This window comes from Polaromonas glacialis, from assembly GCF_000709345.1.
GTDB classification, from domain to species: domain Bacteria; phylum Pseudomonadota; class Gammaproteobacteria; order Burkholderiales; family Burkholderiaceae_C; genus Polaromonas; species Polaromonas glacialis.
In genome coordinates this window covers 2,638,550-2,866,296 of record NZ_KL448323.1, presented here as the reverse complement: position 1 = coordinate 2,866,296, position 227,747 = coordinate 2,638,550, and the positions used below count along the sequence as shown (strand labels likewise).

Genomic DNA, 227,747 nt, shown 5'->3' with positions numbered 1-227,747 from the left:
GGCCGTCCGCATCCACTTTCACAGCCGGCCCGAGTTCATCGGCACCCTGGTCGAAGGCATCGTGGTGTTTTCCGCCGACGGACGCTTCCTCTCGGCCAACCGCAGCGCGCAGTTCCAGCTGGGTTTGTCGCACAACGCGCTGAAGGTGCACACCTTTTCGTCGCTGTTCGGCATTGCCATGTCGCACCTTTACGAGCTGTGCCGGGGCGGCCTTCCCCGGCTGCATTCGCTGTGCCTGCACAACGGCGTGACGGTGTCGTGCCGGGTCAAGATCAAGCAGGGCATGCAGTGGTTCGCGGGCCATGACGCGGGGCCGTCGCCCGATGCCGTGGATGGCGCGCCGGCTGGCCAGGGCATCAGCCAGGCCGCCTCGGCGCGCCGGCACCAGTTGTCCACGCTGCGCTACCTCGACACCGGCGACCCGCAGGTTTCGGCCGTGATCAAAAAGCTGCAACTGGTCCGGGGGCGCGACATCCCGATCATGATCCTGGGCGAAACGGGTACCGGCAAGGACCTGATGGCCCAGGCCATCCACGGCGACTCCGAACGCGCCAGCAAGCCCTTCGTGTCGGTCAACTGCGCGTCGATTCCCGAAACCCTGATCGAGTCCGAGCTGTTCGGCTACGAGGACGGCGCCTTCACCGGCGCGCGCAAGAAAGGCGCCGCCGGGAAAATCCAGCAGGCCAACGGCGGCACCCTGTTCCTCGATGAAATTGGCGACATGCCCAAGCACCTGCAGGCCAGGTTGTTGCGCGTGCTGCAGGACCGCCGCGTCAGCCCGCTGGGCGCCGGCAAGGAGGTGGAAGTGGACATCGCCATCGTCTGCGCCACCAACAAAAGCCTCAAGGACATGATCGCGCGCGGCGAGTTCCGCGAAGACCTGTATTACCGGCTCAACGGCCTGGTGGTGCGCCTGCCGGCGCTGCGCGAGCGGACCGACTTCGACCTGGTCGTCGCCAAGATCATCGCCAGCCTGTGCGACAAGACCCCGAAGATCGGGCTTTCGGCCGACGTGCAGGCCATGTTCCGCGCCTACCACTGGCCCGGCAACTTCCGCCAGCTGCACAACCTGCTGCGCACCGCCGTGGTCATGGTCGGTTGCGACGGCATGATTGATCGCATCCACCTGCCTGACGACTTTCTGGAGGAACTGGCGCAGCAGCCTGCCGGCCAGCTGCTGGCGCAAACGGTTGCCGTCACCGCCGGGCTTGAGCCCGTGACCACTGCTGCGACTGGCCGGCCGGTCTGTGAAGCCGCCGGCCACAGCCTGCAGGACGTCGCCCTGTCCGCCATGGCGCAAATGCTGCGCCAGCATCAGGGCAACGTGTCGGCTGCGGCCAAGGCGCTCGGGGTGTCGCGCAACACCATCTACCGCAAGAAAGACCAGTTGCCGCAGGATGTCTGGAACTGATCCGCCGGCTACCGTCCGGCGCTGCCAGGGCGGCGGCCTGCAGGAAATCACCTTGGCCATGCCTCAATGCGCCTGGCCTTTTTGCTATTTATTTAATAGCTACTTGCGCATACAGGTCGTGCGGAAACGGCCTATTTGATGCCTAAATTGCGGCCTGCCGCCTGAAACGCCGCCGATCCGGCTCCAGCCGGTTCTACCGCCTGCGCCTCAAGCTGGCGTCCGGGGCTGGCGCACCACCTTCGCCAGCATGCCCTGCAGGCCCGGCTCGCTGGCCAGGTGTCCTGCCAGCGGCCAGTGCGCTCTGGCCTGCCCGTTTTGCAGCGCTTGCTGCATCGCCACCCAGCGGCGGCTGTTGGCCGGCGGGCAGACCGCGTCGAAGCGGCCATGCACCCAGTCGCTTGGAATTCCCAGCACGGCCAGGCCGCGTGCCGCGCTGTCCAGCCCGCCCGGGCGAACAAAACCCTTGTGCCGGAGGTAGTGGCCCTGAATCCTGAATTTTTGCCATCCACGGTGGTCGGCTCGTCTGGTGCGCGTCTGGCGCAGGCCGGCCAGGCTGAGCCGCTGCTGGCGCCTGAGCTGTGCCCAGGCGCGGCGGTAAACGTCTGCGCGCTGACCAGCCTCGCGAGGTGGCGGATTTCCCACGGCGGCCGAGTGGACCACGCTGCGCCACAGGCCGCGCAGGGCCGAGCGCTGCTCCAGCAAATTCCAGCAGCGCACAACGTGCCGGGCTGCAACACCGGGTGTTCCAGATTGCAGCACCTGCTCCAGCCGCACAAGCACCCGGGCATCGCCGCTGTACGGCGCGCGCGGCCAGTGGGGGCTGCGCCATACCGCCCTGTCGCGCCCGGCATCGGCGCGGAGCAGGCCAAATATTTCCCGCCGTTTGAGCGCGAACGCGCCGCGCAGCACCAGCCGCGTGACCCGGTCGGGGTGGGCCTGGGCATAGCGCAAGGCCACGACGGTGCCCCACGATCCGGCCAGCAAGGCCCACTGTTCGATGCCCAGGTGCCGGCGCAGGGTTTCCAGGTCGGCCACCAGCTGGTCGGTGTGGTTGCCCGCCAGCCGGCCCGCCGGGCGCGACTGGCCGGCGCCGCGCTGGTCGGGCAGCACCGCGCGCTGGCGGCCCAGCTGCAAGGGCGCGAGCAGACCCGGATGGCACGACGCGCCCGGCCCGCCATGCAGCACCAGCCAGCATTCGCCGCCGCGCGCGCCGCAGTCGCGGTAGGCCATGCGCGCGCCGCGCCCGGTGGCGACAAAGTGCGGTGAATGCCAGCCGTGGCCCGGTTCATGGTTCGGGGACGGGTGGTGATGGGAAACAGTTTGGTGTGGCATTGAAGTTGCATTACAGCAGGGCGGGCCGGTTGCTGCTGAAAACGGTGACAAGCCCGCAATCACCCTTCAAACCCACTACCGGAGACTCACCATGCAATGGACCGCCCCTTCCTTCACCGACCTGCGTTTCGGTTTCGAAATCACGATGTACATCGCCAACCGCTAAACCCTCCATTTCGTAAACTGGCGTGTTCGCCGGTTTACGCTGGCTGATATTTTTCTTTTCCAGAAATCCACCCATGCAATTACGCGTTCTAGGTTCGGCGGCAGGCGGCGGCTTTCCGCAGTGGAACTGCAACTGCCCCAACTGCGATGGCTTGAGGCGCGGCACGCTGAAGGCGCAGGCCCGCACGCAGTCGTCGATTGCCGTTAGCGCCAACGGCCAGGACTGGCTGCTGGTCAATGCCTCGCCCGATGTGCTGGCGCAAATTCGCGCCAACCCCGAACTGCAGCCCGCCCGTGCGGTGCGCGACAGCGGTATTGCTTGCGTGCTGCTGATGGACGCGCAGATCGACCATGTGACCGGCCTCTTGATGCTGCGCGAGCGGGGGAGCCCACTGCCGCTGCTGGCCACGCCCGAGGTGCTCTCAGACATTGGCGAAGGCTTTCCCCTCACCCGCATCCTGTCGCACTACTGCGGCACCGAGGCGCTGCTGCTGCAGCCCGACGGCAGCCTGCAAACCGTTCCCGGACTGCCCGGCCTGGCGGTGCGGCCCATCGCACTGTCGTCCAAGCCGCCACCGTATTCCCCGTTTCGCCACTGCCCGCGCCCGGGCGACAACATCGGCCTGCTCATTGAAAACCCCGACAACGGCGCGCGCGTCTTTTATGCGCCCGGCCTTGGCGAGGTCACGCCTGAACTTCTCGACCTGATGGCGCAGTGCCAGATCGTGCTGGTGGACGGCACCTTCTGGACCGAAGACGAAATGCAGCGCCTGGGCCTGTCAAAAAAGAGCGCCGCCGAGATGGGCCACCTGCCGCAAAGCGGTCCGCAGGGCATGATTTCGCAGCTTGACCGGCTGCCGCCGGGCGTTCGAAAAATCCTCATCCACATCAACAACACCAACCCCATCCTCCAGGAAGACTCGGCCGAACGCTCGCTGCTTGCAGAGCATGGCATCGAAGTCGCCTGGGACGGCATGGACCTGGTTTTCTAAAGGCAGGGCCACTTCATGGAACTAGCGAAAACCCATCGCCCTGATCCGGCCGGCGATCAGGCAACTGCCTGGACGCGGACAGAGTTCGAGGCCCAACTGCATGCGCAGGGCGCGGGCTACCACATCCACCATCCCTTCAACGTGCGAATGAACAGTGGCCAGTGCGCCCCTGACGAGATACGCCACTGGGTCAGAAACCGCTTTTATTACCAGATCTGCATTCCGCGCAAGGACGCCGCCATCCTGGCCAACATGCCGGGCCGCGAAAACCGCCGGTTGTGGATCGAACGCATCCTCGACCATGACGGCTATGGCGACTACACCGGCTCGGCCGCTGGCGGCATCGAGGCGTGGACGCGCCTGGGCGAGGCTGTCGGCATTCCCCGCGACGACCTGTGGTCGCTGCGGGGCGTTGCGCCCGCCGTGCGGTTTGCCTGCGATGCCTATGTGAATTTCGCCGCCAGCGCGCCCTGGCAGGAAGCGGTGTGCTCGTCGCTGACCGAGATGTTCGCGCCGCAGATCCACAAGGACCGGCTGGCCGGCTGGCCGACGCACTACCCGTGGATCGACGCGGAGGGCCTGAATTATTTCAGGAGCCGCATTCCGCTGGCCGGCCGGGACGTGGCGCACGGGCTACAGGTCACGCTCGACCATTTCACCACCCGCACCGCCCAGCACCGGGCGCTGGACATCTTGCAGTTCAAGCTCGACATCTTGTGGACCATGCTCGACGCCATCGAGAAGGTCTGCCTCGACCACCCCCAACCCCCCTGGGACTGACATGAACGCCGTTGCCCCATCGACCGTTTCGCCCATGTCGCCACCCACGTTTGGCGCCAAAGAGCCGCAAGCCTTGCCCGCATTCCCCAAGCTCGCGCGCGGGTACCGGCTGCAGTACGAGCAGGTCCAGTCGGCCTGGGTGCTGCTGTATCCGGAAGGCATGGTCAAGCTCAACGACAGTTCTGCCGAAATCCTGCGCCGCTGCAACGGCGAGCGCAGCATCGACGCCATGGTGGCCGACCTTGAAATCCTGTTCAACACCAAAGGCATCGCGTCGCAGGTGCGCGATTTGCTGCAGGAAGGGATGCGTCGTGGCTGGATTGTCTGAGTCGGCTTTGCCCATGTCGGCTGAAACTGCCGTGCCGCCGCCGCTGTGGTTGCTGGCCGAGCTGACCTACCGCTGCCCGCTGCACTGCGTGTTTTGCTACAACCCCACGCAGCACGCGCGCCTGCAGGCGGAAATGAGCACCGCGCAGTGGGTCGATGTGATGCGCCAGGCACGCGCGCTGGGCGCGGCGCAGCTGGGATTTTCCGGTGGCGAGCCGCTGCTGCGGGACGACCTGGAAGAACTGGTGCAGGAAGCCCGGCACTTGGGTTTCTACACCAACCTGATCACCTCGGGCGTCGGCTTGACCGAAGCGCGGGCGCGGCGCTTGAAGAACGCAGGCCTGGACCATGTCCAGTTGTCGTTCCAGGACTCGACCCGCGAACTCAACGATTTCCTGAGCCACACCAAGACCTTTGAGCTCAAGCAAAAAGTGGCGCGACTGATCAAGCAGCACGACTGGCCCATGGTGCTCAACTGCGTGCTGCACCGGCACAACCTGCCGCATGTCGGCAAGATCATCGAGATGGCGCTGGCGCTGGACGCCGAGTTCCTGGAACTGGCCAACACGCAGTACTACGGCTGGGCCTGGATCAACCGCGACCACCTGATGCCGACGCACGCGCAGCTCATCGACGCCGAGGCCGTGGTGCAGCGCTACCGCGCCGTGTACGGCACGCGCTGCCGCATCCTGTTCGTCGTTCCCGATTACTTCGAGGAGCGTCCGAAGGCCTGCATGAACGGCTGGGGCTCGGTGTTTTTGGCCATCGCGCCCGATGGCGTGGCCTTGCCCTGCCACAACGCGCGCAACCTGCCAGGCCTGCAGCTGCCGCGGGTGCAGGACCAGCCGCTGTCTGATATCTGGGCGCGCAGCCAGGCCTTCAACGCCTACCGGGGGGACGCGTGGATGAAAGCGCCGTGCCGCGACTGCGACGAGCGGCACAAGGATTTCGGCGGCTGCCGCTGCCAGGCGTTCCAGATCACCGGCGATGCCACCGAGGCCGATCCGGTCTGCAGCAAATCGCCGCATCATGAGAAGGTCGTGCAACTGGTGCGGCAGGCGCCGGCCGGGCGCGGCCAGCCCATCGTGTTTCGCACCGACGCGGCTTCGCGGGCGCTTCATCCGGTCGGCTGAGCTGGGGCGTATTCGTTTAAGGCGGGTTACGATTTTTTACATCGAATAGCCATCTAGCGCTCGTCCAGTATGCGCTGGCAGCTATTGATTGAGTAGCAAAAAAACGCTGGATGCCTTGAATGCTTTGAGGGAACGCCAGGGTGATTCCGCGCTATCGCGCCACTTCATCGCGCCACTTCATCCAGGCTGCTTTCAGCCCGCAGCGCCGCCATGGCGGCCGGATGGTCCTGAGCCGCTGCACGCCTGAGCCAAACCCGGCTTTGCGCCAGATCCTTCTCGCGGCCCTTGCCGGTCCGCAACATCACCGCCAGCGCATATTGCGCTTCGGCCTCGCCCGCCACGGCGGCGATTTCAAAGCGCCGGGCGGCTTCGGGCAGGCTGCGTTCCACACCCTGGCCGGCTTCATGCATCCAGGCCAGGCGCGACTGGGCCTGGCGATCACCCGTATCGGCCAGTTCGCGGTACAGGCCGGCCGCTTCAGCATGCCGGCCGCTGGCGCCCAGCCACTCGGCCTGCTGGAAACGCGTTCGGCTGCCGGTGGGCTGCTCAAGTAGCGCCAGTGTCGCCAGCGCATCCTTGTCACCGCCCTCGGCGGCCAGCGTCAGGTACAGGCGTGCCTTTTCAACATTTCTGGGCAGCAGGGCGCCCGCGTTGTACAGCATGCCCAGGCGGTAGCGCGCCTTGAAGTTTCCCGCCTGCGCAGCGCTGGTGTACAGAGTCTCGGCCTTGGGCATGTTCTTGGGCTCGCCCAGCCCGTCCTCGGCCAGGATGCCCAGGTTGAACAGCGCGTCGCCATTGCCGATGCCGGCCAGCGTTTCCCAGACCTCGCGGGCGGCGGCGTAGTGGGCCATCTTGAACTCGGCATAGGCCTTGTAGTTGCCCATGGCCGGGTTGCGCAGCCAGTCGCCGCGCTCGCTGTCCTGCGCCCACAGGCCAGGGCTGGCCAGCGCCAGCAGCAGCGCCAGCGCGGCCCCGCTGCGGCGCGGAGGGCGGCCGGCTTCAGGCCTCATGGACGCGTCATTGCGGGGTGGCCATGACCCAGCCGGCCAGTGCCTTGAGGTCGCCGCTGCTCAGGGTGGCATGGGGTGGCATGGGAATGCGCCCCCACTTGCCCTTGGAGCCGTACTGGATCGATTGCGCCAGCGAGGCCACGGCGTCCTTGTCGTCCTTGTATTTGGCGGCAACGTCCTTGAAGGCCGGCCCGACGATTTTTTCAGCGGCCGAATGGCAGGAATAGCAGCCGTTGGCCTTGACCAGTTCGGCTGCGGCAGCCAGGTCGGTGGAAGGGCCGGTCTGGGCCATGCAGTGGGCGCTGATGAATGCAGCGCCTAGCGTCAGGAGTGATCGCATGTCGGTTTTTCCCATGAATAAAGGGTGGAATAAAAAGGGCTGGCCCACAGGCAAGCCCCGTGCCGCGCCAGTTACTTGACGAGCTTGAAGGTCCAGACCGAGCCGCCCTGTTCAAGCATGTTGACCTTCTTGGCCACCTCACCGCCCCACAGCGGCACTGCGCCGCCCCAGCCGGAAACAACGCTGATGTACTGGTCGTTGCCTTCCTTCCAGGTGATGGGCGGCGCCACCACGCCCGAACCGGTCTGGAACTGCCAGACGACCTTGCCGGTCTTGGCGTCGGCCGCTTTCAGAAAGCCTTCGGGCGTTCCCCAGAAGACCAGGTCGGCCGTCGTCATGACGCCACCCCAGAGCGGAGCGGTGTTCTTGACTTCCCAGGCGACCTTGCCGGTCTTCGGATCAATCGCGCGCAGCGAGCCGATGTGGTCCTCGAACAGCGGCCGGATGGTGAAGCCTGCGCCCAGGAAGGCCGCGCCCTTTTTGTAGGTGATCGGCTCGTTCCAGATGTCCATGCCCCATTCGTTGGTCGGCACATAGAACAGGCCGGTCTTGGGACTGTAGGCCATCGGCATCTGGTTCTTGCCACCCAGGAAACCCGGTGCCGAAAAGACCGATTTTCCCTTGACGGCATCGTCGTTGCCCGGCGCGTTCGGGTCGCCCGGACGGTTTTCCGCGACAAAGTTCGGCCGGCCCGTCTTCAGGTCGATGCTGGTGGCCCAGGTGACCTTCTTGACGAAGGGAAACGCATTGACCAGCTTGCCGGTGGTGGCGTCGTTCACATAGAAAAAGCCGTTGCGGTCAGCTTTGGCGCCCATGCGCTTGCCGTCCATGTCGAAGGTGATGAATTCGTTGACGCCGTCATAGTCCCAGGCATCGTTGGGCGTGCTCTGGTAGCTCCAGGCAATTTTTCCGGTCTTGACGTCGATGGCCACGGTCGAGGTGGAATACAGGTTGTCGCCCTTGCGCACATGGCTGTTCCAGGGGCCGGGGTTGCCGGTGCCAAAGTAGGCCAGGCCGGTCTTGGCGTCGTAGGTGCCGCCCAGCCACGGCGTGGCGCCGCCGGTCTTCCAGGTTTCACCCGGCCAGCTGGCGTTGGTGGTGCCGGTGATGCCGTTTTCCTTGCCGTTCAGGTAGCCCATGTGGCCTTCGACGACCGGGCGTGACCAGACCATCTTGCCGGTCTTGGGGTCGCGCGCCTCGACGCGGCCGACCACGCCGAACTCGCCGCCCGACAGGCCGGTGATGAGCAAGCCTTCGGCGATCAGCGGTGCGGCGGTGTAGCTGTAGCCGGCGCTGTAGTCGTCGATCTTCTCGCGCCACACCACCTTGCCGGTGGTCTGGTCCAGCGCCACCAGCTGGGCATCGAGCGTGCCGAAAATCACCAGGTTGTCATACAGCGCAGCGCCCCGGTTGACCACGTCGCAGCAGGGCATGATGCCTTCGGGCAGGCGGTGCTCGTACTTCCACAGCTTGGCGCCGGTCTTGGAGTCCAGCGCAAAGATGCGCGAGTACGACGCCGTGACGAACATCTTGCCGTTGTGCACCAGCGGCTGCGACTCCTGGCCGCGCTGCTTTTCTCCGCCGAAGGACATCGACCAGACCGGCACCAGGCGGCTGATGGTCTTGGGGTTGATGTCGGACAGCGGCGAATGGCGCTGGCCCTGGGTGCCCATGCCCCAGGACAACACGTCATTGGTAGTGGCGGCGTCGTTGCCGATCATCGCGTCGGTCACTTGCGCGCCGGCGTGGGCGGTTGCCGCCATGACCAGAATGCTGAGAAGTTTTCTTTTCACGGTTGTCTCTCCTGAATCGTTGTGAGCTGAATGACGCCCGTGCGGCATGCCCGGTCGTCATGATCCCAAGCCCACTTGGTTCGGGATCACGCACCAGGAATGGCAACTTTTGTGCCATGCCTGGCAGTGGGCAGATTGGCGTGTCGAATCGCTTGCGACAGCGTGCGCCACGGCGTTTCAGGTTGATACCGTGCTCATTTGCAACAACGCCAGGGTGTGACAGTGTTCAGAAATGAATCATCCGGCCGCGCATGGCGCATGGGTGGCAACGGGTACGAAGCGGCGTGCCGCTGCGCCACGCCTTTTCCGCGCGTACGCAGGATGAGGTTCTGGGAAGAAGCTGCCGGTCAGGCCGCGCCGCGCTGCCTGATCCAGCCGCGCTGCGGGTCGTAGCCCCACCAGGCCAGGCCAAAAAAGCAGGCGCTTCCACCCACCACCACGGCCCACGAAAGCGCGTTGATTTGCCCGTACATGGCAAAGCGCAGCATCTCGACCACGTGGGTGAAAGGGTTCCACTGGGCGATGTTTAGCAGCCACCAGGCGCCCGACTCTTCGAGTTTCCAGAGCGGATACAGCGCCGGGCTGATGAAGAACATCGGGAATATCACGAAGTTCATGGTGCCGGCAAAGTTTTCCAGCTGCTTGATGTACACCGACAGCATCAATCCCAGCGCGGCCAGCAGCGTGGCCCCGCTGACCATGGCCAAAAACAGCAGCGGCAGGTGCCGCCAGCTCAGCGTGACGCCAAAGGCCAGCGCGATCAGCAGGAACACCGCCATCTGCAACACCGACAGGCAGGTGCCGGCCAGCAGCTTGAACGCCAGCAGCCAGCCGCGCGGCAGCGGCGCGGTCAGCAGCAGGCGCATGACGCCCATCTCGCGGTCATAGACCATGGACAGCGAGCTTTGCATGCCGTTGAACAGCGCCACCATGGCCAGCAGGCCGGGCACCATGTAGACCTGGTATTCGACATAGGTTTCGTAGGGCGGCACGATGGACACGCCGAACACGTTGTGAAATCCCGCTGAGAACACCACGAACCACAGCAGCGGCCGCACCAGCGCCGACGCCAGGCGCGACGGCTGGCGCAGGAACTTGTTGATCTCGCGGCCCACCACGGCGCGCAGCGCGCGCGCCAGGTGCGGCAGCCGCGCGGGTGCAACGGGCTGCAGCCCGGTTGCCAGCGGGCTGGCCAGGGGCGGGGTGGGGGGCGTCAGGGGCGCTGCTTGCATGCCGATTCCTTTTCATCCATGCCCAGTGTGTCCAGAACCTCGGTCGGATGCAACACGCCTTCGAGCGGCGCCACGCCGGCCACGCCGTCGCCATGCGCCAGGAACATCGGCTGGCGCAGCTGCCCGTCCCACGGCCTGAATGACAGGCGCGGCCCCTTGGCTCCGTCAATGAACACGTCGCCGCTTCGCAGCCGCTTGAGCTGCTGCGCAATGCCTGCCTTGGGCTCGTCGGCCAGCACCGCCGCCACTGCCTTGACAGCGGCCCAGGCGGCCCAGTCGTGGCCCTGCATGGGTCGGCCGGCCAGCTTGTGAAAGCGCCGCGACAACTGCGGCCCGCCATTGCGGTCCCAGTGCGGATGCCAGGCCAGCGCCATCAGGCCGCTGCTGCCCACCACCTGGCGTGGCCACTGCGTGGCGTAGGGCAGGGTGCGCGCGAATTCGCCCACGCTGTCGGCCACGGCCACCAGCTCGTGGTCGCGGTCGCCGGTGAGCAGGCGGGTGTTGGCCTGGTCGCGCTCGCGCGGGTCGGTGCCGAGCTTGAAGGGCCGGGTCTGGACAATCTTCAGGCCATAGCGCTGCGCCGACCGGATCAAGGCCTGGGCCTGCAGCGCATCCTGCAGCTCGGGGCCTTGCAGCAGCAGCAGCTTGCGCCAGTTGCGCGCCGCCAGGTACTGCGCCAGCGCATCGCTGCGCATCTGGGCGCTTGGCAGGGTGTGCAGCAGGTGCGCCGCGCACTGCTCGCCGCGCAGCGAATCATCTTCCAAGCCGACGTTGAAGACCATGGCGCCGTCCAGCGCTGCCGGCGCCAGTTGCACCAGCTGCCGAAGCGCGGGCGCGGGCAGGTCGGCCAGCACATGCCGCACCCCGGCGGCCTTGAGCTGCGCCAGCGCCGCCGGCAGGGCTTGCCCGTCCGCGACGGAAAGCTCGATCACCTTCAGGCTCAGGCCCAGCACCTCCAGCTCCACCCCGGCTTCCTCGGCCGCCATGCGGGCGGCGGCCAGCGGGCGCCCCTGCGGATGGCCGGGATAGGCCTGCTCCAGGCGGCGGGGCGCATAGCGCGCATCGCCCGACTGGCTGACGACCGCCACCGTGATCGGGGTGGGCGCGGCACTGGCCGACAGGGGCAGCCCGCCCAGCAGCCATCCGCCCGCGAGCACCGAAGCACACAGCCAGGCGCTTGGCATGCCTTGAGCGCAGGCCATCAGGGCTGCACCAGCACGCTGTGCGGCACGCGCCCGGCCGCCACGCTGCGCACGGCCTTGCCGGCGGCGGTGTCGATCAGCGTCATGTCGTCGGACAGGCCGTTGGCCACGTAGACGGTCTTGCCGTCCGGATGCACGGTCAGGCCCCAGGCGCGCTTGCCGACCAAAATGGTGTTGCGCACCTCGCGGCTGGCCCGGTCCACCTCGGCCACATGGTTGGCCCGCCCCAGCGCCACCCACACCGTTTTTCCGTCCGGGCTCAGCGCCATGCCCACCGGCGTGATGTCGCTGGCGCGCATGCCCTTGACCTTGAACGCCAGCGTCTGCTTGACGCTCTGGTCATCGGTGTTCACGATGCTGACGCTGGCGCCCAGTTCATTGCTGACCCACAGTTCCTTGCCACCTGCGGCCAGCACGAAGCGCCGGGGGCGGTTGCCGACACGGATGTTCTTGACCACCTTGCGCTGGGCAAGATCGACCAGGTGGACGACGTTGGCCACTTCCGAGGTGACATAGGCATGCTTGCCGTCGGGCATCACCAGGATGCCCTCGGGCTCGCCGCCGGTCTTGACCTCGAACAGCTTGGCTTTGCTCTGCAGGTCATACGCCGCCATGACGTTTTCGTCCTCGATGGAGACATAGGCCACCTTGCCGTCAGGGCTCAGGTCGAAGATTTCCGGGCTGTCGCCCAGCGCCACGGTGCCGGTCATTTTTGCGCTGGCAACGTCCACCAGCCCCATCTGGTTGCTGTCGCCGCAGGACACATAGATCTGCCGGTGGTCCCGGCTGAACTGCATGTGGCGCGGGCGCTTGCACACGTCGATGGCCGCCACGCGCGCGCCCTGCGAGTCAAACACCTGGATGCTGTTGTCCTTCTCGCTGGAGACATACACGCGGTTGGGCGTTGGCGCGGGCAGTTGCGCCTGTGCCGTTGAAAGGAAGGCACTTGCGACGAGGCTGGCGCCCATTGCGGAACGCAGGAAGCGGACCTGCCGGTTGATTTTCGGGGCCTGGGAAGCAGTTGAAAGCATGGTTTTTTGTCTCGCTTTGGTGAAAGAAAAGGAGCATTCTTCGTGATGCATCGAAGCGGTGAAAGCAAAATCGGGGCCAAAAACAGGGGCACGCTTGTTGCTTTGACTTACGTTTTTAACCATTGCGGGTTCGCTGGATTCAAACCCGTTGACCTGCCCGGATGCCATGCCCTTATTGCCACATCTCCCTCTGTCCGCAGGCTCCTCGGCGCATCATGCGCCTGGTTTGCCCGGGCCGCCCTGCGTGAGCCGCCGGCAGTGGCTCGGCCATCACCTGGCAGTTGGCATGGCAGGGCTTGCCGCTCTGGCCAACCTGCCGGCAGCCGCTTCCTCAGCCGCCAGCCAGCATCGCGCCGACGTGCCCGCCGGCTGGCCGCTCAAGCCGCTGACGCTCATCGTGCCGTGGCCGGCCGGCGGCGCCACCGACCTGACCCTGCGCGTATTGTGCGAAGAGGCCGAGCCCCTGCTGGGCCAGCGCATCGTCAGCGTCAACCGGCCTGGCGCGGGCGGCACCCTGGTCGCGCCCGCGCTGAAAGCCGCCGAGCCCGACGGCTACACCCTGGGCCAGCTGCCCATCACGGTGTTTCGCCATGCGCTCATGAACCCCGTGGCCTGGGACCCGCTCAAGGACCTGGCGCCCATCTTGCAGGTATCGAGCACCACCTTCGGCCTTCTGGTGCCCGCCGAAAGCCGCTGGGCCAGCCTGGCCGAGATGCTCGACTGGGCGCGGCGCAACCCGGGCGCGCTGCTGATGGGTTCCACCGGCATCGGCACCACCGCCCACCTGGCGATGGAAGAGATTTTGCTGGAGCAGGGCATTAGCTATGTCCATGTTCCCTACAAAGGCACGGCCGACCAGATGCTGGCCGTTGCCTCGGGCCAGCTCATGGCGGGTGTCAACTCCACCGGCTTTGCCCCCTGGCTCGACCAAGGCAAGATGCGCCTGCTGGCCATTTTTTCGGCGCAACGCAGCGCCCGCTGGCCCGGCGTGCCGACGTTCAGCGAACTGGGATTTCCGCGTTCGGTCTACACCTCGCCCTGGGGCCTGGCCGCGCCGCGCGGCACGCCCGCGCCACTCGTCAAACTGCTGCATGACGCTTTCTTCACGGCGATGCACAGCGAGCGGCACAAGGCGGCGCTGGCCCGTTACGATCAGAACCTGGACTACCTTTCGACCCAGGCGTATGCGCAGGCCATCGTGAAAACGGTGGAGCATGAAAAGGCACTGTTGCGCCGGATGAACCTGCTGGCCGTACCATCCACCTGAACCCATGAATCTTCCCGCACCCCTTTCCCCGCCGCTGCTGGACGCACGCGACCTGCACAAGTCCTATGCCGGAAAACCGGCGCTCCAGGGCGTCAGCCTGCAATTGTTCCCCGGCGAAATGGTCGCCCTGCTGGGCCCCAACGGCTCCGGGAAATCCACGCTGATGCAACTGCTGACCGGCCTGTTCAGCCCCGATCGCGGACACATCGAGGTGCTCGGCTGCAACATGCGCACCCATGCGAGCCGTGCGCTGGCCGGGCTGGGCGTGGTGTTCCAGCAAACCGCGCTGGACCTTGATTTGTCGGTGCAGGCCAACCTGTTGTTCCATACCGACCTGCACGGCCTGCCCCGCAGCGTCGCGCGCGGCAGGATTGCCGAGGCCCTGGCCGGCATGGGGCTGGACGATCAAGCCGGCGCCGTGGTGCGAAGCCTGTCGGGCGGCACGAGGCGCAAGGTCGAACTGGTGCGCGCGCTGCTGCACCGGCCGCGCGTGCTGCTGATGGATGAAGCCACGGTCGGCCTGGACCCGGGCTCGCGCCAGCAGTTGCTGGGAACCGTCCGCAAACTGGTAACCGAAAGCCAGGTCGCCGTGCTGTGGGCCACGCACCTGATGGAAGAGATCGAAGTGGCCGACCGGCTGCTGTTCCTGCAGGCCGGCACGGTGCGTTTCGAGGGTGGCAGCGACGCCTTCAAGGCGCAGTTTGCCGGCGATCCGGTGATGGGAACGTCCGACGCGTCATTGAAAGCGCCGGCCCCGGTGCCCTGACGGCGGCAATGCAGGGTGAGAAACAGGTTAGGGGATTTCGCTCTTGAACCCAAGGCGCTCCTGCCGTAGCGTGGAGAAGCCCGTTCCCTCTTTTACAAACCCCGCTTCCCCAAGGAGACATCCATGCCGCCACGTTTGAAATTCGCCCTCCTGGCCTCCGCCGCCCTGCTCGCCGCCTGCGCGCCGATGCCCCGGGCGCCGCAAAATTCGATGAGTTTCTTTGTCACCAGCGCCAACCCGGGCCAAGGCGCCGACCTCGGCGGCCTGGCCGGTGCCGACGCCTATTGCCAGAAGCTGGCGGCCTCAAGCAATGCCGGCAACAAGAACTGGCGCGCCTACCTCAGCGCCGCGCCCAGCGCTTCCAGCCCGGCCGTCCATGCACGTGACCGCATCGGCCGGGGCCCGTGGCAAAACGCCCGTGGCGTGGTGGTGGCCACCAGCGTGGACAACCTGCACAGCGCCGGCAACCAGCTCACCAAGCAGACCGCGCTGACGGAAAAAGGCGAGGTCGTCAGCGGCCAGGGCGATGCGGTGAAAATGCACGACATCCTGACCGGCTCTACCCCGGACGGACGGCTGGCCACATCGGCCAGCGACACCACCTGCGGCAACTGGACGAAAAGCGGCGAAGGCTCGGCCATCGTCGGCCACCATGACCGCGACGGCACCAACCCCGATCCGGTCGCCAACGTTTCATGGAATGCGTCGCACGGCACGTCTGGCTGCGGCATGGCCGCGCTCAAGTCCACCGGCGGTGCGGGGCTGATGTACTGTTTCGCTGCGAACTAAAAAAGTTTTTGCGGCGAGCCAGAACGCATGCTTTGCGCGTCGCAAACAAATTTTTAGCATCAAAAAGGCCTTTTGCGCACGACTGCCGTGCGTAAATAGCTATGAATTAAATAGCAAAATGCAGCCGGGTTGCCTGCGCGCATTGACGGAAAGATTCAGGCGATTTCGCGCTAATTCTTGGGCGTATGCCCGAAAAATCCCGGGTCCAGCACCAGTTCGCGCAGCGGCTGAAGCCGCTTTTCCGATTCGTCGGCCTGCCCGCGCCATTGGCCCGCCTCTTCGAGCGCGCCCGAGCCCTGCGCAAGCTCCTGCATCTGGCGCAGCAGCATCACCCGCTCCTCGACTGCGCGCAAGGTCGCCCACAGGCCGTTGTCGATGGCCTCGTTGATCTCGGCCAGCAGGGTCTTGAGTGAAAACGCATGGCCGGTGTGGCAGCGAAAGCGAACAATCGGGCCTTCCTCGATCTGCACCAGCACGCCGTGGCAATCGGGGCAGGTGTATTTTGAAACCTTGCCCAGGTTCATGACCCCGGCCTTCAGCGCATTGCCTTCCATGGCAATGTGGTTTTCCAGGGCCAGCAGCTGGCTGGCCGTCGTTGGCTTCACCTCGGGAGCAGCGGTGCCGACCAGCTCGCCGACCCGGGCGGCCAGCGCCTGCACCGTGCCGACCAGATCGACCTGCACATGCGCAATGGCGCTTTGCGGCATCGACGGATGCATGGCTTCGCCAGGGGCCTGCACCAGCGTCACGCCCTGGTGATCCTTGATGGCCCAGAGCCCGGCCGTGCCGTCGTCCAGCGCGCCGCTCAGGACCACGCCGATGACGCGCGAGCCGAAGGCCGTGGCGGCAGAGCGAAACAGCACATCGACCGACGGCCGGGACCGGCCTTCTTTCGGACCCCGGCTGAGCCGGATGCCCTGCGCCGTGGCCATGAGGTGCCGGTCGGCCGAGGCGACATACACATGCCCGTTCCGGATGGCTTCGCCGTCCTGCGCAATGTCCACGGAAAGTTTTGTCGAATAGCCCAGCACCCGGTCGAGCTGGCTCGGCGTGTCCGCCGGAATGTGCAGCACCACCAGAAAGGCCGCTTCCAGTCCGGCGGGCAAGGCATGAAAGAAGCCCCGGAGCGCCTCGACCCCGCCGGCCGAGGCGCCAATGACCACGATGTCGCGTTTGGGCAAGGGCGAAGTTTCCATCGTCTCAGTCTACGGCAATCGGCATGTAATGGATAGCGCGATGGCAGGCGCACGGACCCTGCTTCAGGGCATCATTTGCTATTAAAACAGGAGCTGATTGAGACCGTCACTGTTGCGGGAAAGCCATTTTTATCTAAAAAATAAGCGGCGGGCGGCCACCTTCCTCAATTGCGAAACCGCCGGCGCGTCAGCGCCAGCGCGACCCAAAACGCCGCCACGCCGTATACCACCAGCACCGCCAGGTGCCGCAGGCCGTGATCCGGCCACAGGCCGAGAAACAGCGGCCGTATCAGCTCGACGGCGGCGGTCAGCGGCAGCCAGTCCGAGACGGTCCGCATCACGCCGGGCAGCTGGTCGCGCGGAAAGAACACGCCGCTCAAGAACATCGTCGGCGTCAGGAACAGCGAAAAGTAATAGGTGAAAAAGTCGTAGCCCTTGGCCAGCGCGTTGAAGATCAGCGCGATGCTGGCAAACACGATGCCGACCAGCCCCAGGAGCGGCAGCACCAGGATCAGCATCGGGCTGTGGCTGATGCTAAGGGCCAGCATCACGCCCAAAATGACCGCGCTGGTGAACAGCGACTTGAAAGCCGCCCACAGCATCTCGGCAAACACCACGTCGTCGAGGCGCACCGGCGCGTTCATGATGCCGTCCCAGGTGCGCTGCACGTTCATGCGCGAAAACGCCGAATACAGCGCCTCGAAACTGGCGGCATTCATCGCGCTCATGCAGATCGAGCCGCTGGCCAGAAACAGGATGTAGGGCACGGCGCTGCCGTTCAACTGCACCTGCCCGATCAGCATGCCCAGCCCATAGCCAAAGGCGACCAGCGTGATCAGCGGCTCGGCGATGTTGCCGACGAGGCTGGGAACGGCCAGCTTGCGCCAGACCAGCAGGTTGCGCCGGAACACCGGCCACCAGCGCCAGCTGATCTGCGGCGGGCGCAGCAGCGCGGGCTGGGGGGCTGGCGCTGGCGCCGGCTGGGGGGTGGATGCGGAAGTGGTGGCGTCGGTCATCATGCGGCCTCGCGGATCTGGCGTCCGGTGAGTTTGAGGAACAGGTCTTCGAGGTTGGCCGGGCGGTGCAGCGTTCGCAGCTCGGGGTAGTCGCTCAAGGCCGCCAGCAGGCCCTTGGCGTCGGCAGTGTAGAAAAACACCGTTTCGCCGCTGACCTCGACGCGCGCGGCCATGGCCTTGAGCGGGGATTCCGTCAACGCCAGCGCGCCCGCGCCGTACACCTCGACCACGTCGGGCTCCAGGTTCTGCGCGATCAGGTCGCGCGGCGTGCCCTCGGTCATCTTCTTGCCGTGGTCGAGCACCAGCAGGCGGTTGCACAGGCGCTCGGCCTCGTCCATGAAGTGCGTCGTCAGCAAGATCGACTTGCCCTGCTGCACCAGCCGCTGCAGCCGCTCCCACATCAGGTGGCGCGCCTGCGGATCGAGGCCGGTGGTCGGCTCATCCAGCAGCAAGAGTTGCGGGTCGTTGACCAGCGCGCGCGCCAGGCTCAGGCGGCGCTTCATGCCGCCCGAGAGTTCACTCAGCTTGGCGTCGGCCTTGTGGGTGAGGGCGGCAAATTCGAGCAGTTTCGGGATGCGTTCCTTGATCACGGCGTCCTTCATGCCGAAGTAGCGGCCGAACACCAGCAGGTTCTCGGCGCACGAGAAATCCGGGTCCAGGCTGTCGAACTGGCTGACGATGCCCAGCTGCGCCTTGATCGCCAGCGCATCCTGCGGCATCGACAGGCTGGCGCCCTGGCCGCCGGGGAAGTAGCGGATGCTGCCCGAATCGGGGCTGCTCAGGCCCAGGCACATGCGGATGGTGGTGGTCTTGCCCGCGCCGTTGGGGCCGATGACGCCCAGGCATTCGCCCGGCGCGATGGAAAAAGACAACTGGTTGACGACCAGGTTGCCGCCGTAGCGCTTGCTCAGGTCAAGGACTTCAAAAAGGGGCTGGGTCATGCGGCCTATTGTGCCTATCGGGTGTGGCGCCTGCATGGGTTCGATGCGTGTCCCAAACTCTTCAGGATTGGCCTTTTCCAGGCCAACAGTCGATTTTACGCGCCGGCGCTAAGCCCTGCCTGACCGCAGCGGGCATTGCCACGGCGCCGGCCCACCGCGCCCGCCATGGATGCGCTCAGGAAATCACGTTTTTTCATCAGAATCTGCCGGGTTCAATGCGCCGCGCCGGGCAGCGGCCGGGCTTTTTGGGCAAGCACTGAGAAGTACAGCAATTCCTGCTTCCTGGCCAACTCGCTCCACTGGTAGTCGCCCGCAAAGGCTGTCGCGGCCTGGCTCAAGTCATTTTGCACCGCTGTTTGCGTCAGGATGCGTTCCAGCGCCTGGTGAAGCTGGGCGGCATCCTTGGGATTGTCAAGAATTGCAGCGTTGACGCCATGCCGCAGCAGTTCCGACACGCCACAGTATCGGGGCCCGCTGACGACCACGGCCAGGCCATGGGACATGGCTTCGAGAACCACCATGGCGAAAGTATCTTCAAGCGTCGGATGGGCCAGGCAATCGGCTGCTTCGTAGGCGGGCGCGATGTTTTTCAGCGAACCCAGGAAGAAAACACGCTTTTCCAGATTCAAGGCTTTCACTTGCGCCGTGAAGCCGGCCTGTTGTGACGGATTGCCCACGACGGCCAATGCCACATCCACGGGAAGCCGCGCCAGCGCCTCCAGCAAGGTCGGTAGCCCTTTTTTCCGGTAATCGTTGGCCACGAACAGTATGCAGCGCCCTGCGCAAGGCAGGCCCAGCAGCGCCCTGGCTTCATTTTTGCGCTGCGGAGTGACTGGCAGCTGCGGCATCGTGATGCCCGGCGTGATGACGGAGATGGCTGCTGTGCAGGCCGGATAGCTGGACTCCATGATGGCGCGCAAACTTTCGGAAGTGACCACCACCTGGCGGCCCTGACGCGTCGCATACCGCCAGTGCTCAAGGCTCAGGTAGGCCAGCAGGCGCGGACTGCTTGCCACCTTGATCCAGCGTAAAACCCGCCGCCAGCCGCTACGCTCATGAAAGAGGTTGTACTTGACCGGCAAAACATGCACCGTCTGAATGTCGCCGTGCCAGGTGTTTTCATGCGAATGCACGACATCAAAACCGCGCCGGGTCAACAGCCATGTACGCGTGGCAAACCACAACTGATTGATCCAGCGGGATTTGCGCAGCGGCGCGTCAACCCGGTGGTAGGTGACACCCGGCCACTGGTGATCTATTTCCTGCGCAAACACATGAATCTCGTGCCTGGCTGCCAGCTGCTCCACCAGCGCGATGGAGTAGCGCTCCGCGCCGCCGCCCGTGGCCGAAAACGTGCGGTTCAGGACCGCTATGCGCAATCTTCCTTTGCCCTTGTTCGAAGGCTCGGCGGAGCTTGACAGTGGGGGTGTCATTTCTTGCGGCGATCTTCATAGCTTGTCGCGATTTTGAGCCAGAAAACCGGCAAGCTGGTCGAGCGTAAGACGGGGACGCGCGGCAGTTGCAACAGATCGGTTTGGGCGTGGCAGCGGCTGCGCCGGGTGGTGGTGGCGGTCACAAACCCCAGCGCATCGGCCATGACCCGGTGCCTGGATTCGTAGTGTCCGTAGGGATAGCAAAAGTGATCGACCGGCTGCCTGACGACGGATTCAAGCTCGGTTTTTCCCAGCGTCATCTCGATGCGGCACGCCTCCTCGTCACTGGCCGTCAAATCGATGTGCCGGCGCGTATGCGAACCCGCCTCTTGCCCGGCGTCAATCCATTGACGGACCTGGGACTCGTTCATCAACGGACTCTGCGCGATGCCCAAGTGTTCGTCCCATGTATTGGTCTTTCCCAGCAAACCGCTCACGACGTAGCAGGTGGACGAAAAACCCTGCTTCACGAGAACTGGCAGGGCCTGCGAGAGGTTGTTCAGGTAGCCGTCATCGAAGGTGATGCCCACCACCTTTCCTTCCTTGTCTCCGCGCAGGTAGGGCTGCAAGGCACTCATCGACAAACCCTTGTAGCCCAGCAGCTTGAGCCAGGCCATTTGCCTGGCAAAAGCTTGCGGCGCTACATACAGGCTGCGAAAAGGACTGCCCTTTGGCGGCGCCTGGGCGATCTGGTGGTACACCAGGATGGGGATGGGCCGGCGGTTGGCGGTGTGTGTTTTCGACATGTCAGGGCAGGGGGAACGGTGGCGGATTCAAAAAAAAGAGAGACGCGCCGCATGCAGCTCGCTGGCAATTGTAGAAGGCCATCCCGTCGGCCACTGCTTGCAGGGGTGCCTGCCCGGTGGCGATGTCAGTGAAGTACAGTAACCGTCAGCGCGCTGAGCCTGCGCATCGGGCTTTGAACGCAGCCTGTTTTTCCATTTTTATTCTGCTGCCACCTATGACCACCTTCGGAACCCCTTTGTCTCCCCACGCCACCAAAGTCATGCTGCTCGGTTCGGGCGAGCTGGGCAAGGAGGTGCTGATCGCGCTGCAGCGCCTGGGCGTGGAAACCATCGCCGTGGACCGCTACGACCACGCGCCCGGCCAGCAGGTGGCGCACCATGCGCGCACCATCACCATGAGCGACCCGGCGCAGCTCAAAGCGCTGATCGAGCGCGAAAAGCCTGACCTGGTGGTGCCCGAGATCGAGGCGATTGCCACGGCCATGCTCGAAGAACTCGAAGCGGCGGGAACGGTGCGCGTGGTTCCCACCGCCCGGGCCGCGCGCCTGACCATGGACCGCGAGGGCATCCGCCGGCTGGCCGCTGAAACGCTGGAGTTGCCGACCAGCCCGTATGTGTTCTGCGATTCGCTGGAAGAACTGCAGACCGCGATTGATTCAAGCATCGGCTACCCGTGCGTTGTCAAGCCGGTGATGAGTTCGTCGGGCAAGGGCCAGAGCAAGATCGCCCTGCCCAAGGACGTGGCACCGGCGTGGGCGCATGCGATGGCCGGTGGGCGCGTCAGCCACGGCCGGGTGATCGTCGAGGGCTTTGTTGATTTTGAGTATGAAATCACGCTGCTGACGGTGCGCGCGCTGGGGGCCGACGGCGCAGTGGAAACGCATTTTTGCGAACCGATTGGCCACCTGCAGGTCAGCGGCGACTATGTCGAAAGCTGGCAGCCGCAGCCGATGCGCCCGATGGCCCTGGAAAGAAGCCGCGCCATTGCCAGGGCCGTGACCGACAACCTGGGCGGGCAGGGCGTGTTCGGCGTCGAGCTGTTCGTCAAGGGCGACGACGTCTGGTTCAGCGAAGTCAGCCCGCGCCCGCACGACACCGGCATGGTGACGATGTGTACGCAATGGCAAAACGAGTTCGAGCTGCATGCGCGCGCGATTCTCGGGCTGCCGGTCAGCACCGCGCTGAAAAGCCCGGGCGCCAGCGCCGTGATCTATGGCGGCGTCGATGCCACGGGGATCGTGTTCGACGGCGTGGCCGATGCGCTGCGGGTGCCGCAAACCGACATCCGCCTGTTCGGCAAGCCCGAGAGCTTTGTCAAGCGGCGCATGGGCGTGGCGCTGGCGTTTGATGACGATGTCGAGGTGGCGCGCGGCCGGGCCAGGCTGGCCGCGTCGAAAGTCACGCCCCGCGCCGCCTGATGGCGCCAAGCTGGGAAGGAAACTGGCCCATGCGGTTTTCCGAGCTGATCTCGTGGACCGACGATTCGTCGCTGCACGTCCTGGCGGCGGCGCTGGTCGCGGTGCTGCTGGCCCTGCTGGTACACCGCGTCAGCGCGTCCGTGGTGCTGCGCCTGACGCGCTCGCTGCCGGTGTCGAACCGGGCGGCGCAGCAATGCCGCGCGCCGGCGCAGGTGCTGCTCCCGCTGATGGCGCTGCAGGCGGTCTGGCACGCCGCGCCCGACAGCTTTGCGCTGATCGCCGGCATCCGCCATGCCAACGGCCTGCTGCTGCTCACCGCGCTGACCTGGATGGGCCTGCGCGCCGTTCGCGGCGTGGCGCAGGGCATCATCAGCCTGTACCCGGTCAATGTGGACGACAACCTGCAGGCGCGCCGCATCCACACCCAGACCCGGATGCTGGCGCGCACCGCCATGTTCATCATCGTCATGGCCGGGCTGGCGCTGATGCTGATGACCTTTCCGGGCGCGCGCCAGATCGGCGCCAGCCTGCTGGCGTCGGCCGGCGTGGTCGGGCTGGTGGCGGGCATTGCCGCGCGGCCGATTTTCAGCAATTTAATTGCTGGACTGCAGATTGCGCTGGCGCAGCCGTTTCGCATCGACGACGTGCTGATCATCCAGGGCGAGTGGGGCCGGGTCGAGGAAATCACCGGCACTTATGTCGTGCTGAAAATCTGGGACGAGCGGCGCATGGTCATTCCGCTGCAGTGGTTCATTGAAAACCCGTTCCAGAACTGGACGCGCAACAGCGCGCAGATCATCGGCACGGTGTTCATCTGGGTGGACTACCGCATGCCGCTGGCGCCGCTGCGCGAAGCGGCCCGGCTGGCCTGCGAGGCGGCGCCCGAGTGGGACCGGCGGCTGTGCCTGCTGCAGGTGGTGGAGGCGGGCGAGCGCAGCATGCAGCTGCGCGTGCTGGTGACGTCTAGCAATTCGAGCCTGAACTGGGATTTGCGCTGCAAGGTGCGCGAGGCGCTGGTGGACTGCATGCAGCGCGACTGGCCGGCGCATTTGCCTTTGATGCGGGCTGAAGTTGGGGAGCGGTCTGGGGCTGCTTCAGCTTCTCGGGCCGATGGGGCGCCGTTGGTTTGATTTTTTCCTTGCTTGGTCGCTGGGTTGGCGCTGCTTGGTGTTGCTGGCCGGGAATCGCCCGGCGGCGACTCACTTTTCTTTGCTTCGCCAAAGAAAAGTAAGCAAAAGAAAGGCGACCCGGCTGTCCGGGTCCCTTCGCTGCGCTACGGGCGACCTGCGCTGCCCCGGAAAAACGGGGGTCGGCGCAAACTCGCTTCACTGCGTTTCGCTCAAACAGCGCGCCGCCATGATCCCGTTTTCCCGGGGCATCACAGGCCCAGACAGAACAGGACTTTCGGGGATGAAGTCAAAACAGCCAAACAGCCAAACAGCCACCACGCCAGCTTCTAAACAAAAACGCTATTAATTCAATAGCTGCTTGTGCAGTCCCATCAAGCGCAAGCAGCACTTTTTATGCATTAACGCCGAAATCTGACCCCGAATCCGCTCCCGCAAGTCCCGTTCTGGCTGGGCCTGTGATGAGTGGCAAAAGCGGGATCAGGGCCGCGCGCTGTCTGAGCGAAGCGAGTTTGCGCGGACCCCCGCTTTTGCCGCTCATCACAGGTTGCCCGAAGCGAAGCGCAGGGACCCAGACAGCCGGGTCGCCTTTTCTTTGCTTGGCGGATTCAAAGACCAAGTGCAACAGTAGGGATAAGGCCGGCTTTTGCCATGCTGGCATCGTCGTAGAACACCTCTGCAGCGCTGCGCCAGCCGAGGCTCTTTCGGGGGCGCGTATTGAGCTCCCAGGCCATCTCATCGAGCTCTCGCTGGGAGTACACGCCCAGGTCCGTGCCCTTGGGCAGGTACTGGCGCAGCAACCCGTTGGTGTTCTCGTTGAGGCCCCGTTGCCAGGGGCTGTGGGGGTCGCAAAAGTAGATTGTCATCCCGGTGTTGTCGGCCAGGCTTTTGTGCAGCGCCATCTCCTTGCCCTGGTCGTACGTCAGCGTCTGGCGCAACTCCTGCGGCAGCGCACAGAACGCCCTGGTGAAGCCGTCGAGCACGTCTGCAGCCTTGCTGCTGCCCAGTTTGACCATCATGGTGAACAGCGACTTCCTGCACACCAGCGTGCCGACAGACGACGCGTTGGCCTTGCCCACGATCAGGTCGCCCTCCCAGTGGCCGGGCAGCAAACGCTCGTTGGCCTGGGCCGGGCGCGCATGAATGCTCAACGTGCCCTGCAGCGAGCCGCGCCTGTCAGTGCCCCGGCTGCGGCGCCTGCGTGCACAGCGGCCCTGGCGCAGCAGCCCGACCAGCTCACGGCGCAGCTCTCCCCCGGGCATGGCGTAGATGGCGGCGTGGATCGCGGTGTAGATGGTTTCATGACAGGCCTGCAACTGACGTTGCCCGGGATGGCGCTGCCTGAGTTTGGCAGCGATCTGCTCGGGCGAGCACTTCAGTTCCAGCAGCGCCCTGACCTCGGCCCACAGGAGACCAGTGTGGTGGAGTTTGCGCGACGGCCAGGCTTCGCGGCGCACCCGTCTGGCCCGCTTGCCGGCGCGCTTTGCGTCATAGCCGCCAGCGATGCGGGGGCGACCCATGACGCATTGCCCGGCTTCGCTTTGCCACTCATTGCGGCGCAGCTCGCGCGAGATCGTGCTCGGCGCTCTGCCCAGTGCACTGGCAATCGAGCGCATGCTGCAGAACTGCAGCTTCATGGCCATCACCACGCCGCGCTCTTCAGCATTCAATTGTTGATAGGTTCTTGTCATGCAACTCCTCCGGATTCGTAGTGTTGCACTTGCGATTTGAATCCGCCGTGACTTTCTTTTGGCGAAGCAAAAGAAAGTTACTGGCCGCCGGGCCACCCCCGGCCAGCAAAACCAGGCAAAGCCCCCGCCGCCTATCAACCAACAGAGCCTGGCCAGAAATTCAAGCTAAAAAATCAAGCGAAAAAGCACTCCCGCGCAATACCCGAAAGCGCAACCAGCTATCAAATAAATAGTAAAGTCAAGCCCCGCCGCCACGCCAGTCATGCGCCTCGCGCCCCTGCAAAACAGCCTGCGTATGCCGCGCAATCATCAGTTCCTCGTTGGTTGGAATGACCCACACCGCTACGCGGCTGCCCGGCGTGCTGATGCAGCGCGCGCCAGGCAAATGCGCTTCGTTGGCGTCAACGTCCAGCGCAACGCCCAGCCAGGCCGCGTCCTCGCAAACCCGGCGCCGCAGGCTGGCGCTGTTCTCGCCAATGCCAGCCGTAAACACCAGCGCTTCCAGCCCGCCCAGCGACGCGGCCAGGCAGCCGAGTTGCTGCGCAATGCGGTACACATACAGGTCGATGGCCTGCCGCGCCTCAGGCGTATCGCTGGCCTCCACCGTGCGCATGTCGCCTGAAATGCCAGACACGCCCAGCAGGCCCGACTGCTCGTACAGCAGCTTTTCCACCGCCTGAACGCCCATGCCCAGCGCGCCGATCAGGTGCAGCACCACGCCGGGGTCCAGGCTGCCGCAACGCGTGCCCATCATCAGGCCGTCGAGCGTGCTGAAACCCATGGTCGAGGCAATGCTTCGCCGGTTCCGCATCGCGCAAAGGCTCGCACCGTTGCCCAGGTGAGCGACAACCACCCGGCCGTTCGCCACCGGACCAAGGTAGTCAGGCAGCACGCTGGCAATGTATTCATACGACAGGCCATGAAAGCCGTAGCGTTTCACGCCCGCCTGCGTGATGGCGCGCGGCAGCGCGCAGGCCTGCGCGACCCAGGGCTGCGTGGCGTGGAACTCGGTGTCGAAGCAGGCGACCTGCGGCAGATCAGGCAGCAGGCTGGCAATGGCGCGGATGGCCGACAGGTTGTGCGGCTGGTGCAGCGGCGCCAGCGGCGTGAAAGCGTCGAGCTGCGCCAGGATCTCGGGCGTGACCAACGCGGGCCGCGCAAAGCGTTCGCCGCCATGCACCACCCGGTGGCCCACGGCCCCCAGCGTGCGGCCGGCCGCGTGCCGGCCCAGCCAGTCGAACAGCTCTTCAAACGCCTCTTCCGGCCCCAGCACCGGGTCGCTTGAGATGCTGATGCGCCGGTCTTCGAGCAGCGCGCCGCCTTGCCCCCACACCAGAAGGCGCGGCTTGCCGCCTATGCCTTCGATGCGGCCGTTGGCGATGCGCGCCAGGGCCGAACCGGGCTCGGCCACGTCGTAGGCGGCAAACTTGACGCTCGACGAGCCCGAGTTGATGACCAGCAGCGCCTGCGTCATGTGGCTACCGCCAGCGCCCGGAGCCGGTGGGCGATCAGCAGCATGGCGATGGCGCACGAGGCGATGCGCGAATGCGCCGAGTCGGCGCGGCTGGTCAGCACGATCGGGACTTTCGCGCCCATCACCAGCCCGGCGGCCTGTGCGCCGCCCAGGTATTCGAGCTGCTTGGCCAGCATGTTGCCCGACTCCAGGTCGGGAACGACCAGGATGTCGGCGTCGCCGGCGACTTCCGAATGGATGCCCTTGGTTTTGGCGGCGGCCAGCGACACGGCGTTGTCGAAGGCCAGCGGCCCATCGACCAGGCCGCCGGTGATCTGGCCCCGGTCGGCCATCTTGGACAGCGCGGCGGCGTCCATCGACGAGCGCAGCTTGGGGCTAACGGTTTCCACCGCCGACAAAATCGCCACCTTGGGCCGGTCAATGCCCAGTGCATGCGCCAGGTCGATGGCGTTTTGCACAATGTCCACCTTGGCATCGAAGTCGGGCGCGACGTTGATCGCCGCGTCGGTGATCAGGAGCGGCTTGGGGTAGCGCGGCACGTCGAGCACGAACACATGGCTGACGCGGCGCTCGGTGCGCAGGCCGCATTGCGCGTGGACCACCGCGCTCAGCAGCTCGTCGCTGTGCAGGCTGCCCTTCATCAGCGCCTCGACCTCGCCGGCCCGCGCCAGCTCGACCGCCCTGGCCGCCGCCGCGTGGCTGTGCGGCACATCGACGATGGAAAAACCGGTGAGGTCGAATCCGCACTCGCCGGCCAGGCTGCGGATGCGCGCCTCCGGCCCGATCAGGATCGCCTGGATCAGCCCCAGCCGGTCGGCATCCAGCGCGCCCTCCAGCGCCTCGCGGCTGCACGGATGCACCACGCCCATCTTGACTCTAGGCAAGGCCTTGGCGGCGTTGAGCAGCTGGTCGTAGCGCAGGTTCTTGTCGGCCATCAGCGGCTCGGGCAGGTCGGTGCGCAAAATTCGCAAACTCTCGGCCGGCGCGACCACATGCGCCTCGCCGTCGATCACCACCTCGCCGTCCTGGTCGGTGCAGCGGGTGGCCAGCCAGACCTGGCGGTTGGCGGACTTCAGCGCGGTGACTTTCACCGTGACCGTGAGCGTGTCGCCGATGTGAACCGGCTTGAGGAATTTCAGCGTCTGGCCCAGGTAGATCGTTCCGGGGCCCGGAAACTGCGTGCCCAGCACGGTCGAGATCAGCGAGCCGCCCAGCATGCCGTGCGCGATGATCTCGTGGAAGTGGCTGGTCCGGGCATACAGCGCATCGACATGCGCCGGGTTCACGTCGCCCGAGACGGCGGCAAACAGCTGGATGTCGCGCTGCGTCACCTGGCGCTGCAGGCAGGCGCCGTCGCCGACGCGGATCGTGTCGAAGGGGTGGTTTTCAAGGAAATCGGCCGGCGGGGCGGGCGGGGTGCTGGGTGAATCCATGGCATGCCTTTGTCTTGGTGAGGGTGCGGGCCGCTTAGCCCATGACGTGGTAGCCGGCATCGACATAGGTGACGTTGCCGGTCAGCGCGCGGGCCGCGTCGCTGCACAGCATGGCGGTGACGGCGCCCACGTCGGCGATGGTGACGAGCTGGTGCTGCGGCGCGCGGCTGGCGGCTTCGCCCAGCAGCTGCTCGAAGTCGCCGATGCCCGATGCCGCCCGCGTCTTGATCGGGCCGGGCGAAACCGCGTGTACGCGGATGCCGGCCGGGCCGAGTTCGGCGGCCAGGTAGCGCACCGTGGCTTCAAGCGCCGCCTTGACCGGCCCCATGATGCCGTAGTGGTCGATGACCTTTTGCGCGCCGTAGTAGCTCATGGTGACCAGCGCGCCGCCGTCCGTCATCAGCGGCTCGGCCAGCCGGGCCATGCGGATGAACGAATGGCACGACACATCCATGGCGCGGGCAAAGCCGGCGGCGCTGCAATCGACGATGCGGCCGTGCAGGTCGTCGGCCGGCGCGAAGGCGATGGCGTGCAGCACGAAGTCCAGCCGGCCCCAGCGCTGCTCGATCTGCGCAAACAGCGCTTCGAGCTGGCCGGGCTGCTCCACGTCGAGCGGCATGAATAGGTCGGCGCCGAGTTGTTCGGCCAGCGGGCGGACATGCGGCTCGGCCTTGGCATTGAAATAGGTGACGGCCAGCGTGGCGCCCAGTTGCTGCATGGCCTGCGCGCAGCCGTAGGCGATGCTCTGGTCGTTGGCGATGCCGACGATCAGGCCTTTCTTGCCGGCCAGTATGGGAAAGGAAAGCGCCGTGCTGGCCTGGGGGGAGTTAAGGTTCATGCAGCGTTTGTATCAGGGAACCATGACGTAGCGGCCTGGCGCGTCTTCCAGCGCCGGATAGTCGTGCGCTTCACTGCCCATCGCCGGCGGCGCCACGCGCTCGCTGGCGTGGCGCTGCAGCCAGTCGTCCAGTGCCGGCCACCAGGAGCCTTCATGCTCGGGCGCCGTGGCCTGCCAGGTGTCGGGGTCGATGTAGTGCGCGCCGGCCTCGCGCGTGGCGAGCTGGTAGCTGCGCTTGACGCCCGGCCCCGGCGGGTTGACCACGCCCACGTTGTGGCCGCCGCTAGACAGGCAGAACGTCACCTCGGCATGCGTCAGCAGGTGGATCTTGTACACCGAGCCCCAGGGCGATACCGTGTCGCGCTGCGTGCCCAGCGCAAAAATCGGCACGCGGATGTCCGACAGCGCGACCGGCCTGCCGTTGACGCGGTAGCGCCCTTCGGCCAGGTCGTTCTTCAGGTAGAGCTTGCGCAGGTATTCGCTGTGCTGGCGGTAAGGCATGCGCGTGGCGTCCAGGTTCCACGCCGCCAGGTCGGTGACGGGCCGGGTGCGGCCCATCAGGTAATCGTGCTCCCGGCGCGACCAGACCAGGTCGCGCGAATTGAGCAGCGCGAAGGCACCGGCCATCTGCTTGCCGTCGAGGTAACCCCTGGACGCCATCAGGCTGTCCAGAAAGGACAGCTGGCTTTCGTCGATGAACAGGCCCAGCTCGCCGGGTTCGGTGAAGTCCAGCTCGGCGGCCAGCAGCGCGAGCGATTTCAGCCGCCGGTCATGGCTGCGCGCCATGAAGGCGGCGGCAATGCTCAGCAGCGTGCCGCCCAGGCAATAGCCCAGCGCCTGGATGCGCTGCTCGGGGACGATGGTGGTCACCGCGTCGAGCGCTTCCATGACGCCGGCCTTGAGGTAGTCGTCCATGCCCAGGTGGCTGTCGCTGGAAGTCGGGTTTTTCCACGACACGATGAACACCGTGTGGCCCTTGCCAACCAGATAGCTGACCAGCGAGTTGCCCGGCGAGAGGTCCAGGATGTAGTACTTCATGATCCACGACGGCACGATCAGGACCGGCTCGGCAAAGACGGTGCCGGTTTGCGCCTGGTACTGGATCAGCTCGATCAGGTGGTTGCGAAACACCACCTTGCCGGGCGTGAGCGCGACTTCCTCGCCGGGCGTGAATTTTTCGGTGCCGGGCAGCGGCTCGCCGGTGGCAAAGCGCAGCATGTCCTGCCACTGCTTTTGCGCGCCCGTCAGCAGGTTCATGCCGCCGCTTTTCAGCGTTTCGGCCTGCACCTCGGGGTTGGTCGCCAGGTAGTTCGACGGCGACAGCATGTCCAGCACCTGGCGCATCGCAAAGGTGGCGACCTGCTCATGGTGCGCCGTGACGCCGGGGACGCCGGTCGTGGCGTTGTGCCACCACTGCTGGTTGAGCAGAAAGGACTGGTAGATCAGGTTGAACGGCCAGCGCTGCCATTCGGGCGCATCGAAGCGACGGTCCTGCGGCAGGGGTTCGATGCAGGGTTTGCCGTGCCCGTGCGCAGCGCTCATTGCGTGCAGTCCGAGCCGCAGCGATTTGCGCACCGCCTTGGTCGCCAGCTCCTGCTGCTTGCCCGGCGACATCGCCAGGTGCGCCAGCCAGTCCATGCAGGCGCCTATCAGCGACGCCGGTGAAATGCCTTGCGTCAGCCGCGCCAGCTGGGTGTGCAGCGTGCGGTCCAGGTCGTGGGGCGCCGGGTGTTCTTGGTGGTTGTCATTCATGGAAAAGGCTCCGTCAGGAAAAGTGAAAGCCGCTGGACGGCTTCAGAACCGTTGGCCAGTTCATGGTAGCGGTGGCGGGGCTGCGGCGCATTGACGTTGCGCAACAAGTGCAGGCCTCAAAAAAACCAGCGTGCCCGTCAGCGGCCGGCTCACCCTGGCTGGCCGTGCCTGCCGGGTCCAAGCCACCGGCTGGCCAGTCGCGCCCCTTCCAGCCAGATGACGCACAGCGCCAGCAGACCGGCTGCGGCCGCAACACCTGCCAGGCCGGGCAGTTCCAGGCCCATCAGCCGGCGCAGCCAGGGCAGTCCCAGCACCGCCGCCAGCAGCCCGCCCATCGCAACGGCCATGCGCCACAGCCAGGGGTTGGCTGTCGTCATGCCGCGCAGGGCCGAGCGCTGCAAGTCGCGGTTGGCCAGGATCAGCAGCATCACGCTGAGCATCAGGGCGCCGAACACCACGCTGCGCGCCTGGGGCGCGCTCCAGCCTTGCACGGCCAGCCACGCATAGCCGGACAGCAGCAGGCCCGCGATGCCCAAGCCCTGCAGCACCGCAAACCCAAGCGGCGCCGCGCCAAAAGGCGAATCGGACACCGGGCGCGGCGGGCGTTCCATCAGCCCGGGGCTTTCCGGGTCAGCCTCGAAAACAATCGAGCAGGCCGGGTCGATCAGCAACTGCAGCAGCACGATATGCACCGGCATCAACAGCACCGGCCATTGCAGCAGCGTCGGCACCAGCGCCAGCGCGATGACCGGCACATGCACCGCAAAGGTGAAGCGCGTCGCCTTGCGCAGGTTGTCGTCGATGCGCCGGCCCTGGCGGATGGCGGCGACGATGCGGGCAAAGCTGTCGTCGAGCAGCACCAGGCTTGCTGCCTCGCGCGCCACGTCGGTGCCGCGCTCGCCCATGGCGATGCCGATGTCGGCGGCCTTCAGCGCGGGCGCGTCGTTGACGCCGTCGCCGGTCATCGCCACCACCTCGCCGCCGGCCTGCAGCACCTGCACCAGGCGCAGCTTGTGCGCCGGCTGCAGGCGCGCGCACAGGTCCGTGTGGCGCAGCCGCTCGCGCAGCGCGGCATCGTCGAGCCCGGCGATCTCGGCGCCGGTGATGACTTCGGCCCGCTCCGACAGGCCGACCTGGCGGGCGATGGCGCGGGCCGTGGCCGGATGGTCGCCGGTCAGCATGATGACGCGCACGCCGGCGCGCCGGCATTCGGCCAGCGCCGCCGGCACCTCGGCGCGCGGCGGGTCTGCCAGGCCGAGCAGGCCGAGGAACTCGAAATCGAAGTCATGCTGGCTTTTGGGCCAGAGCGGCGCTGCGTCAAGCGCGGCGGGCGCGCCGGTCCAGCGGCCGCGCGCCACGCCCAGCACCCGCAGGCCGCGTTCGGCCATGGCCTCGACCTGGGCGCGGATGGCGTCGCGCCGGGCCATGGGCAAGTGGCACAGGTCGGCCACGGCTTCGGGCGCGCCCTTGGTGGCCAGCAGGTGCTGCGCCGGCGCGCTGCTGGCGAACACCCGCGTCATCGCCAGGATTTCGCCCGACAGCGCGTACTCGAACTCCGGCTCGCGTCCGTCATGCACATGCTCGGTGCCCGCCAGCCAGCCGTGGCCGAAGCGCTGGATGGCTTTTTCCATCGGGTCGAACGGGTCGCCCGGCGTGGCCAGCATGGCGAATTCGGTCAGCCCGTGAAATGCTTCGGGCAGTTCGCTGGCGTGTTCCGGCGTGAAGCGCGCGTCGGCGGTCGCAAGTTCGGCGACTTCCATGCGGTTCAGGGTCAGCGTGCCGGTCTTGTCCACCGCCAGCACGGTGATCGCGCCCAGCGCCTCGACCGCCGACATGCGCCGGGTCAGCACCTTTTGCTTCGAGATGCGCCAGGCGCCCAGCGCCAGGAATACCGTCAGGATGACCGGGATTTCCTCCGGCAGGATGGCCATGGCCAGCGCGATGCCCGACAGAATGCTTTCGAGCAGCGGCCGGCCGTTCCACCACCAGCCGAGCAGCAACTGCGCGCCGGCCAGCAGCAGGGCAGCCATGCCCAGCCGGCGCACCAGCTGGCGCGAGGCGCGCTGCAGGGCCGACGGCGGCTCGACGGTCCTGGCCAGGTCGGCGCCGATGCGGCCGATGGCGGTGGCGCCGGCCGTCGCCTGCACTTCGGCCAGACAGACTCCGCGGGTGACGACCGTGCTGGCGTAGAGAGCCCCCACGCTTGTCGCTTCGCGTACTGCGCTGCCCCCCGAGGGGGCCGCTGCGCCTGCGGCCCGGCGAAGCCGGTTCCGCGGCCCTGGATGGTGGGACGGGGTTGTCTCCACGCTTTTTGCTTCGTTCGTGCTTCCCTGGCTGTCAACCGCATCAGGCAGCTTGGCCACCGGCACCGATTCGCCGGTCAGCAGCGACTCGTCCACCTCCAGCTGGCCATCAAAAAGCCGGGCATCGGCGGCGATGCGGTCGCCCTCGTGCAGCACCAGCACGTCGCCGCGCACCACGTCGGCGCCCGCGATGCGCTGCTCGTGCCCGTCGCGCATGACCAGCGCGCGCGGCGCCGACAGCTCGCGCAGCGATTCGAGCGCCCGCTGCGTCTTGCGCTCCTGCGCCAGCGTGATGCCGATGACGACGAACACGAAGCCCAGCAGGAACAGCGCCTCGGCCGGGTCGCCCAGCGCCAGGTAAATGCCGCCGGCGGCCAGCAGCATCAGGAACATCGGCTCCATCACCACCTTGCGCACGATGGCCAGGCCGGACTTGGGCGCGCTGCCCGGCAGCAGGTTGGCGCCGTCAGCGGCCAGCCGCCGGGCGGCCTCGGCGGCGCTCAGGCCGCACGGTTCTGGCGCATTCGGCACGGGCTGGTTTCGAAGCGGATTCGTGAGCGGAAAATCCGCTCAGCCGCGAAGCGCCAGGTTCAGCTGGTCGACCAGTTCCGCCCAGTCGGCGTCGTCCTGCTTTTCTTCCTTCAGGAACGCGGCCTGCGAATCCGTCCAGAACGGCGCGTCGGCCAGGTCAAGGTCGCTTCTCAGGGGCGAATGCGAGGCGATGAACTGCCGGATGGCCGCCTCGTCGGCGGGCAGGCCGAGTTGTGCAAAAAGTTCGCTGAATTGATGAATGGGCTGGTCCATGAAAATCCTTGGAAGGGGTTGGGGAAGTTGGCAACACCGGAGTCAAACCCGAAGCGGGCAGGAACCGGATTTTAAGGAAAGCCTGGGCCGCCGGCTCATTTCTCCTTGCCCAGCGCCACCCGGAACGCTTCGAGCTTCGCCTCATAGGCCTCGGCCTCGCCGTATTCGAGGAAGCGGTGGTAGCGCGCGTGCGTTCCCAGTATCTTGTGCGCGTGCTTGATGGGGCAAAAATACTGCTCGGTGCGCGCCAGGATTTCGCCCATGTAGGCCATCAGGCCATTGCCGTATTCGCAGTAGCTGCAGTGGAATTTCTCGATGGCGTTGAGGTAGCCCAGGTGCCGCCGGTCAAACACCAGGTAGTCGCCGCGCCGCACCCGCGTGATGCCATAGACCGGAAAGCAGACCCACTGGTAGAAGCTCACGCAGGCGTCGAGCATCAACAGCGGAAAGATCATGCCGTAGATCAGCGGCCCGGTCAGCAGGTTTTGCGGCCGGTCCTTCACCAGCCAGCGCAGCACGCCGGTCTTGAGCTTGCGGTGCGCGTCCCGGGCCGACTTTTCAAACTCGACGCGCTTGCCCTTGATCTGGAAGAACACCCGGCTTTCCTGCTGGTGAACCGCCGTGCGCAGTTCGTCTTCAAGCGCGGCCATCTGCGACAGCAACTGGTTGATTTTTTCGTTCATGCGTTGCAGCATACGCCAGGATGCCCTTGGCGCAGGCCGCTGCGCGGCGCTGGCGGCCCCGGCTGCAAAAATTCATAGAAAATCAGGCATTTGCGCATGTTGGTCATGCACCAACAGCTATTAAAAACAGAGCATTCAGGGCGCCATGGAAGCTGCCGCCGCCGCATGGCCGCCGGCATGCAGGCAGGTCATGAAGTCATGGCTGTCGATCAGGGGAAACCGGTCCGCGCCCGGCAACTGGTAATGCCACCATTCGCGCGGGTGATGAACAAAGCCGGCTTCCAGCATCACCGTCAGCAGCCGCATGCGGTTGACCTGCACGGCCGCCGGATGGCCGGCATGGAAGTGGTGCGACGCCGGGCTCATGGTGTCCACCGGCGTTCCCATGTCGAGCGCCACACCGTCGGCGCCGACCAGCGTCAGGTCGATGGCCACGCCGCGCGTGTGGTTCGAGCCCTTTTTCGGGTCGGCGATGTAGTCGGGGTTGGGCGCCACGGCCCACAGCGCTTCCTGCGCCTCCTGCGGGCGGAAGGCGTCGAGAATCTTCAGCCGCAGGCCGAAACCCCGCGCCGCCGCGATCGCCTGGCGCAAACCGGCCTCGGCCTGCGGGTGCAGAAAGCACAGCGGATGGTCGTAGATCACCTGGCCGGTGAAGTTGTTCTCGCCGGCGTAGATCAGGTCGATCAGCACCTCATGGTTCTGCTCGGTGATGTGCAGCAGGTGGGGCGGCTCGGGCATGGGAAATGAAGAAAAAAGGCCTGTTCAGCCGGCCAGGCCGACGTACACGTTCTGCACGTCGTCGTTGGCGTCGATGGCGGCCAGGAAGGCCTCGACCTCGTGCAGGTCGCCGCTGCTCAGGGACGCCGGGTTGACCGGGTTCTTCGGCTTGTAGCCGAGCTTGGCGGTCAGCACGGTGAAGCCCTGCGCCGGCAGCGCGCGGCTGACCAGGTCCAGGTCGGCGTGGTCGGTCAGGAACAGCGTCGTGCCGTCTTCATGGCCGGGCTCGAAGTCCTGCGCGCCCGCTTCGATGGCGGCCAGTTCCGGGTCGGCGCCGGCCGTGAGCGGCTCGGCCTCGATCATGCCCACATGGTCGAAATCCCAGGCCACCGAGCCGGAACTGCCCAGCTGCCCCTTGCGAAACAGCACGCGCATCTCGGACGCGGTGCGGTTGACGTTGTCGGTCAGGCATTCGACCATCAGCGGCACCTGGTGCGGCGCAAAGCCTTCGTAGATGACGTGTTCGAAATGCACCGACTCGCCGGTCAGGCCCGCGCCCTTCTTGATGGCCCGGTCCAGCGTTTCCTTGGGCATCGACAGCTTGCGCGCCTGCTCGACCACCAGCCGCAGGCGCGAATTCGACGCCGGGTCGGCGCCGTTGCGCGCCGCGATCATGATGTCCTTGGACAGTTTTCCAAAAATCCGGCCCCTGGCATTTGCCGCCAGGTCCTTGCCTTTTGCTTTCCATTGCGCGCCCATGACTGGTTTTCCTCGATGTTGTCGCGCTCTCAGGCGCATGGTTTGGGGGGATTAGGTTATACACCCATGGATGGGCGGGTTGCCCAGCAGCCGTTCCAGCAAGGCCACCAGTTTGTCGACATCGACCGGCTTGGTCAGGTGCTCGTAAAAACCAGCCTCGAAACTCGCTTCGCGGTCGCGTTCCTGGCCGTAGCCCGTGATGGCGATCAGCGGCGGCGGATTGGCCATCTCGGCGCGTATTTTTTGCGCGACCTCGATCCCGCTGATGCCTGGCAGGCCGATGTCGAGCAGCACCAGGTCAGGCGCATCGGCCTTGATGGCTTCGACCCCGGCCAGCCCGTCATGCGCCATGCTGGCGGCATAGCCCAGCGCATCGAGCAGCATCGCCATGGTTTCGGCTGCATCGCGGTTGTCGTCGACCACCAGCACGCGCTTGCCGGCGAAGGGGTCGTCGCCTTTGCCCGCCGCAGGCGCGGCCGGCAGCCGGATCACGAACTCGCTGCCCTCGCCATGGATGCCCTTGCTGAAGGCGCTGACTTCTCCGCCATGCAGCACCACCAGCTGCTGCACCAGGCTGAGCCCCAGGCCCAGCCCGCCCTGCGAGCGCGCGACGTCCTGCTCGCCCTGGAAAAACAGGTCAAACACCTTGTGCAGGTGCTGCGGCGCAATGCCCGGCCCGTTGTCGATCACCCGGACCTCGGTGCTGTCGGGCGTGGCGGCGACGCGCACGCTGATGCGGCCGGCGTCGGGCGTGAACTTGGCGGCGTTGCCGATCAGGTTGGACAAAATCTGGATGATGCGCGCACGGTCGCCGATGACCCACGGATCGTCCGCGCTGTGGATGTCCAGCACATGCGACTTGCGGTCGATCAGCGGCCTGACCGCCTCGACCGCCTCGTGCAGCGCGTCGATGAAGCGCACCGGCCTGGCCTCCAGCTCGATCTTGCCGCTGGTGATGCGGCCCACGTCGAGCAGGTCGTCGACCAGCCGGTTCAGCTGCCGGAGCTGGCGCCCGATGATCTCGCGCGTGGCGCGCAAGGCCTTGGAGTCGCTGTTCTCGCGCTCCAGCAGCGCCACGGCGTTGGAGATGGGCGCCAGCGGGTTGCGCAGTTCGTGCCCCAGCAGCGCGAGGAAGTTGGTGATCCGCCGGCCTTCGTCCTCCAGCGCGGTGACTCGGCGCCGCTCGGTCAGGTCGCGCGTGACCTTGGCGAATCCCCGGTGGCGGCCGGCGTCGTCGCTCAAGGGCGTGATGACGACGCTGGCCCAGAACCGGCTGCCGTCCTTGCGGATTCGCCAGCCTTCGTCCTCGAAGCGCCCGTCCCGCAGCGCAATTTGCAGCTCCTCGTCCGGCCAGCCCGGCGCGGCCTCGGGCGGGTAGAACACCGAGAAGTGCTTGCCGATGATTTCCGCCGCTTCATAGCCCTTGGTCTTCTGGGCGCCGGCATTCCAGCTCACCACATGGCCGCCGGGGTCGAGCAGGAAGATGGCGTAATCGGCAACCGACTCCACCAGCAGGCGGTAGTCGGCGTCGGTCACGCGCCGGCTGTCCAGCGGCGCCAGCCGGTCATCGGATGCCATGGGTTGTTCAGGAACGTTTTCCATACAGGACTCTTTCAGGGGATCAACGGTTCGATATGGCCGCCGGCTGGCAACCCGGCGCGCGTTCGATGCGCGTTCAGGCGGGTCGGCCGCAGCTTGTTCTGCTGCAAATTGTGCAGGATAACGTTTGTCGGGCGCTGGCTTGCGCTGCCGCAAGGCTGGGCGACCGGGCCGCCTGGCGGGAGGTGAGGGTTCAACTGTATGACTTGTCAGCCAAGGTTAAACCGGTTGACTGCGGGCAAGCGTCGCCGCCTAATTTTCCGGGCGGCGTGACACGGGCCGGCCCCATCAACCCCAACCAACCCAGGAGACAAGCATGCCAGCAGCCATCGTCCAATACGTTTTCAAACCCACTCCCGGATGCGATGTGGGCCAGCTCATGGGGCTGGTGAAGGAGGCCGCCACGATGTGGCGAACCCATGGCGCCGAGGTTCGCCTGTGGAGCGTGCAGGTGGGAGAGGTCGGCAACCTGGCCTTCACCGCCGGGTTTGAATCGAGTGCCCAGCTTGGCGCCACGCTGGACAAGCTCAACAGCGACCCCGAGTTCGGCGCCTGGCGGGTGAAGAACATCAAGGCCGGGCTGGCCACCTGGGTTCGCAGCAACCAGGCCTACGAAGTCCCGATCTGAACCGCCTGCCTGCGCGGTGCGGCTGCCTTGCATTACGCGCTTGGGCGCCGGATGCTTACCCATCGCGCTGCAGCTTGTCCGACAAGTGCGCGCCCGTTTTCATTGCACGATGCATCACCCGGGGCCGTCACGACAACGCTCCGACATTCAGGAGATTCAACGTGCCAAAACCCTATATGGCATCGTCATTGCCCGACCACCAGGTGGCGGAACTGCATCGGCTGATGTCCGAGGAGATCAAGGAAGTGGGGGTGTTCTTCACCGACCCCGACGGCGTCATCACCGTCTGGAACCGTGGCGCCGAGGAAATGAAGGGGTTTACCGCCCAGGACGCGATCGGCAGCCCTATTTCGATCCTCTACACCGACGAGCAAAAGCTGCAAGGCTGGCCCGCGCACAACCTCGGCGAGGCGAAAAAGAACGGCTTCTACAAGGAGGAAACCTGGCGCCAGCGCAAGGACGGAAGCCTGTTCTGGGCGCGGATTGCCCTGACCGCCTTGCGCGACCACTCCGGCACGCTGATCGGGTTCTCCAAGGTCACGGTCGATCTGACCGATCACAAGCGGCTGGAGAGCTGCGTCAGGGAACGGGAGGAAACCCGGCGCATCCTGCGCACCGCCAATGCCGGGATGTGGACCTGGCGCCCTGATACCGGGCAGATCGAGGTCTGCGCCAATTTCATGGGACTGCTCGGCCACCACGATGCGCCTGCGGTCATGACGCTGGCGCAGTGGCTGGGCCTGGTGAGCCCGGCGGACCGGCCCCAGGTGGCCGGGAAGTTCGCCCGGGCGCAGGCGGCCGGTCCCGGCACGCCGCTGGTGATGGAAACCCGGATGCGCCAGAAAGACGGCAGCTGCCGCTGGTTCTACATGCATGCCGACTGGTCCCGCGAGACCGACGACGGCCCCGATGTGCTGAGCGGCGTGAATGTCGATATCCAGGCGCTGAAAACCGCCGGCGAAGGCCTGCGCCAGGCGGTGGACAAGCTGGAGGAAGCCGACGCCCGCAAGGACGAGTTCCTGGCCATGCTTGCGCACGAGTTGAGGAACCCGCTGGCGCCGATCCGTTCGGCCGCCGAGCTGCTGAAAGTCGCCCGGCTGGACACTGCCCAGGTGCAGCGAACCAGCGAGATCATCGCCCGGCAGGTTGACCACATGACCGGCCTGGTGGACGACCTGCTGGACGTTTCGCGGGTGAACCGGGGCCTGGTCACGCTGGAGAAAAAGCCGCTCGACCTGCGGCATATCGTCACCGACGCGGTCGAGCAGGTGAGCCCGCTGATCGCTGCACGGCGCCAGCGCCTGTCGCTCGAACTGTCGGTCCTGCCTGCATGGGTGGAGGGCGACCCCAAGCGGCTGGTGCAGGTGGTGGGCAACCTGCTGAACAATGCCGCGAAGTACACGCCCGAGGGCGGCCAGCTACTGCTGAAAACCGAACTGCGAGGCGGCCATGTCCTGCTCAGCGTGACCGACGACGGCATCGGCATGGAGCCGAGCCTGGCGGCGCGGGTGTTCGACCTTTTCGCGCAGGCCGAGCGTACGCCCGACCGATCTTCCGGCGGCCTGGGCCTGGGGCTGGCGCTGGTGAAAAGCCTGGTCGAACTGCATGGCGGCGCGGTCAGCTGCGACAGTGCCGGCCTGGGGAAGGGCAGCCGGTTCACGGTCCAGCTTGCGCTGCTGGCGCGTCCCGGCCGGAGTTGTGAGCCTGAGTCGGACGACGCGGCCTTGCCGGTGGAAAAACCACTGCGCGTGATGATCGTTGACGACAACGTCGATGCGGCGCAAATGATGGCCCTGTTTCTCCAGGCATCGGGCCACGACGTGGTGGTGGAACACGGCGCGCGGCAGGCGCTGGAACGCGCCCGGGCCGAGTCCCCCGATGTCTTCCTGCTGGACATTGGCCTGCCCGATGTCAATGGCAATGAACTGGCCCGACTGCTGCGGGCGCAGCCGCAAACCGCCCACGCGGTGCTTATCGCCGTCACCGGCTACAGCCAGGAACGTGACCGGAAAACCGCCATGGAAGCGGGCTTCCAGCACTACCTGGTCAAACCCGTCGATCCGGCGAAACTGGTGGGGCTGCTGGCGGGCGTGGCCTGAGCCGGCCTGGCTGGCTGCAAGGCGCTGCCAGCCGCCTGTTGACCTGAATTTATGGTGAAACCAGGCTTTTGCGCACTACTGGATTGGGTTGACTGCTATGGTTTTAAGTGCTGGCGCGCAGGCGTCAATGGCCAAAGCCGTTGAGCCGGATGAACAGCAGGCTGCTGGCGCGGTTCAGAAAATCGCGTTCCACGGGCGATGGCAGGCTCTGGGGTTTCAGATCGAAGTGGCAAAGGCTGCCGGTCGGCCTGGTGCCGGCCGGCGACAGCGACACGCCGTAAAACGACGTCACCACGCTGCGGTGGCCGTTTTCATTCAGGAACGCGTCCGTGGCCGAATTGGTCACGCCGAAGGGTTCGGACACCGTGATGAACCGGCTCAGGCTTTCAGACATCGCTATTGCATTCAAGCGGGAGCCTGACTGGCCCAGCTTGTCGTAGAGAAACACGGCGCGCTGCATCGACCCCTGGAATTTGTAGATGGCCGTGAAGCGATGGTCGATGCGACTGTTCAAATAATTCAGCGCCCCCATGATGCCGCCGACATCGAGCTTGCTCTTTAACACCGCCAAGCCATGGTTCAAACCTGAAAGCGTTGAAAGTTTCAAAAATGATGGGTCTGTATCAAAATTACTCAGCATGCGGCTATTTTCATCAGTTTGACACCCGGGGCGTGTAGGACCGGGGCGGCAAGTCCGGGCAGCGCACAGCTTCAAGTGCCGTCCGTGTCACGGGTCGTGTTCACTCGTGGCGCAGCGCCTCGATCGGGTCCATGCGCGCAGCGCGGCGGGCCGGAAAATAGCCGAACAGCACGCCGATGCCGGCCGAAAACACAAATGACACCACATTGACCGTTGGATTGAACAGATAAGGTACCTGCATCAGGCTAGCAAGTCCTATCGACGCGCCGGTCGCCAGCACGATGCCGATCAGCCCGCCCAGCGCGGCCAGCGCCACCGCCTCGATCAAAAACTGCAGCAGCACCTCGCGCTCCAGCGCGCCAATCGCCAGCCGCAGGCCGATCTCGCGGGTGCGCTCGGTCACGCTGACCAGCATGATGTTCATGATGCCGATGCCGCCCACCAGCAGGCTCACCGCCGCCACCGCGCCCAGCAGCATGGTCATCACCTTGGTCGTGCCGGCAAGCGTGTCGGCCAGCTGCTTGGTGTCCAGCACGTTGAAGTTGTCCTCGTCGCTGTCGGCCAGCTTGCGGCGCTCGCGCAGCAGCTGCGTGAGGCTGGCCTTCACGCGCTCGGCATTGCTGCCTTCCTTCATCGACACCAGCAGCGTGTTGACGCGGGTGTTGCCACTGATGCGGCGCTGCAGCGTCTTGATCGGCAGCAGCACCACATCGTCCTGGTCGTTGCCGAAGGCGCCCTGGCCCTTGGACGCCAGCACGCCAATCACTTCGCACGAAATCTGCTTGACGCGCAGCGGCTCGCCGATGGCCGGGCGCGCGCCAAACAGTTCGCGGCGCACGGTTTCGCCAATCAGGCAGACGGCAGCGCCGGCGCGCAGCTCGTCGCTGGAGAATTCCCGGCCGTCGCCAATCGTCCAGTTGCCGGCCTGCAGCCAGGCGTTGGTGCTGCCGATGACGCTGCTGGTCCAGTTGCGGCCATTGGCCACCAGCGTGCTGCTGGCGCGGGCCTCGGGCGCGACGGCATTGATGCCGCCAATCTGGCTGGCGATGGCGTCGGCGTCGAGTTCGCTGAACGAAGGCGCGACGGCGCCGCCGCTGCCCGGCCCCATGCGCTGGCCGGGGCGCACCTGCAGCAAGTTGGTGCCCAGGCCGGAAATCTGGTTTTGCACCGCCAGCGTCGCGCCGTTGCCCAGCGTGACCATGGTGATGACGGCGCTGACGCCAATCACGATGCCCAGAATGGTGAGGAAGGAGCGCAGCAAATTGCGCCGGATCGAGCGCAGCGCCAGCAACAGGGTGTTGAGCAGCATCAGCGGACCTCCGCCACGGGCGCGGCCACTGGCGGCTGCGGCGCGTGAACGCCCTCCAGACCGGCCGGATGCGCGTTGCGCACGTCGCTTTCCACCAGGCCATCGACGAAGCGCACCATGCGCCGCGCGTAGGCGGCCATGTCGGGCTCGTGCGTGACCATCAGCACGGTGATGCCCTGGTCGGCATTGAGCCGCCAGAGCAGGTCCATGATCTCGCGGCTGCGCTGGGTGTCGAGGTTGCCGGTCGGCTCGTCGGCCAGCAGCACCGCCGGGTTGGTGACGATGGCGCGGGCAATCGCCACGCGCTGCTGCTGCCCGCCCGACAGCTCGGAGGGCAGGTGGTGCTCCCAGCCCTTCAGGCCGACCTGGTCGAGCGCCCGCGCGGCGCTGGCATGGCGGGCGGTGGCGGCTTCGCCCCGGTAGAGCAGCGGCAGCTCGACGTTTTCCTGCGCCGAGGTACGCGCCAGCAGGTTGAAGCCCTGGAACACAAAACCGAAAAATTGCCGCCGCAGCAGGGCGCGCTGGTCGCGCGAGAGCGACTCGACATGCACGCCCTGGAACAGGTATTCGCCCGAGGTCGGCGTGTCCAGGCAGCCCAGCGTGTTCATGGCGGTCGATTTGCCCGACCCGCTGGGCCCCATGATGGCGACAAAATCGCCGGCCTCGATGTCCAGGTCAACGCCCTTGAGCGCCATCAGCGCGGTGGCGCCTTCGCCATAGCGCTTGGTGATGCCGCGCAGGCGGATCAGCGGCGGGGCGGCGTCACTCATCACGACGCGGCTCCGGCGGCCTGCTGGTCGGTGATGACCGCCATGCCTTCCTGCAGTTCGGTGCTGCTGACTTCAGTCATGCGGCCGTCGCTGATGCCGGTGGTCACGGCCACGGCCACGGCCTGGCCGTCCTTGAGCACCCAGACCTGCTTGGCGCCAGCGGCGGCGCCGGTGTCGGCGGGCTTGCGCGCACCGGGGCGCGGCATGCGCGGCATGAGTCTGGAGGCAAAACTGCCGCCGGACGCCGCTGCCGCCGGGCTGGCGCCCTGCGCCGGCGTGAAGCGCAGCGCGGTGTTGGGCACCAGCAGCACGCCGCTGCGCTCGGTGGCGATGATGGTGGCCGCCGCCGTCATGCCGGGGCGCAGGCTCAGGTCGGTGTTGTCGACGTTCAGGTAGGTGACGTAGGTGACGACGTTGTCGGTCTTGGTCGAGCCGAAGGCGACGCGGGTGAGGGTGGCCGGGTAGCGGCGCGACGGGTAGGCGCTGACGGTGAAGCTGGCCTTCTGGCCGGCCTTGACCGAGCCGACATCGGCTTCATCGACATTGACCTCCAGGCGCAATTGCGTCAGGTCCTCGGCCACGGTGAACAGCGTCACCGCCTGCAGCGAGGCGGCCACCGCATTGCCCGGATCGACCGTGCGCGTCAGCACCACGCCGTCGATCGGCGAGCGGATCGACGCCTTGGACAGGTTGGTCACGTCGGTCGAGACGGCGGCGCGCGCTTCGGCCACATTGGCGCGGGCGCTGGCTTCAAGCGCCACGGCGCGCTCCAGGGTGGCGCGGGCGGTGTCGAGTTCGGCCGCCGACGGCACCTTGCCGCCAGACAGTCGCGCGACTTCCTCAAAGCGCGCCAGGCTCGCCTTGGACTCTTTGACGGTGGCGCTGCTTTGCGCCTGCTGTGCCTGCGTGGCGGCCAGCGCGGCGCGCGAGCGCAGCACCTGGTCGGACAGCTTGGCGGTGTCCAGCTCGACCAGCACCTGGCCCTGCTTGATGCGGTCGTTCACATCGACCAGCACGCGCTTGACGGTGCCCGAGAGTTCGCTGCCGATGTTGACCGCACGCGTCGGCTGCAGCGTGCCGTTGGCCAGCACATTCAGGGTCAGGCTGCCCCGGCTGACGGTTTGCGTCACGTAGCGCGGGACGGCGCTGGCCTTTTGCCCGGCCTGCCAGTAAGCCAGGCCGGCCAGCAGCGCCACTAGGAGCGCGGCGACTATCCACGGCGCGGGGCGGCGCCACCAGGGCCGCGCCTGGTCCTCTTTCAGCAGGGCCTGGAGATCGGCGGCCGACGGCGGGGAAGGGGATGCGGGAGAGGGCGAGGCGGGAAGGGGCTGGTTCATGGCGTGTGCGCGGACGGCGTGTGAAATGGGGGACAAAAGGGATGCGTCAGGCGCGGCTCAGGCCGGCGGCTCGGGCGACAACTCCAGCGCCCGCGTCCAGCCGCCGCCCAGCGCCTTGTACAGCCGCACATGGTCGGTGCTCAGGCTGGCGCGGGTGCTTTCCACGCTGTCCTGTGTCGAAAGCAAGGTGCGCTGGGTTTCCAGCACCGCGCGAAAGTCAATCAGCCCGCTGGCATAGCGCTGGCGCGCCAGCAGGTCGGCATTGCCGGCCGCTTCAGCCGCCGCCTGCAGCCGGGTCAGCCGCTCGCGGTTTCCCTGCAGCGACACCAGCGCGTCCTCCACGTCTTTCAGTGCGATCAGCACCGTGGCCTGGTAGCCAAGGCGCGCCTGCTCCAGCGCGGCCTGCTGCGCGCGCACCTGCGCCCGCGCCGCGCCGCCGTCGAACAGCGGCACCGAGACGCTGGCCAGCAGCGCGTTGGCGACCGACGCGCCGCCGGTCAGCGTTCCCAGCGTCAGCGCGCGCAGGCCGAGCGAGCCGCTGATCTGAAAGCCGGGGTAGCGCGCCGCGTCGGCCTGCGCCACGCGGGCCAGCGCGCCGCTGATGCGGTGCTCGGCGGCGCGCACGTCGGGGCGCTGGCGCAGCGTTTCGGCCGGAAAGGCCAGCGCCAGGTCGCCGGCCGCCTGCGGCACCGGCGCGGCAGTCGCCAGCGCGCTGCGCAGCACGCCGGGCGACTGGCCGGTCAGCACCGCCAGGCTGCTGGCCGCCTGCGCGATGCCGGTGTCGAGCGACGGAATCTGCGCGGCGGTCTGCTCGCTGGCGGCAATGCCCTGCTCCACGTCGAGCGACGACGCCAGCCCGGCCTGGGCGCGCCAGCGGGTGAGCTGCAGCGTCTCGCGCTGCGCCGCCACGCTGCCCTGGGCAATCAGGCGCTGCGCCTGCAGCCCGCGCAGCTGCAGGTAGTTGATGGCGGTTTCGGCGGCCAGCGATATTTGCACATTGCCCAGGCTGGCCGTGGCGGCCCCGACATCGGCGTCGGACGCGCTCAAGGCGCTGCGGTTGCCGCCAAACACGTCGGGTTCCCAGCTGGCATCAAAGCCGGCCTGGAACAGGTTGCCCGCCTGGCCCCCGCCCGACTTGCTGCGCTGCGCCGAGGCCGAGGTGTCCACCCGGGGGCCAAGTCCGGCGGCGCTCACGTCGCGCAGTGCGCGCGCCTGCAGCAAGGCGGCTTGCGCGGTGCGGATGTCGGTGTTGTTTTGCAGGGCCTGGGTGACCAGCGCGGTCAGCTGCGGGTCATTGAAGCCCTGCCACCAGGCGGCCAGCGACGCGGTGTCTGCCTTGGCTGGCGCGTAGGGCGCAGCGCTTGACCATTCCGTGGGGATCGGTGTTTCTGGCAGATTCGGACTGGCTGGCGTGGTCGAGGCGCAGGCTGAAAGCAGCGCTGCCAGCGCCAAGGCCAGCGGGGCCAGGCGGTTGCGGGGCAGGCGATGGGCGGGAGGTTCAAGGGGCATCGGGTCAGACGGTGGGGGCGGGCTGGGTCATTGTGCGGCGGTGATGGTGGGGTAATCCCTTGGGCTTGATGAATTAATGTAAAGCTTGGGCTGCTTGATCTTTGGCTGGGTTGGCTTCTCGTGGTTTTGCTGGCCGGGGGGTGCCCGGCGGCAACTCACTTTCTTTTGCTTCGCCAAAAGAAAGTAAGCAAAGAAAAGGCGACCCGACTGTCCGGGTCCCTGCGCTTCGCTTCGGGCGACCTGCGCTGCCCCGGAAAAACAGGGGTCGGCGCAAACTCGCTGCGCTCAAACAGCGCGCCGCCCTGATCCCGTTTTTCCGGGGCAGCGCAGGCCCGGACAGACGGGACAGGCGGGGAAAAATCCAAACAGCCAAACAGCCAAACAGCCCCAGTTTCCAAACAGCAAACGCTACTAATTCAATAGCTGCTTATGAAGTCCTATCAAGCGCAAACGGCACTTTTGATGCATAAACGCCGAAATCCGACCCCGAATCCGTTCCCGCAAGTCCCGTTCTGGCTGGGCCTGTGATGAGTGGCAAAAGCGGGATCAGGGCCGCGCGCTGTCTGAGCGAAGCGAGTTTGCGCGGACCCCCGCTTTTGCCGCTCATCACAGGTTGCCCGAAGCGAAGCGCAGGGACCCGGACAGCCGGGTCGCCTTTTCTTTGGTGACTTTCTTTTGGCGAAGCAAAGGAAAGTTACTTGCCGCCGGGCGACCCCCGGCCAGCAAAACCAATCAAAGCCCCCGCCGCCCATCAACCCGCAGAACATGGCGAAGCATTCACGAAAAAAAGCACTCTAGCGCACTACCAGTAAGCGCAAGCAGCTATTCAAAAAATAGCAAAAATCACTGAAAAGCCACTTCCGAAAAACTCCGCAGCTTGCGGCTGTGCAACTGGCTGATGCCCTCGGCCCGCAGCAGCTCCACCGCCCGCATGCCAATGCGCAAATGCTGGTCCACCCGGTCGCGGTAGAACTGGTTCGCCATGCCCGGCAGCTTGATCTCGCCGTGCAGCGGCTTGTCGCTCACGCACAGCAGCGTGCCGTAAGGCACCCGGAAGCGAAAGCCGTTGGCCGCAATCGTCGCGCTTTCCATGTCCAGCGCAATCGCCCGACTCTGGCTGAAGCGGCGTTGCGGCTGGTTGTTGGGCAGCAGTTCCCAGTTGCGGTTGTCGGTCGAGGCAACGGTGCCGGTGCGCATGATGCGCTTGAGTTCCGGGCCCCTGAGCTGCGTGACTTCCGACACGGCCGCCTCCAGCGCGACCTGGATCTCGGCCAGCGCCGGAATCGGCACCCACAGCGGCAGCTCCTCGTCGAGCACATGGTCCTCGCGCACATAGCCGTGCGCCAGAACATAGTCGCCCAGCTGCTGGCTGTTGCGCAGGCCGGCGCAGTGGCCGAGCATGATCCAGGCATGCGGGCGCAGCACGGCGACATGGTCGGTGATGTTCTTGGCATTGGCCGGCCCGACGCCGATGTTCACCATGGTGGTGCCGGTGCGGTCGGCGCGCACCAGGTGGTAGGCGGGCATCTGCGGCAGGCGCGGCGGCGGCACGCCCAGCTCGTCGCCTTCCTGCGCGTCCAGGCCGGAGCGGCGCGTCAGCACGTTGCCCGGCTCGACGAAGGCGATGTATTCGCTGTCCGGATTGGACATTTCCTGGTGGCCCAGGCGAACGAATTCGTCAATGTAGAACTGGTAGTTGGTGAATAGCACGAAGTTCTGGAACCAGTGCGGCGAGGTGCCGGTGTAGTGGCGCAGGCGCTGCAGCGAATAATCGACGCGTGCCGCCGTGAACAGCGACAGCGGCTGCGGCTGGCCAGGGCTGGCTTCGTAGGTGCCGTTGGCGATGCCGTCGTCCATGGCGGCCAGGTCGGGCAGGTCGAACACGTCGCGCATCAGCATGCGCCGGGCCGTGCTCATCGTGCCCTCGATGTGGTCGTTCTCGGCAAACGAGAAGTGGATCGGGATCGGCTGCGTGCTGGTGCCCACTTCGAGTTCGACCTCGTGGTTCTGCATCAGCAGGCGAAATTGCGCCAGGTAATAGTCGCTGTACAGGTCGGGCCGCGTCAGGGTGGTTTCAAAGTGGCCCGGCCCGGCGACAAAGCCGTAGCTCAGCTGCACGATGTCTGGCGTTTCCAGGATGGCCCGCGCCACTGTCTCGGTGTGGATGCGCACGAACGGGTAGCAGGCGCGCACATGGCCGGGCAGGCTGTCGCCGGCCACGTAGCGCTGCATGGCGCTGCGCAGGTGGCTGATCTGCTGGTCGTAAATGGCGCGCACCTGCGCCAGCGCCGCCGCCGGGTCGCGGTAGCGGGTGGGAGCGATGAAGGGGGGCAGGTAGGGCATGGACTCGATCACTTTGCGGTTTGGGCATTCATCATGGGCGGCAGTGCAGGATTCATGCCGCCCCGCAGGATTCAGCGCTTGACCGCCTCGCGCATCGTCACGAATTCCTCGGCCATCGTCGGGTGGATGCCGATGGTGCTGTCAAACACGGCCTTGGTCGCGCCGGCCTTCATCGCCACGGCAAAGCCCTGGACGATCTCGCCGGCGTCGGCGCCGACCATGTGCAGGCCGACCACGCGGTCGGTCGCGTCCTCGACGATCAGCTTCATCAGGGTGCGTTCGGTGCTGCCGCTCAGCGTGTGCTTGAGCGCCTTGAAGTCGCTTTTATAGACGCTGATCTTGCCGAATTTCTCGCTCGCCTCTTCCTCGGTGTAGCCGACCGTGCCGATGTTCGGATGTGTGAACACGGCGGTCGGGATGAAGTCGTAGCGCATGCCGCGCGGCTTTTTCCCGGCTGGCGGGCCGAACAGCACGTCGACCACGACCATCGCCTCGGCCAGCGCCACCGGCGTGAGCTGCACCCGCGCGGTGACGTCGCCGACGGCGTAGATCGACGGCACCGAGGTCTGGTACTGCTCGTTCACCTCGACCGCGCCGGATTTGGCCTGCCGCACGCCGGCCGCGTCCAGGCCCAGGCCTTCGACCAGCGGCACGCGGCCGGTGGCATACAGCACGCTATCGACGGTGATGTGGCTGCCGTCAAGCAGCCGCACCTGCAGCCCTTCGCGGGTGCGCTCGATGGAGGCGACGTCGGTGTTGAGGTGCAGCGCCACGCCGCTCTTGACCATTTCGCCGGCGATGAAGGTGCGCACCTCCTCGTCGAAACCGCGCAGCACCTGGTGGCCCCGGTACAACTGCGTCACATCGGAACCGAGTCCGTTGAAGATCGAGGCGAATTCACAGGCGATGTAGCCGCCGCCGACCACCAGCAGGCGCTTGGGGAACGGCGACAGGTCGAACATCTCGTTGGAGCTGATGACATGCTCGCTGCCGGGAAATTCGGGAATGCTGGGCTTGCCGCCGGTGGCGATCAGGATGTTTTTGGCCGTGTAGTGCTTGCCGCCGACATCGACCGTGTGCGCGTCCACCAGGCAGGCCCAGCCATTGACGGTATGAACACCCGAGCTTTTGAGCAGCTGCACATAAATGCCGTTGAGGCGTGAAATTTCCCTGGCGCGGTTGGATTTGAGCGTGTCCCAGTTCAGCACGGGCGCTTCGCCGACCCAGCCGAAGCCGTGCGATTCCTCGAAGTTTTCGGCGAAGTGGGCTGCGTAGCTGTAGAGCTTTTTCGGGATGCAGCCCAGGTTGACGCAGGTGCCGCCCATCTCGGCCACTTCGGCCAGGCCGACGCGCGCGCAGCGCTGCGCCGCCATGCGCGCCGCGCGCACGCCGCCGCTGCCACCGCCGATCACGAACAGGTCAAAGTCAAAATCGCTCATAAATATCCTTTTTTAGTCTTGTGGTGATTGTGCTGTTTTCAGATGACCTTCTGGCGGCCACGGCGTTGCGCAGGGAGGGCCTCAGGGGTTGCGCTGGCGGTAGCGCCTGAGTTCGAGCGCGCCGATGCACACCGCCAGCCAGGCCGTGCCCGAGGCAAAACCGGCCAGCACGTCGCTGGCAAAGTGGACCTGCAAAAAGACGCGGCTGCTGCCCACGGTAAAAGCCAGCGCCGCCGCGAGCGCCACTACGGGCAGGCGCGCCCAGGCGAAGCGGGCGGGCAGCAGCCGCACCAGCACATACGCCAGCATGCCGTAGGCCACGACCGAACCCGACGCATGGCCGCTTGGGAAACTCCAGCCGTCGGCAAAGGCCAGGGCGTTGTCATGCACGGGGCGGGTGCGTTCAAAAATGCTTTTCAGCGTCCGGTTCAGCACCGCGTTGCCGACAAACGCCAGCACCCAGCCCAGGCACAGGGCGCGCTGGCGCTTCCATAGCAATAACAGCGTGCCCAGAACGCACAGGCTGGTCAGCGTGAGCGTGTCGCCGAAATGCGTCAGCACGGCAAAAGTCCTGAGCGCGCCAGGGGAGATGGTGGACCGGACCGTGTCGGAAAACAAAAGGTCCAGTTCGCCCAGCTTGCGGCCGTCGCCCAGGTTCTCGGTGATCTCGGCAAACAGCGAGGCGCCGCCGATGATCAGCCCGAAGCCCAGCGCCAGGTAGCCCAGCAGGTAGGCCAGCGGCGCAAAGCGGCTGGTGCCCCGGTGGACGCCGTAGCGCAGGCCCAGCCAGCCCAGGCCCAGGGCGGCGGCGATGACTGCCGCCAGCATGATGGCGAAAGCCGGCAGCGCATGGTGCGCCAGCGACTGGACCGCGTTGCGGACAAGGGGTGAATCCAGCTCCATGGGGGCGATCATTGCTCCGGTTGATCTTTTGGCAACCAAGGCGCCAAAACAGCGCTGCCAACTTCATTCAGACCGTCACATGATAAGAGGCGCGCCTTGTGCGCCAGGCACTGCGCTTTTATTTCATCAGCTTGCCGGAGTTGCTGACCACCGTCACCTCGACAAAACGCGAGCCGATGCGGTTGGACGCAGAGTAGCTGACCGTGATACCGCCAGTGTCATAGTTGTTGATGGACTCCAGGGCCTTGACCACCTTGGCGCGTGTCGGGTTGGGGCCGGCGCGGCGCAAGCCCTCGACCAGTACCTTGGCGCCGACGAATTCCTCAAAACTGGTGTAGTTGACGACTTCATTGGGCGCGTACTTTTTCAACAGGTCCTGGTATTGGCGCACGACCGGCAGACTGGCCGCGAAAGGGTAGGGAACCACCTGGCTGATGCCCAGGCCGTGAACGTTCTTCAAGCCAGCCAGCTTGACCAGCTCGACCGGGTCCACCACCGAAATGTTGTAAAGACGGGCGCCGCCGCCGCCCTCGCGGTACTGCTTGACGAAGGCCGCCGACGGCTTGTTGACGGAGATCATGATGACGGCCTGCGCGTCGGAAGCCCTGATGGCTTTGACGGCATCCTCGACCTTGTCGGTGTTGCGCTCATAGCCTGCCGCCGCCGCCAGCTTCAGATTGCGTTTGGCCAGTGCGTTCTCGACGCCGAGCAGGCCGGCTTTGCCGAAGCCGTCGTCCTGGTACATCACCGCGACCCGCTTCATGCCCAGCGTCGTCACCTGCTGCACCATGTGCTCGGCTTCAGCCGCATAGCCTGCGCGCACGTGAAAGATCCATGGGTTGAACGGGTTGCGCAGCGATTCGCCGCCGGTGTAAGGCGCCACCAGGGCGGCGCCGCCGGCTTCGAGCACGCCGTCGGTCAGCAGTTGCGTCACATTGGCCGTGCCGGCAAAACCAAAGAGCGCGATCACTTCGGGACGCGCCAGCATTTCGCGTGTCAGCCGAACCGTTTCAGGCACCTTGTAGCCATCGTCGACCACTTCATGGCGGATCATGGCGCCATGGATGCCGCCCTGCGCATTGATGGAATCAAAATAGATTTTTCCGCCCACCACCATTTGCTTGCCGGTGCTGGCCAGTACGCCGGACAGCGGAGCCACCTGACCAATGACCAGGTCTGCCGAAAAGGCAAGGCTTCCCAGGTTGGACAGCAACAGCGCTGCCAGGACTTGTCGGCTCTGTCGAGCCCAGATTTTGAGTTTTTGCATGATTTTTTCGTGGAAAAGGGGGTGATTCAGGCGCCGCAAAGCCGGCCTGCGGTGTTGGATCAAACGGGATGGAATTGACGTGCCAGCCGGGGCAAGCCAGCCAGCCTTGCCCCGGGCGCGCCTGCCTTTGGACAGGCTTTAGAGGCAGGTGCCGATCACGTAGTAATTGCTGCCTGTCAGCTTCAGCGTTTGGGTGGTGTAGATGTTCCACAAGCCCATGGACTGTCCGGAGCCATTGGCATAGGTGTAGCCGTAGAGCACATACGCGCGTCCCGCCACTGTGTGCGCATAGTTTGACGCGCTGTAGCAGGTCGCTGCAGGCGGCGGCGTTCCCGTGGTGGTGCCGGCGGCGGCAGTCGACGCCACGCTTTCCAGGTTGTTGCCGTCCACCGCCTTGACGGTCCAGCTGTACGTGGTCGCCGCTGCCAGGCCGGTGTCGATGTAGCTGGTGATTGTGACCGGCAGGGCATTGGTCTTGTTGGCATTGCGATAGACGTTGTAGCCGGTCGCGCCGGTCACGGCGTTCCAGTTCAGGTTCATGCTGCTGGCGCTTGCATTGGAGGTGGCCAGACCGGACGGTGCCGGCAATGCGGCGGGCGGCGGCGTGGTGGTACCTGCGGAAACCTGGTCCACCATGGCCTTGATGGCGACCATCTGCGGGCCGGACTTCCTGGCGTAATTGGCGCTGTCATAACCCCACCAGTCCCAGCAGCTGTTGGTTGCCTGGGTGCTGGTCTGCGGGTAGATCATGACCATGTTGTTGCTGTCGGCCCAGCGGTTGTACCCGGTGTTGCGAACGTACTGCTGCTGCACCAGCGTGACGTTTTGCTGGCAGCCGTGCAGCACCACATGCACGCGGCACTGCGTGCCCGCCGTGCAGGCCTGCGGAATGTAGGCCCAGCCGGTGGGCGCCATGCCGTGCCCGGTGATGAACTGGCTCTGGTTGAATTCGACAAAATTGCCGGACGCCAGCGTGCCGCTGTTGCGCGGGTTCAGCGTGCCGTAGAGGTGCGCCAGCATCGCGCCGGCCAGGTCGAAGTTGCAGTCGTTGATGTAGGGCGAGCCTTTGGTCGAACAGCCGCTGCCGTAGTCGTCGGTGATCATGGCGTGCTCGGCAGCGATGTCTTTTTTATAGACCACGTTGGCGGCTGGCACAAAGCTGCTGTAGTAGGTTTTCAGCGCATCCATCACGCCGGTCTTGACCGTGCTGTCGATGGAGCCCGAAAACAAATAGACTTTTGAGTCCTGCAGGTTCACGACCGGGTCAATGCTACCCTGGCTGGCCCAGCTGTTGGTGGTGGCGACCAGGCTGCTGGTGGGTATGCCCGCCGGGCTGGCCATGCAGCGCCCGGTGGCGTTGGTGATGGAGCCCTCGGCGCAGTAGAAAGGACCGCCTGCCACGATGCCCGCGCCTTTCTTGAAGGTTGCGGAATACGCCACATGCAGCTGCGCCGCCATGAAGCCGCCCGACGACAACCCGGACACGGTGGTCTGCGTTTTGTCGATGTTGAGTTGCGGCAGGTTGACGGCCGCAGCCGCTGCTCCACCAAAGAGTGCCGCTGCGGCGGCGAAAGTACAAAGAAGCCTGGATTTCATGTCAATTGTCTCTTGTCTTTTTTAGTATGGAAAAAAATGAAACCGCTGTATTTCCAGAGGTTTCGGCCACCACCTGAAATACTGCATCCAGATTGTTTTGTAATTTTTTTGGGACCGCTGAAACAAGATGCATCAAACCAGGGCAAAACCAGCATAGGTGTTGAACTACCTTGCGCCAAGAGGGTTTTTAACCATTTCGGGGGGACACCGTATTTCTACGTAAGCTTCATTCGCATCCGCCCGGGCTCCATGGGGCGAGCGCTTCATGGGGTCCAGCTCGGCAGTTCTGCGGTGCTAGGCGAGTGAAGGCTTCGCCGCCCAGGGCTTGCTGGAATTCGTGCCTTTCGTGGGCGATGCGCGAGTCACGATAATCGGGGGATATGACTACTTCCCTCAATGACTTCAGCACCCTGTCGCTGCCGGCCCATGTGCTGGCCAACCTGACGCAACTCGGCTACACCCAGATGACGCCGATCCAGGCCGCCGCCCTGCCGGTCGCCTTGCTTGGCAAGGACCTGATCGCCCAGGCCAAGACCGGCAGCGGCAAGACCGCCGCCTTCGCGCTGGCGCTGCTGGCCAACCTGAACGCCCGGCGTTTCGCCATCCAGGCGATGGTGCTGTGCCCGACGCGCGAACTCGCTGACCAGGTCACCACCGAAATCCGCCGCCTGGCGCGCGCCGAGGAAAACATCAAGGTCGTCACGCTGTGCGGCGGCGTCGCGCTGCGCGGGCAGATCGCCAGCCTGGAGCATGGCGCGCACATCGTCGTCGGCACGCCGGGCCGCATCATGGACCACCTGGGGCGCGGCAACCTGAACCTGGAAGCGATGAACACGCTGGTGCTCGATGAGGCCGACCGCATGCTCGACATGGGCTTTTTCGACGATATCGCCACCGTCGCCAAGCAGTGCCCGAAAGAGCGGCAGACACTGCTGTTTTCGGCGACCTACCCCGAGGGCATCGCCAAGATCAGCCAGCAGTTCATGAAGAACCCGCAGACCATTACCGTGCAGGCGCAGCACGAGAAAAGCAAGATCCGCCAGCGCTGGTACCAGGTCGAGGACTCCGACCATGACGAGGCGCGCCTCGACGCCGTGGCGCGGGTGCTGAGCCACTACCGGCCGGTCAGCACGCTGGCGTTTTGCAACACCAAGTCGCAGTGCCGGGCGCTGGTGCAGCTGCTCAAGGACAAGGGCTTCATCGCCCTGGCGCTGTTCGGCGAGCTGGAGCAGCGCGAGCGCGACCAGGTGTTGGTGCAGTTTGCCAACCGCAGTTGCTCGGTGCTGGTGGCGACCGACGTGGCCGCGCGCGGGCTGGACATTTCGCAGCTGGAAATGGTCATCAACGTCGATGTGACGCCGGACAGTGAAATCCACATCCACCGCATCGGCCGCACCGGCCGCGCCGACGAGGAAGGCTGGGCCATCAGCCTGGCCAGCATGGACGAGATGGGTTCGGTCGGCAAGATCGAGCAGCTGCAAAAGACCGAGTCCGAATGGCACAAGCTTGAAGAACTCACGCCCGCCAGCAAGGAGCCGCTGCGCCCGCCGATGGCGACGCTGCAGATCGTCGGCGGCCGCAAGGAAAAGATCCGCGCCGGCGACGTGCTCGGCGCGCTGACCGGCGAGGCCGGCTTCACGCGCGAGCAGGTCGGCAAGATCAATGTGAACGAGTTCTCGACCTACGTGGCGGTGGACCGCCGCATCGCCGCCGACGCGCTGCACAAGCTGGCGATGGGCAAGGTCAAGGGCAAGAGCGTGCGGGTTCGGCTGATGGAGGATTAAATGCAGAAAATCTGCAGATAAATTTCATTTCTGCCAAAATAAAGGCAATTTATTGACTTTATTTGCGAGATTTCTGCATGTTGATTGAATTCTCCGTCACCAACTTCCGTTCATTTCGTGAGCGGCAAACCTTGTCAATGGTGGCTGCCCCGCGACTGCGAAAGCGCGAAAACGTCTTCAAGCCTGAGTCAGCAGGCGAAAAGTTGCCTGATTTGCTCAAGGTGGCCGTTATCTATGGCCCGAACGCATCAGGTAAAAGCAATTTGCTCAAAGCGCTGGATGTTGTCAGCAGGATGGCTCAGCGTGAGCCTAGCACCCGGAACATACCGCTGCCCATATCTCCGTTTCGGTTTGATGCCGCGCTGGCAGACCAGCCCAGCGTGTTTGAACTGAATTTCATTCATGCGAGCATGAGGTATCAGTTCACTTTGTCCGCAACCAGCGAACGCATTATTGGTGAAAAACTGCTTTTTTATCCGAAAGGCCAGGAGTCTCTGCTTTACGAGCGGCTGCATTTGGCGAAGGGCGAGTCTTACGAATTTGGTGCGCTCTTGAAAGACAGCTTGAGCGCGGAACTGCTGGATGCCTGGCAAAAACTAACGCCGCCCAAGCTGCTGTTTATTGCGCAGGCGATGGCCAATAGCAGCGAAGCACTGACGCCGCTGAAAGTGCCGTTTGAATGGCTTAGAAAATCGAGCTTTTCATTATTGAATGGCATGAATATCATGGCCGATGCCGCACAGAAACTTGCCGCAGAAGATGAGATTTGCGCAAAGGAGATTGCATCATTTCTTCGTGATGTAGATGTCCCTATTTCAAAAATGACAGTCGAAACGCTTGAACTTCCCCAAGTTGGTTTAAATGCATTGGGCAAGCTTTTCGAGAAGGAGAACAAGTCAATAAATGCAGCGCCGACAGCTAGCAAGATGACTGTTCTTACCCATAAAACAGCGTTGGGTGATGCCGACTTAAATTATGAAGACGAGTCTGAAGGAACAAAAAATCTCATCGGATTCTGGCTTCCATGGATTACCAAAAATCCGTCTTACGGAGCCGACCGACTATTAATCGTGGACGAGCTTGACAGCAGCCTGCACCCAAAAATAGTGGCGACCCTGGTCGAAAAGCACATCAATTCCTCCGTGCCTTCTCAGCTAATTTTTACCACGCATGACACGCACCTCATGGATACAAAATTGCTGCGCCGCGACCAGTTCTGGATCACGGAACGGGACATGAACGGAGCCACGCAACTGCGCTCCATTCATGACTTTGAAGGCCGGGAAAGCGAAGACATCGAAAAGCGTTACTACGAAGGGCGTTATCGTGGCTTGCCTTTCGTGAAACGGAGTGTTTGAGGATGGCGCGCAAATCTTCGCCGTTCGAGCGCAAGAAACCTAGCCTAAAACCACAGACACGCGTATTGGTCATTTGCGAAGATACGAAATCCAGTCTGCAATATCTTAAAGATGCGGCCCACCATTTCCGAGCCTATGCGGAGGTTGACATTGTTCATTGTGGAAAAAACGATCCTTTAAACATCGTCAAAGAGGCTATGGAACGGCAGCGGCTTTTCGACCATGTTTATTGCTCCATTGACCGAGACCGTCATGAAAATTTTGATGAGGCGTTAGATCTGGTTAAAGGAAACAAGAAGATTTCGGTCATTGCCTCCTACCCTTGCTACGAATTCTGGCTTCTGCTGCATTTTCAAAAGACGCGCAGACCCTACATCGGGGTAGGCAAGAATTCTTCGGGTGATCTCTTGGTAAAGGATTTGTGCAAAGTGGCGGGCATGGAAAATTATGCGAAAGGCAGCTCTGAAAACCTTTTTGAGCGGCTTATTGACAGGCTGCCAACAGCGAGGCAGCGTGCTGCACAAGTGATGGCAGAAGCGCTCAATGAAGGCGAGTTGAATCCCAGTACACGGCTTCATGATTTGATTGAATGCTTCGAATTTTTAGGCAAGCCACAGCCTGTTGAATGACGGTAGTCAAACAGCAAGCCTGACCCGTAATGACACAAGGGGAAAAATGAAACCTTCGACTCCTTCGGATGTCAGCCTGCCGAATCCGGCCTGCAAAGCTCAATCGCCTAACGGCGCAGCCGTGGTGATCGGTGCCGGCGGCGGACTGGGCGCGGCGCTGGTGGCACAGCTGTCCGGCATGGCGGGCGAAACCGGGCCTTGCGCGGCGGTGCTGGCGCTGAGCCGCAGCAGCCTTCCGGCCATCGACTACGGCGATGAAGCGAGTTTGAAAACAGCGGCGGACTGGGTGGCGGCGCAGTGCGCTTCCCGGCAGCTTGAGCTTCGCCTTCTCGTGGTCGCCAGCGGCTTCCTGCACGGCCCGCAGGGCCAGCCCGAACGCAGCTTCAGCCAGCTGGACGCCGGCTATTTGCAGCACGTCTTCCAGGTCAACGCCATCGGCCCGGCGCTGGTGATGAAGCATTTTTTGCCGCTGCTGCCCAAGCAAGGGCGCTGCGTGGCGGCGTTTGTTTCCGCCAGGGTCGGCAGCATCGGCGACAACGCGCTCGGCGGCTGGTACGGTTACCGTGCCTCGAAGGCCGCGCTGAACCAGCTGGTCAAGACCGCATCGGTCGAAATGACCCGCCGCAACCGCGCGTCGATCTGCGTCGCGCTGCATCCGGGCACGGTCGATACCGCGCTGAGCCAGCCCTTCGCCAAGACCGGCCTGAAAGTGCGGCCGGCCGAAGAAGCCGCCAGCGACCTGCTGGCCGTGCTGAATAATTTAAAGCCCGGCGACACCGGCAGCCTGCTGGACTACAAGGGCTTGACGCTGCCTTTTTGACCCTGATTTCAAGCCTTTTTGCACGTTTGCGCAATGACTGCGGGCGTGAACAGCTATTGAATTGATAGTGGTTTGGTGCCGCCGTTTTTTGCCAGCCAGCCAGCCCGGCAACTTTTTCAAAAATACTCCAGCGCGACTGCATCCAAAAGCGCGACTGGCGTGTAGTACCTGTAGCAGCGCAGAAAAGCTGCTTCATCTGCTCATTATTTTTGGAGAACCACCATGTCGAAAATCCGCTTTCCCCTGGCCCTTGCCACCCTTTGCGCTGCCGCGCTGCTGGCCGCCTGCGGCTCCATGGCGCCCATGAAACCGATGGCCGCCACGTTTAAGCAGGACAGCCTGCCCGATGCCGTCAAGGTGCCGGCCGGCCACCAGGTGGCGATGGAAACCGTCGGCGTGGGCGAGATCACCTACGAATGCCGCGACAAGGCCAATGCGCCCGGCATGACCGAATGGGTGTTTGTCGGCCCGAACGCCCTGCTCAACGACCGCAGCGGCAAGCAGGTAGGCAAGTACTACGGCCCGCCCGCCACCTGGGAGGCGATGGACGGCTCGAAAGTGACCGCCACGCAACTGGCCGTCGCGCCGGCCGGCACGGGCAACCTGCCGTACCAGCTGGTCAAGGCCAACCCGGCCATGGGCAGCGGCGCCATGACCGGCGTGAGCTACATCCAGCGCGTGGCCCTCAAGGGCGGCGTGGCCCCCGCCAGCGTCTGCAATGCCGCCAGCAAGGGTGCCCGGGAAATCGTGAAGTACCAGGCCGACTATATTTTCTGGAAAGCCGCCTGATTCCTGCGGCGGGGCGCATTTTTTCGTGTCGGCTAACATCGGACGAATTTTTCCCCGGCGGGCGACTCATGAAGCGGCCGCTGCCTTTTCATTCCCTGTCAACGCCGACCGAGCCTGCCTGTGACGATTGCGCCCGACACCGCCGATTCCTTTGACTACGAGCAGGCCCTGCGCAGCTGCGCCCGGGGGGACCGCCAGGCCTTGCACGACCTTTACCGGCACGAAAGCCGGCATCTGCTGGGCGTGGCGCTGCGCATCGTGCGCCAGCGCCAGCAGGCCGAAGATGTGCTGCACGATGCGTTCATGGCCATCTGGACCAAGGCCGCCAGCTTCGACGCCACGCTCGGCTCGGGCCGGGGCTGGATCTACAGCGTGACGCGCAACCTGGCGCTGAACAGCGTGCGCAACGGCGCGCGCGAGGTGACGGTGGACGAGGAAACCGCCGAAGCGCTGGACGCGCAGACCTCGATGGCCGCACATCACCAGCTGGCCGATGCGTTTGAAGCGCACGCCAGCCTTGGCCGGCTGAACGATTGCCTGTCGCGGCTGGAACCGGCGCGGCGCAACTGCATCTTGTACGCCTATGTCGATGGCTGCTCGCATGGCGAAATTGCCGCGCGCACCCAGACGCCGCTGGGCACTGTCAAGGCCTGGATCAAGCGCGGCATGGGCAGCCTGCGGGAGTGCATGGCATGAGCCGCCGGGCCGCCCCAAAGCAAATTCCGAAGCGCGCGGCGCGCAGGCACTTTGCATGAGTCCGCTCGATCGCGATGAACTGGCTGGCGAGTATGTGCTGGGCACCTTGTCGGCGGCGCGGCGCCGCGAGGTCGAGCAGCGCCTGCCCGGCGACGCGGAATTGCGCGAAGCCGTGCTGCGCTGGCAGGAGCAGTTGCTGCCGCTGGCGGCACTGGCCAATCCGGTGGAGCCTTCGACCCAGCTGTGGCGCCGGATCGAAGCCAGCCTTGACGAAGCGGCCGCGCCATCCCCGGCGCCGGTTGACGCCGCTGCCGCGCCCCGCCGGCCCCGGCGTTTGCAGGGCTCCGGCTGGTGGAACAGCGTGAAGCTCTGGCGCGGCCTGGCTGGCACCGGTTTTGCCGCTGCCGCCGTGCTGGCCTCGGTGCTGGTCACGCGCCTGGGTGCCTTGCCGCCCGCCGCGCCGCAATATCTGGTGGTGCTGGTCGCGCCGCAGGACAAGGCACCGGGCTGGGTCGTTCAGGCCAGCGGACCGAAATCGCTGAGCCTGATTCCGCTGGGGCAGGCCGAGGTGCCGGCTGAAAAGTCGCTGCAGTTCTGGACCAAGGGCGACAACTGGAACGGCCCGGTGTCGCTGGGCCTGGTCAAGCCCGGCCAGACGATTCAAATACCACTGGACAAGCTCCCGCCGCTGCAGCCCAACCAGTTGTTTGAGCTGACGCTGGAGCCCGCCAATGGCTCGCCGACCAACCGGCCAACCGGGCCAATCCAGTTTATCGGCCGGGCGGTCAAGGTCACCTGAGCGCTGGAATTGCCTGATTCAAGGGAAAAGTGGCTTTTGTGCACGCTGGGCATGCGCAATATGCTATTAAAAACCTAGCGCCATGAAAAAAGTGCGCTGCCGGTTGCCCGGCGCGCACTTTGTCTTGGACCCGGACCCGGACCGGCAGCGTCAGGCCTGCTTGGCCGCCACCTGCGCGGCCGCCTTGCGGCGATCTCGGAAGGCCTGCAACTCGCCGACCACGCCCTTGCGGAAGGCCAGTACGCACAGCACGAAGATCACGCCGATGATGACCGTGACCCAAGAACCGACCTTGTCGGCCAGCAGGTTCTGCAGCGAAATCACGATGCCCGCGCCCATCACCGGGCCGAAGAAGGTGCCCACGCCGCCCAGCAGCGACATCAGGATCACCTCGCCGGACATCGACCAATGCACGTCGGACAGCGTGGCAAAACCCATGACCAGCGTCTTGAGCGAACCGGCCAGCCCGGCCAGCGCCGACGACAGCACGAAGGCCAGCAGCTTGTAGCGGTCCACCTGGTAGCCCAGCGAGATCGCGCGTGGTTCGTTTTCCCGGATCATCTTGAGCACCTGGCCAAACGGCGAGTTGACGATGCGCGTGATGAACAGGAAACACAGCACGAAAATGGCCACCACGAAGTAGTACATGGCGTTGTCGGACTGCAGCGAGAGCATGCCGAACAGGTCGCCGCGCGCCACCCCTTGCAGGCCGTCTTCGCCACCGGTAAAGGGCGCCTGCAGGCAGACGAAATACACCATCTGGGCAATCGCCAGCGTGATCATGGCGAAGTAGATGCCCTGGCGGCGGATCGCCACCGCGCCGACCACCAGCCCGATGAGTCCGGCGCCCACGGTGCCGGCCAGGATCGCCAGTTCAGGCGTCCAGTTCTGTGACTTGACGAACCAGCCGGTAATGTAGGCGGCCGAGCCAAAAAACGCGGCATGGCCGAACGACAGCAGGCCGGTAAAGCCCAGCAGCAAATTGAAGGCGCAGGCAAACAGCGCAAAGCACAGCAGCTTCATCACAAACACCGGGTACAGCCCGATAAACGGCGCGGCCAGCAGCAGCGCCAGCAGTGCGATGTAGGTGATGCGGGTGATTTTTTTTGAGTTGTTCATTGGATGGTTCCGAAGGGCATGGTGTGCAACGAGCCAAGCGTAGGAGCAAACATTCCCAGCAAGCAGGGGCCGCGGAACCGGCTTCGCCGGGCCGCAGGCGCAGTGGCCCCCTCGGGGGGCAGCGAACCACGCGCAGCGGGAAGCGTGGGGGTTTCAATTCTTCCCAAGTTCCGGCCGCAGGACCGGCTTTGCCGGACTGCAGGCGGGGCGGCCCCCCCGGGGGGCAGCGCATTACACGAAGTGAAAAGCGTGGGGACCATCATGCTTCTTTGCCAAAAAGTCCTGCTGGCCGAACCATCAGTACGATCACCATCACGACGAACACCACGATGCTGGAGGCCTCGGGGTAAAAAACGCGCGTCATGCCCTCGACCAGTCCGAGCGCCAGGCCGGTGATGACCGACCCCAGGATCGAGCCCATGCCGCCAATCACGACCACGGCGAACACGACGATGATCAGGTTCGATCCCATCAAGGGGTTGACCTGGATGATCGGCGCGGCCAGCACGCCGGCCAGCGCCGCCAGCGCAGCGCCGGCGCCGTAGGTCAGCATGACCATCATCGGCACGTTGATGCCGAAAGTCTGCACCAGCGCGGCGTTTTCGGTGCCGGCGCGCAGGTTGGCGCCCAGGCTGGTGCGCTCAATGATGAACCAGGTGCCCAGGCAGACCACCAGCGACACCAGCACCACCCAGGCGCGGTAATTCGGCAAAATCATGAAACCCAGGTTGGTCGCGCCCGACAGCAGTTCGGGCACCGGGTAGGACTGGCCCGAGGCGCCATACAGCTCCCGGAAAACGCCTTCGACAATCAAGGCCAGGCCAAAGGTCAGCAGAAGTCCGTACAGCGGGTCGAGCTTGTACAGGTGCTTGAGGAGCAATCGCTCGATCACCACGCCGAAGGCGCCCACCACCAGCGGCGCCAGGACGAGCGCAAACCAGTAGTTGATGCCGAACTTGTCGAGCATGATCCAGGCGGCGAATGCGCCCAGCATGTAGAGCGCGCCGTGCGCGAAATTGACCACGCCGAGAAGGCCGAAGATGACTGCCAGCCCCAGGCTGAGCATCGCGTAGAACGCGCCGTTGACCAGGCCCAGCAGCAGCTGGCCCAGGAACGCTTGATGGGGGATACCGAAAATTTCCATGGGTGACCGTCAGTTCATGCCTTGCCAGGTTAAAAAAAAGCGGCTGGTCGCTTCTTACGACCAGCCGCCCCATGCTTCAGCTTATTTTTTGATCAGTGCGCACTTGGAATCGGCCGCCGTGGTGAAGGCCTGGTCGCCAGGGATCTTGGAAACCAGCTTGTAGTAGTCCCAAGGCACAGTCGATTCCTTGGCCGATTTGACCTCGTACAGGTACATGTCATGGATCATCCGGCCGTCGGCGCGGATCTGGCCCTTGTTGTAGAAATCGTCGATCTTCATGGACTTGAGGGTGCTCATGACCTTGTCGCCGTCCGTGGTCCCGGCAGCCTGCACGGCCTTCAGGTAGTTGGTGGTGACCGAGTAGTCGGCCGCCTGCAGGCTCGACGGCATGCGCTTGTACTTGTCAAAAAAGCGCTTGGCAAATTTACGCGAGGCATCGTCCTGGTTCCAGTACCAGCTGTCGGCCAGTTGCAGGCCTTCGGTGTTGGCCAGGCCCAGGCTGTGTACGTCGTTGATGAACACCAGCAGGCCGGCGATCTTCATGGATTTGTTGATGCCGAATTCACGCGCGGCCTTCATGGCGTTGGTGAAGTCGCCGCCGGCATTGGCCAGCGCCAGCACCTGGGCCTTGGACGATTGGGCCTGCAGCAGGAAAGAGGAGAAGTCGGAGGCGTTCAGCGGATGACGTACCGCGCCGGCGACGGTGCCGCCGTTGGCCTTGACCACATTGGACGCATCGTTTTCGAGGGAGTGGCCGAACGCGTAGTCAGCCGTCAGGAAGAACCAGTTCTTGGCGCCAGATTTCACCAGGGCCGTGCCTGCCACCTTGGCCAGTGCCACGGTGTCGTAGGCGTAATGCACGGTATAAGGCGAACACGCTTCATTGGTCAGACGGGCCGAACCGGGGCCGATGGCCATGAAAGGGCGTTTCTTTTCTTCAGCAATCTTGGCCATGGCCAGCGCGGTGCCGGAGTTGGTGCCGCCAATCAGCATCGACAGGCCATCCTTGTCGATCCATTCGCGTGCTTTGGAGCTGGCCACGTCGGCCTTGTTCTGGTGGTCGGCAGTCAGCACCTCGACCGGGCGGTTGAGCACCTTGCCGCCAAAGTCCTGCACCGCCCACTTGACCATTTCACCGCCGGCCGGGCCGTCGATGTCGGCGTACAGGCTGGACATGTCGGTGATGAAGCCGATCTTGACCGGGCCGGTGTTCTGCGCCGAAGCGGCAGCGGCAAACCCGAGGGTCATCGAGAGGGCGAGTAGTTTGAGTTTCATTTTTTGTCTCCTGATTGCGTGGTTGAAACGGTTGATATAGTTAAAGAAGGGCGTTCAGGCTTGTGGCCTACACGCCCAGGTATTCCTGCAGCATGCCCATGTTCTGGCTCAGCTCGGACTGGGCAAATTGCTTGACGATCTGGCCGTGTTCCATCACGTAGAAGCGGTCGGCCAGCGGCGCGGCAAAGCGGAAATTCTGCTCGACCAGCACGATGGTGTAGCCCTTGGCCTTGAGCGCCAGGATCATCTCGGCCAGCTTTTGCACGATCACGGGCGCCAGGCCTTCGGAGATTTCGTCGAGCAGCAGCAGCCGTGCGCCGGTGCGCAAAATGCGCGCCACCGCCAGCATCTGCTGCTCGCCGCCCGACAGGCGGGTGCCGGGGCTGTTGGCGCGTTCCTTCAGATTGGGGAACATGGCGTAGATCTCGTCGATGCTCATGCCTCCCGGTGCAATCGTTGGCGGCAGCATCAGGTTTTCTTCGGTCGAGAGGCTGGCGAAAATGCCGCGCTCCTCGGGGCAGTAGCCCACGCCAAGCCGGGCGACCTTGTGCGGCGCGAGCTTCAGGGCTTCCTCGCCGTTGATCTTGATCGAGCCCTTGCGCGCGCCGGTCATGCCGACGATGGCGCGCATGGTGGTGGTGCGGCCGGCGCCGTTGCGGCCGAGCAGGGTGACGACCTCGCCCTCGTTCACGGTCAGGTTGACGCCATGCAGAATGTGCGACTCGCCATACCAGGCGTGCAGGTTTTCGATGCGAAGCAGTTCTTGGGTCATGGTCAGTGCGCGCCTTGCAACTCGGTGTTGGTCGTGCCCATGTAGGCCTCGATGACCAGTGGGTTTTTCGCCACCTCGGCGTAGGGGCCGTCGGCAATGATGGCGCCGCGCTGCAGCACGGTGATGCGGTCGGCAATCGACGACACCACGTTCATGTTGTGCTCGACCATCAGGATGGTGCGCCCGGCCGACACCTTCTTGATCAGCTGCGTGACCCGGTCCACGTCTTCATGGCCCATGCCCTGCGTGGGCTCGTCCAGCAGCATCAGCTCGGGCTCCAGTGCCAGCGTGGTCGCCAGTTCCAGCGCGCGCTTGCGGCCGTAGGGCAGATTGACCGTCAGCACGTCGGCGAACTGGCCCAGGTCCACTTCGTCGAGCAGGGCGCGCGCCCGGTCGTGCAGCGGGTACAGCGTGCTCTCGGCCTTCCAGAAATGGAACGACGTGCCCAGGTTGCGCTGCAGCGCGGCGCGCACGTTTTCCAGCACCGTCATGTGCGGGAACACCGCAGAGATCTGGAACGAGCGGACGATGCCGCGCCGCGCGGTCTGCGCCGGCTTTTCGAAGGTGATGTCGGTGCCGTTGAAGGTGATGCTGCCGCGCGTGGGCGTCAGGAACTTGGTCAGCAGGTTGAAGAAGGTCGTCTTCCCGGCGCCATTGGGGCCGATGAGCGCATGAATGTGCCCGCGCTGGACTTTAAGGTCCACGTTGTTGACCGCAATGAATCCCTTGAATTCCTTGGTCAGGCTGCGCGTTTCAAGAATGAAATCCACTGGCAAATTGGCTCTCCGGCAGGTTGAATTAATTTCGCGAAGAACCATGCGTTTCTGCGCGCGGCATCGAAAATCTTATGGAGTTATCGTAGTCATACACCATCGCATTCGCTACCGGGACAGACCCTTAAGTAGTTTTTCGTAATGAAACGTTAGTGCTTTGCCAGGCGGCCGCAACCGCTGACGGGGTTGGATTGGCTGCATCGGTCACGGCCGCGATATTTACATGGGAAATGATTTTTACGTAACACCCATAAGTGTTTAAAGCTATCAGAACAGGAGCGTTGCGTGGCTTTTTCGTACCCGGCCCATGCAGTGTGCGACGATAACGCCCATGCATAATTTCTGGCCCTCCAGCGGCTTTTCCCCTTTACAGCGCAATCCGCGCGGCTGGCTGCTGCCGACTGACGACTATCTGCGGCATTTCCTGGCACGCCCCGAACTGATGCCCGTGCCCGAGTCGTGCCAGGCCGAGCGCGACCTGCATGCCGCACTGACGAATTCGCCTTCGCTGCCGGTTGCGCCGGCCCGGTTGCAGGCGCTGGCCGATGAGGACGCCCGCAGCAGCTACCGGCACTTCCTGGCTTTTCGGGACGGCCTGCTGGCCGCCGGCACGCTGGAAGCTTATTACCTGGGCCTGTTCGCGCGCGATGGAACGGGCGTCATCACCATTCCCCCGCTGTTCATCGACCTGCTGGCGCAGGCCATCGTCCACAACCTGCTGCACGAGTCGGGCGACGCCTATGAAGTGCGCGCTGGCGAAATGCTGTTTCGTCCCCAGCGCATCAGCACGCAGGACGGCCAGGTGCTCAGCGGTGACCGCGAGGTGATTGACATGTTCAACGAAACCGGCGGCCTGGGCGACTTCGGACGCTTTCTGGCCGACGCCAAGGCGCCGCTAAGAACCGTCAGCCTGCAGGTGCTCGGCGAGGCCAACGCGCCGGACTACTGGCGGCAGGCTGATCGCCATGCCTTCCTGCTCGACCTCACGCATGAAGTCAGCACTGGCCTGAGCCATGGCCTGGTGCTGAAAATGACCCGGGCGCGGTCCGGCTTGAAGGCGCTGGCCGGGGTGCTGCAAAAATGGGTCCGCCACTTTCTGGGTATCGGCGTCGTCATCCGGCCATTGCAAAAGATCGATGACGAGGCCTGGCGCTGGCATCTGGGGCTCGACACGGAGGCGACGGCGCTGCTCAATGACCTGTACGAAGGCCGCGACGTGGCAGCGCAACGCTTGAGTCGGCTGGTCAGCCTGTTCCGCCTTGATTTTGAAGACTCGCGGGAGATGCGCGCCGACGTGGCGGGCAAGCCGGTCTATCTGGGTCTGATGATGAATGCCGAGGGCGTGCTTCGGATCAAGCCGCAAAACCTGCTGGTGAACCTGCCGCTGCGTGCCTGGATGCAGTGAGTTTCAAAGCGGTGCGGGCCGGGTGTTGAATTTTGTTTCGGGCGGCTTGCCGCCGGTAAGCATCGCGCCGCTGTCTGCCCGCTCCTGCAAATCCTCAACGGAAGGCGGTGGTTCCTTCATGTGGCTGGACATTCCGAAATACCGCTGATGAACGCTGGCAATATTGGAGAAAAAACTCGACAGGCAAAAGTGCCGCGCATACAGCGCGCGGCCGTTGCTTGCCAGGGTCTGCTTCAGCCCGGGCGTTTTCAGGACCTTCTGCATTCCTGCGGCAATGCTTGCCGGGCTGGCCACTGTCACGAACACCGCATCGACGCCATTGGTCAGCAGCGATGGAATCTCGCCCACCGCCGTCGTCACGACGGCCACGCCATGGGCAATGGCCTCCAGGATGGCCAGTGGCAGCACTTCATCGTGCGAAGGCAATACCAGCATGTCCGAATTCGCCAGAAGGCGGCTGACTTTGCGCTGGTCGCACCAGCCTTCAAACCGCACCAGGCCGCTGACGCCCAGTTCGCGTGCCTTGGCCTGGTAAGCCGCCACATTGCCGCCCCCGGCAATCGTGACTGTCAAGCCCGACGTGTCGAGCGCTGGATGCGCCAGCGCCTGCAGCAGGTCCGGCAGGCCCTTGCGATCCGACAGGTTGGCCAGGAAGAGGACGCGGTGCAGCCTGCTGCCGGGCGCGGACACAGGCATGCTGTCGGGTTCCGGAACGCCGTTGATGATCGTATTCACCCGGTCAGCCGGCACCTGCAGCACATCAATGACAAAGCCCTTGGCGGCAGGACCGATCACGATCACGCCTTTCGGCAATGAAAAAACCCAGCGTGTCAGAGCGCGCAGCACTGCCGGCAGCCTGCCATAAAACCCGTTCATCTGCGCATGCAGGTGAAGCACCGTCGGCACGCCCAGCGCCGCGCACGCCAGGATCAAGGCGCCTTTGCGGAACAGGCTCATGCGCGTGGCCAGGTTGACATGAACGCCCGCCAGGTTGCCGCGCAGCCGGCCTGCCGCGATCCTGGCAATGGCCACCAGCAGCACCCAGAGCGAATACAGGGGACCACCCGAACCGCGCGTGTCCAGCGCGCGCAGTTGCGCCGATCCATTGGGCAAATCCTCGGCCTGGCACTGGATCAGGTAGTCAGCGACCTTGTACATCCCGCCACCGCCGGGCGACCAGGGACAGGCGATATAGATATAGCTTGAGTCGTCCGAGGAGGGGGATGGTGCCCGGGACGGCTTGCGGTTGTGGAGTGGGGAATCCTGCATTTTTTTCATTAGAGTGATACAACGCGTCTGTCCGTGGTGGGCAATAATGCCCCAGCAACAAATATGTAATCCGCTAATTTTTATTTGTTACGTATTAAGCATTTTTGACACAAGAAGGGGTAATTTTGAATACCGTAAGGAACACATGATCAGGCAGCTGATAAAGCAAGGGTTGAATGCCGTGGACGACTTTGCCCTTGCGGCCGACCGTGGCGCCGTTGCCCCCAATGCGCTGGTCAACGTCCTGTTCCACTCGTTGTACGAAAACGATGCCCAACTTGCCAACCGTGACCTGGCGCCGAACCAGAACGTGACGGTGGCGCACTTTCGCGGTTTCGTAGAGGAAATGCTTGAAAATGGTTACACCGTTGTGTCGCCCGCCCAGATCGACGCCGGGCTTGCGCCGGGCCGCCGCTACCTCTCGATCACGTTTGACGACGGTTACTTCAACAACATGCTGGCGCTCGATGTGCTGGACCAGTTCCGCGTCCCGGCCACCTTCTTTGTGTCCACCGACCATGTGCAGCAGAACAAGGCGTTCTGGTGGGATGGGTTCAGCCGCGAGTTATCGCGCAGCGGCGTCACCCCGGATCGTCAAAAGTCAGAAATAGAGCAACTCAAGGGGCTTACCCCTGAAAAGATCGATGCCTACCTGTGCCAGCGCTTCGGCCCGGTGGTGCTCAAGCCCTGCAGCGACATCGACCGCCCGTTCACGCCGCATGAACTGGGGCAGTTCGCACTCAACCCGTGGGTGCATGTGGGCAACCACACGCGCGACCACGCCATCCTCACGAACTGCACGCCTGCCGAGATGGCTGACCAGATCACGGCGTGCCAAGACGCACTTGCCGGCCTGGTGGGTTACCGGCCTGTTGCCATCGCCTATCCCAACGGCAACTGCTCGCCTGCTGCCGTCCATGCGGCCGTCGCGGCAGGGCTGCGCGTGGGCTTCACCGTGGCGCCGCGTCGCCCCCGGCTTCCGCTGGACAGCGATTCCCGCATGTTGCTCGGGCGATTCTTTTTTCATGGTGGACAGGACATCCGCCGGCAATGCCGCCTGTTTGGCGCCCGTTTCGTTCCCAGCCATACGCTCAAGACGATGATGCCGTCGGCCTGATGAGTAAAAGTTGGCCCTGGCGCCACCGCTGCGACCTGGCGAGCGGCAGGTGGCGAATTGACCAGGGATGGCGCATAAATACGGGCGATGGCGCGCAGTGGCTTAAAATCAGCTGTTCAGCCCATTTTTAACCCGGAGTCTTCTATGTCCAAGAAAATCAGAGTCGAGGCCGACATCTGCGCCCCCAAGCCAGTGCCGCCAAAAGGCTACACCATCACCACTGGCAACGGCCAGAAGATCAGCCTTGAGCGTGGCTCGCACACCCGCAGCAAGAAGAATCCAGGCAAGCGCCCCCACCAGGGTTAAGCCACGGACTGGCCGTAGCCTTTTGGGCTTGGCCAAAAAGAAACCCGGACTACCGAGGCGCGATCCGCATCGGTTGTCCGGGTTTCTTTTTTAGCGCCGGCTTTTGGAGCCGGCCCTGACGAGCTTTACATGTTGCGCCGATACTGCCCGCCGACCTCGAACAGCGCGTTGGTGATCTGCCCGAGCGAGCAGACCCGCACCGCGTCCATCAGCACCTCGAACACGTTTTTGTTCTCGATCACCGCCTGCTGCAGCCGCTTGAGCGGGGCTGGGGCGGCAGGCTAAATTAGCCGGTCTGGGTATGTTTTCTCTTGGTCATCACTGAACTCGGATACTCTGGCCAATATCTGGCCCTAAGTGGTGTGAAAATCCAGGAATGAGCAAAAGTCACGACCTTTCTAACTTCATCTGGACCATTGCAGACCTGCTGCGCGGACCTTACCGCCCGCCGCAATATGAGCGCGTCATGCTGCCGCTGGTGGTTCTGCGCCGTTTTGACTGCGTACTTGCCAGCACCAAAGAGGCTGTTTTGGTCAAGCACGCTCAATACAAAGGCAAGCTTGAGGGTGATGCCCTGGACAGCATTCTCAACAAAGTTTCAGGCCAGCGTTTTCATAACCACTCCCCGCTCAGCTTTGAAAAACTGCGGGGTGACCCGGACAACGCGCACCTGCATTTGGTTTCGTACATCAATGGGTTCTCGGATAACGTTCGCAAGATTTTCGAGCGGTTTGATTTTGGCAACGAAATTGACCGGATGCGTGAGCACAACATCCTGTTTTTGGTGATAAAAAAATTCTGTGAGGTTGACCTCCATCCCAAGGAAGTTGACAACATCGAAATGGGGCTGTTGTTTGAAGACTTGATCCGGCGCTTCAACGAGCAGGCCAATGAGACGGCGGGCGATCACTTCACTCCGCGTGAGGTCATCAGCCTTATGGTGAACCTGCTGTTCATGCATGACGATGACTTGCTCACCAAGCCCAACACAGTGCGCAAAATGCTGGACCCCACTTGCGGTACGGGCGGCATGCTGTCAGAGGCCCGCAAGTATTTGCGCGAACACAATTTGGGCGCCAAACTTTATGTATATGGGCAGGACTTCAACCCTCGCTCATATGCGGTGGCCGCATCAGATCTATTGCTCCGCACCAATCCTGGCGAAGCTGAAACCTCGACCATCAAGTTTGGCGACACGCTGATTGACGATCAGTTTATTGGCGAACGCTTTGACTACTTCCTGGCCAACCCGCCCTTTGGTGTGGACTGGAAGCGTCAGCAAAAAGATGTTGTGCGTGAGCACGAAAAGTCCGGCTTTTCCGGCCGCTTTGGCGCAGGCACACCGCGTGTGAATGATGGCGCGCTGCTGTTTCTGCAGCACATGGTCAGCAAATTCGAGCCCGTCAACCCCGCCAAAAATCTGGATGGGTCCAGACTGGCTATCGTCTTTAATGGCTCGCCCCTGTTCACCGGTGGCGCGGGTTCTGGCGAGAGTGAAATTCGCAAATGGATCGTTGAAAACGATTGGCTGGAAGCCATCGTCGCCATGCCAGAGCAAATGTTTTACAACACGGGCATTGGCACCTATGTTTGGATCGTTACCAATCGCAAAGAGGCGCGTCGCAAAGGTCAAATTCACCTGATCGATGCGCGCGAGCGCTGGCAGCCCCTGCGTCGCAGCTTGGGCGACAAGCGCCGCGAGTTTTCGGATGCTCACATCACCGACATCGTGCGTGAGTATGGCGACATGCAGGGCAGCGAAACTAGCAAGGTCTTCGATAACGCCGACTTTGGCTACAACCGCCTCACCATAGAGCGCCCTTTGCGCCTCGCATTTCAGATCAACCTGGAAGGCAAAGAACGCTTTTTGGATGCTTGCCCAGACCTTCTGGATGACCTGCAAGCCATTGACAAAGCAATCGGTCGTGAACCCAGCCAAGATTGGAATGCCGTCTGGAAGCAGATACAAGCCATTCTGAAGAAACGTGAAAGCAAATGGCGCGCAACCCAAGCCAAGGCATTCCGCGAAGCGTTTTCCGAGATCGACCCCAAAGCCGAGGCCGTGATTGTCAAAAAAACGGGCGCCAAAATTGAATACGAGGCCAACCCAAAGTTGCGCGACTTTGAAAACGTGCCACTCAAGGAAGACGTGCAAGCCTACTTCGAACGCGAAGTTCGCCCCCACGTTGCCGATGCTTGGATCGACCATGCAAAGACCAAGGTCGGTTACGAGATCAATTTCAACCGCCACTTTTACCGCTTCACGCCACCGCGCTCGCTGGAAGAAATTGATGCCGATCTGAAACTTGCCGAAGCAGAAATCGTCCGGCTACTGCAAGAGGTCACCGCGTGACGGCTCTTGAACTGCTGGAAAGCCTCAACCTCCTCGATGAAAACGAGCACATAGAGGCCAAACGGGCGTCAGAAGCGGGCAAGTCCATTCTGGAAACCATCTGCGCCTTTGCCAACGAGCCGGGTTTGGGCGGCGGCTGGCTACTGCTGGGCGTGGTGCGTGAAGAAATGGCCTTGTTTCCCGCCTACGAGGTCGAAGGCATTGCCCAACCCGAAAAGCTGGGCACCGAAATAGCCACCCAATGCCGCAACACCTTTAACCAGCCAGTGCGCGTCGAGATCAACACCGAAACCATTCACGGCAAAGCTGTGCTGGTGGTGCATGTACCCGAGGCGCAGCCGCAAGACAAACCCATCTTTTTCAAAGCGCAAGGCCTGCCCAAAGGCGCACTGCGGCGTATCAGCAGCACAGACCAGCATTGCACCGACGACGACCTGGCCGTCTTTTACCAAGGCCGCCAAACGGAAAGCTTTGACTCCACCCTGGTAGCCGATGCCGCCCTGGACGACCTGCTGCCCGAAGCCATTGCCGACTACCGCCAATCCCGCGCCGAGGCCAACCCCGATGCCGAAGAACTGCGCTGGAGCGACGAAGACCTGCTGCAGTCCTTGGGCTGCATCCGCCGCAACCCACAGGGTCCAAATCCTGGAGCCTGGCAGCCCACCGTGGCCGGCCTAATGCTGTTTGGCAAACCGGTGGCCCTGCGCCGCTGCTTCCCCATGATGCGGGTGGACTATATCCGCGTGCCGGGCCGGGAATGGGTGCCCCACCCGGACCGCCGCTTTGACACCATCGACCTGCGCGACCCGCTGCTGCGTCTGGTCCGCCGTGCCCAAGCCGCCATTCTGGACGACCTGCCCAAAGGCTTTGCGCTGGAAGAAGGCGATCTGCAACGGCACGACAAACCCGCTATTCCCTTGCGGGTGATTCGCGAGGCGCTGGTAAATGCCCTCATGCACCGCAGCTACCGCAGCCACAGCCCGGTGCAGATCATCCGCTACGCCAACCGGCTGGAGATTCGCAACCCCGGCTTCTCGCTCAAGTCGCAAGACCATTTGGGCGAACCCGGCTCCCAATTGCGCAACCCCAAGATTGCCGCCGCCCTGTACGACACCCGGCTGGCTGAAACCAAAGGCAGCGGCATCCGCGTCATGCGCGAAAGCATGGAGCGGGCGGGTTTGACGCCCCCTTTGTTTGAGTCAGACCGGGGCAATGACCAGTTTGTGGCGCGATACTTCTTTCACCACTTTCTGGGGGCCGAAGACATTGCCTGGCTGGCCCAGTTCAAAGACCTGCTCTTGAGTGTGGATGAAGCGAAGGCGCTGATCGTGGTGCGCGAGGCCGGTGCCCTTAACAACGGCACCTATCGCGAACTGAGCAAAGTGGACACCCTGACCGCCAGCCAGTCTCTGCGCCGCCTGCGCGACGCCGGGCTACTCACCCAAAAAGGCAGAGGATCGGCCACTTATTACGTACCGACCGAGAGGTTGCTAGATAAGGGCTTATCCGGTAACCCCCCGACCTTATCTAGTAACCCCGACGGCTTATCTACTAAGCTTGGCGCCTTATCTACCAACCCGGATGGCTTATCTACCAAGCTTGGCGCCTTATCTACCAACCCGGACGGCTTATCTTCCAAGCTTGGCGACATGCATGCAGCTCAACGAAAAGCCTTGCTTAACGAACTGCCGGGTGCGCTCGCAGCAAAAATCGGGGCTATTGGGCAGCGCCACCCACCCGGTGAAGTGTGTGATGCCATCGTGGAAATATGCCGCTTGCGAGACTGGCGCGCGGAGGAGCTGGCAACCCTGCTCCAGCGACATTCGCGCTACGTGCGCAACAACTACCTGCGCCCGCTGATGCGGGATGGGCGGCTGACGATGACCAATTCGGACGAACCACACGATCCGCAGCAGGCGTACCGGGCGGTGGAGGCTATGAAATGACCATACTGCGCTTGGCCGTACAGGATGATTGGCGATGTATAAAACTGAAATATGTGGTTCAGTTGGTGAGTTCACGGGCTGACTCACGGCCAGACGGCTTGCCGTATGTCGGTATGGAGAATATCGAATCTCATACGGGTCGCCTAATCAGTGCACAGCATCAAGATGATGAGCAACCACCAGACGGCATTAGCACAGTCAATCTTTTTGAAAAAGGCGACGTTCTCTTTGGCAAGCTTCGTCCTTACCTCGCGAAAGTCTGGTTCTGTGATTTTTCAGGTGCTAGTACTACTGAAACGCTTGTCCTTCGACCTGGGCCTGACATACATCCGCGTTATCTTTTGCACACAATCTTGTCGCAAGATTTCATTCGTAAAGTAGACACCACAACTTTTGGTTCGAAAATGCCACGGGCCGATTGGGCTGATATCGGAAACTTGCCGATCTACCTTCCGCCCCAAGGTACACAAGAAAAAATAGTTGCCTTCCTCGACAGCGCAATTGCTGCTATTGACGCGCTTTTAGCTGCAAAGAAAAACCTCCTCAATCTGCTTGCTGAGAAGCGTCGCACACTCATCGCCTGCACCATCATGCAGGGTCTGAACCGTGATGCACCTCTGCGCGATTCCGGAATTCCCTGGCTTGGGGAGATACCCGAGCATTGGCAGAGTGAACGTGCCAAGTGGTTGTTTATTGAACGCGATGTCCGCTCCGACTCTGGTGATGAAGAACTGCTTTCGGTATCCCATCTGACCGGCGTCACCAGCCGCGCTGAGAAGAGCGTGAACATGTTCATGGCCGAAAGCCTGGAGGGCTACAAACGTTGCGAGGCAGGCGATTTGGTTATCAACACGCTGTGGGCGTGGATGGGCGCGATGGGTGTAGCACGGCAGCCCGGCATTGTTAGCCCGGCCTACAACGTGTACCAACCCGTGCCCGAGCTTGCCCCCGAATACATCGACCTGCTGGTACGCACCCCGCGCTTTGCCGAAGAGATCACGCGCTATTCCAAAGGTGTGTGGTCGTCCCGTCTGCGGCTTTATCCCGAAGGCTTATATGAGGCATGGTTTCCCGTCCCACCCAAAGATGAACAACAAGACATTGCAGCCCACATAAAAAATGAAACCAAGAAGATTGATGATTTTGCGACGGCGACAGAACATACCATTGCGCTGCTGCAAGAGCGTCGCTCAGCGCTGATTTCGGCGGCTGTGACCGGGAAACTTGATCTGGATACATGACATGCAAATAAATTACCTATCGCTGAGCCAGTTTCGCGGCATACAGGACGCCAGCTTCAGTTTCAAACCCGGGTTCAATTTAATTGTTGGGGTCAATGGTGCGGGGAAATCATCGGTGCTGGATGCACTATGCATTGTGCTTGCTCGTGTACTTCCAGTGCTGACACCCTCCGGCACGCACAGCGGCGTGGCAACGAAAATATCTGACATCACCATCAACAAGAATGAGCTTTCCATAATCGCGAAGTTCACCTGCCACGCCACTGACTTTGCCTTGACTTTGACCGAGCAAGTGAGCAACGTTCAAAGCGCGGTTGATCAAGACCGCGGCCTGAAAGATATCCGTGACGTAGATGAGTTGCCCACCTTGCGTCGGCAAGAACGTCCAGAGCAAGGTGATCCTCGGCTCGCGGGAACATTGCGCGGGCAAACCAGCATCAATCCAGAGGCGCAAGAGCTGACACCTAGCCCAGACCCCAAGCTGAAGAAGGCGCCAAATCAGCCGCTTGTACTCTTCCTCTCTGTGCGTCGATCCATTCCCAATTCGAAAGCTGTGGTTTCAAAGAAGAGTTCGGCTTATCAGGCTGTTTTCAATATTGAGCGAGGGCTCGAAATTCAAACCCTGGCGCAGTGGTGGAAGGCCCGTGAATCCTTGGCGGCGGAAGACCAAAACTCTAAATCTGCAATTCAATTAGCTGCTGCCAAAATTGCATTGCAAGAAATGCTGCCAGGTATGACCGATTGGCGCATTAAAGGCGAGCAGGTCATGGTGGACAAAATTGTCAAGGTCAGTGGCATTTCCTCAAGTGGCGCACCAGAGATGCGCGATGAACGCCGCGCATTGCCCATATCCTCTCTTTCAGATGGTGAGAAAAGTTTGATTGCCATCACCACCGACATTGCACAGCGCTTGGCCGTATTGAATCCTAACGAAATCGATCCAATTAAAACAGGGAATGGTGTCGTTTTGTTGGATGAGATTGATTTGCACCTTCACCCCTCTTGGCAACGGCATATCGCAATTAATTTACCGAAAGTATTTCCGGGTCTGCAATTTATTGCCACGACGCACTCACCACAAGTTATTGGGGAGACGGAACCTGGTAGGGCAATGCTGCTGCATGCTGGCGGAAGGGTTGAATATCTCGATGAATCCCTGGGGCGCGACAGTGGTTGGATTTTGCGGCATGTCATGGGTACGCCGGAGCGCAACGAAGAACTGCAAAGAGGGCTGGACGAAATCGATCAATTAATTGATGGTGATAATTTTCAGGCAGCAAGAGAAAAAGTTCATTCATTGCGGAACCGCTTTGGAAACGACAGAGAACTTGTCGGAGCAGCAGCTGCAATTGCGCGATGGGAGCCAAGCGGCGATGAAGAAAATAACTAAAGGTATTCAAGCGCCGGAGCTTACAAAATGGTTAGAAGATAACGCTGGTTTACCCCAGAACTTGGCGTATGGTGCAGCAAAGTTTCCTATCGCTGAAGTGCTGAAGGGGTTGCTTGTTGAGCAGGGTTATGTTTGCGCTTACACATTGCTGCGGATAGGCGAGGCGTCTGCGCATATCGAGCATTTAAAACCTCAGACGTTATGCAGAAGTGATGATACAAGCCGTGCTGCTGCAAAGTTGCCGTTACGAAAAGAAGACATCGCTTGGAGCAATATGGTGGCTTGCGCTCCTGAGCCAAATATAAAGGTAAAACCACCCTACGGAGCGACAAAGAAAGATGATTGGTGGGATGCTGAATTTTTTTTATCTCCACTGGATGTAACTTGCGAAGAACGATTTGCCTATACGAATGATGGGAAAATTGCGTCTAGTTCGGCTGCCGATGTCGCGGCCAAAGAGACAATTGAAAGAATTGGACTGGGTAAAGAAAAACTCTGTGAGCTGCGGAAGGAGGCCTTCCTTCAAGCGGGAATACACAAGCGATCAGATAAACCCATTACGTCAGTAGTAAAAGTTGAACAATTAATTGCAAAGTGGTCTAAGAAAAATCAGGCTACTTCCGAGTGTGTCGAGTTTTGTGTGCCGCTTGTTCAAGTGGCCAAGGAATATGCCAAGTTTCTTCGAACCAGGGGACATCGAGAATGAATGCCCGACACAGCGAAGCCAGCTTCGAATCCGTCATCGAAGCCCATCTGTTCGCCAACGGGTACGAGTCCATTGCTCCCGTAGCCTACAACTCTGGCAACGCCTTCTTTCCCGCAATAGCGCTTGCATTCATCCGCACCAGCCAGGCCAAAGAGTGGGCGAAGCTCGAAGCCCTGCACGCAGCCAACACTGAGGCCACTGTCCTCAAAGACTTAACCCACTGGCTGGACACCTATGGTACGTTGGCCGTCCTGCGCAACGGCTTCAAATGCTACGGCCGCACATTGCGAGTTGCCTTCTTCAAGCCTGCCCACAGCATGAACCCGGAGCTGGCTGCGCAATACGCCGCCAACCGAGTCGGCGTGACCCGGCAGTTGCGCTACAGCCTCAAGAACACCAACGAGCTGGACCTGGTGCTGTCCATCAATGGCATTCCGGTGGTCACCGCCGAGCTTAAAAACCCCATGACCGGGCAGACGGTCACTAACGCCATTGCCCAGTACCAACAAGACCGAGACCCCCGCGAACCCTTGTTCGGGTTCAAGCGCCGGGCGCTGGTGCATTTCGCGGTCGATACCGAGTTGGTTTTCATGACTACGCGCCTGGCCGGTGGCGCAACCCATTTTTTGCCCTTCAACAAAGGGCTGGACGGCGGCGCTGGCAACGCGCCCGACCCAAAAGGGCTGGCTTACCGTACCGCCTATTTGTGGGAAGAGGTGTGGCAGCGCGACAGCTTGCTGGACATCTTCGCGCGCTTCGTGCATTTGCAAATTGAAGAAAAACGCACGGAGGACGGCCGCAAGATCAAAAGGGAAACCATGGTTTTCCCACGCTACCACCAGTTACAGGCGGTGCGTTCACTTGAGGCTGCGGCGCGGCTGGAGGGGCCGGGCCACAACTACCTGGTGGAGCACTCTGCTGGCAGTGGAAAGAGCAACACCATAGGCTGGCTGGCGCACCGGCTGGCCTCGCTGCACGATGACGCCAATCACAAGGTGTTTGACTCGGTGATCGTCATCACCGACCGCCGTGTGCTGGATCGCCAGTTGCAGGACACGATTTACCAATTCGAACACCGGCAGGGCGTGGTGCTCAAGATTGACGAGGATTCTCGGCAATTGGCCGAGGCGCTGACCAACTGCGTGCCCATCATCATCTCCACCCTGCAAAAGTTTCCGTTCGTTGCCCGGCAATTGGCCAAGATGGCCGAAGAGCGCGGCGCGCAAACCGGTTTTTCGCATGACGGGGTGCTGCCCACCCGCTGCTGCGCGGTGATCATCGACGAGGCGCACAGCTCCCAGTCTGGCGAGACGGCGACCGACCTCAAGGAAGTATTGGGTGGCAACGTACTGCGCGAAGAGGCGGCGCGCTACGCGATTGATGAAGGTGTTGAAAATCTGGATGAGCTGTACCGCAGCATGGCCAAACGCGGGCGGCAGGCGAACCTGAGCTTTTTCGCCTTCACCGCCACGCCCAAGCACAAGACCCTGGCGGTGTTCGGCCGGGATAAAGCCGGCAAGACGGGCCAACCCTTCCACCGCTACACCATGAGGCAGGCCATTGAAGAAGGCTTCATCATGGATGTGCTGAAGAACTATACGACCTATGCCACCTATTACAAACTGGTCAAGGCCAGCGAGGACGACCCCAACGTCGAACGCAAGCAAGCGGCCAAGGTGCTTGCCCGCTTCATGCGGCTACACCCGTACAACATCGCCCAGAAAACCGAGGTGATGATTGAGCACTTCAACGCCGTAACCCGGCACAGGATTGGTGGCAAAGCGAAGGCGATGGTGGTGACGGGGTCACGGCTGGAGGCGGTGCGCTACAAGCTGGCTTTTGACGCCTATATCCGCGACAAGGGCTACAGCTGGATCAAGACGCTGGTGGCGTTCTCTGGCGAGGTGATGGACGAAGATCTGCCAGACCGGACCTGGACTGAAGTCCGCATGAACGGCGGTATCAAGGAGGCCGAGGTGCCCGAGAAGTTTGATTCCCCTGACTATCAAGTGCTGCTTGTGGCCGAAAAATACCAGACGGGTTACGACCAGCCGCTTTTGCACACCATGTACGTGGATAAACGGCTGGCGGGTATTCAGGCGGTGCAAACGCTGTCGCGCCTGAACCGCATGCACCCGCTCAAGGAAGACACCTTCGTGCTGGATTTTGTGAATTCCCCGGAAGAAATCCGCGAGGCATTCAAACAGTATTTTGAAGGGGCTGAGATGGGCGAAGAGGCGGAGCCGAACCGCATGTACGCCATCAAGGCAGAGCTGGATGCATCAGGCATTTACCTTGCGGAAGAGGTGCAACGTTTTATTGCTGTGTATTTCAAACCGAAGCAGCGCCAGAGCGCCGCCGACCACCAAGTCATGAATGCCACACTTGACCCGGCCGTAGATCGGTTCGCGGCGTTGCAGCTTGAGGATGAAGAAGAGGCTGAATTGTGGCGGGGCAAGCTGAACGCTTTTCGCAATCTTTACTCCTTCCTGTCACAGGTAATTCCTTACCAGGACTCTGATCTGGAGCGGCTTTACACCTTTCTGCGCTTCCTTTCGCCAAAGCTGCCCAAGCGTGCCATTGGCGAGCGTTACAGCTTTGACGACGAAATACGGCTGGAGTATTACCGTCTGCAGAAAATCAGCGAAGGGTCAATAAGTCTGCGCCAAGGCAAGGCGGAACCGCTGGACGGCCCCCGAGAAGTCGGTTCAGGTGCTCGCCATGGTGAAGACGTGCCGCTGTCGCGCCTGATTGATGTGATCAATGAGAGGTTTGGCACCGACTTCACCGACTCCGATCAATTGTTTTTTGACCAGATCATCGAGGCCGCTATCGCGGATGGCTCGTTGCAGGAGGCGGCTGCAGTCAACCCTGAAGGAAAGTTTGCACTGCTGTTTTCCGGCTTGCTGGAAACCCTGTTTATTGAGCGCATGGAGCAGAACGAAGATATCTTCGCCCGGTTCATGAACGAGCGGGATTTTCAGAGTCTCGTGGCCGACTGGATTTCGCGTCAGGTGTACGGGCGCCTGCGGAGGAACGGAAAGGATGCGCCCCAACCAGCTAGGACTTCAAGTTTTTTAGGTCTGCAGCCCTCGTGAATATTGCGTAAGCAGCTATATAAATAATAGCGGCTTTTGCACTCGTCCTACATATTGCGCCGATACTGCCCGCCCACCTCGAACAATGCATTGGTGATCTGCCCGAGCGAGCAGACCCGCACCGCGTCCATCAGCACCTCGAACACATTTTTGTTCTCGATCACCGCCTGCTGCAGCCGCTTGAGTTGCGCCGGCGCTTCGCTGGCGTGGCGGGTATGGAAGTCTGCAAGCCGCTTCAACTGGCTCTGCTTTTCCTCGTCGGTCGAGCGCGCGAGTTCAAGCTTGTCATGCACCGCATCGCCGTGCGGGTTGCGAAAGGTGTTGACGCCGATGATCGGCAGCTCACCGGTGTGTTTCAGCATCTCGTAGTGCATCGACTCGTCCTGGATGCGGCCGCGCTGGTAGCCTGTTTCCATCGCGCCGAGCACGCCGCCCCGGTCGGCGATGTTCTGGAACTCGGCCAGCACGGCTTCCTCGACCATCTCGGTCAGTTCCTCGATGATGAACGCGCCCTGTGACGGGTTTTCGTTCTTGGCCAGCCCCCATTCGCGGTTGATGATGAGCTGGATCGCCATCGCCCGGCGCACGCTGTCTTCGGTCGGCGTGGTGATGGCCTCGTCGAAGGCGTTGGTGTGCAGCGAGTTGCAGTTGTCGTAAATCGCGATCAAGGCTTGCAGCGTGGTGCGGATGTCGTTGAACTGGATTTCCTGCGCGTGCAGGCTGCGGCCAGAGGTCTGGATGTGGTATTTGAGCTTCTGGCTGCGTTCGTTGGCGCCGTATTTTTCCTTCATCGCCACCGCCCAGATGCGCCGGGCAACGCGGCCCATCACGGTGTATTCCGGGTCCATGCCGTTGCTGAAGAAAAAGCTCAGATTCGGCGCGAAGTCGTCGATGTGCATGCCGCGTGCCAGGTAGGCTTCGACAAACGTGAAGCCGTTCGAGAGCGTGAACGCCAGCTGGCTGATCGGGTTCGCGCCGGCTTCGGCGATGTGGTAGCCGCTGATCGACACGCTGTAGAAATTGCGAACGTTGTGGTGAACGAAATATTCGGCGATGTCGCCCATGACCTTCAGGCTGAACTCGGTGCTGAAGATGCAGGTGTTCTGGCCCTGGTCTTCCTTCAGGATGTCGGCCTGCACCGTGCCGCGCACGTTGGCCTGCACCCATTCGCGGATCTTGGCGATCTCGGTGTCGGTCGGTTCCCGGCCGTTGTCCGCCTTGAACTTGTCGATGTTCTGGTCGATGGCGGTGTTCATGAACATGGCCAGGATGCTGGGCGCCGGGCCGTTGATGGTCATGGAAACGCTGGTCGTCGGGCTGCACAGGTCAAAGCCACCGTACAGCACCTTCATGTCGTCCAGCGTGGCAATCGACACGCCCGAGTTACCAACCTTGCCGTAGATGTCCGGACGCGGGTCGGGGTCGTTGCCGTAGAGCGTGACCGAATCAAACGCAGTCGAGAGCCGCTTGGCCGGCATGCCCGAACTCAGCAGCTTGAAGCGCGTGTTGGTACGAAACGGATCGCCCTCGCCGGCGAACATGCGCGTCGGGTCCTCGCCTTCGCGCTTGAAGGCGAAGGTGCCGGCGGTGTAGGGGTAGCTGCCCGGCACGTTGTCCAGAATCAGCCACTTGAGGATTTCGCCGTGATCTTCGTAGGTGGGCAGGCAGACTTTGCGGATGGTCGTGCCCGAGAGCGACTTGCTGGTCAGCGCCGTGCGGATTTCCTTGTCGCGGATTTTCACCACGTACTCGTCGCCGGCATAGGCTTTTTGCATCTCGGGCCACTGGGCCAGCAGTTTTTTGGCTGACGGGTCCTGTGTCTGTTCGCGCTCGACGGCCAGGTTGACGACCGCGTCAACGGCGTTGGCGGTGTCGGTTTTGCTGGCGCTCAGCATGCCTGAGGTGGCGCGCAGCTGCTGGATTTCCCGTGCCAGGCGAGCCTGCTCTTTTCCGCGTTTCTTGTAACCGCGCACGGTGTCGGTGATCTCGGCCAGGTAGCGGGTGCGCGCGGCCGGAACGACCGGTGTCTGGTTGGTGCTGTGGCGCACATCGACCAGCGGCAGCATGCCGTCGGTCAAGGCCAGGCCCAGCGCGCCCAGCCGGACCTTGAGCGCCTGGTACAGCGCGGTCACGCCGTCGTCGTTGAAGCGCGCGGCCATGGTGCCGAACACCGGCATCTGGTCGGCCGGCGTGTTCCAGGCTTCCTTGTTGCGCTGCACCTGCTTGGCCACGTCGCGCAGCGCGTCGAGCGCGCCCTTGCGGTCGAACTTGTTGATGGCGACGAACTCGGCAAAGTCGAGCATGTCGATTTTTTCCAGCTGGCTGGCCGCGCCGAATTCGGGCGTCATCACGTACATCGGCACATCGACATGCGGCACGATGGCCGCGTCGCCCTGGCCGATGCCGGAGGTTTCCACGATGATCAAATCAAAGCCGGCGGCCTTGCAGGCGGCAATCACGTCAGGCAGGGCCTTGCTGATTTCCGAGCCGAAGTCGCGTGTGGCCAGCGAGCGCATAAACACGCGCTGGCCCTGGCTCCACGGGTTGATGGCGTTCATGCGGATGCGGTCGCCGAGCAGCGCGCCGCCGCTCTTGCGCCGCGACGGGTCGATGCTGATCAGCGCCACGCGCAGCTGGTCGCCCTGGTCCAGCCGCAGGCGGCGGATCAGCTCGTCGGTGAGCGACGACTTGCCCGCGCCACCGGTGCCGGTGATGCCCAGAACCGGTATCGTTTTGATAGCGGCCTGCGCCCGCACCGCCTGCACCAGCGCCTCATTAGCCTTGCCATCTTCGAGCGCGGTGATGAGCTGGGCCAGCGCGCGCCAGTTCATCTCGCCGTGGCCTTCGATGGCTTCGATGCCGGTGGGCGCAAAGCCGGTCAAGTCCTTGTCGCAACGCATCACCATCTCGCCGATCATGCCGGCCAGGCCCATGCGCTGGCCGTCCTCGGGGCTGAAGATGCGCGCCACGCCGTAGGCTTGCAGCTCGCGGATTTCCGGCCCGACGATGACGCCGCCGCCGCCGCCGAACACCTGGATATGCTCGCCGCCCCGGCTCTTGAGCAGATCGACCATGTACTTGAAATACTCCACATGCCCGCCCTGGTAGGAGCTGATGGCAATGCCCTGCGCGTCTTCCTGCAGCGCGGCCGTCACGACCTCGTCGACGCTGCGGTTGTGGCCCAGGTGCACCACCTCGGCGCCCATGCCCTGCAGGATGCGCCGCATGATGTTGATCGCCGCGTCGTGGCCGTCGAACAGGCTGGCGGCGGTGATGAAGCGCACCTTGTTCGTCGGGCGGTAGCTGGCAAGGGCCTTGTAGTCGGCAGACAGGTCGGTCATGGGGAAGTCTCCTCGGGGGTGGCAAAAAGCACCCTGAGGTGCCAAAACGCCATGATATTACGTTTACGTAAACGTCAACTTACAACGCCCGGAAATAACGCCATTTTTACCTTCAATCAGCGTCTTGATTTTTATCAGGCCGTTGAGCCAAGGGTTAACCCGGATATTTTTTGCCAGGGGTGCTGAAAAGTGCTGGCGTGAAATATTTTGTTTGTCCTGTCAAAAAATATTCATCCTCTTTTGGGTATGACTGAGGGTTTCTCTGAGGAAAACACCCATGTGGCTTATTGTTGGATCGGCTAGATTAGTGACCAACCGATGTGCTGTAAAAGCCACGGAGCAGTCTGGCGTTGAACGCTGTTTACGCCGAGCTTATTCATCATTAGGAGACAACATGACTTTTCGTTTAGCCCAACTGGCGGTCGCATCAGCCGTCCTGACTTTTGCTGGCCTGGCCAGTGCGGCCGACCCCATCAAGATCGGTGTGTCGGGTCCGTTCACCGGCGGTTCGTCGTCGATGGGCGTGAGCATGCGCGACGGCGTGCGCTTGGCGGTCGATGAAATCAACAAGTCTGGCGGCGTGATGGGGCGCCAGTTGCAGGTCGTCGAGCGCGACGATGAAGCGAAAAACGAGCGCGGCGTGCAGATTGCGCAGGAGTTGATCAACAAGGAGAAGGTCACGGCCACCGTGGGCTACATCAACACCGGCGTGGCGCTGGCGTCGCAGCGGTTTTTCCAGGAAGCCAAGATTCCGGTCATGAACAACGTGGCCACCGGCAGCCTGATCACGCAGCAGTTCAAGGACCAGCCTGAAAACTACATCTTCCGCAATGCAGCGCACGACAGCATCCAGGCCCCGATGATCGTGGAAGAAGCCATCACGCGGCGCGGCTTCAAGAAGGTCGCCATCCTAGCCGACTCGACCAACTACGGCCAGCTCGGCCGGGCCGACCTGGAGACCGCACTCAAGGCCAAGGGCATCACTGCAGTGGCTGTCGAGAAGTTCAACATCAAGGATGTGGACATGACCGCGCAGTTGCTCAAGGCCAAGGAAGCCGGCGCCGAAGCCATCCTGACCTACGGCATCGGCCCCGAACTGGCGCAGATCGCCAACGGCATGACCAAGCTGGGCTGGAAAGTGCCGATGGTCGGCAGCTGGACGCTGTCGATGGCCAACTACATCGACAACGCCGGCCCGGGCGGCGAGGGCGCGCGCATGCCGCAAACCTTCATCCAGGAGCCCACCACGCCCAAGCGCCAGGCGTTCATCATCAACTACCTGAAGACCTTCAATCCGAAGAACCAGCGCATCGACTCGCCGGTGTCGGCTGCCCAGGGCTATGACTCCATTTACCTGCTGGCCGCCGCCATCAAGCAGGCCAATTCGACCGACGGCCCGAAGATCAAGGCGGCGCTGGAAGACCTGAAGACGCCGGTTGAAGGGGTGATCACCACCTACAACAAGCCGTTCACGGCCAAGGACCACGAAGCCATCACGGCCAACATTCCGGTGTTCGGCGAGGTCAAGGGCCAGCGCGTGGTCTATGCCTATCCGGACGACCAGAAGAAGGCGTCCGAAGTACGCGTCAAGAAGTAAGCAGACCGACTGCTGAGATCTGGCACCGCGCCTACCGACGCGGTGCTTTTTTATTGCCTGCTGCCGCCCAGGGCAGCCTAACCCGACCGATTTTTTTGCGGAATTGAAACCATGGAAATCCTGCTCCAACTCATTTACAGCGGTGTCGCGCTGGGCATGATCTATGCGGTCATCGCCTTTGGCTACCAGCTCACGTTCCAGACCTCCGACACCCTGAACTTCGGCCAGGGCGATGCGCTGATGCTGGGCGCCATGGTCGGGCTGACACTGGTCAACATGGGCGTGAACTACTGGCTGATGCTGCCGCTGGTGATCGTCTTCGGCCTGCTGCAGGGCAGCTTCGTCGAGCGCATCGGCGTGCGCCCGGCGATCAAGATCAAGAGCGAGTTCGGCTGGATCATGTCCACCATCGCGCTGGGCATCATCTTCAAGAACGTGGCCGAGAACATCTGGGGCCGCGACGACCTGAAGTTTCCCTCGCCGCTGCCCGAAGCGCCGCTGAAGGTGCTGGGCGCCAATGTGCTGCCGATGGAAATCCTGGTGGTCGTGGGCGCCGTGCTGATGATGCTGGCGGTCGAGTTCTTCAACCGCAAGACCATCTACGGCAAGGCCGTGGTGGCGACCTTCAACGACCGCGACGCGGCCAAGCTGATGGGCATCAACACCGGGCTGGTGATCACCTTTTCCTATGCGTTGTCCTCGGCCACCGCCGCCTTTGCCGGTGCGCTGATCGCGCCGCTGACGCTGACCGGCGCGACCATGGGCTCGGTGCTGGGCCTGAAGGCCTTTGCCGTGGCCATCATCGGCGGACTGACCAGCGGGCTGGGCATCATTGTCGGCGGCATCATCCTGGGCGTCGCTGAAACCACCACTGGCTTTTACCTGTCCACCGGCTACAAGGACGTCCCGGGACTGGTCCTGCTGCTGCTGGTGCTGGCGTTCAAGCCGGCCGGACTGTTCGGTAAAAACGCGATCAAGAAAGTTTGAAGATGAACCGCAAGACTCTCATTGCTGCCGTGCTGGGGCTGGCCTTGCTGGCCGCCGTGCCGCTCATGACCAGCAATTCCTACTATGTCCACATGGTCGGCACGATCATGATCTATGCCATCTTGCTGTATGGCCTGGACATCGTGGTCGGCTACACCGGCCAGGTGTCGCTGGGCCATGCCGGCCTGTTCGGTGTCGGCTCCTACACCGCGGGCGTGCTGTTCATGAAACTGGGCGCGCCGCTGTGGGTCATCATTCCGGCGAGCATTGCAGTGACCGCCGGATTTGGCGCGCTGCTGGCGCTGCCGGCGCTGCGTGTGACCGGCCCTTACCTGGCGATGGTGACGCTAGCCTTCGGCACCATCATCCAGATCCTGATCAACGAGATGACCTTCCTCACCGAAGGCCCGCTCGGCATCACCATCCCCAAGCCGACGGTGTTCGGCCAAAAGCTCACCGAGCACGGCTTTTACTGGCTGACCTTCGGCCTGATGGTTTTGTCGCTGGTGGTGGTGGACCGCATCCTGAAGTCGCAGCTCGGCCGCGCGTTCGAGGCGCTGCGCGGCAGCCCGGTGGCGTCCGACTGCATGGGCGTGTCGGTGTACCGCTACAAGGTCTATGCCTTCGTCATCAGCGCCGGTTTCGCCGGCCTGGCCGGCTGCCTGTATGCGTATTCGGAGCAGTACATCTCGCCCAACACCTACAACTTCGAGCTGACGGTGCTGTTCCTGCTGGCGGTCATCATGGGTGGGCGCAAGACCCGCTCGGGCGCCTTGCTGGGCGCGGCGATCATCGTGATCCTGCCCAAGCTGCTCGACGACCTGGAACTGTTCCGTATCGTCGCCACCGCGCTGGCGGTCCTGATCGCGGTCGGTGCCGGGGTGGGCCTGGCCAAGAAGGTCACCACGCCCAAGGCGGTGGTGATCCCGGTGGTTGGCACGATCGCGCTGGCCGGCTTTTCGTTCTGGCTGCAGTCGATCACCGACTGGCGCCTGAGCATCTTCGGCCTGATGATCCTGTTCGTGGTGTATTACCTGCAAAACGGCATCGTCGGATTTGTGCGCGCGCTCTTTCATGTGCGCAAGCCGGTGCCTTCCAGCGCGGAATTGGCGAGTGCCGACGACGGCAGGGACGCGATTTCAGTGGCGGCAGCTGCCGGCGCATCGGAAACCGGCGGCGACCTGCTGATCGCCAAAGGGGTCTTGATGCAGTTTGGCGGCCTGAAAGCCATCAACCAGGTGGACCTGCGTATCAAGCGCGGCTCCATCCACGGATTGATCGGCCCGAACGGCTCGGGCAAAAGCACGATGATGAACGTGCTGACCGGCATTTATGTGCCCACGGCTGGCAACATCGACTTTGCGGGTCAGTCGGTGGTGGGCCGAACCTCATCCGACATTGCGTTATCAGGCATTGCACGCACCTTCCAGAACGTGCAGTTGTTCGGTGAAATGACCGCGCTGCAAAATGTGCAGGTCGGCCTGCACCACACCTTCAACAGCAACATCGTCGACGTAGCGCTGCACACGCCGCGCTACCGCCGCGAGGAACATTCCGCCGTTGAGCGTGGTATGGCCCTGCTGCGCTTTGTTGGCTTGGCCGACCTGGCAACTGAAGAAGCCCGCAACCTGCCCTATGGCAAGCAGCGGCTGCTGGAAATAGCCCGGGCGCTGGCGCTGGACCCCCAGTTGCTGTTGCTTGACGAGCCCGCTGCCGGCCTGACCGCGCCGGACATCAAGGAGCTGATTGCCATCATCCGCAAGATCCGCGACCACCGCATCACCGTGATCCTGATTGAGCACCACATGGACGTGGTGATGAATCTCTGCGACACCGTGTCGGTGCTCGACTTTGGCCAGAAGATCGCCGAAGGCAAGCCTGCCGATGTGCAGGCGGATGAAAAGGTCATCGAGGCTTATCTCGGCGGCACGGCGGCATAAGCGAAGGAGACAAGCATGTTGAGTATCAAGAACCTGGAAGCGGGCTACGGCAAGGTGCAGGTGCTGCACGGCATTTCGATGGAAGTGCCCAAGGGCAAGGTGGTCACGCTGATCGGCTCCAACGGCGCGGGCAAGACCACCACCATGCGCGCCATCTCGGGAATGATCCAACCGACTGCCGGCGAGATCAACCTGCACGGCAAGCGCATCGATGGCCTGGAGTCCTACACCATCGCCAAGCAGGGCCTGGCGCATTCACCCGAAGGCCGGCGCGTCTTCGCCACCATGACGGTAACCGACAACCTGATCCTGGGCGCCTTCCCGCGCCTGACCGGCAGCCGCCCCAAGGGCGATGTGGCGGGCGACCTGGAACGCGCGATGGAGCTGTTTCCCCGCCTGAAGGAGCGGCGCATGCAACTGGCCGGCACGCTGTCGGGCGGAGAGCAGCAGATGCTGGCGATGGCGCGCGCCGTGATGCTGAACCCCGAGATCGTGCTGCTCGACGAGCCGTCGATGGGGCTGGCGCCCATCCTGGTCGAGGAGGTGTTCCGCATCATTGCCGACCTGAAGTCGCGCGGCGTCACCATGCTGCTGGTCGAGCAGTTTGCCGCTGCGGCGCTGAAGGTGGCCGACTACGGCTATGTGCTGGAAAACGGCCGCATCTCGGTACATGGCGAGGCCGACAAGCTGCGCGACGACCCGGCGGTACGGGCGGCCTACTTGGGTGGCGGGCATTGATTGGCGGCGGGGCTTGCTATTGAATAAATAGCTGCTGATGCACGCCGGTATTGCGCAAAGAACCTAAAACGCTTCAAAACACGCTGGCCTGAGGCGCCCGGCCCTGCCTGAGCACCATTTTTTCTTCAAACCACCTTGATGCCCTTGATCGCTTCGTTTTCGGGCGGGTAGCGCAGATCGAGCTGTTCAAGGGCTTGGCGGACCCGCAGGGCGATCATCAGGTTGCGGTGGGTCTTGGAGTCGGCCGGCACCACCGTCCAGGGCGCCCAGGGCGTGCTGGTGGCGCTGAGCAGGTTTTCGTAAGCCTGCTGGTATTGCTTCCACTGCTTGCGCGCATCCAGGTCGCCCATCGCAAACTTCCAGTGCTTGGTCACGTCGTCAATCCGCTCCTGCAGCCGCTCGCCTTGTTCCTTGAAGCTGATGTGCAGCATGAACTTCAGGATCACCGTGCCGTTTTCGCTGAGCATGCGCTCGAAGTCATTGATCTGCTGGTAGCGCTGCGCGGTTTGCGCCGGCGTGATCCACCCGTTCACCGGCGGCACCAGCACGTCTTCATAGTGGCTGCGGTTGAAAACCATGATTTCGCCGGCGGCCGGCACCTTCTGGTGGATGCGCCACAGGTAGTCGCGTGCGCGCTCGTCTTCATTCGGCGCTTTCCAGGCCGCCGTGTGTACGCCCAGCGGGCTCATGCGGCTGAACACGCCGCGCAGCGTGCCGTCCTTGCCCGAGGTGTCGGTGCCTTGCAAAATCACCAGCAGCTTGTAGCGGCGGTCGGCGTAAAACAGGTTTTGCAGCCCGTCGAGTTCCAGCGCCAGCGCGTCCACCGTTTCCTTGTCGTCCGACTTGTCGCTTGATGAAAAAGGCTTGGCACCCGGGTCGAAATCGGCCAGGCTGCAGGTTTTGCTTTTCTTCTTGCCATTGCCGTTGCCGTCGACCGGAGGCACCTGCCAGCGCAGGAGCTTTTCAGCCACTGCCTTGCGTTCATCCTTACCGGCCGGGGAGTCAGGCGCATTCTGGGTGGAAGGGGTGTCAGCCGTTTTGGAGGTCATCGGGGTTCCAGAAAATAGAAGGGTGGAGATGATTCTGCGCGCCAGTGCCTGTGCAGCCTGAACGAATACACTTATTTTCATGCCAGAGGCCGCGCCGTCCGCGTGGCGGGAATGGGCAGGCCCTGGCCCTACCCTGACAGGAATTTTTATGAAACCCGATTCGACAACAGACGCCGGCGTGCAGGCGGCCACCGGCTATGCCGGCGACATCGCGCCAGCGCTGGCCTGGCAATGGCTGCAGGCGGGCAAGGCCGTGCTGGTCGATGTGCGGACCGACGCCGAACGCGAATGGGTTGGCTTTGTCCCGGGCGCCGTGGCCGTGGCCTGGAAACAGTGGCCTGGCATGGACCTGAATGCCGGCTTTGACGAGGCCCTGAAGGCGGCTGTTCCCGCAGGCACCAAGGTCGTGCTGCTGTGCCGAAGCGGCGTTCGCTCGGTGGCCGCTGCCCGCCGTGCCGCCGAAATGGGGCTGGAGGCCTACAACATCCTTGAAGGCTTTGAAGGCGACGCCGACGGTCAAGCCCAGCGCGGCAACCGGGGCGGCTGGCGCATGCGGGGCCTGCCCTGGATGCAGAAGTAAGGGCTGGAGCGGGGTTTTTGCGGCGCTGCACCACAAGCACTTTTTCAGGAGAAGCAGACGCGCCAGCCTGTCAGATATAGCAGGGGTCACGGCGTGATTATTTGTGAGAAAGTTTTCAATAAGTCTGTTTTCAACGAAGGAACAGACTCATGCAAGTACTCGATCACGCCACCCTCCACCGTCCCGCAGCCTCCCGCAATCCACCCCTGTTGCCGCGCCTGCGAGAGCGCTTTGAGCAAAAATTCATGGCCCACTGGCAAAGCCAGTGGGGTGGAAAACCCATCCTGCATGGCCGCAACCCCGGGTCGGACTCGATCCGGCTCGATGGCAATGATTACCTGGGCATCGCCGGTCATCCGGACATCGTCCGGGCGCAGATTGCCAGCCTGCAGCACAGCAACGAAAGCGTGATCCAGTCGGGCGTCTTCCTGCTCGATGCCCATCCGTGCAGAACGCTCGAAGCTTCTCTGGCGGCCTGGGTCGGCAAGGAAGACGGCTTTATCTGCCAGTCGGGCTATTCGGCCAATGTCGGGTTGCTGCAGGCGATTGCCGACGAGCAGACGCCGGTCTACCTCGACAGCCTGGCGCATACCTCGCTTTGGGAAGGCGCGCGCGCCGCCCGCGCACCGGCCCATGCGTTTCGCCATAACGACCCGGAGCACCTGTCGCGCATGATCGAGCGCCACGGGCCGGGCGTGGTGGTGGTGGACTCGGTGTACAGCACTACCGGCGCGCTGTGCCCGCTGGTCCGGATGGTCGAGGTGGTCGAGCAGCACGGCTGCACGATCCTGGTCGATGAATCGCATTCGCTGGGAACCCACGGCCCCCAAGGCGCGGGGCTGTGCGCCGAGCTCGGCCTGACGGACCGCGTGCATTTCATCACCGCCAGCCTGGCCAAGGCATTTGCCGGCCGCGCCGGCTTTTTCACCATTCCGGCCGCCATGCGCTACTACGTGCTGCACAACAGCTACCCGAATATCTTCAGCTCGTGCCTGCTGCCGCACGAGATTGCCGGGCTGGCGGCCACGCTGGAGGTGGTTCGCGGCAGCGATGCCGAGCGGGAGCGGCTGCATGCCAACACGCGCCGGCTGCGCGCCAGCCTGTCCGGCATGGGCTACCCGATCCACCAGGGCAGCCAGCAGATCATTGCGCTGGAAGCGGCCACCGAGCCGGCCACCATGGTGCTGCGCGACCAGCTGGAGGCGCACCAGATCTTTGGCGCGATTTTCTGCGCCCCGGCCACCAGCCGCAACCGCGCCATGGTGCGGCTGACCCTCAACGCCGGCCTGACCGGCGCCGAGATGGACCGCATCGAGCAGACGGCGCGCACGCTGCTGCCTGTGCTCAAGCCCTGGGACTGGCCGATTGCCCGGCGCGCCCGCACCGAACAGGTGTGATGGCCTAATCTTGCGGCAATCGCCTTTCGCCATGGTTGGCCAGGAAGCGCGCGTAGCTGGTGCTCAAGCCCGGGCTGAAGTCCTTGCCGATGGCAAAGATGGCCGCATGCACCCGGCCCGCTTCGCCCGTCACCGCGAACGCTTCGCAAGGCCCGGGCTGATGGTCGGCGCCCAGCGCCAGCTGCAGTTCCAGGTCAATGAGCCTGCTGCCGCTGCGAATGTCCTGGACGATGCGCGCGTCCCAGCCCTGGGACAGGGCCATCTCGGCCAGTTCGCCCAGGTTGCCGGCAGGCTCCAGCTGCAGCCAGCTGGCCTGGCCCCGGGCGTTGAGCGCCAGCATGCCAAACGGCGCGCCGATGACGACATGCTCGGTCCAGCCGTGCTGCTGCGTGAGGTCCTGCAGCGTCTGGACAATTACCGGGTCGGCCAGCAGCGCAAGCTGGTCGGGCGACAGCGTGGCGCACCAGATCTGCTGGTGGCGCTGGTCGGGCTGATGGCGCAGGTCCTCGATGGCGCGCGTCAGGCAGGCGCGCAGGTCCGGCGACTGCTTGGGGATGAACTGGTTGATCAGCCCCCGGTTGAACGCCGAAACCGCCAGCTGCTCGTCGGCCCGGCCAGTGAGCAAGATGCGCGAGCCCGGCCAGTCCCGCAGCTCGCCCAGCACCCGCAGCCCGCTCATGGCCGGCATGGCGTAGTCCACCACGGCCACCTGCGCCAAGGCGAAGCGCGCGGCCCCGTCGCCCTGCCAGTAGCGCAGGATCTGCGGGATCAGCAGGGCGCCTTCGCGCCAGCGGTGGATGATTTCCTGCTGGGCCCAGGCGTCTTTTTCGCGCTGCGCGGTGTCTTGCTTGAGCAGGTCGATGCAGGCGATGGGCCGCAGGAACAGCTGCACAGGCCAGTCGGGCGGCATGACCTCGCCCAGCATTTCCAGGTAATCGGGGTCATCGTCGAGAAAAATCACGCGTCCGGGCCGGCGATAAAGGGGAAAAGACATGGCGGGATGCTTTATCAGAAAAATTGAAATGCAGGTGCCGGCAGCGCTCAAGGCGGCGCAAGCGGCAGGACCAGCGTGAAGACAGCGCCTGCGGCACGGCTTGATTTCACCTGGATGCTGCCCCCTGCGCTGCGCACGACCTGCTGGCAAAAGGCCAGGCCCAGGCCATGCCCGGTGCTGCGGTTGCTGGAGAAAAAGGGCTTGAAAATATGCGGCAGCAAGGCCGGATCGACGCCGACGCCGTCATCCGCCACGGCAATGCGGCCGCCCTCTGGCCCGCAGTCGACCGTGATGCGCAGCGCACCTGCCGCGTACGACGAATCGGCGGCGGCCAGGGAGTGCAGGGCGTTTTTCATCAGGTTCATCAGCACCTGCGAAAACTGGGCCGGGGAGCCGCAAAAAGTGAAGTCATGGTGAATCACCACACTGACGCACTCCCGCTGGCGGCTTGAGCCGTAAGGATAGGCTGCCACGGTGTCGCTGACCAGGCTGGCCGCGCCCACTGCTTCGCTGTAGCGCGGCAGCTGCAGCAGCTTGGCGTTGGCAATCTGGGTGTCGATCTGGTGGTTCATCGAGCGCACCAGCGCCTGCAGGCGCTGGCCCAGCTGTTCGAGCTTGGCGGCGCGCGGATGCGCCTGCTCGCGCCCGATTTCCATTTGCAGCGCGTCCCCGATCAGCGATGCCGTGGACAGCGGCGTGCGCAGCTCGTGCGCCATGATGCCCATGGTGGCCAGCGTGTGGGCCAGCTGGTCGCGCCGCAGGTTGGCCGACGACAGGCCGAGCAGCAGCGCGCAGGTCCAGCTGTAGGCGATGAGCACCGCATCGACCGGATTGGCCTGGAATCCGTTGGGCATCAGCCCGGCAAACAGCGTCCACGACAGCAGGGCGCCGCTGGCAATGCCGGCCGTGGCGATGCGCCAGTCGCTCAGGTGGTAGTAGCACACAATCATGGTGCAGACGGTGGCCAGCCAGGCCGCGCTGCCGGCGTTGCAAAAGTACATCCAGCTGAAAAAAAGGGGGATTTCGATCCACATGACCAGGGTGACCAGCAGCCGCGTCGCAGGGCTGGAAAAATCCCGGCTCAGCCCGGGCAGCAGCAGCGTGGCGCCCAGCAGGCTCATCAGGCCGCGCAGCCAAAAGTTTTCGTAGGGCTGCACCAGCCAGCTGGACCAGATCCAGCCGAACAGCGGCTGGCCCAGCATCGTTGCCAGGCCCAGCAGCCGCATGCGCCACGGCGACGCATGCAAAATCGGCTCCAGGGGCGCGAGTGTCCAGCGGCCTGGCGCGTGCTGTAAAAACGATGAGGTGCGGCGAATTTTTTCCATCTGACGTTGCGCTGGAGCCTGCGTATCGAGCCATAACTTGTCTTGCCCTTTAGACCATTGTCCCTGTTCTTCCCCTTCATCCTTGATGCAACTACCTGCTAACTTTGACAGCATCTGCCTGGACGGCATCATGAGCGACTGGCTGTCGTCCCTGCGCGAATTCTCGGTCGAGGCGCTGGTGGTGCTGGGCCCCGACCCATTCGCCGGACATGAAAACCGGCTGGTGCTGGCCCTGCATCCGCCGCGCCTGCTCGAAGCGGCGCAGTCGCTGGCGGCCAGCCAGGACTTCGGCGCGCCCTGGCGCGACTCCGATGCGCCGCTGGTGGCCTGGCAGGATATTTCCCGGTCGGCTTTCGGGGACTTGGGCCGCTGGCGCAGGCTGTGGCTGGCGCACGGCTTTCAAAGCGTCGTGCGCATCGCCTTTCCGCTGACCATGGGCCGCTCGTTCGAATGCTACCTGTTCAGCGCGCGCCAGTGGCCTGACCGCACCGAGCCGTCGCAGCTGGCCTGGTCGGCGCTGAACATCTGGCCGCTGCTCAAGCGGGCGCTGGCCGAAGCGCGCAATCCGCTGAGCCCGCGCGAACTCGAATGCCTGGAGCTGGCGTTTCAGGGAATGACCGCGCGCAAGTCCGGCGAGATGCTGGCGTGCAGCGAGCGCACCGTCAACTTCCATCTGGCCAACGCCATGGGCAAGCTCAAGGTGGACAACAAGCTGGCGGCAGTGCGGCGCGCCTGCTTGTTCGGCCTGATCTGATGCGGCGCGGCAGGGCGCCCTATTGCGGGAAAACCTTCATGCTTTGGGCGCCGGGCATGCCGCAAACCTGTTCATAATCCAGCCCCATGACTTTCCTAGCGCTAGATGTGGGCAACACCCGCCTGAAATGGGCCCAGTACGACGCCCCGGTGGTGGGCGCCAAGCTGCTGGCCCATGGCGCAGTGTTCCTGGAAAACATCGACCGGCTCGCCGAGGCGGACTGGCAGGGGCTGGCCGAGCCTTCGGCCATCCTGGGCTGCGTGGTGGCCGGCGACGCCATCAAGCGGCGCCTGGCCGAGCAGATGGAAATCTGGGACGTGGTGCCCCGCTGGGTCCACTCCAGCCCGCAGGAGGCCGGCCTGAGCAACGGCTACGACCATCCGGCGCGGCTCGGTTCCGACCGCTGGGTGGCCATGATCGGCGCGCACCACCGGCTGCTGGCGCGCGGCATCCGCAAGCCCTGCCTGGTGGTGATGGTGGGCACGGCCGTCACGGTCGAGGCCATCGACGCATCGGGCCGGTTCCTGGGCGGCATCATCCTGCCGGGCCACGGCATCATGCTGCGCGCGCTCGAATCGGGCACGGCCGGGCTGCACGTGCCGACCGGCGAGGTGCGCGATTTCCCCACCAACACCAGCGACGCGCTGACCAGCGGCGGCACGTTTGCCATTGCCGGCGCGGTGCAGCGCATGGTGGACAACCTCACGCGCCACTGCGGCGAGGCGCCCGAATGCATCATGACCGGCGGCGCCGGCTGGAAAATGGCGCCGAGCATGACGGTCAGCTTCGAGCTGGTGGACAACCTGATCTTCGACGGCCTGCTGGAGATCGCCTCCCGGCGCTTCAAGGTTTGATGCTATTGAATAGATAGCTGCTTGCGCCCGTGGGTAAAGCGAAAGTGGCTGATTTGATGCCTATTTCAGGCGCTCAGGCGTTGTCCCACGGCAGCATCAGCGTCACCATCGACAGCCGGGCGAACTCCGGCATGAATTCGTCAACGATGCGCTGTGGCTCCGGGCACAGCGCGCTGTCGGTGATCACGCCGAACTGCACGCCGCCGCCGTAGCTGAAAATCGACACGCCCAGCCCGACATCGCCCGACTGCGGCACCCAGAACATGGTCTGCTCCAGCGTGGCGCCGCAAAACCGGAGCTTTTCGCGCGGGCCCGGGACATTGGTCATCACCGCCGTGGTTTTTTTCGAGAAGATGTCGAGCATCGCGTCCTGTCCTGACTTGGGCAGCAGGCCCGCCACGGCCAGCAGGCCAAAGGCCAGCAGCGGCTGGGTGCTGCCCTTGAGCGCGGCCATGCGCCGGCGCACCTCGTAGGCCCGCTCGACCGGGTTGTCGATGCCGATGGGCAGCAGCAGCGGCGCCAGTCCGAAGTGGTTGCCCAGCGTGGGGCTTGCCTCGGCCGGCCGCAGGTTGACCGGCACCATGGCGCGGATGTCCTGGCCGGCCACGTCGTCGCCGTGCGACTTCAAATACTCGCCAAGCGCGCCGGCCAGGCAGCCGAGCAGCACATCATTGAGCGAGCAGCCCAGCGCCTTGCCGACCGCCTTCACCTCGTCCAGCGGAACCGGCTGGCACCAGGCGACCTTCTTGATGCCGCAGGACTTGCCCTTGAGCCGGGTCGCCGAGTCATCTAGCATCAGCGCCAGCGCGGCCGAATCGCCCGCCACCTGCAGCAGCAGCCTGGCCATGTCCAGCGAACCCTTCACGCCCGCCGCGAGGCTGCGCTCCAGCCCCAACCCGCCGCCTGGCTGGTTCAGCTGGCCGAGCGAGCGCGCCGCGCCGTCGCCCAGCGCACCCAGCGCCCGGACAGCCAGATGCGTCAGCGGCGTGAGCACGCTGCCGACCATCCACGCCTGCATATCCTGCGGCGCGGCGGCGGCGCCCGGTTCGCCGGGCATGGGCGGCGGCGCGCCGCCATCGACCATCGCCATGATGACGCCGATCAGCGCAATGCCGTCGGCAATGCAGTGGTGGATGCGCAAAATCATCGCGCTGCCGCGCACGCCGTCAAGGCTGGTGTAGTGCTCGATCAGGTGGAACTGCCAGAGCGGCCGGCTGCGGTCCAGGGGCTGGCTGGCGAGTTCGGCCACGCGCGCCTGCAGGGCCAGTTCTTCAGCGCCCGGGGCGCAGGCCGGCAGCTTTTCGCGCACCACATGGCGCGCCAGGTTAAAGTGGCGGTCGGCCACCCAGGAGGCGCCGGTCGCGTCCTGCACCGCGCACTGGCGGAAGCGGTCGTATCGGACCAGGGTGTTTTCAATGCGTTCGCAGACCGCCGCGTACTTCACGCCAGGGACCAGTTGCCACACGCCGATGATCTGCATCAGGTTGCCCGGGTTGTCCATGCGCAGCCAGGCGGTGTCCACCTTGCTCATGCGTTCGTCGGGCAGGTGGGGCCGCCATGGCGGGGCCGAGGCGGGTTTTTCCAGCCTTCGGGGCGCTGTTTTTTCCGGCGGGGTCCGGGCCGGTCTTTTGCCTGCCGAAGACCCTGTAACGCGTGTGACCATCAAATATTCCCCTGTGCAACACCGCTCCGGACTGGAGTGGCCAGACTATTTTGCGGGGAACTTGTCGCTAAGATAACCGGCAGTTACCCGAATCTTCCTTTTCGGTGGCTTGCGTGCAAAAAAACGAACGGAGCATTTCCCATGTCAGACCTGAAAGCGGCTTTCGACCAAGCCATGCTGGATTCCAAAAACCTCAGCGAGCGGCCCGACAATGCCACGCTCCTGAAACTCTACGCGCTCTACAAGCAGGGCAGCGCGGGCGACAACCTGGAGAAAAAGCCCGGCTTTGGCGACATGGTGGCGCGCGCCAAATGGGACGCCTGGAACAAGCTCAAGGGCACGCCGCAGGACGCGGCGATGCAGCAGTACATCGACCTGATCAAGGAACTCGGTTGAACCGGCTTGCGCCGAAATAATCAGTCAAAAAGGTCTTTTGCGCAAGTGGGGCGGGCGCTTCCAGCTATTGATTTGATAGTATCCAGCATGCCTGGCCGTCTCAGCCGACCTCGACCTTGGCCCAGCCGCATTCGTCGAGCGCATCGACCGGCGCGACCTGGTCGCCGGTGGCGATGAAGCGGGCTCGTTCTGGAAACCGTCGCGCGTGGCGGCTTCGTTGACAAAAATGCGTTGAACGGGGCTCATGTGGTTCATCTGTTTTCTCCTGCAACGATGCCCTGATCCTTGAGGATTTTGATCTGTTCGGGCGACAGGCCCATCTCGCGCAGCACGGCGTCGGTGTCCTGGCCGATGCCGGGCGCGTTGCGGCGGTGGCTGCCCGGGGTGCGCGACAGCTTGGGAACGATGCCGGGCACGGCGAGCAGGGTGCCGTCGTCCATGCGCACCTCGCCCAGCATGCCGCGCGCCCGGTAATGCGGGTCGGCGGCGATGTCGACGACGCTGTAGATGCGGCCGGCCGGAACGGCGACCGCATCAAGCGCGGCCAGCACTTCGTCCACCGTGCGCTCGGCGGCCCATTGGCCGATGGCCTCGTCGATTTTTTCCACATGGGCGACCCGGCCGGTGTTGTCGGTCAGTTCCGGGTCGGCGCCCAGTTCGGGGCGACCGATGACGGTCATCAAGCGCTTGAAGATGCTGTCGCCGTTGCCGGCAATCAACACATAAGCCCCCACGCTCTGCGCTTCGCGTGATTCGCTGCCCCCCGAGGGGGCTGGCCCGGCTTGGGGCGGCCCGGCGCTGGCGGCCGATGCGCCCTCGTCCCTGCAGCGGTAGGCGTTGCTGGGCGCGATGCCGGGCAGGGCGCTGCCGGCCGGGCCGCGAACGGCGCCGAACGCGCTGTACTCGGGCAGCAGGCTTTCCATGCAGTTGAACACTGCCTCATACAGCGCCACGTCGATCACCTGGCCCTGGCCCGAGCGCTGGCGCTCGTGCAGCGCCAGCAAGATGCCGATCACGCCGTGCAGCGCGGCCAGCGTGTCGCCGATGCTCACGCCGACGCGCACCGGCACGCGGCCGGGCTCGGCGCTCAGGTGGCGCAGGCCGCCCATGGCCTCGGCCACCACGCCAAAACCCGGCTTGTCGCGGTAGGGGCCGGTCTGGCCGTAGCCGCTGATGCGCAGCATGATCAGGCGCGGATTGAGCTGAAGCAACTCGTCGGGCCCGAGCCCCCAGCCTTCCATGGCGCCGGGGCGGAAGTTCTCGATCAGCACGTCCGATTCCGTGGCCAGCCGGCGCACGATGTCCTGCGCCTTGGCTTGCCGAAGGTCCAGCGCCACCGAGCGCTTGTTGCGCGACTGCACCTGCCACCAGACCGAGGTGCCGTCTTTCAGCAGCCGCCATTTGCGCAGCGGGTCGCCGGCGCCGGGCGTCTCGATCTTGATGATGTCGGCGCCAAAGTCGGCCAGCGTCTTGGCGGCGAACGGGCCGGCAATCAGCTGGCCGAGTTCAAGCACCTTCAGGCCGGCCAGCGGACCGGGGGCGTGGGTTGAGCGTTCTTCGGTGTGCATGGCGGCGAGTGTCGCGGCGCAGGAGCGCTCTGTCTATTGCTGTTTTGCCGTGCGGGCGTTCGCATTTTGCGAAGGCTGGGCCAGAAAATCCACCAGCATGCGGCGCTGCGCCCACGGATATGCCAGCGCGCGCCAGCTGATTTTCATGGCCTTGACGATGGGCCGGCAGGCCGCCTTGGGCCGGGTGGCAATGCGCAGGCTTGAAGCGACCCTGTGGCGGACGGCATCAAGACTGCGCACCAGCTCGAACCGGGCATGGCTGTAGCGCATGGGTACGAACGCCGCGCTGTTCAGGCGGCTTTCTTGCGGGTGCCGGCTTTTTTGGCCGCGACTTTGGGGGGGGCTGCCTTGTCGGCAATCAGCGTGTCAAGGTTTTTGACAATCTCGGCCTCGATTTTTTCCTTGAAGGCGCCGAGCAGGAAACCGAGCTTCGCCATCAGTTCAAAACCGTCTTTCGTCACGGTCAGCGTGCCGTGGACGCCGGTCCGGCTGAAGCTGACCAGGTCGCTGACCGTGCCTTCCTCGTAGGTGCATTCCATGCCGAAGTCGGCTTCGGCCTGCTCGGCCCATTTAAAGGCGATCTGGCGTGCTTGATGCAGGCCCAGGGCGTGCTCGCGATCGATATGGATATTGGCCATGGGTGTCTCCGGGTGGGGTGGTCGGGCTGGCTGCCCGCCTGCCGTCAGGGCAGTTGTTCAGGTCGCTAGACAGCATCATAAAACCCCCCGCGTGCGTGACAGGCAGTCCAGGCATTTCAGAAAAAGAGCAAGCCGGTAAAATGAAAAATCCATTCAACATGTAGATCGATATACAAAATTTGCTTTTACGCGATTGCAAATCATGGGCAGGCAACCGCAGAAGCCCCAACGCCATGCCCGCCAGGCCGTCTGGCGCATGGTTTCCCGGCTGGCGGGATTCAGCGCAAACACATGAAAAGCGGCCTGCGGGTTGCGGAGTCCACTTAATGACAGATTGTCGCCAGCCAAGGCCTCGCCATGACGCCTGAAGGCGAACCCATGGCGCCGTCCATCACCGCCTCGCTGCTGGCGGGCGTGCTGGAGTCGGCGATGGACGCCATCATCACGGTCAATGAGCGCCAGGAAATCGTCCTGTTCAACCAGGCCGCCGAAAAGATGTTCGGCTGGCTTCGCCAGGAGGTGATGGGCCAGCCGCTTGAAAAGCTGATTCCTCAGCGCCTTCGCCCCCGCCATGCCAGCTATGTCAAGCAGTTCGGCGCGACCGCGTCCACCGCCCGGGGCATGGGAGGCGCGGTGGTCATGATTCACGGGCTGCGCGCCAATGGGCAGGAATTCCCGGTCGATGTGTCCATCTCGCAGGTTCAAACGCCCGAGGGGCTGCTGTTCACCGCCATCTTGCGCGACATCACCGACCGGCAGGCCGCGCAGGCGCAACTGAGGCTGCTGGAAACCAGCATTTACCACCTCAACGACATGGTGGTCATCACCGAAGCCGAGCCGGTGAGCGAACCGGGGCCGCGCATCGTTTTTGTCAATGCCGCGTTTGAGCGCCACACCGGCTACCGCCTCGCCGACGTCGTGGGCCAATCCCCGCGCTTTTTGCAAGGCCCGCTGACGCAGCGGGCCGAACTCGCCCGGATAGGCGCGGCCCTCAGGGCCTGGCAGCCGGTCCGCGCCGAACTGATCAACTACACCCGAAGCGGGGAGGCTTTCTGGGTGGAGCTCGACATCGTTCCCGTGGCAGATGCCAGGGGCTGGTTCACGCACTGGGTTTCGGTGCAGCGCGACATCACCGGGCGCAAGCAGGCCGAGCAGGCGCTGATCGACAGCGAACAGCGCTATGCCGCGCTGTTCGCCTCGGCGCCGGTGCCGATGTGGGTGCTCGACCAGGCCGACGGCCGCTTCCTGCAGGTCAACCAGACGGCCATCGATGACTATGGCTATTCGCAGGCCGAATTCCTGGCGATGCGGCTGGTGGACATCCATGCCGACGAAGTGCCGGGCTGCCCGCTGCGCATTGACGCCGACAGCCAGCGCAAGCGCCAGGGGCCGTATGCGCACCGGCGCAAGGACGGCACGGTGTTTTTCGCCGAGGTGGTGGTCCAGCCGATCCAGCATGGCGGCCGGCAGGCGTGCTTCGTGGTGGCGCTGGACACCACGGCCCGGGTCAAGGCCGAAGCGGAGGTGCGCGAGCATCTGTTCACCCTGCAGCGTGCCGCCGACGCCGCCCAGGCAATCACCGCGCACCTGACACTCGAAGGCATAGCGCAGGAATTGGCGAACCAGGCACGCGGCGTGATCGGCGCGCACCAGGCGGCCGTCAGCCTTGCCATCGACGGCGACTGGACGCACGCCATGCATGCGCTGTCGCTGTCCGCCGAGCATGCCCCGCACCAGGGCCGGCCACCGCTGATTCACGGCAGCGGCATCTACCGCCATGGGGCCAACCACACCCGCCCGGTGCGCCTGACGCAGGACGAAGTGCAGGCGCATCCGGACTGGTGCCGGGTCGGCAGCCATGCCATGATGCGCGGCTGGCTGGCCGTGCCCCTGACCGGCCGCGATGGACGGCACATTGGCCTGCTCCAGTTGTCGAGCCGGTACGAAGGCGATTTCACCCGGCAGGATGAATACGTCGCGACGGAAATGGCGCAGCTTTCGTGCATCGCCGTGGAAAATTCGTGCCTGATGCAGGAAGTCAGCCAGCTCAATACCGGGCTGGAGACGAAGGTCGCCGAACGCACGGCGGCGCTGGCTCGCCAGGAGGCCTTGTTCCGTGCCCTGGCCGAGCAGGCGCCGCAAATCATCTGGACCACCGACCAGAACAGCGATGTCACCTACCTGAACCACGCCTGGTTCGAGTTGATGGGCGGCACGCTGCAGGACTGGACCGCCATGCAGTGGCTTGCCGTGCTGCATCCCGAAGACCTGCCCGCGCTGAAAAAGAACTGGGCGCAGGCCCGGGCCGGCGAACTGCCTTTTGCCGGCGTGCGGCGCTGGCTGTGCCCGGACGGCAGCGTTCACACCATGGCCTACCGGGCGTCGCCGGTGCGTGACGAGCAGGGTGCCGTGTCCTTCTGGGTCGGCATCGATGCCGATGTGACCGAGTTCAAGCTGGTCGAGGAGGCCCTGCGCCGGTCCAACGAGGAGCTTGAAGCCTTTTCCTACTCGGTGTCGCACGATCTGCGCGCGCCGCTGAGCACCATCGACGGCTTCGGGTCCCTGCTGGCCAGGCAGCTGGCGGGCGAGGGCAACGAAAAGGTCAGGCATTACCTGACCCGCATCCGGCACGGCGTGGCGCAAATGGGCCGTTTGATCGAGGACCTGCTGTCGCTGGCGCAGGTGACGCGCACCCGCCTGTGCTACACGCAGGTCGATCTGTCCGCCATGGCGCGCCGTATCCTGGCCGACTGGCAGGTGCGCCAGCCGGCGCGCGTGGTCACAACGCAGGTCGAAGCCGGCCTGCTGGTCCACGCAGACGAAGCGCTGCTCAGGGTGGTCATGGAAAACCTGCTGGGCAACGCCTGGAAATTCACCGGCCTGCAGGCCCAAGCCCGGATCAGCATCGGCCAGCAGCCTGACGTCGCCGGTCAGCCGGTGTTTTTTGTGCGGGACAACGGCGCCGGATTTGACATGGCGCATGCCGAAAAGCTGTTTCTGCCGTTCGAGCGCCTGCACGCAGCGCCGGAATTTCCCGGGTCCGGCATCGGCCTGGCCACCGTCAGCCGTGTCATCGGCCACCATGGCGGCCGGCTGTGGGCAGACGCCACGCCCGGGCTGGGGGCGACGTTTTACTTCACGCTTCCCCGGCAGGCGCTCATCGCCTGAGCGGCAAATCGCCAGATTCCGCTCCGGCCCATGAGGGCAGGGCGTCGGCCTTCAGGCGCGCCTGGCGCTCGGCCCGAGGCAGCGCGGCCAGGCGCTGGACGGCGCCGTAGAACCGTTGCCAGTCGCGGCCTTCGCGTTCAAACAAGGCTTCGAAAGCCGGCACGCCTTCGTCATACGCCGCCTGCGCGCCAAAGGACGCATTGTTGGCGCGCGCCACCCACGGGTCGTAGCCGGCATAACCGTCCCATTCCGCGCGGAGCTGCGCATAGCGGTCCCTGAATTGCTGCATTGCTATTGTTTTGAGAGCTAGTTGCGCCCGTGGGTCCTGCGCAAAAGCCTTGTTTGGTTCATAAATGGCGGTCAGTTCCCGGCGCGTGGCCGCTGCCAGCGCCCTGAACTTCCGGCGCCGCCCGTCAAAGCGCTGGTAGGCCTGGCGGGCTTCGTCGCTGTCACCGCCGGCATGCGCGTCCAGCCAGCGCTGCACGCCCAGCCGCTCGACGGCGGTGGCGAACGATTCGTTGAACCCGGTGTCGCCCGGCGCGTAGGCCACCTGGTGCGCCAGCTCGTGAAACACCAGCCGCGCCAGCTCGCCTTCCGGGTAGCCGATGAAGGTGCTCAGCAGCGGGTCGCCGCCGGCCCAGTTCATCCAGCCCAGCGTGGAATAGGCCGGCACGCCATAGACGCTGGTTTCCAGCCCCTGCGCGGCCAGCCGGGCGGCCTCAAGCCGGGCTTCGGCCTCGTCGAAATATCCCCGGTAGCCGACGCAGCCGGCCACCGGAAAACACCAGGTCTTCAGCGTCAGCGACAGTTCGGGCGCGGCCACCACGTTCCAGACGACGGCGCTGCGGTGCAGGTCGGCATAGCGCTGGTAGCTGGGGTTGTCGGGCAGCTTGAGTTCGGTCACGGCAAAGCGGCGGATGCGCTGCGCCAGCGCCAGCCGGCTTTTGAGCTGCGCCGACGTCTGCGCATCGCCCAGCCAGTCGTGTACCGGTCGCGCCGCATTGAGCATCGTCAGGTGGCCGTTGACCGACTGCCAGTAGTAGCCCAGGTCCGCGCAGCCCGCCAGGCTGGCCGCAGCCAGCCCGGCGGCCAGCAGCTTCTTGCGTCTTGTCCAGGCCATGTCCGGATTCCCCTTGTCAAGCCGCCTGCACTTCAACCAGGCAGTCGTAGAACACCGGCCCGCGCCCCAGGTCGGTCAGGCGCTGGCTGGTCAGCTGGTTGACGTTGGTGCCGCTAAGCCCCAGCTTGCGCCACCAGATGCCCAGGCCGTTGACCACGCCGGGCCGGGCGCGCAGCGAGACCTCGGCCCTGACCCGGTAGTCGCCGCGCGCGTTGAACACCCGCACCACGGCGCCGCTGGCAATGCCGCGCGCGGCCGCATCGAACGGATGCATTTCCAGCACCGGCTCGCCTTCCATGGCGCGCAGCGTCTTGACGTTGACAAAGGTCGAGTTCATGAAGTTGCGCGCCGGCGGCGAGATCATGGCCAGCGGAAAGTCGCCGGATGCGCCCGGCGTTTCATGGTTCGGCACATGGCCGGGCAGGCCGTCGAGCCCCTGCGCGGCCAGGCGTTCGCTGAAAAACTCGCATTTTCCCGACGGCGTGGGAAAACCGCCGTCGGCAAACGGCGCGTCCGGCAGCGCCAGGGTGGCAAAGCCCTGGTCCAGCAGCGTCTGGAAATCGACCTTGTTGCCAAACGCCGCGCGGCACAGCGTTTCGTCGCTGTCGGCAAAGCAGGGATCGGCAAAGCCCATGCGCGCGGCGAGTTCGCGAAAGATCTGCGTGTTGGGCCTGGCTTGCCCCAGCGGCGCGATGGCCGGGCGATTCAGTAGCACGTCGGTATGGCCGTAGGTGGTGTGAATGTCCCAGTGTTCCAGCTGCGTCGTGGCCGGAAGGATGAAATCGGCGTAATCGGCGGTGTCGGTCTGGAACTGCTCCAGCACGACGGTGAACAGGTCGTCCCGTGCAAAGCCCCGCACCACCTGGCCGGAGTCGGGCGCGACGGCCACCGGGTTGCTGTTGTAGACGATCAGCGCCTCGATCTTCGGGCCGAAGGCGGGCGAGTTGTCCCGCAGCAGGTCATCGCCGATGGTGCTCATGTTGACGGTGCGCGGCGTGCGCCCGGCCAGCAGGTCGGGCCGCTGCAGCGCGGCGCGGTCCACTGGAAAAGCGCCCGAGCTGCTCATCAGCAGGCCGCCGGCCCGGTGCCGCCAGGCGCCAATGAGCGCGGGCAAACAAGCCACGGCGCGGGTGGCGTTGCCGCCGCCGCGCACCCGCTGCATGCCGTAGTTCAGGCGGATCGCCGCCGGCTGCCGGTCGATAAGGCACTGGCCGTAGTCGCGCGCCAGCGAGCGGATCTGTTCGGCCGGCACGCCGCACACGCTGGCTGCGCGCTCGGGGCTCCACTCAAGCGCGCGCTCGCGCAGCGCCGGCCAGCCCAGCGTGTGGCGCTCGATGTAGTCGTGGTCGAGCCAGTCGTGGGTGATGAGTTCGTGCATTAATGCCAGGGCAAGGGCGGCGTCGGTTCCGGGCAGCAGGGCGATGTGTTCATGGCATTTTTCAGCCGTTTCGCTCTTGCGCGGGTCGATGCAGATGAGCCTGGCGCCGTTTCGCTTGGCCAGCTGCGCATAACGCCAGAAATGCAGGTTGCTGCCGATCGAATTGCTGCCCCAGATGATGATGAGTTTTGATTCGGCAAAAAACTCCACGCGCATGCCGACCTTGCCGCCCAGCGTCTGCGTCAATCCTTCGGCGCCGGCGGCGGCGCAGATGGTGCGGTCGAGCGTTGATGCGCCCAGCCGGTTGAAGAAGCGCCCGGCCATGGCTTCGCCCTGCACCTGGCCCATGGTGCCGCAGTAGCTGTAGGGAACGATGGCTTCGGGGTTTCGCGCGGCAATGGCTTTCAGGCGTTCGGCAATCTCGCCCAGCGCGGCATCCCAGCTGACCGGCTCGAAGCGGCCGCTGCCCTTGGGGCCGGCGCGCCTGAGGGGCTGGAGCAGGCGCTCGGCATGGTAGGTGCGCTCGGTGTAGCGCGACACCTTGTTGCACAGCACGCCGCCGGTCTGTGGATGGCCGGGGTTGCCCTGCACGCGCGTGGCCACGCCGTTTTCCACGGTGGTCAGCAGCGAGCAGGTGTCCGGGCAGTCGTGCGGGCAGGCGCCGCGCACCTGCCCGCTGGCCGGTTGCGGCGCATGGGCGGGAAGGATTGCGGCAGGAAGCGGGATCGAATTTGAATGCATGCCTGCACTTTATAGCGATTGGCCGGCGCTCCCGGTCATTTGCACGGGAAACCCTGTTGCCGGATTCAGTCAGGCTGGCCGAATGCCCGGCGTCAAAAACGCGTTTTGATACAGTCGTACGAATTCAATACAACTTGTGAAAATTTAAGCCATGACGCTGACACGCAGAAAATTTTCCATCAGTTCGGGCGCCGCCCTGCTGGCGGGCTTCACCACCGTCCGCGCCCAGCCCGAAGGCCGCATCGTCCTGGGCCAGTCGGCCGCCTTCACCGGACCCGCCGCACAGCTGGGCATCCAGTTCCACCAGGGCGCCAGGGTTTATTTCGACCAGGTCAATGCCCAGGGTGGCATTGGCCGGCAGCAGATCGAGTTGCGCAAGCTCGATGACGGCTACGAACCCGCCCGTTGCGCCGAAAACACCAAAAAATTCATCGCCGACGACGTGTTCGCGCTGTTCGGCTACATCGGAACGCCGACCAGCGTGGTGGCGCTGCCCATGGCCATCAAGGAAAAGATTCCCTTCATCGCGCCGTTCACCGGCGCCATGGCGCTGCGCGAACCGTTCAGCCGCTATGCCTTTCATGTGCGGGCGTCGTACAACGACGAGACCGCGCTGATCGTCAAGCAGCTGACCAACCTGGGGCTGAAAAAAATTGCCGTTTTCCACCAGAACGATGCCTATGGCAAGGCCGGCCTGGATGGCGTCACCCTGGCGCTTGGCAGTCTGGGCCTCAAGCCGGTGGCCCAGGCCACGGTGGAGCGCAATTCGGTCGATGTGGCGCAGGCCGTCAAGACGCTGGTCGCCGCCGGGCCGGATTCGGTGGTGCAGATCGGCGCCTACAAGGCCTGCGCGGCGTTTATCCGCGAGGCGCGCAAGGCCGGCTACGGCGGCACGTTCTACAACGTGTCGTTTGTCGGCACCCAGGCGCTGGCCGACGAACTGGGCAAGGACGGCGCGGGCGTGGTGGTGTCACAGGTCGTGCCGTCGCCCTACAACGCGGCGCGTCCGATTGCGCGCGAATTTGCCGACGCGGTGAAGGCCGTCGGCAACAAGGAGGTCCAGGCCAACTTTTCCAGCATGGAAGGCTACCTGGCCGCCAAGCTGTTCACCGAGGGCCTGCGGCGCGCCGGAAGCAAGCCGACACGCGAATCGCTGATGACCGGCCTGGAAAGCATCGGCAGCCAGTCCTTTGGCGGCTTTGCGGTGTCGTTCGGGCCCGGCGACCATGTGGCTTCAAGCTTCGTCGAGCTCTCGATGCTGACCGGCGACGGACGCGTGCGGACCTGAACGGCCGGCCGGACCCGCCCGGCGGGTGGCGCACGCAAAGCCTGATCCGTTCAGGCTTTTTTTGCCCGCTGGCGCGCCATGGGCGGGCCGGCGAGTCAGTTATGCTTGAAAGCCGATCCGGGCTGCATGCTTTTGCCTTTTTCATTGATGCCTTTTTCTTTTTCAAGCCTGCTTGCGCTGGTACGCCTGATGCGGCCGCACCAGTGGGTCAAGAACGTTTTCGTGTTTGCCGGACTGGTGTTCAGCCAGAGCTGGGAAGTCATTCCGCTGGACCTGGCGGTGCTGCGCGCCTTTGCGGCTTTCTGCTGCGCTTCGAGCGTGGTGTACATCCTGAACGACTGGCACGACCGCGCCAGCGACGCTCTGCATCCGGTCAAGCGCAAGCGGCCGCTGGCCAGCGGCGCGGTGACGGCGCTTCCTGCGCTGCTGCTGGCGGCCGTGCTGCTGGCCGCAGGAATTTTGCTGGCGGCAGGCAACCGCACGCTGCTGGCGCTGCTGGCGCTGTATGTGGCGCTGAACATGGCGTATTCATGGCGGCTCAAGCAGGTGGCGGTGGTCGATGTGGCCATCATCGCGGCCGGTTTCATGCTCAGGCTGCTGGCCGGAACGGTCGCGGTCGGGATTCCGCCATCGCGCTGGCTGCTGCTGACCGGGATTTTCATGACGCTGTACCTGGGCTTTTGCAAGCGCAAGGCCGAAAGCTTCCAGGAAGAAGCCAGCCAGCGGGCGGTGATGGCGGGCTACCCGACGGCGTTGCTCGACACCTTCATCGCCACCACCATGACGGCGACGCTGACCACCTACAGCCTGTTCGCCACCAGCCCCGAGGCGCAGCTGCAGCATGGCGAGCGCCTGCTCTACACCGTGCCGGTGGTTGTTTTCGGGCTGCTGCGCTACACCTACCAGGTGCATCGCGGCCATGGCGAGGACGTGGCGCGCGACCTGCTGCGCGACGGCTGGCTGCTGGGCGCGGGCCTGCTGTGGCTGTTCATCTTTTTGGCCCACCGGTTTTGACGGTGCACAGGCAGCGCCCGGAGCCAGGCCTTTTGCCATCGCGCCCTCGGCTCAAGCTGCCGGTCAGGAAACTGCTGCTGGTGCTGGGGGTGGTTGCCACGGTGTACGCGGCGGCGCTGCTGGTCTGGGGCGACAGCCCGCGCACTTCCCTGGCGCGCCTGTGGTCGCTCAATGGGCTGCAGGCGGCCAGCCTGTGCCTGCTGAGCTACGGCCTGCGCGGCCTGCGCTGGCGCTTGTGGATGGCGCATTACGGACGCCACTTCGGCCTGCTGCAGGGGCTGCGGCTCTACCTGGCGGGCTATGCGTTCACGCCCACGCCCGGCAATGTCGGCGAGGCGGTCAGGGGGCTGGTGCTGGCGCGAGAACCACTGGGTGCCCGGCAGAGCCTGGCCATCTTTGGCGCCGAGCGCCTGGCCGACCTGTTGTGCCTGCTGCTGCTGTGCCTGCCCGCCGCCGCCTGGGCCTGGGAGCGCGGCCTGGTCCAGCGGATGCCCGGCTGGGCGCTATGGCTGCTGCTGGGCGGGGCGGCCGCGGCGGTGCTGGCGGCCGTTGCGCTGTTCAGGTTGCGGCATGGCGTGCTTCGGCTTCCCGGCTGGCTGCAGGAGGCCTGGACGTGCCTGCGGCTGCGGCCGCTGGCCTGGTTCAGCCTGACGCTGGCCGCCTGGTCGGCGCAAGGCGTGGCGGTCTGGCTGGTCTGCCGCGACATGGGCCTGCCCTTGGGGCTGGCGACGGCGACCGGTTTTTACGCCGTGGCCATGGTCGGCGGCGCCTTGTCGGCCCTGCCGGCGGGCCTGGGCGGCACCGAGGCTGTGCTGACCGGCCTGCTGGTGGCTTACGGCGCAGGGGCTGGCAGCGCCCTGGGCATGACCGTGATGGTCCGGCTGCTGACGCTGTGGCTGGCTGTGGCGATTGGCCTGCTGGCCTTGCTTTATAGTGCGGCCATCGCCCGGGACATCAGTTTTCGCTAGCTGCTTTCCGTTTCACTTTCTTCTGTCGCCTGCGTTGCGACGCACGCCTGGCTCCTCGCCTTTTGCCTGCTGCCTGCCCGCTGTTTATCCGACCCTTTTCCATGTCCCACCACCCTGTCATTGCTTCTTCCCCGCAGGCCGATTCCGTCATGCTGAGCCGCTGGCTGCTGACCGCCGGACTGGCATCGCTGCTGCTGCGCTTCTGGATCGCGGCGACCTTTCCGATCTCCGGCGACGAGGCGTTTTTCTACTGGTGGGGCGTTTACCCGGACTGGGGTTATTCCGACCATCCGCCCATGGCTGGCTGGCTGATTGCGCTCATGCGCGCCACGCTGGGCGACAGCACCTTGTCGATCCGCCTGCCAGCGGTGCTGCTGCCGCTGGCGCTGGGCGCGGCGCTGTGGTGGGCGCTGGCGCCGCTGGACCGGGTGCGCGCGGCCTGGGCGGTGCTGCTGTTCTGGCTGGCACCGCTGAACTGGCTCTACGCCATCATCACCACCGACACGCCGCTGATCTTCTGGTCGATGCTGTCGGTGGCGGCCCTGATGCGCGCCGAGCAGCGCGCCCGGCCCGACCGCGCCGCCTATGGGCTGTATGCGTTGTCGGGCGTGTTCCTGGGCTGTGCCTTTTTGTCGAAGTATTTCTCGGTGGTGCTGGGGCTGACCTACCTGCTGTACTTTTTGTTGTACCGCCGCGAGCGGCTGGCGGGCCTGGCCCTGCTGGTGGCCTGCGCCTTGCCCGGCCCGGCGATCAACATTGCCTACAACCTGTCGCACGGCTGGTCGAACATCATGTTCAACGTCTACAACCGCAACCAGGATGCGGCGTTTGAATGGCGCAAGCCGCTGCTGTATGTCGGCATGATGGCTTACCTGGTCACGCCGGTGGCGCTCTGGCTGGCCTTCAGATACCGCCAGGCGCTTAGAGCCAGCGCCCGGTCCCATCGCCTGCTGGCCTGCCTGGTCGTCGTGCCCCTGCTGTTTTTCATGCTGCTGTCAGCCAAGAAAGTCGTTGGCCTGCACTGGGTGCTGTCGTTTTACCCTTTTGGCTTTGCCTGGCTGGCGTTTGCCCTGCCGGCTGACAAGCTCAAGACCTGCGCCAAGGGGCTGGCGCTGTTTGCCGGCCTGCATGTCGCGGTGGTCGCCGGCCTGTACCTGACGACGCTGGACACCTGGCGCAGCGCCAAGATCTACCCGCAAATCGTTCGCAGCGTCAAGACCGCCGACATCCTCAGGCAGGCCGACCGCCCGGGCGCGGTGCTGATGGCCGACTCGTACACCGCCGCGTCGATCTACGGTTTCGAGCGCCGCCAGTACATGCCGGTGTTCGGCGTGGGCCGCTTCCATGCGCGGCAGGACGACATGCTGGTGGATTTTTCGCTCTATCAAGGAAAAACGGTGCGGATCATCACGCCGGACAAGCCCGAACCGGAAGCATTCAAGCCCTACTTTGACAGCGTCGACGTCCAGGGTTTCATCCAGGATGGCGTGGCTTTCTACGTGGTCGAAGGCCGCGGATTCAACTACCTGGCCTACCGCCAGGGCGTGCTGGGCGAGGCCTTCCGGCAGTTCTACAACATACCGGCCTGGCTGCCGATGACCGGTTGCCCGTTCTGCGAGCGCTACTGCGGCCAGGTGCGCTGCCCGCGCTGAGTTTGCCGGTCAGGCCATGGCTTGCGGACGCGGGCAATAAATAACAGTTAAAAATGCCTTCTGCGCAAGCAGGGCGTTCGCTAACAGCTATTAAAAAGAGAGTAACCTGTTTTGTGGACACAGGCTCGCAGAAAGACGCCCGGCCGGCGTTTCAGTCCTGCAGTTCCACCCGGGCCATGTCCACGTCCAGCCGCTCCATCGCATCGAGCGCTTCGCAGGCCGCTGCCTGCATGTAAAGCCGGGTGGCCTCTTTCATCCGCTTGTCGCCTTCGAGCATCACCATGCCGTTGGCATATTCGGTCATGGCGATGGCCGAGCCGGGATTGAGCTTGAGCGCTTCCTTGAACAGCGCCAGGCCGGTGTCCTTGCGGGCGCCGTAGGTCATGCTGCCGATCAGCGAGCCGACCTTGTCGATCACCTCGGCATGAAAGGCGGCCAGCGCGATGTGCGCATCGGCATGCTGCGGCGCGAGTTTGATGGTCTGCTCCAGCGCGGCCTTGATCTTGCTGCCCAGCCCCTGCGCCAGTGCCTTGGCCACGCTGATGCCCTGGCTGTAGCGCCCCAAAGCGTAAGCCTGCCAGTAAAAGGCATTCGGATTTTTCGGGTCTGCCGCCTGCTGCGCCTCGGCCCTTTGCGCCGCTTCCAGGAACAGGTCGAGCCTGGTTTTTTCCTTGTCTTCCAGGTAATTGGCATAGATGCAGGTGGCCTTGTTGGCCGCCGTGATGCCATCGCCGCCGGCTTTCAGTCCGGCCTCGGTCGCCTTGTGGAATTCACCGTTGTGAAACAGTACCCAGGCCTTGAGCACCGCTGCATCCTTGGGCAGCGGTTCACAGTCGCCCCGGTGCAGACGGGTCCAGTTTTTCGTCAGGCTGGCCGTGTCAAAGGCATAGGCGCCGGGGTGGGGGAAAGGGTTCCATTTGGCCATGTCGTTGTCTCCTTCACTTAATTTTCATTTTTATGCAATCTCGTGGCCCGCGCCAGCACCGTTCAGGCCGGCAGGCTTGCCGGGATGCTGTAGGCGCCCGCCAGGCTTTGCAGGTGGCTTTTCTCGGCCGGCTCCAGATAGGGTACCAGCAGGCTCAGCACATGGTGAGCCCCGCGCATCAGGGCCGACTGGGCATTTTCCGGCTCCAGGGCATGGCGCGGATTGCGCACATATTCAAAGCTCAGCCAGTAGGTCAGCAGCACCACCATGCTGGTGGCCGTTGCGTCCACTTCGCGCGAGTCCAGCGCCATGGCGCCAGCCCGGCCCATGCCCCCGAGCATGGTCCTGACGGCGCGCGCCTTGTTCTTGAGCACCCACTGAAAATGCGTCTCCAGCCGCCGGTTCTTGCTCAACAGGTCGTTCAGGTCGCGGTACAGGAAGCGGTACTGCCAGATCAGCTCAAACAGCGTGTGCATGAAAAACCAGGCGTCCTCGACGTTGCGCACGCCGTCGCTGGCATTGAGCAACTCGTTGAGCGCCTGCTCGTAGCGGTCGAACAGCGAGTTGATCAGCTCGTCCTTGGCCGGGTAGTGGTAATAAAGGTTGCCCGGGCTGATGCCGAGTTCGGCGGAAATCAGCGTGGTCGATACATTGGGCTCGCCAAACCGGTTGAACAGTTCGAGCGTGACCTCCAGGATGCGCTCGGCGGTGCGACGCGGCGCTTTTTTCACCATAGTTGTCTCTCTTTGTTTTGTTCCCTGACTCTAACCCAGCGCCCCGAGTGAAGGAATCAGGAAAACCTCATGCGGGGCATTCGAGCAAGGAAGATTTCCAGGCATGCAGGCGAAAAAAAAGGGACATGACGTCCCTTTTCCGTGGCTCCGCACCTAGTCTTGCGGCTGTCATCCTGTTTCAAGCATTGACTGCGTGTTCAACCCCCTTGCAGGGGCTTGCCTGCTGCAGATTATTCAGCTGCGCTTGGCACGGGGCCTGCACTGCCCTCTGCGGGCGTTCTGGCCGTTTTGGCCACTGCGCGCTGCACGGCTTTTTTGGCGGCGGGCTTGGCGGCCTGCGGCTCCACGGTCTTGGCGGCGGCCCTGGCGCGTGGTTTGGCGGCTGGTTTGGCGGTCGGGCTACCGCCGTTCAGTTTGCTGACCTGCTGGTCGAGCAGTTCGACGCGTTCCGCCAGTGCGCTCACGTCCCGCGCCGAAGGCACGCCGAGCTTGCCCAGCGCCTTGGCAACGCGCTCCTCGAAAATGTTTTCCAGCTTGTCCCAGCGGTTGCCTGCCTTGGACTGGATGTCGCTGGCCATGTCGCTCATGCGGCTGGTCGCTTCGCTGATCTTTTCCTCGGCGGCTGCCTGGGTCTTGCGCTGGATCGCCAGGCCTTCCTTGACCAGGCTGTCGAACACCTTGCTGCCTTCCTCCTGCGCCTTGGAAAAAGCCCCCAGGCCGGCCAGCCATATCTGCTGGGCAGAGTCCTTGACGGCGCTGGAGAGTTGGGGGCTGGCTTTTTGAGCGGCGCTCATTTTTTGCAGTTTCTTGACCATGGAAGGCTCCTGGAAGGGTGGATGAAAAAAGGGACTGCGGCCCATCGCCGCGCACCATAAAGAATGTAAACCTGCGGCACGCCGGTGTTTAGGGTCAGGCTTCTAGAGAGCTAGGCAGGACACCCTACGGATTTTCGCTGGATCGGGCCGGTTTCGCGGGTTTGTGCTGAAGGGTAAAGGCGCAAATCTGAACAAAATGAAACTTTTGTCAGCCACCTCAATGCGGAGAATTCAATGAACTATTTCGTCACAGGCGCCACCGGCTTCATCGGCAAGCGCCTGGTCAAGAAACTGCTGGAGCGCAAGGGCGCCAAGGTCTATTTTTTGATCCGGCCGGAGAGCGCGGGCAAGGTGGCCGGATTGCGCGATTACTGGGGTGTGAGCGCTGGCCGGGCGATTGCGGTACACGGCGACCTGACCGGAAAAAAGCTCGGCGTGAAGGCCGAGGACATCAAGAAGCTGAAGGGCGAGATCAGTCATTTCTACCACCTCGCGGCGGTTTATGACCTGGAGGCTGACGAACAAAGCCAGATCGCCGTCAACATCGACGGCACCCGCAACACGGTCGAGTTTGCCAAGGCGATCGATGCCGGGCATTTTCACCATGTCAGCTCGATCGCCGCCGCCGGACTGTACGAAGGCGTGTTTCGCGAGGACATGTTCGAGGAGGCCGAAAACTACGAGCATCCCTATTTCAGGACCAAGCACGAGAGCGAAAAAATCGTCCGCAGCGAATGCAAGGTGCCCTGGACGGTGTTTCGCCCGGCGATGGTGGTGGGGCACAGCGTGACCGGCGAGATGGACAAGGTCGACGGGCCGTACTATTTTTTCAAGCTGATCCAGCGCATCCGCAAGCTGCTGCCGTCGTGGATGCCCATGGTCGGCCTGGAAGGCGGCCGGATCAACATCGTTCCGGTCGATTTCGTCGTCGATGCGCTGAATCACATCAGCCACCAGGAACGCGCCGGCGGCCAATGCTTTCACCTGGTGGACCCGGTCGGCTACCGCGTCGGCGATGTGCTCGACATCCTGAGCAAGGCCGCGCACGGCCCGCGCATGAACCTGTTCGTCAATGCCGCCTTGCTGGGCTTCATTCCCAAGGCAGTCAAGAAAGGCCTGATGGCGCTGGCGCCGGTGCGGCGCATGCACAAGGCCATCATGTCCGACCTGGGCGTGCCCGAGGACATCCTGACCTTCGTCAATTACCCGACGCGTTTCGACTGCCGCGAAACCCTGGCCGCGCTCAAGGGCAGCCGCATTGCCTGCCCGAACCTGCATGACTATGCCTGGCGCCTGTGGGACTACTGGGAGCGGCACCTGGACCCGGACCTGTTCATCGACCGCTCGCTGCGCGGCACGGTTGGAGGCAAGGTGGTGCTGATCACCGGCGGCTCGTCGGGCATCGGCCTGGCGACGGCGCACCGGTTTGCCGAAGCCGGCGCCACCACGATCATCTGCGGCCGAGACCAGGACAAGCTCGATGCAGCCTGCCGCGAAGCCGAGGCCAAAGGCTACTGTTTCATCACCTACCCGGCCGACATTGCCGACATGGCCGACTGCGACCGCTTCATCAAGGCGCTGCAGGCCGACCACGGCGGCGTCGATTTCCTGGTCAACAACGCCGGACGCTCGATCCGACGCGCCATCGAAGGCAGCTACGACCGTTTTCATGACTACGAGCGCACCATGCAGCTCAATTATTTCGGCAGCCTGCGCGTGACCATGGGCCTGCTGCCCGGCATGGCGCAAAGAGGCGCAGGCCATGTGGTCAACATCAGCTCCATTGGCGTGCTGACCAACGCGCCGCGCTTTTCCGCCTATGTGGCCAGCAAGGCCGCGCTGGACGCCTGGACGCGCTGCGCGTCGAGCGAGTTCGCCGACGTGGGCATCAGCTTTACCACCATCAACATGCCGCTGGTGCGTACGCCGATGATCGCGCCGACCAACCTGTACAACAACGTGCCCACGCTGGCCCCCGAGGAAGCGGCCGAACTGGTGGCGCAGGCGTGCATCTTCAAGCCGGTGCGCATCGCCACCCGCCTGGGCATTGCCGGGCAGGTGCTGCATGCGGTGATGCCGCGCATCGCCCAGATCGCGATGAACACCAGTTTTCGCATGTTTGCCGATTCATCCGCCGCCAAGGGCGAGAAGGGCGCTAAAGACGAAAAGGCCAGGCTGTCGCCCGAAGCGCTGGCGATGCAGCAGATGATGCGCGGGGTGCATTTCTAAATACAATCAGCATCAGTCTTGCGAAAAGACTGATGCATTAACTTTTAATCAAAAATTCTTGTTTATCCCGGCCGGCCGACAGCTGGGCGCTTAACCAGGCCGGGGACTTACCGCGACCCGTCCATGTTTTTCCACTTTGGGGGTCTTGGTATTTAGGAGCGACCACATTTCGCTTGTCTCCCGTAACCCGCTTGGCTGCACCCTTGCCTGCAAGGCCCAGATCTGAGGCTGTCAGGTCATAATTTTTGATTAACTCTTTCGCTGTAGTGATGGCTTGCGTACGTTCGCCTTTGCGTTCGAAGTCCTGTTGTTTGCGCAACTCATTAAGCTTGGCCTCGAATTCATTGATTTGTTGCTGCAGTTCATTTGACTTTTGCATGAGTGAGTTTTCCTTGTTAAAAGGATTGATGTTAATCGATTATTTGGTTGAAGCATTAATGAGAAGCATTAAAATTAAAAATTTTATTGAGCTTTACATTCCAAATCAATCTCTAAAAAATTTCCAGCTTTTATTCTTGGATGCTGCTTTCCAAAATTGACGTGGTGCTTAATTTGGCATCCTGAGTTATCTGGAGTTTTGCAGCAATGTTTGTGTGGAATATTAATTTTTGTAAGATTTTGATGATTGAGTTTGTTGTAATTCAGCCGTGGATTTGAGAGCTTTTACAGAGCTGCCTTGATAAAAATGGACTGACTGCAAGAGCGTAATGTGAGGCATGAAGAAGATGTTTATCTTGGAGGCTGTGCAAGGGCAAGTAGAAATTATCATATTTTGTAGCTAAAAATGTAAGATTCATGGATCCAAGGTAGTCGAAAAATTGTGCCAAGTAGAATGAGTTCCTCATAGATTTGACAATAGGCAAAAATGGAAGATTCTGCGAACCTTGCGAATAGTGCTAACAATGAAGCGGGTCTATTGGACCTGCTGGTCACTTTGGCTGAAAATATCAAGCTGTTGGTCCTTGGTCCGCTGGCTGTTGGTGTGTGCGCCCTGGTTGTCAGTTTTCTGCTTCCTCAAACTTTTCAAAGTGTCGCTGTGCTGCAGGCTGACCAAACCACCGCCAGCCTGATAGGTACAGCAGCTGTTCTGGATCCGGTCATTGCCTCTCTCGGCCTGGCAAAAGACGATACTGTCGAAGAAGCGCGTACAAAGTTGCGAGAGCAAATTAAAACTAATGTCGGGCGAGTTGATAAATTGCTCACATTAACCATTTCTAACCGGACCGCATTGCAGGCGCAGGCAATCGCCAATGCACTCCTCCAGCAAATCTATCAGGAAAGCCGTCCCAAGGGCAGTGCGCGATTAAGGCTTGGAGTGCAATTGGAAGAAGCACGAACGCGGCTTAAAAATGCTCAGGATGCATCGGTTGGCGTGCTCAAGCGCCTCGAATCCAACGGTTCTGGCGCTGCTGGCGGGGTGGAGTTGGCACGGGGTTACGCCGAGTTATTAGGCGCCACGGGCACAGCGCAAGGCCAAGTCAGCCTCTTGGAGGCACAACTGGAAGGCTTAACCGATGCTCAGTTGGTCCAGGCGCCCACCTTGGCACAAAAAACCAGTCAACCAAAGAAAGGTTTGATCGCCATAGGTGCTACGCTCGCGGCGGGGATAGCCTTGTTGCTGTTCATTTTTATACGGCAAGCCTTTCTCAATACCACACAAAGCGAGACGACTTCCGCGAAGGTATTGCGTATTCGCAATTCCTTTCGCATGAAGTAACCCTCTAGCATTGGTAACAAAGCGGTGGCAGTAGTGAGTGCTTATCTACTCCTGAAATGCTTCAGATAAATAGCTCAGCAGATTGTAAATAACGTTATGACCATTCTCATCACCGGCGGAGCCGGCTTCATTGGCGCAAACTTTGTCCTGGACTGGCTGGCGCAGTCGAGCGAAGCCGTCATCAACCTGGACAAGCTGACCTACGCGGGCAATCTGGAAACCCTGGCGAGTCTGCAGGGCGATGCGCGCCACATCTTCGTGCAGGGCGACATTGGCGACAGCGCACTGGTGGACGGCCTGCTGGCGCGGCACCGCCCCCGGGCCGTGCTCAACTTTGCCGCCGAAAGCCATGTGGATCGCTCGATTCACAGTCCCGAAGACTTCATTCAGACCAACATCGTCGGCACCTTTCGTCTGCTTGAAGCCGTGCGCGCTTACTGGAATGAGCTTGAAGGCGAAGCGAAGGCGGCGTTCCGGTTCCTACACGTCTCCACCGACGAGGTCTATGGCTCACTCGGCGCCGCCGATCCGGCCTTCACTGAAGACCATCGCTACGAGCCCAACAGTCCGTATTCGGCCAGCAAGGCCGCCAGCGACCACCTGGTGCGCGCCTACCACCACACCTACGGCCTGCCGGTCCTGACCACCAACTGCTCGAACAACTACGGCCCCTGCCATTTTCCGGAAAAGCTGATTCCCTTGATGATCGTCAACGCCCTGGCCAGCAAGGCGCTGCCGGTGTACGGGGACGGCATGCAGGTGCGCGACTGGCTGTACGTGAAGGATCATTGCAGCGCCATCCGCCGCGTGCTCGAAGCCGGGCGGCTGGGCGAGGTCTACAACGTCGGTGGCTGGAACGAAAAACCGAACATCGAGATTGTCAACACGGTCTGCGCACTGCTCGACGAGCTGCGCCCCAAAGTGGACGCCCGCAGCTACAGCACGCAGATCAGCTATGTCAAGGACCGGCCTGGCCATGACCGGCGCTATGCCATCGATGCCGGCAAGATCGAGCGCGAGCTGGCCTGGCGGCCGGCCGAGACCTTCGAGTCCGGCATCCGCAAGACGGTCCAGTGGTACCTGGCCAATCCCGAGTGGGTAGCGCATGTGCAAAGCGGCGCTTACCGCGACTGGGTGCAGACCCAATACGCCAGCGTATGAAAATCCTGCTTTTCGGCAAGAACGGCCAGCTCGGCTGGGAACTCCAGCGCAGCCTGGCGCCGCTGGGTGACCTCATCGCGCTGGACCGGCACAGCCAGGAGCTGTGCGGCGACCTGGGCAACCTGTCCGGACTGGCCGACACGGTACGCGCGCTGCGCCCCGATGTGATCGTCAATGCCGCCGCCCACACGGCCGTGGACAAGGCCGAAAGCGAGCCCGAACTGGCCCGCACCATCAACGCCTTGGCACCCGGTGTGCTGGCGCAGGAAGCTGGCAAACTGGGTGCCTGGCTGGTGCATTACTCGACCGATTACGTGTTCGATGGCGGCGGCAGCCGCCCCTGGGTGGAAACCGATACGCCCGCGCCACTGGGCGTGTATGGCCGGACCAAGCTGGAAGGCGAGCAACGGGCGGCAGAGCACTGCCAGCAGCACCTGCTGTTTCGCACCAGCTGGGTGTATGCCGCGCGCGGCGGCAACTTCGCCAAAACCATGCTGCGCCTGGCACAGGAGCGCGAACGCCTGACCGTGATCGACGACCAGTTCGGCGCGCCCACCGGCGCTGAACTGATTGCCGACGTCACGGCCCACGCCATCCGCCAGGTGTTGCACCGCCCGCAGGACGCCGGGCTCTACCATCTGGCCGCCCAGGGCGAAACGACCTGGAATCGTTATGCAAAACATGTAATTGCGCAGGCGCAGCATACACAACCAGCTATGAAAATAGTAGCCAGTGAAATCGCCGCCGTGCCCACCAGCGCTTTTCCGACACCGGCGCAGCGGCCGCACAATTCGCGCTTGGACTGCAACCGGCTGCAAAGCGTCTTCGGCTTGACGCTGCCTGCCTGGCAGCAGGGCGTGGACCGCATGCTGGCCGAAATCCTTTAAAAAAACGACAAGAAACATAACTCCCCATGACCCAACGCAAAGGCATCATCCTCGCCGGCGGCTCCGGCAGCCGGCTGCACCCGGCTACGCTGGCCATCAGCAAGCAACTGCTCCCGGTGTACGACAAGCCGATGATCTACTACCCGCTGAGCACCCTGATGCTGGCTGGCATCCGCGACGTGCTGATCATCAGCACCCCGCAGGACACACCGCGCTTTGCGCAACTGCTGGGCGACGGCAGCCAGTGGGGGATGAACCTGCAGTACGCCGTTCAGCCCAGCCCGGACGGCTTGGCGCAGGCCTTTCTCATTGGCGAGCAGTTCATCGGCAACCAGCCCAGTGCGCTGGTGCTGGGCGACAACATCTTTCACGGCCATGATTTCGTGCCCTTGCTGGCCGAGGCTGACTCACAGGCCGGCGGCGCAACCGTCTTTGCCTACCATGTGCAGGACCCCGAGCGCTACGGCGTGGTCGCTTTCGATGCCGCCGGCAAGGCCAGCAGCATTGAGGAAAAGCCGCTCAAGCCCAGAAGCAACTTTGCTGTCACCGGCCTGTATTTCTATGACCAGCAGGTTGTTGATATTGCCAAGGCGGTAAAGCCCAGCGAACGGGGCGAACTCGAAATCACGGCCGTGAACCAAGCCTACTTGGACCTGGGTCAGCTCAAGGTGCAGATCATGAAGCGCGGGTATGCCTGGCTGGACACCGGCACGCACGACAGCTTGCTGGAGGCGGGCCAGTTTATTGCCACGCTAGAGCACCGCCAGGGCCTGAAGATTGCCTGCCCGGAGGAGATTGCCTGGCGCAACGGCTTTATTGATGCCGAGCAGCTTGAAAAGCTGGCGCGGCCGCTGGCCAAGAACGGCTACGGCCAGTATCTGCTGCGTCTGCTCGCCGAGGGAGCCCAGTCATGAAGGTCTCCCAAACAGCCATTCCTGACGTCCTGATCATCGAACCTAGGGTATTTGGCGACGCGCGGGGCTTCTTTTACGAAAGTTTCAACCAGCAGGCGTTTGACGACGCCACGGGCTCTCATTACACGTTTGTGCAGGACAACCACAGCCGCAGCAGCAAAGGCGTGCTGCGGGGATTGCATTACCAAGACGAGCAGCCTCAGGGCAAACTGGTCCGGGTAGCCTGCGGGGCGGTGTTTGACGTGGCTGTGGACATCCGCAAGTCCTCACCAACGTTTGGGAAATGGGTAGGCGTTGAACTGAGCGAAGAAAATAACCGCCAACTGTGGGTGCCGCCTGGGTTTGCACATGGGTTCGTGGTACTGAGCGAAACAGCCGATTTTCTGTACAAGACGACTGATTACTATGCACCTGCTCATGAGCGCTGTATTGTATGGAACGATCCAGATATTGGAATTGTGTGGCCGCTGAGTCAATATGGTATAGCTTCACCAAAGTTATCCGCTAAAGATATTCAGGGTAAAAGTTTGAATAAGGCTAAGGCGGATTGATGTCGCTAAAGCGAAATACGCTATGGAATCTAGCTGGCACAGGGCTTCCTTTTTTATTAGGCGCGATAACAATCCCGTTTTTAATAAAAAGTCTAGGCATAGAAGCCTTTGGAATACTCACCCTTGTTTGGGCATTAATTGGGTACTTTAGCCTTTTTGATTTTGGTTTAGGACGAGCATTGACGCAACAAGTTGCCTCAAACCTTGCCAGAGGTGATGACAAAAAAATACCTCATTTAATTAAGTCAGGAATTCTTTTTACAACGCTTACTGGAGTTGTAGGCGGCATGCTTTTGTATGTGCTTTCTGCTCCACTAGGAAACCAATGGCTAAAGGTAAGTGAATTACTTAAGGATGATACTGCGCAATGCCTTATTGTTGCCGCTTTTGGAATACCACTAACAACGATTACAACTGGATTAAGAGGAGTTCTGGAGGCATATGAGGATTTTAAAGAAGTTAACCTTTTAAGAATTATTTTAGGAATTGCAAATTTTGGTTTGCCGGCGCTAGCTGTCTTATTTTACGGGCCATCACTTACTTTCATTGTTTTGACACTGATTTTCGCACGCCTGATAGTACTTATTGCGCATATAGTGCTCGTTAACAAAAGACTAATTGGTAGTTGGGTAAGCAGTAAGGGTAACGGTAAAGAGTTTAAAAATCTTTTCTCGTTTGGAGTCTGGATGACTATCTCAAACATCATTGGTCCACTAATGGCAACTGCGGATAGATTTGTGATATCCAGTGTTTTAGGTGCAGCAGCAGTTGCCTATTACACCGTTCCGTCTGAAATATTGATGCGAGTACTGGTTGTGCCTGCTGCCTTAACAGGGGCGCTGTTTCCAAGATTATCTTCGAAATTAAAAACAGAACCAGAAAATGCTTGCAAATTATATGAGAAGTGCGTTCTTATTGTGCTTATTATATTGACTCCAATTTCCTTGGTAATTGGCTTGGGGTCGTATTGGGGATTAAGTCTTTGGCTTGGTGCAGAATTTGCCGAACAATCGTGGATGGTTGTAAGTGCATTGTCAGTAGGATTGCTTTTTAATGGTATCGCCTTTGTTCCATTCGCAGCTATTCAGGCCGCAGGAAAAGCAAAAACAACAGCAAAATTGCATTTGTTGGAGATTTTAATATACGTTCCATTGTTATATTTTATGCTCCATTTTTTTGGATTATTTGGAGCGGCAATGGCTTGGGTGGTCAGGGCGGGAATGGATATGATTTTGTTGCTCATTTGCGCAAAAAAAATACTGAAAGAAATAAATTGTCAGCATTCCTGTGAAAATTACACCATCAATAATGTTGAAGTTATAAATAAATGAAATTTATGAAGGTATTGTGCTTTATGTTTGGATTGGTATGACGCACATCTGTGGAATTATTGTTACATATGAGCCTGATTTTAATGTTCTTGCTAAACTGATATCTGCCATTACACATCAAATCGATGAATTAGTTGTGATCGATAATGCCAGCAAATTAAGATATGTTCAAGACCAAAAAATCGGTACCCAGATAAACAATACAACCAATATTGGTCTGGCAGGCGCACAGAACCAAGGGATAAATTGGGCAGCGAAAAGAGGTGCAAGTCATGTTTTGATTTTTGATCAAGATAGCGAACCAGAAAATGATATGGTTAAAAAACTCCTCGACTCTGAAACCTGGCTGTTAAATCATGGATATAAAGTTGCTGCGGTTGGTCCGGTAAGCATAGATAAGTCATCTGGAGTGGCTAATCCATTTTATGGGTTAGATCATTGCCGATACAAAAAAAAATACGTACCAGATTTTGAGGGATTTATTGAGGCTTTGTTTTTAATCTCTTCCGGGCAATTAATCCGGATGGATGTGCTGAATTTGACTGGATATATGAAGGAAGAATTGTTTATAGACTATATTGATATGGAGTGGGGGCTAAGGGCAGGTGCTTTAGGTTATAAATCTTATGGCGTGACATTTGCAAAAATGTTTCACAGCGTCGGCGAAAACGCAATGGTAATTGGTGATGTGAGATTGCCCATGCATTCGCCGATTAGATACTATTACATGACTCGGAATGCCCTGCTTTTGTACTTTTCGTGCAAATATCCCACACGTTGGATTATGGCAGACATTGCTGTTTTGACTCGGCGAACTATTGTTGCTTCTATTTTGTATAGTCCAAGAGGAAAAAATATAAATAATATTCTCCTAGGCATTTTTCATGGAATTTTCGGAAGAGCCGGGCCTAAGTTGAAAAATTAGGTATATAAGCAAAGAAAATATTAATGAATTCTGCTGTAATATATTATTTTTTCACTGTGGTGATACTGTCTTTAAGTAGTTTGTTGGGTGTAACGAAAGAATTAAAGACTGTTATAATTTTTTCGACGCTTTTTTTTATTTTTGGCGGTAGTAATTTCAATGGCGCTGACTGGATAAATTACACGAATATATATGAGAGTTTGAATGAAAGTTCATGGTCAGATGTTTTACTGAATCCTCCGCTCGAGGTTTTATTTTCTTTGGTGGCAAAGTTTTTTTCTTCTAACGGTATTGATTACCAATTATTTGTCGCGGCAATATCTGTATTTAATTTATATTTGTTGATTTACATGGCCAGAAAGGTTTGTGTAAAAAATATATTTTTACTATTTCTAGTTATTTTTTTCATTCAAGGATGGAGTCTTTTTCAAGAGCAAATTCGTCAGTCGATAGCGGTTGTTATCTGTTTATTTTCGGTATATAAATACTTTAAATCAGATGTAAAGACTGCATACGTCTTAATTCTGATCGCAATTGGTTTTCATATCAGTGCAGTATTTGGCTTTCTCTATTTATATGCTGCCGGCAAGATTTTTAAAGACAATGGTCAGCCATTGTCGATGCGCAGTTTTGTATTGATAACTTGCTTTTCTGTGTTGGCGATAAGCGCTTTGATTTTCTCTGTTAAAACAGTATCATTTGAGTCAATTCTTCCTGCTTTGTGGTGGCAGAAGTTGGATTATTATATTAACGATGAAATATCATCATCGTCATTATTGAATTTTGGGTTGCTTGCTTATTTGCTCGGATTTTTTATATTGCTTGAACGGCGTAGTTACGTAATTGCTTGCAAGAATAACTGGCTTTCTTTTGCTTGGTCAATGGCTGTGATGTGGTGTGTCATCGGGCCATTTCTGAGGATGATCGCAATTTTTACCCGATTTGAGCATTTTTTATTAATTTTAATTCCTTTTGCGCTCGTATCATATGAGTTGACATCTGAAAAAAGCTTCAATGAATCACTTTTAAGAAAACTGCTGTATATAATCTTTGCCTTGACTTTTACTGTTCGCTTGTTTGCCCAGCCTGCACAAAGTGTGTGGGTGGAAGATTATCGAAATATTTTCATGATGAAACTTTTTAATGTTGAAGTTGAAGAAAGAGAACAACGCAAGGATCGAGTCTGCAATGTGTTGCTGGATTCTGGCAATGATTTCTGTGGGCTTTTGAATTAATTGGTGAGCTTAATACTTATATTGTGATAGATAAATGGAAAATTTTGCAGCAGTAACAATTTGCTCAATCAATTACATTGGAAAAGCACTAGTATTGATTGATTCATACGTCAAATATCATCCGGAACATGGGATTTATTTGATATTGGTCGATAGGAAAAGTGAAGACGTAATTATTGACAGGCCTGGTTTGAATGTCATATGGGCTGAAGATCTTGGGATTCAAGATTTTTTAAAATATGCTTTTACCTACGATGTCATTGAGTTCAATACAAACGTCAAGCCAACGGCGTTGAAATTTCTGCTGAAAAAACATGAAATTGCCGTTTATCTTGATCCTGATATAAAAATTTATGCCCCTCTGGACCCGGTTTTCGACGCATTGAAAAATGGCGCATCACTGGTAGTAACTCCTCATTGCAATACTCCTATCCTCGATGGTTGCAAGCCTGATGATCTTGATCTGCTCAAATTTGGTGCATTCAACCTAGGTTTTGTTGGAGTATCTCGCTGTCAGGAGGGACTGGCATTTCTCGACTGGTGGTCTGATCGTTGCCTTGGTCATGGTTTCTATGAGCCGCAACTTGGACTAGGTGTTGATCAAAAATGGGTGGGATTGGCCCCCTGTTATTTTCCCAGTATGCAAGTCTTGCATGATTCCGGATTGAATGTTGCTTTTTGGAATTTACATGAGCGTCAACTGACTTCGCATGATGGCATATGGTTTGTCAACGAGACTACGCTGCTTCGATTTGTTCATTTTAGTTCGTTTAACGAAAACAAGCCTGAGGTAGTTGCAAAGAAGCAGACTCGTTTTGAATCTGGTAGCCGTCCCGATTTTTCCTCGATTGCTGAAGTTTATGCCTCCGAGCTATTGAGAAATGCTTCCGAAGCTTTCTCGCGACACCGCTATACCTTTGACTATTTTGAAGATGGGAGTTATGTCACTCCTGCCTTGCGAAGGTTTTATGCCGTTATGAAGAATACAGTTTTTCATAAGGACGAAAATCCATTTCGCCTTGATGGACCTGTCATGCGTTTTGGTAAGTCACATGGTTTGGTTGGTGCGCCCAGTCAGGCGGCTCGAAGGCAAATTTTCAAGGACATGAATGCATATGGCCCACAAATCAAAGTGATCAACATGATGCTGAGGCTGTCATTGTTCATATTGGGCGCTGATAGATATTTTAATTTAATGCGTTACATGGCGCATATTTCGTCATTGCGTAATCAGGTAGACATGTTTGGACGGATTGATTCCAAATAAAATTTTCCTCAAGGATAGTTCATGCTTAAAAATGACAAGAAGATATTGATTACAGGAGGTGCTGGCTTCATTGGGCAGCGCCTGTCGCAGGCATTGCTGGCGAAAGATTTCCAGGTTCGTATTCTGGATAGTTTTAATCCGCAAATTCATACTGACCAGTCCCTGCCAGCTGATCTGGCCGGACGTGTTGAATTGATCAAGGCTGATGTTAGAGATCGCGATTCTATGAAGCGTGCGCTTGATGACGTAAATGGCATTGTTCATTTGGCTGCCGAAACGGGAACCGGTCAGTCGATGTATGAGATTGACCGGTATTTCGACGTGAATGTTCAGGGTACGGCCACTATGCTGGATTTGCTGCAAAACGAAGATTGCACGAAATCTCTCCGCTCGATCGTGGTCGCGTCTAGCCGTGCTGTTTATGGAGAAGGCGCTTATCGCTGCACGAAAAATGGTAAGGTTTTTCCAGTTCAGCGAAGTCGTGAACGCATGTCTGGCGGATTGTTTGAGCCCATTTGTCCAGAATGTGGCGGACCTGTGCATATGATGCCAACGCAAGAGTCTGCGCCTTTTAATCCTATGTCGATGTACGGTTTGACCAAGCAGGTGCAGGAGCAGGCAGTTCTTCTCTTTGCCCGCACACATGGCATCAATGGGTTTGGCCTTCGCTACCAGAATGTCTATGGGCCCGGCCAATCCCTGAAAAATCCCTACACGGGTATCCTGGCCGTTTTCTCAAATCTCGCACGGCAGAACCAATCCATTGAAATCTATGAAGACGGATTGGAGTCACGAGACTTTGTCTATATTGACGATGTGGTTGAAGCTACGGTGCGCAGCATTGAATACACAGGGCCGTTTATAGGCGCTTTGAATGTCGGATCAGGAGAAGCCACAAGCGTGGCTACGGTGGCACAAGAGATTAAGGAATTTTTTGGCAGCGTGAGCTCTATTGGAGTAAGTGGAGCATTCCGTATGGGTGATATACGTCACAACATTGCTGATGTTTCTGAACTTCAACGTGTGCTTGATTTTGTGCCTGCGGTGCCTTTTAAAAAAGGTTTGACCCACTTTTTAAACTGGGCTGCAGCGCAGGCGCCTGAAGACAAGGCTGCTTATTTGCGTTCAGTTAGCGAACTCGCCGCTAAAGGACTCATGGGCACTGCATCGACGGCGGCAGATGAGCGCGCCTGAAAAATTTAGGCTATTGACTTATCTGGCCGCTGATTTGCGCCGGGCCCAAGTTGTAATGCATGGCTCGGAAAATGTTTCCGGTTTCCGGTTATGGGCGGGGCTGTTTTCGCCAAGGTTGATTCCGGTTGTGCTTTGCCGGACGGCACATAGCTTGTACAGGCTTAAATTGGGCCCGCTTGCAAAAGGGGTGTCGCTGCTGAATTTTTTCTTGTTTGGTATCGAGGTTGCTGTACGCTGCCCGATTGGCAAGGGCTTGTTTTTGCCTCATACCCAGGGCACCGTGATAGGCGCTTGGTCTATTGGTGAGAATGTCACTATTTTTCAGGGCGTCACGTTAGGCGCGCGAGAGGTGGATTTTTCATATCAGGAATCCTCGAGACCCTCGGTCGGCGATGGCGTCACCATTGGGTCTGGCGCCAAAGTGCTGGGAGGCGTGACTTTAGGTTCTGGTTCACGCATTGGCGCTAATGCGGTTGTGCTGGAGTCGGTGCCTGCCAGTGTGGTGGCCGCTGGAATTCCTGCACGCGTGCTCAAAAAAATTGGTTAATCCTCACGCATTCGGAATAAATTATGGATGACCTTGCCGGTAAACAGGTGCTTTTTATTGCGCCGCAGTTTTTTGGCTATGAGAAAGAAATTCAAAATGAAATGCGCAGGCAAGGGGCTGCAGTAGATTTTTTGCCTGACAGGCCTTTCAGTTCACCGCTATTAAAAGCGGTGACCCGTTTACGGCGTGAGTTGGTGCTGCCATTGGCTGACCGTTTTTTCATGAATGCGATAGAGGCATTTGGACGAAGCCGTTATGACCTTATCTTCGTGGTGGTGGGCGAGGGCCTCTCAACTCGCACCCTGAAAGAGCTGCGTGCGTCATTCCCAGGCGCACCTTTGGTGCTTTATATGTGGGACGCTCTGCGCAACCGGCGTTCTCTTGCCCTGAATCTGCCCTTGTTTGACGCATGCCATACTTTCGATGCTAGTGATGCCAAAGTATTTGACATGCGGTTCAGGCCATTGTTTTTCTCGCCTGGATTCGAATGTGGAGCTACTGATGATTTTCAGTACCATTTGAGCTTTATCGGCACCGCCCACTCTGATCGTTATGCAATTGTTTCAAACGTAGCAGCTGCATTGCCCGAAAAATCGAACTGCTACTGGTACCTTTATCTGCAGGCTCCCTGGGTATTCTGGGCGCACAAGCTCATGAATTCTGCCTACCGTGGCGCTTCCATAAAAAGCTTTCATTTCGACCCCTTGTCCAAGGAGCAAGTCCAGCATGTTTTTTTCAATTCACGCGCGATTCTGGATATTGAACATCCTAACCAGATAGGCTTGACTATGAGAACCTTTGAAACCATGGGCGCTTCCAAAAAACTGATCACCACCAATCAACTGGTAAGAGATATGGATTTTTTCAATCCCAACAATATTCTTGTGATCGACCGTCATCAACTCCAAAAGATTCCAGACTCTTTTTTGCAAACTCCGTACGCCCCGCTGGCGGATGCCGTTCATCAAAAATATTCGATAAAAGGATGGCTTGACGATATTCTTTCTCACTCCAGCCTGTCAGTACCATAGCAGGGCCGGTTTCCTGGAGGTTATGTTCAATCGGGGCAGCGTTGAAGTTGATGAAAATAAAAGGTGAACGGATGAACAAAGTACTTGTGACTGGCGCGACAGGTTTTGTCGGACGGGGTGTGCTGGAGCGGCTGTCTTGGGGTGAATTTTTAACAACCGCTGCAGTCCGCTATGAAGGCATTGAGGCTTCCCCTGTCTTGAAAACCTTTCGCATAAAGGGTTTGCAGAGTGACACGGACTGGTCTTGCGCTTTATCGGGCCAAGACACGGTAGTGCATTGCGCTGCGCGTGTTCATGTCATGAACGAAAACGCCCCCGATCCTCTGGTGGCTTTTCGTGAAGTGAATTTTCATGGCACGCTGAATCTTGCCCGCCAGGCTGCAGCCGCAGGCGTACACCGCTTTGTTTTCATCAGTTCGATAGGGGTCAATGGCGGTGAAACTTTTCAACACCCATTTTCAGCTGAAGATGTACCCATGCCCCATTCACCCTATGCCGTATCCAAATATGAAGCCGAACTGGCTCTGCAGGCACTGGCCGCCGAAACCGGCCTGGAAGTGGTCATCATCCGTCCTCCGCTGGTTTATGGCGCTGGGGCTCCAGGTAATTTTGGCTCGCTGATGCGCTGGTTGCAGCGTGGCGTTCCGTTACCGCTAGGCGCCATTCGCAATCGGCGCAGTCTGGTTGCGCTTAATAACTTGGCCGATTTGATAGTTACTTGCATCACACATCCGGCGGCCGCAGGGCAAACATTTTTGGTTTCCGATGGCGAGGACGTGTCTACCACCGAACTGCTGCGCCGCATGGGCCAAGCTATGGGCCATCCGGCACGTCTGGTTCCTGTGCCTGCCAATTGGCTCACTCTGGCCGCGACAGTGCTGGGCAAGCGAGACATGGCGCAGCGCCTGTGCGGTTCGCTGCAAGTCGATATTCAAAAAACGCGTCATCTTCTCGGCTGGCAGCCACCGATCACGCTGGACCAGGGCTTGAAAAAGACGGTGGAAGGCTTGGCCTTATGAAGCGGGCGTTTGATCTTTTGCTTGCCCTAGTAGCTGCTTTGGTTCTGGCCCTGCCGGTCATGCTGGTCGCCCTGATGGTCCGCCTGACCTCGCCCGGCCCCGTGCTGTACTGGTCGGACCGGGTAGGGCGCCACAACAAGATTTTCAAGATGCCCAAGTTCCGCAGCATGCGGGTGGGTACGCCGGCGGTGGCCACGCACCTTCTGGCCGATGCCAGCTCGCACCTGACACCGATTGGTTCTTTTTTGCGCAAGAGCAGCCTGGACGAGTTGCCCCAGCTATGGAGCATCCTGGTCGGAGACATGAGCTTTGTCGGCCCCCGGCCTGCACTGTTCAACCAGCATGATCTGATTACGTTGCGCACGCAGCATGGCGTGCATGAACTGGTGCCGGGGCTGACGGGTTGGGCGCAGGTCAATGGGCGCGATGAACTTCCGATTCCCGACAAGGTGAAGCTGGATGTGGAATACCTGCAGCGGCAGTCACTGGGGTTTGACATCCGCATTCTTTGGATGACCTTTGTGAAGGTGCTGCGCCGGGATGGCGTTTCCCACTGATGAAACGCTTGCTGATCGTGGGTGCCGGTGGTCACGGTCGCTCAGTTGCTGAGGCCGTGCTGGCCGCCGGAAAATACGAATTGGTGGGCTTTGTGGATGATGCGGCGCCAAGCCTGCAGTGTGTCTGGGATTTGCCGGTATTTGGGGCTACTACTGATCTGACCCGTTACGGTCAGTACGCAGATGTGGCCATCGTTGCCATTGGAAACAACCGCCTGCGAGAGGAATTCCAACAGAGGCTCCATGCTGCAGTTTTGAACTGGCGACCGTTATTCATCCCAAGGCCGTTGTTTCGCCCAGGGCCGTCATTGGCGCAGGAAGTGCCATCATGGCGGGGGCCATCGTCGGCACTGAACCTCATTTGGGCGCAGGCGTCGTCCTTAATTGCGGTGCAGTGGTTGACCACCAATGCCGGGTTGAAGACTTCGGCCACTTGGGCGTCAATGCCGCAATGGCTGGGGGCGCGGTTTTGGGGCGTGGCGCTTGGATGCAGGCGGGCGCTGTCTTGGGTTATGGCGTCAAGGTTGAGGCCGGCGTGGTAGTGACGCCCGGCCTAGCCTTGAGTTGAATATAAGAAATTAAAAGAAACCGAAATGCCATTGAATAAATTAATAGCCCAGCCCTTGCTGGGTCTGCCGCGCCCTCTCAAGCGCGTGGTGGTTCTTGTGCTCGATCTGGTGCTTGCACTGGTCTCGGTTTGGGCCGCTTTCTATTTGCGCATTGACCAGACGGGTCTGCCGGAGCTCCAGCAGAAGTATGTTTACCTGCTAGCCCCCTTGCTGGCGATTCCCATCTTTGTTCGCTTCGGGCTATACCGCGCCATTTTTCGTTATACCGGCATGGCGGCGCTGGCCACGACGGCCAAGGCGGTCGGGGTCTATGGACTGCTGTTCTTCTTTGCCCTGTTGTGGTTCAAGTGGGAGGGGGTGCCGCGCAGCGTGGGGCTGATTCAGCCGCTGCTGTTTTTGCTGCTGGTGGGAACCAGCCGTGCCTTGGCGCGCTTCTGGCTGGCAGGTTGGTCAGGCAAGGCGCGCCATGCGGCAGGACGTTTGCTGATTTACGGCGCTGGCGAAGCGGGTGTGCAAACAGCCTCCGCCTTGGGCGTGGCGCGACAGTTCGTGCTGCTGGGCTTCATCGACGACGACAAGACCAAGGCCGGACGAAGCATCAATGGGGTTGACATCATGGCGCCAGGCGAGGTGGCCGATGCGGTGGAGCGCATGGGTGTGACTGACATTTTGCTGGCCATGCCGGCCCTGGACCGTGCGCGCCGCAATGAAATCATTGACAGCCTGCGGGAGTTACCGGTTCACGTTCGTACCTTGCCCGGTATGGTGGATCTGGCGTCGGGGCGGGTGACGATTCAGGATTTTCAGGAATTGGATGTTGAAGACCTTTTGGGGCGCCCGCCTGTACCGCCCGATTCGACCTTGCTGGCACGCGACCTGGCGGGCAAGACTGTACTCGTCACTGGGGCCGGCGGCAGTATTGGCAGCGAATTGTGCCGTCAGATCGCAAGGGAAATGCCGCGCCGGCTGGTGCTGGTTGAACTCAATGAATTTGCCCTCTACACCATACATGGCGAACTTCTGAGCCTGTGCAGTGAGCATGGGTGGTCGGTGGACGTGGTTCCCCTGCTGGCCAGCGTCGGGAACTTTGGTCGCTTGAAGGAAATTTGTAATCTTTACCGCCCGCAAACGCTCTACCACGCAGCGGCCTACAAGCATGTACCGCTGGTCGAGAGCAATCCGTCGGAGGGCGTGCTGAACAATGTCTTTGGCACCCTGAACGCCGCCCGCGCGGCCATGGAAAGCGGAACGGCGCATTTCGTGCTGATTTCCACCGACAAGGCGGTTCGCCCCACCAATGTTATGGGCGCGACCAAGCGTATGGCCGAACTCGTGCTTCAGGCGCTGGCGGCCAGCCCGGCGGTGCGCTTCGTGTTCCCCGACGGCAGCTACAGTGCCGAAGTCCCCAACCGCACCGTGTTTGCCATGGTGCGCTTTGGCAATGTGCTGGGCAGCAGCGGCAGCGTGGTGCCGCTGTTTCGCAAGCAGCTGCGCGACGGCGGCCCGCTGACGGTCACGCATCCCGAAGTCACCCGCTATTTCATGACGATTCCCGAGGCCGCCCAGCTGGTGCTGCAGGCGGGCGCCATGGCCCATGGCGGCGACGTGTTCGTGCTGGACATGGGCAGCCCGCTAAAGATCGTCGATCTGGCCCGGCGCATGGCGCAACTGTCAGGCCTGAGCCTGCGCGATGAACACAACCCCGAGGGTGATATCGAAATCAAAATCACCGGCCTTCGCCCCGGCGAGAAGCTCTACGAGGAACTGCTGATCGGCGACAACCCCGAGAAAACGGCGCATCAGCGGATCATGAAGGCGCATGAGGATTTTGTTCCCTGGCTTGAGCTCGCGCCCATTCTGGTGGACATGCGCCATGCCGCCACACTCAACCAGGAGCCGGTGATGCGCGCCATCCTGCTTCGGCTGGTGCATGGCTACCATCCGCATCGAGACTGTGGCGCTGGCGAGCCTGCGCAGATCCCTGTGGTTCCAGCCAAAGACGCTTGAGGCGGGTTTTGGGGCGCGTGAGAATCCGCCGCTTCAGGACGACGCCGGTCCGGGCGGCCTGGCGTCTGTGGGCCGTCACGCCCATGCGGCACAATTTGCGGATTCACCACTTCCAGGCTTGATGACATGACCCATCCTTCCCTTCCCGCATCTTCATCTTCCGATCCCGACCTGTCGCACATCGGCCCGCGCGACAAGGCCGAGATCCTGGCGCAGGCGCTGCCCTACATCCGCAAGTTCCACGGCAAGACGCTGGTCATCAAGTACGGCGGCAACGCCATGACCGACCCGGCGCTGCAGGCCGACTTTGCCGAGGACGTGGTGCTGCTGAAATTGGTCGGCATGAACCCGGTGGTGGTGCATGGTGGCGGCCCGCAGATTGAAACCGCGCTGAACCGGCTGGGCAAGAAAGGCCATTTCATACAGGGCATGCGCGTGACCGACGACGAAACCATGGAGGTCGTCGAATGGGTGCTGGCCGGCCAGGTGCAGCAGGACATCGTCGGCCTGATCAACCAGGCCGGCGGCAAGGCGGTCGGCCTGACCGGGCGCGACGGCGGCATGATCCGGGCGAAAAAGCTCACCATGCTCGACAAGGACGATGCCAGCAAGGAGCACGACATCGGCTTTGTCGGCGAGATCGTCAGCATCGATCCGAGCGTGGTCAAGGCGCTGCAGGACGACGCCTTCATTCCGGTCATCAGCCCGATCGGCTTTGGCGAAAACAACGAAAGCTACAACATCAATGCCGACGTGGTGGCCGGCAAGCTGGCCACCGTGCTGAAGGCGGAAAAACTGGTGCTGCTGACCAACATTCCCGGCGTGCTGAACAAGGCGGGCGAATTGCTGACCGACCTGACGGCGCGCGAGATCGACGCGCTGTTTGCCGATGGCACGATCTCGGGCGGCATGCTGCCAAAAATAGAAGGCGCGCTCGATGCCGCCAAGAGCGGCGTGAACGCGGTCCACATCATCGACGGCCGGGTGCCGCACGCGATGCTGCTGGAAATCCTGACCGACAAGGCCTATGGAACCATGATCCGCTCGCATTGAGCATGTCTGCTGGCGGGGTTTTTTCGACCAGCACGCAGTATTTATAGTCAAACAGGGTGTTTGCGCAATGCAGTCAAGCGTGTGCAGCTATCAAATCAGGACTGGCGTGCCAGTCCTGATCAGCTGGAAGGCAGCATGGGGCTGAACTCTCAATCCAGCGTGACGCCCGAATCCTTGACCACCTTGCCCAGGCGCACGGTTTCCTTCTTGATCAGTTCGCCGAACTGGGCTGCGGTGCCGCCCACGACGGGTGTGCCCAGCGCTTCCCATTTCTTGTGGAACTCGGGCTCCTTGAAGATGGCGTTGAGCGTGCTGTTGAGCTTGTCGATCACCGGCGCTGGCGTGCCGGTGCGAACGGCAATTCCATGCCAGCCGGTGAATTCGTAACCAGCCACGCCGGCTTCGGCCATCGTCGGCACATTGGGCAGCAGCGTGCTGCGTTTGGCCGAGGTCACGGCCAGCGGCGTGAGCTTGCCGGCCTGGATGTAGGGCAGCGAGCTGCCCAGAATGTCGAACATCACGTTGACCTGGCCGCCCAGCAGGTCGTTCAGCGCCGGGCCTGCGCCGCGGTAGGGAATGTGGGGAATCTTGATGTCCATCTGGGTGTTGAACAACTCTCCCGCCAGATGCTGCGGCGTGCCGTTGCCGGCGGATGCAAAACTCAGGTCTTTGCTGGACTTGGCCAGCGCCACCAGTTCCTTGACGGTTTTCACGCCCAGCTTGGGATTGACTTCCAGCACCAAGGGAAACGCTGAAATCTGGATCACCGGCGCAAGGTCGGTCAGCGGATTGAAGGGCATGCTGCGAAACAGCGTGGAATTGACCGCCATCGGGCCGCTGGCCGCCAGTAGCAGCGTGTGGCCGTCGGCCGGCGACTGCCTGGCGACTTCTGCACTGCCCAGGTTGCCGCCGGCGCCGCCCTTGTTGTCCACGATCACCGTGACGCCCAGGCGGTTTTGCAACTCGACACTCAGCAGCCGCGCCATCAGGTCGGTCGGGCCACCGGGCGGGTAGGGCACCACGAAACGGATGGTCTTGCTGGGGTAGCTGTCTTGCGCATGGCTGGCCAGCGGTATCAGCAAGGCCAGGGTCACGGCAGCGCCCAGTGTGGCGCCGAGTTTCAGAAAAGCGGTGCGGTTCATGTTGTCTCCTTCGTTGTTGAAAGGCTCAGGCCGCGCCGAAGCGCTGGCGTATGTCTTGCGCGCTGGCCAGCGGGCGGCCCAGGCTCAAGGCGGCCTCTGCGGCCTGCCGGACCAGGGCCGCGTTGTCGGGTGCTGGCTGGCCGTCTTTAAGCTGAAGATTGTTTTCAAAACCCACCCGCACATGGCCGCCCAGGGCGGCGGCAGCGGTCACGCAGGCATGCTCGGTGGCGCCAAACGCGCAGACAGCCCAGGGCTCGGGCCCGGTGTGGGCATGCACAAAAGGAACCAGGTCGCGCGGGCTGGAGGTCTGCCCGGTGGTGTAGCGGCCCAGCACGAACAGCAAAAACCAGGGCGCCTCGGGAATCACGCCGCGCCCCTGCAGGGCTTGCCAGCGCTGCAGGTCGGCCACGTCGTACAGGATGACTTGCGTCATGACCCGCTCGCGCGCCAGCCAGCCAAAAAATGCCGCCAGGCCAGCTTCGCCAATGCCCGGCTGGTCCAGTTCGCGCAGCGCGACCGATACGGCTTCGGGATGCAGGGCCTGCACCATGGCGATCTGTTCGGGCGCCTGGTAAACGCGGGCCGCTTCGCTGGTGATTTGCAGCACCATGGCATCGCCCACGGCAACCTTGACGGCCTGCAGGGCATCGCGGTAACCCTGCACATCCAGGCTGTGCCGGCCTTGCGCGTCACGGATGTGCAGGTGCAGCATGGCGGCGCCTGCGTCCAGGCAGGCCTTGGCGGTGCTGGCCAGGCTGGCGGCGGTCAGCGGGACTGCGGCGTGGTCGTGGGCCTGCTTGTAGGCGCCGTTGGGCGCCACGGTGATGATGAGCGGTTCAAAGGTCATGGAGTGGGCGTTCAAAAGGTCGTGTCAAGTGGGGGGAGTTCATCGGCCAGCAGGTCCAGCCCCTGCTGCAGTAAGCGGTCGTAGCGCGCGCGTTCCGCGAGGCGACGCGCTTCGGGCCATTCGTAAAAACCGGCGCCGGTCTTCATGCCCAGCCGCCCTGCATCGACATGCGCCTGCAGCACGCGAGCCGGCTCGGTGGTGCTGGAAAGGCTGGGGTACATCGTGGCGGCGGCGGCGCAGTGCACGTCCAGTCCGGCATGGTCGCGCTGCAGCACGGGGCCGGCGGCCAGGTAGCGAAAGCCGAAGCCGAATCGCACGGCCGCGTCCACGTCTTCAGGCGTGGCGATACCTTCGTCGATCATCGCAAAGGCCTCGCGGGCCAGTGCATGCTGCAGGCGGTTGGCCAGAAAGCCGGGCTTGTCCTTGCGTACCAGTACCGGCACGCTGCCGCAGCCGCGCATGAAGGCGCACAGGCTGTCAGCCAGTTCCGGGTCGGAGTCCGGACCGCGCACCACTTCTACCAACGGCACCAGGTGGGCCGGCATGAAAAAGTGCAGCCCCAGCATGCGCTCGCGTGTGTCGAGCCCTTGCGCAATCGCGCTGATCGGAAAGCTCGAACTGTTGCTGGCGAGCACCGTGAAGGCTGGCGCGTGGTTCATCAGTTCTGCGAACAGTTGCTGCTTCATCGGCAGATTTTCCGGAATGCATTCCACCACCAGCGCGACGTCGCCCCACGCCACGGATGGCAGCGCGGGCATCGCCGTCACCAGGTCTGCGCGGCGTTCCAGTCCGAGCGGCGTCAGGCCTTGCCGTACATGGGCCTGCAGTTGCGCGCGCTTGGCTTCGCTCGGATCAATCACCGTTACGCGGCAGCCGCCGCGCGCCAGCACGACGGCCACATCGGCCCCCATGGTGCCGCCGCCGACAATCACGGCATGTACGTTTTTGGGATGGGCGGGAAGCAGGTTCAAGAGAAGTCCTTTTGCAAAACAGGAAAGTTGGCTTTCGGGCGAGTCTAGGAGGCGCTCATTGCGCTGTCCAGCCGTTTTTATCGATAAACTGATTTGCTATGCAGATCAATTGGTCACTTCGCGAACTCGATGTTTTCCTGGCCCTGGCCGCCACCCTGAGCTTTCGCCGCACCGCAGCGCAGGTCAACCTGTCGCAGTCGGCGGTTTCCGGCGTCGTCACGCGGCTGGAGGAAACGCTGGCGGTGCGGCTGTTTGACCGGACCACCCGCAATGTGCAGCTCACGGCGACCGGACAGGTATTTGCCGAGCAGGCGCTGCTGCTGCGCGCTCAGACCGACGAGGCGGTGCGCGCGGTTCGCAACGTGGTGGAACTGCAGTCGGGCAAGGTGACGCTGGCCGCGCTGCCTTCACTGGCCGCCACCGTGGTGCCTGCTGCCTGCGCCCGCTTCAGCGCGCTGCACCCCGGCATTCAGTTCCGGATCGTGGACACGCTGTCGGGTCCGGCCTTTGACCTGGTGCGCGCCGGCCAGGTGGATTTCGCGCTGACGGCGGCCAATCCGGCCTATGCCGACCTCGACTACCTGCCGCTGGCCTCCGATGGCTTTGTCCTGCTGATTCCGCCCGGCCATGCGCTGGCCAAGGCGCGCGGCCCGCTGCGCTGGATCGACGTGGCCGCGCTGACGCACATTTCGATGCCGCTGCCCGCCAGCGTGCGCCAGTATGCGGACGCCGCGCTGCTGGAGCACCGCTTGCGCTTCGCGCCGACCTACGAGGTCGAGCACCTGGCCACCATCACCGCCATGGTCGCCTGCGGGCTCGGGGTTGCCGCGCTGCCGGAAATGGCGGCGGCGGTCGCGCCCCAACCCGGCGTGGTGCGCCGCCTGCTGGTCGAGCCTGACATTTCCCGTCCGATCGGGTTGGTCACCCGGCGCTACCGCAGCCTGTCCCCCGCCGCAACGGCACTGGTGGAGATGCTGCGCGAAGAGATGGTGCGGGTGGCGCCACGGCCCCGGGTGGCCGCCAAAAATACGCGAACCGTGAGTACGCCTGCACGGTAAGTCTTTGAAAATAAAGGGTAAACCCTTGATTTACTTAGGAGCTGAACTCTAGAAAGATGTAGGGGCAATTGCTGGTTGCGATGAAAATGCTGCAAAATAGAACGACCGTTCTTTTATTGCCTTGATTAATTCGATCCATGCCCGCCAGCTCACCTTCCGTCAAAAGCGCCCGCACTTCTCCGGGCAGGGGCGCGTCCAAAAGCGTCCAAAAAGGCCAACAGACCAAGGCCGCCATCGTGGAAGCGGCTCTGGGTCTGGCGACGCAGATCGGTCTGGAAGGCCTGAGCATTGGCGCGCTGGCCGAGGTCATGCACATGAGCAAATCGGGCGTGTTCGCCCATTTCGGCTCGCGCGAAGAACTGCAGATTTCGGTCGTGCGTGAATACCATGTCCGGTTCGAGGAGGAGGTCTTCTTCCCGGTGCTGCACCAGCCGCGCGGCTTGCCGCGCCTGCATGCGATGTTCGACAACTGGATGAACCGCACTTCGGTGGAGATCGATTCGGGCTGCCTCTACATCAGCGGCGCCGTCGAATTCGACGACCGGCCCGGCCCGGTGCGCGACGCCCTCGCCGACTCGGTGCGCGCCTGGATGGCCGCGATGCACCGGGCGGTCGTGCAGGCGACGGACGCGGGCCATTTTCACCAGGATACCGATGCGAAGCAGGTGGTGTTCGAGATTCACGGACTCATCCTGGCGCTGCACTACGAAGCGCGCTTCCTGAAGACACCCGGTTCCATCGCCCGGGCCAAGACAGCCTTCGCCAACATGCTGGCGCGCTATGGCAGTGCCGCCGCGCCCGCCAGCCCCGCTTCGCCAGTGCCGCAGAAAGCGTCGCCGACATCGCCGAACCCTTCTTCTTTTAAACCCACTTGACACCCCCCTTAACGCCAAAGGATTTCAATGCCCCAGTACAACCCCCCCCTGCGCGACATGCAGTTCGTCATGCACGAAGTGCTCAAGGTCACCGATGAGCTGAAGGTCTTGCCGCCGCATGCCGACATCGACGCCGACACCATCAACGCCGTGCTTGAAGAAGGCGGGAAGTTTGCGGTCGAAGTGACCTTTCCGCTCAACATCAGCGGCGACGAGGAAGGCTGCACGCTGGACAAAGCGACGCATGAGGTCACGCCGCCCAAGGGTTTCAAGGAAGCCTATGCAAAGTATGTGGAGGGCGGCTGGGCAGCGCTGAGCTGCGACCCCGAATACGGCGGCCAGGGTCTGCCTTTCGTCGTCAACCAGTGCTTCTACGAAATGCTCAATTCGGCCAACCAGGCCTGGACCATGTACCCCGGCCTGTCGCACGGCGCCTACGAGGCGCTGCATGCGCACGGCACCGACGCGCAGAAAAAGCTCTACCTGCCCAAGCTGGTCAGCGGCGAGTGGACCGGCACCATGTGCCTGACCGAGCCGCATTGCGGCACCGACCTCGGGATGCTGCGCACCAAGGCCGAACCGCAGGCCGACGGCACGTTCAAGCTGACCGGCAACAAGATTTTCATCAGCGCCGGCGAGCACGACATGACGTCCAACATCCTGCACCTGGTGCTGGCCCGCCTGCCCGATGCGCCGCAGGGCAGCAAGGGCATCAGCCTGTTCCTCGTGCCCAAGTTCAACGTCAATGAAGACGGCTCCCTCGGCTCGCGCAACGGCATCTGGTGCGGCAGCCTGGAACACAAGATGGGCATCCACGGCAACGCGACGGCGCAAATCGTGATGGAAGACGCCGTGGGCACCCTGGTTGGCGCGCCCAACAAGGGCCTGGCGGCGATGTTCGTGATGATGAACGCCGCCCGCCTGGGTGTCGGCAACCAGTCGCTGGGCCTGACCGAAGTGGCCTACCAGAACGCGCTGGCCTATGCCAAGGACCGCATCCAGATGCGTTCGCTGTCAGGCGTCAAGGCGAAAGACAAGCCGGCCGATCCGATCATCGTCCACCCGGACGTGCGCAAGATGCTGCTGACCGCCAAGGCCTATGCCGAAGGCGGCCGGGCGCTGGCGGTTTACTGCACGCTGCTGCTCGACAAAGAATTGCACCACCCCGACGAAAAGGTGCGCAAGGATTCGGGCGAAATCGTCGCGCTGCTGACCCCCATCGTCAAAGCCTTCCTGACCGACAACGGCCACATCGCCACCAATGCCTGCATGCAGGTGTTCGGCGGCCACGGCTACGTCAAGGAGTGGGGCATGGAACAACTGGTGCGCGACAACCGCATCAACATGATCTACGAAGGCACCAACACCATCCAGTCGCTCGACCTGCTGGGCCGCAAGGTGCTGGGCAACAACGGCGCGACGCTGAAGAAGTTCGGCAAGGTGATTGGCGCCTTGATTGCCGAGGAAGGCGTCAACGAGAAGATGGCCGAGTTCATCAACCCGCTGGCTTACCTGGCCGACCAGATGAACAAGTTCACCACCGAACTGGGCTTCAAGGGTTTCCAGAACCCGGACGAAGTCGGCGCTGCCGCTGTGGACTACCTGCGCGTAGCTGGCCACCTGGTGTTCGGCTACTTCTGGGCGCGCATGGCGCAAACCGCGCTGCGCGAGATCGCCGCCGGCAATACCGATCCGTTCTACCTGGCCAAGGTGCAGACGGCGCGGTTTTACTTTGCCAAGCTGTTTCCTGAAACCGCCACCTTGATGCGCACCGCGCGCAGCGGCAGCAGGGCGCTGATGGACACCGACGCGGCACTGGCCTGATTTATTAACCTTTTACTGCTGGAGCGCATATGTACCGTGCATTGATAGCTATTGTTTTAGGAGCTTCTTCATTGTCTGCCATGGCCCAGAGTACGCCGGTGGGCCTGTGGCGCAGTTTTGACGAAAAGACCGGCGAAGCCAAGGCCGAGGTTCGTGTCGTGGAGGCCGGCGGCGTGCTGAGCGGAAAGATCGAAAAGCGCCTGCTCAAGACCGCCAGGCCAGAGGACGTCTGCACCGAATGCAGCGACGACCGCAAGGGCCAGCCGCTGCTCGGCCTTGAAATCATCCGGGGCGCCAAAAAGGCCGAAGGCCGCGAGGTGTGGGAGGGCGGCAAGATCCTCGATCCGGAAAACGGCCGCAACTACACGCTGAAGATGACGCCGGTCGAGGACGGGAAAAAGCTTGAGGTCCGGGGCTCGTTCGGGCCTTTCGGACGGACCCAGACCTGGGTCCGCATTCAGTAAACCAGATGACCGGCGCACCAGTCGCGTCACTCGAAGAAAGAAAAATCCATGTCAAGTTTCCAGGTCAAGAAAGTCGCCGTGCTCGGCGCCGGCGTGATGGGCGCGCAGATCGCCGCCCATCTGGTCAACTGCCGGGTGCCGGTGGTGCTGTTCGACCTGCCCGCCAGGGAAGGGCCGAAGAACGGCATCGTCACCCGGGCGATTGAGGGCCTGAAAAAGCTCAAGCCTGCGCCGCTCGGCGTGGCTGAAGACGCGGCGCTGATCCAGCAGGCCAACTACGAAGAGCACATGGACTTGCTCAAGGAGTGCGACCTCGTCATCGAGGCGATTGCCGAGCGCATGGACTGGAAGACCGACCTCTATCACAAGATCGCGCCTTTCATTGCCGAAGGCGCCATCGTCGCCAGCAACACCTCGGGCCTGTCGATCACCACGCTGAGCCAAGCGCTGCCCGAGGCCATCAAGCCGCGCTTTTGCGGCATCCACTTCTTCAACCCGCCGCGCTACATGGCGCTGGTCGAGCTGATCAACACGCCGACGACGCAGCCCGCCGTGCTCGACGACCTGGAAGCCTTCGTCACCACGGCGCTGGGCAAGGGCGTGATCCGCGCCCACGACACGCCCAACTTCATCGCCAACCGGGTCGGCATCGCCGGCATGCTGGCCACCATCAAGGAGGCCGAAGCCTTCGGCCTGAGCTACGACGTGGTCGATGACCTGACCGGCAAGAAGCTGGGCCGCGCCAGCTCGGGCACCTTCCGCACCGCTGACGTGGTCGGGCTGGACACGATGGCGCATGTCATCAGGACGCTGCAGGACAACCTTGGCGAGGGAAAGATTGCCGACCCGTTTGCCGACATGTACGGCACGCCGCCCGTGCTCGCCGCCTTGCTCGAAGCCAAGAGCCTGGGCCAGAAGACCGGCGCCGGTTTCTACAAGAAGGTCGGCCGCGACATCCTGCGGCTGGACCCGGAAAGCATGGAATACGTGGCCGGCGGCGCCAAGGCCGACGAAGTGGTCGGCCGCATGCTGAAAAAACCGGCCAGCGAACGCCTGGGCCTGCTGCGCCATGCCGAAGGCGCCGAGCCACGCTTTTTGTGGGCCGTGCTGCGCGACCAGTTCCACTATGCCGCCGTGCATCTCGCCAGCATTGCCGAAACCGCCCGCGACATCGACTTTGCGATGCGCTGGGGCTTTGGCGCCAAACAGGGGCCGTTCGAGCTGTGGCAGGAAGCGGGCTGGCTGCAGGTGGCGAACTGGATCAAGGAAGACATCGACGCGGGCAAGGCACTGAGTTCTGCGCCGCTGCCTGATTGGGTGTTCAACGGCCCGGTGGCACAGGCCGGCGGCGTACACACGCCGGAAGGTTCGTGGAGCGCATCAGGCCAGCAGTTCATTCCCCGCCGCCAGTTGCCCGTGTATGAACGTCAGCATTTTCCCGAAGACGTGCTGGGCGCCAAGGCGCCGGCGTTCGAAGCCGCCGGCACGACGCTGCACGAGGACGACGCGATCCGCCTCTGGACGCTGGACGGCCCGAATGGACAGAAGGGCGACGTGCTCATCGCCAGCATCAAGACCAAGATGCACGCGATCAGCCCCGACGTGGCCGAAGGCCTGGCGCTGGGCGTTGACCTGGCCGAGAAAGGCTACAAAGGGCTGGTGATCTGGTCGGGCCACGAGATGTTCTCGGCCGGGGCCGACCTGCAATCGATGCTGCCGGCTTTCATGGCGGGCGGAGTGGAAATGATCGACGGCGTCGAGGCCGAACTGCAGGCCGTGATGCTCAGGCTGCGCTATGCGGCCGTGCCGGTGGTGTCGGCGATTCGTGGCCTGGCCCTGGGCGGCGGCTGCGAGATGGCGGTGTATTCGGCCAAACGCGTGGCGGCGATGGAAAGCTACATCGGCCTGGTGGAAGTCGGCGTGGGCCTGGTGCCCGGCGCTGGCGGGCTGGCCTATATTGCGCGCCGTGCCGCCGAGAACGCCACCAGGTCGAGCAACAAGGACGTGCTGCCTTTCCTGCTGGAGGGCTTCACCGCCGCCGCCATGGCCACCGTGGGCACCAGCGCGCTGGAAAGCCGCAAGCTGGGCTATCTGCTCGACAGCGACGTTATCGTGCCAAACAAGGACGAGCTGCTGTTCGTCGCGCTGAATGAAGCGCGCGCGCTCTACATCTCGGGCTACCGTCCGCCGCTGCGCCGTCTGTTCCCGGTCGCCGGGCGCAACGGCGTGGCGACCATCAAGGGCCAGCTGGTCAACATGCGCGACGGCGGCTTTATCAGCGGCCACGACTTTCACATCGCCAGCCTGATCGCAGGCGTGGTCTGCGGCGGCGATGTCGATGCCGGCACGCTGGTCAGCGAGGAATACCTGATGACGCTGGAGCGCAAGGCGTTTTGCGCGCTGCTGGAGCATCCGAAAACGCAGGAACGCATCATGGGCATGATGAGCACTGGCAAGCCCGTCCGTAATTGATGGCTGAGTTCAACACCGTGGATCATCCGCCCAACCGGCTGGAGCGCCAGCTGGACCGGCTGGTCGATGTGCCCGCGTTTGCGCGCACCTGGTTTCGCAGTGTGGTGCTGCGCCGGGCCGTGCCTTTCACCGGCACGGCTGGGCTGGAGTTTCTGCAGATGAGCCGCGAGCGCGTTGAAATCGGCCTGAAGAACGAGAAGAAGGTGCAGAACCACATTGGCGGCATCCACGCGTCGGCCATGAATTTGCTGGCCGAAACCGCCACCGGCATGGTGGTCGGCATGAATGTGCGCGACGACTGCATTCCGCTGGCCAAGGAGTTGAAGATGGCGTTCAAAAAGCGCGCCACGGGTGCGATGCGCGCGGTGGCCGTCCTGACGCCAGAACAGCAGGCCTTGATGCGGGACAGCAACAAGGGTGAAGTCAAGGTGCAAGTCACCGTCACCGACGAGGCAGGTGTTCAGCCCGTCGAATGCGAATTTACATGGGCCTGGATTCCGTCCGGCCCCCGAAAAAGCTAAAGAATCAAAGGGATCTCAATCATGGCCAAACAAGTCCAGGAAGCCTACATCGTTGCCGCCACGCGCACGCCCATCGGGCGCTCGCATCGGGGGTTTTTCCGCAATACCCGGCCCGACGACCTCTTGGTCAGCGTCCTCAAGGCCGCGCTGGCCCAGGTGCCTACGCTCGACCCGAAAGCGATTGAAGACATCATCTGCGGCTGCGCGATTCCCGAAGGCCCGCAGGGGCTGAACATCGCCCGCATCGGTGCGGTGCTCGCCGGCCTGCCGACCAGCGTGGGCGGTATCACCGTGAACCGCTTTTGCGCCTCGGGCCTGTCGGCCATCCAGATGGCGGCCGACCGCATCCGCGTCGGCGAGGCCGATGTGATGTTTGCCGCCGGCACCGAAAGCATGAGCATGGTGCCGATGTCGGGCAACTCGCCGTCGCTGTCGCCCGCCATGTTCGCCAACGACGAGAACGTCGGCATCGCTTACGGCATGGGCCTGACCGCCGAGAAGGTCGCGCAGCAGTGGAAAGTCTCGCGCCAGGCGCAGGACGAGTTTGCCTACGCGTCGCACATGAAGGCGCTGAAGGCCCAGCAGGCCGGCGAGTTCAGCGCCGAGATCACGCCGGTCGAGGTGACCGACCGCAGCGCCAACCTGGAGACCGGCGAAGTCATCGCCAAGAGCCGCACCGTCAGCCTGGACGAAGGCGCCCGGCCCGACACCACGCTCGAAGGCCTGGCCAAGCTCAAGACGCCGTTTGCCGCGCGCGGCTCGGTCACCGCCGGCAACAGCTCGCAAACCTCGGACGGCGCCGGCGCGTTGATCCTGGCCAGCGAAAAAGCGGTGAAGGAATTCGGCCTCAAGCCACTGGCGCGTTTCGTGAGCTACGCCGCCAAGGGCGTGCCGCCCGAAATCATGGGCATCGGCCCGATCGAGGCCATTCCCGCCGCGCTGCGCTATGCCGGCTTGACGCAAAACGACATCGACTGGTTCGAGCTGAACGAAGCCTTTGCCGCGCAGTCGCTGGCGGTCATCCACACGCTGGGGCTGGACCCGGCCAAGGTCAACCCGATGGGCGGCGCGATTGCGCTGGGCCATCCGCTGGGCGCGACCGGCGCGATTCGCGCCGCCACGGTGATCCATGCGCTGCACCGCCACCAGCTCAAGTACGGCATGGTGACGATGTGCGTCGGCATGGGGCAGGGCGCTGCTGGCATTTTCGAGCGCGTCTGAGTCCGGTCGGGCTGATTTTTTGATGATTTTGGCTGCTGGCGCTTTCCTGGTATGCATGAGTAGCTATTGATTTAATAGCTGCCAAAGGCAGGTGCCAGCGGTCCGGCTTACACTTTCACCCCCTAACTCCAGGACATTGCATGAATACTTCCAACATTCCAGAAATCCTGACCCATGTCGATGCCGGCGTGATGACGATCACGCTCAACCGCCTGGCGCGCAAGAACTCCATCACCGCCGCCATGTACGACGCGCTGGCCGATGCGCTGGACTCGGCCAACCATGACGCGGCGGTTCGCGCGGTGGTCATCCAGGGCCATGAAACGATCTTTTCGGCCGGCAACGACATTGGCGACTTCCTGAACAAGCCGCCCGCCACCTCGGACGCGCCGGTGTTTCGTTTCCTTCGCGGCCTCAGCAGCTTTCCCAAGCCCATCGTCGCCAGCGTGTGCGGCCCGGCGGTCGGCATCGGCACCACGATGCTGCTGCATTGCGACCTGGTGTATGCCGGTGACAATGCCGCGTTTTCCATGCCCTTCGTCAACCTGGGCCTGTGCCCGGAAGCGGCGTCGAGCTTTCTCGCGGTGCAGTTGATGGGCTATCCGCGCGCCGCCGAGGCGCTGCTGCTGGGTGAGCCCTTCATGGCCGAGACGGCGCTGGACATGGGACTGATCAACCGCATCGTGCCGCCCGCCGAGGCCAACGCCCTGGCGCAGCGGCAGGCGCTCAAGCTGGCAGCCAAGCCGATCACGTCGCTGATGGAAACCAAGCGGCTGATGAAAAAAGGCAATGCCGGCATGGTCGCCGAGCGCATGGCCGAAGAGGGCGCGAGTTTTGGCCGAATGCTGCAGGAGCCCGCCGCGCGCGAGGCGTTCACCGCATTCATGGAAAAGCGCAAGCCGGATTTTTCGGCACTCTGAGCCGTTTCACGCCCGGTTTCAAGCAAAAACAGCTGTTTGCGCAAGCTGGACGGGCGTCTAAAGCTACTTTATTAATAGCGGCAGGCGCTGCGAGGCGAATAAAAAAAAGCCGCTGTCAGTTGCTGACAGCGGCTTTTTTATTGAGAAGTGCCGTGCTCAGCGCACCCCTCAAACGCTTGGATCCTGTCAGCGATCAGTGCACCACCATCAGCGTGAACGGCCACACATACGCCTGCAGCGTCACCAGGCCGCCGACCAGGCAGGCCAGCACGATCGAATGGAAGAACACATAGCGCAGAATGTCGCCTTCGTGGTTGAACCACTTGGTCGCGGTCGAGGCGACGACGATGGACTGCGCGTCGATCATCTTGCCCATCACGCCACCCGAGCTGTTGGCCGCGCCCATCAGGTTGGGCGACAGGCCGAGCTGCTCGGCCGCCACCTTCTGCATGCCGCCAAACAGCACGTTCGAGGCGGTGTCCGAACCGGTCATGGCCACGCCGATCCAGCCCATCAGGGTGCCGAAGAAGGGATAGAACACGCCGCTGTTGGCAAAGGCCAGGCCCAGCGTGGTGTCGGTGCCCGAGTAGCGGGTCAGCGTGCCCAGGCCCAGCATCAGCACGATGGTCAGCAGCGAATAGCGCACCAGCCAGAACGTGCGGAAAAAGACCTTGACGATTTCAATCGGGTTGTACTTCATGATCAGCGCGCTGATGATGGCCGACAGCAAGATGCCGGTGCCGGTGGCCGACAGCAGGTTGAGCACATAAACGGCCGTTTCCTTGTGCGGCACGGGCACCACGGGCGGCACTTTCTCGATCAGGTTGTGCAGTCCGGTCATCGGAAACGACGGCGCGAAGATGCCGTTGAGCCAGGCCTTGACGGGCGGCAGTCCCCAGATGAAGACGAACACCGACAGGATCACCCAGGGCGTCCAGGCGCGGATCAGCGCGGCGCGGTCATGCACCACCACGGGGCCCGGCGGCTTGGCTTCATGCGCGCTGATGTCATGGCCCTTGATCGACGGCGAGGTCCAGATGGTCTTGGGCTGCCAGACGCGCAGAAACAGCACCAGCGACACCATGGAAACGATCGCGGCAATGATGTCCACCAGCTCGGGGCCGATGAAGTTGGACACCAGGTACTGCGGAATCGCAAACGACAGGCCGGTCACCAAAATGGCCGGCCAGATTTCCATCATCGCCTTGCGCCCGGCAAATGCCCAGATCAGCCAGAACGGCACCAGCAGCGAGAAAAACGGCAGCTGGCGGCCGATCATGGCGGTGACTTCCATCAGGTCGTAGCCGTGGACCTTGGCCAGCGTGATGACCGGCGTGCCCAGCGCGCCAAAGGCGACCGGCGCGGTGTTGGCAATCAAGGAAAGGCCCGATGCGGCCAGCGGCGAAAACCCCAGCCCGATCAGGATGCCGGCCGTGACCGCCACGGGCGTGCCGAAGCCGGCCGCGCCTTCAAAAAATGCGCCGAAGCAGAACGCGATCAGCAGCAATTGCAGGCGGCGATCCGCCGTGATGCCCGAGAGCGAATCCTGCAGGATCTTGAAGCTGCCATTTTGTTCGGCCAGCTGCTGCAGAAAGATGATGTTCAGCACGATCCAGCCAATCGGCAGCAAACCGGTAAAGCCACCATAGACAGCCGCCCGGCCCGCCATGTCCATCGGCATGCCATAGGCAAACACCGCCACCACGATGGCGGCGATCAGTCCGAGGCCAGCTGCGATATGCGCCTTGATGTGAAGAAAGCCGAGGGCCACCAGCATCACCACCACCGGGATGGCGGCCAGCAGGGTGGATATGTACATGTTGCCGAAAGGGTCGTATATCTGCTGCCAGATCATGGAATGTCTCCTGGAAAGTTGAAGGTTTGCAGGGTTGCTGCACGCCTTTAGCCGTTTGCGTTTTTGCGGACAGTTCGGGCCGCACTGAACCGTGGCGGAACTATATGGACTAACTGCCCTGCGCAGTTTGAAGCTTTTGATGGAATGATTGCAAAAATTTTGTGGACTTTAGTTCTGGCTTTTTTGAAAAAGTGAAAATCTGCTGTAGGGAACTTAACGCTGCAACGCCAGCCAGCGGAGCAGGGTTTTAAAGGCCATCCCTTGATATTGAATAATTCCAGGGAACTACATTAAGAATTTAACGGGCTGGAGATTTACTTGATCACAATCACTAACAACATTAACGTCAGCAACTCTGGCAGCTTCGTACTGTTCGGCGGAATCAACGTCCTCGAATCGCGCGACTTGGCTTTGCGCACGTGCGCAGAATATGTCCGCGTCACCCAAAAGCTCGGTATTCCTTATGTTTTCAAGGCCAGCTTCGACAAGGCGAACCGCTCATCCATCCATTCCTATCGTGGCCCCGGGCTCGAAGAAGGCTTGCGAATTTTTGAAGCGGTGAAGGCGGAATTCGGTGTTCCTTTAATTACCGATGTACACGAGACCTGGCAGGCCGCGCCGGTGGCCGAGGTGGTCGATGTGCTGCAACTGCCCGCCTTTCTGGCGCGTCAAACCGACCTGGTGGTGGCGCTCGCCAGCACCGGCCGGGTGATCAACATCAAGAAGCCGCAGTTCCTCAGCCCTGCGCAGGTGGCCAATATTGTCGAAAAGTTCAGGGAAGCCGGCAACGACCGGCTGATTTTGTGCGACCGTGGCACCTGCTTCGGCTACGACAACCTGGTGGTGGACATGCTGGGCTTTGGCGTGATGAAAAAGGTCTGCAATGACCTGCCGATCATTTTTGATGTCACGCACGCATTGCAGCAGCGCGACCCCGGCGGTGCGGCGTCCGGCGGGCGGCGCCAGCAGGTGGCCGACCTGGCTCGCGCCGGCCTGGCGGTGGGCCTGGCGGGCCTGTTTCTGGAGGCGCATCCTGATCCTGACCATGCCAGGTGCGACGGTCCGAGTGCCTTGCCACTGGACCAGCTGGCGCCTTTCCTGGCGCAGATGAAGGCGCTTGACGATCTGGTGAAGTCATTCGCGCCGCTGCAGATCAGGTAATTGAACTGACTTCGAGGGTTTCCACTATTTACAACTGCGAACATAAAGTCCGCTTGCGTTGAAATGCATGTGATGGTGTAATTGCTGCACTGCAACATTTTTTCAACCGCAACCCAAGGGAGCTACCATGAACTTCACCAACGACCAGCTGATCGCCACCCAGAAATCCAATGTCGAAGCCCTTGCCGGCTTGTCGGAAAAGGCATTCGCCAGCTTTGAAAAGCTGATCGAGTTGAACATGGCCGCTTCCAAGGCTCTGCTCGGCGAGTCCTTCAGCCACCTGCAAGCCCTGACCGAAGTCAAGGATGCCCAAGAGCTGATGACCCTGCAGTCAAGCCTGGCCAAGCCAATGGCTGAAAAAGCAGCTTCGTACAGCCGCCACCTGTATGACATCGTCTCCGGCAGCAGCGCCGATTTCACCAAGGTTTTTGAATCGGCCAGCGCTGAATCACAGAAAAACGTCACGGAACTGCTGGAAACCTCGCTGAAGAATGCACCGGCCGGTTCCGAAGCCGCCGTGGCCGTCATCAAGTCCGCCATGACGGCCGGCAACAATGCCGTGGAAACCGCCCAGAAAAGCGCCAAGCAGGCCGCGCAAATGGTCGAGTCCAACATTGCCGCGCTGTCCACCGCAGCCGAAAAAGCCGAGTAATCACTCATCCAGAGCCCGGGGCCTTCAATGCCCCGGCAGCACATGGCGGCACCTTCGGGTGCCGTTTTTGTTGGTGCCCGGGAAAATTGCCCGGCCGGCTAACCTTTTCGGCCATCACGCTTCGGCATGGGCTCGCCGACAATGCAGGCCATGACCAAACACCTGACCCCTCCAACGCCCGTGCCCGAGTTCGAAGAAGAGTTTGAAGCCGGGCTAAAGGCCATCTTCGAGGAAAAAATCGTCTTTAACCAGCTGCTCGGCCTGAAGATCAGTTCGATCAAGGCCGATCGCGTCATCGGGCGCATCGACATGCGGCCCGAGCTGATCGGCCATGCGGCGCACCACCGCATCCATGGCGGCGTCATCAGCGCCGGGCTGGACGCCATCGGCGCGCTGGCCGTGATGGCCGCCATCGGCGCGCGGCACATGGACGAAACCCCGGCGCAGCGCCTGCAGCGCTTTTACAAGCTCGGCACGATTGACCTGCGGGTGGACTACCTGCGCCCCGGCATCGGCGAGCGCTTCGAGTTGCGCGCCGAAGTGATGCGTCTGGGTTCGCGCGTGGCCAGTACGCGCATGGAATTCCTGGGCGCCGACGGCATGCTGCTCTCGACGGCGGCGGCGGCCTACATCGTTTCCTGACGCTTCATTCCGTTTCCAGATCAATCCGAGATTAGGCGCGAAGCCGGAGAACAGGCTGTGGCACGGCAAGGCGAAGCAACGACATATCGGTTTGATCTGGAAATGGAATCAGGGTGGCGCCGCAGCCGCATCCTGCTTGACGGCCTCCACCCGCGCCCGGTGAATCCATTCGCCGATTTGCGGGCCGCTCTGGCCGGCTTCCATGGCCTTGGCTGCCACCTGGTCCGTTGCCACGCCCTGGCTTGCGGCCAGCGCCTGCATCAGCCGGGGCCGCTGCGGGTAGGGCGTTTGCTCGAACCCGAGCCGGCCGCGCGCATCGCATTCGCAGGCCAGCAGGATGTCGGCAAAACGCTGCGGCTTGCGAAACGCATCGCAGCGCTCCAGCAGGCGCACCACGGCGGCCGGGCTGAATTCGCTGCTGCGGTGGATGTTGCCGTGCTCGCGCGCCACCACGTCGGCGATCTCGCGGCACTCCACGGGCACGCGCAGGCGCTGGCACACGCCTTTGAGCAGCCGGGCACTGCGCTCTTCGTGGCCGATGTGGCGCGGCAGCACGTCGGCCGGCGTTAATCCCTTGCCCAGGTCGTGGCCCAGGCAGGCAAAGCGCACCGGCAGCGGGGCACCGAGTTGCGCGGCCATGTCGAGCACCATCATCAGGTGAATGCCGGTATCGACCTCGGGATGGTATTGGGCGCGCTGCGGCACGCCCCACAGCCGCTCCACTTCGGGCAGCAGGTGCTGCAGCGCGCCGCAAGCCCGCAGCGCATCGAACATGCGCGAGGGCTTGCCTTCCATCAGGCCGCGCGCCAGTTCCTGCCAGACACGCTCGGGCACCAGCCCATCGACTTCGCCGCCGGCCACCATCTCGCGCATCATCGCCAGCGTTTCGGGCGCGATGGAAAAATCGGCAAAGCGCGCCGCAAACCGCGCCAGCCGCAGGATGCGCACCGGGTCTTCGCGAAAGGCGTCGGTGACATGGCGCAGCACCTTGGCTTTTAAATCGCGCTGGCCGCCGTAGGGATCGACCAAAGCGCCGAAATCAGGCTCGAACAGGCCTTTTGCGCTTTCCGGGTGTGCCGGAGCAGCTATTGAATTGATAGTAAGGTCGCGCCGCGCCAGGTCTTGCTCCAGCGTGACCTCGGGCGCGGCATAGACCTCGAAACCCCGGTAGCCGCGCGCGCTGTTGCGCTCGGTGCGCGCCAGTGCGTATTCCTCGCGGGTTTGCGGGTGCAAAAACACCGGAAAGTCCTTGCCCACCGGCAAGAAGCCCTGCGCCGTCAAGGCTTCGGGCGTGGCGCCCACCACCACCCAGTCGTGGTCCGTGACTTCCAGGCCGAGCAATTTGTCGCGCACCGCGCCGCCGACCATGTAGATTTTGACTTCTCCCCGGCCTGAAGGCCGGGGATTCTGATTCCCGGTGTTCATGCTGAGGCTCCTACTTCTAGCGACGCAAGTCCGCGCCGGGCAATATTTTTCGCAGCGTTCGTGTCGCGGTCGTGTTCGACCCCGCATGAGCACCACCATTGCCTTATGCCAAGACCCGCGACACCTTTCGGCCCCTCAATGCTTGCGCACTGAGAACAGGTTTGGGTTGAGTACGCTTCGTTGACTTCTCGGAACACAACTCGATGCCTGATGGCTTTGTACTCAAGCTGATTCCTGAACGCTGACCAGCCAGCATCGAGCACGGACTTGGCCATGCTTGTTTTTGCCAGACCGGATGCGTTGACGTTGCCAACAAAGATGGCTCCGTGCGATTGCACTAGCCGGGTTGAAACCTTGTGCAGATGGTCATTTCGCTGCGCCTTGACCTTGGCGTGGAGCTGGCGCACTTGATTCTTTTTCTTTGCCCGTTGCGCCGCGGCAATGCGCGACGCCATTTTTCGATACCAGCGCGGATGCGCTATCTTCTCGCCCGTGCTGATGGTCGCCAAATCTTTGAGGCCAAGATCAATCCCGATGGGGTCGCTGCCAGCGGACGCCAGCGATGGGACTTCCACCGGAAGATTGATATACCAATGCCCGCGAGAATCCTGGCTGAATGAACCCGCGCCGAAAGTCTGCCCTTCCTTGAGTTCGCGGGAAACCCATGCACGGTACGCTTTGCCCCGAAACACAAATGCTCCATTGCGCAAGGCAACGTGCCCCTTATTGAAGGGCACCCAGCCCAGCGAGCATTTAGGCGACTTTGGGTTGCTTACGCGCCAGCGCAGCCATGCTTTTTTCTTCGCAGTCCGGCTGCGGTCATAGACCTGACAGACCTGCTGAATCGTGTGCGCGTGAATGTCCAGTTCCTTGCTGCTGCCTGCCGTCAATTTTTGCAAGTCGTGCCACGTCAGCCACTTGCGTTTGCGGTTTACCGCTTTTTGCTGAGTCTCATTGCAATAGTTCCAGACAAAATTGACCGCACGAGCCTGGCGCGTCAGCTCGCTGTCGCAGGTATCGCGGAGTCGAAATTTGTAGGTCAGTTGCATATGTCTTATTGAATCACATTAAGTCATAAATTGCAAGACTTTTTGAATCACTGATAATTGGCTTATGGAAACACCGAAGAAGCCTATGGGCAGGCCACCAAAGCCTGTTAACGAAATACTTGAGCAGCGCTCTATACGGTTGACGGCAGCGCAATGGGCCAAAGTAGATAAGGCCGGTTTGGCCGGGTTGCGCAGGCTCATTGACAAGTGGAACCCCAAGGGGATCGCTTGACCTCCCCCTGAAGGGGAAGATTGCGCTCAGAAAGGTTTATGGCGGGCAGTTTAGCGGCGGGCGGCTTCAGTCGGGCTTGAGCCGGTAGGGTTCCTCGAATTCACGGAAGTCGTTTTCCGCCAGCGCGCCGTCGATCCAGGCCTTCACGCCGGGCAGGGCGGACAAGCGTCCGATGTAGGCGGCAATGTCTTCGGGCACCGGCAAGGCGTAGCTTTTAAGCCGCATGCAAACCGGCGCGAAAAAAGCGTCGGCAATGCAGAAGTCGCCGAACAGCATGGCGCCCTCGTGTCCGGCGAGCAGTTCGCGCCACATGCCGACCAGGCGCGCCACGTCGGCGCGCACGGCGGGCTTGTCGCGCCAGAGCAGCTGGCCGATGTCCCGCAGGTCGGCCTCGATGTTCATCGGGCAGGCGCCGCGCAGCGCGGCAAAGCCGCTGTGCATTTCGGCGCAGACGCTGCGCGCCCGGGCTCTGGCCTGAACGCCTTGCGGCCAGAGGTTTTTTTCAGGGAAACGCTCGGCCAGGTATTCGGCAATGGCCAGCGTGTCCCAGACCTTGAAACCGTCGTCGTCGAGCACCGGCACCTTGCCCACAGGGCTCACGGTGCTGATCTGTTTCCTGAAGTCGGAGCCTTCGTCGAAGGAATCGAAGCGGACGACGATTTCCTCAAAGGGAATGCCGGCCTGCTGAAGCAGCACCCACGGCCGCATCGACCAGGACGAATAATTTTTGTTGCCGATGTAGAGCTTGAGCATGGGTTTCCCGGTGAAGGTAAGGGTTCAGAATCGTCCGGAGGTTTTCCGTTTGGCCATCAGCCCGCTGCGCAGCCCGCGCGCGCCGAGGTAGGTCGGGCCTATCGCCTCCAGCGACGCCGGCGTGATGCCCAGCGCCTGCAGGCCGGGCAGCTTGCCGCTGGCGACGTTGTCGGTCTTCATCGCGTCGAGGTTGTCGCGGCTGAGCACCGGGTCGCCGGGCGCCAGTTCCATGAAGAAGGCCTGCACCCGCGCCAGCGCGTTGGGCAGTCCGATCACGGGCCGGCCGTGGCCCTGGCCAATGCCGGCGTAGCGGCCGGCCAGCTGCACCAGCTGGCGCAGCGTGAAGACATCGGGGCCGCAAGCTTCATACACCTGGCCAATCGTGTCGCTGTCCTGCAGGCAGCGCACCACCGCGCTGGCCACGTCGCCGACCCACACCGGCTGGAAGCGCGCGGTGCTGCCGGCCAGCGGAATCACCGGAAAAATTTGCTGCAGGCTGGCGAAGGTGTTGAGGAACTTGTCGTCCGCGCCAAAGATGACGCTGGGGCGCAGCACCGTCACGTCCAGCCCCGAGCCGAGCAGGGCGGCTTCGCCGCGTGCCTTGCTGCGCTGGTACATCGATTCGGACTCCGTGGAAGCGCCCAGCGCACTGATGTGTACCAGCCGCCGCACGCCGGCGGCCTTGCAGGCGCGGATCAGGGTCAGTGGCCACTGAACGTGCGCCTTTTGAAAAGCCTCTTCCGAGCCGTGCAGGATGGCGATCAGGTTGACCACCGCGTCGTGCCCGGCCACTAGCGCGGCCAGCGCCGCCGGGTCATGCAGGTCGATGGGCGCCACGTCCACCAGCGGCAGCAATTGCAGGTGCCGGGCGCTGGCGCTGCGGCGCGTGGCCACGGTCACGCGGCATTGCAACTGGTTGAGCTTTTCGCAAACCTGGGTACCGACAAAGCCGGTGCCGCCGAAGATCAGAACTTTTTTCATAAGGCCTAATTTAGCGCGTTTGCCGGGGTTTTCCATGAAAACCTTTTCTTTTACGCCGCCAGGCGTGCAGGCCGGCCAGCACTTCCAGCCGATACGACCGGCCTGCCAGGAAAAACCGGAGCTGGCGCGCAGGAACGCCGGCCATCTTTCGCCCTTGGCCTACAGCCAGCCGTCAAGCTCGGTCCGCATAATGAAGCGATGAACATTTTCGAAGCATTGCGCATCAGCCATGTGACCCAGCGCGCACTGGCTGACAACCTGATCCTGACGCAGGGAGACACGCAGGAAAGGGCGTCGATCTTCAGTGCGCTCAAACTGGAACTGGCCGCCCACGCGGCGGCCGAGGAGCGGTTTTTCTACGTGCCGCTGATTGCCCATGACATGACGCAGGAGCCTTCGCGCCACGGCATTGCCGAGCACCACCAGATGGACAAGCTGGTCGAAGCGCTGGAAGCCGCCGACCCCAGTTCACCGGCCTGGCTGGCTGCAGCCAGGGCGCTGCACCACAAGATATACCACCACCTGGAAGACGAGGAGCACAGCGTCTTCCAGCTGGCCGGCAAGGTGCTGGGCGAGGACGAAAAGCTGTCGCTGGCGCGCGACTACGAAGGCGAATTCGTTTCGCAGCGCCTGAAGGACTGATCAGCGCGCAGGCGGGCGCTGCTTGCCGGCGGACTCAGTGCTTGTCAGGTGGCTGGCGCTCATCGATCACCAGCGCTTCGGGTTTTTCCACCAGCCTGACAACTTGCGGTATCAGGGTGAAGATGGCCAGCGCCAGCAGCGTGCTCAGCACCGCTGTCGATTCACGCCCCATTCCGGCTGCCACGCCGATGGCGGCAGTCAGCCAGATGCCGGCGGCCGTCGTCAGGCCCTTGACCTTTTCCTCGTCGTCGCCCTTGAGGATGGTGCCCGCGCCCAGAAAGCCGACGCCGGCAATGATGCCTTGGACCACCCGGCTGACGTCATCGTGCTGCATGCCCGACTGCTGTGACAGCAGCACGAACAGCGCCGCGCCCATGGCCACCAGCATATGGGTGCGCACGCCGGCGGCCTTGCCCTTTTGTTCGCGCTCTATGCCTAGCAATCCGCCCAGCACGGCGGCCAGCGTCAGGCGAAGCAGGATGCGCGTGACCTGCGCAGCGTCAGGCAGGTCCGAAAATTCAGCGGCGATGGTTTGCCCCACCTGCTGCCACGTGGCTGAATCCATGCAAACCCCTTTGACTGACTTGTTTTTGTAGTTAAAAGTGCCTATTGCGCACACCCAGCATGCATACCATGCTATTTATTAAATAGCATTCAAGGCTTGGCGATCTTTTGCGGCTTGCCGGCATCGTCAATCGCCACGTAGGTCAGGCTGGCTTCGGTGACCTTGAAGTAGCGGCCCTGCGCCCGGAAGCCCTCGGCAAACACCTCGACCTGCACCGTGATGGAGGTGTTGCCGATACGCGTCACGGCAGCAAAGAACGACAGGATGTCGCCGACCCGCACCGGCTGCTTGAAGATGAACTGGTTGACCGCCACGGTCGCCATGCGGCCATCGACATAGCGCGCCGGCAGCACCGCGCCCGCCAGGTCCACCTGCGCCATCACCCAGCCGCCGAAAATGTCGCCGTTGGCATTGCAGTCGGCGGGCATCGGGATCACCTTGAGCACCAGCTCCTTGTCGGTCGGCAGCTGGCCGTGCAGGGAGCGGGTGTCCAGGCCGGCGCTTGCTGGGGCTGTGAGCGCGGTATTGGCCGGGGAGGCGCTTGATTCGAAGGACATAGGCACAATCTCTGAGGTTTGAAAAAACAACTCCAACGATTGTGACGTATGCGCTCCCGAGCTTCCTCCGCTGATTCCTACCCCGCGCCTGCCATGGCGGCTCCAGGCGCCAAGGCAGCGCCCGCGCCTGCGCGTTCCGACTGGGACACGCTGAAAAGGCTGTTTCCCTACCTCTGGGAATACAAATGGCGCGCCATCGCGGCGCTGGCCTTCATGGTCGGCGCCAAGCTGGCCAACGTCGGCGTGCCGCTGCTCCTCAAAAACCTGGTCGATACCATGAGCTTCAAGCCCGGCGACGTGCAGGCCGTGCTGGTCGTGCCGGTCGCGCTGCTGCTGGCCTATGGCTTGTTGCGGCTATCGACCACGCTGTTCACCGAACTGCGCGAGCTGGTGTTTGCCAAGGCCACCGAAGGCGCGGCGCGGCGCATCTCGCTCGAAGTGTTCCGGCACCTGCACGCACTCAGCCTGCGCTTTCACCTGGAGCGCCAGACCGGCGGCATGACGCGCGACATCGAGCGCGGCACACGCGGCGTGCATTCGCTGATCTCGTATTCGCTCTACAGCATCATCCCGACGCTGATCGAGGTGACGCTGGTGCTGAGCCTGCTGGCGGTCAAGTTCGACGTCTGGTTTGCCGGCATCACCTTGATTGCGCTGGTGTTCTACATCACCTTCACCGTGCTGGTCACCAACTGGCGTACGCAGTTCCGCAAGACCATGAACGAGCTCGATTCGTCGGCGCACAGCCGCGCCGTGGACTCGCTGCTCAATTACGAAACCGTCAAGTACTTCAACAACGAAGAGTTCGAGGCCGGCCGCTACGACGAGAACCTCAAGCGCTACCGCGCCGCCGCCATCAAGAGCCAGCGCACGCTGAGCATGCTCAACGCCGGGCAGCAGCTGATCATTGCTTTCGGGCTGGTGGCGATGCTGTGGCGCGCCACGCAGGGCGTGGTTGATGGCCGCATGACGCTGGGCGACCTGGTGATGGTCAACGCCTTCATGATCCAGCTCTACATTCCGCTCGGTTTCCTGGGCGTGATCTACCGCGAGATCAAGCAAAGCCTGACCGACCTGGAAAAAATGTTCAACCTGATGGAAAAAGAGCGCGAAATCGCCGATGTGCCTGGCGCCGAGCCGCTTTTCATCGAGTCCACGCCGGCGGTGCGTTTCGAGAATGTCAGCTTTGCCTATGATCCGGCGCGGCCGATTCTGCACAACGTCAGCTTCGAGATTCCGCCTGGCAAGACCGTGGCCGTGGTCGGCTCGTCGGGCGCCGGCAAGTCCACGCTGGCGCGGCTGCTGTACCGCTTCTACGACGTGCAGCAGGGCCGCATCACGATTGCCGGGCAGGACATCAAGCAGGTCACGCAAGCCAGCGTGCGCCAGGCGATCGGCATCGTGCCGCAGGACACCGTGCTGTTCAACGACACGGTCGAATACAACATCGCCTACGGCAAGCCCGGCGCGACGCACGAAGAGGTCGAGGAAGCCGCGCGCGCCGCGCGCATCCACGACTTCATCGCCTCGACGCCGCTGGGCTACAACACCATGGTCGGCGAGCGCGGCCTGAAGCTCTCGGGCGGCGAGAAGCAGCGCGTGGCGATTGCCCGCACGCTGCTGAAAAACCCGCCGGTGGTGATTTTTGACGAGGCCACGTCGGCGCTGGACTCGGCCAACGAGCGCGCCATCCAGGGCGAACTGCGCACCGCCGCGCAGAACAAGACCACCTTGGTGATTGCGCACCGGCTTTCGACCGTGGTCGATGCGCATGAAATCCTGGTGATGGACGCCGGCCGCATCGTCGAGCGCGGCAACCACAACGCCTTGCTGGCCGCCAACGGCCGATACGCCGACATGTGGGCCATGCAGCAGCAGGCCAGTGACAATATTTTGGATGAAATAGGGGTATAGCGCTTTGCCAGTGGGCGTAAGCAGCTATTAAAAGATGAGTAAAAAACGCTCGCCGATTGCAGACATCGGGGGCGTGGCGCGCGCCGCCCGCGCGGTTTCCAGCCGCATAATCCTCGCATGGAAACCAAATGGCTGGAAGATTTTGTCTCGCTCGCTGAAACCCGCAGTTTCAGTCGCTCCGCGCAATTGCGGCATGTCACGCAGCCGGCATTTTCGCGGCGCATCCAGGCGCTCGAAGCCTGGGCCGGCACCGATCTGGTGGACCGGAGCTCTTACCCGACGCGGTTGACGCCGGCAGGCCAGACGCTTTACAACCAGTCGCTGGAAATGCTGCAGGGCCTGCAGTCCACCCGGGCCATGCTGCGCGGCCACACGTCGGCCGGCCAGGACTTCATTGAATTTGCCGTGCCGCACACGCTGGCCTTCACCTTTTTCCCGGCCTGGGTCAGCAGCCTGCGCGACAAGTTCGGCCCGATCAAGAGCCGGCTGATCGCGCTCAATGTGCATGACGCGGTGCTGCGGCTGACCGAAGGCAATTGCGACCTCCTGATCTCCTATCACCACGACTCGCAGCCTTTCCAGTTGAACGCCGACCGCTACGAGATGGTGTTGCTGGGCCAGGAAATGCTGGCGCCGTTTTGCCGGGCGAACGCCGATGGCGCGCCCGAATTCCGGCTTCCCGGGCAGGCCGGCCAGCCCCTGCCGTACCTGGGCTATGCGCCTGGGGCCTATCTGGGGCGCATGGTGGAATTGATCCTCAAGCAGTCGAGCGTCCCCATCCATCTCGACCGGGTGTACGAGACCGACATGGCCGAGGGGTTGAAAGCCATGGCGCTGGAAGGGCACGGCGTGGCATTTCTGCCTCTCAGCGCCGTCAGAAAAGAGCTTCGTTCCCGAAAGCTGGTCAGTGCCGGCGCAGGCCTGGAAATGACCATGGAGGTCCGGGTTTACCGTGAACGGCCAAGCACGCGGAATCCCGCCAAGCGCCACGCGCAGGATTTGTGGCTCTATCTGCAGTCGCAGGCCGACGGCAAGGAAAAGGCGGTCGGCCTTGGCGTCCTGCCGGCGCCCGCCCGGCCATCGCCAGCCGCTAGGTAGCAACCCGGGGCTGTTATAACTATTTTGCATAGTTTTCCGTGCAAACAGCATTGGTGATTTCAGGGTGGTGAAATTACAGTGCGTGACGCCCCGTTTTTGACACGGTTCATCACCCGAAAAATGTTTTCAGTCTTCGTTTGCCACCACGAAGCCATGGCGTGGCGACGCGGGTTTTGAAGGGCAAGGCCGCATGCCTGTGGATGCACCGGAAGTGAACGGCGCAAAAATTGCTTGCGGGAAAATGACATTCCCCGGGGCCGCTGCGCAAGCTGAAAAGCAGGCTTTTCCCGGTGATGGCCGGAAAGCGGAGTCACGACGGAGTGCCGGTTTGTCTGGCAAGCAGGCCGGGTAAACCTAGGCACGGGCTTGCGGTCGGCCTCTATAGAATAGTTTTTTCCAATTGTTTCTTCACAGGAGATTTCATGAAATTCAAGACAGCCACTCTGGCGCTCGCGCTATTCGCGTCAGGCGCAGCCTTTGCTCAGGCGACCGATACCGTCGCCAAGGCCAAGGCTACCGGCGTCGTCACCATGGGTGTCCGCGATTCGTCCGGCGCCCTGTCCTATACCCTGGGTGATGGCAAATACGTGGGTTATCACGTCGAAATCTGTAACCGAATCATTGCCAATCTTGAAAAAGCGGCTGGCCGCAAACTTGAAGTCAAGTACCTGCCAGTCACGTCGCAGAACCGGATTCCGTTGGTCCAGAACGGCACGGTCGATATCGAATGCGGCTCGACCACCAACAACGCCACGCGCGCCAAGGATGTCGCTTTCGTGCACACCACCTTCGTCGAGGAAGTGCGTATCGCGGTGAAAGCCAACTCCGGCATCACCTCGATTGCCCAGCTCGCCGGCAAGAACGTCGCCACCACAACCGGAACCACGTCGGTGCAGACGCTGCGCAAGAACGAGCGCGCCAACGGCGTCGACTTCAAGGAAGTCTATGGCAAGGACCATTCCGACAGCTTCCTGCTGCTGGAGTCGGGCCGCGCCGATGCATTTGTCATGGATGGCTCGATCTTGGCAGGCAATATCGCGTCCGCCAAAAACCCGGCCGATTTCAAGATCGTCGGCGAAGTGCTCAGCGTCGAGCCGATTGCGATCATGGTCCGCAAGGACGATGTCAACCTGAAAAAGATTGGCGACAGCACCGTTAACGAACTGATCAAGACCGGCGAAATCAACAAGCTCTGGGACAAGTGGTTCATGCAGCCGATCCCCCCGAAGAACACCCGTGTCGGCCTGCCCGTGAGCGAAAGCACCAAGGCCGCCTGGGCCACGCCGAACGACAAGCCGATGGAAGACTACGCCAAGAAGTAACATCGGCCCTCAAGGTCAACGGACCCCGCTCGTGATTGCGCTGGCGGGGTTTGTTGTTTGACACGCGGAATTTTCATCAGGCAGCGAATAACAACAGGCAGGAGTCAGCATGACGTGGGATTGGAAAGTTTTTTTAAATGACGATGGTGGCGGACGCACCTACCTGGAGTGGATGATGACCGCCTGGGGCTGGACGCTGTCCGTTGCCATTGCCGCCTGGGTCGTCGCCATGCTCGTCGGCGCGCTGATGGGCACCTTGCGCACCCTGCCGAACAGCCCGTGGCTGGTGCGGCTGGGCAACGTCTGGGTCGAGCTGTTTCGCAACATTCCGCTGCTGGTGCAGATTTTCCTCTGGTACTTTGTGGTGCCCAAGATGTTCCCGGCCATGAAGGAAGTGCCCGGCTTTGTGCTGGTGGTGCTGGCACTTGGGTTTTTTACCTCGGCCCGTATCGCCGAGCAGGTGCGCGCCGGCATCCAGGCCCTGCCGCGTGGCCAGCGTTATGCCGGCATGGCGCTGGGCTTCACCACCGTGCAGACCTACCGCTACGTGATTTTGCCCATGGCCTTTCGCATCATCATGCCGCCGCTGACCAGCGAGTCGATGAACCTGCTGAAGAACTCGTCGGTGGCGTTTGCCGTGTCGATTGCCGAACTCACCATGTTCGCCATGCAGGCGCAGGAAGAAACCTCGCGCGGCGTCGAGATCTATATCGCGGTTACCGCGCTGTACGCGATTTCCGCCTTTGCGGTCAACCGGCTGATGGCGCTGGTCGAAAAGAAAATGCAGATACCGGGCCTGGTCGTGGTCGGCGCTACCGGCGGAGGACACTGACATGTTTGGACTTGACCTGACCTTTTTGAACTGGGACATCCTGTCCAAGTTCGTCATCAACGGCTTTCTGTTCAGCGTCCAGCTGACCGTGGTCGCCACGCTGGGCGGTATTTTGCTGGGCACGCTGCTGGCCCTCATGCGCCTGTCGGGCAACAAGCTGCTGGCGATTCCCGCCACCATCTATGTCAACGGCATGCGCTCGATTCCGCTGGTCATGGTGATCCTGTGGTTTTTTCTGCTGGTGCCGACGATCATTGGCCGGCCGATCGGCGCGGAGCTTTCGGCCACGATCACCTTCGTCGCCTTCGAAGCCGCCTATTTCAGCGAGATCGTGCGCGCCGGTATCCAGTCGATCTCGCGCGGGCAGGTGAACGCCGGCCGGGCGCTGGGCATGACCTACGGGCAGAACATGCGGCTGATCATCCTGCCGCAGGCCTTTCGCAACATGGTGCCGGTGCTGCTGACGCAGACCATCATTTTGTTCCAGGACACCTCGCTGGTCTATGCCATTGGCGCCTATGACCTGCTCAAGGGCTTCACCACCGCCGGCAAAATCTACGGCCGGCCGGAAGAGTCGTACCTGCTGGCTGCCGTGGTTTATTTCGTGCTGTGCTACAGCCTGTCCTACATGGTCAAGCTGCTCAACAACCGGATTGCCATCATTCGCTGACACGGCCGGTATTTGCCGGGCCCCTAAATTTTCATCGCGCACACTGGAGAAAAAATGATTGAGTTGAAAAAGGTTTCCAAATGGTACGGTGCCGTGCAGGTTCTGAATGACTGCAGCACCCGCATTGAAAAAGGCGAAGTCGTCGTGGTTTGCGGGCCTTCGGGCTCGGGCAAGTCGACCCTGATCAAGGTCATCAACGCCCTGGAGCCTTTCCAGAAAGGCCAGATTTTTGTCGATGGCCAGGCCGTGCATGACCCCAAGACCGACCTGCCCAAGCTGCGCAGCCGGGTCGGCATGGTGTTCCAGAATTTCGAGCTGTTTCCGCACCTGAGCGTGACCGAGAACCTGACGCTGGCGCAGGTCAAGGTGCTGGGCCGCAAGCCCGACGAAGCCAAAAAACATGGCCTGAAGTACCTGGACCGCGTCGGCCTGATGCTGCACAAGGACAAGTTTCCGGGCCAGCTGTCGGGCGGCCAGCAGCAGCGCGTGGCGATTGCCCGGGCTTTGAGCATGGACCCGATTGCCATGCTGTTCGATGAGCCCACCTCGGCGCTCGACCCGGAAATGGTCGGCGAGGTGCTCGACTGCATGATGGGCCTGGCCACCGATGGCATGACCATGATGGTCGTCACCCACGAAATGGGTTTTGCCAAGAAGGTCGGCAGCCGCGTGATCTTCATGGACGTGGGCGGAAAGATTCTGGAAGACTGCTCGAAAACCGAATTTTTCAGCCATCCCGAAAATCGCAAGGACCGGACCAAGGACTTTTTGAACAAGATTTTGTCGCACTGAGCGTAAAAGGCAGGCCGCGTCGTGCCTGCCTGCACCTGGCAGGATGCTAGGATCAGCTTCTATGCGATCCACGCCAATGTTCACCCTGTTTGCCACCGCGTACCCGATCGCTGCCTCGGTGGCGGTGCGCGCAGGGGCAGGCTGCCCGCCGCAGTGGCCGCACCAGCCCGTGGCACATTCCTGAGCCCGGCGATCCATCCTCCCTTGACTTTTTAGCGCCTTTTTCTGGATCACCGGGCCTCGTTCGCAGCGCTGGCTTGCCGGTAAGCCTGTTCCGGCTTTTTGATTCAGGAGTTCATCCATGGCCATTTCCCCGCAACCCGCACGCGTTCTGACCGAACTCGATCACGTCCGCATCGGCAAGCTGCTCAAGCATCCCAACATGGAATTTGCGGCCGAACTGGCATCGGTGCTCGACAATGCCGAACTGGTGTCTTCCTATGACGTGCCGCCCGATCTGGTGACCATGAACTCCCAGGTTCTGATCGCCGACGAGATGCTGGGCGAGGAACGCACCCTGACGCTGTGCTATCCGTCCGATACCGACCCGAACACGGGCTTTGTCTCGGTGCTGTCTCCGGTCGGCACGGCATTGCTGGGCCTGGCGGAAGGCCAGACAGCCCGCTGGAGCGCACCCGGTGGCGAGCCGGCCTCGGCAAAAATCCTCAAGGTCGTTTTTCAGCCGGAAGAAAGCGGTGATTTCCTGCGATAGCGCGCATCCGTTTCAAGCTGGGGACTATTTTTTTCATAAAATAGGCCTCTGGCGCGGGTGCAGTATACGCAAGCAGCTATAAATTCGGTAGCAAAAATTGGCCGGGTGTATCGATGAAAAGTCAGGCGTCAGCCAAGGGTTGCAGCCGTTGGAATGCAAAAAAGCCCCGAAATCCGGGGCTTTTTTGCGTTCGGTGTGTCGATTATTTCTTGCGCGCCGCGATCGCTTTTTCAGCCGTCGCCACCAGGTTGGCGCCGATCTGGTTCTTCCACTTGTCGTAGACCGGGCGCGTGGCCTTGACGAAGGCTTCGCGCTCGGACGGGCTAAGCTGCGTCACGGTCACGCCTTGGGCCGCAATGTCCTTGAGCAACGGACGGTCGGCTTCGGCCAGGCCCTTGCGGGCAATGGCGATTTCCTGCTTGCCGGCATCCACCGCCGCCTGCTTGACGATGGCCTGGTCGGCGGGCGTCCACGAGGCCCAGATGTCCTTGTTTGCCACGAAGATCAGCGGATCGGCCACATAGCCCCACATCGTCACATGCTTTTGCGCCATGGTGTGCAGCTTGGCGGCGGTATAGATTGCCATCGGGTTTTCCTGGCCATCGACGGCGCCGGTGGCCAGCGCCGGCTGGGCATCGGCCCAGCTCATCTGCGTCGGGTTTGCGCCCAGCGCGGTGAAAGTGTCGAGGAACAGCGGCGAGCCGACGACGCGGATCTTCAGGCCCTTCAGGTCCTCGGGCATCTTGATGGCGCGCTTGGAATTGCTGATCTCGCGGTAGCCGTTTTCGCCCCAGGCCAGCGGCATCACGCCGGCCTTGTCGATGATCCTGAAAATCTCCTTGCCCACGTCGCCCTGCGTCAGCGCGTCCATTGCGGCGTAATCAGGCATCAGGAAAGGCAGCGAGAACAAATTGAGTTCCTTGACCTGCGGCGACCAGTTGATGGTCGAGCCGACGGCCAGGTCGATCACGCCCTGGCGGATGGCGCTGAATTCGCGCGTCTGGTCGCCCTGGATCAGCGACACGCCCGGGTAGAGTTTGATGTTGATGCGGCCCTGCGTGCGTTCGCGCACCAGGTTGGCCCAGATTTCACCGCCCTTGCCCCACGGGTAGGCGGGGCCTAGCACCAGCGACATCTTGTATTCGGACTTGTAGGCCGTCTGCGCGGGCGCGGCAGCGCTGAAGGCCAGCGCGGCGGCGGTCATCGCCAGGCCGAGGAAGGTTTTGCGTTTGATCACGGAGTCTCCTTGGGGTAAAAATCAAGAATCGGTTCAGGCTCAGTAGCCCAGCTTGCGCGGCAGCCACAGCGCCAGTTCAGGGAAGGCGATCACGGCGACCAGCACCAGGAACATCGCGCCCAGCATCCAGACCACCCAGCGCACGGTTTCCTCCATGCGCACGTTGGCAATCCGGCACGACACCATCAGGTTGACCGCCAGCGGCGGCGTGAACTGGCCAAGCGCCACCTTGAGCGTGAGGATGACGCCGAACCAGACCAGGTCCCAGTGGTAAAACTGGGCAATCGGCAGCAGCAGCGGCACGAAAATCAAAAAGATCGAAATGCCGTCGAGGAACATGCCGACGGTGATCAGCATCAAAATCAACAGCGACAGGATGCCGTACTCGCCCAGCCCCGAATTGACGATGGCATTCGTCAGCGGGTCAATCACGCCCAGCGTGCTCAGCGAATAGGCAAAGATGCCCGCCAGCGACACCACCAGCAGGATCACCGCCGACAACTCGCCCGACTCGCGCAGGATGGGAAACAAATCGCGCACCGAGATCGTGCGGTACACCACCATGCCGATGAACAGGCCGTAGAAAACCGCCACCACCGCCGCCTCGGTCGGCGTGAACCACCCGGCGCGCATGCCGCCCAGGATCAGGACCGGCGCGGCCAGTCCCCAGACCGCTTCGCGGAAACTCGCCCAGAAGGGCGGGCGCGGCATGCTTGCCTCCAAGGCGCCCATCTTGTGCCGGCGCGACAGCCAGACCGCCGGAACGATCAGCGCCAGCCCGGCGAGGATGCCCGGCACCATGCCGGCGGCAAACAGCGCCGGCACCGAAGCGCCCGGCACCAGCACCGAGTAGATGATGAAGGCCACCGAAGGCGGAATCAGGATGTCGGTGGCGGCTGCTGCGCCCACCACGCTGGCCGAGAACGCCGCCGGGTAGCCGGCGCGGTTCATGGCCGCGATCATCACGCCGCCGACCGCCGCCGCGCAGGCCGGGCCCGAGCCCGAAATGCCGCCCAGGAACATCGCCACCGCAATCGCCACCAGCGGCAGCATGCCGGGGCCGCGACCGACGATGGCGACGGCAAAATTGACCAGCCGCAGCGCAACGCCGGAGCGGTCAAAGATTGATCCCACCAGCACGAACATCGGAATCGCCAGCAGCGGGTATTTGCCCAGTCCGGCGTAGAAGTTCTGCGGCACGGCCAGCAGGCCGAACCACTGCGAATCGCCATTGGCCAGCGCAATCGCCGTGGCGCCGGCCAGGCCAAGCGCAGCGCCAATGGGAACGCCCACCAGCATCATGGCGATGAACGCCAAAAACAGCAGCGTGACGATCATGCGCGGCGTCCACGGCGGATGAACAGGCCCACGGCGCGCAGCGCAATGCCGATGGAAATGACCGGCAGCCAGATCGAATACCACCACTGCGGAATCCCGATGCCCGGCGAGGTCTCGCCAAAGCGGTAGTCGTCCCACACCAGCCGGATGCTCAAGACGCCAATCAGCGTGAACAGCAGCGCCACCAGCACCGCACCCAGCCGCGCTAGAGTCTTGCGCCGCGCCATCGAGCCGCTGTCGGAAAAGTATTCGATGCGGATATGCCGGTCGCGCGCCACCGCCGCCGAACTGCCGACCAGCGCCAGCACGATCATCAGGAACACCGAGAACTCCTCGGTCCAGGCAAATGACTGGTTGGTGAAATAGCGCGCAATGACATTGGCAAAGGTGATCAGCGCCAGCGCGCCCATGACGAGGACGGTCAGCCAGTCCTCGATCTTGAGCGGCACCCGGACCGGCTCGTCGATGTCATCAAGGAGCGGCAGGGCTTCTGGCGAATGGCCAGCGTGGGGAGGGGAAGACATGAAGGGCAAGCCTGGGGAGCAAGAGTTGAAACAGCCGGGATTATCCTGCAGCCGGCCCGCATGTTAACGGTATCCGGGCGCGCCACGCATCGGGAGTTTCTTTGCGCCGGTGCGACAATTCAGCGCATGACTTCAGCCACCCTCACTCCCGCCACCCAGCTCACGATCACCCGGCCCGACGACTGGCACCTGCATGTGCGCGACGGCGAAGCGCTGCACACCGTCGTGCCGCACACGGCCGCGCAGTTCGGCCGCGCCATCATCATGCCCAATCTGCGCCCGCCGGTCACGACCGCCGCGCAGGCGCTGGCCTACCGCGAACGCATCCAGGCCGCCGTGCCCGAGGGCGTGAATTTCGAGCCGCTGATGACGCTGTACCTGACCGACAACCTGCCGCCCGACGAGATCAAGCGCGCCAAAGACGCCGGCGTGGTCGCCGCCAAGCTCTACCCGGCCGGCGCCACGACCAACAGCGACGCCGGCGTGACCGACCTGCGCAAGACCTATCAAACCCTCGAAGCCATGCAGCGCGAAGGCCTGCTGCTGCTGGTGCATGGCGAAGTCACCTCGCCCGACATCGATCTGTTCGACCGCGAAGCCGTGTTCATCGACACCCAGCTGATCCCGCTGCGCCGCGATTTCCCGGAACTCAAGATCGTGTTCGAGCACATCACGACGAAGGAAGCCGCGCAGTATGTCGCTGGGGCCGACCGGTTTCTGGGCGCCACGCTGACCGCGCACCACCTGCTGTACAACCGCAACGCGATTTTCACCGGCGGCATCCGCCCGCATTACTACTGCCTGCCGGTGCTCAAGCGCGAGACGCACCGGCTCGCGCTGGTCGAGGCTGCCACGTCCGGAAATGCGCGCTTTTTCCTCGGGACCGACAGCGCGCCGCATCCGGCGCACCTCAAGGAGCATGCGACCGGCTGCGCGGGGTGCTACACCGCCCACGCGGCCATCGAGCTGTATGCCGAAGCCTTTGACGCGGCCGGCGCGCTGGACCTGCTCGAAGCCTTCGCCAGCTTCAACGGCGCCGATTTCTACGGCCTGCCGCGCAATGCGGGCACGGTCACCCTGGTCAAGGAAAGCTGGACGCCGCCGGTGAGCTTTGCCTTTGGCGAGGCGGAACTCAAGCCGCTGCGCTCGGGGGAAAGCCTGCCGTGGAAATTGCTGGCTGAATGAGCGCCGTGCCGGGGGCGAATGGCCCGCAGCAAGCGGCGCTGCTGATTGATGCAGACAATTTTTCCGACCCGCAAGCCATTGAGGCAGCCTGGGCTGAACTGAAAGCCTATGCGGGCCGGGTCAGCGTGTGCCGCGCCTATGGTGCCGGGCCGCGCCTGGAGTGGCTGCGGTCGGTGTGGCGTTATCTGGGCACGCGCACCTTTTCCAATTTGCCGCTGGAGAAAAACACCACCGATGCCGCGCTGATTGCCGACGCCGTCGCGCTGCATTTTCAGCAAGGCATCCGGCTGTTTGCGATTGCCTCAGGCGACGCCGACTTTGCCCCGCTGGCCGTGCGCCTGCGCGAATGGGGCTGCGAAGTGTGGTGTTTTTCGTTGGAAGGCATTGTGTTTCGGGATGCGGAGGCTTACTACGACCGTGTGAAGTGCTTTCCCGCGCCGGTGTTCGCTCCGGCGCCTGCCGCGCCCGTGTCGGCGAAGTCCGTAGTGCCTGTTGTGCCCGTCAGGCCTGCGGTGGCGCCTGTTGCCGTGCCTGTGCCTGTGCCTGTGTTGCCGGCAATTCCTGTCAGGCCGCTGGAACCTGTGGCCAGCGCCTCAACCACGTCGGGAGTCATGACCGCGCCCTGCATTGAAAAATTCCCCGCCGTACCGCATCCGGCATCCGGGATGCTTTCGCGCCTGCCGTTGCCTGATGAGGTGCAGCGCATCCTCAAAGCCATTCCCGGCCTGCGCGAAGGTCCACAGCACCTGTCACAGGTGGTGTGCGTGTTGCGCCAGCAGGGGATTTTGAGCAAGACGACGAAATCCACCACATTTCTGGCCAAGCATGCGACCTATTTCGAGTTGAGTCCTGCGCACCAGCCTACGCGAATTCTTTTACGAAAATCTCCCGCCTTACCGCCGGCTGTGCTGGTGATCCAGTCGCTTGACGAGAAGAACTCTCTCGTGCCGGCCGCGCCCCCATCGAAAGATGCACAGGCGGTTCGGCGAATCTTCGCAGCCTTCCCGAATTGGCTGCCCGATACGGTCAGGCAATTGAGCATGATGGAAACCCTGTTGCAGGAGGGCAATGTCCAGTTAGGCGACAAGCCTCTGGACGAGTTGTTTGGCGCGTACCCGAATTATTTCAAGCTGCTGCCCGACACCGGTCCGGTTTTGAAGGTGCGGCTGCTCAAAAAACCTGAAGGCTTTGCACTGGCTTGCTGACAAAACACCTTCAACATATTGACTGGAGTCGGCCATGGCTGGACCCTTGGCGCGCACAGGGGCAGGCCGTGGCGAAGGCCATCACTGCGGGCCTGGCCCTGCCCGATGCCCTGAACCATGCGCCTGCCGTCCCGGTGCGCTTCGTCCCGCAAGGCGCGTTGCCGCCCGGCCAGGCCTATGAACATTACATGTTCCACAGCGGCCAGTGCCCGACCCGCGACAACTTGCACGACTTCTTCAACGGCCTGTGCTGGCTGCGCTTTCCCCGAATCAAGCAAAAAATCAACCAGCTGCATGAGGCTGAACTGGCGGGCGCAAGCGCAGGCGAAAATCCGCCATTGCGCGGCCCGGTGCGCGACGCGCTGACCGTTTTTGACGAGAACGCCGCCTTCCTGCTGGCGCCGCCGCCGCTGTGGGATGCGCTGGAGGCGCGCGACTGGCAGCGCCTGTTTGTCGGCCTTCGCCCGCTGTGGAAAGAGGCGCAGCTGGTGCTGTTCGGCCATGCGCTGCTGGAAAAACTGGTTCATGCACGAAAACCGATCACCGCGCATATCTACCAGGCACAACCAGCTATTGATTCGATAGCGGAACTGGATCTTTGGGTGGCCCATGATCTGAATGCCGCCAAGCTCGCCGGCAAGCCTTTTTTGCCTCTGCCGGTGCTGGGCGTGCCGGGCTGGTGGCCCGGCAACGAGGACTTTTCCTTTTATGATGACCTGTCGGTTTTTCGCCCGCCGAACCAGGAAAAAAATCAGAAAAACCTGGGTTCCCTGCCCGCCATATTCCATACGGAAAAGCTTGATTTGGGCTGAAACTCCCCCACTTCCTGCCGAGATATGCACAATCCGGGCGTGTACCCGTGGTGCTCTTTTTTGACCCCTGCCTTTATTCAACGCCTCCCGGAGAATTCATGAAACGCATCCTTCTGTTTATTTTGACCAACATTGCCGTGGTGGCCGTGCTGGGCATTGTGGCGAGCCTGCTGGGCGTTAACCGCTTTCTGACCGCCAACGGCCTGAACCTGCAAGCGCTGCTCGGTTTTGCGCTGATCATGGGTTTTGGCGGCGCCATCATTTCGCTGCTGATCAGCAAACCCGTCGCCAAGTGGAGTGCCGGTGTGCGCGTGATCAATGGCGCCGAAGGCCCCCAGAATGCCGATGAAGCCTGGATTGTCGAGACGGTGCGCAAGCTGGCGGAAAAAGCCCAGATCGGCATGCCCGAAGTCGGCATCTTTGAAGGCGCGCCCAATGCCTTTGCCACCGGCGCGTTCAAGAACTCGTCACTGGTGGCCGTGACCACCGGCTTGCTGCAGGGCATGACCAAGGAAGAAATCGAGGCGGTGATCGCCCACGAAGTTGCCCACATCGCCAATGGCGACATGGTCACCATGACCTTGATCCAGGGCGTGATGAACACCTTCGTGGTGTTTTTGTCGCGCGTGATCGGCTACGCGGTGGACAGCTTTTTGCGCAAGGGCGATAGCAACAACTCCGGCCCCGGCATCGGTTACTACGTCAGCACCATCGTGCTCGACATCGTGCTGGGCTTTGCCGCCGCCATCGTCGTGGCCTGGTTCTCGCGTCATCGCGAGTTTCGCGCCGACGCTGGCGCTGCGCAACTGATGGGCCGCAAGCAGCCGATGATGAATGCGCTGGCCCGCCTGGGCGGCATGCAGCCCGGCGAGTTACCAAAGGCCGTGGAAGCCATGGGCATCACCGGCGGCATGGGCAAACTGTTTGCGACGCATCCGCCGATTGAAGAACGCATCGCGGCGCTGCAAAACGCGCAGGGCTGAGCGTCGAGAAGCGCCAGATTTAACTAAAAAAGGCCGTTTGCGCACTATCCACGAGCGCAAGCAGCTATTAAATCAGTAGCAAATAAATGGCAAGGCCAGGACTTTTTAAAAGTCCTGGCCTTTTTTGCTGCTTCATCCCATCGCCGGCTTGACGTGCCGGCTTTTTCTCAAGGGGCTTCAGGCTTGTTGGCTGGAATGGGTTCGTCGGTGGATTCGGCTGGCAGTGCGGCTTCCTGCGCGCTGGCCTCTGCCTCTGCTGGCGCGGCAACCGCTTGCGCCGCTTGCGCAACACGCGACAGTTCCAGTGTCCGGGCCACTTCATCGGGGTTCATGCCGTACATGTCGGAGAACTCGGCGACGGTCTTGCCGCTGGCCTCGAACATCTTGCGCAGCGCGTCGCGCTTGGCGGCTTGCGCGGCCAGTTCGGCAAAGGCATCGTCGAGCAGGGCCACCGAAATATCGTCCTGCTGGCGAATGCACAGCAAGTAATCTTCGCGGCTCAGGCCGGACGCTTCAATCGCCTCGATCAGCTGCGCGCGCGCATAAGGCCGCAAGTCCTGGTTCGAGCGCGCCTGGCGGCGGCGGAACACTTCCATGATGGCGTGGTGGACATGCTCGGGCGCCACGGGCTCGACCGGCTCGCCCTGCAGGTTGTGGCGCGCATGGCCGGCGGCGACGCTCTCCAGGTAGCGGGTGGAGCGGGCGTGCAGGCCCAGCGCGACCTTCAGGTCTTCGCGCTTGAACAGTTCTGGGTGCAGCGCCAGCAAGTCCTGGTACACGCCCAGCTTGAGCGGCAGAAACTGCGCACCGAACATCTTCGGGTACAGATCAAACAGCTGTTTCAGGACCGGATGCACTTCGCGCGGCGCGCGGGCCTGGTTTTGAGGCTTTGCCGGTGCCCGGCCGCGACCGCCTTGCCGGCCCTGGCGTTGGGGCGGCGTTGTCGCTTCAGCAGGCGCAGGAGATGCTTCGGTTTCAGCCGGTGTGTTCAGGGTTTCGGTCATGGATCGCTTCTGTCAGGTTGAGGTTTGAGCGGCGCCTTGGCGCTGCCTTGAAAATTGGTGCGCCGTATTGTGATGGCGTTGCGGTGTGAAACCGTGAGGGCGAAGTATCCCCTATCCGCTCCGGCAGGGGGTTCAGGCGAAGGCCAGGCGCGCGTTTTCGGCGCCTTCCAGCACGCTGCGCGCCACCGCCTCGGCCACCTTGATGCCATCGACGCCGGCCGACAAGATGCCGCCCGCGTAGCTCGCGCCTTCGCCGGCCGGGTACAGGCCACGCACGTTCAGGCTCTGCATGTCGTCGCCCCGGCTCATCTTGATGGGCGACGAGGTGCGCGTTTCCACACCCGTCAGCACCGCGTCGTGGCGGTCAAAACCCTTGATCTTCTGGCCGAAGGCGGGAAAGGCTTCGCGCATGGCGTCAATCGCGTAGCCTGGCAGGGCGGACGACAAATCGCCGATGGCCACGCCGGGTTTGTAAGACGGCATGACCTCGCCCAGCCCGGTGGATGCGCGCCCGGCGACGAAATCGCCGACCAGCTGGCCGGGCGCCTCGTAATTGCCGCCGCCCAGCACATAGGCATGGGATTCGAGCCGGCGCTGCAGATCGATGCCGGCCAAGGGGCTGCCCGGATAGTCGCGCGGGTCAATGCCGACGACGATGCCGGCATTCGCGTTGCGCTCGTTGCGCGAATACTGGCTCATGCCGTTGGTCACGACACGGCCCGCTTCGGACGTGGCGGCGACCACCGTGCCGCCGGGGCACATGCAAAAGCTGTACACCGACCGGCCGTTGCTGGCGTGGTGGACCAGCTTGTATTCGGCCGCGCCCAGCGATGGATCGCCCGCATGGCGGCCCCAGCGGGCGCGGTCGATCAGGCCTTGCGGATGCTCGACGCGAAAGCCGATGGAAAAAGGCTTGGCCTCGACGTACACGCCGCGTTCATGCAGCATGGCGAAGGTGTCGCGCGAACTGTGGCCCAGCGCCAGCACGACCTGGTCGGCGCGCAAGCCGTAGCTCTGACCGGTGGCCTGGTCGAGGACCGTGAGGCCGCGAATGTGTTTGTTGTCAGCGCCGCCCTCGATCAGCACGTCGGTCACGCGCTGCTGGAAGCGGATTTCGCCGCCCAGCGCGATGATCTGCTCGCGCAGGTTCTCGACCACCTTGACCAGCTTGAAGGTGCCGATGTGCGGATGCGCCTCAAACAGGATGTCGGCGGGCGCGCCGGCCTTGACGAACTCGTTCATCACCTTGCGGCCCAGGTGGCGCGGGTCCTTGATCTGGCTGTAGAGCTTGCCGTCGGAAAACGTGCCGGCGCCGCCTTCGCCGAACTGCACGTTCGATTCGGGATTGAGCTGGTTCTTGCGCCACAGCCCCCAGGTGTCCTTGGTGCGTTCGCGCACGGTCTTGCCGCGCTCCAGCACGATGGGCCGGAAACCCATCTGCGCCAGCACCAGCGCGGCGAATATGCCGCAGGGGCCGAAACCGACGACGACCGGGCGCAGCGGCAGGCTGGCGGGTGCGCTGCCTACCGGGTGGTAGGCCATGTCGGGCGTGGGGAAGATGTGCGGGTTGCCGGCGTGCCGGGCCAGCAGCGCGGTTTCCTGCGCGGCGCTCGCCAGGTCCACATCGACGATGTAGACCTGCATGATCTCGGCCTTGCGGGCGTCGAAGCTGCGCTTGAAGACGGTGAAGCGCGCCAGGTCGCCGGCTGTGATGTTGAGCGTGTTGAGAATGGCGCCCTGCAGCGCATTTTCAGCGTGTGCAAGCGGCAGTTTGATTTCAGTCAGTCTGAGCATGGATCGTCCGGTTCGTGGCTTGTGGTTATCAAGCAGAAGCAGCGATTTTAAAGGCTGGTGGATCGCCTGCCGCTGAATCCTCAATCCAGCGGCAGGAACAAGCGCATGGGCGTCAGACGGGGAAGAATCCCTCGACCGACAGGTAGCGCTCGCCGGTGTCGTAGTTGAAGCCCAGCACGCGGCTGCCCGCCGGCAGTTCAGCCAGCTTCTGGGCAATCGCCGCCAGCGTCGCGCCTGAGGAAATGCCGACCAGCATGCCTTCCTCGCTGGCCGAGCGGCGCGCCATTTCGCGGGCCGGTTCGGCATCGACCTGGATCACGCCGTCGAGCACGCTGGTGTCGAGGTTCTTCGGGATGAAGCCAGCGCCAATGCCCTGGATAGGATGCGGTGCCGGCGCGCCGCCCGAGATGACCGGCGAGGCCGCAGGCTCCACCGCAAACACCTTGAGCTGCGGCCAGGCGGCTTTCAGCACCCGGGCGCAGCCGGTCAGATGGCCGCCGGTGCCCACGCCTGTGATCAGCGCGTCGAGTCCGTCGGGAAAGTCGGCCAGGATTTCCTGCGCGGTGGTGCGGACATGGATGTCGATGTTGGCCGGATTGTCGAATTGCTGCGGCATCCAGCTGCCCGGCGTGGCGGCAATCAGTTCCTGGGCGCGGGCAATCGCCGCTTTCATGCCGCCAGCGCGCGGTGTCAGGTCAAAGCTGGCGCCGTAGGCCAGCATCAGGCGGCGGCGCTCGACGCTCATGCTGTCGGGCATGACCAGCACCAGCTTGTAGCCCTTGACGGCCGCGACCATCGCCAAGCCGATGCCGGTGTTGCCCGAGGTCGGCTCGATGATCGTGCCGCCGGGCTGCAGGGCGCCCGATTTTTCAGCAGCCTCGACCATGGACAGCGCAATGCGGTCTTTGATCGAGCCGCCCGGATTGGAGCGTTCGGACTTGATCCATACCTGCGCATCGGGGCCGAACAGGCGGTTGATGCGGACATGGGGCGTGTTGCCAATGGTGGCGAGGATGCTGTCGGCTTTCATGAGGTCTCCCTTTCGTTTTCGACGGACAAAAGCACATTGTGGCGCACTGCCATAATGCAGGGGTGAAGCCTGCCAGACCGCCGCTGGTGCATTTTTCCGAAAGGAAGCACTGGAGGAACGTCCGGACTGCACAGGACAGCGTAGGAGGTAACACCTCTCCACCGCGAGGTGAGGATCAGAGCAACAGAGACGAGCCGCTTCAGTGCGGGTGAAACGGGCAATCTCTACGCGCAGCAACACCAAATAGGCCAGCGTTGACGTGGTTCCGCGGAGCTGGCGGGTAGGTGGCACCGAGCCGGGTGGGCGACCCCCGGCCCAGATTAATGGCGGTCACACCGGGCCAACTTGCTTTAGGGCAAGGAAGCCCGGCGCACAGAATCCGGCTTATCGGCGGGCTTCACACTTTATTTTCAGCGCCAGGCGCTGGCGGCGCTCAGCGGCTGCCCAGCAGCGAGCGGCCCAGGGCGAACACCGAGTTCGGCGCCGTGGTGTAGACCGGTTTGGGCTTGGGCGCGCTGAACACGCCACGCTTGGCCGGACGTGCCTCGATCTTCACGCCCTTGGCGCGCTGCTCGCTGGCCAGGTGGCGCAGGCTGATCGACTGCATGTGCTCGACCATCTTGGCATTCAGCGCGGCCCACAATTCCTGCGTCATCCACTCGCCCGAGCCTTGCTGCATGGCCACCGCCTTGTCAGCCTTGCCCGGCTTGTCGGAATGGGCCTCGACGGCGCCAATGATGTCGGCCACCGAAATGCTCTCGCTGGCGCGGCTCAGCGAGTAGCCGCCGCCCGGGCCACGGGTGCTTTCGACCAGTCCGCTCTGGCGCAGCTTGCTGAACAGCTGCTCCAGGTAGGACACTGAAATCCTGTGCCGCATGCCGATGTCGGCCAGCGAAATCGGGCCGGCGTTGCCCTGAAGGGCAATATCGATCATGGCGGTCACGGCGAAACGGCTTTTGGTGCTCAGGCGCATGGGAAGTCTCCTTTAAACATCAAAAAAATGACGTCATGGCTTTCACTATAGAAAGTTTTTCACTTCGTGTAAATTCGTATTTATAACCAATTCACTTCGAAAAATACGAACTATCAAGCTGATTCGACAGCAAGCACTTCATTTCAGGGGAACCACAGCATGAACTTCAAGCACCTGCATTACTTTTGGGTCACGGCCAAGGCCGGCGGCATCAATCGCGCCGGCGAGCAGCTGCACACCACGCCGCAGACGCTGTCCGGGCAGATCAAGCTGCTGGAGGCCTGGCTGGGGCGCCAGCTGTTCCGCAAGAGCGGACGACAGTTAGAGCTGACCGACGAAGGCCGGCTGGCGCTGGGCTATGCCGACCAGATATTCACGCTGGGGGCTGAAATGGAAACGGCCCTGCGCCAGGCCAGCGGCGGCCAGAAGACGCTGGACTTCCGGGTCGGCGTGGCCGATTCGGTGGCCAAGTCGATGGTCTACCATTTGCTGGAGCCCGCGCTGGCGATGAAGCAGCCGGTGCGGCTAATCTGCAGCGAAGGCAAGTTTCCGGATTTGCTCGCCCAGCTGGCGCTGCACCGCCTGGACCTGGTGATGGCCGACGAGCCGATGTCGGGCCGCGTCAGCATCAAGGCCTTCAACCACCCGCTGGGCAGCACGCCCATGAGTTTTTTCTGCACGCCGGGGCTTAAAAGCACGCTCAAGGGCGATTTTCCGCAGTGCCTGAACGATGCGCCGCTGCTGATCCTGAGTGCCGCCTCATCGGTGCGCAAACAGCTCGACAGCTGGTTCACCAAGCACCAGATTCACCCCCGCATCATTGGCGAGTTCGACGATGGCGCGCTGATGAAGGCTTTTGGACGCGAAGGCCGGGGCATCTTCATGTCGGCCAGCGTGCTGGAGGCCGAGACGGTGGCGCAATACGGGGTCGAGGTGATTGGCCATACCAGCGAGATGGTGGAAGACTTCTTCGCCGTCACGGTCGAGCGGCGCATCACGCATCCGTGCGTGGCGGCCATCACCGAGGCGGCGCGCGGGCAGTTGCTGCATGGCCTGGGGCGGCCGGGCGCCTGAGATGCAGCGCCCGCCCGCCGTGGGCCGGTGCGCTGCATCTCAGGTCAGGGTTTACTTGGCGGCAGCGGATGCGGGGGCTGCGCCTGCCACAGCAGGGGCAGCACCGAAATACTGGGTGTAGATCTTGGCGTAAGTGCCATCTTCCTTGATGCCGGCCAGGCCTTTGTTGATTTTTTCCAGCAGTTCGGCGTTGCCTTTCTTGACCGCGATGCCGTACTGCTCGGATGCAAAAGTGCTGTCGGCGATGGTCTTGAATTTTGAATCGGGGTTGTTGTTCACATAGTGGACCACCACGCCGTTGTCGGCCACCACGGCATCGACGCCGCCGCCTTCCATTTCCTTTAGCGCCAGCGGCGTGGACTCGAAGCGCTTGATGTTGGCGCTGTCCTTGCCCTGCAGCTTGGTGATGACCTCGTCGCCGGTCGTGCCGTTCTGCACGCCGACCTTGAGTTTTTTCAGGTCGTCGAACTTGGCGATCTTCGAGTCGTTCTTGACGGCAATCAGCTGCTGCGCATCAAAGTAGGGCGTCGAGAAATCCAGCGTCTGCTGGCGCTCGGGCGTGATGGTGATGGCCGACACCAGAAAATCGCGGTCGCCCTGGGCCACCGAATTGAAGATACCCTCCCACGGCGTGTTCAGGAATTTGACCTCGATGCCGGCCTTCTGGGCAGCGGCTTTCACCACGTCGATGTCAAAACCGACGATCTCGCCCTTGTCGTTCTGCGATTCAAACGGCGCATAGGCGGCGTCGGTGCCAACCACATAGACCTTGGCGGCGGCCGCCGGTGGAGGCATTGCAGGCGCGCCGGCGGCGGGGGCTGCCGGCTCCTGCTTGCCGCAGGCTGCCAGCACCAGGCCGGCCAGCAGGACGCCGGAGGTTTTCAGAAAGTGTCGCGTCGTGATCGTTGGCATGGAGCATCCCGTAAGAGTTAAGTGGCAGTCGCCCGGTCAGCCCGAAGCCTCAAGCGGCGGAACGACTGAAGAAAAGTATAAGGCTCCAACGGCAAGCAAGTGTTGCGCCTGATTGCGCTTCATGCGGGACGCAAGGCCGCAAGCGCCTCGATCCGCTCGACATGCGCCTGCAGCGAGCGCAGGGCGATGGGCCACAGGCGCGGGTCGGTGTCGTCATAGGCCCGCGCCACCCAGTCGTTCAGCGTGCCTTCAGGCAGGGCCGTCATCGCTGCCGCCACCTTGGCTTCGCGCTTCAGGCGATGCGCCCTGAGCTGCGCAATCGCCTGCGGTGCTTCGCCCAGTACATGGCCGTGCGCCGGAATGATGAAGTCGATCTCGTGCGCGTTGCAGGCGTCGGTGAGCCGGTCCAGCGAATCGAGGTAGGCGCTCATCTCGCCATCGGGCGGATTGATGATGGTCGTGCTGCCGTTCAGGATGTGGTCGCCCGAAAACAGCAGGCCGTCTTCGACCAGCACCAGGCAGACATGGTTGGCGGCGTGGCCGGGGGTGAAATAAACCTTCAAAGTGTGTATTTGCGCTTGATGGGTAAGCGTGAGCAGCTCCTGATTTAATAGCGAGCGGTCAGGAGCGAACCGGGAATCGGCGCGCGCGGTAGCGGCCGAAGGCAGGCCCAGGATCGGCGGCCGGTGCGCGCACAGCGCCTGCAGCGGCCTGGCGCCCGGCGAATGGTCGGGATGCGAATGCGTGCAGACGATTGCCTCGATGCGCCCGCCGGTCGCGTCAAACAGGCGCCGGATGTGCGCCTCGTGGTCCGGCCCCGGGTCAATCACGATGTAGCCGGTGTCTGCCGTGCCGACGATATAGCTGTTGGTGCCGGGGCCGGTCATGACGCCGGGATTGGGCGCGGTCAGGCGCATGACGTTCCTCAAGAGCGGCACGGCTTGCTCGAACTGCCAGTCGAGCGAATGCACGATCTGGCCGTCGGGGCTGGTCAGCGCCAGTTCGCCGTAGGGCGCATCAATCTCCATGTAGCGCGCATCCTGGCCGCCCAGCAGGCCGGCGCGCGGGCAGGAAATCCACAGCGGCTTTTCATGCGCGCAGGCGCTCAGCACCGCCTCGACGCTGGCGTACCGCGCCAGGCGCTCCAGCGTGCGGATGGTCGGAAAGATCATGAAGAACGTGCCGGCCTCGTGCCGCGCCAGTGCCTCGGCCGGGCGCACCCAGCTGGGCTCGAACTGCTCGGTTTCGTCGGCCACGGGCGTCTGGCCTTGCGGCATGCGGGCGACCAGGAAGGGCACGTCGAAGCGGCGCGGCAAGTCGCGGTCGGTGATCCAGTGGGCCAGCGTGAAAACTTCCGCGCCCGCCAGCAAAAGGCCGCGCTCCCGGCACTGCGCGGCAAACGGCGCCTTGCGGTCGAGCGCGGCAATGTCTTCGGTGCTGATGTGGCGGCCGTCGGCATGGCGCGCGAGCAGCACGCCGAGTTCCTCGAAGCTTTCGCGGATGGCGGCGATGGCCTGCGTCAGCTGCAGGTCGGACTGGCCGGCGCGGCGTGTGGACTGCGCATGCGCTTGCGCGTCGGCCGCATCGATGCCGCCGCCGGGAAAGACGTAGGCGCCGGCTGCAAAGCTGGCCGTCATGGAGCGCCGGGTCATCAGCACTTCAATGCCTTGCGGCGTGTCGCGCAGCAGCAGCACGGTGGCGGCCGGGCGGGTGGGCGCTGGATCGCGCTGGGGGTACAGGAGTTGGGTGGGTCGGACCATGGCGGATTATGGCTTTTGGGGCCAGTTCTTGCTGCACGCCGATGGCACTTACTGCCTTGGGCCGAGCACTTGCCTGTCAAAACCCATGCGCCGCGAAAGTTCTCGAAGTCAGGAGAATTCCGCCGGCCATCGCCTTATTTCTTCACGGCGATGAACGACTTGGGGAGCCCGAAAAACCGTTCCGTCAGGATGCGGGCGTCCTTGAAGAGGTAGCGGAACATGTCATTGGTCACCAGGCCGGCATGCTCCACCAGCATGACCGCGTCACCCACGGACTCCGCTATTTCAAAATGCCCCAGCTTGAAGTGCCTGACCAGCCAGATGCGCGCGGGTGCGGGAAGCCAGTGAAAAAACGGCGTCATGAAATGAGGCTCGATCGGAAACCAGAAGTTCGGCGTTTGAACAAAGTAGGCCTGCGAGACGCGTTCAAGTTCCTTGACGAATTGAACCTTTCGCTGCCAGTCGCCGACGTGCTCCAGGACGGAATTTGAATGGGCGATGTGAAATGACTTGTCGCCGAAACGAGCCAGGTCGCAGCCATCCGATTCAACAAACCGGAAGGGGCCATGGTCCGGGGGTAATCGGCTTCCCGGAAGATTGACAACGGTGATCTTGACATGGCGCTCTGTCAGGTATTGCAAGGGCACGATTCCCCAATACTGCTCCGACCCGCCTATGTCTATGACGGACACCTTGCCATGCTTGTTGAAAACGTCGTCAATCATCTCCAGCAAGGGAGCGATGCGTTTGGTCCTCAGCTTTGATCCGACGGACTGCTGGTTGTCGTAGTTTGAAAACCGCTTGGCTAAAACGCTTGTAATGGACATGATGAAATCCTCCCGCTTGCTTGCCCAACAGACAGATGCAGGCTTGCAGTTGGTCAGTCGAACTGCATTCCTTAAATTGATGCTAATCGGATTTTATTGATTCGGTCTCGTAAATTTTGAATATTCCTGTAATTAAAGTTTCAAGGAATGCGGCAAATAATATGTGACGTATTGAATAATAAGTAACTATTAATACTCTCGTCATCGACTCAATCGATAATAAAAAGAATACCGATTTTCCATTCGATACAAGCCAGGTAAACCAGACTCCCTGCACAGAACCGATAGCACCGGGCGCTTTTCTTTCATGCGGCGGCTGGACGACCTTGTGTCAACCGCGCATTCCTCATAATTCATTCGCCAGCGGCCACCGCTGCCAAATCATGGTCTAAATGGCCGTTTGCGCTTGATGGGCGGGCGAAAGTAGCTACTTTTTTGGTAGCAGCTGTGCCGATGGAAAATCCGCCTACCCGGCGCGGTGCAAAGAGGTTTCAGTTCGTCAGCGCCTTCATTTCCGCATACAGGTCCGCCTTGCCCTCGAAGCCGATGCCGGGCAGCGGCGGCAGCGTCACGTAGCCGTTTTCCACCTTCACGCCGTCCGGAAAGCCGCCGTAGGGCTGGAACAGGTCGGGGTAGGACTCGTTGCCGCCCAGCCCCAGGCCGGCGGCAATCGCCAGCGACATCTGGTGGCCGCCGTGCGGCACGCAGCGGCTGGGCGACCAGCCGTGGTCCTTGAGCATGTCCAGCGTGCGCAAATACTCGACCAGGCCGTAGCTCAACGCGCAGTCGAACTGCAGCCAGTCGCGGTCCTTGTGCATGCCGCCGTGGCGGATCAGGTTGCGCGCGTCCTGCATCGAGAACAGGTTTTCGCCGGTGGCCATCGGGCCGGTGTAGTGCTCGCCCAGCCGGGCCTGCAGCTCGTAGTCCAGCGGGTCGCCGGCTTCCTCGTACCAGAACAGCGGGTATTGCGCCATCGCCTGGCCGTAGCGGCCGTTGGAGTTGAAGCCGTAGCCGAAGCTACCAGGCCTGTGAAGAGTTGATGCGGCAGCGCCGCATGCAGTTTTTGCTGTGCTGCGGCCACGCTGCCGCCCGAGGTCAGCTTTGCCTGCGTCGGCGAGGACCGGCTGGTGCCGGTGAGCGTGCCCGATGCCGGCGGCCAGCCGCAGCACCGCATCGATGGCGGCGCCCATGAACCCTTGCCGGTGCCGGCCTACAGCGAGGCGTCTGGGCTGGGCCAGATCATGCGCGACCAGCTGCCCGGCGCGTTCGATGCGCAGCGCTTCAAGCCGGTGATGACCTCGCACCACGCCGTTCTGCTCAAGACCATGGCGCTCGAAGGGCGCGGCGTGGCATGGCTGCCGCACAGTCTGGTGAGCGCCGAGATGGCTGACGGACGGCTTGTGGGCGCTGCGGGTCAGCAAGGGGACGTGCCGCTGGAAGTCCGGCTTTTTCGCACGACCGACGCACTGGCGCCGACGGCCGAAACGGTCTGGGCGCAGGTGGCGCGAAAAAATTCCTGAGCCCTGCCGTGCCTTGCCGGTGTGTTGGCGCCATGCCACGAACTGCTTCTGCGCAGCGCAGGGTGCAGCTGATAATGCGCCCCATGCGAATCCGATTCACCAAAATGCAGGGCGCGGGCAACGACTTCGTGATGCTCGACGAAACCCGTGGCTCCCTTGGCCTCACCACCGCGCACTACCGTTTCCTGGCCGACCGCCACTTCGGCGTTGGCGCCGACCAGATTCTGACGGTGCGGCCCTCGCCGGGCGAAGGCATCGACTTCGAATACGTGATCCACAACGCCGACGGCGGCGAGGTTGAACAGTGCGGCAACGGCGCGCGCTGCTTTGTGCGCTTCGTTCGCGAGCAGGGCCTGACCGCCAAGGGCGCGGTGAAGGTCAAGACGCTGGCCGGCATCATCGAGCCGCGCATGCAGCCCGATGGCCGGGTGACGGTGAACATGGGCGCGCCGGTGTTCGAGCTGGCGCGCATCCCGTTCAACCCTGCCGGTTTGACGCCGCAAGCCGCCGGTTCATGGCAAAAATGGCCGCTTGCGCTTGCTGCGCCTGCACAAGCAGCTCCTGTTTTGGTAGCGGTGGTGTCGATGGGAAATCCGCATGCGGTGCAGTTGGTGGATGACGTGGACAGCGCGCCGGTCGTGCAGACCGGCCCGCTGATCGAGCACCACGCGGCTTTCCCCAGGCGCGTGAACGCCGGCTTCATGCAGGTCGTCAGTCGTGGCCAGATTCGCCTGCGCGTTTATGAACGCGGCGCCGGCGAGACGCTGGCCTGCGGCACCGGCGCCTGCGCGGCGGTGGTGGCCGGCATCCGGCTCGGCCTGCTCGATGCGCGCGTCGATGTGCTGACGCGCGGCGGCCCGCTGACGATTGAATGGAGCGGCGCGCTCGATGCGCCGGTGCTGATGACCGGCCCGGCCACGACCGTGTTTGAAGCCGAGATTGACATTCCCGATATGCTTTGACCGGGCGGCATCCCTGCGCAAGGCTTGAAGCCGTTATAAAAAAAATGGAGACAACGCCAGCATGAATTCCCTGCAATACCCGATCGCCGAAGGCGATATCGCCCAATTCCTGGCCCGAACGCCGGATTTTTTCGAGCGCCATGCCGAACTGCTGGCCTCCGTGGAGCTTTCCAGCGGCCACGACAGCCGCGTCGTCAGCCTGCCCGAGCGCCAGGCCAGATTGCTGCGGGAAAAAATCAAGGCGCTGGAAACCCGCGTGGCCGAGATGATCGGCCACGGCCAGGACAACCTGGTGATCGCCGGCAAGATGCAGTCCTGGACGCGCCGGCTGCTCCAGACGGCGCAGGCGCGCGACCTGCCGGGCGCCATCGTCGAGAGCCTTGCCGCCGAGTTCCAGATTGCGCAGGCCGCCATCAGGCTGTGGGGCGTGGACCCTGCGCATGCCGGTGAAGGCTTCGCGCTGGATGTCAGCGACGATGTGCGGAGTTTCGCGGCGTCGCTGAGCGCGCCTTATTGCGGCGTCAACGGCGGTTTTGAAGCCGCCCGCTGGCTACCACAAGCCGCGCAGGCGCAGTCGCTGGCGCTGATTGCGCTGCGCACCGGCCCGGACGCGCCGGTGTCCGGCCTGCTGGTTCTGGCCTCGCCCGATGCCCAGCGTTTTCACAGCGGCATGGGGACCGAATTCCTTGAACGGCTCGGCGAACTGGCCGGCGCGGCGCTGTCGCGCCTGCAGGCGCCGCTCGCCTTGCGGCCCGCCGGACACGCCGAACACGTCGCATGAAGCGCCTGCCGCCCGCGCAAAACGCCGTGCCTGAAGCGCCGGACCCGCTGGTCACTCGCTACCTTGCTTACGTCCGGGTGGAAAAGCGGCTCGCCAGCCGCACCGTGGAGCTGTACACCGCCGACCTGCAAAAGCTGCAGGCCCAGGCGCGCAAGGCCGGCGTGGCGTTGCTGGATGTCAAGCACACGCACTTGCGGCGCTGGGTGGCGCAGATGCATTCCGCCGGGCGCAGCGGTCGCGGCATTGCCTTGATTTTGTCGGGCTGGCGCGGTTTTTACACCTGGCTGGGCCGCGAGGGGCTGGTGCCCGGCAACCCGGTGCAGGACGTGCGCTCGCCCAAGGTCGCCAAGCCGCTGCCCAAGGCGCTGAGCGTCGATGAGGCGGTGCAGCTGGCCCGCTTTGAAGCCGACGCCACCGGCGTTGACGCCTTTCTGGAAGCGCGCGACCGGTGCATCACCGAACTGCTCTACGGCTGCGGCCTGCGCATTGGCGAGCTGGTCGGGCTCGATGCGCAGGCCAGCGGCCAGGCGCGCGGCTGGATCGACCGCGATGCCGGCGAGGCGCATGTGCTGGGCAAGGGCGAAAAGCGGCGCAGCGTGCCGGTGGGCGGCGCGGCGCTCGCGGCGCTGGAGGCCTGGCTGTCAGTGCGCAACGCTTCGGCGGTTCCCAATGCTGAAGGCAGCCAGGCGCTGTTCATCAGCCAGCGCGGCACCCGGCTCACGCCGCAGCACATCCGCGTGCGCCTGAAGCAGCGCTCGCAGCAGGCCGGGCTGGCCACGCCGGTGCATCCGCACATGCTGCGCCATTCCTTCGCCAGCCATGTGCTGCAGTCCAGCGGCGACCTGCGCGCGGTGCAGGAGTTGCTGGGTCATGCCAACATCACCACCACGCAGGTCTACACGCGCCTCGACTTCCAGCACCTGGCCAAGATCTACGACGCCGCGCATCCCAGGGCGATGTCGAACGGTGCGGGCGACAAAGCGCCAACGCCGCCGCCAGTCCGCGAACCTGACCCTCTGAAGTAGCCGGGCTGGCTGCCGCGACAATAGCGGCATGAACATCATTCGACTGAAAGACGGCCGGGAACGCTCCCTGCTGCGCCGCCATCCCTGGGTTTTTGACGGCGCCATCGCCAGCGGCAGCGCCGAATCCGGTGAAACCGTGCGCATCGAAAGCCACGCCGGCCAGTTCCTCGGCTGGGCCGCGTTCAGCCCGACATCCAAGATTCGCGCCCGCGTCTGGAGCTTCAACGAGGCACAGCGCATTGATGCTTCTTTTTTCATAGCGCGCATCGCACAGGCGATAAGCGCAAGAAGCCTTTTTGACATCAAAAGCGACGGCTTTCGGCTGATCCACGGCGAATCCGACGGCCTGCCGGGGCTTGTCGTTGACCGCTACGGCGACACGCTGGTCGCGCAGTTTTCCAGCTGCGGAACGGAGAAATGGAAGCAGGTCATCGTTGACGCCTTGCTGGCACAAACCGGCCTCACGCGCCTGTATGAACGCTCGGACGCCAGCGTGCGAACGCTCGAAGGCCTGCCTGAAAAGACGGGTTGGCTGGCCGGCTCGGGAGACACCGGCATCGTCATCACCGAACACGAGTGGAAACTGAGCCTGGACGTCGCCGAAGGCCACAAGACCGGCTTTTACCTGGACCAGCGCGACAGCCGGCAGAAGTTTTCAGCCTACGCGCGCCGGCTCGGGTTCAAGGACGTGCTGAACTGCTACTGCTACACCGGCGGCTTCACCGTGGCCGCGCTGGCCGGCGGCGCGGCGCACGTCACGTCGATCGACTCGTCCGGCCCGGCCATCGAGCGCGCCAGGGCCAATGTCGCGCTGAACGGCTTTGACGCCAGCCGCACCACGATGCTGGACGCCGACGTGAACGCCATGCTGCGCCAGTACGTGAAGGACGGCCGGACTTTCGACGCCATCGTGCTTGACCCTCCCAAGTTCGCGCCGACGGTCACGCACGCCGAGCGCGCCGCGCGCGCCTACAAGGACATCAACCGGCTGGCGCTTTCCATCCTCGCGCCCGGCGGCGTGCTGTTCACCTACTCGTGCTCGGGCGGCATCAGCGCCGATTTGTTCCACAAGATCGTCGCCTCGGCCGGAACCGACGCCGGCGTGGACGCCTTCATCTGCGAGCGCATGGGCGGCGCGCCCGACCATCCGATGACGGTGGCCTTTCCGGAAGGCGAATACCTCAAGGGGCTGGTGCTGGTCAAAAGGCCTTCAAACTAGCTTTTTAAGGATTAAATTGGCCGTTTGCGCATGATGGGCGGGCATAAGCAGCTATATAAATCATAGTAATTGCTGGTGCCTTTTGCTGCTTGCAGCGCTTGTCCGGGAAGCACCAGATCCCTTCGGGGTCTTGAAGGCGCGGCTAAAGTCCTCATCTCGCTTGTTTCGCCTGGCACGCAGGCCCTTGCGTATTTCTCACATTCCCGTTTTTTAGGTCACCACCATGAGCTTGATTCCCGTCACCATCCTCACCGGCTTTCTCGGCTCGGGCAAAACCACGCTGCTCAAGCGCATTCTGACCGAGGCCCACGGCCAGAAGATCGCCGTCATCGAAAACGAGTTCGGCGAGGAAAACATCGACAACGAAATCCTGGTCAATGACACGCAGGAAAACATCATCCAGATGAACAACGGCTGCATCTGCTGCTCGATCCGCGAGGATTTGCGCGAGACGCTGCAACTGCTGGCCGCCAAGAAGCGCAAGGGAATGCTGGAATTCGACCGCGTGGTGATCGAAACCACCGGCCTGGCCGACCCCGGCCCGGTGGCGCAGACCTTTTTCATGGACGAGGAAATCGCCGAGCAGTATTTGCTCGACTCCATCCTGACGCTGGTCGATGCCAAGCATGCGCAGACCCAGCTCGACGACCGCCAGGAAGCGCGCCGCCAGATCGGTTTTGCCGACCAGATCTTCATCAGCAAGACCGACCTGGTCACGCCCGAAGAGGTCGATGCCTTGACGCACCGCATCAGGCACATGAACCCGCGCGCGCCGCAAAAAGCCGTGCATTTTGGCGAGGTGGCGATTGCCGACGTGTTCGACCTGCGCGGCTTCAACCTCAACGCCAAGCTCGACATCGACCCGGATTTCCTCAAGGCCGACGAGCCGCACGACCACGACCATGTTCACGGCGAGCACTGCGACCACCCCTCGCACGCCGCCGAAGGCCAGGGCCACCATCACCATCACGATGACGACGTGAAGAGCTTCGTGTTCCGCTCGGACAAGCCCTTCAGCCCCGCGAAGCTCGAAGACTTCCTGGGCGCGGTGGTCAACATCTACGGCCCGCGCATGCTGCGCTACAAGGGCGTGCTGAACATGGAAGGCACGGAGCGCAAGGTGATTTTCCAGGGCGTCCACCAACTCATGGGCAGCGACCTGGGGCCGGCCTGGGCCGAGGGCGAGACCAAGACCAGCAAGATGGTCTTCATTGGCATCGACCTGCCGAAAGATATTTTCATCCAGGGCCTGGAGCAGTGCCTGGTTTGAGGCAGACTGGCGGCTTGTGGACTCAATCCAATCTTCATCAGCCATGAAAACGCCCATGCCGCCAGCATTTTCCAGGGGATTCCTGTTGAGTTCCCGGCGACGGGACGGCAAGCCGCTACAATCGCGCGCCGACCAAAATACCCGGGAACCTGAATCGGGAAGCCAGTTCCGGGGAAACCCGCTCACTTCAAGGGCTGAAAGCCGCCTCAGGGCGGTGTCAAGGGCTGGTTTGGCGCAGACACACCAGATTATCTGGCACCAGGTAGGGCTTGGCGGCTCCATGGCGGCCAGGCAAAGAATCGGTCCGGGACATCACCCCAGGCCGCTTCCCAGAGGAGAGACTCAGTGAATACCCCAGAAAAGAAAATCAAGACCCCTGTGCAGACTCCGGCCAAGCCGGCGGCCAAGGACACCAAGACGAGCAAGGCGCCACCCGCTGCGCCCGTGCGCATGGACTCGGCGCCGCTCAAGCCCGGACGCAGAAGCTCGGCCCGCACCGCGATCCAGACCCCTGCGCCGTCGCCCATGCTGCCCACGCATGCGCCCGACGCCGCCAAGGCCAGCTATTCCATGATGACCGAACGCGTCATCGCGCCGCCGGTTCATGCGGCAGCTCCCAAGGACCCGCAACTGGCCAACAACTGGAAGACCAAGCCGGCCAACCAGCTGACGGACCAGGAAATCAAGGCCATGCCTGATTCCGAGTACATGAACGAAACCCAGCTGGCTTTTTTCCGCCACAGGCTGTCGGTGCTCAAGCAGGAAATCCACAACAGCGCCGGCCAGACGACCGAACATCTGCGCGAAGACGCCGCCATCGTTCCCGATCCGGCGGACCGCGCGACGATTGAAGAAGAACACGCGCTCGAACTGCGTACTCGCGACCGCGAACGCAAGCTGCTCAAGAAAATCGAGCAGTCGATTGCCCGCATCGATTCGGGCGACTATGGCTACTGCGACGAAACCGGCGAAGCCATCGGCGTCGGCCGGCTGATTGCCCGCCCGACGGCCAACCTGTCACTTGAAGCCCAGCAGCGGCGCGAACTCAAGCAGAAAATGTTCGGCGACTGAGCCGCCACTTCTGCGCAACGACCTGACTGAACAACATGTCCAAAGACGATACCGCTTCCGGCTTGTTGTCCAAGCTGGTCAAGTTTGTCCGCAACCCGGCCACCAACTGGACCGAGCTTGACTCCCTTGACGGCGACAAGGACGACGCCGTCACCAAGCAGCTGCTCAATGAAATGATCGAGCGCAAGCGGCGCAACGATTTTGTGCGAAAGCGTGAATTCGACATGTTGCGCAAGTTGCGCAAGCTTGAGGTGCTGGCCGGTACAGCGGCCGATCCGGGCAGCAGGCCCTCATTTTTCCAGAACAGTATCACGTCCAATGCCGATGACCGCGCGATTACGCTGAAAAAGATCGACGACATCGAAGCGCAGATGTCGATGCAGTGGTGGAGAACAAAGAACCAGACCGCTTCCGGCGCAGCCACCGTACCGGCATCGCTGCCGCTGGCGCGGGCCGAACCCGGGCAGTCGCCAGTGCAAGATGCGCTGCCTGCCGCCTTCCAGCCGACGATGCCTGCCCCAATGGACTCGGTCCATCAGGCCGACGAGCCGGCCCCCGGCTTCCTGCTCGACGATCTTCTGGGCGGACTGCCGAAAAACCCGGTCCGCGTCGAGACTCCAGGCGTTGACAAGTCCACGGACAGCAGCGCGTTGGGACTGCTGCCGTCGCTGGCGACAGGCCTGGAGCGCGAACACATCGTGCATGATGCCGAACTTGAAGAAGCCGCCATTTTGTTTGCCAATGGCGATGATGCAGGCGCCGAAGCCGGTCTGCTCGATATTTTGCGGCCAGGCGCATCGCACGCCGACCACGTCTATACCTGGCTGGCACTGTTCGATCTGTACCGCGCCACCGGGGAGCAAGGCAGGTTCGAAGCGGCTGCCCTCGATTTCGCCGAGCATTTCGGCCGCTCCGCGCCACAGTGGTTTTCGCTGCCGGACATGGTCAAGGCACTGATCCAGCCTGACGAAAAACCCAGGCACGACAGCACGGCCACCGACTGGATATGTCCGTCGGTATTGGGCGTGCAGTCCGTGGGCGTTCTCAACACGGCGATTGCCCGGTCCCCGATGCCATGGCGCCTTGACTGGAGCTATCTCAAGACCATCGAAGCCGCCGCGCTTGAGCCTTTGCTCAAGGTGTTCGGCAGCTGGGCCGCCCAGCCTGTTCAGTTGCGCTTCCTTGGCGATGCGCAACTGCAAAAGGTGCTGCTTGACGCCACCCCTTCGGGCGAGCGCGCCACCGAGCCCAAGTGGTGGCTGCTGCGCATGGAGATGCTGCGCGTCATTCACCGTCCCGATGATTTTGAACTCACCGCGCTTGATTTTTGCGTTACCTACGAGGTGTCGCCACCCGCATGGGAAGTCGCACGCTGCAATTACAAGTCTCTCGACGAAGAGGGCGACGCCATGGGCCGGGCAACCATCATCGGCAAGCCGACCACCGAAACCAGCTATTCCACCCTGATGGATCTGGACGGCGATTCCGGACTCGATTTTTCGTCAAGCATGTCCGTTCGCTTTCTGTCGGTGGACCTGTCAGGCCAGATCCAGGGCGATGCCGTGGAAGTCCTGGACCGGCTGGAAGCCAGCCTTGCGGGGGCTGACAGGATGCAGATTTCCTGCGGCAAGCTCATTCGGGTCGATTTTTCGGCGGCTGGCATGCTGCTCAACTGGGTGTCCGCCCGACGGGCTGAAAATCGCGTTGTCGAATTTTCCGAGGTCAACCGGCTGGTCGCCGCTTTTTTCAACGTGATCGGAATCGTCGAGTACGCCAAGGTCAGCGCCCGCAGCGACTGATTCGATTCAGAGGGGCCAGGTGCGAGCCCGATTGCAGGCAAGGTAAAATCAGGGTTTACCCGGATGCTCGGCGCCAAGTTCGCATCCGAAGAGTGCCCGGCGCGTGACGTGCAACAGCTGTAATTTTGGCGTTTCGCGTCGTTACTCCACTTCCACGTAATTCAATACGGCGGTGTCTCGTTTTGTCGTGCTGCGGCACTGCCGGTGGCCCCGCGCCTAATCTCGGATAGACCTGGAAACGGAATCAGCGCGTCGGATCGCAGCCGAAAACCCCGCTTATTTCCAGGCTGTTTTCCCGAAAATGAAGCCGAAAATTGTTATTCATTTATTGCAAAAAAAACACTTTGTGGTGCTTTTGGGTGACTTGAAAACCGTTATTCGCCGTCTGACCTGGATTTTTCCAGGTGGAACACATTCGCATGGTTTTGTAGCCCGACATCAAGCCTGCAAGCCCCGGCGGATTTGCAGAAGAAGTCTGCACGCTACGCTTTTGCTAGCTTTCGGACTTGATAAATAAAGACTGACAGCCATGGCGTCCATGGAGGGCGGTGATGCAGTCGTTGCACTTCCTTGGTGGTGGGCGACCGCAAAAGGTCAAATACGGGAACCACGCATTTCATGTCGCTGCTTCAGCGGTATTCCTGCAAGCTTGGGTTCTTAATGTTGAACCTTCAGTATCTGCGCCAAGTGATTAATATAAAACAACTTTAAATCGTTCATAAGCTTTCATTTAACCCTCTAAGTTATTGATTTCATTGAAATAATTTGTGTCAAATTCCGAGTTGGCAGGGGGTTCCCTGATACAGTGGGAAAATGTGCAGTTCGGTGGTGAAAAGTGTCGGTAGAGGGCTCGAAAAGTGTTACAAGGTGCGTCATTTCTCGCTCTCGATGCCAAAGGCCGGCTGTCCGTGCCTGCGCGTCATCGGGAGTCGCTGGGCGCAGATTATTCCGGCCGATTCACTCTCACCAAACACCCCCATGGATGCCTCATGATTTTTCCTTTGAACGAGTGGGAAAAGTTTCGCGAACGGATCGCTTCGCTGCCCATGCAGGCGCAATGGTGGAAACGAATTTTTCTGGGCAATGCGATGGACATTGAGATGGATGCAACCGGCCGCATCCTGGTTTCGCCTGAGTTGCGCAAGGCCGCTGGAATCAGCAAGGACACGGTATTGCTGGGCATGGGCAACTATTTTGAACTCTGGGACGCTGCGACCTATGCGGCCCAGGAAGCCGAGCAGATGAAGGGTGAGATGCCCGATGTGTTTAAAGATTTTTCTTTCTGAAAGTAGATGGTGAAGGGCACATGGACACACCGCACCGTCCTGTTGAACGAAGCCATCACGGCGCTTCAGGTCAACCCGGACGGTCATTACATCGACGCGACGTTTGGTCGCGGCGGACACTCGCGCCTGTTGCTGTCGCAACTGTCGCCGCTCGGCCGCCTGACGGCCTTTGACAAAGACCTTGACGCGATTGCCGAGGCGCAGTCCATCGATGACCCGCGCTTTTCCATCCGCCATCAGGGTTTCATGCATCTCGACCAGATGCCGCAGGCCAGCATCGCGGGCGTGCTGATGGACCTGGGGGTCAGTTCCCCCCAGATCGACAATCCGGAGCGCGGTTTTTCCTTTCGCAATGAAGGCCCGCTGGACATGCGCATGGACACCACGCGCGGTCAGAGCGTGGCCGAGTGGCTGCAGGACGCTTCGATCGAGTCCATGACCGAAGTCATCCGCGACTATGGCGAGGAGCGTTTTGCCGGACTGGTTGCCCGGGCGATTGACCGGCACAGGCAGGCGTCCGGCCCGCTTTCCACCACCGCTGAACTGGCAGATGTGGTTGCCAGTGCCGTCAAGACACGCGAACCGGGCAAGGATCCGGCTACGCGCACTTTCCAGGCGCTGCGGATATTCATCAATGCCGAGCTGGAAGAACTGGAGCAGGCGCTGAAGGCGTCGCTCAAGGTGCTGCAACCCGGCGGGCGCCTGGTGGTGATCAGTTTTCACTCGCTTGAAGATCGCATCGTCAAGCAATTCATGGCCGCGCACTCGCGCGAGGTGTATGACCGGCGCGCGCCTTTTGCCGCGCCCAAGGTCATGCAACTCAAGGCGCTGGGGCGCATCAAGCCCAGCGACGAGGAAGTCGCCGGCAATCCGCGCTCGCGCAGCGCCGTGATGCGTGTCGCCGAGCGTACCGGAGAAGCCGCATGAGCCATATTTTCATCATCAGCATGGGGGGCAGGTCATGGGCCGCCTGAATTTCGTGCTGCTGCTCGCTGTGCTGGCCAGCGCGCTGTACCTGGTGCAAACCCAGTATGAGTCGCGGCGTCTTTACGTAGAACTTGAAAAAGCGGCGGCGCAGGGCCGCAAGATTGAAACCGAAAGCGAGCGACTGCAGGTGGAAAAACGCGCGGAAGCCACACCGCTGAAGATCGAAAAGCTGGCCAAAGACCGGCTTCAGATGCGGACCACCACGCCGGCCATTACCGAGTACGTCAAGTACAAATCCGCAGCCGATGTGGCGGCCGCTGCTGGCCAGAAGGCGCAGCATGAGTAGAAAAAGCGTCCTCTACACCTCCAGCCCCTTGCTGGCCAGCAAGACGCCGGTGTGGCGCAGCAAGCTCATCGTGGCCCTGATCGCGCTGGCGTTCACGGGTCTTGCGGTCCGGGCGGCCTACATCCAGGTGTACGCCAACGCATTTTTTCAGCGCCAGGGCCAGGTGCGGTTTGCACGGACGCTGGAACTGCCCGCCAACCGTGGCCGCATCCTGGACCGCAACGGGCTGATCCTGGCTTCCAGCGTGCCGGCCTCCAGCATCTGGGCCATTCCTGAAGACGTCAAGGCCAGTCCCGCCCAGCTGACCGAACTGGCCAGGTTGCTGGAAATGCCGCTGGCCGAGCTGAAAAAGAAGTTCAGCGACGAGGACAAGACCTTCGTCTGGGTCAAGCGCCAGCTGGAAGAGCCCGTTGCCCGAAAAATCAGCGAACTAGGCGTCCCCGGCATTTACCAGCGCAAGGAATACAAGCGCAAGTACCCCGAAGGCGAAACCATCGCCCACATCGTGGGTTTCACCAATGTGGAGGACAAGGGGCAGGAAGGCATCGAGCTGACCTTCAACCAGGCGCTGTCGGGCAAGGCGGGTTCACGGCGGGTCATCAAGGACCGGCTGGGCCGCGTGGTCGAGGGCGTTGGCGAGCAGGTTCCGCCCGTGGACGGCAAGGACATACAGCTCAGCGTGGACAGCAAGGTGCAGTTCTTCGCTTATCAGAAGCTGCGCGATGCGGTGATTGCGCGCAAGGCCAAGGCCGGCAGCGTCGTGGTCATCGACTCCATCACCGGCGAAGTGCTGGCGCTGGCCAATTACCCAAGTTATGTTCCCGGCAAGCGCCAGAACCTGACCGGCGAGCAACTGCGCAACCGGGCCGTGACCGACACCTTCGAGCCCGGTTCGACGATGAAGCCGATCACGGTCGCCATGGCGCTGGAGGCCGGGCGCATCAAGCCGCAAACCCTGATTGAAACCGGTCCCGGCCGCTTCAGTATCGGCGGCTTCACCATCAGTGACACCCACAACTACGGCACGCTGACCGTCGAGGGCGTGATCCAGAAGTCCAGCAACGTGGGCGCACTGAAAATCGCCCAGAAAATGACGCCCCACGAAATGTGGGACACCTATGTCGCCCTGGGCTACGGACAAAAGCCGCAGATCGAGTTTCCCGGCGCCGTGTCGGGCCGCCTGCGTCCCTGGAAAACCTGGCGACCGGTCGAGCAGGCCACCATGGCTTATGGCTACGGGCTGTCGGCATCGCTGTTCCAGATGGCGCATTCCTACACCTCTTTTGCCCACGATGGCCAGATCATTCCGGTCACCATGCTCAAGAAAAATGAGCCGGCGGTCGGCGTCAGGGTGTTTTCTCCCGAGAATGCCCACGCAGTTCGCCGCATGCTCCAGATGGCTGCGGCCCCAGGCGGCACCGGCCAGCTGGCCCAGACCGTGGGCTATTCGGTAGGCGGCAAGTCGGGTACGGCGCACAAGCAGGTCGGTAAAGGCTATGCCAGCAACAAGTACCGCGCCTGGTTTACCGGCATGGCGCCTATCGAGTCGCCGCGCATCATCGTCGCGGTGATGATTGACGAGCCCAGCGACGGCAAATACTTTGGCGGCATTGCCGCCGCTCCGGTGTTCAGCGAAGTGGTTCAGCAAACGCTGCGCATGATGGGCGTGCAGCCCGACGTCAGCGTGAAACCGCAAATCATCACGCAGACAGTGGAGGAGTCATTTTGACCATCGTCCAACTCCACACCCCTGAGCAGGCTGCACGCTGGCTGCATGAGCGCTTGACCGGAACGCTGTGGGCCGACAGCCGCAAGGCGGGCCAGGGCGACGGCTTCATCGCATGGCCGGGGGCCGCCACCGACGGACGCCAGTACGTCAAGGCCGCCTTGGCTGCCGGCGCGGCTGCCTGCCTGGTCGAGAACGCGGGCGCTCAGGCCTATGGCTTCAATGATGACCGGGTGGCGAGCTACGAAGGTCTCAAAGCCGCTACCGGACCGATTGCCGCTGCGTATTTTGGCGCGCCCAGCGAGCAGCTCCAGCTGGTGGCCATCACCGGAACCAACGGCAAGACCTCCACCGCCTGGTGGCTGGCGCAGGCGCTTGGCCGGCTGGAGCGCCCATGCGGCCTGGTCGGAACGCTGGGGATTGGCACGCCCGGTGCGATGGTTTCCACCGGAATGACGACGCCAGACCCGGTGCTGCTTCAGCAGCAGTTGCGCCTTTTCGCAAGCCAGGGCTTTTCAGCCTGCGTGCTGGAAGCCTCGTCGATAGGCATCGAGGAGCGGCGGCTGGACGGAACGCATCTTCAGGTCGCGGTGTTCACCAATTTCACCCAGGACCATCTTGATTACCACGCGTCGATGGACGCTTACTGGGCGTCCAAGAAGGCGCTGTTCAACTGGCCGGGCCTGCGGGCGGCAGTCATCAATATCGATGATCGCAGGGGTCTGGAGCTGGCTGCGGCGCTGGCGCCAATGCCGCTGGACCTCTGGACCGTGTCATGCGCCGGTCCTGCGCGGCTTCAGGCACAGGCGATCCGGCAGGGCGCGCAGGGCCTGAGCTTCGACGTGGTGGAAGGGCCAGAGCGCCATACGATTTCAACCACCATGGTGGGTCTGTACAACGTGTCGAATTTGCTGGGCGTCATGGCCAGCCTGCGGGCGATGGACGTGCCGCTGGCCGATGCGGTCGCTGCCTGCGTGGACCTGTTTCCGGTGCCCGGCCGGACCGAAACGCTGGCGTTGGCCGGCCTGCCGCTGGTCGTGATCGACTATGCGCACACGCCCGATGCGCTGGAAAAAGTGCTGCTGGCACTCAAACCCGTGGCGCGTGGCCGGGGCGGCAGGCTGTGGTGTATTTTTGGCTGCGGCGGCGACCGTGACGCCAGCAAGCGACCGCTGATGGCGGCAGCGGCAGAAAAAAATGCCGACCAGCTGGTGCTGACCAGCGACAACCCAAGAAGCGAAAACCCGCTGGCCATCATTGAACAGATGCAAAAGGGCCTGGGCCAGCCGCAGGCTGCGCATGCAGAGCCGGACCGGCATGCCGCCATCGCCCATGCGCTGGCGCTGGCCCAAACAGAGGACATTGTCCTGCTGGCCGGCAAAGGGCATGAAAACTACCAGGAGATCAAGGGTGTGAAGATGGCATTTTCCGACCGCGACCAGGCGCAGGCCGCCCTGAATGCGATGGCAGCAATGCGCCAGGCAAAGGAGGCCGCATGAAGCGCCTGGAACAGATCGCGGCCTGGTTGCCATCGTCCCGGCTGGTGGGCGAAGGCGGCGTCACTCCCCTGCGGATTCATACCGATACGCGAAGCCTGCGGCCGGGCGATCTGTTCGTGGCGCTCAAGGGCGAGCATTTCGACGCGCATGAGTTTTTGCCGAAAGCCAGCGCCGAAGGCGCCGTGGCAGCCATCGCCCAGCACGGCCTGGCGCAGGCCGGGTTGCCCGGCATCGAAGTCGCCGACACCCGCCTGGCGCTGGGCCAGATCGGCGCTGCCTGGCGTTCGCAATTCAGCCTGCCGCTGATTGCCGTGACCGGCAGCAATGGAAAAACCACGGTCACGCAGATGATCGCGGCGATTCTGCGTGCCTGGAAACCCGAAGCGGCGTTCGCCACCGAAGGCAACCTCAACAACGACATCGGCGTGCCCCTGACACTGCTGCGCCTGCGCGCTGCGCATGAAGCCGGCGTGGTCGAGCTCGGAATGAACCACCCCGGCGAAATTGCCTACCTGGCCGGTCTGGTCCGGCCCACGGTGGCGCTGGTCAACAATGCCCAGCGCGAACACCTTGAATTCATGGCCACTGTGGACGCCGTCGCGCTGGAAAACGGCTCGGTGCTGGATTCGCTCGATGCGTCGGGCACGGCGGTGTTTCCTGCGGACGATGCCTACACCGCCGTCTGGCGGCGTCTGGCGGGCGCGTGCCCGGTCCTGACGTTTGCGCTGGAGGGGCCGGCCGATGTGACCGGCAGCGCGACATGGAATGGCGATGGCTGGCGGGTCGATGCCCGCACGCCGTCGGGTCCGCTGGCGTTCGCACTGCAAGTCGCCGGCCGGCACAATGTGAAGAATGCACTGGCGGCGACGGCCTGTGCGCTAGCCGCCGGCGTTCCGCCGGCGTTCATCAGCGCCGGTCTTTCGGCGTTCATGCCGGTCAAGGGGCGTTCGCGCGCCTTGTCGGTCCCGCTGACGGGGCGCACTGTGACGCTGGTTGACGACACCTATAACGCCAATCCCGACTCGATGCAGGCGGCGCTGCAGGTGCTGGCCGAACTGCCCGGCCCGCGCCTGCTGGTCATGGGCGACATGGGCGAAGTCGGCAGCCAGGGGCCGCAGTTCCACGGCGAAGCCGGCCGAAATGCCCGTGCGCTGGGGATCGAAAAGCTTTTCACGCTGGGCGAGCAGTCGCAGGGTGCCGGCACCGCTTTTGGCAAAAGCCGTCATTTCACCGGCATGGCTGAACTGATCAGCGCCGTGGTGGATGAACTACCGCACGTCGCCAGCGTGCTGGTGAAAGGTTCGCGATTCATGAAGATGGAGCGCGTGGTCCAGGCGGTCATGGCCGCTGGCGACGATTTACAAAAAGAAGACAAGAAAGCGCCTCATGCTGCTTAGCCTGGCCCAGTGGCTCCAGACCCTTTCGCCTGACCTGGGATTCCTGCGGGTGTTCCAGTACCTGACCCTGCGCGCCGTGATGGCCGCGCTCACCGCATTGCTGATCGGCCTGCTGGCCGGCCCGTTCGTGATTCGCCGGCTGATCGCGCTCAAGATCGGCCAGCCCATCCGCGAGTACGCCATGCAGACCCATCTGAGCAAAAGCGGCACGCCGACCATGGGCGGTGTGTTGATCCTGATGGCGATCGGCATTTCCACGCTGCTGTGGTTCGACCTGGCCAACCGCTTTGTCTGGATCGTGCTGCTCGTGACCCTGGGCTTTGGCGCCATCGGCTGGGTCGATGACTGGCGCAAGGTGGTGCTCAAGGACCCGGAGGGCATGCGGTCGCGCGAAAAATACCTCTGGCAATCCGTCATCGGCCTGATCGCAGCGCTCTACCTGGTGTTCAGCATTTCCGAGAGTTCCAACATGCGCGTGCTGGAGCTTTTTGTCAGCTGGGTGCGGTCGGGCTTTGATGTCAACCTGCCGCCCAAGGCCGGCCTGCTGCTGCCTTTTGTGAAGGAAATCAGCTACCCGCTGGGCGTGTTCGGGTTTGTGATCCTGACCTACCTGGTGATCGTCGGTTCGAGCAATGCCGTGAACCTGACCGACGGGTTGGACGGACTGGCCATCATGCCGGTGGTGATGGTCGGCTCGTCGCTGGGCGTGTTCGCCTATGTGACCGGCAGCTCGGTCTATTCCAAATACCTGCTGTTCCCCCACATCCCCGGATCGGGCGAGTTGCTGATCTTTTGCGCCGCCATGGCGGGCGCCGGGCTGGCCTTCCTGTGGTTCAACACCCATCCGGCGCAGGTCTTCATGGGCGATGTCGGCGCGCTGGCGCTGGGCGCGGCGCTGGGCACCATTGCCGTCATCGTGCGCCAGGAAATCGTGCTGGCGATCATGGGCGGGATCTTCGTGGTCGAGGCGCTGTCGGTCATGCTCCAGGTCACCTGGTTCAAATACACCAAGCGGCGTTACGGCCAGGGCCGGCGGCTGCTGCAGATGGCGCCGCTGCACCATCATTTTGAAAAATGCGGCTGGAAGGAAACCCAGGTCGTCGTGCGTTTCTGGATCATCACCATGCTGCTGTGCCTGGTCGGGCTTTCAACGCTGAAACTGAGATGAAAAACCTGGCGAATCAAAACATTCTGGTTCTGGGGCTGGGCGCTTCGGGCCTGGCGCTGGCGCGCTGGGCCGCCCGCTGCTGTGCCCGTGTCACCGTGGCCGACACGCGTCCGGCGCCGCCGCAACTCGCTGCCCTGCAGGCCAGCGTGCCGAACGCCCGTTTCGTCAATGCCGCCATGGATGGCGCACTGCTGGACGGTGAAAACTTCAGCATGGTGCTGAAAAGCCCGGGCCTGTCGCCCGCCTCCATCAGCGGAGTCGTGGCGGCAGCCCGTGCGCAGGGCATTCCCTGTGGCAACGAACTGAGCCTGTTCGCGCAGGCGCTGGCCGCCCTGAAGGAGGACCGCGCCTATGCGCCCAAGCTCATCGGCATCACCGGCACCAACGGCAAGACCACCGTGACCTCGCTGACCGGCCAGCTCATCGGGCGCGCCGGAAAATCGGTGGCGGTGGCCGGCAATATCGGGCCGACGCTGCTCGACACCCTGGCCGAAAAGCTCGATGCGCAAGCCCTTGATGAAGACTTTGCGCTGCCTGAGGTCTGGGTGCTCGAATTGTCCAGTTTTCAGCTCGACGGGGTCACGAATTTCGAGCCCGACGTGGCAACCGTCCTGAACATCACCCAGGACCACCTCGACTGGCATGAAACCCTGCCCGCCTATGCTTGCGCCAAGGCGAATGTCTATGGCAACGCCGGCCTCATGCTGCTCAACCGCGATGACCCGCTGGTGATGGCGGCATTGCCTGCGCTCGTCAAGGGCAGGCAAACGCGGAGCTACCTGACCTTCGGGGACGATGAGCCGCGGCGGCCGGGTGACTACGGCATCCAAACGGTCAATGGCATGGCGTGGCTGGTCCGCGCGGCCGAGGCCGACGAGACCATCAAGCGCCGCAAGGCTGAAGAGGTGGTGCTTCACATCCAGCGCCTGATGCCGCTCGAAGCGCTGCGGATTCGCGGCCGCCACAACGCCACCAATGCACTGGCCGCGCTCGGCCTGGCCGTCGCCGTGGGCTGCGCGCTGGCGCCCATGCTGCATGGCCTGCGCGAATACCGGGGCGAGCCACACCGCGTGGAATCGGTGGCCGTGCTGGACGGGGTGGAATACTTTGACGACAGCAAGGGAACCAATGTCGGCGCCACGGTGGCGGCGCTGGCCGGCCTGGGCGCTGAGCGCAAGCTGGTGCTGATCCTCGGCGGCGAAGGCAAGGGCCAGGATTTCTCGCCGCTGGCCGAGCCGGTGGCGCGCTATGCACGGGCCGTGGTGCTGATCGGCCGCGATGCGCCGGTCATCCGCGCCGCGCTGGAAGGCCGGCAGGTTGAATTGCTGCAGGCTGCGTCCATGGCCGAAGCCGTCAGCCTGGCTGCCGCGCAGGCGCATTCGGGCGACGCCGTGCTGATGTCGCCCGCCTGCGCCAGTTTTGACATGTTCGACAATTACGAGCACCGCGCGCGCGTCTTTTGCGACGCGGTACGGGAACTCGCCGTGGAACAGGGGGCCGTGCTGTGACTGCCAAACTGCGCCGTACCGGCTGGTTTTCGGGTTTCGGCAAGGCCGCTTCGGATGCCTTGCCGGTGCGCCTGGGCGGCCGGAGCCTTCCGGTCAAGCTTGCCACGCCCGTTCGGCTGGCGGGGCTTGACTGGGCGCTGGTCTGGGTCACCGTGGCCTTGCTGCTGTCCGGCCTGATCATGGTGTATTCGGCCTCGGTCGCCATGCCCGACAACCCGAAGTTTGCGCGCTATGCACACACTTTTTTCCTGACGCGGCATCTGTTCTCGCTGCTGATGGCGGCGATTGCCGCTTATCTGGCGTTCCAGATTCCCATGGCCACTTGGGAAAAATACGCGCCGTGGCTGTTCATGGGCTCGCTGGTGCTGCTGGTGCTGGTGCTGGTTCCCTTCATTGGCAAGGGGGTCAATGGCGCGCGGCGCTGGATTCCGCTCGGCGTCATGAACTTCCAGCCGTCGGAGCTGGCCAAATTTGCCGTGCTGCTGTATGCCGCCAACTACATGGTGCGCAAGATGGAGGTGAAGGAGCGCTTCTTTCGCGCCGTACTGCCGATGGCTTTTGCCGTGGGCATCGTCGGGGTGCTGCTGCTGGCCGAGCCCGACATGGGCGCCTTCATGGTGATTTCGGTCATTGCCATGGGCATTCTGTTTCTGGGCGGCGTCAATGCGCGCATGTTCTTCGTGATTTCGGCCGTGGTCGTGGTGGCCTTCGGCATGATGGTGATGTTCAGTGAATGGCGGCGCGAGCGGATCTTTGCCTATATGGACCCGTGGAACGAAAAGTATTCGATGGGCAAGGGCTACCAGCTGTCGCACTCGCTGATTGCCTTCGGCAGGGGCGAGATCTTTGGCGTCGGGCTGGGCGGCAGCATCGAAAAGCTGCACTGGCTGCCCGAAGCGCACACCGACTTCCTGATGGCCGTGATTGGCGAGGAATTCGGCCTCGTCGGCGTGCTGGTCATCATCGGCATGTTCCTGTGGATGATCCGCCGCATCATGCACATCGGCCGCCAGTCCATCGCACTGGACCGGTTGTTTTCCGGACTGGTGGCGCAGGGCGTCGGCATCTGGATGGGTTTCCAGACCTTCATCAACATCGGCGTGAACCTCGGCGCCTTGCCGACCAAGGGATTGACGCTGCCGCTGATGAGCTACGGGGGCTCGGCGATCGTGATGAACCTGATTGCACTGGCGGTCGTGCTGCGGATCGACTACGAAAACCGCGTGCTGATGCGCGGAGGCCGCGTATGAAGCCGCAGCGCTGCGCCCTTGTGATGGCAGGCGGCACCGGCGGCCATATCTTCCCCGGCCTGGCCGTGGCCGAGGCCTTGCGCGCGGGCGGCTGGCGCGTTCACTGGCTGGGCGGCAAGGGCAGCGCGGACCGCCCCAGCATGGAAAGCCAACTGGTGCCGCCGCGTGGCTTTGCCTTCGAGTCGATTGATTTTTCGGGTGTTCGCGGCAAGGGGCCCGTGACCCTGGCCTTCCTGCCGCTGCGCCTGCTCAAGGCCTTCTGGCAAAGCGTGCAGGTCATCCGCCGCGTCAAGCCCGATGTGGTGGTCGGCCTGGGCGGCTACATCGCCTTTCCGGCCGGGATGATGAGCGTGCTGCTGGGCAAGCCGCTGATCCTGCATGAACAAAATTCCGTGGCCGGGCTGGTCAACAAGCTGTTGGCCCGAGTGGCCGACCGCGTCTTCACCGCTTTTCCCCATGTGCTGAAAAATGCCGAATGGGTCGGAAATCCGCTTCGTCCGGCCTTTACCCGGCAGCCCGACCCGGCCGTGCGCTTTGCCGAACGGCGCGGGCCGCTCAAGGTGCTGGTGGTGGGCGGCAGCCTGGGCGCGGCGGCGCTGAACGAACTCGTTCCCAAGGCGCTGGCGCTGATTCCGGCTTTGCAGCGCCCCCGCGTCACGCACCAAAGCGGCGCCCGCCAGCTTGAAGCGCTGCGCGCCAATTACCAGGCCGCCGGCGTGGACGCTGAACTGACGCCTTTCATCGAGAACACGGCCCAGGCCTTTGCCGATGCCGACCTGATCATCTGCCGCGCGGGCGCCAGCACGGTGACCGAAATTGCCGCTGTCGGCGCAGCCGCGCTGTTTGTTCCCTTTCCGTCTGCGGTGGATGACCACCAGACCGCCAACGCAAAATTTCTGGTCACGCAGGGCGGTGGCTGGCTGGTGCAACAACATGACCTGACACCAGAAAAACTTGCGATAATGCTACAAAAAACAGAGCGCCTTGCGCTTGTCCAGTCTGCGCTACAAGCCAAAAACATGCAAAAAATCGATGCCACGACCCATCTTGTCACCGCCTGCGAGGAGCTTGCGCGATGAAGCACGCCATCAAGCACATCCATTTCATCGGCATCGGCGGCGCGGGAATGTCCGGAATTGCCGAAGTCCTGCATAACCTGGGCTATGTGATTTCCGGCTCCGACCTGTCGGACAGCAGTACGCTGCAGCGCCTTGGCGGGCTCGGCATCCAGACCTTTGTCGGCCATGCCGCCGAAAACCTCGTCAATGTCGATGCGGTGGTGACTTCCACGGCAGTGCATGCCGACAACCCCGAAGTTCTGGCTGCGCGCGAAAAACACATTCCGGTCGTGCCGCGCGCCTTGATGCTGGCCGAGCTGATGCGCCTCAAGCAGGGCATTGCCATTGCCGGCACCCACGGCAAGACCACCACCACCAGCCTGGTCGCCTGCGTGCTGGCCGAAGGCGGGCTGGACCCGACCTTCGTCATTGGCGGCAAGCTCAACAGCGCCGGCGCCAATGCCAAGCTGGGTTCGGGCGACTACATCGTGGTCGAGGCCGACGAATCGGACGCGTCCTTCCTGAACCTGCTGCCCGTGATGGCAGTGGTCACGAACATCGATGCCGACCACATGGAAACCTACGGGCACGATTTTGGCAAGCTGAAAAAAGCCTTTGTCGATTTCCTGCACCGCATGCCTTTCTACGGCACGGCGGTCCTGTGCACCGACGACCCGGTGGTCCGTGAAATCGTTTCCCAGATGTCCTGCCCCATCACCAGCTATGGCCTGAACGAGGACGCCCAGGTGCGCGCCGTGAACGTTCGCGCTGTCGGCGCGCAGATGCATTTCACCGCGCAGCGCCGCAACGGCGTGCAACTTCCCGACCTGGACGTGGTGTTGAACCTGGCCGGCCAGCACAATGTGCTCAATGCCCTGGCCGCCATTGCCATCGCCGTTGAACTTAACGTGCCCGATGCCGCCGTGCAAAAGGCGCTGCTTGACTTCACCGGCGTGGGCCGTCGCTTCCAGCGCTACGGCGACCTGCCCGCCAGGGACGGCGGCCGGTTCACGCTGATCGAGGATTACGGCCACCATCCGGTCGAGGTGGCAGCTACCTTGTCGGCGGCGCGCGGCGCTTTTCCGGGACGCCGGCTGGTGCTGGCGTTCCAGCCGCACCGTTTCACCCGCACCCGCGACTGCTTCGAGGATTTCGTCAGGATCATCAGCAGCCATGCCGACGCGGTCCTGCTGGCCGAGGTCTATGCCGCTGGCGAATCGCCCATCGTGGCGGCCGACGGACGCTCGCTGGCACGCGCGCTGCGCGTGGCCGGCAAGGTCGAACCGGTGTTCGTTGACGCCATCGCGGCCATGCCCCAGGCCATCCTGGATGCGGCGCTGGACGGCGATGTGGTCATGTGCATGGGCGCCGGCTCCATCGGGCAGGTGCCTGCCCGTGTCGTCGCCATGCTTGAACTCCAGGAACTCACCGTGCTGGAAGGGCAATGCGCATGAACGCCCATCCTTCGAGCTTCGGCAAGGTCGCCGTCCTGATGGGCGGGTGCTCCGCCGAACGTGAAATCTCGCTGATGTCGGGACACGGCGTGCTTGAAGCGCTGCGCTCGCAGGGCATTGACGCCCACGCCTTCGACCCGGCCGAACGTGATCTGGGCGACCTGAAGAAAGAGGGTTTTGCCCGCTGCTTCATCGCGCTGCATGGCCGCTTCGGCGAAGACGGAACGGTGCAGGGCGCGCTGGAACTGCTCGGCATTCCCTACACCGGCTCGGGCGTCATGGCGTCGAGCATGGCCATCGACAAGGTCATGACCAAGCGCGTGCTGCTGTCCGAAAACCTGCCCACACCGCGCTATGTGCTGCTGCGCCGGGGCGGGTACGGTCCGGCAGAGGTCGATGCGGTGGCCGACATGCTCGGTCTGCCGCTGATCGTCAAGCCGGCACGCGAAGGCTCCTCGCTGGGGCTGACCAAGGTCACGGAGCGCGACGACATGGCGGCTGCCGTGGCGCTGGCCGAAAAGATGGATGCCGACATCCTGTGCGAGCAGTTCATCAGCGGCGACGAGGTGACCTGTCCCGTGCTCGGCACCGGCGTGCTCGCCCGGGCGCTGCCGGTGATCCGCATCGTCGCGCCCGAGGGCAATTACGACTACCAGAACAAGTATTTCACCGACACCACGCAGTACCTGGTGCCCTGCGGCCTGCCGGCCGGCGAAGAGCAGGCCATCCAGCAACTCGTGCTGCAGGCCTTTCGCACGCTGAACTGCCGGGGCTGGGCGCGCGCCGACGTGATGATCGACCAGGCCACGCGCAAGCCCTACCTGCTGGAGATCAACACCTCGCCCGGAATGACCGGGCACTCGCTGGTGCCCATGTCCGCGCGGGCAGCGGGCATTTCCTATGAAGCCCTGTGCGTCCAGGTGCTGCAAACCGCAGCACTTGATTGCCAGCCCCAGGATGGAACACTGCCGTGAACCGCACCATGCCACAGCCAGCCGCCCTGCCGCCGGACGTCAGGCTCATGAACACCGTATCGGTGCTCCTGGGCCTGGTGTTTGCCGCCATGGTGCTGGCGCTGGGCATGGCCTGGCTGGTGCGACAGCCCGTCTTCAACATCAGCACCATCCGTGTCGGCGGCGACCTGACGCACAACAATGCCGTCACCCTGCGCGCCAATGTGGCGCCCAAGGTGGCCGGCAACTTCCTGACGGTGGACCTCGAATCCACGCGCGCGGCCTTCGAGTCCGTTCCCTGGGTTCGCCGGGCCGTGGTGCAGCGCGAATTCCCGAACCGCCTGAAGGTCGTGCTGCTTGAGCACAAGGCCGTCGCCTACTGGGGACCCGAGGGCGAAGCCCGGCTGGTCAACAACCACGGCGAAGTGTTCGACGCCAATCCGGGCGATGTCGAAAACGAGGAACTGCCGCTGCTGAGCGGGCCCAAGGGCCAGGCGCCGCAGGTGCTGCAGGCCTACCACGAGCTGCTTGCGCTGTTTGAAGAGATGGATTCGGTGCTGGAGCAATTGCAGCTGAGCGATCTTGGAAGCTGGCGTGCGCAGCTTGACAGCGGTGCGGTGATCGAACTGGGCCATGGCTCGCAGGCTGAAGTCCAGGCGCGTACACGACGTTTTGTCGACACCGTGACGCAGGTGTCGTCCCGGTTCGGACGCGATGTGGAGTCCGCCGACCTGCGCTATGGAACCGGCTATGCGCTCAAGCTCAGGGGCGTCACCACTGGCGAGATCAGTGACAAAGATGACAAGAAAAAGAAAAGGTAAATGAATGGCCAAGGAATATAAAGACCTGGTGGTGGGGCTTGACATCGGAACCAGCAAGATTATGGTCGTGGTGGCCGAGGTCATGCCTGGCGGCGAGCTCAAGCTGGCCGGCCTCGGGATTGCCGCCAGCCAGGGGCTCAAGCGCGGCGTGGTGGTGAACATCGACGCCACCGTACACAGCATCCAGCAGGCGCTCAAAGAGGCCGAACTCATGGCCGATTGCAAGATCGGCCGTGTCTTCACCGGTATCACCGGCAGCCACATCCGTGGCATCAATTCCAGCGGCATGGTGGCGGTCAAGGACAAGGAAGTCACCCAGGCCGACGTCACCCGCGTGATTGAAACCGCCAAGGCCATCAACATCTCGACCGACCAGCGCCTGCTGCTGGTCGAACCGCAGGAATTCGTGATCGACGGCCAGGACGTGCGCGAGCCCATCGGCATGAGCGGCCTGCGCCTGGAGGCCAAGGTACACATCGTGACCGGCGCCCAGAGCGCCGCCGAAAACATCATCAAGTGCGTGCGGCGCTGCGGCCTCGACGTGGACCAGCTGATGCTCAATCCACTGGCGTCCAGCCTGTCGGTGCTTACGCCCGACGAGCAGGAGCTCGGCGTGGCGATGGTCGACATCGGCGCCGGCACCACCGACGTGGCGATCTTCACCGGCGGCGCCATCCGGCACACCGCCGTGATCCCGATTGCCGGCGACCTGATCACCAGCGACATCGCCATGGCGCTGCGTACGCCGACCAAGGACGCCGAGGACATCAAGGTCGAGAACGGCTGCGCCAAGCAGCTGCTCGCCGACCCCGACACCCAGGTCGAGGTGCCCGGCCTGGGCGACCGTGGCCCGCGCATGCTCAGCAAGCAGGCGCTGGCCGGCGTGATTGAGCCGCGCGTCGAGGAAATCTACCTGCTGGTCCAGCAGGCGATCCGCGAGTCGGGCTACGAGGAAGTGCTGTCCTCGGGCATCGTCATCACCGGCGGCAGCGCCATGATGCCCGGCATGATCGAACTGGGCGAAGACATTTTCCTCAAGCCGGTGCGGCGCGGCCTGCCGCGTTATTCCGGAGCGCTGTCGGACATGGTGGCCCAGACCCGGGCCGCCACCGTCATGGGGCTGCTCGAAGAAGCCCGGCTGGCGCGCATGCGCGGCTTCAAGGTGGCGCAGAAGGCCGGCAGCGTACACAGCGCCTTTGGCCGGGTCAAGGACTGGTTCGTGGGGAATTTTTAATGACCCGGATCGCAAGATTTTTCGGTCGCCACTGGCGCCGAACCCATTGCGGAGGCGCCGATCCACCGGCCTGACCCGCCATGTTTCGCAAAAAAAATTGATATGTATTTACCCACCCGATTTACCCCAACAGGAGGCTCCCCATGAGTATCGAAATGATTGAAATCCAGGAATTCAACCAAGGCACGCAGATCAAGGTGATTGGCGTCGGCGGTGGCGGCGGCAATGCCGTCGGCCACATGATCCACTGCGGCGTGCAGGGCGTTGAGTTCATCTGCGCCAACACCGACGCGCAGGCGCTCAACCGTGGCACCGCGCACAAGAACATCCAGCTGGGCCAGAGCGGACTGGGCGCCGGCAGCAAGCCTGAAAAAGGCCGCGAAGCCGCCGAGCTGGCGGTGGACGACATCCGCAGCGCCATCAGCGGCGCGCACATGCTGTTCATCACCGCCGGCATGGGCGGCGGTACCGGCACCGGCGCGGCGCCCGTGATCGCCCGCGTGGCCAAGGAAATGGGCATCCTGACGGTCGGCGTCGTGACCAAGCCGTTCGACTTCGAGGGGGGCCGGCGCATGACCAATGCCGACCTCGGCCTGGCCGAGCTGGAGGCCAATGTCGATTCGCTGATCGTCGTGCTGAACGAAAAGCTGCTTGAAGTGCTGGGTGACGACGTGACGCAGGACGAAGCCTTTGCCCATGCCAACGACGTGCTGAAAAACGCCGTCGGCGGCATTGCTGAGATCATCAATGTTCCCGGCCACGTCAACGTCGACTTCGAGGATGTGCGCACCGTGATGGGCGAGCCCGGCAAGGCGATGATGGGAACGGCCCGGGCCAACGGCCCCGACCGCGCCCGGATCGCCGCCGAGCAGGCCGTGGCCTGCCCGCTGCTCGAAGGCATCGACCTGTCGGGCGCGAAGGGCGTGCTGGTGCTGATCTCGGCCGCCAAGGGTTCGCTCAAGCTGAGCGAGTCCAAGCTGGCCATGAACACCGTGCGCGCCTACGCATCGCCCGATGCGCATGTGATCTACGGCACCGCCTACGACGACGAGCTGGGCGACGACATCCGCGTCACCGTGGTGGCGACCGGCCTGAGCCGCCAGGAAGTGCGCAGCAATGTCGCGCCCTTGCAGGTGTTGCGCGGTGCCGGCCAGAATGCGGGCGGCACGCAGGGCCTGAAGCAGCCCGACTACGGCAACATGGCGGTTCCCAACGTGTGGCGCACCAACCGCACCCAGGCGGCGGCCAAGGTCGATGCGCTGGCATCGGGCGGCATGGACGACTTCGAGATTCCTGCCTTCCTGCGCCGCCAGGCGGACTGATCCCGCGTGCGTCTGCCCCGGCCTGCCATGGCGGGACGGGGGGCGCACGGCCTGCTATCTGGCCAGGTTGCACTTGTTGCAGGCAAGCCATGCTGCATGGGCTTGGCCGGCCCGGCAATGGCGCTGCGCGCCTGACAATTTAAAATACGACATGCTCGCTCAAAGAACCCTCAAATCCCTGACCCGGGCGGTCGGCGTCGGGCTGCACAGCGGCCAGCGGGTCGAGCTGACCCTGCGGCCTGCGCTGCCCGACAGCGGCATCGTGTTCCGGCGCGTCGATCTGCCGCAGCCGGTGGACATCGTCATCTCGCCCGAAGCCGTGACCGACACCCGGCTGGCATCGACCATCTCCAGCGGCAGCGCCAAGGTGCATACCGTCGAGCACCTGATGTCGGCCTGCGCCGGCCTGGGTATCGACAACCTGGTCATCGACATCACCGCCGAAGAAGTGCCCATTTTGGACGGCTCGGCGTCGTCGTTCGTGTTCCTGCTGCAATCCGCCGGCATTGAACTGCAGGGCGCGCCCAAGCGCTTCGTGCGCATCCTCAAGCCGGTCGAGGTGCGCGAAGGCGAGGGTGCCAACGTCAAGTGGGCGCGCCTGAGCCCCTACGAAGGCTACAAGCTGAGCTTCGAGATCGACTTCGACCACCCGGCCGTCGATTCGACCGGCCAGCGCGTCGAGTTCGACATGGGCAGCGGTGCCTACAGCCGGGACATCGCCCGGGCGCGCACCTTCGGCTTCACCAAGGATGTCGAGATGATGCGCGCCAATGGCCTGGCGCTCGGCGGCGGGCTCGACAATGCCATCGTCATGGACGACTACAAGGTGCTCAACAGCGAAGGGCTGCGCTACAACGACGAATTCGTCAAGCACAAGATCCTCGACGCCATGGGCGACCTGTACCTGCTGGGCAAGCCGCTCTTGGGGGCCTACAGCGCCTTTCGCTCGGGCCATGCCATGAACAACAAGCTGCTGCGCGAACTTCTGGCGCATCCTGACGCCTACGAGATCGCCACGTTCGACGACGAAAAAAACGCGCCCAAGGGTTTTGCCACTCTGGCGCGCGCCTGGTAGCGCATAGCCATCCACACCACAAAGGTTCAGGCCATGCTGCTTTTTCGCTGGATGCTGTTGTTCGCGCTGCTGGCGTCGCTGGTGTGCTTTATGTTTTACGCCGGCACCGGGCAACAGCGCTTCAGGCACTACGGCTGGGTGGTCCTGAAGTGGGCGCTGATCGCCGCTTTCGGCTTTTTCGGCGTGCTGATCCTGGAGCGGGTGGCCTGAGAGCGCCGCAGCCTGTCATTGCGTTTCCAGATCAATTCGAGATTAGGCGCGAAGCTGCAGACAGTGCTATTGCACCGCAAGGCGAAGCAACGACATATCGGATTGATCTGGAAACGCAATCAGCGGCTGCGGCCGGCCCGGTAATGGCTGCTCATCTTGCCGCTGGCTTCGCTGGCCTGCGCCAGCCGCGCCATCGCCGCGCCCACATGCGCATGCGTGATGGCCAGCCCCAGCGCATCGGCGGCATCCTTTCCCGGCAATGAAGGCAACTTGAGCAGGCGCATCACCATTTCCTGCACCTCCGCCTTGCCGGCCTTGCCATAGCCCGCCACGGCCTTTTTCATCTGCAGCGCGGTGTATTCGGCCACAGGCAGGTCGGTGGACACCAGCGCCGTGATGCACGCACCGCGCGCCTGTCCCAGCAGCAGCGTGGCCTGCGGGTTGACGTTGACGAACACGATCTCGACCGACGCCGCTTCAGGCTGGTAGCGCTGCACCACCTCGCGTACGCCGTCGAACAGCACCTTGAGACGGCCCGGCAAGTCTTTTTTGTCCAGGTGCGCGGTCTTGATGGTGCCGCTGGCGACGTAGCGCAGGTGCGGGCCGTCCATGTCCACCACGCCAAAGCCGGTGATCAGCAAACCCGGATCGATTCCCAATATATGCATTGCTATGAATTCAGTAGCTGCTTACGCAGACAGGGTGTGCGCAAAAGCACGAAAAGACTTGAAAAACCATAAAAATGCAGGCGTTCAGGGCAGTTCCACGCCGCCCATGCGCGCCGCGATGGTCCGGGCGCGCGACGCCAGGTAGCCCGAGCCGGTGTGCGTTTCAAAATACTTGGGCCGGGGCAGCATCACCGCCAGCCGGGCCGATTCGATGGCGCTCAGGCGCGCGGCCGGCTTGCGGTAGTAATGCTGGGCGGCGGCCTCGGCGCCAAAGACGCCTTCGCCCCATTCGACGTTGTTGAGGTAAATCTCCAGGATGCGCTGCTTGCTCAGCAGCGCTTCGAGCATCAGCGTCAGCAGCAGCTCCTGGCCCTTGCGCAGCAGCGTGCGTTCGCCCGACAGGAACAGGTTCTTGGCGAGTTGCTGGGTGATGGTCGAGCCGCCGACGATCTTGGTCGGTTTGACCAGCGGCGCTTTCGACTTGCCCTCGGCCAGCCGGCTGATGGATTGCGCGGCGCGTTCCTCGGCCTGGGTGTTTTTCTCCCAGGCCTTTTCCAGCGCATCCATGTCGATGCCCTCATGCAGCACGAAGCCGGCGTCTTCCGAGGCGATGATGGCGCGCTTGAGATGGCTTGAGATTTCCGCATAGGGCACCCACTGCTGGCGCCATTTGAGCGTGCCGGTCCTTTTAGCCACGCCCCAGGCTTCCGAGCGCTGGAAGGCGGTCGATTCGGGATCGATGAAGCGCATCAGCGCAATGCGGCCCGCGAAATACAGTTGCAGCGCCAGTCCGGCCCCCAAGGCCAGGACCAGCAGGCGCCAAAAGGCCTTCATGCCGGCCCCTCCGGCTCGCCGGCGTTGATTGGCGGCGGCTTGCCGGGCGCCAGGCAAGGCGCTGCTAGCGCGTGGTCGCGGGTCATGGGTCAATCTCTTTCATCCGCAATAGCTTTCAATGCAAGTGCTGCGCTGGGGCTCAGCGGTTGGTCAGCTTCGTTTCCAGGCTGTTGTCCGTCCCGAAATTGAAGCTCGACACCACCACGATCTGGTCGGCTTTGCCGCGCATGGCCTCGCTGAACGGCTCGAAAGGCCCGCTTCCCTGCACCAGGCTTTGCGCCCAGCGGTCCAGCAGCGGGTTGCCCGAGCCTTGCACCACCTCGGTCGCCAGCACGTTGCCGTCGGCATTGACCGTCATGGTCATGGTCAGCTCGCCATAAAGCTTTTTCCCGGCCAGTTGCGGAAAGTTCAGCGTTCCCTTTTTCTCGATCCTGCGGCGCATCGCATCGTAATACACCGCATAGACCTCTTCGCGGGTCGAGGGGCTGATGTAGCGCCGGGTCGGCTGGGCGCTGTCTTCGCTGATGCTTTTTTCAATTTCGGCCAGCAGCTTGACCAGTTGCCGGCGCTTTTCATCCTGCTCGGACTGCGCGCGCAGGTGGGACGGCACGCTCAGGTCGGGCGGCGGCAGCGCGGCCAGTTCCTTGCGGGTCTGCTGCAGCAGCAGTTCCCTTTGCTGCTCCTTGAGCGACTTGACCTGCCGCCGCTCGTATTCATCTTCGGGCGAGTCGCCGGTTTTGGCCACCAGCGAAGGCGGCAGCGGCGAAGTCGGCCGGCCGCTTTCAAGCGCGCCGCCGCCGGCCAGCGAAGCCTGCGCAATCGCCTTGGCGTTGGCATCTAGCGGGTCGCTGGACTTGGAGTTGACCAGGATCACCTCCAGAGGCGTGTCCTGGAACACGCGGTTGAAGCGTTCCGGATCGACGATCCTGACCGCCAGCAGCGCGGCATGCACGGCCAGCGAAATGCCCAGCGCCACCTGCAGCGTGCTGGGCGATCTGGATTTCACCAGCGGCGGGCCAGGTTTCAGCCGGACGGCGCGATGCCGGGTGCCTGCCTTCGGTGGCGCGCTGGACATCGGTGCGGCTTCAGGCGGCCGCAGCGGGAGCCGGTTCGGCATCCGCCGGTGCCTCGTCCATGTCCACGGCAATCGAAATCGGTCCGGAAGCCAGTTCTTCCTCGCCATCGTCGCCCTCGTCGGCGGGCAGCGCGCCGCTGGCGTCCAGGGCTTCGGTGTCGAGCCGCTCGATGACGGTGCCGAAAACGTCCAGCGTGATCTCATCAATCGCGCCCAGCTTGACCCGCACCCGCGCGCCGCGCGGCAGACCCTGCGCGCCCATCGCGCCGAGCACCAGCGGCAAGTCGTCGGCGCGCACCAGGTTGTCCTTGAAGCTGGTGGCCGTCAGTTCGGTGATGCCGTTTTGCTCCAGGTATTTCAGCGTCCAGTAGCGCTCGATGCCCGACTGGAAGCCGTTGTAGGCGCTGTAGGCGGCGTCGAAGCATGAAATCACCGAGAACAGGTCGGCATCCTTGGGCTTGAAAGGCGCGACCAGCGCGGCGCTGCGGCCGTGCCTGGTGACGGCGATGATCTGCCACTGGTTCACCAAATCGGTGTAGCGGCGCAGCGGCGAGGTACACCAGGCATAGCTTTTCACGCCCAGGCCGGCATGCGGCAGCGACTTGGTGCCCATGCGCACCTTCACGCCCGGCGCCATGCTGGCCTGGCTGCGGTAGATGCCCGGAACGCCATGCTCGGCGAGCCACTGGCCCCAGGTGCTGTTGGCCAGGATCATCGCCTCGGCGACGATCAAATCGAGCGGCGCGCCGCGCTGGCGCGTGCTGATGCTGACCGTCTCAATGCCCTGCGGCTCGCCGCCCGTGGGGTTGTCGAGCTTGAAGTTGTAGTCGGGCCGGTTGAAGTTCTCGGGCTTGCCGCGAACGATTTCGCGCTGGCCCTTGAGGTGCCGGGCCAGGCGGTGCAAAAAGGTCATTTCCACGCCCCAGGGCACATCGACCGGCGCGGCAAGCTGCGCGGCCTCGAAGAAGGCTTCGGTGAAGGTGTTGTCGAGCGCGTCGTGGCGCAGGTTGCTCACAATCGGCACCTGCTCCAGCCGGGTCACGCTGGCGGTGATTTCCAGCGTCGCCTCGTCCATCGTCAGGTAGAGCGACAGGGCAGGGCAGTTGCGGCCTTCCTGCAGCGTGTAGGCCTGCACCACGTCGTCGGGCAGCATGGTCAGCTTGTAGCCCGGCATGTACACGGTGGACATGCGCGCGCGGCCGACCGCATCAATCGGGCCGCCCGGCTGCACGGCAAGTCCGGGCGCGGCGATGTGGACGCCCAGCGTGACAACGCCACTGCCCAAACCTTGAACAGACAACGCATCGTCAATCTCGGTGGTGCTGGAGTCGTCGATGGAAAACGCCCTGACATCGGCCAGCGGCAGCTCGTCCTTGACGGGCGGCGCCTGCAGTTCCGGAAAGCGCGTGCCTTTCGGAAAGTTCTCGAACAGGAAGCGCTTCCAGTGGAACTGGTAGGGCGAGGCGATGGCGCCAGCTTTTTGCAGCAGATCGAGCGGCGCGGTGTGCGTGGCACGCGACGCATCGACCACCGCCTTGTATTCGGCGCTGTTCTTGTCGGGCTTGAAGAGTATCTTGTAGAGCTGGTCGCGGATCGGCGCGGGGCACTGGCCTTGGCCGAGTTCGTCGGCCCAGGTGGCGATCTGCGCGACGACCTGCTTTTTCTTTTCGATGGCGGCGAGCGCCTGCTGCAGGATTTCAGGCGGCGCTTTCCTGAAGCGGCCCTTGCCGGCGCGGCGGAAATAATGCGGTGCGTCGTACAGGCGGAACAGCGCTGCGGCCTGCTGCTCGGCGGATGCGGGCTTGGACGCGTCGGCGCTGAAATAGTCGCGCGCCAGCTCGGCAAAGCCGAATTCCTCGTCGCTGGCAAACTCCCACGCCAGGTCCAGGTCGATTTCTTCAACCAGGCGCTGGCCGGCGGCGATGAACTCGGCGGGCGCGGGTTTTTCGAACTTCAGCAGCGCGTTGGCCGCCTTGACCTTGACGCGCTTGCCCGAGTCAAGCTCGACCTGCAGTGAGCTGTCGGCTTCCGACAGGATGCGGCCGGCCAGGAACTTGCCGGTTTCTTCAAACAATACAAACACAACGAAATCCTTTGGCCTGGTTGGTGCTGGGCGATGCGGGGTGATGGCCCTTGCGGGGCGTGCGGCTAGTGTAATCAGGCGGCGCTGGCGTCAAGCCAGCTCCAGGAACTCCAGGATGGCCGGCAAATGCGCGTCGAAGTCGCTCAGCGCATGGTCCCCGCCTTCGAGCAGGCGCAGTTGCGCGCCCGCATAGCGCGCCGCCATCTCGCGCCAGTCCAGCACTTCGTCGCCCTTGGCAATGATGGCCAGGTAGTTGTGCGGAATTGTCAAAGGCCCGGCCTGCAGCGCGCGCAGTTCATCGACAAAGCGGGCTTCGAAGAAAAAATGCTCGTCGGGGTTCTGCCAGGTGGTCTGCTCGCCGATGTACTTCGCCAGATCCCGCGCCGGATCGACTGCCGGGTTCAGCAGCACGGCCTTGCAACCGTGGCGCTCGGCCACCGCCGTCGCATAGAACCCGCCCAGCGAGGAGCCGACGACAGCCATCGATCCGGCCGGCCAGTCCGCCAGGCCGGTTTGAAGCAGCGCCATGGCATCCTGCGGCGAGGGCGGCAGTTGCGGGCACCACCAGCGCACCGCAGGATGGCGGGCGGCCATCAGCGTGGCCATTTTTTGCGCCTTGGCCGATTGGGGCGAGGAGCGAAAGCCGTGCAGATACAGCAGGTGGGTGATGGGCATGCCGCGATGGTAAACGCCCGCCTGCAGGCGCACGGCGTTCTGATGCCTGCGTCTTGCATGATTGATCATCATAAAGGCCGTTTGCGCAAGCAGGACGGGCGTATATAGCTATGGTTTTGGTAGTATCGTAGCGCCGGCGAGTATGTCCTTGGGCTTCCAGGCGGCTGGCCGGCTAACCGATAATCGCGGCCATGTCCGCCGTCTTCGACCAACCTTCCCTTTACAAGCGAACCCTGCCCCTGCTGCAGGGCTTTGACGGCCTGCTCGCCTTTGCCGTGTTCCTGCTCGCCTGCGCCGGCCTGCTGATCATGTATTCGTCGGGCTACGACCACGGCACCCGCTTTGCCGACCATGGCCGCAACATGCTGATTGCCGGCGCCATCATGTTCGTGGTGGCGCAGGTTCCGCCGCAAAAGCTGATGTTTTTTGCCGTGCCGCTGTACGTCACTGGCGTGGCGCTGCTGGTGGCGGTGCTGGTGTTTGGCATCACCAAGAAGGGCGCGAAACGCTGGCTCAATGTCGGCGTGGTGATCCAGCCCAGCGAGATCCTGAAGATCGCCGTGCCGCTGATGCTGGCCTGGTGGTTCCAGAAACGCGAAGGGCAGTTGCGGCCCTTCGATTTTGCCGTGGGCCTGGTGTTGCTGGCCGTGCCGGTGGGGCTGATCATGAAGCAGCCCGACCTGGGCACTTCGCTGCTGGTGCTGGCCGCCGGCCTGGCGGTGATTTTCTTTGCCGGCCTGAGTTGGAAACTGATTCTTCCGCCGGTGCTGCTCGGCGTCATCGGCATCTCTCTGATCGTCTGGTATGAGCCGCAACTGTGCGCCGACGGCATGCGCTGGCCGGTGCTGCACGACTACCAGCAGCAGCGTATCTGCACGCTGCTCGACCCGTCGCGCGACCCGCTGGGCAAGGGATTCCACATCATCCAGGGCATGATCGCGATCGGCTCGGGCGGCGTGTTCGGCAAGGGTTTCATGGCCGGCACGCAGACGCACCTGGAGTTCATCCCCGAGCGCACCACCGACTTCATCTTCGCGGCCTATTCCGAGGAGTTCGGCCTGGTCGGCAACCTGCTCTTGATCAGCGGCTTCCTCTTCCTGATTTTTCGTGGCCTGGCGATTGCGATGGATGCGCCCACGCTGTTCTCGCGGCTGCTGGCCGGCGCGCTGACGATGATTTTCTTCACCTACGCCTTCGTCAACATGGGCATGGTCAGCGGCATCCTGCCGGTGGTGGGCGTTCCGCTGCCCTTCATCAGTTACGGCGGCACGGCCATGGTGACGCTGGGGCTGGCGCTGGGCATGCTGATGTCGATTGCCAAGGCAAAACGTCTTGTTCAGACATAGCCCCCACGCTCCCCACTTCGTGTGGTTCGCTGCCCCCGAGGATGTAGCCCCCACGCTTGCCACTTCGTGTGCTGCGCTGCCCCCCGAGGGGGCTGTTGCGCCTACGGCCCGGCAAAGCCGGTTCCGTGGCCCCTGCTGGCTGGGAATGCCACTCCCTCACGCTTGTTGCTTTGCCTGCCTGCCTTCCTTCCAGCCATCATCCCTATGAACAGCACTGGCGGGTCACACTGCCTACAATCATTCGATGATTTCACTCAACTCCGCCGCCGCCTCCGTTCGCCAAACCAATGTCTCCGGGCGTCCGCCGGCCCGGCCGAGCAAGGATTCCACATCGGAGCGGCTGGCCATCGCCCAAAAGCTGCTGCTGGCGCCTTTTGGCCTGGATGAAGCTGCCCTGAGCCGGGCGCTGGGCGAGATCACTTCCTACGGCGTGGACGATGCGGACCTTTACTTCCAGTACACCCGCAGCGAAGGCTGGAGCCTGGAAGAAGGCATCGTCAAGACCGGTTCCTTCAACATCGACCAGGGCGTCGGCGTTCGCGCCGTGAGCGGCGAAAAAACCGCCTTTGCCTATTCCGACGATATTTCCGAAGCCTCCCTGCTCGACGCGGCGCGCACCGTGCGCAGCATCTCGGCCGCCGCCAAGTCCGGCCGTGTCAAGACGCCAACCCGCAAGGTGGCGACCAGCCGCTCGCTCTACCGCGACCTCGACCCGATTGCCACGCTCGACAGCACGGCCAAGGTCGAGCTGCTCGGCAAGGTCGAAAAGCTTGCCAAGGCCAGGGACCCGCGCATCGTTCAGGTCATGGCCGGCCTGGCCAGCGAATACGACGTGGTGATGGTGGCGCGCGCCGACGGCACGCTGGCCGCCGACGTGCGCCCCTTGGTGCGCCTGAGCGTGACGGTGATCGCCGAGCAGAAAGGCCGGCGCGAGGTCGGTTCGGGCGGCGGCGGCGGCCGTTTTGGCCTGGCCTATTTCGACGACACGCAGATCGGCGAGTATGTCGATGCGGCGGTGAACGCGGCGCTGACCAACCTTGAAGCCCGCCCCGCGCCGGCCGGCCAGATGACCGTGGTGCTGGGTTCCGGCTGGCCCGGCATCCTGCTGCACGAAGCCATTGGCCACGGCCTGGAAGGCGACTTCAACCGCAAGGGCTCCAGCGCGTTTTCGGGCCGCATCGGCGAGCGCGTCGCCGCCAAGGGCGTGACGGTGCTCGACGACGGCACGATCGCCGACCGGCGCGGCTCACTCAATGTCGATGACGAAGGCAACGTCAGCCAGCGCAACGTGCTGATCGAGGACGGCATCCTGAAGGGCTACATCCAGGACTCGATGAATGCGCGGCTGATGAACGTCAAGCCCACCGGCAACGGCCGGCGCGAAAGCTATGCCCACGTGCCCATGCCGCGCATGACCAACACCTACATGCTCGGCGGCGACAAGGCGCCTGAAGAGATCATCGCCAGCATCAAGAAGGGCCTGTACGCGAGCAACTTCGCCGGTGGCCAGGTGGACATCACCTCGGGCAAGTTCGTGTTCTCGGCCAGCGAAGCGTTCTGGGTCGAGAACGGCAAGATACTCTACCCGGTCAAAGGCGCGACGATTGTCGGCAACGGCCCGGATGCCTTGACCCGCGTCACCATGATCGGCAACGACATGAAGCTCGACAGCGGCGTCGGCACCTGCGGCAAGGAAGGCCAGAGCGTGCCCGTCGGCGTCGGCCAGCCGACGCTGCGCATTGACGGCCTGACGGTGGGCGGCACCGCGTAAGGGTTATTTCATTGCGCTGTGCTACATTCCAGCAGATGAATTCCGCGACATTTTCTTTTGCTTATTTTTGGATCTCAAGCGCCTCCGGCGGTAGAGAGACTTTCGCGTAAGCACCAGAAAACGCAGCGAATCTCCAGAAACCGCCGGGCCCCCCGGCGGTTTTTTTTTGCCCGTCCCGATTTGCCAATCCCGTTTTGAAATCTTAAAGAAGGAAGCCCGTGATGAATGCCAACGCCAACCCCGCCAGCCCCAGCTGGTATGCGAACGTCGAAAAAACCAGCGAGACCGACGACAAACGCATCAAGGACATCACCGTGCTACCCCCTCCCGAGCATCTCATCCGCTTTTTCCCGATCAACGGCACGGCGGTCGAATCGCTGATCATGCAAACGCGCCAGAACATCCACAACATCATGGCCGGCACCGACGACCGGCTGCTGGTGGTCATTGGCCCGTGCTCGATCCACGACCCGATGGCCGCGCTCGACTACGCCCGCCGGCTGGCCGAGCAGCGCAAGAAATACGCCGGAACGCTGGAAATCGTCATGCGCGTGTACTTCGAGAAACCGCGCACCACCGTCGGCTGGAAAGGGCTGATCAACGACCCCTACCTCGATGAAAGCTTCCGTATCGACGAGGGTCTGCGCATCGCGCGCCAGCTCTTGATCGACATCAACCGCCTGGACGTTCCGGCCGGCAGCGAATTCCTCGACGTGATCTCGCCGCAGTACATCGGCGACCTGATTTCGTGGGGCGCGATTGGCGCGCGCACCACCGAAAGCCAGGTTCACCGCGAACTGGCGTCGGGCCTGTCAGCGCCGATCGGCTTCAAGAACGGCACCGATGGCAACATCCGCATCGCCACCGACGCCATCCAGGCCTCGGCGCGCGGCCACCACTTCTTGTCGGTGCACAAGAATGGCCAGGTCGCGATTGTCCAGACCAACGGCAACCAGGACTGCCACGTCATTCTGCGCGGCGGCAAGGCGCCCAACTATGACGCCGCCAGCGTTGACGCCGCCTGCAAGGCACTGCAGGCCGCCGGCCTGCCGGCGACGCTGATGGTCGATTGCAGCCATGCCAACAGTTCCAAGCAGCATGAAAAGCAGATGGACGTGGCACGCGACATTGCCGGCCAGGTCGCCGGCGGCTCGCGCCAGGTGTTCGGCCTGATGGTCGAGAGCCACCTGACAGCCGGCGCGCAAAAGTTCACCGCCGGCAAGGACGACGCCAGCAAGCTCGAATACGGCCGCAGCATCACCGATGCCTGCCTGGGCTGGAACGATTCGCTGGACATGCTGGCGACCTTGTCAGCCGCCGTCGAGGCGCGTCGGGCAAAATGATGCGCCATGCCCGCCAGTCCGCCAAAGGCTGGGCCGGCGGGCAGTTGCCAGGCTTTCCCTTTTTCAGTGACCGCGATACGGCGCGGCGCTGAGGCTGGCGCCGGATTCGTCATCATTTTTACAGGAAACCCCCATGCGCAGCGAAGTCACTGTCACCTTCAAGAACCAGCCCCCTGTGCAGATTGAACTGCATGACGACCTGGAGCCCATGCCCACCGAGGCGGCGCGCCGCTGGCTCGACGAGCAGTTCACGCAGATGGGCTGCGAGCCGCTGCGGCCCACCGGCAAGCTGCTGACCGCCGACAAGGTCGTGGTCGTGGCCGAGGCCGCCGGTCCGGTGAAGTTTGCCGACGCCCAATGGGCGCAGGCCTTTGCCCGCGCGGCCACCACCGCGCTGGGCCGGCCAATGGTGCATATCGACGTCACGGCGCTGAGCATCAGTTACTGAGCCAGGTTTGACGGCGCAAGCCCACAGGCAAAATTCTTTGCTATTGAAAAAATAGCTGCTGATGCAGGCGGGTGTTGCGCAAAAGCCATAAACCGCTGAAAAATAGCGGTGGATGTACTGGTGTTGCCTGGCCTCCTGCAATCGTCGGCCAACCCGCCCGAAGTGCCTGCAGGGCCGCTTTAAACTGGCCGGCTCATCTCACACGTTCACCAGGCGCAGCACACCATGCAAGGGCAACTCTTTACCCAGCATTTTTTGACCCGTGGCGTGTTTGACACGCCGCCTTGCCAAAGCCTGGACGGTGTCGTTTTTACAGCGTTTTCCAATGCCCTGCATGGCTTGTTCGAGGGGCTGAGCGGCGCCAGCACGATCAATGAAGCGCAGACCGAGCAGCTCATCATCAACAAGGTGCTGGCCGAACTCGGCTGGTCCGTTGACACGCCTCCGCAGGTCAACGCCGACCCCAAGGGCCGCGAAGCCGTGCCCGACTGCCTGCTGTTTGCCAGTTCAGCCGCCAAGGCCGCCGCTCTGGCAGAAACCAAGGACGACCGCCGCTACCGCCACGGCCTGGCCATTCTGGAGGCCAAGCGCTGGCTGCGCCCGCTCGACCGGGGCGACGGCCAGGACGCGTTCGATCCCGACGCGCCTTCGTCGCAAATGCTGCGCTACCTGAGCCAGGTCGATGTCGCATCTAGCCGCGCCGTCAAATGGGGCATGCTGACCAACGGCGCGGTGTGGCGGCTGTACTGGCAGGATGCGCGTTCCCGCTCTGAAGAGTTCTTTGAAATTGACCTGGCCGCCGCGCTTGGCCTGCCTGGCGTTCAGCACGACATCGACGACATGGCCCCCGGCCACGCCCTGCGGCTGTTTTACCTGTTCTTCAGCCGCCCTGCGTTTTTGCCGCAGGATTGGGACGACACGGGCCGCACGTTTCACGGCTATGCCCTGAACGAGGCGCGGCTTTATGAGGAAAAAGTCTCGCAAGACCTGGGCGCGCGCGTGTTTGGCGAGATTTTTCCGCAACTGGCCGATGCGCTGGCGCGCGGCGACCTGCATGCCCGCACCCACGAGATCGGCTACGGCCAGTTCAGGCGCCCGCAGTTCACGCCCGACTACCTCGACGAAGTGCGCGAAGCCGCGCTGGTGCTGCTGTACCGGCTGCTGTTTTTGTTCTATGCCGAAGACCGCAACTTGCTGCCGGTTCGCGATGCGCGCTATGCGCCCTACAGCGTGCGCCGCCTGCGCGAAGAGGTGCAGGGCAAGGTGGACGCGGGGACGCGGTTTTCCAAAACCATGATGCCGATCTGGCTGTCTTTGCGGGGCGCCTTTGAACTGATTGACAAGGGCGACGACGAAGTGGGCATGCCCGCCTACAACGGCGGCCTGTTCGACCGCTCCCGCGCCCCGCTGCTGGCGCGGACCAGCGTGCCCGATGCCGTGATGGCCCCGATCATCGACGCCCTGTCGCGCCGCACCGAAGACCTGCTGCACGGCTGGATCAACTACCGCGACCTGGCCGTTTCCCACCTGGGCGGCATTTACGAGCGCCTGCTTGAATACGGCCTGGTGCATGAAGTGCAGGCACGGGACGACTACAAGGAAAAGCCCGAGATCAACCGCATCATTGCCGCTCCGGCCAGCTTTGCGCGCAAGGTCTCGGGGAGCTACTACACGCATGACGATCTGGTGAAGCTGGTGCTGCGCGAATCTGTCGGCCTGCTCGCCAGCGAGCGCATGGCCGCTTTTGAGGCGCACCTGAAAAAGCTCGCCAAAAAAGGCTCGTTCAACCCGGGCGACTGGGATGCGCTGGACGCGCTCGACCCGGCCAGCCGCATTCTGGAACTGAGAGTTTGCGACCCGGCCATGGGCAGCGGGCATTTTCTGGTGGCGCTGGTCGATGACCTGGCCGACCGCGTGCTGGAGGCCATCACCACCGCCACCCACCGGGTCAACGCGCAGCCGTGGGCCGCGCATCTGCTGGAAGCCGGCCGCCCGTGGCAAAGCCCGGTATTGCAGCGCGTGATGGAGATTCGCCGAAGCATCAAGACCACTGCCAAAGACCGGGGCTGGGCCGTGACCGATGCGCAGCTTGATGACCGGCACATCGTGCGCCGCATGATCCTGAAGAAAAGCATTTTCGGCGTCGATAAAAACGCCATGGCCGTCGAACTGGCCAAAACCGCGCTGTGGCTGCACACCTTCACCGTCGGCGCGCCGCTGAGTTTTCTGGACCATCACCTCAAAGTCGGCGACAGCCTGCACGGCGAGCGCCTGCCGCAGGTGCAGCGCAACCTGCAGGGACCGGGCGCGCTGCTGCTGCAAAGCGAGTTTGACCTGCTGGCGCTGGCGGCCAGCAACATTGCCCAGGTGGCGGACCTGACCGACGTGGACATTGCCGAGGCGCAATTGTCCAAACAACTCGCCCAGGAGGCCGCCGCGCAGGTGGCGCCGGTTCACGCAGTGCTTGATTTCTGGCGCGCCATGCGCTGGCTGGTGCCCGGCTGGCCAGTGAAAAAACTCAGTGAATTGCCGCGCCTGCTCAAGCTGCCTGCCGACCCGGCCACACGCGAAGCCGAAATCAAGGCCGGGCAGCATCCCGAATATGCTGCACTGCTTCGCCTGTTCGACCCCAATCACAACCTCGTCACGGTGCTGGCCGCCGGACAGGTGAAGGTCGACGACGCTGCCAGCAGCGCAGCCAATGACCTGATGGCCCGCGCCCGCGCGCTGGCCGCGCGCGAAACCTTCTTTCACTGGTGGACCAGCTTTCCGACCGTTTTTGGCGCGGGTACGGGCAACGGCTTTGACGCGGTGATTGGCAATCCGCCGTGGGACCGCATCAAGCTGCAGGAAGTCGAATGGTTTGCCGAGCGCGTTCCGGCCATTGCTGCACAGCCACGCGCTGCCGACCGTAAAAAAATGATTGCCGCGCTGCAGCACGTCAAGATGGGCCAGACCGCCACCCACACGCCGCCAGTGGCGGATTGGTGGGCGCAGTATGTTGATGCCGCCGGGCGCGCCGAAACCAATGCCCGCGTGCTGGGCAACGGCAAGCAGGGCAGCGGCGACTATCCGCAACTGGGCGGTGGCGACGCCAACCTCTACAGCCTGTTTGTCGAGCGGGCGCAGGCGCTGGCCGCCCCCGGCGGGCTGGTGGCGCTGGTCACGCCCAGCGGCATTGCCGCCGACAAGGGCGCAGCCGAATTCTTCCGCAGCATCAGCGGTACCGGGCGGCTGGGCGCACTGTTTGATTTTGAAAACCGCAAGGTGTTTTTCCCCGACGTGCATGCCAGCTTCAAGTTTTGCACGCTGGTGTTTGGCGGCCTGGAGCGCACTTTTGCGCAAACGCGCTGTGCGTTTTACCTGCACCGGCTCGACGAGCTGGACGACCCGGCGCGCGTGCTGCTGCTGACGGCCGAGGACTTTGTGCGCGTCAACCCCAACACCGGCGCCGCGCCGGTTTTTCGCAGCCGGCGCGACGCCGACCTCACGCTGGGGCTGTACGCCCGCCACCCGGTGCTGGTCCGGCATGGCGTAGCCAGCGAGGCGCTGGGGCCGCAGCCCGATGAAAAGGCCTGGCCGGTGAAGTACCTGACCATGTTTCACATGACCAATGATTCCAGCCTGTTTTTCAAGCCCGACGAGCTGAAAAAGCAGGGCTTCAAGTCCGCTGGCCTGAACCGCTGGCGCAATGCGGCGGGGCTTGAGGCCGTGCCGCTGTACGAGGGCAAGATGGTGCAGCTGTACGACCACCGGGCGGCGGATGTGGTGGTGAACACGGCCAACCTGATGCGCGCTGCGCAGCCCGAAGCCATTTCACAGATCGAAAAATCCAGCCCTGATCGCTATCCCGCGCCGCAGTATTGGGTACTTTCCTCCGAGGTGGAAAAAACATGGTCGGGCCAATGGTGCATTGCCTACAAGTCGGTCACGGCGCCAAGCAACATGCGAACCATGATTGCCGCCCTCGTGCCCAAGGGTGGCGTTGGCAACAGCATGGCAATGTTGCTGCCGCAAGCGGGGCACAAAGCGGACTATGTGGCGTGGGCGCCTTTGCTGATGGCCAACTTGAGCAGCATGGCGTTTGACTTTGTCTTGCGGCAGAAAGTCCAGGGTCAAAACCTGAACTGGTTCATCGTTGAGCAATCTGCCGTCATCGCCGCCGCCCGCTTTCAGCAACCCCTGCCCGCCGCCTTCGCCAAGGCGGTGCGTGCCGCCAAGCTCATGAACGGCCACCACCCGCACCCCAGGGTGGCCGACTTCGTGATTCCGCAAGTGCTGGTGCTGAGCTACACCGCCCACGACATGGCGCCGTTTGCTCGTGACCTGGGCTATGTCGATGCGGCGGGCCAGGTGCTGCCGCCCTTTGTCTGGGACGAGGAAAAGCGCCGCGCCCGGCTGGCAGCGCTCGATGCGGTGTTTTTCTACCTCTACGGCCTGGATGCCAGGGACGCCGCCTGTATTTTGGACACCTTCCCCATCGTCCGCGACCAGGATCAAAAAGCCTTTGGCCGCTACCGCACCCAAGACGATATTCTTCAATTGTTAAGCCTGTTGACGCCAACGCCATGAAAAAAACCAAAGCTAAATCCAAATCCAAACCTGATCTGTTCGCCGAAGCCGCGCCTGCCGCCGACCCGCAAACGCCTGGCAGCGCCCTGCGGCTCGATGGCGGCAAGGGCGGGCCGCGCCTGTCCGCCGCGCAGCAGCGCTTTAACCGCCTGCTGGCCAAAATCGACAAGCTCGAAGGCCAGGTCACGGAAGTCAAGACATTGGCCGATGCCTTCCGCCCGCTCTACCAAAGCACGCTGGAGCCGCTGCGCACAGAGCACAAGGCGGCCATACGCCGCATGGTGCTGGCACTGGACGAGCGGCTGCAGCGCAAAGGCTTGACGCCGGCGCAAAAGCGCGACGGCTTGGACATCTTTCTGGACCTGTGCCAGACGCTGGCCGAGTGGGGCGATGCGGACATGGCCGCGCTGCACGACCAGCGCAGTCCGCGCAGCCTGCGCGAGAAAGAACAAGAGCAGGCGGCCATGATGCGTTCGATGATGGAAGACGCGCTGGGCGGCTCGCTCGACATGGATGCGCAAGATGCGTCGCTGGACCCGCTGGAAGCCGTGATGCGTGCGAGCCACGAGCGCCTGCACGAAGCCATGCAGGCCGACGAAGCAAAACGCGAAGCGGCCCAGGCGCGCCGGAAAAAGAAAGCCCCCACGCCCGCCCAGCTCAAGGCCGGGCAGGAGCAGGAAGACGCCGACACCGTCCTGCGCCAGGTCTATCGCCAGCTCGCCAGCGCGCTGCACCCCGACCGCGAGCGCGACCCGGCCGAGCACCAGCGCAAAACCGCGTTGATGAGCGAAGCCAACGCCGCTTATGCCAAGCAGGATCTGATGGCTCTGCTGCACTTGCAGTTGCGCATTGCCCAGGCCGATGCGCAGGATTTGCTGCAGCAGCCCGAGGAACGCATCGCCGCCATGAGCCGGCTGCTCAAGCAGCAGGCCGCCGAGCTGGAGCAAGAGCTGTTTGCCCGGCAACAGCACATCAGGGAGGAGTTCGATCTGGACGTTTTCCAGTCACCCACGGCCGCCGCGCTGCGCCGTCAGCTCGAACAGCAAGCCAAAGACTTGAAGGCGCAACTCGGCTTCATGGAAGCGGACATTGCGCTGGTGCAGGACGACGCAGGCTTCAAGCGCTGGCTGAAGGAGCAGGTCAGGATCATGAAGCGGGAGTCGGATTATTTTTGACCGCCAGCGCCAGTTTTTTAGCGTTTTAAGCCTTTTACGCAATGTGCGCCTGCACAAGCAGCTATATTTTTAATAGCGTCATCAGCTTGCCAGCGCCGCCAGCAATTTCGCATGAATCCCGCCGAAGCCGCCATTGCTCATGCACAGCAGATGGTCGCCCGGCTGGGCTGCGGCCCTGATCTGCGCCAGCAGCTGCGCCAGGTCGTCCGCCACCTGGGCGCGTTCGCCCATCGGCGTCAGCGCGGCCCGCGCATCCCAGTCCAGCCCGCCGGAATGGCAGAACGCCAGGTCGGCCTGCGCCAGGCTCCATGGCAGTTGCGCGGTCATGGTGCCGAGCTTCATGGTGTTGCTGCGCGGCTCGAAAATCGCCAGGATGCGCTCGGCGCCTTTGCCCGCGCTGTTCAACTGGCGGCGCAGGCCATCGACCGTGGTGTGGATGGCCGTGGGGTGGTGGGCGAAATCGTCGTACACCGTGATGCTGCCGCCTTCGCGCTGCACCACGCCACGCACTTCCATGCGCCGCTTGACGTTCTGGAACGACGCCAGCGCCTCGGCGGCCAGCTCGGGCGCCACGCCGACATGCTCGGCCGCCGCGATGGCCGCCAGCGCGTTGCGCTGGTTGTGTACGCCGCTGATGTCCCACCGCACCCGCGCCACGGCGACGCCCGCCCTGATCACCTTGAAGTCGCCGGGCTCGCCCAGCGCGCTGAAGCCATCACCTTCTGGCGTGCCGCCAAACGGAACCTGTTCGCTCCAGCAGCCCTGGGCCAGCACGCGCTGCAGGCTGGCTTCATTCGCATTGACAACCACCCGGCCCTGCGAAGGAACGGTGCGGACCAGGTGATGGAACTGCCGCTCGATCGCCGCAAGGTCGTCAAAAATATCGGCATGGTCGAATTCCAGGTTGTTCAGGATCGCCGTGCGCGGGCGGTAGTGGACAAACTTGCTGCGCTTGTCGAAAAACGCCGTGTCGTATTCGTCGGCCTCGATGACGAAGGCATTGCCCGTTCCCAGCCGCGCCGACACGCCGAAGTTCAGCGGCACGCCGCCGATCAGAAAGCCCGGCTGCAGGCCGGCGCATTCGAGAATCCAGGCCAGCATGGCGGTCGTGGTGGTCTTGCCGTGCGTGCCGGCGACGGCCAGCACATGGCGCGGGCCGGTGGCATGGTGCGTCGGGTGGTGCAGCACATGGCCCGACAGCCACTGCGGCCCGCTGGTGTAGGGCTGGCCGCTGTTGAGGATGGCTTCCATCAAAGGGTATTTGGCCCCCACGCTCCCCACTTCGTGTGGTTCGCTGCCCCCCGAGGGGGCCGCTGCGCCTGCGGTCTGGCGAAGCCAGTTCCGCGGCCCCTGCTGATGGGGGAGTGGCGCCTCGGCGCTTGATTGTTGGGCATGTCCGTCTGGCAGGCGCGCCCGGGACACCACATTGCCGACCACGAACACGTCGGGGTTCAAGGCCATCTGGTCGGTGCCGTAGCCTTCGATCAGCTCGATGCCCAGGCCGCGCAACTGGTCGCTCATCGGCGGATAGACGCCGGTGTCGCAACCCGTCACCTTGTGCCCCGCCTCGCGCGCCAGCGCGGCCAGGCCGCCCATGAAAGTCCCGCAGATTCCCAGAATATGTATGTGCATCGCCGGTATTTTAGGCAGGCGCTGGCGGGGCGCTATTTTTTAAGGAAAAAATGGCTTCTGCGCACTATGCATCTTCGCAAGCAGCTATATATTTGATAGCAGTTACGGATTCTGGTGAACTTTGGGCGTGGTGGCGGCCCTAATTTGGGCACAATTGCTTTTGCGCTTTCACGCAACCCTTGATCACCTGACTTCGCTCCTGGCTTCAGCGCCAGTCGTCCCTAGCATTGAATACCCTCAAATCTGAAATTGCCGCCACGGCTGCGGCGCTGGTGGTCGAAGAAGGGCTGGAATACGGCCCCGCCAAGCGCCGCGCGCTCAAGCAGCTGGCCCTGCCCGCGCGCACCGCCTTGCCCGATAACGGCGAGATGGAAGACGCCGTGCGCGAATACATCGAACTGTTTTGCGCAGACACCCAGCCGGCCGAACTGGCCGCGCTGCGCGAACTGGCGCTGGTGTGGATGCAGCGC

General features: G+C 62.7%; 197 protein-coding genes, 1 other RNA gene and 3 pseudogenes (2 of these 201 running past the window's edge). 121 read left to right on the top strand and 80 right to left on the bottom strand.

The annotated features are described in order from the left end of the window. Nucleotides 1-1,411, top strand: partial view of a sigma-54-dependent Fis family transcriptional regulator gene (locus tag EC86_RS0114000; RefSeq protein WP_029526304.1) — the 3' portion only. 632 nt of this gene lie to the left of the window's left edge; 1,411 of the gene's 2,043 nt are visible here — the last part of the coding sequence; its start codon lies off the left edge, out of view; it ends in the stop codon at nt 1,409-1,411. A gap of 207 nt (nt 1,412-1,618) precedes the next feature. Here EC86_RS0114000 and EC86_RS0113995 read toward each other — a convergent pair whose 3' ends face one another. After that, complete coding sequence (locus tag EC86_RS0113995; RefSeq protein ID WP_084181348.1) at nt 1,619-2,743, bottom strand: alpha/beta fold hydrolase; 1,125 nt, start codon at nt 2,741-2,743, stop codon at nt 1,619-1,621. Nucleotides 2,744-2,834: 91 nt separating this feature from the next. Between EC86_RS0113995 and pqqA the strand changes: the two genes are divergently transcribed. The 5 genes from pqqA (at nt 2,835) to pqqE (ending at nt 6,140) form a co-directional block, all read left to right on the top strand. Next, complete coding sequence (pqqA, locus tag EC86_RS27825) at nt 2,835-2,909, top strand: pyrroloquinoline quinone precursor peptide PqqA (protein ID WP_084181563.1); 75 nt, start codon at nt 2,835-2,837, stop codon at nt 2,907-2,909. Nucleotides 2,910-2,982: 73 nt separating this feature from the next. Then, on the top strand, nt 2,983-3,900 hold the full coding sequence (gene pqqB, locus EC86_RS0113990) for a pyrroloquinoline quinone biosynthesis protein PqqB (RefSeq protein ID WP_029526302.1): 918 nt from the start codon (nt 2,983-2,985) through the stop codon (nt 3,898-3,900). Between the two features lie 15 nt (nt 3,901-3,915). Continuing rightward, entirely contained in the window at nt 3,916-4,680 is a 765-nt protein-coding gene (gene pqqC, locus EC86_RS0113985; RefSeq protein ID WP_029526301.1) for a pyrroloquinoline-quinone synthase PqqC, read from the top strand. 1 nt (nt 4,681) lies between these two features. Next, a complete protein-coding gene (gene pqqD / locus EC86_RS0113980; RefSeq protein ID WP_408633902.1) occupies nt 4,682-5,008 on the top strand; it encodes a pyrroloquinoline quinone biosynthesis peptide chaperone PqqD in 327 nt (108 codons plus the stop codon). Nucleotides 5,009-5,021: 13 nt separating this feature from the next. Continuing rightward, nucleotides 5,022-6,140 carry a pyrroloquinoline quinone biosynthesis protein PqqE gene (pqqE, locus tag EC86_RS0113975; protein WP_029526298.1) on the top strand — a complete coding sequence of 373 codons (1,119 nt, stop codon included), beginning with the start codon at nt 5,022-5,024 and terminating at the stop codon, nt 6,138-6,140. Nucleotides 6,141-6,304: 164 nt separating this feature from the next. On the opposite strand, the gene EC86_RS27820 is transcribed toward pqqE, so the two are convergent. The 6 genes from EC86_RS27820 to EC86_RS0113945 all read right to left on the bottom strand — a co-directional run bounded on the left by EC86_RS27820 (nt 6,305) and on the right by EC86_RS0113945 (nt 12,685). Continuing rightward, nucleotides 6,305-7,150: a tetratricopeptide repeat protein gene (locus EC86_RS27820; RefSeq protein ID WP_084181346.1), complete on the bottom strand. Its 846-nt coding sequence runs from the start codon at nt 7,148-7,150 to the stop codon at nt 6,305-6,307. Between the two features lie 7 nt (nt 7,151-7,157). Beyond that, complete coding sequence (locus EC86_RS0113965; protein WP_029526295.1) at nt 7,158-7,490, bottom strand: c-type cytochrome; 333 nt, start codon at nt 7,488-7,490, stop codon at nt 7,158-7,160. Between the two features lie 71 nt (nt 7,491-7,561). Further along, a complete protein-coding gene (locus tag EC86_RS0113960; RefSeq protein ID WP_051675912.1) occupies nt 7,562-9,253 on the bottom strand; it encodes a PQQ-dependent methanol/ethanol family dehydrogenase in 1,692 nt (563 codons plus the stop codon). A 377-nt stretch (nt 9,254-9,630) separates the two neighbouring features. Further along, nucleotides 9,631-10,515, bottom strand: coding sequence for an ABC transporter permease (locus EC86_RS0113955; RefSeq protein WP_084181342.1), 885 nt, complete (start codon nt 10,513-10,515; stop codon nt 9,631-9,633). Then, nucleotides 10,497-11,717 (bottom strand): type 1 periplasmic-binding domain-containing protein, encoded by a 1,221-nt coding sequence (locus tag EC86_RS0113950; RefSeq protein ID WP_232229885.1) that lies wholly within the window; start codon nt 11,715-11,717, stop codon nt 10,497-10,499. Before EC86_RS0113950 ends, EC86_RS0113955 begins: the two co-directional genes overlap by 19 nt. Beyond that, complete coding sequence (locus EC86_RS0113945) at nt 11,717-12,685, bottom strand: PQQ-dependent catabolism-associated beta-propeller protein (RefSeq protein ID WP_051676170.1); 969 nt, start codon at nt 12,683-12,685, stop codon at nt 11,717-11,719. The genes EC86_RS0113950 and EC86_RS0113945 overlap by 1 nt, the downstream gene beginning before the upstream one ends. 349 nt (nt 12,686-13,034) lie before the next feature. Between EC86_RS0113945 and EC86_RS0113940 the strand changes: the two genes are divergently transcribed. The 3 genes from EC86_RS0113940 (at nt 13,035) to EC86_RS0113930 (ending at nt 15,570) form a co-directional block, all read left to right on the top strand. Continuing rightward, nucleotides 13,035-14,015: a tripartite tricarboxylate transporter substrate binding protein gene (locus EC86_RS0113940; RefSeq protein WP_051676169.1), complete on the top strand. Its 981-nt coding sequence runs from the start codon at nt 13,035-13,037 to the stop codon at nt 14,013-14,015. A 4-nt stretch (nt 14,016-14,019) separates the two neighbouring features. Then, nucleotides 14,020-14,781 carry an ATP-binding cassette domain-containing protein gene (locus tag EC86_RS0113935; protein WP_029526287.1) on the top strand — a complete coding sequence of 254 codons (762 nt, stop codon included), beginning with the start codon at nt 14,020-14,022 and terminating at the stop codon, nt 14,779-14,781. A gap of 123 nt (nt 14,782-14,904) precedes the next feature. Continuing rightward, nucleotides 14,905-15,570: a hypothetical protein gene (locus EC86_RS0113930; protein ID WP_029526286.1), complete on the top strand. Its 666-nt coding sequence runs from the start codon at nt 14,905-14,907 to the stop codon at nt 15,568-15,570. Between the two features lie 170 nt (nt 15,571-15,740). Here EC86_RS0113930 and EC86_RS0113925 read toward each other — a convergent pair whose 3' ends face one another. The 5 genes from EC86_RS0113925 to EC86_RS0113905 form a co-directional block, all read right to left on the bottom strand. Next, nucleotides 15,741-16,766, bottom strand: a complete 1,026-nt coding sequence (locus EC86_RS0113925; protein WP_029526285.1) for a chemotaxis protein CheB — start codon at nt 16,764-16,766, stop codon at nt 15,741-15,743. A 164-nt stretch (nt 16,767-16,930) separates the two neighbouring features. Beyond that, nucleotides 16,931-17,782: an ABC transporter permease gene (locus EC86_RS0113920; protein WP_051676168.1), complete on the bottom strand. Its 852-nt coding sequence runs from the start codon at nt 17,780-17,782 to the stop codon at nt 16,931-16,933. Next, nucleotides 17,782-18,723, bottom strand: a complete 942-nt coding sequence (locus EC86_RS0113915; protein ID WP_029526281.1) for an ATP-binding cassette domain-containing protein — start codon at nt 18,721-18,723, stop codon at nt 17,782-17,784. The genes EC86_RS0113920 and EC86_RS0113915 overlap by 1 nt, the downstream gene beginning before the upstream one ends. A gap of 212 nt (nt 18,724-18,935) precedes the next feature. Beyond that, nucleotides 18,936-20,156, bottom strand: a complete 1,221-nt coding sequence (locus tag EC86_RS0113910; protein WP_029526280.1) for a glycosyltransferase family 4 protein — start codon at nt 20,154-20,156, stop codon at nt 18,936-18,938. Continuing rightward, on the bottom strand, nt 20,153-20,902 hold the full coding sequence (locus EC86_RS0113905; protein WP_029526279.1) for a polysaccharide deacetylase family protein: 750 nt from the start codon (nt 20,900-20,902) through the stop codon (nt 20,153-20,155). The genes EC86_RS0113910 and EC86_RS0113905 overlap by 4 nt, the downstream gene beginning before the upstream one ends. Nucleotides 20,903-21,117: 215 nt before the next feature. Here EC86_RS0113905 and purT point away from each other — a divergent pair, with 215 nt between their 5' ends. After that, nucleotides 21,118-22,320 (top strand): formate-dependent phosphoribosylglycinamide formyltransferase, encoded by a 1,203-nt coding sequence (gene purT / locus EC86_RS0113900; RefSeq protein ID WP_029526278.1) that lies wholly within the window; start codon nt 21,118-21,120, stop codon nt 22,318-22,320. 29 nt (nt 22,321-22,349) lie between these two features. After that, entirely contained in the window at nt 22,350-23,450 is a 1,101-nt protein-coding gene (locus EC86_RS0113895; protein WP_029526277.1) for a mechanosensitive ion channel family protein, read from the top strand. Between the two features lie 605 nt (nt 23,451-24,055). Here the strand turns inward: EC86_RS0113895 and EC86_RS0113890 are convergent. The 11 genes and pseudogenes from EC86_RS0113890 to EC86_RS0113830 form a co-directional block, all read right to left on the bottom strand. Next, entirely contained in the window at nt 24,056-25,138 is a 1,083-nt protein-coding gene (locus tag EC86_RS0113890) for an IS30 family transposase (RefSeq protein ID WP_029524521.1), read from the bottom strand. Between the two features lie 238 nt (nt 25,139-25,376). Further along, nucleotides 25,377-26,612 (bottom strand): acetate/propionate family kinase, encoded by a 1,236-nt coding sequence (locus EC86_RS0113885; RefSeq protein ID WP_029526276.1) that lies wholly within the window; start codon nt 26,610-26,612, stop codon nt 25,377-25,379. Next, on the bottom strand, nt 26,609-28,045 hold the full coding sequence (locus tag EC86_RS0113880; RefSeq protein ID WP_036772183.1) for a bifunctional enoyl-CoA hydratase/phosphate acetyltransferase: 1,437 nt from the start codon (nt 28,043-28,045) through the stop codon (nt 26,609-26,611). The genes EC86_RS0113885 and EC86_RS0113880 overlap by 4 nt, the downstream gene beginning before the upstream one ends. Nucleotides 28,046-28,079: 34 nt before the next feature. Then, entirely contained in the window at nt 28,080-28,883 is an 804-nt protein-coding gene (gene fabI, locus EC86_RS0113875) for an enoyl-ACP reductase FabI (protein WP_051675910.1), read from the bottom strand. 12 nt (nt 28,884-28,895) lie between these two features. Next, the gene (locus EC86_RS0113870) at nt 28,896-30,635 is read right to left on the bottom strand and encodes a PHA/PHB synthase family protein (RefSeq protein WP_084181340.1); all 1,740 of its coding nucleotides are present in this window, start codon (nt 30,633-30,635) and stop codon (nt 28,896-28,898) included. A 149-nt stretch (nt 30,636-30,784) separates the two neighbouring features. After that, nucleotides 30,785-33,469, bottom strand: coding sequence for a cation-translocating P-type ATPase (locus EC86_RS0113860; protein WP_051675908.1), 2,685 nt, complete (start codon nt 33,467-33,469; stop codon nt 30,785-30,787). A gap of 39 nt (nt 33,470-33,508) precedes the next feature. Beyond that, nucleotides 33,509-33,742 carry a DUF2789 domain-containing protein gene (locus tag EC86_RS0113855; RefSeq protein WP_029526270.1) on the bottom strand — a complete coding sequence of 78 codons (234 nt, stop codon included), beginning with the start codon at nt 33,740-33,742 and terminating at the stop codon, nt 33,509-33,511. Nucleotides 33,743-33,837: 95 nt separating this feature from the next. Further along, entirely contained in the window at nt 33,838-34,425 is a 588-nt protein-coding gene (locus EC86_RS0113850; RefSeq protein ID WP_029526269.1) for a hypothetical protein, read from the bottom strand. Between the two features lie 135 nt (nt 34,426-34,560). Then, nucleotides 34,561-35,163 (bottom strand): D-alanyl-D-alanine dipeptidase, encoded by a 603-nt coding sequence (gene ddpX / locus EC86_RS0113840; RefSeq protein WP_029526268.1) that lies wholly within the window; start codon nt 35,161-35,163, stop codon nt 34,561-34,563. 24 nt (nt 35,164-35,187) lie between these two features. Then, nucleotides 35,188-35,901 carry a YebC/PmpR family DNA-binding transcriptional regulator gene (locus EC86_RS0113835; protein ID WP_029526267.1) on the bottom strand — a complete coding sequence of 238 codons (714 nt, stop codon included), beginning with the start codon at nt 35,899-35,901 and terminating at the stop codon, nt 35,188-35,190. A gap of 51 nt (nt 35,902-35,952) precedes the next feature. Then, nucleotides 35,953-37,440, bottom strand: a pseudogene (locus EC86_RS0113830) (hybrid sensor histidine kinase/response regulator); the annotation flags it as partial. Between the two features lie 376 nt (nt 37,441-37,816). Between EC86_RS0113830 and EC86_RS0113825 the strand changes: the two are divergent. Continuing rightward, nucleotides 37,817-38,128, top strand: a complete 312-nt coding sequence (locus EC86_RS0113825) for a hypothetical protein (protein ID WP_029526265.1) — start codon at nt 37,817-37,819, stop codon at nt 38,126-38,128. 161 nt (nt 38,129-38,289) lie between these two features. Further along, the gene (locus tag EC86_RS27060; protein WP_156955316.1) at nt 38,290-40,227 is read left to right on the top strand and encodes a hybrid sensor histidine kinase/response regulator; all 1,938 of its coding nucleotides are present in this window, start codon (nt 38,290-38,292) and stop codon (nt 40,225-40,227) included. Nucleotides 40,228-40,351: 124 nt separating this feature from the next. On the opposite strand, the gene EC86_RS0113815 is transcribed toward EC86_RS27060, so the two are convergent. From EC86_RS0113815 to EC86_RS0113765, 10 genes are all read right to left on the bottom strand, one after another. Then, nucleotides 40,352-40,810: a hypothetical protein gene (locus EC86_RS0113815; protein ID WP_029526262.1), complete on the bottom strand. Its 459-nt coding sequence runs from the start codon at nt 40,808-40,810 to the stop codon at nt 40,352-40,354. Nucleotides 40,811-40,967: 157 nt separating this feature from the next. Then, nucleotides 40,968-42,176: an ABC transporter permease gene (locus tag EC86_RS0113810; RefSeq protein WP_029526261.1), complete on the bottom strand. Its 1,209-nt coding sequence runs from the start codon at nt 42,174-42,176 to the stop codon at nt 40,968-40,970. Next, nucleotides 42,176-42,946: an ABC transporter ATP-binding protein gene (locus tag EC86_RS0113805; protein ID WP_036772180.1), complete on the bottom strand. Its 771-nt coding sequence runs from the start codon at nt 42,944-42,946 to the stop codon at nt 42,176-42,178. Before EC86_RS0113805 ends, EC86_RS0113810 begins: the two co-directional genes overlap by 1 nt. Continuing rightward, the gene (locus EC86_RS0113800; protein WP_029526257.1) at nt 42,946-44,283 is read right to left on the bottom strand and encodes an efflux RND transporter periplasmic adaptor subunit; all 1,338 of its coding nucleotides are present in this window, start codon (nt 44,281-44,283) and stop codon (nt 42,946-42,948) included. Before EC86_RS0113800 ends, EC86_RS0113805 begins: the two co-directional genes overlap by 1 nt. Nucleotides 44,284-44,340: 57 nt before the next feature. After that, entirely contained in the window at nt 44,341-45,792 is a 1,452-nt protein-coding gene (locus EC86_RS0113795; protein ID WP_029526256.1) for an efflux transporter outer membrane subunit, read from the bottom strand. A gap of 843 nt (nt 45,793-46,635) precedes the next feature. Continuing rightward, nucleotides 46,636-48,135, bottom strand: a complete 1,500-nt coding sequence (locus EC86_RS0113785; RefSeq protein WP_029526255.1) for an AMP nucleosidase — start codon at nt 48,133-48,135, stop codon at nt 46,636-46,638. A gap of 71 nt (nt 48,136-48,206) precedes the next feature. Continuing rightward, on the bottom strand, nt 48,207-49,574 hold the full coding sequence (gorA, locus tag EC86_RS0113780) for a glutathione-disulfide reductase (RefSeq protein WP_029526254.1): 1,368 nt from the start codon (nt 49,572-49,574) through the stop codon (nt 48,207-48,209). Between the two features lie 81 nt (nt 49,575-49,655). Next, nucleotides 49,656-50,489 (bottom strand): phosphatase PAP2 family protein, encoded by an 834-nt coding sequence (locus tag EC86_RS0113775; RefSeq protein ID WP_051675905.1) that lies wholly within the window; start codon nt 50,487-50,489, stop codon nt 49,656-49,658. Nucleotides 50,490-50,595: 106 nt separating this feature from the next. Next, nucleotides 50,596-51,744 carry an ABC transporter substrate-binding protein gene (locus tag EC86_RS0113770; RefSeq protein ID WP_029526252.1) on the bottom strand — a complete coding sequence of 383 codons (1,149 nt, stop codon included), beginning with the start codon at nt 51,742-51,744 and terminating at the stop codon, nt 50,596-50,598. A gap of 138 nt (nt 51,745-51,882) precedes the next feature. Continuing rightward, nucleotides 51,883-53,340 (bottom strand): extracellular catalytic domain type 2 short-chain-length polyhydroxyalkanoate depolymerase, encoded by a 1,458-nt coding sequence (locus EC86_RS0113765; protein ID WP_029526251.1) that lies wholly within the window; start codon nt 53,338-53,340, stop codon nt 51,883-51,885. A 380-nt stretch (nt 53,341-53,720) separates the two neighbouring features. Here EC86_RS0113765 and dbpA point away from each other — a divergent pair, with 380 nt between their 5' ends. From dbpA to EC86_RS0113730, 7 genes are all read left to right on the top strand, one after another. Continuing rightward, on the top strand, nt 53,721-55,124 hold the full coding sequence (gene dbpA / locus EC86_RS0113760; protein ID WP_029526249.1) for an ATP-dependent RNA helicase DbpA: 1,404 nt from the start codon (nt 53,721-53,723) through the stop codon (nt 55,122-55,124). A gap of 77 nt (nt 55,125-55,201) precedes the next feature. Further along, on the top strand, nt 55,202-56,482 hold the full coding sequence (locus tag EC86_RS0113755; RefSeq protein WP_029526248.1) for an AAA family ATPase: 1,281 nt from the start codon (nt 55,202-55,204) through the stop codon (nt 56,480-56,482). A 2-nt stretch (nt 56,483-56,484) separates the two neighbouring features. After that, entirely contained in the window at nt 56,485-57,111 is a 627-nt protein-coding gene (locus tag EC86_RS0113750) for an RloB family protein (RefSeq protein WP_029526247.1), read from the top strand. Between the two features lie 46 nt (nt 57,112-57,157). After that, nucleotides 57,158-57,931 (top strand): SDR family NAD(P)-dependent oxidoreductase, encoded by a 774-nt coding sequence (locus EC86_RS0113745; protein ID WP_084181334.1) that lies wholly within the window; start codon nt 57,158-57,160, stop codon nt 57,929-57,931. A 222-nt stretch (nt 57,932-58,153) separates the two neighbouring features. Then, nucleotides 58,154-58,720, top strand: coding sequence for a DUF3455 domain-containing protein (locus tag EC86_RS0113740; protein ID WP_029526244.1), 567 nt, complete (start codon nt 58,154-58,156; stop codon nt 58,718-58,720). Between the two features lie 120 nt (nt 58,721-58,840). Next, nucleotides 58,841-59,416 (top strand): sigma-70 family RNA polymerase sigma factor, encoded by a 576-nt coding sequence (locus tag EC86_RS0113735; protein ID WP_029526243.1) that lies wholly within the window; start codon nt 58,841-58,843, stop codon nt 59,414-59,416. 55 nt (nt 59,417-59,471) lie between these two features. Then, complete coding sequence (locus tag EC86_RS0113730; protein ID WP_029526242.1) at nt 59,472-60,215, top strand: anti-sigma factor; 744 nt, start codon at nt 59,472-59,474, stop codon at nt 60,213-60,215. A 150-nt stretch (nt 60,216-60,365) separates the two neighbouring features. Here EC86_RS0113730 and EC86_RS0113725 read toward each other — a convergent pair whose 3' ends face one another. The 5 genes from EC86_RS0113725 to EC86_RS0113705 all read right to left on the bottom strand — a co-directional run bounded on the left by EC86_RS0113725 (nt 60,366) and on the right by EC86_RS0113705 (nt 65,301). Further along, a complete protein-coding gene (locus EC86_RS0113725; RefSeq protein WP_029526241.1) occupies nt 60,366-61,334 on the bottom strand; it encodes a branched-chain amino acid ABC transporter permease in 969 nt (322 codons plus the stop codon). Nucleotides 61,335-61,593: 259 nt separating this feature from the next. After that, the gene (locus EC86_RS0113720) at nt 61,594-62,478 is read right to left on the bottom strand and encodes a branched-chain amino acid ABC transporter permease (RefSeq protein ID WP_029526240.1); all 885 of its coding nucleotides are present in this window, start codon (nt 62,476-62,478) and stop codon (nt 61,594-61,596) included. An 81-nt stretch (nt 62,479-62,559) separates the two neighbouring features. Continuing rightward, nucleotides 62,560-63,753, bottom strand: coding sequence for an ABC transporter substrate-binding protein (locus EC86_RS0113715; RefSeq protein WP_029526239.1), 1,194 nt, complete (start codon nt 63,751-63,753; stop codon nt 62,560-62,562). Nucleotides 63,754-63,820: 67 nt separating this feature from the next. After that, complete coding sequence (locus EC86_RS0113710; protein ID WP_029526238.1) at nt 63,821-64,525, bottom strand: ABC transporter ATP-binding protein; 705 nt, start codon at nt 64,523-64,525, stop codon at nt 63,821-63,823. A 2-nt stretch (nt 64,526-64,527) separates the two neighbouring features. Then, entirely contained in the window at nt 64,528-65,301 is a 774-nt protein-coding gene (locus EC86_RS0113705) for an ABC transporter ATP-binding protein (RefSeq protein WP_029526237.1), read from the bottom strand. 328 nt (nt 65,302-65,629) lie between these two features. Here EC86_RS0113705 and EC86_RS0113700 point away from each other — a divergent pair, with 328 nt between their 5' ends. Beyond that, complete coding sequence (locus EC86_RS0113700) at nt 65,630-66,703, top strand: DUF6352 family protein (protein ID WP_029526236.1); 1,074 nt, start codon at nt 65,630-65,632, stop codon at nt 66,701-66,703. Nucleotides 66,704-66,706: 3 nt separating this feature from the next. On the opposite strand, the gene EC86_RS0113695 is transcribed toward EC86_RS0113700, so the two are convergent. Then, nucleotides 66,707-67,972, bottom strand: a complete 1,266-nt coding sequence (locus EC86_RS0113695) for a glycosyltransferase family 4 protein (protein ID WP_084181557.1) — start codon at nt 67,970-67,972, stop codon at nt 66,707-66,709. Between the two features lie 181 nt (nt 67,973-68,153). Here EC86_RS0113695 and EC86_RS0113690 point away from each other — a divergent pair, with 181 nt between their 5' ends. From EC86_RS0113690 to EC86_RS0113655, 8 genes are all read left to right on the top strand, one after another. Beyond that, nucleotides 68,154-69,089, top strand: a complete 936-nt coding sequence (locus EC86_RS0113690) for a polysaccharide deacetylase family protein (protein ID WP_198026790.1) — start codon at nt 68,154-68,156, stop codon at nt 69,087-69,089. A gap of 144 nt (nt 69,090-69,233) precedes the next feature. Beyond that, complete coding sequence (locus EC86_RS29490) at nt 69,234-69,395, top strand: hypothetical protein (RefSeq protein ID WP_011802893.1); 162 nt, start codon at nt 69,234-69,236, stop codon at nt 69,393-69,395. Nucleotides 69,396-69,771: 376 nt separating this feature from the next. Beyond that, entirely contained in the window at nt 69,772-71,748 is a 1,977-nt protein-coding gene (locus tag EC86_RS0113675) for a type I restriction-modification system subunit M (protein WP_029526233.1), read from the top strand. Beyond that, nucleotides 71,745-73,694 (top strand): ATP-binding protein, encoded by a 1,950-nt coding sequence (locus EC86_RS0113670; protein WP_029526232.1) that lies wholly within the window; start codon nt 71,745-71,747, stop codon nt 73,692-73,694. The genes EC86_RS0113675 and EC86_RS0113670 overlap by 4 nt, the downstream gene beginning before the upstream one ends. Next, the gene (locus EC86_RS0113665) at nt 73,691-74,935 is read left to right on the top strand and encodes a restriction endonuclease subunit S (protein ID WP_036772174.1); all 1,245 of its coding nucleotides are present in this window, start codon (nt 73,691-73,693) and stop codon (nt 74,933-74,935) included. The genes EC86_RS0113670 and EC86_RS0113665 overlap by 4 nt, the downstream gene beginning before the upstream one ends. A gap of 1 nt (nt 74,936) precedes the next feature. Further along, on the top strand, nt 74,937-76,325 hold the full coding sequence (locus tag EC86_RS0113660; RefSeq protein WP_036772171.1) for an AAA family ATPase: 1,389 nt from the start codon (nt 74,937-74,939) through the stop codon (nt 76,323-76,325). Beyond that, nucleotides 76,309-77,031: an HNH endonuclease family protein gene (locus tag EC86_RS28840; protein ID WP_198026789.1), complete on the top strand. Its 723-nt coding sequence runs from the start codon at nt 76,309-76,311 to the stop codon at nt 77,029-77,031. Before EC86_RS0113660 ends, EC86_RS28840 begins: the two co-directional genes overlap by 17 nt. After that, the gene (locus tag EC86_RS0113655) at nt 77,028-80,129 is read left to right on the top strand and encodes a type I restriction endonuclease subunit R (RefSeq protein WP_029526228.1); all 3,102 of its coding nucleotides are present in this window, start codon (nt 77,028-77,030) and stop codon (nt 80,127-80,129) included. The genes EC86_RS28840 and EC86_RS0113655 overlap by 4 nt, the downstream gene beginning before the upstream one ends. Nucleotides 80,130-80,176: 47 nt before the next feature. Here the strand turns inward: EC86_RS0113655 and icmF are convergent, their stop codons facing one another. Next, nucleotides 80,177-83,470, bottom strand: a complete 3,294-nt coding sequence (gene icmF / locus EC86_RS0113650; RefSeq protein WP_029526226.1) for a fused isobutyryl-CoA mutase/GTPase IcmF — start codon at nt 83,468-83,470, stop codon at nt 80,177-80,179. A gap of 394 nt (nt 83,471-83,864) precedes the next feature. Here icmF and EC86_RS0113645 point away from each other — a divergent pair, with 394 nt between their 5' ends. From EC86_RS0113645 to EC86_RS0113630, 4 genes are all read left to right on the top strand, one after another. Then, nucleotides 83,865-85,067, top strand: a complete 1,203-nt coding sequence (locus EC86_RS0113645; RefSeq protein WP_029526225.1) for an ABC transporter substrate-binding protein — start codon at nt 83,865-83,867, stop codon at nt 85,065-85,067. A 111-nt stretch (nt 85,068-85,178) separates the two neighbouring features. Then, a complete protein-coding gene (locus EC86_RS0113640) occupies nt 85,179-86,054 on the top strand; it encodes a branched-chain amino acid ABC transporter permease (RefSeq protein WP_029526224.1) in 876 nt (291 codons plus the stop codon). A gap of 2 nt (nt 86,055-86,056) precedes the next feature. Further along, on the top strand, nt 86,057-87,994 hold the full coding sequence (locus EC86_RS0113635; RefSeq protein WP_029526222.1) for a branched-chain amino acid ABC transporter ATP-binding protein/permease: 1,938 nt from the start codon (nt 86,057-86,059) through the stop codon (nt 87,992-87,994). 15 nt (nt 87,995-88,009) lie between these two features. Further along, nucleotides 88,010-88,732 (top strand): ABC transporter ATP-binding protein, encoded by a 723-nt coding sequence (locus EC86_RS0113630; protein WP_029526221.1) that lies wholly within the window; start codon nt 88,010-88,012, stop codon nt 88,730-88,732. A gap of 125 nt (nt 88,733-88,857) precedes the next feature. On the opposite strand, the gene EC86_RS0113625 is transcribed toward EC86_RS0113630, so the two are convergent. Next, nucleotides 88,858-89,781 carry a PPK2 family polyphosphate kinase gene (locus EC86_RS0113625; RefSeq protein WP_029526219.1) on the bottom strand — a complete coding sequence of 308 codons (924 nt, stop codon included), beginning with the start codon at nt 89,779-89,781 and terminating at the stop codon, nt 88,858-88,860. A gap of 148 nt (nt 89,782-89,929) precedes the next feature. Here EC86_RS0113625 and EC86_RS0113620 point away from each other — a divergent pair, with 148 nt between their 5' ends. After that, nucleotides 89,930-90,361: a rhodanese-like domain-containing protein gene (locus EC86_RS0113620; RefSeq protein ID WP_029526217.1), complete on the top strand. Its 432-nt coding sequence runs from the start codon at nt 89,930-89,932 to the stop codon at nt 90,359-90,361. A gap of 149 nt (nt 90,362-90,510) precedes the next feature. Continuing rightward, entirely contained in the window at nt 90,511-91,758 is a 1,248-nt protein-coding gene (gene cqsA, locus EC86_RS0113615) for an alpha-hydroxyketone-type quorum-sensing autoinducer synthase (protein ID WP_029526216.1), read from the top strand. A 4-nt stretch (nt 91,759-91,762) separates the two neighbouring features. On the opposite strand, the gene EC86_RS0113610 is transcribed toward cqsA, so the two are convergent. Continuing rightward, complete coding sequence (locus tag EC86_RS0113610; RefSeq protein WP_029526215.1) at nt 91,763-92,752, bottom strand: response regulator; 990 nt, start codon at nt 92,750-92,752, stop codon at nt 91,763-91,765. A gap of 47 nt (nt 92,753-92,799) precedes the next feature. Then, the gene (locus EC86_RS0113605; RefSeq protein WP_029526214.1) at nt 92,800-94,077 is read right to left on the bottom strand and encodes a sensor histidine kinase; all 1,278 of its coding nucleotides are present in this window, start codon (nt 94,075-94,077) and stop codon (nt 92,800-92,802) included. Nucleotides 94,078-94,162: 85 nt separating this feature from the next. Here EC86_RS0113605 and EC86_RS27055 point away from each other — a divergent pair, with 85 nt between their 5' ends. After that, on the top strand, nt 94,163-94,831 hold the full coding sequence (locus EC86_RS27055; protein ID WP_051675900.1) for a helix-turn-helix transcriptional regulator: 669 nt from the start codon (nt 94,163-94,165) through the stop codon (nt 94,829-94,831). An 86-nt stretch (nt 94,832-94,917) separates the two neighbouring features. Continuing rightward, nucleotides 94,918-95,685, top strand: a complete 768-nt coding sequence (locus EC86_RS0113595; protein WP_029526211.1) for a type III pantothenate kinase — start codon at nt 94,918-94,920, stop codon at nt 95,683-95,685. A gap of 73 nt (nt 95,686-95,758) precedes the next feature. Here the strand turns inward: EC86_RS0113595 and EC86_RS0113590 are convergent, their stop codons facing one another. Further along, a complete protein-coding gene (locus tag EC86_RS0113590; RefSeq protein WP_036772170.1) occupies nt 95,759-97,216 on the bottom strand; it encodes a wax ester/triacylglycerol synthase family O-acyltransferase in 1,458 nt (485 codons plus the stop codon). Between the two features lie 273 nt (nt 97,217-97,489). Between EC86_RS0113590 and EC86_RS0113585 the strand changes: the two genes are divergently transcribed. After that, complete coding sequence (locus tag EC86_RS0113585; RefSeq protein ID WP_029526209.1) at nt 97,490-97,744, top strand: acyl-CoA-binding protein; 255 nt, start codon at nt 97,490-97,492, stop codon at nt 97,742-97,744. A gap of 251 nt (nt 97,745-97,995) precedes the next feature. Here EC86_RS0113585 and EC86_RS0113580 read toward each other — a convergent pair whose 3' ends face one another. The 3 genes from EC86_RS0113580 to EC86_RS0113570 are packed head-to-tail and all read right to left on the bottom strand — an operon-like array spanning nt 97,996 to nt 99,950. After that, entirely contained in the window at nt 97,996-99,312 is a 1,317-nt protein-coding gene (locus EC86_RS0113580; RefSeq protein WP_029526208.1) for a CaiB/BaiF CoA transferase family protein, read from the bottom strand. Nucleotides 99,313-99,345: 33 nt separating this feature from the next. Next, complete coding sequence (locus EC86_RS0113575; protein ID WP_029526207.1) at nt 99,346-99,582, bottom strand: type 2 periplasmic-binding domain-containing protein; 237 nt, start codon at nt 99,580-99,582, stop codon at nt 99,346-99,348. A 20-nt stretch (nt 99,583-99,602) separates the two neighbouring features. Further along, on the bottom strand, nt 99,603-99,950 hold the full coding sequence (locus tag EC86_RS0113570; protein ID WP_029526206.1) for a polyhydroxyalkanoic acid system family protein: 348 nt from the start codon (nt 99,948-99,950) through the stop codon (nt 99,603-99,605). Nucleotides 99,951-100,307: 357 nt separating this feature from the next. On the opposite strand from EC86_RS0113570, the gene EC86_RS27050 reads away from it, so the two are divergent. Next, nucleotides 100,308-103,118, top strand: coding sequence for a PAS domain S-box protein (locus tag EC86_RS27050; protein WP_051675899.1), 2,811 nt, complete (start codon nt 100,308-100,310; stop codon nt 103,116-103,118). On the opposite strand, the gene EC86_RS0113560 is transcribed toward EC86_RS27050, so the two are convergent. Next, nucleotides 103,108-104,238 (bottom strand): aminopeptidase, encoded by a 1,131-nt coding sequence (locus EC86_RS0113560; protein WP_029526204.1) that lies wholly within the window; start codon nt 104,236-104,238, stop codon nt 103,108-103,110. The two genes, EC86_RS27050 and EC86_RS0113560, sit on opposite strands and share 11 nt — an antisense overlap. A 16-nt stretch (nt 104,239-104,254) precedes the next feature. Next, entirely contained in the window at nt 104,255-106,357 is a 2,103-nt protein-coding gene (locus EC86_RS0113555) for a molybdopterin-containing oxidoreductase family protein (protein WP_156955313.1), read from the bottom strand. 151 nt (nt 106,358-106,508) lie between these two features. Between EC86_RS0113555 and EC86_RS0113550 the strand changes: the two genes are divergently transcribed. The 4 genes from EC86_RS0113550 to EC86_RS0113535 all read left to right on the top strand — a co-directional run bounded on the left by EC86_RS0113550 (nt 106,509) and on the right by EC86_RS0113535 (nt 111,279). Beyond that, complete coding sequence (locus EC86_RS0113550; RefSeq protein WP_029526200.1) at nt 106,509-107,645, top strand: ABC transporter substrate-binding protein; 1,137 nt, start codon at nt 106,509-106,511, stop codon at nt 107,643-107,645. A 147-nt stretch (nt 107,646-107,792) separates the two neighbouring features. Beyond that, nucleotides 107,793-108,659 (top strand): decaprenyl-phosphate phosphoribosyltransferase, encoded by an 867-nt coding sequence (locus tag EC86_RS0113545; RefSeq protein WP_029526199.1) that lies wholly within the window; start codon nt 107,793-107,795, stop codon nt 108,657-108,659. A gap of 32 nt (nt 108,660-108,691) precedes the next feature. Next, nucleotides 108,692-109,627, top strand: a complete 936-nt coding sequence (locus EC86_RS0113540) for a lysylphosphatidylglycerol synthase transmembrane domain-containing protein (RefSeq protein ID WP_029526198.1) — start codon at nt 108,692-108,694, stop codon at nt 109,625-109,627. A 101-nt stretch (nt 109,628-109,728) separates the two neighbouring features. Further along, nucleotides 109,729-111,279, top strand: a complete 1,551-nt coding sequence (locus EC86_RS0113535) for an ArnT family glycosyltransferase (RefSeq protein WP_029526197.1) — start codon at nt 109,729-109,731, stop codon at nt 111,277-111,279. 151 nt (nt 111,280-111,430) lie between these two features. Here the strand turns inward: EC86_RS0113535 and EC86_RS0113530 are convergent, their stop codons facing one another. From EC86_RS0113530 to EC86_RS0113520, 3 genes are all read right to left on the bottom strand, one after another. Further along, nucleotides 111,431-112,204, bottom strand: coding sequence for a hypothetical protein (locus EC86_RS0113530; protein WP_029526196.1), 774 nt, complete (start codon nt 112,202-112,204; stop codon nt 111,431-111,433). 62 nt (nt 112,205-112,266) lie between these two features. Then, nucleotides 112,267-112,938, bottom strand: coding sequence for a TetR/AcrR family transcriptional regulator (locus EC86_RS0113525; RefSeq protein ID WP_029526194.1), 672 nt, complete (start codon nt 112,936-112,938; stop codon nt 112,267-112,269). Between the two features lie 230 nt (nt 112,939-113,168). After that, nucleotides 113,169-113,753 (bottom strand): phasin family protein, encoded by a 585-nt coding sequence (locus EC86_RS0113520; RefSeq protein WP_029526193.1) that lies wholly within the window; start codon nt 113,751-113,753, stop codon nt 113,169-113,171. A gap of 234 nt (nt 113,754-113,987) precedes the next feature. Between EC86_RS0113520 and EC86_RS0113515 the strand changes: the two genes are divergently transcribed. Then, nucleotides 113,988-115,982, top strand: coding sequence for an SDR family oxidoreductase (locus EC86_RS0113515; protein WP_029526191.1), 1,995 nt, complete (start codon nt 113,988-113,990; stop codon nt 115,980-115,982). Nucleotides 115,983-116,019: 37 nt separating this feature from the next. On the opposite strand, the gene EC86_RS0113510 is transcribed toward EC86_RS0113515, so the two are convergent. Continuing rightward, nucleotides 116,020-116,361 (bottom strand): H-NS histone family protein, encoded by a 342-nt coding sequence (locus EC86_RS0113510; protein WP_051675897.1) that lies wholly within the window; start codon nt 116,359-116,361, stop codon nt 116,020-116,022. Here EC86_RS0113510 and EC86_RS28835 point away from each other — a divergent pair. The 19 genes and pseudogenes from EC86_RS28835 (at nt 116,360) to argB (ending at nt 133,947) form a co-directional block, all read left to right on the top strand. After that, nucleotides 116,360-116,521 carry a hypothetical protein gene (locus EC86_RS28835; RefSeq protein ID WP_156955312.1) on the top strand — a complete coding sequence of 54 codons (162 nt, stop codon included), beginning with the start codon at nt 116,360-116,362 and terminating at the stop codon, nt 116,519-116,521. The genes EC86_RS0113510 and EC86_RS28835 overlap by 2 nt on opposite strands. 326 nt (nt 116,522-116,847) lie before the next feature. Then, nucleotides 116,848-117,699, top strand: a complete 852-nt coding sequence (locus tag EC86_RS27045; protein WP_029526188.1) for a Wzz/FepE/Etk N-terminal domain-containing protein — start codon at nt 116,848-116,850, stop codon at nt 117,697-117,699. Between the two features lie 96 nt (nt 117,700-117,795). Beyond that, complete coding sequence (gene rfbB, locus EC86_RS0113495; protein ID WP_029526186.1) at nt 117,796-118,860, top strand: dTDP-glucose 4,6-dehydratase; 1,065 nt, start codon at nt 117,796-117,798, stop codon at nt 118,858-118,860. Further along, complete coding sequence (rfbD, locus tag EC86_RS0113490; protein ID WP_029526185.1) at nt 118,857-119,747, top strand: dTDP-4-dehydrorhamnose reductase; 891 nt, start codon at nt 118,857-118,859, stop codon at nt 119,745-119,747. The genes rfbB and rfbD overlap by 4 nt, the downstream gene beginning before the upstream one ends. Before the next feature lie 26 nt (nt 119,748-119,773). After that, nucleotides 119,774-120,661, top strand: coding sequence for a glucose-1-phosphate thymidylyltransferase RfbA (rfbA, locus tag EC86_RS0113485; protein ID WP_029526184.1), 888 nt, complete (start codon nt 119,774-119,776; stop codon nt 120,659-120,661). After that, nucleotides 120,658-121,212 (top strand): dTDP-4-dehydrorhamnose 3,5-epimerase, encoded by a 555-nt coding sequence (rfbC, locus tag EC86_RS0113480; protein WP_029526183.1) that lies wholly within the window; start codon nt 120,658-120,660, stop codon nt 121,210-121,212. Before rfbA ends, rfbC begins: the two co-directional genes overlap by 4 nt. Beyond that, nucleotides 121,212-122,543, top strand: a complete 1,332-nt coding sequence (locus EC86_RS27815; RefSeq protein ID WP_084181328.1) for a flippase — start codon at nt 121,212-121,214, stop codon at nt 122,541-122,543. Before rfbC ends, EC86_RS27815 begins: the two co-directional genes overlap by 1 nt. A 37-nt stretch (nt 122,544-122,580) precedes the next feature. Beyond that, nucleotides 122,581-123,468, top strand: a complete 888-nt coding sequence (locus EC86_RS27810; protein WP_084181326.1) for a glycosyltransferase family 2 protein — start codon at nt 122,581-122,583, stop codon at nt 123,466-123,468. 23 nt (nt 123,469-123,491) lie between these two features. Further along, nucleotides 123,492-124,703, top strand: a complete 1,212-nt coding sequence (locus EC86_RS27805; RefSeq protein ID WP_084181324.1) for an EpsG family protein — start codon at nt 123,492-123,494, stop codon at nt 124,701-124,703. Nucleotides 124,704-124,737: 34 nt separating this feature from the next. Then, nucleotides 124,738-125,970: a glycosyl transferase gene (locus EC86_RS27800; RefSeq protein WP_084181322.1), complete on the top strand. Its 1,233-nt coding sequence runs from the start codon at nt 124,738-124,740 to the stop codon at nt 125,968-125,970. Nucleotides 125,971-125,991: 21 nt separating this feature from the next. Next, nucleotides 125,992-127,164 (top strand): NAD-dependent epimerase/dehydratase family protein, encoded by a 1,173-nt coding sequence (locus EC86_RS0113465; RefSeq protein ID WP_029526180.1) that lies wholly within the window; start codon nt 125,992-125,994, stop codon nt 127,162-127,164. Further along, entirely contained in the window at nt 127,151-127,711 is a 561-nt protein-coding gene (locus EC86_RS0113460) for a serine O-acetyltransferase (RefSeq protein ID WP_051675893.1), read from the top strand. Before EC86_RS0113465 ends, EC86_RS0113460 begins: the two co-directional genes overlap by 14 nt. A 23-nt stretch (nt 127,712-127,734) precedes the next feature. After that, entirely contained in the window at nt 127,735-128,742 is a 1,008-nt protein-coding gene (locus tag EC86_RS0113455) for a WaaS/CpsH family glycosyltransferase (RefSeq protein WP_029526178.1), read from the top strand. 71 nt (nt 128,743-128,813) lie between these two features. Next, nucleotides 128,814-129,761 (top strand): UDP-glucose 4-epimerase family protein, encoded by a 948-nt coding sequence (locus EC86_RS0113450; RefSeq protein ID WP_029526176.1) that lies wholly within the window; start codon nt 128,814-128,816, stop codon nt 129,759-129,761. Next, nucleotides 129,758-130,318 (top strand): sugar transferase, encoded by a 561-nt coding sequence (locus EC86_RS0113445; protein WP_029526175.1) that lies wholly within the window; start codon nt 129,758-129,760, stop codon nt 130,316-130,318. The genes EC86_RS0113450 and EC86_RS0113445 overlap by 4 nt, the downstream gene beginning before the upstream one ends. Then, nucleotides 130,318-130,500, top strand: a pseudogene (locus tag EC86_RS29925) (PglD-related sugar-binding protein); the annotation flags it as partial. The gene EC86_RS0113445 and the pseudogene EC86_RS29925, both read left to right, overlap by 1 nt. Before the next feature lie 146 nt (nt 130,501-130,646). Beyond that, nucleotides 130,647-130,886, top strand: a complete 240-nt coding sequence (locus EC86_RS29920; protein ID WP_232229966.1) for an LbetaH domain-containing protein — start codon at nt 130,647-130,649, stop codon at nt 130,884-130,886. A 25-nt stretch (nt 130,887-130,911) separates the two neighbouring features. Next, on the top strand, nt 130,912-132,894 hold the full coding sequence (locus tag EC86_RS0113435) for a polysaccharide biosynthesis protein (protein ID WP_029526173.1): 1,983 nt from the start codon (nt 130,912-130,914) through the stop codon (nt 132,892-132,894). A gap of 126 nt (nt 132,895-133,020) precedes the next feature. Beyond that, a complete protein-coding gene (gene argB / locus EC86_RS0113430; protein ID WP_029526172.1) occupies nt 133,021-133,947 on the top strand; it encodes an acetylglutamate kinase in 927 nt (308 codons plus the stop codon). Between the two features lie 149 nt (nt 133,948-134,096). On the opposite strand, the gene EC86_RS0113425 is transcribed toward argB, so the two are convergent. Genes EC86_RS0113425 through EC86_RS0113415 form a run of 3 tightly spaced genes read right to left on the bottom strand, consistent with a single transcriptional unit; the run spans nt 134,097 to nt 136,907 of the window. After that, nucleotides 134,097-135,089, bottom strand: a complete 993-nt coding sequence (locus EC86_RS0113425; RefSeq protein WP_029526171.1) for a Bug family tripartite tricarboxylate transporter substrate binding protein — start codon at nt 135,087-135,089, stop codon at nt 134,097-134,099. Between the two features lie 25 nt (nt 135,090-135,114). Beyond that, nucleotides 135,115-135,936: a beta-keto acid cleavage family enzyme gene (locus tag EC86_RS0113420; protein WP_029526170.1), complete on the bottom strand. Its 822-nt coding sequence runs from the start codon at nt 135,934-135,936 to the stop codon at nt 135,115-135,117. An 11-nt stretch (nt 135,937-135,947) separates the two neighbouring features. Then, complete coding sequence (locus EC86_RS0113415) at nt 135,948-136,907, bottom strand: 3-hydroxyacyl-CoA dehydrogenase family protein (RefSeq protein WP_029526168.1); 960 nt, start codon at nt 136,905-136,907, stop codon at nt 135,948-135,950. 98 nt (nt 136,908-137,005) lie between these two features. On the opposite strand from EC86_RS0113415, the gene EC86_RS0113410 reads away from it, so the two are divergent. The 8 genes from EC86_RS0113410 to EC86_RS0113375 all read left to right on the top strand — a co-directional run bounded on the left by EC86_RS0113410 (nt 137,006) and on the right by EC86_RS0113375 (nt 146,262). After that, complete coding sequence (locus EC86_RS0113410) at nt 137,006-137,965, top strand: LysR family transcriptional regulator (RefSeq protein ID WP_029526166.1); 960 nt, start codon at nt 137,006-137,008, stop codon at nt 137,963-137,965. A 137-nt stretch (nt 137,966-138,102) separates the two neighbouring features. Next, the gene (locus EC86_RS0113405) at nt 138,103-138,840 is read left to right on the top strand and encodes a TetR/AcrR family transcriptional regulator (RefSeq protein WP_029526165.1); all 738 of its coding nucleotides are present in this window, start codon (nt 138,103-138,105) and stop codon (nt 138,838-138,840) included. A gap of 27 nt (nt 138,841-138,867) precedes the next feature. After that, complete coding sequence (locus EC86_RS0113400; RefSeq protein ID WP_029526164.1) at nt 138,868-140,664, top strand: acyl-CoA dehydrogenase C-terminal domain-containing protein; 1,797 nt, start codon at nt 138,868-138,870, stop codon at nt 140,662-140,664. A 29-nt stretch (nt 140,665-140,693) separates the two neighbouring features. Beyond that, nucleotides 140,694-141,128 carry a DUF2147 domain-containing protein gene (locus EC86_RS0113395; protein WP_029526162.1) on the top strand — a complete coding sequence of 145 codons (435 nt, stop codon included), beginning with the start codon at nt 140,694-140,696 and terminating at the stop codon, nt 141,126-141,128. Between the two features lie 48 nt (nt 141,129-141,176). Then, nucleotides 141,177-143,600, top strand: a complete 2,424-nt coding sequence (locus EC86_RS0113390; RefSeq protein WP_029526161.1) for a 3-hydroxyacyl-CoA dehydrogenase/enoyl-CoA hydratase family protein — start codon at nt 141,177-141,179, stop codon at nt 143,598-143,600. Then, nucleotides 143,600-144,121: a DUF4442 domain-containing protein gene (locus tag EC86_RS0113385; RefSeq protein WP_029526160.1), complete on the top strand. Its 522-nt coding sequence runs from the start codon at nt 143,600-143,602 to the stop codon at nt 144,119-144,121. The genes EC86_RS0113390 and EC86_RS0113385 overlap by 1 nt, the downstream gene beginning before the upstream one ends. 21 nt (nt 144,122-144,142) lie before the next feature. Next, entirely contained in the window at nt 144,143-145,342 is a 1,200-nt protein-coding gene (locus tag EC86_RS0113380) for an acetyl-CoA C-acyltransferase (RefSeq protein ID WP_029526159.1), read from the top strand. A gap of 140 nt (nt 145,343-145,482) precedes the next feature. After that, nucleotides 145,483-146,262: an enoyl-CoA hydratase gene (locus tag EC86_RS0113375; protein WP_198026788.1), complete on the top strand. Its 780-nt coding sequence runs from the start codon at nt 145,483-145,485 to the stop codon at nt 146,260-146,262. Between the two features lie 193 nt (nt 146,263-146,455). On the opposite strand, the gene EC86_RS0113370 is transcribed toward EC86_RS0113375, so the two are convergent. Further along, nucleotides 146,456-148,117 (bottom strand): L-lactate permease, encoded by a 1,662-nt coding sequence (locus tag EC86_RS0113370; protein ID WP_029526157.1) that lies wholly within the window; start codon nt 148,115-148,117, stop codon nt 146,456-146,458. Between the two features lie 312 nt (nt 148,118-148,429). On the opposite strand from EC86_RS0113370, the gene kdsA reads away from it, so the two are divergent. The 3 genes from kdsA to EC86_RS0113355 all read left to right on the top strand — a co-directional run bounded on the left by kdsA (nt 148,430) and on the right by EC86_RS0113355 (nt 150,572). Beyond that, nucleotides 148,430-149,278: a 3-deoxy-8-phosphooctulonate synthase gene (gene kdsA, locus EC86_RS0113365; protein ID WP_408633919.1), complete on the top strand. Its 849-nt coding sequence runs from the start codon at nt 148,430-148,432 to the stop codon at nt 149,276-149,278. A gap of 127 nt (nt 149,279-149,405) precedes the next feature. Continuing rightward, the gene (locus EC86_RS0113360) at nt 149,406-149,930 is read left to right on the top strand and encodes a phasin family protein (protein ID WP_029526154.1); all 525 of its coding nucleotides are present in this window, start codon (nt 149,406-149,408) and stop codon (nt 149,928-149,930) included. 150 nt (nt 149,931-150,080) lie between these two features. Then, entirely contained in the window at nt 150,081-150,572 is a 492-nt protein-coding gene (locus tag EC86_RS0113355; RefSeq protein WP_029526153.1) for a thioesterase family protein, read from the top strand. Between the two features lie 108 nt (nt 150,573-150,680). Here the strand turns inward: EC86_RS0113355 and EC86_RS0113350 are convergent, their stop codons facing one another. The 4 genes from EC86_RS0113350 to EC86_RS0113330 form a co-directional block, all read right to left on the bottom strand. Then, entirely contained in the window at nt 150,681-151,997 is a 1,317-nt protein-coding gene (locus EC86_RS0113350) for a multifunctional CCA addition/repair protein (RefSeq protein ID WP_051675892.1), read from the bottom strand. Then, nucleotides 151,994-153,046: an RNA-guided endonuclease InsQ/TnpB family protein gene (locus tag EC86_RS0113345; protein WP_029526149.1), complete on the bottom strand. Its 1,053-nt coding sequence runs from the start codon at nt 153,044-153,046 to the stop codon at nt 151,994-151,996. The genes EC86_RS0113350 and EC86_RS0113345 overlap by 4 nt, the downstream gene beginning before the upstream one ends. 298 nt (nt 153,047-153,344) lie before the next feature. After that, complete coding sequence (locus EC86_RS0113335; protein WP_029526147.1) at nt 153,345-154,031, bottom strand: glutathione S-transferase family protein; 687 nt, start codon at nt 154,029-154,031, stop codon at nt 153,345-153,347. Between the two features lie 24 nt (nt 154,032-154,055). Beyond that, entirely contained in the window at nt 154,056-155,012 is a 957-nt protein-coding gene (locus tag EC86_RS0113330) for a complex I NDUFA9 subunit family protein (RefSeq protein WP_029526145.1), read from the bottom strand. A gap of 198 nt (nt 155,013-155,210) precedes the next feature. Between EC86_RS0113330 and EC86_RS0113320 the strand changes: the two genes are divergently transcribed. Beyond that, a complete protein-coding gene (locus EC86_RS0113320; RefSeq protein ID WP_029526143.1) occupies nt 155,211-155,654 on the top strand; it encodes a hemerythrin domain-containing protein in 444 nt (147 codons plus the stop codon). Between the two features lie 34 nt (nt 155,655-155,688). On the opposite strand, the gene EC86_RS0113315 is transcribed toward EC86_RS0113320, so the two are convergent. Continuing rightward, nucleotides 155,689-156,219 carry an MgtC/SapB family protein gene (locus EC86_RS0113315; RefSeq protein WP_029526142.1) on the bottom strand — a complete coding sequence of 177 codons (531 nt, stop codon included), beginning with the start codon at nt 156,217-156,219 and terminating at the stop codon, nt 155,689-155,691. Between the two features lie 89 nt (nt 156,220-156,308). After that, entirely contained in the window at nt 156,309-156,776 is a 468-nt protein-coding gene (locus EC86_RS0113310) for an acyl-CoA thioesterase (protein WP_084181318.1), read from the bottom strand. A 93-nt stretch (nt 156,777-156,869) separates the two neighbouring features. Here EC86_RS0113310 and EC86_RS0113305 point away from each other — a divergent pair, with 93 nt between their 5' ends. The 7 genes from EC86_RS0113305 (at nt 156,870) to rnk (ending at nt 164,116) form a co-directional block, all read left to right on the top strand. After that, a complete protein-coding gene (locus tag EC86_RS0113305; protein ID WP_198026787.1) occupies nt 156,870-158,690 on the top strand; it encodes an ABCB family ABC transporter ATP-binding protein/permease in 1,821 nt (606 codons plus the stop codon). A 117-nt stretch (nt 158,691-158,807) separates the two neighbouring features. Next, nucleotides 158,808-159,788: a LysR substrate-binding domain-containing protein gene (locus EC86_RS0113295; protein ID WP_029526139.1), complete on the top strand. Its 981-nt coding sequence runs from the start codon at nt 158,808-158,810 to the stop codon at nt 159,786-159,788. Between the two features lie 422 nt (nt 159,789-160,210). Then, nucleotides 160,211-161,110, top strand: coding sequence for a transporter substrate-binding domain-containing protein (locus tag EC86_RS0113290; RefSeq protein ID WP_029526138.1), 900 nt, complete (start codon nt 160,211-160,213; stop codon nt 161,108-161,110). Between the two features lie 109 nt (nt 161,111-161,219). Continuing rightward, a complete protein-coding gene (locus EC86_RS0113285; protein WP_029526137.1) occupies nt 161,220-161,942 on the top strand; it encodes an amino acid ABC transporter permease in 723 nt (240 codons plus the stop codon). A 1-nt stretch (nt 161,943) separates the two neighbouring features. After that, the gene (locus EC86_RS0113280; protein ID WP_029526136.1) at nt 161,944-162,612 is read left to right on the top strand and encodes an amino acid ABC transporter permease; all 669 of its coding nucleotides are present in this window, start codon (nt 161,944-161,946) and stop codon (nt 162,610-162,612) included. Between the two features lie 54 nt (nt 162,613-162,666). Beyond that, nucleotides 162,667-163,404, top strand: coding sequence for an amino acid ABC transporter ATP-binding protein (locus EC86_RS0113275; protein WP_029526135.1), 738 nt, complete (start codon nt 162,667-162,669; stop codon nt 163,402-163,404). A 301-nt stretch (nt 163,405-163,705) separates the two neighbouring features. Beyond that, nucleotides 163,706-164,116: a nucleoside diphosphate kinase regulator gene (gene rnk, locus EC86_RS0113265; RefSeq protein WP_029526134.1), complete on the top strand. Its 411-nt coding sequence runs from the start codon at nt 163,706-163,708 to the stop codon at nt 164,114-164,116. A 202-nt stretch (nt 164,117-164,318) separates the two neighbouring features. Here the strand turns inward: rnk and EC86_RS0113260 are convergent, their stop codons facing one another. From EC86_RS0113260 to EC86_RS0113250, 3 genes are read right to left on the bottom strand one after another with little or no spacing between them, the layout of a single operon-like run. After that, a complete protein-coding gene (locus tag EC86_RS0113260; RefSeq protein WP_029526133.1) occupies nt 164,319-165,350 on the bottom strand; it encodes a DctP family TRAP transporter solute-binding subunit in 1,032 nt (343 codons plus the stop codon). Nucleotides 165,351-165,392: 42 nt separating this feature from the next. After that, a complete protein-coding gene (locus tag EC86_RS0113255) occupies nt 165,393-166,691 on the bottom strand; it encodes a TRAP transporter large permease (protein ID WP_029526132.1) in 1,299 nt (432 codons plus the stop codon). After that, nucleotides 166,688-167,215 carry a TRAP transporter small permease gene (locus tag EC86_RS0113250; protein ID WP_029526131.1) on the bottom strand — a complete coding sequence of 176 codons (528 nt, stop codon included), beginning with the start codon at nt 167,213-167,215 and terminating at the stop codon, nt 166,688-166,690. Before EC86_RS0113250 ends, EC86_RS0113255 begins: the two co-directional genes overlap by 4 nt. A 126-nt stretch (nt 167,216-167,341) precedes the next feature. Here EC86_RS0113250 and pyrC point away from each other — a divergent pair, with 126 nt between their 5' ends. The 4 genes from pyrC to htpX all read left to right on the top strand — a co-directional run bounded on the left by pyrC (nt 167,342) and on the right by htpX (nt 171,400). Continuing rightward, nucleotides 167,342-168,400, top strand: coding sequence for a dihydroorotase (gene pyrC, locus EC86_RS0113245; RefSeq protein ID WP_029526130.1), 1,059 nt, complete (start codon nt 167,342-167,344; stop codon nt 168,398-168,400). Beyond that, the gene (locus EC86_RS0113240) at nt 168,397-169,605 is read left to right on the top strand and encodes an NYN domain-containing protein (RefSeq protein WP_029526129.1); all 1,209 of its coding nucleotides are present in this window, start codon (nt 168,397-168,399) and stop codon (nt 169,603-169,605) included. The genes pyrC and EC86_RS0113240 overlap by 4 nt, the downstream gene beginning before the upstream one ends. Nucleotides 169,606-169,673: 68 nt before the next feature. Continuing rightward, entirely contained in the window at nt 169,674-170,417 is a 744-nt protein-coding gene (locus tag EC86_RS0113235; RefSeq protein WP_156955311.1) for a DUF3025 domain-containing protein, read from the top strand. A 98-nt stretch (nt 170,418-170,515) separates the two neighbouring features. Then, nucleotides 170,516-171,400 carry a protease HtpX gene (gene htpX / locus EC86_RS0113230; protein WP_029526127.1) on the top strand — a complete coding sequence of 295 codons (885 nt, stop codon included), beginning with the start codon at nt 170,516-170,518 and terminating at the stop codon, nt 171,398-171,400. Nucleotides 171,401-171,567: 167 nt separating this feature from the next. On the opposite strand, the gene EC86_RS0113225 is transcribed toward htpX, so the two are convergent. From EC86_RS0113225 to cysK, 3 genes are all read right to left on the bottom strand, one after another. Continuing rightward, nucleotides 171,568-172,404, bottom strand: a complete 837-nt coding sequence (locus EC86_RS0113225; RefSeq protein WP_029526126.1) for a ProQ/FINO family protein — start codon at nt 172,402-172,404, stop codon at nt 171,568-171,570. 132 nt (nt 172,405-172,536) lie between these two features. Continuing rightward, the gene (locus EC86_RS0113220) at nt 172,537-174,198 is read right to left on the bottom strand and encodes an NAD(P)/FAD-dependent oxidoreductase (RefSeq protein WP_029526124.1); all 1,662 of its coding nucleotides are present in this window, start codon (nt 174,196-174,198) and stop codon (nt 172,537-172,539) included. A 112-nt stretch (nt 174,199-174,310) separates the two neighbouring features. Beyond that, nucleotides 174,311-175,228: a cysteine synthase A gene (cysK, locus tag EC86_RS0113215; protein WP_029526123.1), complete on the bottom strand. Its 918-nt coding sequence runs from the start codon at nt 175,226-175,228 to the stop codon at nt 174,311-174,313. Nucleotides 175,229-175,292: 64 nt separating this feature from the next. On the opposite strand from cysK, the gene rnpB reads away from it, so the two are divergent. Continuing rightward, an RNA gene (gene rnpB, locus EC86_RS27195) (RNase P RNA component class A) lies at nt 175,293-175,631 on the top strand. A 30-nt stretch (nt 175,632-175,661) separates the two neighbouring features. On the opposite strand, the gene EC86_RS0113210 is transcribed toward rnpB, so the two are convergent. Next, nucleotides 175,662-176,201, bottom strand: a complete 540-nt coding sequence (locus EC86_RS0113210) for an Rrf2 family transcriptional regulator (RefSeq protein WP_029526122.1) — start codon at nt 176,199-176,201, stop codon at nt 175,662-175,664. A 159-nt stretch (nt 176,202-176,360) separates the two neighbouring features. Between EC86_RS0113210 and nhaR the strand changes: the two genes are divergently transcribed. Continuing rightward, the gene (nhaR, locus tag EC86_RS0113205; RefSeq protein WP_029526121.1) at nt 176,361-177,275 is read left to right on the top strand and encodes a transcriptional activator NhaR; all 915 of its coding nucleotides are present in this window, start codon (nt 176,361-176,363) and stop codon (nt 177,273-177,275) included. Between the two features lie 51 nt (nt 177,276-177,326). On the opposite strand, the gene EC86_RS0113200 is transcribed toward nhaR, so the two are convergent. The 4 genes and pseudogenes from EC86_RS0113200 to EC86_RS0113185 form a co-directional block, all read right to left on the bottom strand. Further along, the gene (locus EC86_RS0113200; protein ID WP_029526120.1) at nt 177,327-178,187 is read right to left on the bottom strand and encodes a basic amino acid ABC transporter substrate-binding protein; all 861 of its coding nucleotides are present in this window, start codon (nt 178,185-178,187) and stop codon (nt 177,327-177,329) included. 119 nt (nt 178,188-178,306) lie between these two features. Continuing rightward, nucleotides 178,307-179,947: an MBL fold metallo-hydrolase gene (locus EC86_RS0113195; protein ID WP_029526119.1), complete on the bottom strand. Its 1,641-nt coding sequence runs from the start codon at nt 179,945-179,947 to the stop codon at nt 178,307-178,309. A gap of 134 nt (nt 179,948-180,081) precedes the next feature. Beyond that, complete coding sequence (locus EC86_RS0113190) at nt 180,082-180,774, bottom strand: methyltransferase domain-containing protein (protein WP_029526118.1); 693 nt, start codon at nt 180,772-180,774, stop codon at nt 180,082-180,084. A 491-nt stretch (nt 180,775-181,265) separates the two neighbouring features. After that, nucleotides 181,266-181,760 (bottom strand): annotated as a pseudogene (locus tag EC86_RS0113185) (enolase C-terminal domain-like protein); the annotation flags it as partial. A 153-nt stretch (nt 181,761-181,913) separates the two neighbouring features. Here EC86_RS0113185 and EC86_RS27040 point away from each other — a divergent pair. From EC86_RS27040 to EC86_RS29485, 26 genes are all read left to right on the top strand, one after another. Continuing rightward, nucleotides 181,914-182,294, top strand: a complete 381-nt coding sequence (locus EC86_RS27040) for a LysR substrate-binding domain-containing protein (protein WP_232229884.1) — start codon at nt 181,914-181,916, stop codon at nt 182,292-182,294. 83 nt (nt 182,295-182,377) lie between these two features. Continuing rightward, entirely contained in the window at nt 182,378-183,256 is an 879-nt protein-coding gene (gene dapF, locus EC86_RS0113175) for a diaminopimelate epimerase (RefSeq protein ID WP_029526115.1), read from the top strand. Nucleotides 183,257-183,317: 61 nt separating this feature from the next. Next, nucleotides 183,318-184,037, top strand: a complete 720-nt coding sequence (locus tag EC86_RS0113170) for a DUF484 family protein (RefSeq protein ID WP_029526114.1) — start codon at nt 183,318-183,320, stop codon at nt 184,035-184,037. Continuing rightward, nucleotides 184,034-185,062, top strand: coding sequence for a tyrosine-type recombinase/integrase (locus EC86_RS0113165; protein WP_029526113.1), 1,029 nt, complete (start codon nt 184,034-184,036; stop codon nt 185,060-185,062). Before EC86_RS0113170 ends, EC86_RS0113165 begins: the two co-directional genes overlap by 4 nt. A 28-nt stretch (nt 185,063-185,090) precedes the next feature. Continuing rightward, a complete protein-coding gene (locus EC86_RS0113160) occupies nt 185,091-186,281 on the top strand; it encodes a class I SAM-dependent rRNA methyltransferase (RefSeq protein ID WP_029526112.1) in 1,191 nt (396 codons plus the stop codon). A 223-nt stretch (nt 186,282-186,504) separates the two neighbouring features. After that, the gene (locus EC86_RS0113155; RefSeq protein ID WP_029526111.1) at nt 186,505-187,551 is read left to right on the top strand and encodes a CobW family GTP-binding protein; all 1,047 of its coding nucleotides are present in this window, start codon (nt 186,505-186,507) and stop codon (nt 187,549-187,551) included. A gap of 252 nt (nt 187,552-187,803) precedes the next feature. Further along, nucleotides 187,804-188,622 carry an RNA polymerase-binding protein DksA gene (gene dksA, locus EC86_RS27795; protein ID WP_084181314.1) on the top strand — a complete coding sequence of 273 codons (819 nt, stop codon included), beginning with the start codon at nt 187,804-187,806 and terminating at the stop codon, nt 188,620-188,622. Nucleotides 188,623-188,657: 35 nt separating this feature from the next. After that, nucleotides 188,658-190,421 (top strand): STAS domain-containing protein, encoded by a 1,764-nt coding sequence (locus tag EC86_RS0113145; protein ID WP_029526109.1) that lies wholly within the window; start codon nt 188,658-188,660, stop codon nt 190,419-190,421. A 301-nt stretch (nt 190,422-190,722) separates the two neighbouring features. Then, a complete protein-coding gene (locus EC86_RS29915) occupies nt 190,723-190,938 on the top strand; it encodes a hypothetical protein (protein WP_232229883.1) in 216 nt (71 codons plus the stop codon). A 340-nt stretch (nt 190,939-191,278) separates the two neighbouring features. Then, the gene (gene mraZ / locus EC86_RS0113140; protein WP_029526108.1) at nt 191,279-191,707 is read left to right on the top strand and encodes a division/cell wall cluster transcriptional repressor MraZ; all 429 of its coding nucleotides are present in this window, start codon (nt 191,279-191,281) and stop codon (nt 191,705-191,707) included. A 6-nt stretch (nt 191,708-191,713) separates the two neighbouring features. Further along, the gene (rsmH, locus tag EC86_RS0113135; protein WP_029526107.1) at nt 191,714-192,634 is read left to right on the top strand and encodes a 16S rRNA (cytosine(1402)-N(4))-methyltransferase RsmH; all 921 of its coding nucleotides are present in this window, start codon (nt 191,714-191,716) and stop codon (nt 192,632-192,634) included. 34 nt (nt 192,635-192,668) lie between these two features. Continuing rightward, a complete protein-coding gene (gene ftsL / locus EC86_RS0113130) occupies nt 192,669-192,980 on the top strand; it encodes a cell division protein FtsL (protein WP_029526106.1) in 312 nt (103 codons plus the stop codon). Next, on the top strand, nt 192,973-194,709 hold the full coding sequence (locus EC86_RS0113125) for a peptidoglycan D,D-transpeptidase FtsI family protein (RefSeq protein WP_029526105.1): 1,737 nt from the start codon (nt 192,973-192,975) through the stop codon (nt 194,707-194,709). The genes ftsL and EC86_RS0113125 overlap by 8 nt, the downstream gene beginning before the upstream one ends. A 2-nt stretch (nt 194,710-194,711) precedes the next feature. Beyond that, nucleotides 194,712-196,205 (top strand): UDP-N-acetylmuramoyl-L-alanyl-D-glutamate--2,6-diaminopimelate ligase, encoded by a 1,494-nt coding sequence (locus EC86_RS0113120; RefSeq protein ID WP_029526104.1) that lies wholly within the window; start codon nt 194,712-194,714, stop codon nt 196,203-196,205. Continuing rightward, nucleotides 196,202-197,602, top strand: a complete 1,401-nt coding sequence (locus tag EC86_RS0113115) for a UDP-N-acetylmuramoyl-tripeptide--D-alanyl-D-alanine ligase (RefSeq protein ID WP_029526102.1) — start codon at nt 196,202-196,204, stop codon at nt 197,600-197,602. Before EC86_RS0113120 ends, EC86_RS0113115 begins: the two co-directional genes overlap by 4 nt. After that, the gene (mraY, locus tag EC86_RS0113110) at nt 197,592-198,770 is read left to right on the top strand and encodes a phospho-N-acetylmuramoyl-pentapeptide-transferase (protein WP_029526101.1); all 1,179 of its coding nucleotides are present in this window, start codon (nt 197,592-197,594) and stop codon (nt 198,768-198,770) included. The genes EC86_RS0113115 and mraY overlap by 11 nt, the downstream gene beginning before the upstream one ends. Continuing rightward, a complete protein-coding gene (gene murD / locus EC86_RS0113105) occupies nt 198,767-200,278 on the top strand; it encodes a UDP-N-acetylmuramoyl-L-alanine--D-glutamate ligase (RefSeq protein WP_029526099.1) in 1,512 nt (503 codons plus the stop codon). Before mraY ends, murD begins: the two co-directional genes overlap by 4 nt. Continuing rightward, complete coding sequence (gene ftsW / locus EC86_RS0113100) at nt 200,275-201,528, top strand: putative lipid II flippase FtsW (RefSeq protein WP_029526097.1); 1,254 nt, start codon at nt 200,275-200,277, stop codon at nt 201,526-201,528. The genes murD and ftsW overlap by 4 nt, the downstream gene beginning before the upstream one ends. After that, a complete protein-coding gene (murG, locus tag EC86_RS0113095) occupies nt 201,525-202,607 on the top strand; it encodes an undecaprenyldiphospho-muramoylpentapeptide beta-N-acetylglucosaminyltransferase (RefSeq protein WP_029526095.1) in 1,083 nt (360 codons plus the stop codon). Before ftsW ends, murG begins: the two co-directional genes overlap by 4 nt. Continuing rightward, the gene (gene murC, locus EC86_RS0113090; protein ID WP_029526094.1) at nt 202,604-204,040 is read left to right on the top strand and encodes a UDP-N-acetylmuramate--L-alanine ligase; all 1,437 of its coding nucleotides are present in this window, start codon (nt 202,604-202,606) and stop codon (nt 204,038-204,040) included. Before murG ends, murC begins: the two co-directional genes overlap by 4 nt. Then, entirely contained in the window at nt 204,037-205,014 is a 978-nt protein-coding gene (locus tag EC86_RS0113085) for a D-alanine--D-alanine ligase (RefSeq protein WP_029526092.1), read from the top strand. The genes murC and EC86_RS0113085 overlap by 4 nt, the downstream gene beginning before the upstream one ends. Nucleotides 205,015-205,022: 8 nt before the next feature. Next, nucleotides 205,023-205,814 (top strand): cell division protein FtsQ/DivIB, encoded by a 792-nt coding sequence (locus tag EC86_RS0113080; RefSeq protein WP_029526091.1) that lies wholly within the window; start codon nt 205,023-205,025, stop codon nt 205,812-205,814. A 4-nt stretch (nt 205,815-205,818) separates the two neighbouring features. Then, nucleotides 205,819-207,048 carry a cell division protein FtsA gene (gene ftsA / locus EC86_RS0113075; protein ID WP_029526090.1) on the top strand — a complete coding sequence of 410 codons (1,230 nt, stop codon included), beginning with the start codon at nt 205,819-205,821 and terminating at the stop codon, nt 207,046-207,048. Nucleotides 207,049-207,191: 143 nt separating this feature from the next. After that, nucleotides 207,192-208,370 carry a cell division protein FtsZ gene (gene ftsZ, locus EC86_RS0113070; protein ID WP_029526089.1) on the top strand — a complete coding sequence of 393 codons (1,179 nt, stop codon included), beginning with the start codon at nt 207,192-207,194 and terminating at the stop codon, nt 208,368-208,370. A 151-nt stretch (nt 208,371-208,521) separates the two neighbouring features. Then, on the top strand, nt 208,522-209,445 hold the full coding sequence (lpxC, locus tag EC86_RS0113065) for a UDP-3-O-acyl-N-acetylglucosamine deacetylase (RefSeq protein WP_029526088.1): 924 nt from the start codon (nt 208,522-208,524) through the stop codon (nt 209,443-209,445). Nucleotides 209,446-209,478: 33 nt separating this feature from the next. After that, entirely contained in the window at nt 209,479-209,655 is a 177-nt protein-coding gene (locus EC86_RS29485; RefSeq protein WP_198026786.1) for a hypothetical protein, read from the top strand. A gap of 119 nt (nt 209,656-209,774) precedes the next feature. Here EC86_RS29485 and ruvC read toward each other — a convergent pair whose 3' ends face one another. The 5 genes from ruvC to EC86_RS0113035 all read right to left on the bottom strand — a co-directional run bounded on the left by ruvC (nt 209,775) and on the right by EC86_RS0113035 (nt 214,990). Then, a complete protein-coding gene (ruvC, locus tag EC86_RS0113055) occupies nt 209,775-210,323 on the bottom strand; it encodes a crossover junction endodeoxyribonuclease RuvC (RefSeq protein ID WP_029526087.1) in 549 nt (182 codons plus the stop codon). 84 nt (nt 210,324-210,407) lie between these two features. Beyond that, nucleotides 210,408-211,157 (bottom strand): monofunctional biosynthetic peptidoglycan transglycosylase, encoded by a 750-nt coding sequence (gene mtgA / locus EC86_RS0113050; RefSeq protein WP_029526086.1) that lies wholly within the window; start codon nt 211,155-211,157, stop codon nt 210,408-210,410. A 139-nt stretch (nt 211,158-211,296) separates the two neighbouring features. After that, the gene (locus EC86_RS0113045; RefSeq protein ID WP_084181553.1) at nt 211,297-212,232 is read right to left on the bottom strand and encodes an energy transducer TonB; all 936 of its coding nucleotides are present in this window, start codon (nt 212,230-212,232) and stop codon (nt 211,297-211,299) included. Between the two features lie 10 nt (nt 212,233-212,242). Next, complete coding sequence (locus EC86_RS0113040) at nt 212,243-214,315, bottom strand: ribonuclease catalytic domain-containing protein (protein ID WP_029526084.1); 2,073 nt, start codon at nt 214,313-214,315, stop codon at nt 212,243-212,245. Between the two features lie 90 nt (nt 214,316-214,405). Then, complete coding sequence (locus EC86_RS0113035) at nt 214,406-214,990, bottom strand: YqiA/YcfP family alpha/beta fold hydrolase (protein WP_029526083.1); 585 nt, start codon at nt 214,988-214,990, stop codon at nt 214,406-214,408. A 191-nt stretch (nt 214,991-215,181) separates the two neighbouring features. Between EC86_RS0113035 and rodA the strand changes: the two genes are divergently transcribed. From rodA to EC86_RS0113000, 6 genes are all read left to right on the top strand, one after another. Then, nucleotides 215,182-216,336: a rod shape-determining protein RodA gene (rodA, locus tag EC86_RS0113030; RefSeq protein ID WP_029526082.1), complete on the top strand. Its 1,155-nt coding sequence runs from the start codon at nt 215,182-215,184 to the stop codon at nt 216,334-216,336. Between the two features lie 244 nt (nt 216,337-216,580). Further along, on the top strand, nt 216,581-218,107 hold the full coding sequence (gene tldD / locus EC86_RS0113025; protein WP_232229882.1) for a metalloprotease TldD: 1,527 nt from the start codon (nt 216,581-216,583) through the stop codon (nt 218,105-218,107). 221 nt (nt 218,108-218,328) lie between these two features. Beyond that, nucleotides 218,329-219,450 (top strand): 3-deoxy-7-phosphoheptulonate synthase, encoded by a 1,122-nt coding sequence (locus EC86_RS0113020; protein WP_029526079.1) that lies wholly within the window; start codon nt 218,329-218,331, stop codon nt 219,448-219,450. Nucleotides 219,451-219,583: 133 nt separating this feature from the next. Continuing rightward, complete coding sequence (locus EC86_RS0113010) at nt 219,584-219,898, top strand: hypothetical protein (RefSeq protein WP_029526078.1); 315 nt, start codon at nt 219,584-219,586, stop codon at nt 219,896-219,898. Nucleotides 219,899-220,123: 225 nt separating this feature from the next. Next, nucleotides 220,124-224,470, top strand: a complete 4,347-nt coding sequence (locus EC86_RS0113005; RefSeq protein WP_029526077.1) for an Eco57I restriction-modification methylase domain-containing protein — start codon at nt 220,124-220,126, stop codon at nt 224,468-224,470. Next, nucleotides 224,467-225,645, top strand: coding sequence for a hypothetical protein (locus EC86_RS0113000; protein ID WP_029526076.1), 1,179 nt, complete (start codon nt 224,467-224,469; stop codon nt 225,643-225,645). Before EC86_RS0113005 ends, EC86_RS0113000 begins: the two co-directional genes overlap by 4 nt. Before the next feature lie 81 nt (nt 225,646-225,726). On the opposite strand, the gene mpl is transcribed toward EC86_RS0113000, so the two are convergent. Further along, nucleotides 225,727-227,277: a UDP-N-acetylmuramate:L-alanyl-gamma-D-glutamyl-meso-diaminopimelate ligase gene (mpl, locus tag EC86_RS0112995; RefSeq protein WP_029526075.1), complete on the bottom strand. Its 1,551-nt coding sequence runs from the start codon at nt 227,275-227,277 to the stop codon at nt 225,727-225,729. Nucleotides 227,278-227,504: 227 nt separating this feature from the next. Between mpl and EC86_RS0112990 the strand changes: the two genes are divergently transcribed. Beyond that, a protein-coding gene (locus tag EC86_RS0112990; RefSeq protein WP_029526074.1) for a hypothetical protein crosses the window boundary here: on the top strand, nt 227,505-227,747 show its beginning. It continues 354 nt past the right edge of the window; the window shows 243 of its 597 coding nt (coding positions 1-243); it begins with the start codon at nt 227,505-227,507; its stop codon lies off the right edge, out of view.

Excerpts from the sequence above, each read along its gene's own strand:
- pqqB (WP_029526302.1), top strand. The coding sequence starts at position 2,983 with ATGCAATTACGCGTTCTAGGTTCGGCGGCAGGCGGCGGCTTTCCGCAG.
- EC86_RS0113465 (WP_029526180.1), top strand. The coding sequence starts at position 125,992 with ATGCTTAAAAATGACAAGAAGATATTGATTACAGGAGGTGCTGGCTTC.
- EC86_RS0113595 (WP_029526211.1), top strand. The coding sequence starts at position 94,918 with ATGACTTTCCTAGCGCTAGATGTGGGCAACACCCGCCTGAAATGGGCC.
- pyrC (WP_029526130.1), top strand. The coding sequence starts at position 167,342 with ATGACTTCAGCCACCCTCACTCCCGCCACCCAGCTCACGATCACCCGG.
- EC86_RS0113255 (WP_029526132.1), bottom strand. The coding sequence starts at position 166,691 with ATGATCGTCACGCTGCTGTTTTTGGCGTTCATCGCCATGATGCTGGTG.
- EC86_RS0113250 (WP_029526131.1), bottom strand. The coding sequence starts at position 167,215 with ATGTCTTCCCCTCCCCACGCTGGCCATTCGCCAGAAGCCCTGCCGCTC.
- EC86_RS0113385 (WP_029526160.1), top strand. The coding sequence starts at position 143,600 with ATGGCTGAGTTCAACACCGTGGATCATCCGCCCAACCGGCTGGAGCGC.
- dbpA (WP_029526249.1), top strand. The coding sequence starts at position 53,721 with ATGACTACTTCCCTCAATGACTTCAGCACCCTGTCGCTGCCGGCCCAT.
- EC86_RS0113045 (WP_084181553.1), bottom strand. The coding sequence starts at position 212,232 with ATGTCCAGCGCGCCACCGAAGGCAGGCACCCGGCATCGCGCCGTCCGG.
- EC86_RS0113585 (WP_029526209.1), top strand. The coding sequence starts at position 97,490 with ATGTCAGACCTGAAAGCGGCTTTCGACCAAGCCATGCTGGATTCCAAA.
- EC86_RS0113000 (WP_029526076.1), top strand. The coding sequence starts at position 224,467 with ATGAAAAAAACCAAAGCTAAATCCAAATCCAAACCTGATCTGTTCGCC.
- EC86_RS0113305 (WP_198026787.1), top strand. The coding sequence starts at position 156,870 with ATGGCGGCTCCAGGCGCCAAGGCAGCGCCCGCGCCTGCGCGTTCCGAC.
- EC86_RS0113280 (WP_029526136.1), top strand. The coding sequence starts at position 161,944 with ATGTTTGGACTTGACCTGACCTTTTTGAACTGGGACATCCTGTCCAAG.
- tldD (WP_232229882.1), top strand. The coding sequence starts at position 216,581 with ATGATTTCACTCAACTCCGCCGCCGCCTCCGTTCGCCAAACCAATGTC.
- EC86_RS0113560 (WP_029526204.1), bottom strand. The coding sequence starts at position 104,238 with ATGGCCTGGACAAGACGCAAGAAGCTGCTGGCCGCCGGGCTGGCTGCG.
- EC86_RS0113210 (WP_029526122.1), bottom strand. The coding sequence starts at position 176,201 with ATGCGCCTGAGCACCAAAAGCCGTTTCGCCGTGACCGCCATGATCGAT.
- EC86_RS0113405 (WP_029526165.1), top strand. The coding sequence starts at position 138,103 with ATGCCCGCCAGCTCACCTTCCGTCAAAAGCGCCCGCACTTCTCCGGGC.
- murC (WP_029526094.1), top strand. The coding sequence starts at position 202,604 with ATGAAGCACGCCATCAAGCACATCCATTTCATCGGCATCGGCGGCGCG.
- EC86_RS0113590 (WP_036772170.1), bottom strand. The coding sequence starts at position 97,216 with ATGAGCAAGGTGGACACCGCCTGGCTGCGCATGGACAACCCGGGCAAC.
- EC86_RS0113935 (WP_029526287.1), top strand. The coding sequence starts at position 14,020 with ATGAATCTTCCCGCACCCCTTTCCCCGCCGCTGCTGGACGCACGCGAC.
- EC86_RS0113155 (WP_029526111.1), top strand. The coding sequence starts at position 186,505 with ATGAGCTTGATTCCCGTCACCATCCTCACCGGCTTTCTCGGCTCGGGC.
- EC86_RS27055 (WP_051675900.1), top strand. The coding sequence starts at position 94,163 with ATGCAACTACCTGCTAACTTTGACAGCATCTGCCTGGACGGCATCATG.
- rfbD (WP_029526185.1), top strand. The coding sequence starts at position 118,857 with ATGAAAATCCTGCTTTTCGGCAAGAACGGCCAGCTCGGCTGGGAACTC.
- EC86_RS0113655 (WP_029526228.1), top strand. The coding sequence starts at position 77,028 with ATGAATGCCCGACACAGCGAAGCCAGCTTCGAATCCGTCATCGAAGCC.
- EC86_RS0113410 (WP_029526166.1), top strand. The coding sequence starts at position 137,006 with ATGCAGATCAATTGGTCACTTCGCGAACTCGATGTTTTCCTGGCCCTG.
- EC86_RS0113960 (WP_051675912.1), bottom strand. The coding sequence starts at position 9,253 with ATGGCGGCAACCGCCCACGCCGGCGCGCAAGTGACCGACGCGATGATC.
- EC86_RS0113855 (WP_029526270.1), bottom strand. The coding sequence starts at position 33,742 with ATGGACCAGCCCATTCATCAATTCAGCGAACTTTTTGCACAACTCGGC.
- EC86_RS0113620 (WP_029526217.1), top strand. The coding sequence starts at position 89,930 with ATGAAACCCGATTCGACAACAGACGCCGGCGTGCAGGCGGCCACCGGC.
- EC86_RS0113920 (WP_051676168.1), bottom strand. The coding sequence starts at position 17,782 with ATGACCGACGCCACCACTTCCGCATCCACCCCCCAGCCGGCGCCAGCG.
- htpX (WP_029526127.1), top strand. The coding sequence starts at position 170,516 with ATGAAACGCATCCTTCTGTTTATTTTGACCAACATTGCCGTGGTGGCC.
- EC86_RS0113380 (WP_029526159.1), top strand. The coding sequence starts at position 144,143 with ATGGCCAAACAAGTCCAGGAAGCCTACATCGTTGCCGCCACGCGCACG.
- EC86_RS0113910 (WP_029526280.1), bottom strand. The coding sequence starts at position 20,156 with ATGACACCCCCACTGTCAAGCTCCGCCGAGCCTTCGAACAAGGGCAAA.
- EC86_RS0113395 (WP_029526162.1), top strand. The coding sequence starts at position 140,694 with ATGTACCGTGCATTGATAGCTATTGTTTTAGGAGCTTCTTCATTGTCT.
- EC86_RS0113765 (WP_029526251.1), bottom strand. The coding sequence starts at position 53,340 with ATGAAATCCAGGCTTCTTTGTACTTTCGCCGCCGCAGCGGCACTCTTT.
- EC86_RS0113775 (WP_051675905.1), bottom strand. The coding sequence starts at position 50,489 with ATGATCGCCCCCATGGAGCTGGATTCACCCCTTGTCCGCAACGCGGTC.
- EC86_RS0113200 (WP_029526120.1), bottom strand. The coding sequence starts at position 178,187 with ATGCCAACGATCACGACGCGACACTTTCTGAAAACCTCCGGCGTCCTG.
- EC86_RS27820 (WP_084181346.1), bottom strand. The coding sequence starts at position 7,150 with ATGAGGCCTGAAGCCGGCCGCCCTCCGCGCCGCAGCGGGGCCGCGCTG.
- EC86_RS0113220 (WP_029526124.1), bottom strand. The coding sequence starts at position 174,198 with ATGCTCAGACTGACTGAAATCAAACTGCCGCTTGCACACGCTGAAAAT.
- EC86_RS0113835 (WP_029526267.1), bottom strand. The coding sequence starts at position 35,901 with ATGGGCGCGCAATGGAAAGCAAAAGGCAAGGACCTGGCGGCAAATGCC.
- EC86_RS0113745 (WP_084181334.1), top strand. The coding sequence starts at position 57,158 with ATGAAACCTTCGACTCCTTCGGATGTCAGCCTGCCGAATCCGGCCTGC.
- EC86_RS0113635 (WP_029526222.1), top strand. The coding sequence starts at position 86,057 with ATGAACCGCAAGACTCTCATTGCTGCCGTGCTGGGGCTGGCCTTGCTG.
- EC86_RS0113170 (WP_029526114.1), top strand. The coding sequence starts at position 183,318 with ATGAATTCCCTGCAATACCCGATCGCCGAAGGCGATATCGCCCAATTC.
- pqqD (WP_408633902.1), top strand. The coding sequence starts at position 4,682 with ATGAACGCCGTTGCCCCATCGACCGTTTCGCCCATGTCGCCACCCACG.
- mtgA (WP_029526086.1), bottom strand. The coding sequence starts at position 211,157 with ATGAAGGCCTTTTGGCGCCTGCTGGTCCTGGCCTTGGGGGCCGGACTG.
- EC86_RS27815 (WP_084181328.1), top strand. The coding sequence starts at position 121,212 with ATGTCGCTAAAGCGAAATACGCTATGGAATCTAGCTGGCACAGGGCTT.
- rodA (WP_029526082.1), top strand. The coding sequence starts at position 215,182 with ATGTCCGCCGTCTTCGACCAACCTTCCCTTTACAAGCGAACCCTGCCC.
- EC86_RS0113720 (WP_029526240.1), bottom strand. The coding sequence starts at position 62,478 with ATGGAAATTTTCGGTATCCCCCATCAAGCGTTCCTGGGCCAGCTGCTG.
- EC86_RS0113285 (WP_029526137.1), top strand. The coding sequence starts at position 161,220 with ATGACGTGGGATTGGAAAGTTTTTTTAAATGACGATGGTGGCGGACGC.
- EC86_RS0113995 (WP_084181348.1), bottom strand. The coding sequence starts at position 2,743 with ATGCCACACCAAACTGTTTCCCATCACCACCCGTCCCCGAACCATGAA.
- EC86_RS0113940 (WP_051676169.1), top strand. The coding sequence starts at position 13,035 with ATGGCAGGGCTTGCCGCTCTGGCCAACCTGCCGGCAGCCGCTTCCTCA.
- dapF (WP_029526115.1), top strand. The coding sequence starts at position 182,378 with ATGCGAATCCGATTCACCAAAATGCAGGGCGCGGGCAACGACTTCGTG.
- EC86_RS0113355 (WP_029526153.1), top strand. The coding sequence starts at position 150,081 with ATGACCAAACACCTGACCCCTCCAACGCCCGTGCCCGAGTTCGAAGAA.
- EC86_RS0113850 (WP_029526269.1), bottom strand. The coding sequence starts at position 34,425 with ATGAACGAAAAAATCAACCAGTTGCTGTCGCAGATGGCCGCGCTTGAA.
- EC86_RS0113700 (WP_029526236.1), top strand. The coding sequence starts at position 65,630 with ATGCATAATTTCTGGCCCTCCAGCGGCTTTTCCCCTTTACAGCGCAAT.
- EC86_RS0113665 (WP_036772174.1), top strand. The coding sequence starts at position 73,691 with ATGACCATACTGCGCTTGGCCGTACAGGATGATTGGCGATGTATAAAA.
- ftsA (WP_029526090.1), top strand. The coding sequence starts at position 205,819 with ATGGCCAAGGAATATAAAGACCTGGTGGTGGGGCTTGACATCGGAACC.
- cysK (WP_029526123.1), bottom strand. The coding sequence starts at position 175,228 with ATGAAAGCCGACAGCATCCTCGCCACCATTGGCAACACGCCCCATGTC.
- EC86_RS0113455 (WP_029526178.1), top strand. The coding sequence starts at position 127,735 with ATGGATGACCTTGCCGGTAAACAGGTGCTTTTTATTGCGCCGCAGTTT.
- EC86_RS0113905 (WP_029526279.1), bottom strand. The coding sequence starts at position 20,902 with ATGTCGAAAACACACACCGCCAACCGCCGGCCCATCCCCATCCTGGTG.
- EC86_RS0113640 (WP_029526224.1), top strand. The coding sequence starts at position 85,179 with ATGGAAATCCTGCTCCAACTCATTTACAGCGGTGTCGCGCTGGGCATG.
- EC86_RS0113435 (WP_029526173.1), top strand. The coding sequence starts at position 130,912 with ATGCCATTGAATAAATTAATAGCCCAGCCCTTGCTGGGTCTGCCGCGC.
- EC86_RS0113740 (WP_029526244.1), top strand. The coding sequence starts at position 58,154 with ATGTCGAAAATCCGCTTTCCCCTGGCCCTTGCCACCCTTTGCGCTGCC.
- icmF (WP_029526226.1), bottom strand. The coding sequence starts at position 83,470 with ATGACCGACCTGTCTGCCGACTACAAGGCCCTTGCCAGCTACCGCCCG.
- EC86_RS0113425 (WP_029526171.1), bottom strand. The coding sequence starts at position 135,089 with ATGAACCGCACCGCTTTTCTGAAACTCGGCGCCACACTGGGCGCTGCC.
- EC86_RS0113535 (WP_029526197.1), top strand. The coding sequence starts at position 109,729 with ATGTCCCACCACCCTGTCATTGCTTCTTCCCCGCAGGCCGATTCCGTC.
- EC86_RS0113710 (WP_029526238.1), bottom strand. The coding sequence starts at position 64,525 with ATGACCCAAGAACTGCTTCGCATCGAAAACCTGCACGCCTGGTATGGC.
- murD (WP_029526099.1), top strand. The coding sequence starts at position 198,767 with ATGAAAAACCTGGCGAATCAAAACATTCTGGTTCTGGGGCTGGGCGCT.
- EC86_RS0113035 (WP_029526083.1), bottom strand. The coding sequence starts at position 214,990 with ATGCCCATCACCCACCTGCTGTATCTGCACGGCTTTCGCTCCTCGCCC.
- EC86_RS27050 (WP_051675899.1), top strand. The coding sequence starts at position 100,308 with ATGACGCCTGAAGGCGAACCCATGGCGCCGTCCATCACCGCCTCGCTG.
- rnk (WP_029526134.1), top strand. The coding sequence starts at position 163,706 with ATGGCCATTTCCCCGCAACCCGCACGCGTTCTGACCGAACTCGATCAC.
- ddpX (WP_029526268.1), bottom strand. The coding sequence starts at position 35,163 with ATGCCCGAGCCGCCCCACCTGCTGCACATCACCGAGCAGAACCATGAG.
- EC86_RS0113770 (WP_029526252.1), bottom strand. The coding sequence starts at position 51,744 with ATGCAAAAACTCAAAATCTGGGCTCGACAGAGCCGACAAGTCCTGGCA.
- EC86_RS0113010 (WP_029526078.1), top strand. The coding sequence starts at position 219,584 with ATGCGCAGCGAAGTCACTGTCACCTTCAAGAACCAGCCCCCTGTGCAG.
- EC86_RS0113950 (WP_232229885.1), bottom strand. The coding sequence starts at position 11,717 with ATGGCCTGCGCTCAAGGCATGCCAAGCGCCTGGCTGTGTGCTTCGGTG.
- EC86_RS0113555 (WP_156955313.1), bottom strand. The coding sequence starts at position 106,357 with ATGCATTCAAATTCGATCCCGCTTCCTGCCGCAATCCTTCCCGCCCAT.
- EC86_RS29490 (WP_011802893.1), top strand. The coding sequence starts at position 69,234 with ATGTCCAAGAAAATCAGAGTCGAGGCCGACATCTGCGCCCCCAAGCCA.
- EC86_RS0113190 (WP_029526118.1), bottom strand. The coding sequence starts at position 180,774 with ATGTCCATTACAAGCGTTTTAGCCAAGCGGTTTTCAAACTACGACAAC.
- EC86_RS0113785 (WP_029526255.1), bottom strand. The coding sequence starts at position 48,135 with ATGCCCTACCTGCCCCCCTTCATCGCTCCCACCCGCTACCGCGACCCG.
- EC86_RS0113800 (WP_029526257.1), bottom strand. The coding sequence starts at position 44,283 with ATGAACCAGCCCCTTCCCGCCTCGCCCTCTCCCGCATCCCCTTCCCCG.
- EC86_RS0113890 (WP_029524521.1), bottom strand. The coding sequence starts at position 25,138 with ATGACAAGAACCTATCAACAATTGAATGCTGAAGAGCGCGGCGTGGTG.
- EC86_RS0113755 (WP_029526248.1), top strand. The coding sequence starts at position 55,202 with ATGTTGATTGAATTCTCCGTCACCAACTTCCGTTCATTTCGTGAGCGG.
- EC86_RS0113795 (WP_029526256.1), bottom strand. The coding sequence starts at position 45,792 with ATGCCCCTTGAACCTCCCGCCCATCGCCTGCCCCGCAACCGCCTGGCC.
- EC86_RS0113195 (WP_029526119.1), bottom strand. The coding sequence starts at position 179,947 with ATGGTCCGACCCACCCAACTCCTGTACCCCCAGCGCGATCCAGCGCCC.
- EC86_RS0113550 (WP_029526200.1), top strand. The coding sequence starts at position 106,509 with ATGACGCTGACACGCAGAAAATTTTCCATCAGTTCGGGCGCCGCCCTG.
- EC86_RS0113115 (WP_029526102.1), top strand. The coding sequence starts at position 196,202 with ATGAAGCGCCTGGAACAGATCGCGGCCTGGTTGCCATCGTCCCGGCTG.
- EC86_RS0113625 (WP_029526219.1), bottom strand. The coding sequence starts at position 89,781 with ATGACCTCCAAAACGGCTGACACCCCTTCCACCCAGAATGCGCCTGAC.
- purT (WP_029526278.1), top strand. The coding sequence starts at position 21,118 with ATGACCACCTTCGGAACCCCTTTGTCTCCCCACGCCACCAAAGTCATG.
- EC86_RS0113525 (WP_029526194.1), bottom strand. The coding sequence starts at position 112,938 with ATGGTGAAAAAAGCGCCGCGTCGCACCGCCGAGCGCATCCTGGAGGTC.
- EC86_RS0113445 (WP_029526175.1), top strand. The coding sequence starts at position 129,758 with ATGAAGCGGGCGTTTGATCTTTTGCTTGCCCTAGTAGCTGCTTTGGTT.
- EC86_RS0113885 (WP_029526276.1), bottom strand. The coding sequence starts at position 26,612 with ATGACGCAGGCGCTGCTGGTCATCAACTCGGGCTCGTCGAGCGTCAAG.
- EC86_RS0113345 (WP_029526149.1), bottom strand. The coding sequence starts at position 153,046 with ATGCAACTGACCTACAAATTTCGACTCCGCGATACCTGCGACAGCGAG.
- EC86_RS0113965 (WP_029526295.1), bottom strand. The coding sequence starts at position 7,490 with ATGCGATCACTCCTGACGCTAGGCGCTGCATTCATCAGCGCCCACTGC.
- EC86_RS0113225 (WP_029526126.1), bottom strand. The coding sequence starts at position 172,404 with ATGACCGAAACCCTGAACACACCGGCTGAAACCGAAGCATCTCCTGCG.
- EC86_RS0113805 (WP_036772180.1), bottom strand. The coding sequence starts at position 42,946 with ATGAGTGACGCCGCCCCGCCGCTGATCCGCCTGCGCGGCATCACCAAG.
- EC86_RS0113925 (WP_029526285.1), bottom strand. The coding sequence starts at position 16,766 with ATGGAAACTTCGCCCTTGCCCAAACGCGACATCGTGGTCATTGGCGCC.
- EC86_RS0113510 (WP_051675897.1), bottom strand. The coding sequence starts at position 116,361 with ATGCAAAAGTCAAATGAACTGCAGCAACAAATCAATGAATTCGAGGCC.
- EC86_RS0113930 (WP_029526286.1), top strand. The coding sequence starts at position 14,905 with ATGCCGCCACGTTTGAAATTCGCCCTCCTGGCCTCCGCCGCCCTGCTC.
- EC86_RS0113400 (WP_029526164.1), top strand. The coding sequence starts at position 138,868 with ATGCCCCAGTACAACCCCCCCCTGCGCGACATGCAGTTCGTCATGCAC.
- EC86_RS0113870 (WP_084181340.1), bottom strand. The coding sequence starts at position 30,635 with ATGAATGACAACCACCAAGAACACCCGGCGCCCCACGACCTGGACCGC.
- EC86_RS0113750 (WP_029526247.1), top strand. The coding sequence starts at position 56,485 with ATGGCGCGCAAATCTTCGCCGTTCGAGCGCAAGAAACCTAGCCTAAAA.
- EC86_RS0113360 (WP_029526154.1), top strand. The coding sequence starts at position 149,406 with ATGAACTTCACCAACGACCAGCTGATCGCCACCCAGAAATCCAATGTC.
- EC86_RS0113370 (WP_029526157.1), bottom strand. The coding sequence starts at position 148,117 with ATGATCTGGCAGCAGATATACGACCCTTTCGGCAACATGTACATATCC.
- EC86_RS0113160 (WP_029526112.1), top strand. The coding sequence starts at position 185,091 with ATGAACATCATTCGACTGAAAGACGGCCGGGAACGCTCCCTGCTGCGC.
- EC86_RS0113570 (WP_029526206.1), bottom strand. The coding sequence starts at position 99,950 with ATGGCCAATATCCATATCGATCGCGAGCACGCCCTGGGCCTGCATCAA.
- EC86_RS0113660 (WP_036772171.1), top strand. The coding sequence starts at position 74,937 with ATGCAAATAAATTACCTATCGCTGAGCCAGTTTCGCGGCATACAGGAC.
- EC86_RS29915 (WP_232229883.1), top strand. The coding sequence starts at position 190,723 with ATGAAGCCGAAAATTGTTATTCATTTATTGCAAAAAAAACACTTTGTG.
- EC86_RS0113350 (WP_051675892.1), bottom strand. The coding sequence starts at position 151,997 with ATGAACACCGGGAATCAGAATCCCCGGCCTTCAGGCCGGGGAGAAGTC.
- EC86_RS0113520 (WP_029526193.1), bottom strand. The coding sequence starts at position 113,753 with ATGGTCAAGAAACTGCAAAAAATGAGCGCCGCTCAAAAAGCCAGCCCC.
- fabI (WP_051675910.1), bottom strand. The coding sequence starts at position 28,883 with ATGAACCTTAACTCCCCCCAGGCCAGCACGGCGCTTTCCTTTCCCATA.
- EC86_RS0113955 (WP_084181342.1), bottom strand. The coding sequence starts at position 10,515 with ATGCAAGCAGCGCCCCTGACGCCCCCCACCCCGCCCCTGGCCAGCCCG.
- EC86_RS27800 (WP_084181322.1), top strand. The coding sequence starts at position 124,738 with ATGGAAAATTTTGCAGCAGTAACAATTTGCTCAATCAATTACATTGGA.
- EC86_RS29485 (WP_198026786.1), top strand. The coding sequence starts at position 209,479 with ATGCTGCTTTTTCGCTGGATGCTGTTGTTCGCGCTGCTGGCGTCGCTG.
- EC86_RS27805 (WP_084181324.1), top strand. The coding sequence starts at position 123,492 with ATGAATTCTGCTGTAATATATTATTTTTTCACTGTGGTGATACTGTCT.
- EC86_RS0113330 (WP_029526145.1), bottom strand. The coding sequence starts at position 155,012 with ATGAAAAAAGTTCTGATCTTCGGCGGCACCGGCTTTGTCGGTACCCAG.
- rfbC (WP_029526183.1), top strand. The coding sequence starts at position 120,658 with ATGAAGGTCTCCCAAACAGCCATTCCTGACGTCCTGATCATCGAACCT.
- EC86_RS0113315 (WP_029526142.1), bottom strand. The coding sequence starts at position 156,219 with ATGGATTCAGCCACGTGGCAGCAGGTGGGGCAAACCATCGCCGCTGAA.
- EC86_RS0113310 (WP_084181318.1), bottom strand. The coding sequence starts at position 156,776 with ATGTCCTTCGAATCAAGCGCCTCCCCGGCCAATACCGCGCTCACAGCC.
- EC86_RS28835 (WP_156955312.1), top strand. The coding sequence starts at position 116,360 with ATGAGTGAGTTTTCCTTGTTAAAAGGATTGATGTTAATCGATTATTTG.
- EC86_RS28840 (WP_198026789.1), top strand. The coding sequence starts at position 76,309 with ATGAAGAAAATAACTAAAGGTATTCAAGCGCCGGAGCTTACAAAATGG.
- rfbA (WP_029526184.1), top strand. The coding sequence starts at position 119,774 with ATGACCCAACGCAAAGGCATCATCCTCGCCGGCGGCTCCGGCAGCCGG.
- EC86_RS0113610 (WP_029526215.1), bottom strand. The coding sequence starts at position 92,752 with ATGTCTTTTCCCCTTTATCGCCGGCCCGGACGCGTGATTTTTCTCGAC.
- ftsZ (WP_029526089.1), top strand. The coding sequence starts at position 207,192 with ATGAGTATCGAAATGATTGAAATCCAGGAATTCAACCAAGGCACGCAG.
- rsmH (WP_029526107.1), top strand. The coding sequence starts at position 191,714 with ATGGTGAAGGGCACATGGACACACCGCACCGTCCTGTTGAACGAAGCC.
- EC86_RS0113240 (WP_029526129.1), top strand. The coding sequence starts at position 168,397 with ATGAGCGCCGTGCCGGGGGCGAATGGCCCGCAGCAAGCGGCGCTGCTG.
- EC86_RS27810 (WP_084181326.1), top strand. The coding sequence starts at position 122,581 with ATGACGCACATCTGTGGAATTATTGTTACATATGAGCCTGATTTTAAT.
- EC86_RS0113005 (WP_029526077.1), top strand. The coding sequence starts at position 220,124 with ATGCAAGGGCAACTCTTTACCCAGCATTTTTTGACCCGTGGCGTGTTT.
- mraY (WP_029526101.1), top strand. The coding sequence starts at position 197,592 with ATGCTGCTTAGCCTGGCCCAGTGGCTCCAGACCCTTTCGCCTGACCTG.
- EC86_RS0113085 (WP_029526092.1), top strand. The coding sequence starts at position 204,037 with ATGAACGCCCATCCTTCGAGCTTCGGCAAGGTCGCCGTCCTGATGGGC.
- EC86_RS0113915 (WP_029526281.1), bottom strand. The coding sequence starts at position 18,723 with ATGACCCAGCCCCTTTTTGAAGTCCTTGACCTGAGCAAGCGCTACGGC.
- EC86_RS0113375 (WP_198026788.1), top strand. The coding sequence starts at position 145,483 with ATGAATACTTCCAACATTCCAGAAATCCTGACCCATGTCGATGCCGGC.
- mpl (WP_029526075.1), bottom strand. The coding sequence starts at position 227,277 with ATGCACATACATATTCTGGGAATCTGCGGGACTTTCATGGGCGGCCTG.
- EC86_RS0113390 (WP_029526161.1), top strand. The coding sequence starts at position 141,177 with ATGTCAAGTTTCCAGGTCAAGAAAGTCGCCGTGCTCGGCGCCGGCGTG.
- argB (WP_029526172.1), top strand. The coding sequence starts at position 133,021 with ATGACCCATCCTTCCCTTCCCGCATCTTCATCTTCCGATCCCGACCTG.
- EC86_RS0113605 (WP_029526214.1), bottom strand. The coding sequence starts at position 94,077 with ATGGAAAAAATTCGCCGCACCTCATCGTTTTTACAGCACGCGCCAGGC.
- EC86_RS0113725 (WP_029526241.1), bottom strand. The coding sequence starts at position 61,334 with ATGAACAACTCAAAAAAAATCACCCGCATCACCTACATCGCACTGCTG.
- EC86_RS0113295 (WP_029526139.1), top strand. The coding sequence starts at position 158,808 with ATGGAAACCAAATGGCTGGAAGATTTTGTCTCGCTCGCTGAAACCCGC.
- pqqE (WP_029526298.1), top strand. The coding sequence starts at position 5,022 with ATGTCGGCTGAAACTGCCGTGCCGCCGCCGCTGTGGTTGCTGGCCGAG.
- murG (WP_029526095.1), top strand. The coding sequence starts at position 201,525 with ATGAAGCCGCAGCGCTGCGCCCTTGTGATGGCAGGCGGCACCGGCGGC.
- EC86_RS0113945 (WP_051676170.1), bottom strand. The coding sequence starts at position 12,685 with ATGGGCGCCAGCCTCGTCGCAAGTGCCTTCCTTTCAACGGCACAGGCG.
- EC86_RS0113145 (WP_029526109.1), top strand. The coding sequence starts at position 188,658 with ATGTCCAAAGACGATACCGCTTCCGGCTTGTTGTCCAAGCTGGTCAAG.
- EC86_RS0113825 (WP_029526265.1), top strand. The coding sequence starts at position 37,817 with ATGCCAGCAGCCATCGTCCAATACGTTTTCAAACCCACTCCCGGATGC.
- gorA (WP_029526254.1), bottom strand. The coding sequence starts at position 49,574 with ATGAGCGATTTTGACTTTGACCTGTTCGTGATCGGCGGTGGCAGCGGC.
- EC86_RS0113450 (WP_029526176.1), top strand. The coding sequence starts at position 128,814 with ATGAACAAAGTACTTGTGACTGGCGCGACAGGTTTTGTCGGACGGGGT.
- EC86_RS0113630 (WP_029526221.1), top strand. The coding sequence starts at position 88,010 with ATGTTGAGTATCAAGAACCTGGAAGCGGGCTACGGCAAGGTGCAGGTG.
- EC86_RS0113545 (WP_029526199.1), top strand. The coding sequence starts at position 107,793 with ATGCCTTTTTCTTTTTCAAGCCTGCTTGCGCTGGTACGCCTGATGCGG.
- nhaR (WP_029526121.1), top strand. The coding sequence starts at position 176,361 with ATGAACTTCAAGCACCTGCATTACTTTTGGGTCACGGCCAAGGCCGGC.
- EC86_RS0113290 (WP_029526138.1), top strand. The coding sequence starts at position 160,211 with ATGAAATTCAAGACAGCCACTCTGGCGCTCGCGCTATTCGCGTCAGGC.
- EC86_RS0113575 (WP_029526207.1), bottom strand. The coding sequence starts at position 99,582 with ATGCGCTACAGCCATGCCCGGTTCGAGCTGGTGCGCAGTCTTGATGCC.
- EC86_RS0113020 (WP_029526079.1), top strand. The coding sequence starts at position 218,329 with ATGAATGCCAACGCCAACCCCGCCAGCCCCAGCTGGTATGCGAACGTC.
- EC86_RS0113275 (WP_029526135.1), top strand. The coding sequence starts at position 162,667 with ATGATTGAGTTGAAAAAGGTTTCCAAATGGTACGGTGCCGTGCAGGTT.
- lpxC (WP_029526088.1), top strand. The coding sequence starts at position 208,522 with ATGCTCGCTCAAAGAACCCTCAAATCCCTGACCCGGGCGGTCGGCGTC.
- EC86_RS0113080 (WP_029526091.1), top strand. The coding sequence starts at position 205,023 with ATGCCACAGCCAGCCGCCCTGCCGCCGGACGTCAGGCTCATGAACACC.
- EC86_RS0113695 (WP_084181557.1), bottom strand. The coding sequence starts at position 67,972 with ATGCAGGATTCCCCACTCCACAACCGCAAGCCGTCCCGGGCACCATCC.
- EC86_RS27045 (WP_029526188.1), top strand. The coding sequence starts at position 116,848 with ATGGAAGATTCTGCGAACCTTGCGAATAGTGCTAACAATGAAGCGGGT.
- EC86_RS0113460 (WP_051675893.1), top strand. The coding sequence starts at position 127,151 with ATGAGCGCGCCTGAAAAATTTAGGCTATTGACTTATCTGGCCGCTGAT.
- EC86_RS0113125 (WP_029526105.1), top strand. The coding sequence starts at position 192,973 with ATGAGTAGAAAAAGCGTCCTCTACACCTCCAGCCCCTTGCTGGCCAGC.
- EC86_RS0113880 (WP_036772183.1), bottom strand. The coding sequence starts at position 28,045 with ATGGATTCACCCAGCACCCCGCCCGCCCCGCCGGCCGATTTCCTTGAA.
- EC86_RS0113715 (WP_029526239.1), bottom strand. The coding sequence starts at position 63,753 with ATGAAACTCAAACTACTCGCCCTCTCGATGACCCTCGGGTTTGCCGCT.
- EC86_RS0113580 (WP_029526208.1), bottom strand. The coding sequence starts at position 99,312 with ATGCACACCGAAGAACGCTCAACCCACGCCCCCGGTCCGCTGGCCGGC.
- EC86_RS29920 (WP_232229966.1), top strand. The coding sequence starts at position 130,647 with ATGGCGGGGGCCATCGTCGGCACTGAACCTCATTTGGGCGCAGGCGTC.
- EC86_RS0113730 (WP_029526242.1), top strand. The coding sequence starts at position 59,472 with ATGAGTCCGCTCGATCGCGATGAACTGGCTGGCGAGTATGTGCTGGGC.
- EC86_RS0113420 (WP_029526170.1), bottom strand. The coding sequence starts at position 135,936 with ATGACCTTTGAACCGCTCATCATCACCGTGGCGCCCAACGGCGCCTAC.
- EC86_RS0113675 (WP_029526233.1), top strand. The coding sequence starts at position 69,772 with ATGAGCAAAAGTCACGACCTTTCTAACTTCATCTGGACCATTGCAGAC.
- EC86_RS0113530 (WP_029526196.1), bottom strand. The coding sequence starts at position 112,204 with ATGGCCAAATGGAACCCTTTCCCCCACCCCGGCGCCTATGCCTTTGAC.
- EC86_RS0113320 (WP_029526143.1), top strand. The coding sequence starts at position 155,211 with ATGAACATTTTCGAAGCATTGCGCATCAGCCATGTGACCCAGCGCGCA.
- ruvC (WP_029526087.1), bottom strand. The coding sequence starts at position 210,323 with ATGCATATATTGGGAATCGATCCGGGTTTGCTGATCACCGGCTTTGGC.
- ftsL (WP_029526106.1), top strand. The coding sequence starts at position 192,669 with ATGGGCCGCCTGAATTTCGTGCTGCTGCTCGCTGTGCTGGCCAGCGCG.
- EC86_RS0113895 (WP_029526277.1), top strand. The coding sequence starts at position 22,350 with ATGCGGTTTTCCGAGCTGATCTCGTGGACCGACGATTCGTCGCTGCAC.
- EC86_RS0113645 (WP_029526225.1), top strand. The coding sequence starts at position 83,865 with ATGACTTTTCGTTTAGCCCAACTGGCGGTCGCATCAGCCGTCCTGACT.
- pqqC (WP_029526301.1), top strand. The coding sequence starts at position 3,916 with ATGGAACTAGCGAAAACCCATCGCCCTGATCCGGCCGGCGATCAGGCA.
- EC86_RS0113165 (WP_029526113.1), top strand. The coding sequence starts at position 184,034 with ATGAAGCGCCTGCCGCCCGCGCAAAACGCCGTGCCTGAAGCGCCGGAC.
- EC86_RS0113810 (WP_029526261.1), bottom strand. The coding sequence starts at position 42,176 with ATGCTGCTCAACACCCTGTTGCTGGCGCTGCGCTCGATCCGGCGCAAT.
- EC86_RS0113515 (WP_029526191.1), top strand. The coding sequence starts at position 113,988 with ATGAACTATTTCGTCACAGGCGCCACCGGCTTCATCGGCAAGCGCCTG.
- EC86_RS0113335 (WP_029526147.1), bottom strand. The coding sequence starts at position 154,031 with ATGCTCAAGCTCTACATCGGCAACAAAAATTATTCGTCCTGGTCGATG.
- cqsA (WP_029526216.1), top strand. The coding sequence starts at position 90,511 with ATGCAAGTACTCGATCACGCCACCCTCCACCGTCCCGCAGCCTCCCGC.
- rfbB (WP_029526186.1), top strand. The coding sequence starts at position 117,796 with ATGACCATTCTCATCACCGGCGGAGCCGGCTTCATTGGCGCAAACTTT.